Origin of the sequence: Geobacillus thermodenitrificans subsp. thermodenitrificans DSM 465 (assembly GCF_000496575.1) — a bacterium.
Lineage (GTDB): Bacteria > Bacillota > Bacilli > Bacillales > Anoxybacillaceae > Geobacillus > Geobacillus thermodenitrificans.
Map to the genome: position 1 here is coordinate 228130 of NZ_AYKT01000002.1, position 205470 is coordinate 433599.

Below are 205470 nucleotides of genomic sequence, written 5' to 3' on the forward strand. Positions count from 1 at the left end.
CGAAATCGATAAAATTGCCCGCAAGTCGGAAAACCCTTCCATTACCCGCGATGTTTCGGGTGAAGGGGTGCAGCAGGCCCTGTTGAAAATTTTGGAAGGCACGATCGCCAGCGTTCCGCCGCAGGGTGGCCGCAAACATCCGCATCAAGAGTTTATTCAAATTGATACGACGAACATTTTGTTTATTTGCGGCGGGGCGTTTGACGGAATTGAGCCGATCATCAAGCGCCGCCTCGGCAAAAAAGTGATCGGGTTTGGTGCTGAAATGAACCAAGCTGACGTTGATGAGAAAAACTTGCTGTCGAAAGTGTTGCCGGAAGACTTGCTCAAGTTTGGTCTCATTCCGGAGTTCATCGGCCGCCTGCCGGTCATTACTACGCTTGAACCGCTCGATGAACAAGCGTTGATTGATATTTTGACGAAGCCGAAAAACGCCATTGTGAAGCAATACAAAAAAATGCTCGAGCTTGACGGCGTTGAGCTTGAGTTTGAAGAAGCCGCACTCCGTGAAATCGCGAAAAAAGCAATTGAACGGAAAACGGGAGCGCGCGGTCTCCGTTCGATCATCGAAGGCATTATGCTCGATGTCATGTTTGAGCTTCCGTCGCGCGAAGATGTGCAAAAATGTATCATTACTGTCGATACCGTGTGCGGCAAAAAACCACCGAAACTCATTCGCCATGACGGCACGGTGGTCGAGCACGAACGGAAAACGTCCGCTTAATGAGGGAAACCGCCTTTTACGGCGGTTTCTTTTTTGTTGCATGCCCTAGGCGCCAGTCGGCGCTTTTTTTGTTTATTCCCGCCAATTCGCGGAGATACTATTATACTACATACTACTTGAAGGCAGGAGGATATCGGGGCATGAATTGGACGAATATCGTGCTTGTAATTCAGTTGTTTTTTGGGGTCGTCATCGGCCTTTATTTTTGGAATTTGTTAAAAGGACAGCGTGTGCAAAAAGTATCGATTGATAAAGAATCGCGCAAAGAGATGGAGCAGCTCCGCAAGCTGCGCTCTATTTCACTCACTGAGCCGCTTGCCGAAAAAGTACGCCCGAAAAGTTTTGACGATATCGTAGGTCAGGAAGACGGCATCAAGGCATTGAAAGCAGCACTGTGCGGGCCGAACCCGCAACATGTCATCATTTATGGACCACCTGGCGTCGGCAAAACAGCCGCAGCCCGGTTGGTACTTGAAGAAGCGAAGAAAAATCCGCTCTCCCCGTTTAAGAAAAATGCTGTATTTGTTGAGCTCGATGCGACGACGGCGCGCTTTGACGAGCGCGGCATCGCCGATCCGCTCATTGGCTCGGTGCATGACCCGATTTACCAAGGGGCCGGGGCGATGGGACAAGCCGGTATCCCCCAGCCGAAACAAGGGGCGGTGACGAACGCTCATGGCGGCGTTTTGTTTATTGATGAAATTGGCGAACTCCATCCCATCCAAATGAACAAGCTGCTCAAAGTGCTTGAGGATCGGAAAGTGTTTTTTGAAAGCGCCTATTACAGCAAAGAAAACCCACAAATTCCAAGCCATATCCATGACATTTTCCAAAACGGGCTGCCGGCCGATTTTCGCCTTGTCGGTGCAACAACACGAACGCCAAACGAGATTCCTCCGGCCATTCGTTCCCGTTGTTTAGAAGTGTTTTTCCGCGAATTGGATCAAGACGAAATCGCCTTGATCGCCAAAAAAGCAGCGGAAAAAATCCGCTTGAATGTTTCCGAAAGCGGCATTCGTCTCCTTGCCGCTTATGCGCGCAACGGTCGGGAAGCGGTGAACATGATGCAAATTGCGGCCGGGCTTGCCATTACGGAAAACCGGGAGAAAATTTTGGATAAAGATATTGAATGGGTCATTCACTCAAGCCAAATGGCTCCGCGCTATGAAAAGAAAATTGGATCCGCTCCGGCAGTCGGTGTTGTCAATGGGCTGGCGGTATACGGACCGAACACCGGCGCGCTTCTCGAAATTGAAGTGACTGCCTTGCCAGCGAAAGGAAAAGGATCAATCAATGTGACCGGCATTGTCGAGGAAGAAAGCATTGGTAGTCCGGAAAAATCGGTGCGCCGCAAAAGTATGGCGCGCGGCTCGGCGGAAAACGTGATTACCGTGCTTCGTGCGATGGGGGTACCGGCGGACCGTTACGATATTCACGTCAATTTTCCAGGCGGTGTGCCAGTCGACGGTCCTTCAGCCGGGGTGGCGATCGCGGTTGGGATTTATTCGGCCATTTATCAGCTGCCGGTCGATCATACCGTCGCAATGACTGGAGAAATTAGCATCCACGGCTACGTCAAACCGGTCGGTGGCGTGTTTGCTAAAATTAAAGCGGCCAAGCAAGCCGGAGCGAAAAAAGTCATTATTCCGATTGAAAACATGCAATCGCTGTTGCGGGAAGTGAGCGGTATTCAAATTATCGCTGTCCGCCGCCTTGAAGAAGCGCTCATCCACGTGTTCGGTGAAGAAACACTCCGTCGAGGCACTGCATTTTTGCCGGCTGCTGCCGCCGATCGTTCAGGGAAAAAGCTCGTGTAACAAAGGGGGAGCGATGGTAAAGAGGAGCGCAGCCGCCCGTTTTTGCCGCTGTGGAATATACCGTTTCGTGTACGGCTCGCTGCATTGTGCGGCCGACTATGAGACAGATCAACGGTTTTACCAGTTGTCAGTGTACGGCTTCGGCGCAAGCGGATGATCGCCGGAGTCGATTTTTCTTTGTCTGCAAATAAGATGCCGTTCTCTTTGGTATTCATCAAATTTTACAAATCTGGCTGTCGTACTATACAATAAACGAATAGAAGCGAGATATGGAGGTGTTCGGCGTGAACGGAAAGAAAAAGGAGACGATCGTTCCGCTTTTGCCGCTGCGGGGGTTGCTTGTGTTTCCGACGATGGTACTCCATTTGGACGTCGGGCGCGAGAAATCGGTGAAAGCACTCGAACAGGCGATGGTCGAGGACCATATCATTTTGCTGACATCGCAAAAAGATGTCGCCATCGACGAACCGGACATGGACGACTTATATAAAATGGGGACGATTGCGCGCGTTAAGCAGTTGTTAAAATTGCCGAACGGCACGTTCCGTGTGCTTGTCGAAGGCATTGCCCGGGCGCTCATCACCGAAGTCGTCAGCGAGGAGCCGTATTTTTCCGTCAAGGTGGAAAAATTCGCCGATCGGGCATCGAAAGACTTGGAAGATGAGGCGCTCAAGCGGACGATGCTCGAATATTTTGAGCAATACATAAATTTATCCAAGCGGCTGTCGGCGGACATTTATGCCTCGATTGTCGACATTGATGAGCCGGGGCGGATGGCCGATATTATCGCTTCGCATTTGCCGCTTAAGCTCGAAGAAAAACAGCGTATTTTAGAAACGATCGATGTGAAAGAACGGCTGAATAAAATTATTCAAATTTTGCACAACGAGAAAGAAGTGCTTCAGCTCGAGAAAAAAATTAGCGCTCGCGTCAAACAGTCAATGGAGCGGACGCAAAAAGAGTATTATTTGCGCGAGCAAATGAAAGCCATTCAAAAAGAGCTCGGTGAAAAGGAAGGAAAAACGGGTGAAGTCGAGGCGCTCAAAGAGAAAATCGAGGCAGCCGGCATGCCAGAACATGTGAAAGAGACGGCCCTCAAGGAGCTCGACCGCTATGAAAAAATTCCGGCAACATCAGCAGAAAGTGCGGTCATTCGCAACTACTTAGACTGGCTCATTGCTTTGCCATGGTCAAAAGAAACGAAAGACATCCACGATATTAAACGCGCGGAAACGATTTTAAACGAGGAGCATTACGGGCTTGATAAGGTGAAAGAGCGGGTGCTTGAATTTTTGTCCGTGCAGCAGTTGACCCAATCGTTAAAAGGACCGATTCTTTGCCTTGCCGGACCGCCGGGGGTCGGAAAAACATCGCTTGCCCGCTCGATTGCCAAAGCACTCGGCCGTCGTTTCGTTCGCATGTCGCTTGGCGGCGTGCGCGACGAATCGGAAATTCGCGGCCATCGTCGCACGTACGTTGGAGCGATGCCGGGTCGCATCATTCAAGGCATGAAAAAAGCAGGCACGATCAATCCGGTCTTTTTGCTTGATGAGATCGACAAAATGTCAAGCGATTTCCGTGGCGACCCATCCGCGGCTATGCTTGAGGTGCTCGATCCGGAACAAAACCATACGTTCAGCGATCATTATATCGAAGAGCCGTACGATTTATCGAAAGTAATGTTTATCGCTACCGCTAACAATTTGGCGACGATTCCGCAGCCGTTGTTGGACCGGATGGAAATCATTCACATTCCAGGCTATACAGAGGTCGAAAAGCTGCATATCGCCAAACGGCATTTGCTGCCGAAGCAGCTGGCGGAGCATGGACTGAAAAAGGCAGCGCTCCAGGTTCGGGATGATGCGATGTTGGATATCATCCGTCATTATACGCGCGAAGCCGGCGTTCGGGAGCTTGAACGGCAACTTGCCGCCATTTGCCGGAAAGCGGCTCGCCTCATCGTCTCTGGGGAGAAAAAGCGGGTTGTGGTTACACAAAATAATATCGAAGAATTTTTAGGGAAACGAAAATACCGCTATGGTCAGGCGGAGGCAGAAGATCAAATTGGGGTAGCCACCGGTCTTGCGTATACCGCGTTTGGCGGTGATACGCTCGCCATCGAAGTGTCGCTTGCGAAAGGCAACGGCAAACTTGTCTTGACCGGAAAACTCGGAGATGTAATGAAAGAGTCGGCACAAGCAGCGTTCAGCTATGTGCGTTCACGCGCCGAGGAGCTCGGCATTGACCCGAAATTTCATGAAACGTACGATATCCATATTCACGTTCCAGAAGGAGCGGTGCCAAAAGACGGACCGTCTGCTGGTATTACGATCGCGACTGCGCTCATTTCCGCTTTAACAGGTAAGCCGGTCAGCCGGTTTGTCGGTATGACCGGGGAAATTACGCTGCGTGGCCGTGTGCTCCCGATCGGCGGCTTAAAAGAGAAAACGCTAAGCGCCCACCGCGCCGGACTGAAAACGGTCATTTTACCGAAAGATAATGAAAAAGATTTGGCCGACATTCCGGATACAGTAAAGCGCGACTTGCGCTTTGTGCTCGTCTCCCATCTCGATGAGGTGCTGCCACATGCGTTGGTGGGGTGGGAACGATGAACATCACAAAAGCAGAGCTCGTCATCAGTGCTGTCAAACCCGAGCAATATCCGGATAGTGGGCGGCCGGAAGTGGCGCTTGCTGGTCGCTCAAACGTCGGCAAATCGTCATTTATCAACAAAATGATCAATCGGAAGAACTTGGCGCGCACCTCATCAAAGCCAGGGAAAACGCAGACGTTGAACTTTTATTTGATTAACGATTCGTTTTACTTTGTAGACGTGCCTGGCTATGGTTTTGCCCGCGTGTCGAAGCAGGAGCGGCAAAAATGGGGAAAAATGATGGAGACGTATTTCACGACGCGCGAGACGCTCAAAGCGGCGCTGTTGCTTGTCGATTTGCGCCACCCGCCAACCAAAGACGATGTCATGATGTATGAGTTTTTCAAACATTACGAGATTCCTGTGATCGTCATTGCGACGAAAGCGGATAAAGTCCCGCGTGGCAAGCAGCAAAAGCATGCGAAAATCGCACGCGAAACGTTGCGTCTGGCAGCCGGTGACTCCCTCATTTTGTTTTCCTCCGAGACCGGGCAAGGAAAAGAGGAAGCGTGGGCGGCGCTCTTGCCGTTTTTGACCGAGTGATAAAAAAGTGTTCTCATATTTGGTGATGAAAAAGGTGTCTCGATCCTTCGAGACACCTTTTGTTCACCTCCAACTACCTCCGTTTGGCCCATAATACGTAAATGCCGATGGCGATGAGTCCGAGCGGCCAAAACTTCCAGATGGAAGAAAGGCCGGTTTGGACGAGATGGAACAGCGGCTGGCCGCGGTCGGAAAACGACAGCACAATAGCAAGAAGCAAAAAAAATGCGCCGAAGCCGGCTCCGCTTTTTTGCTTGCGACTGCTGGCGAAAAAAGAGAGTGCAATGATGAAAAAAAAGATGTTTGTGCCATGGGGCCAAGACGGAAAGGCACTGGCAAGCAAAAGCTCAACACCGAAGCCGAGCAAAAGAAAGCCCGGGAAAACATAATGGTACTCGCGCGCCGAATACGCCTGCCCAAGCAAGGCGGCGCCGCAAATGGCGAGCAAAGCCGGCCATCCTTGAAGGAAGCGGAGCAATGGAATGGCTAACTGTCCGGCAAGAAAATATAATCCGAGGCCGATGAACAATATGCCGGAGAAAGCAGCTCTGTTTTTCACGATCGTGCCCCCCGTTTCCCATTTAGACATGTTTATGATAGAATGTTCACTGTATACAGTTTAACATAGCTCGTGAGGGATGTTCACAATTTTTTCAAATCGGAATGATAGACGTTTATGGTATAATAGTGGAAGGGATTGGGCTAAGAAGGGGGGATTGCACCGTGCAGATCATCGTAGTTGGCGTCAATTATAAAACTGCCCCTGTAGAAATTCGTGAAAAGTTGGCGTTTGGTGAGGCAGAGCTCGGCGAGGCGATGAAACAGCTCGCCAAGCAAAAAAGCATCCTCGAAAACGTCATCGTTTCCACATGCAATCGGACGGAAATTTACGCGGTCGTCGATCAACTGCATACCGGCCGTTACTATATAAAAGCATTTTTAGCCGAATGGTTTGACATCGAAGCGGAGGCGATCGCCCCGTATTTGCGCGTGCTCGAAGGGGAAGCGGCCGCGGGGCATTTGTTCCGCGTAGCAGCCGGCCTTGACTCCATGGTGCTTGGAGAAACGCAAATTTTAGGACAAGTGAAAGGGAGCTATTTGCTCGCTCAAGAGATTGGAACGAGCGGCACGATTTTGAACCACCTGTTTAAACAGGCAGTGACGTTTGCCAAACGCGCCCATTCGGAAACCGGGATCGGTGCGCATGCCGTGTCGGTCAGTTATGCAGCTGTCGAGTTGGCGAAGAAAATTTTCGGCCATCTCAACGGCAAGCATGTTTTGATTATCGGTGCCGGCAAAATGGGGACGTTGGCGGCGCAAAACTTGTACGGCAACGGTGTCGGTAAAGTGACCGTCGTCAACCGGACGCTTGAAAAAGCGAAGCAGCTCGCGGCGCAGTTTGACGGTGAGGCGAAGTCGCTTGGCGAATTGTCATGTGCGCTGCTTGAAGCGGATATCGTCATCAGCTCGACGGGAGCGAAAGGCTACATGTTAACGAAAGAGGAGATGGCTCCGCTTGAGAAAATGCGTAAAGGCCGCCCGTTGTTTATGGTCGATATTGCCGTGCCGCGCGATTTAGACCCGGCGCTCGCTGAACTAGAGACGGTCTTTTTGTACGACATTGATGACTTGCAAGACGTCGTCGCAGCGAATTTGGCGGAACGGCAAAAAGCTGCCGCCCTCATTGAGGAGATGATTGAAGGGGAGCTAGTGGCGTTTGGCCAATGGTTGCAGACGCTCGGCGTTGTGCCAGTCATCGCGGCGCTGCGGGAAAAAGCGCTCGCCATTCAGGCGGAAACGATGAAAAGCTTGGAGCGAAAGTTGCCGCATTTGTCGGAGCGCGATCGGAAAGTGTTGAACAAACATACGAAAAGCATTATTAACCAGCTGCTCCGCGACCCGATTTTGCAGGTGAAGGAACTTGCCGCTGGTCCGAACGCTGACGAAGCGCTTCAGCTGTTTATGAAAATTTTTAATATCGAAGATGCAGTCAAAGCAGAGCAACGGAGCGCGCAGCGAGCAGAAGTGCAGTTGAGGGATGAACAGCAAGCGGAAGCGGTTCGCGCCGCCCGCCCATCATGGCAGCTGTAAGGTGGGATAGATGGTGGCGTTGTATGAACTGTCTATTTTGCTCTACATTGCTTCGATTTTTTTCTATTTTATCGATTTTTTGCAGCAAAACCGGAAGGCGAATGAAACCGCCTTCTGGTTGCTTTCTGTCGTTTGGCTGTTGCAAACATTGACATTCGCCTTCCGCATCATGGAAACAAAGCGCTTTCCGATTTTAACGATGTCGGAAGGGCTTTATTTTTACGCCTGGCTGCTTATCACGCTGTCGCTTGTCATCAACCGGCTGTTGCGTGTTGATTTTATCGTCTTTTTTACGAACGTACTCGCTTTTTTTATTTTGGCCATTCATACGTTCGTGCCGTCCTCGCAATCGCCGGCTGTCGCCAAACGGCTTGTCTCCGAACTGCTGGTCATCCATATTACCCTTTCCTTCGGGGCATATGCAGCGTTTACACTGTCATTTCTTTTCTCGGTGCTTTACATGTTGCAATACAGTCTGTTGAAAAAGAAAAAGTGGAACGCTCGTCTTTGGCGGATGGCTGATTTGTCGAAGCTCGATTTTTCGTCGTATGTTTTAAATTTGCTCGGTTTGCCTATGTTGTTATTAGGGCTTATTCTCGGTATGATTTGGGCGTATATTCAAATCGATTATTTCCATTGGTATGACGCGAAAGTGCTTGGATCATTTGTCGTTCTTCTCGTTTATGGCGTCTATTTTTACAAACGGATCGTCCGACAGGTGCAAGGGAAGACGATCGCGCTATGGAATATCGGTTCATTTTTATTTTTGCTTATCAACTTTTTCTTGTTTGGCAGTTTGTCAGAATTCCATTTTTGGTATGCGTAATTGAGGAGGAGCGAAATGCGAAACATCGTCGTTGGCTCGCGGCGCAGCAAGCTTGCTTTGACTCAGACGAACTGGGTCATTAACGAATTGAAGCGGCTCGGGGCGCCGTTTACGTTTGAGGTAAAAGAAATCGTCACGAAAGGAGATCGCGTGCTCGATGTCACGCTCTCCAAAGTAGGAGGCAAAGGGCTGTTTGTGAAAGAAATTGAGCATGAAATGCTGACCGGCGGCATCGATATGGCCGTCCACAGTATGAAAGACATGCCGGCAGTACTGCCGAGCGGATTGGTGATCGGCTCGGTTCCGCGGCGTGAGGATGTGCGTGATGTGCTCGTCAGCAAGGGGAATCTGTCGCTTTCCGATTTGCCAAGCGGGGCGGTCATCGGTACGAGCAGTCTGCGCCGCTCGGCACAGTTGCTCGCCTATCGGCCGGATGTGACGATCAAATGGATCCGCGGCAACATTGACACAAGGCTGGCGAAGCTGAAAAACGAAGATTATGACGCCATCGTGCTGGCGGCTGCCGGCTTGGCGCGTATGGGCTGGAGCGATGACGTGATCAGCGAATATTTGTCGCCGGATGTGTGCGTCCCGGCGGTTGGCCAAGGAGCGCTTGCTGTCGAATGCCGTGAAGATGATGTGGAGTTGCGCGAGTGGCTGAGCCGTCTGAATGATGAACAGACGGAACGAGCAGTTCGGGCGGAGCGCGCCTTTTTGCAGCAGATGGAAGGTGGATGCCAAGTGCCGATTGCCGGCTATGCGGAAGTGAAGGAGGGAATGGTGCATCTTACTGCGCTTGTTGCCTCCCCAGACGGCAAAGAGAAATACAAAGAAATCGTCATTGGCGCTGATCCGGAAGAGGTCGGCCGACAGGCAGCTGCCCTCCTGAGTGAGCAAGGGGCCAAAGAGCTGATCGAGCGCGTAAAAAAGGAGCTGGGCAACTAATGACCAATCGTGCGCTGGCTGGCAAGACAGTGCTTGTAACCCGTGACAAGGAGCAGGCGGCATCGTTTTCCGCCAAGCTGCGCGACGCTGGTGCGGTGCCGATCGAAATCCCACTCATAGCTATCCGGCCAGCGGCGACACCGGAAGCGATTGCCGCGCTCGCCGAACGGCTTGAGGAATACCGATGGCTCGTCTTGACGAGCGCGAACGCCATTCGCTTCTTTTTTCCGCACGTTTCGTTGTCGCGGCCGTTGCCGAATATCGCTGTCGTCGGACGGAAGACGGCAGCTGCCCTCGCTGAGTACGGTGTTTCACCGGTGCTCGTGCCGGATGATTTCACCGCTGAACGGCTCGCTGCCATGCTTGCACCGCGCTTGAAACAGGGCGAACGGGTGCTGTTTGTCAAGGGGGACTTGGCGAGCCCGACGCTGCCTGAGGCGTTAAGAGAGGCTGGGGCAACAGTTGATGAGTTTATTGTGTATCGCACCATGCCGGATACGAGCGGAGAAGAGCAGTTGTTGACACTGCTGCGCGAACGGAAGTTGGATGTACTCACTTTGATGAGCCCATCAGCAGTCCGCAGCCTTGCCCGTCTTCTTGGCGGAGAAGCGAACGAGCTTCTCTCCGGAGTCACCGTCGCCTGCATCGGACCGGTGACAAAAAAGGCAGCCGAGCAGGAAGGCATAGCAGTACATATTTGTCCAGCTGATTACACGGCTGATGGTATAATGAAAGCGATGGAACAATATTTTTCCACGGAGGGACGATAAATGTCATTGTCATTTGACCGCCATCGTCGCCTGCGGCAAACAGCCGCCATTCGGGCGATGGTACGCGAGACGCATCTTCGCGTTGATGATCTTATTTATCCGCTGTTTGTCGTCGAAGGAAGCGGCATTCGCCGCGAAGTGCCATCGATGCCTGGGGTATACCATTTATCGCTTGATCGTCTAACGGAAGAAATCGATGAAATCGCGAAGCTTGGCATCCGGGCGGTCATGGTGTTTGGTGTGCCGGACGAAAAAGATGAAGTCGGTTCGCAGGCGTATTGCGAAACTGGGATCGTCCAGCGAGCAATCCGGCAAATCAAGGCTGAACGTTCGGAGATGGTCGTCATTGCCGATACATGTTTATGCGAATATACGAGCCACGGTCATTGCGGCGTCGTCGAAAATGAGCAAGTACTCAACGACCCGTCGCTCGAGTTGCTCGTCAAAACGGCAGTGAGCCAAGCGCAAGCTGGTGCCGACATCATCGCACCGTCGAACATGATGGACGGGTTTGTCGCCGCCATTCGCCATGGGCTTGATGAAGCGGGGTTTGAGAACGTGCCGATCATGTCCTATGCAATTAAGTACGCCTCGGCATTTTACGGCCCGTTCCGCGATGCAGCGGACAGCGCACCGCAATTTGGCGACCGGAAAACGTACCAAATGGATCCGGCCAATCGTCTTGAGGCGTTTCGCGAGGCAGAATCCGATATAAAAGAAGGCGCTGATTTCTTAATGGTCAAACCGGCGCTTGCCTATATGGACATTATTCGCGACATCAAAAACCGGTTTCCGCTTCCGCTTGTTGCCTATAACGTGAGCGGTGAGTATTCGATGGTGAAAGCGGCAGCGCAAAACGGTTGGATTGACGAAAAATCAGTTGTGATGGAAATGCTGACAGGAATGAAGCGAGCCGGCGCTGATTTAATCATCACATATTTTGCGAAAGATGTTGCTCGCTGGCTGGCTGAATAGAGAGGGGGCGGAATCGTGCGAAGTTATGAACGGTCGAAAGCGGCTTATGAAGAAGCAGTGACATTAATGCCAGGTGGGGTAAACAGCCCGGTTCGCGCCTTCAAATCGGTCGGGATGACGCCGATTTTTATGGCGCGCGGCCAAGGTGCGAAAATTTACGATATTGACGGCAACGAATATATCGATTATGTGTTGTCATGGGGACCGCTCATTTTAGGGCATGCCGATCCACAAGTTGTTGAAGCGTTAAAACGGGTAGCCGAACAAGGGACGAGCTTCGGCGCTCCGACGTTGCTTGAGAACGAGTTGGCCAAACTCGTGATCGAGCGGGTGCCTTCCGTCGAGATCGTACGAATGGTCAACTCCGGAACGGAAGCAACGATGAGCGCCCTCCGTTTGGCGCGTGGCTACACGAAGCGCAACAAAATCATCAAGTTTGAAGGCAGCTACCATGGTCATGGTGATTCGTTGCTTATTAAAGCTGGCTCCGGTGTGGCGACGCTCGGCTTACCGGATAGTCCAGGCGTACCGCAATCAGTCGCTCAGCATACCATCACCGTTCCGTACAATGATTTGGACAGCGTGCGCTATGCATTTGAGCGGTTTGGTGAAGACATTGCGGCGGTGATTGTCGAGCCGGTAGCCGGCAATATGGGCGTTGTTCCGCCAGTCCCTGGCTTTTTGGAAGGGCTGCGCGACGTGACAAAACAATACGGCGCTCTATTGATTTTTGACGAGGTGATGACCGGATTCCGTGTCGATTACCATTGTGCACAAGGGTATTACGGCGTTGAACCGGATTTGACGTGCCTCGGCAAAGTGATCGGCGGCGGCCTGCCGGTTGGAGCGTATGGCGGTAAAGCAGAAATTATGGAGCAAGTTGCACCGAGCGGGCCGGTGTATCAGGCCGGTACGTTGTCCGGCAACCCGCTTGCCATGACAGCCGGTTATGAAACGCTTCGCCAACTGACACCGGAAACGTATAAAGAGTTTCGTCGGAAGGCAGCGCGCCTTGAAGAAGGGCTGCATCAAGCTGCCGAAAAATATGAGATTCCGCATACCATCAACCGCGCTGGATCGATGATTGGCTTTTTCTTTACGAACGAGCCGGTCATCAATTACGAGACGGCAAAAACGTCGGATTTGGAACTGTTTGCCGCCTATTACCGGGAGATGGCGAACGAAGGCATTTTCTTGCCGCCGTCACAATTTGAAGGGCTGTTTTTGTCGACTGCTCATAGCGATGAAGACATTGAATATACGATCGCCGCTGCCGAGCGGGTATTTGCTCGTCTGCGCGGCTAAATCCATCGGGCTGCTGTATGGGCAGCCCGATTTTTTTATCATACCGCCTCTTTTCCGTTCATACAATGGATAATGTCATAGAAACTATTTGTCGAGGGGACGGAAGGAGGAAGCCCGGTTGGAGCAATCGTATTTGCGTTTTTCATTGGAAGAATCAGTCTGGTTTAAAAGCGGACAGGAAGTCGCCGAGTTTTTGTCCATCTCTCTTGATCCGGTCATTTCCGTCGACGAGTACGACCAATATATTACGATTCGCGGCGCGCTCGAGTTAAGCGGAGAATTCCGTCAAGCGGACGAATCGCCGCAGAGGGACGTGGATGATGATACGTTTGAATCGGCAAGCTATCGATTCATTCAACACATTTCGGTGCGTGAAGACGGCATTAGCGAACTGTTGCACCGTTTTCCAATTGATATTACGATTCCGAAAAACCGTATTCGCGAACTTGACGATGTATACGTGACAGTCGAATCATTCGACTATGATTTAGGTGACAACGGAAGGCTGCTTGTGACTGCAGACATTTCGATCAGCGGGATTAGTGAGGCGCCGCTCGTCGATGACTTACCGGATGATGACGAAGATGAGGAGCCGCTGTTTACCCCATTTGAGTCAATCGCCCGCAAAGAGGCAACCGACGATGAAGCATTCGCATCGGAAGATCGCCCCGCTAATGAGGTGAACGAACAGCCTATTGCTGCAGTCAGTGAAACGCCGTCTTCCGAGCTTGAACTGGCGGCTGTGCGCCATGAAGAAACGCCGTCTGATCAAAAAGAGGACGTAAAAGAGCCATTTTTGCCAATTGAGACGGAAACGAAAGCTGTCAGTGCGGAAGCAGAAGAGGAACTTGATAATCTGTCGCCGCCAACGGAGGCGAAAGTATCGATTGGCGCAGCCAAAAAAGCGATGGATGAAGAGGACGAGGAAGAACAACAAACGGAAGTGAAAAGTGAAAACGCCCTTTACTTAACGAAGCTGTTTGCCAAAAGTGGAGCGGAAGAGTTTACAACCGTCAAAATTTGCATCGTCCAACAAGGAGATTCGTTGGACAAGATTGCTGAACGGTATGATGTGACGATCTCCCAGCTTTTGCGCGCCAACGATTTGGAAAGCGCGGAGGACGTGCATGAAGGGCAGCTGTTATATATTCCGGCCTTGGCGGGAAGCCGTCCTTTCTCGTGAAAGGAACGCTTTCCGTTTCTTTTGCCGGTGAGGGGGCGTAACAATGGCCATATGGTCTGAAACGTACCGCGCCGTACTTCATCAGTATGGGCTTCAACCACAGCGCATCGAACAGCGGGGCAAAGCGGCGAAAGTGTACACTGATCGCGGTATTTTTGCCTTAAAAATGCTCGACGGCGAGCAGGAGGCGGCCGCCATTTGGCAGTCGCTTCACTATTATGGCCGCCATTGCCCTCCGGTTTATTGGACGAGGCATCGGTCGCTGTTTGCGGCGGAGGGGGGCCGCCTTTATTATTTACACGCATGGCAGGATGGAGAAGCGAGAGCAAGGGAGGAAACAGTGCGTGCCTTTTTTCACGGACTGTCTCGTCTCCATCGCGCTACCGTTCGCACCGTCGAAGTGAGCGAGGAAGAGGTCGCCGCTTATCGAAAACAAAAAAAAGAGGAATGGCAGCGGGAGCGGACGGTTTGGGAAGAGCGGATCGAGCAGTATGAAACTGCCTGGTACATGTCACCGTTTCAGCTGCAGTGCTGTACGTATTTTCATGAGGTGATGCGCGCTTATTTGTTTGCTGAGGACCAGCTGACCGCTTGGGAGGAGGCACTCCAAGAAACGAAACAATGGCGAGTTGCTTGGGTGCACGGAAAAGCGCGTCTTTCTCATTACGTAGCACCGTATTGGATCAGCTGGGAGCGAGCGCACTGGAATTCGCCAGTATATGATTTGATCGCTGCACTTCGCGTTCATGTCCAAACGCTTCCGCCGCTTGGACAGGAGTGGATGAGGGGGATGGATGAATACGAAAAGGAACTCCCATTATCCGCCGGGGAACGGGCATTTTTATACAGCCATTTAGCCGAACCGCGCGGGTTTGTCCGCTGCCTTGAACAATATGAAGCTGCGCCGAGAAAGGAACGGAACGAGCGGAAATATGTTGCCGCCTTGCAGCGCTGCTATTTTGCCTTCAAAAACATGGAAGCGATTGTGATGCATCTTGTCCAACGCGACGCTGCGCGGCAGCAAGAAGAGGCGATCAAGCATGAAGAGCCAGAACAAGGGGACGACAGCGGTTAAATCCATTCCAAATGGAGCGCCACAGCAATCAAAACAAAGATGGCTAATAAAATGACATCGAACGTCGTTGGCAAAAAAATGGTGCGAATGGCTTGAAAAATAGTGAGCGGAATGATCACTTGGGCGCAGACGGCGCGCACTTGCCTCAGCCACGGCGGCCATGAATATGGGTTAAATCGCCGCATCGGCACTTCCCTCCTTCTCCGGTTTACTATACAATATGAAAAGGTCCATTATTTGTCACCTAACTGGGGCAATTGGAATAAATAAATAAAAACTTGGCAAAGATGATGGACAATGGTAGTATAATAATCGAATAATGATGAAAAAAGCGAAGACGGGGAGGAGTACAACAGTTCGCTCCTGCAGAGAGGGAAATCATAAGCTGCGAGATTTCCTAGGATGTCGACTGTTGGAAGGTCGCCCTTGAGCTGCTTCGTTGAAAGGCGAAACCGCTGAGTAGGGGAAGCCGGCTTGATGCCGTTATGCTAATGAAGTGCTTAAGCCTCTAGGAGACGGGTGATTGAAAGGAGAATGTCGTTGAAAGACGCAAGTCGAGAAACCTTGCGGCCGCTCCTGATGGAATATTGCCCGATGCTCGGAAAATGGCACCTTTTCACCGTTCTTCTAGGCTTAAGAAAAAAGGTGGTACCGCGAAAGCAGCTCCTTTCGTCCTTTTTGGATGAAAGGGGCTTTTTTGCTTGCCTATCGGACGGTTGATCCTGTAGGCAACACAGCCATTGTTTATCACATGAAGGAGGGAATAAAAGTGGCACAGCATGAAGTGTCGATGCCGCCAAAATACGATCACCGCGCTGTTGAAGCGGGGCGCTATGACTGGTGGCTGAAAGGCAAGTTTTTTGAAACGACCGGCGATCCGGACAAACAACCGTTTACGATCGTTATCCCACCGCCGAACGTCACAGGCAAACTGCATTTGGGCCATGCGTGGGATACGACGCTGCAAGACATCATTACGCGCATGAAGCGGATGCAAGGGTATGATGTCCTATGGCTTCCGGGTATGGACCATGCCGGCATCGCCACCCAGGCGAAAGTGGAAGAAAAATTGCGCCAACAAGGACTGTCCCGCTACGATTTAGGACGGGAAAAATTTTTGGAAGAAACGTGGAAATGGAAAGAAGAATATGCCGGCCATATCCGCAGCCAATGGGCAAAATTAGGGCTCGGCCTCGATTACACGCGCGAGCGGTTTACGCTTGATGAAGGGCTGTCAAAAGCCGTACGCGAAGTGTTCGTCTCGCTTTACCGGAAAGGGCTCATTTACCGCGGTGAATACATTATCAACTGGGATCCGGCGACCAAAACCGCCTTGTCCGACATCGAGGTCATTTACAAGGAAGTGAAAGGTGCGCTTTATCATTTGCGCTATCCGCTCGCTGACGGCTCGGGCTACATTGAAGTAGCGACAACCCGTCCAGAAACGATGCTCGGTGACACGGCCGTCGCGGTTCATCCGGATGACGAGCGGTATAAACACTTGATCGGCAAGATGGTGAAATTGCCAATCGTTGGCCGGGAAATTCCGATCATCGCTGATGAGTATGTCGATATGGAATTCGGTTCCGGCGCGGTAAAAATTACACCGGCACACGATCCGAACGACTTTGAAGTTGGCAACCGCCACAACTTGCCGCGCATTCTCGTCATGAACGAAGACGGTACAATGAACGAAAACGCATTGCAATATCAAGGGCTTGACCGGTTTGAATGCCGGAAGCAAATCGTCCGTGATTTACAAGAGCAAGGCGTCCTCTTTAAAATTGAGGAACACGTCCACTCGGTCGGGCACAGTGAACGGAGCGGCGCCGTTGTTGAACCGTATTTGTCGACACAATGGTTCGTAAAAATGAAGCCGCTCGCGGAAGCTGCCATCAAGATGCAGCAAACAGAAGGAAAAGTGCAATTTGTGCCGGAGCGGTTTGAAAAAACGTACTTGCACTGGCTTGAGAACATTCGCGACTGGTGCATTTCGCGTCAGCTTTGGTGGGGGCACCGCATTCCGGCGTGGTACCATAAAGAAACGGGTGAAATTTACGTCGACCACGAGCCGCCGGCAGACATTGAAAATTGGGAGCAAGACCCGGATGTGCTTGATACATGGTTCAGCTCGGCACTCTGGCCGTTCTCCACAATGGGGTGGCCGGATACGGAAGCGCCGGACTACAAGCGCTATTACCCGACCGATGTGCTTGTCACCGGCTATGACATCATTTTCTTCTGGGTGTCGCGCATGATTTTCCAAGGGCTTGAGTTCACTGGGAAGAGACCGTTTAAAGATGTGTTGATCCACGGCCTCGTCCGCGACGCTCAAGGAAGAAAAATGAGCAAGTCGCTCGGCAACGGTGTCGACCCGATGGATGTCATTGACCAATACGGCGCCGATGCGCTCCGCTACTTCCTAGCGACCGGTAGCTCGCCAGGACAAGATTTGCGCTTTAGCACGGAAAAAGTTGAGGCGACGTGGAATTTTGCTAACAAAATTTGGAACGCTTCACGTTTCGCCTTAATGAACATGGGCGGCATGACATATGAGGAGCTCGATTTGAGCGGCGAAAAAACGGTCGCCGACCATTGGATTTTAACGCGCTTAAATGAAACGATCGACACGGTGACGAAGCTCGCCGACAAATACGAGTTTGGTGAAGTCGGTCGCACGTTGTACAACTTTATTTGGGACGATTTGTGCGACTGGTACATTGAAATGGCGAAGCTGCCGCTTTACGGCGATGATGAGACAGCGAAAAAGACGACGCGTTCAGTTTTAGCGTATGTGCTTGACAATACGATGCGCTTGTTGCATCCATTCATGCCGTTCATTACCGAGGAAATTTGGCAAAACTTGCCGCATGACGGCGAATCGATTACCGTTGCCTCGTGGCCGCAAGTGCGTCCGGAGCTGTCAAACGAAGAAGCGGCGGAAGAAATGCGGATGCTCGTTGACATTATCCGCGCGGTCCGAAACGTTCGTGCCGAAGTCAATACGCCGCCGAGCAAACCGATTGCGCTCTACATTAAGACAAAAGACGAACAAGTGCGCGCAGCGCTTATGAAAAACCGCGCTTATCTCGAACGGTTCTGCAATCCGAGCGAATTGATCATTGACACGGATGTTCCGGCGCCAGAAAAAGCGATGACTGCTGTCGTCACAGGGGCAGAGCTCATTTTGCCGCTTGAAGGACTCATCAATATCGAAGAAGAAATCAAGCGGCTTGAGAAAGAGCTCGACAAATGGAACAAAGAAGTCGAGCGTGTCGAAAAGAAACTGGCGAACGAAGGCTTTTTGGCAAAAGCGCCGGCTCATGTCGTCGAGGAAGAGCGGCGCAAGCGGCAAGATTACATCGAAAAACGCGAAGCAGTGAAAGCGCGTCTTGCCGAGTTGAAACGGTAGACAAACAATTCTTTTGTTGATTATGATGAAGACGAATCCGCTATCATGCGGGTTCGTCTTTTTCGCTAGCGAAACACCTAGTCAATCGCTAATTTCTTATATCCATCTTCTCGAGGGAGGAGTCATCAGCATGATCCGGACATATGAAGAAGCCGTCACTTGGATTCATGAGCGGCTACGTCTTGGCATGAAGCCGGGGTTGGCCCGGATGGAATGGATGATGGAAAAGCTCGGCCATCCGGAACGCCGCGTCCGTGCTGTCCATATCGGCGGAACGAACGGCAAAGGGTCGACAGTGGCGTATTTGCGTTCGATTTTGCAGGCGGCCGGTTATTCGGTCGGTACGTTCACCTCACCGTACGTTGAGCAATTTAACGAACGGATCAGCATCAACGGCGAACCGATTCGCGATGAAGAAATCGTTGAGCTTGTGCAAGTCATTCAACCGCTCTCGGACGAACTCGAACGAACAGAACTTGGTGGACCGACCGAATTTGAAGTGATCACCGCTATGATGCTCTATTACTTCGGCAAAAAACGGATTCAAGATATTGTACTTATTGAAGTCGGGCTTGGCGGACGATTGGACTCGACGAATGTGATTTATCCGCTCGTTTCCGTCATTACGAACGTCAGCTACGACCATATGAACATTTTAGGCGATACGCTCGCGCAAATTGCGGCCGAAAAAGCAGGAATCATCAAATCGGGGGTTCCGCTTGTGACAGCGGTGAATGAGCCGGAAGCACGGGAGGTCATCGCTAAGACGGCGGCGGAGCGGAAAGCGAAAACATACTGGCTTGGCGTTGATTTTTCCGTTTCCCACCAGCAAACGACCGCTGAAGGGGAGCAATTTTCCATCACAACGCCGTTTGCTGAGTATCGTGACTTACGCATTCACATGCCGGGAGCCCACCAAATTGAAAACGCGGCGACGGCCGTCATGGCGGCTGAATTGCTTCGGCTGAACTATTCGTTTTTGATTGAACCGGAGCACATTCACGACGGACTCGCTATGGCTGCTTGGCCGGGCCGGTTTGAGCGGGTGAGCGATGATCCGCTTGTCATTATCGACGGCGCCCATAACGAAGCCGGTATTCGCGCTCTTGTTGACACGGTGCGCACCCATTACTCGGACAAGCGGGTGCATGTGTTGTTTGCTGCGTTGGCCGACAAGCCGCTTGAACGAATGATCCGTCTGCTTGACGAGCTGGCTGAGACAATTACGTTTACGACGTTTGATTTTCCACGCGCCGCAGCGGCTGATGCACTTGCCGCCCTTTCTTCCCATCCAAAGAAAGCGGTCACGGACGATTGGACCGGCTGGATCCGTGAGAAGAAAAAACAAATAGGGGATGATGAGCTGCTGCTTGTCACCGGATCGCTTTATTTTCTATCGGAAGTGCGGAAACTTTTAAAAACCGATGCCAATTGATGAAAAGAATTGATATAATGAAAGAAAAATAGTTCTTTTGGCACGGGAGGGGAGGCGCGTGCGGCGACGAAGATGGCTGTTATGGGGGATGTTGTTCTGGCTGATGGCAAGTATATGGCCGAACACCGCAGATGTCGTTTATGCCGACCCAAAAAAGGGAGCGATCACTTCCGTTTCCGAGAAGAAAATTGAAGGATGGGCGACCGCTCCGGGAGAAGGTGATGGAAAAGGCAACAGCATTCGCTTTTTTGAGGTTCGCATTCAGCTGAAAGGACAAAACGGCACTGCTGTCAGCTACCGGACGGAAGCGGTGGAAGTAGAGCCGGATCGGAACGGCGAGAAAAAGTATACATTTTCGCTCGATATGCGCGGCAAATGGCCATCGGCTCCGGGAACAACGGCCACTTATGAAATCGTTGTCGATGCTTACCGGGTGTTAGGAAACGGACAAGAAGAGGTGTATTTTTCATTTCCGGAGCCGCCTTATGAATATACGAGGCAAACGGAGACGAGCACGGCGAAATTGGATTTTTCCCTCTCATTTTCACAGCCAGAATACGCCAAGCCGCCAGACGGCGATGCCCAAGGACGACTCGATGTGACGCTCATCCCGCAAGGTGGGGTTCCGGCGCCTGTTCGCCCGCCGATCGATGTCGTGTTTGTGATGGACGTGTCAGGCTCCATGACGACGATGAAGCTGCAAAGCGCCAAATCCGCTTTGCAGGCAGCGGTGAATTATTTCAAAACCAATTATCATCCAAATGATCGGTTTGCTCTGATTCCGTTTTCTGATGACGTGAAGGCAACAAGTGTTGTTCCGTTCGGATCGAAATCAAATGTTATCAGTCAATTAGACGCCATACTTGATGAAGGAAACCGTTTGACGGCCAACGGCGGGACGAACTACTCGGCTGCCTTGTCGTTGGCTCAGTCGTATTTTAACGATCCAGAGCGGAAAAAGTACATTATCTTTTTGACTGATGGAATGCCGACTGTGCTAAACACAACGAGTTCGATTACACATAAGGAAATTAAGAAAGGTTTTAAAGATGATGGTGAAAAAATCACCGCTTCCCTACCGCTCATATATGGATTGTACAGCGACGGAAAAATGACGAGCATCAGCTTTACCGATAAGGACGGTTATGACCGGCTATTTTACAACAATCATATCGATTATGTGAATGGGTGGCTGTTTTCCAACGATAACGGCTATTCGTTCACTTATGCCTGGGGTGAAGGGAAGGCTTACGGTGATGCCGTCAATGTGGCAAAAACGCTTGTCATGAACAACATCACGCTGTATTCGATCGGTTTTGGCAACAATCACGAGGTCGATATGGACTATTTGCGAGCACTGTCGACGACAGCAGGAGGGGAAGTGCGGCAAGGAACACCGCAAAACTTGACTGAGCTGTTTCAACGGTTTTCACAAATGCCCACCGATCCGACTTTAACGGGAACGGTTCGTATTCCGCTTGCTTCCTTTGGAGGCAATGTGACCATTACAGAAAACGGCCAAGTATGGCTAGATGAAGACAAACAAAACGCGTATATTTCGTTTTCGATTCCGTATGAAGTCGGGAAGCCAGCGCCGGCGCCGATTACGATTCCGGTTTCCGTCTCCTTTAAGCAAAAAGGGACATATACGTTTACGGCCGAACTAACGTACCGTGATGTATACGGGCAGTTGCAGCCGGCAGTGACCAAAACTGCGACGGTCATAGTGAAAGATGCATACGTGCCGCTCGAACGGATGGAGTTTCCCCGGGTGCTGTACATGGAAGTTGGCGAACGGCTTGAAGTAATGCCGCAGCTTCGCTTCATTCCAGACAATGCGACCGATCAAACGCTTCGCTCCGTTGAATCGTCCGCACCGGAGTATGTCGAGGTTGTCCGTGAAAACGGCGAGTGGGTTTTGGTTGCCAACGATGTCGGTTATGCGACGGTGACGGCGACTGCTAATGCGAAAACGAGCGATCATCAGCCGATTCGGGCGAGCGTGACGGTGATTGTTCGCGAACCGGAAGATCACGGTGATAACGACGGGCGAAACCGATGGTAATCGACATCAACACAACTAAGCTTGTTGACGAGATCAAATGATATCGACAAATTAGTGGAGGTTTTTCCGTAAAAAAGGGCGGCCAGATCGACCTAGCCGCCTTTTTCTTTATTCTACTTTCAACCGGTCTACAACGAGGGACAACCGTTTGACAAACGGAAGACCTTCCCCGCGGTCGATCAGCACTTGCGGGTCGTGACGGATGACGAGACGCGACTGGCCGATGTCGTCATCCGGAGCTGGAATGAACGACAATCCGTTTTCCGCCCGGCCGCGATAAGCGTTGACGACAAGGCCGGATATGTCAGCATCCGGTGCGTGTTTGGATGCATCGCCGCGTGCGAACAAGCCGCCTTGAATATGAATGTACGAGCCAACCGCATAGACTGTGGCATTGCTGCTCGTGTAAAAATAGCCTTTTAAGTTCGGCTGCCGCGGAAACGAATTATGAAACTCATTAATGCGCGCCAGCTCAAGCGGACCGTCGGATAACAGGACAAGCTCTTTTCCGTCCCAATCGCTAATGTCAGCGTCATAAATGAGCGTGCGCCCGGTGACATATACAGAGGCGTCAAACGCGACATTTCCTTGAATCGTTAAATCACCGAGCACGATCAAATTGCCGCGCACTTTTGTCGGCGTCTGTGCCGTATTGCCTAAAAACAAATCGCCGTTGACGATGAGCCAATGTTTCTTTAGGTCAATTTCCCCATGATCAACAAAAAACGAGGAAACTTCTGGATGATAAAGCAGGACAGACTGATGCCACGAACCGTCGAGCAGTGGCTCAATGTCATCCACCAACGTTAGGCGGTCTTCGAGCATCGAAAGCATGTCTGGAATGCCCTTATCAATCCATTGTTCGTATTCATCGCTAAACGTTTCGATACCTGCCGCATTAAGCAGCTTATCTTTCACCGTCCAGTTAAAATCAACGTCAATAAAATCGTCTGTTTCTTTTTGTACGGTCGCTCCCTCTAAACCAAAGGAAAAGTGAATTGACTGTCGAAGAAACGTTCCTGACGCCCTTTGATAGCAGTCAGCTCCGCTTTTGCAAGAGAACATCTCTCCTTGAACAAGCCAGGCATTGTCGGCCGAAAGGGAAGGAAAAGAAGTCGGTTCGGTCCGGCGTTGTGAATGGTCGATATAGTTGGCGGCGTTCGTGACATAGGCATCGTTGCCCGCATACACATGTCCGTCGATATATGCGCCGCCGTTGACAGCCAAGTCCTCCGCCGAGCCGAGGGCGTATTTTAAAAAACTTGGCGTGTTGGAGATAATGACGCGCCGCGTGACCGTTTTGCTCCCATGCGGCTTCGAAATATAGAAAACGCGGGTAAACAGCTTTTGCCGGTCGATCCCTTCTTCCTCAGTCGCATCGTGGATAGTGACTCCATATCGCTGTTCAAATGCGGACAGCCAACGGCTTAAATCATCGTCAAAGCGCACCGGCGTAGAAAGGACAAAATCCGGCTTGGCGATGGTCGCTTTTAAGGAGGCGACCGTTTCGTCGATGGCGTTGGCGGCTTCGTGAAACGATTCGATATCTTCGACGCGCACGTCAGTAAATCGCGCCTGTTGAGCGGCAACCGCTAAAATCGTTAAGCCGAGCAAAAAGAAGATGGTGATGACAAGCATCGTTGTCACTAAACTGTAGCCGGCCTCGTTTAGACGCAGGCGGTTCATCGAGCTTCCCCCCCCTTAAAAGCCGAACTCCGTTTTTAATGTAAACGGTTGTACATACAGCCAGCTATCCGGATCGGCGTGTTTGCGGTCTTGCACGGTGAGCTTCATCGTGACCACACCGCTGCGGCAAATATGCGCTTCCCCCTTTTTTTCTTCGCGCAGGCAACGGAGCGAAAGTGTGGAATCGGCGGCCAGCGACAGGCGTGATGAGGAAATGGCTTCCCCATTGATCGCAAGCGCCCCGTCTTCAATCGAAATCGTCAGTGCGGCACCGTCCTTTTTTTGTTCAGCAACAAATCCAGACAAGGTGTCAATCCATTGTTGTCGGTCCTCAATGAAGGTTAACGTCTGTTCATTGCTTACGCTTAGATCAACGCCATCGGGAGCGAGTTCGTACAGCTTGTTCATCATCATGGCGACGGCATAGTCCGCCTCACTGCGCAGTTCGTTCTCGATGCCGATCCGTTGATAGGCGCGAATGCCGGTCAGAAAGACGGTATAAATGGCGCCGATGATGAGCAGCGAAATGGAGACGGCAGCAAGCAGCTCAACAAGCGTCATCCCAGCTTGGGCTTTAGCGGATCGTCTCATCAGTGATTACTCCTTCCACCCACTCCGCCTCTTCGGACCGATCGCCCCAGCGGACGATCACATACATTTTCAACGCATACTGTTCCAAGCCAAGTTCAGACTGCCGCACTTTTTCCGCTTCTTCGCTGATCCGTTCGCGCAGTGAACGTGGGAACTCCTCAGGAGGGGATGAGGTGAGTTGTTCCCAGAGTGTTCGTTCATACGGAATGAGAAAAACAGCGACCCGCCCGTTATCGTAAATGACATTATTGATCATCGGGGAGAATTGGGCTCGGCATACGTCCGGCTCAGGGAAAATGGCCGCATGTTCACAATCGACCCCCGTCAGTTTTACAAATGGCGTTTGTTCGTTGGTCGATTGGCGGACATGTTGTTCGAGCGCAGAGAAGTTCAATTTTCCCATATATACAGCGACGCCGCGGGCGATATTGATCGCGACCGTGCGCCCTTGGTTGTAGGACGTATATGTCATCGCGTTCGTAAAAAAGTAGAACAAGCCGATCACCACGCCTGATAATAGGGTAATGGCGAGCAGTGTTTCGATGAGGGTGAATCCCTCTTTTTGATAAAATGTACGAAAATTGTACCAATACATTCGTCACAACCTTCTTTCAAAATATGTAATTTTATTATACAATAAGTTAAAATTACTATGTAGATTTTTAGGATAATAGGGTGATAAGTCATACATTTGTAATCGTTGCGCCGGGAAGGAACGGATGGGCATGTGGAAAGAGGCGGTTATTTATCTTGCGGCATTCATACTGGCTCTTTTGGCGATTTGGTTGTTGCCGCTTGGGTTCAGTCGAGCCGGGGGTGCAGTAGTTGTCGCAGTTGCGTTTCTCATCGCGGTATTAGCTCGACTGGCCGAATCGGTCGTGCCGCTTTGGCAAATCGTGCTGTTGCTCGGGCTCTTGCTGGCTGCGGTTTCGTATTTATTCGACCGCCGGTTTGGCACGGTCCTCTATCGGTCGGTAACGGAAAAGGAAGAAGATGACGAGACGAATGATGCTCGGATAGAAAAAACGGTGCGCTTGATGAAGCCGATAGACCATAACGACAAAGAAGCGGATCAGCGTGAGGCAAATGACTTGAACGACGGACGCCAGCAAACAGCGTTCAGGCAGGAACACGGACATGTCGCTCCTGAGGTTGCTTTGCCAAATGCAGCGGTGCGCCTTCATGACGGTTTGGAAGCGGACGAACCCGCTTCAGACGGGCTTGAACCAGCGCTGAAAGATTCGGCTTCAGCGTTGAACGAACCGACGACCGCTGTCGATGAGCCGAGGCTGTCTTCAGATGAATCGATGTTAAGGTTAGATGACCTAGGGACAGCTTTAGGTGAGCTAGGGGCAGCGGTCAAACATGCTGAGGACTTCGAACGGGAAAAAGAGCGTACGGAACGTTCTGCCGCGCTGCTGTCGGAATTGGCAAGCCATGCGGAACAACGTGTGCCTTTCTCTTTGGAGTCCATTGCCTTGGGGGAAGATCGCAGGGCGGTTGAGCGTGAAGAAGAGCGCTCCGCCTTTTCGCCTGCCTTGCTTCCGATGCAGGTGGACGATGAGGAGCAACCTTCCGATTCCGCTTTTGAGTCGGTCATTGCAGCTGATGAGCCGGCACGCCCCTCGCATGACTGGCTCGATGAGCTGCCGGTCGCTATGACGCCAGATATCGAAGCAGCGGCGTTGCAGGCGGAAGCAGCCGCTGGCTCCCTAGCGAATGATCACGATGACTGCGATTTGTTGCAGGCAATCGATCGGAGTGACGCCGCTTCCCTGTTGACTTTTTTTGAAGCAGATAACGACTATGGCGATGAAAGCGAGCTCATTTCCGAGCAGGAAGCGTTGCTTGAGTGGACGTCTGTGAAAGATGCGCCGCCGGACATAACACAAGTTTCGCTGTCGGAAGTGGGTAGCGTTACTGAGCAAATAGGGGAAACGGATGAGGAAAACGCACTGTTTGAGCAACAAGGAGAGCGACAAACAAAGCAGAACCGACAAGCTGGGGTCGGATACTGCGAGCTCGAGGAAGATAGGCGAACCGGCAGGAAGAGAGGGAGCGAATAACCTGAAGAGCAATAGGAAGAAGACAGACGGCTGAACCGGAAAACGGTGCGCACAGAAGGCGTGCCGCTGGGTATCTTGCAATGGTGTCTTAATTACCGCTGTTTTAATGCTGCCGTCTACGCTCGCTGCCTTTATCGACACTTGAGCGCGCTGCTTTCCGATTGCGATTATTACATATTGGCTCGTTTGTGAATGGAACATTATGTAATAGAACGACGGGTCGACAAGTTATGATGCAGATGCACGCCTATTATTCGTTGTCAGAACAACGCTTCACAAAGAGGGTGTGCACAAGTTGCAAGAAGCAGGTCCGGGTGTCATCGTCAATATCTCAATGAATATGGAAGCATAACAGGAGGAGGGTCGGCAGTGGAAAAAGCGACCCCGTGGAAATTGTTCGCTGTGATGGCCGTTTGTACGATCTATTTTATTACTTTTTCGCATTTCGGCACCTTTGCCTATAATGCGTTAATTCCGGATGACGGCCGCTTAAGTGCGGGAACGGCAGTCGGACCGGTTTCATTGGCGAATATGACAGTGCCCGAAGCCTATCAGGCAGTGGCTGAACGGGTAAACGAGTGGAAGGCGACCGCTTCCATTCCGTTGCGATATCAAGAAAAACAGATCGACCTGTCGGCGGATGTTTTTACGTTTCGTCTCGAAGAAAGTGTGAAGCGGCTCATTGATGGGAAGCACACCCCGCTTCTCGTTATCGTGGATTTGGAAAAGTGTTTCAAAGCAGTGGAAGCCGTCGTTCCGCCGGCAGCACTTGAGGTGTATGATGTCAAGCAGCTTGGAAAGGATTTAGAGAAGTGGGCGACTCGACTGCAGTCACCGTCTTCTCCCGTTGATTTAGCACGCTACATATCGTTTCCGGACGGGAACGAGCCGGTTGTCAGTGAAGCAGCTGTACCGTTGTCTGATGCGGCGGCTGCCCGCTGGCTGTCGACGGAGCGGCGTGCGACGATCAAAGCGGGGCAGCTGTTTTCGCTTGATGATTGGCTTAAAAAGGAAAAGGCGGATTTCAGTGATGGAGCGGCCGATTTGATCGCTTCGGCGGTTTATCAAGCGGTGCTAAAAACGAATTTTGCTATTGCCGAGCGCTACACGAGCCGCACGCTGCCCGACGGAGTAACGCCCGGTTTTGAAGCGGCCATCAGCAATGGCCGCGATTTGGAATGGCTCAATCCAAACACAACTGATTACACGCTTTGGCTTCGGTATGACGGGCAAAGCGTACACGCTGAGATCTCCGGCTTGCCATTTGTCTATCAATATATCATTCGCACCGGTGAAGCGGTGAACATCGAACCGCGCACAGTTGTTCAATATGATGCGCGCTTGGCGCCGGGGGATAAGCAAACGAAACAAATGGGCCGCTTGGGGCTGTTTGTCGAGGTGACGCGCGAGGTGCGCGACGGGCCGCGTCTCGTCCGCAAGGAAACGGTCAGTGAAGATTTTTATCCACCGACATACACGATTGAAGTGCGCGGTCTCGAGATCCCGAAAAGCAGCGTCGAGCCAAGCAGTGATGAGGAAGGCGAAAGCGGCGAATCAACGGAAAGCGAAAACGGTGAATCGATGGAATCACCGAACCCGACAGCAACAGAAAATAGCGAAGAGAATACAAAGGACAAACCGGTGCCAAAAGAAGGCGATGAAGCGGACAGCCGTGAAAATGCGCCTACTGCCAGCGGTAAAGGGGAGACGGAAGCGAGCGGAGGGGGAGAAAAATGAGCAAAAAGCAAGAACGGAAACGGCTTGGCGATTTGCTTGTCGAAGCGGGATTAATTACGAAAGAGCAGCTCGCCGAAGCGCTACGTGAGAGGGTGCCCGGACAAAAGCTTGGCGATGCCTTGTTGCAGCGCGGCTACATTACCGAGCAGCAGCTGATTGAAGTGCTTGAGTTCCAGCTTGGCATTCCCCATGTCAGCTTATACCGCTATCCGATCGATCCGAAAGCAACAAGCCTTGTGCCGAAAGAATTCGCCCGCCGCCATATGGTGATGCCGCTCAAAGTCGAAGGCGAGCGGCTGCTCGTCGCTATGGCTGATCCGATGGACTTTTTCGTCATTGACGATCTGCGTCTTTCAACCGGGTTTCAAATCGAGACGGCGATCGCCTCGAAAGACGATATTTTAAGAGCCATTAATAAATATTACGACATTGATGAGGTGTTTGCTGATTTTGTGCAGGCATCGCCGCTGGAGGTGCGCGAAGACGAACAGGCCGATGACGATGATTCCCCGATTGTTCGGTTGGTGAATCAAATTTTGCAGCTTGCCGTTGAGCAGCGGGCAAGCGATATTCATATCGATCCGCAGGAGACGAAAGTGCTCATTCGCTACCGGATCGATGGTCTCCTCCGCACCGAGCGGGCGTTGCCGAAACATATGCAAAGCATGTTAACAGCGAGGATTAAAATTTTAGCCAATATGGATATCACGGAACATCGCATTCCGCAAGACGGCCGGATGAAAATGGATATCGATTTCCACCCCGTCGATTTGCGTGTTTCCACACTGCCAACGGTGTACGGCGAGAAGATCGTTATGCGTGTCCTCGATCTAGGGGCAGCCTTGAATGACATTCATAAACTCGGCTTTAATTCGGTGAATTTGGAGCGTTTCATCCGCTTAATTGAACGGCCAAACGGCATCGTGCTGATCACTGGGCCGACCGGTTCAGGAAAATCGTCGACGTTATATGCCGCCTTAAACCATTTAAACCGAGAAGAAGTGAACATCATTACGATTGAGGATCCGGTCGAATACCAAATTGAAGGGGTTAACCAAATTCAAGTGAACCCGAACGTCGGCTTGACGTTCGCTCAAGGGCTTCGCTCGATTTTACGTCAAGACCCGAACATCATCATGGTCGGGGAAATTCGCGACCGCGAGACGGCCGAAGTGGCGATTCGCGCCTCGCTCACTGGGCATTTAGTGTTAAGTACGCTTCATACGAACGATGCGTTAAGCACGATCACCCGCTTGATCGACATGGGGATTGAACCGTTTTTAGTGGCGACATCACTCGTTGGTGTCGTGTCACAGCGGCTCGTGCGCCGCGTCTGTCGCGACTGTCAAGAAACGTATGAACCGACAAAGCGGGAGAAAGAAATTTTCGCCCGCCGTGGAATCGAGGTGCAAACACTCGCCCGCGGTCGCGGCTGTCCGATGTGCAATATGACTGGTTACCGCGGCCGGCTGGCGATTCATGAGCTGCTCGTCGTGACCGATGAGATGCGGCGCGTCATTTTAAATAATGAACCGTTTTCGAAATTGCGCGAGCTCGCTATTCAAAGCAAAATGATTTTTTTGCTTGATGACGGGCTATTGAAAGTGAAGCAAGGGATAACGACACTCGAAGAAGTGCTGAAAGTAGCCATTTTGCATTGATAGGTGAGATCCATGAAAGAAAAACTTGAGGCGTTATTACGTGCCGCCTTTGAATGCCGTGCGTCCGATGTGCATTTAACTGTCGGCGCACCGCCGATTTTTCGTGTAGACGGGGAACTGAAAGCATACGGCCATGAGCGGCTTCGTCCGGAAGAGACCGAACAAATGGCAAAAGCCATCATTCCACCGCCGCTTTGGCAGCAGTTTCAAGAAACAGGGGAGCTCGACTTTTCGTACGGCATAACCGGAGTTTCCCGCTTCCGTTTAAATGTGTTTAAACAGCGGTCGTGTGTTTCTTTAGCTGTGCGCCTCATTCCGATGCGCATCCCGACACTTGAGGAGCTTGGCATGCCGGCCGTCTTAAAACGCATCGCCGAAAGGCCGCATGGGCTCGTGCTTGTCACCGGGCCGACCGGCAGTGGTAAATCGACGACATTGGCAGCCATGATCGACTATATGAACAAAACGATGTCCAAACATATCATTACGCTCGAAGATCCGATCGAATATTTACATAAACATGGAAAATCGATCATCGACCAGCGTGAAATCGGGTTTGACACCGGCAGCTTTGCCGCTGGTTTGCGCGCTGCACTTCGCCAAGATCCGGATGTCATTTTAGTCGGGGAAATGCGCGATTTGGAGACGATTCAAACGGCGATCACCGCCGCGGAAACGGGGCATTTCGTATTAGGCACGCTGCATACGGCAAGCGCGCCGGCGGCGATCGAGCGGATGATTGACGTTTTTCCGTCGGCCCAGCAGACGCAAATTCGCTTGCAGCTCGCTTCCGTTCTTGTCGCAGTCATCGCCCAACGTCTGTTTCCGAATAGCCGGGGGAACGGACGAGTGGCAGCGTTCGAAATTTTAATCAATAATTCCGCGGTCGCCAACTTAATTCGTAATGAAAAAGAACATCAAATCGTTAACGTGATGCAAACAAGCAAAAACGTTGGCATGCAGACGATGGAAATGAGCATCAAAGAGCTTGTGGCCGACGGGCGCATCGATCCACGTGCAGCCGAGGCGTATTTGGTAGGGGAGCGTGGCGAACATGGCACAATTTAAGTACGAGGGGCGCGATCGGAGCGGGCGAAAAAAGGCGGGGATGATCACCGCCGTCTCGCGGCGCGAGGCAGCCATCAAACTGCGGGAAAAAGGGATTCGCCCGATGGTGCTTACTGAAGTGCCGCCATCGATATGGAACAAAGAAATTTCGTTCGGCCGCGCTGTGAAGCCGCAGCACTTTGTCATTTTTTTGCGCCAGTTTGCGACGCTCGTGCGCGCAGGGGTGACGATTGTTGACTCGGTTCATATTTTAGCCGAGCAGACCGAGAGCAAGTCGCTTGCTCGGGCGCTTTCGGACATCGAACAGTCATTGCGCGGCGGGAATCCGCTCTCGACGGCCGCGGCGCGCCATCCACGCCTGTTTCCGTCGCTGTTTGTCAACATGGTGCGCGCCGGAGAGGCGAGCGGAACGCTTGACGAGACGCTCGACCGTCTTGCTGATCATTTTGAAAAAATGCACCGGACGCGGCAAAAAATCGTCTCGGCGCTCGCTTATCCGATCGCTATTGCCATCATCGCCACGGCGGTCGTCATCTTTTTGCTTGTGGCTGTCGTGCCGGCGTTTGTGGAGATGTTTGCCGATTTTCACGCCGAGCTGCCGGCGATTACGAAGTTTGTGCTCAAAACAAGCGACGTGATGCAACATTACTGGTGGGCGATGGTGCTGCTGATCATGGGCGTATACGTATTGTTCATCGCTCTCCGGCAGCGAAAGGAGGTGAAGTATTATTTCGATTACGCAGCGATGCGGCTGCCGATTTTTGGCAAACTTGTGCAAAAGGCGGCGCTCGCCCGTATGACGCGAACGCTTAGCTCGCTCGTCTCGAGCTCGGTGCCGATTTTAGAGGCGCTGGCCATCGTCGGGCGCGTCGTTGAAAATGAAGTGATCGCTTCCGTCCTTGATGAAGCACGCACCGCCCTTGAGCGCGGCCAGTCGCTCGCCGAGCCACTCCGTCGCCATTGGGCGTTTCCGCCGCTTGTGGCGCAAATGATCGCCATCGGCGAACGGACGGGGGCACTTGACGCCATGCTCGGCAAAGTCGCCGACTTTTACGAAGCGGAAGTCGACGCCGGCACCGATCGCCTCAAATCGCTCATCGAACCGATCATGATCGTGCTGCTTGCCGGTGTTGTCGGGACTATCGTCACCTCTATCATCATACCGATGTATGATATTTTCGGTCGTGTCCAACAATAGTCAATAAGAATATATTCTTATTTTTATTTCCTCGTTATAGAATAGTAGGGGCAACATTCTAATTTAACAGAAAGGGAGAGGGAATGATGTTGAAGCGAATCATCAAAAACGAGCGTGGTTTGACACTCATCGAACTGCTCGCCGTCGTCGTCATTTTAGGGATTATCTCGGCGATTGCGGTTCCATCGATTGGGGGATTGATTGACAATTCGAAAAAGGATGCGCATGTCGCCAATGCGCAGCAAATGATCAATGCAGCGAAAATTGCAGTGACGGCGGATAAAAGTCTTATACCTGATGGCAGTAAGCCCGTAAAAATTGAACTGAAGAAACTAGAGAGCAATGGATATCTAGAAAAAGTAAAAGATCCAGATGGAGGAACTTATAATAAAACTGACTCGTATGTCATGATTAGCAATGATAATAATAAATTGTCTTACAGCGTTAAATTGATTAATGATAAACGGGGCGTTCAGAATGATAATGGAGAAGCTGTCAATGAAAATAAATTAGATCGTAAACAAGTTAGAAACAATTCATCTCAAAATCCTGAAAATAACTCCTAATGAGGACCATGGTCTTAAGCTATTTATTTATTATTTCCCTTCTCCTCGCCTCCTTTTTTAACGTCGTCGGGCTGCGGGTGCCGGTCGGGAAGTCGATCGTCCGGCCGCGGTCGCATTGTCCGGCGTGCGGGCGGACGTTGTCGGCGAGGGAGTTGGTTCCGGTTGTGTCGTATGTTGTGCAGCGCGGGCGGTGCAAAGGGTGCGGGGGGCGCATTTCCCCCCTTTACCCGGCGATGGAGCTCGCGACGGCTATCTTGTTTACCGCTGCACCAACGTGGGTCGGTTGGGGTGGACGGCTTATTATCGTTTGGACGTTGATTGCGCTTTTTGCCATTATCGTTGTTTCTGACCTTCGCTATATGCTCATCCCGGACCGGGTGCTTGTGGTATTTGCCGCCTTGTTTTTGATAGAACGGCTCTTCATTCCGTTTTTGCCGTGGATGGACATGCTCATTGGTGCGGCGGTGGGGTTTTTGTTGTTGCTGCTGATTGCCGTGCTATCAAAAGGCGGGATGGGCGGCGGCGATGTAAAACTGTTTGCCGTGCTTGGATTTGTGCTTGGCTGGAAAATGGTGTTGCTCGCGTTTTTCTTGGCGGCATTGTATGGTACAGTGATCGGGTTGGTCGGCATGGCGCTCGGCCATGTGCGACGCGGCGTGCCGATGCCGTTTGCGCCGGCCATTGCGCTCGGGACGCTGACAGCGTTTTTCTTTGGCGAGGCGATGGTGCGTGCGTATCTTTCGCTTATGATGTAGGACGGTAGAAAGGAAGCAGACAACCATGGCGTTATGGCGGCGAAAGGCAAAACAAGCGAATATTGTCATTAAAGACCATGTCGTCCGTTGTGTGGAAGCGAAGCCGGGGAATCCGCCGGAGGCGAAGCGGTGGGGTGAGCGCGAACTGCCGCCTGGCCTCATTCGCGACGGAAAAATCGTTGATGCGGAAACATTGGCGATGATTTTAGAGGAATGCGTCGACGAATGGAAGCTTGGCGGGCGGCGCGTCCGCTTTGTCGTCCCCGATCCGTTTGTCATGATCCGCACCGTGTCGCTTCCTCCTCATTTGCCGGACGATGACATTCGCGGATATTTGTTTATGGAACTTGGTGAATCGATCCCGCTTCCGTTTGCCGATCCGGTGTTCGACTACGCGGTGGTCGAACGGACGGAAGAGGCGCTAAACGTGCTATTGTTTGCTGCACCGGAGGAAGCAGTGGCGGAATATGCGGCGCTCCTTGAGGATGCTGATTTGCGGCCGGTGGCGGCCGACGTGTCGCCGCTTTGCGCTTACCGTCCGTTTTATGCCGCCGGACAAGCAGCGGCAGATGATCATATTTTGCTCGTGCAGCTTGATCGCTCGGCGGTGAATGTAAGTGCCTTTCACCGCCATTTGCCGCTGTTTATGCGCCATTTGCCGCTTGAGATGCTCGAGGAGCGAACCGTGCCGATCGTTGACCCGTTTGTGGATGTGTATAAGGAAATCGAGCGGATGATGAACTTTTATTCATTTTCTCTCCAACAAGGAAAACAGCAAATTACGCGCCTGTTCCTCACCGGTGATCACCCGCAGCTTGCCGATGCCTTCGCTGCCTTGTCGGAGCGGCTTGATGTACCGCCCGAGCGGCTTTCCTATTCACTCGATCCGCTGCCGGATCGGTATCATCTCGCCTGGGGGCTGGCGTTGAAAGAGGGAATGACTGACGATGATCGTTGACATCAACTTATTGCCGCGGAAAGAGCCGCGCCATACGTTCGGCGTCGTGTTGACGGTCTTGGTCGTCCTTCTTCTCCTCATCGGCGCCGCCGGGGGATACTGGCTGATGGAACGTGCCAACAGCCGTCAAGCGGCGCTTGAAGCGGAATTGAAGCAAGTGCGCGCCCTGCAGGCCGCGACGGCCGCCAAACAGAAGGATGCCGAGCAACAGCAAGGGAGGCAAGAGCTGTCCAAGGCGGTGGAGTGGGCGAACCGCTATCCGTTTAAAACAGTGCCACTGTTGCGCGCGTTGACAAAAGAGTTGCCTGAGCGCGGCTTTATCATGAAATTTTCCTATGCCGACCGGCAGACGGTGACGATGACGGTTCAGTTTGATACCGCCGAAGAAGCGGCCTATTATTTAGCCCGGTTAGAGGCGGTGGACATAGTCAAAGAGGTGAAGCTGACAGAGGTTTCTGCCAGCAGCCAAAGCGGTGAAGTTGAGACGGAAATGATCGTGCCGCGCTATATGGCGCAATATGAGCTAAAAATCGGCCAAGCCGAAAAAAAGGAGACATCGCCATGACCGGTCGCGTAAACAAATGGCTAGCAGTTTCCATTGTATTGCTGCTTGTTGCCGCTGTCGGCACCGCGTTTTATTTTCTCTTGTTAGCGCCGCGCTACCAGGAAATTGACCGGCTCGCCGCCATGGTGCAAAGCGAGAAAAAAGTGCTCGCTGCCATGGAGCAAAACGTTTCGCCAAAGGAAGGAGAGGCGTTGGAAAGCCTCGCCGCGCTGCAAAAAAAAGTGCCGACCCGCCCGCTCATCGACCAACTGTTGCTTGAGTTTCAAAAGGCGGAGTACGTCTCGGACAGCTTATTGGTAAATATTCGCTTTTCCGAAAAGGAGCAGGTAAGCAGAGATGAAACGGGTGCTCCACCAACTGGTATTGAGACGGTGAGTGCGCAGCTGACGGTTCAGTCGCCATCGTATTACCAGCTTGAACGATTTTTAGAAACGTTAGAGCGGGCTGAGCGCATTATGGCCATTGAGTCGCTCACGTTTACCGGGCCGCCAGAGTTGACCTCAACGTCAACGGATATCCATCCGTTGACGTATTCGCTAACAGTTCGCGCCTTTTATGCACCGAAGCTTGAAAAATGGAAACAGCTCCTGCCGGCACGGGATGTTCCGCCGCCAGGCGACAAGGATAACCCGCTGACAGAAATCGCGCCATCGGTGAGTCCGTAGCTAGTCGGAGGGGCGACCATATTGGGGCGGGTAAAGCGTGGAATGACGCTCATCGAGCTCCTTGTTGTGTTGGCGATTGTCGGTATTGTCGCTGTGATTGAAAAGGCGCGCGAGCGGGCGTTTGTTTCCGATGCGTATGGCTTGTATGAGGTGGCGCGGCTGTATGTCGGCGCAGAAAGCGTCGAGTTTTTGCCGGCTCGTTCATCGGCGGTATTGTCCTATAGTGAACTGGTGAAACACGGCTTGCTTCACCCGATCCAAGATCCGTTTACCGGGAACGTACTATCCATAGAGACGAATCCGTCGTACGTGCTCGTGACGAAACAGGAAGGCGACGGGATCGACTATGCCGTTTGTTTGAAAGAGGAGACGAAGCAGCTTTGCGATTACCGGGGACGCGAACAGCCGATTCCTGTCGAGGCGTTAACAAGCGAAGCGATTCGTGACCGGTAATGTCGGAAAATGAAGAAAAGAAGCGGGAACAAGACGACAAATGTCTTGTTCTTTTTTTTTTCATTTATGGTAAGATGGGCGAAAGAAATCGAAGCACGAAGAAGGGTGGTGACAAAATGGACAAGCAGCGCTCGGGCATTACGGTGAACATTAACGGACATCCGCAGCCGTTTACGATCAGGCGCCCATCGGAAGGGAATCAGCCGGACGAGCCTAGGGAGCACCGATCTGAAGAGCGCCCTTCTGCAACTCCCGCCAATGATGGAAAACCGGCCGATCGTCATCAAGCGTGTTCGTCTCAAGCGGACGGTCGACAAACGGATGAAAATCAAAGAAACGGTCGGCAAATCGGTGAACAAAAGGCGGAAAAGCAGGCGTTTGAAACGGTCAAAGAGGAAGAAGCGGCCGCCCTGGAAGAGGTGGACGAACAAACCATCTCGATTTCAGAAGCGATTCAAAAAAAGAAGAAAGCCGGCCAAAAGCGGTGGGCGTGGCGATTGCCTCCGCATGCCAAGTCACTGTTTCTAGCGGCGGCGATTGCCGCTTTCGTTGGCATGGCGTTTGGTATGACGATGCTTCGCCTGATTCCGAAGGAAAAAGCAGAGCCGTCGCCGGCAGCTGAAGCGATGACGGAACTCGCCGAAGCTGGAACAGCGACGGATGGAGAACGTGAGGAAAGTACGATACCTGCGCCATTTTCGATCGCAGTGATTCAAGCCGGGGTTTATTCCGACTCTAAGGCAGCCGCACGAGCAGCCAAATCGATTCAAGAAGCGGGCGTGCCGGTCGTCATTGCCGGCCAGAAGCCGGCGGCGCTCTATATTGCGGTCGGCACGGATAAGGAAGGGTTGCGGGCGGTCAACAACAAATATCGTGAGGCTGTGCCAAGCACGTACGTGAAGGAGCTGGCGTTTGCTGCCGAAACGAAGGCGCGGTCGGATATCGTACAAAAAGGAGAGAAATTGTACGGAAATATGGCAGCGCTCTCTGCCGCTTTGCTTGCCGGCAAGGATGCAAGCAAAGAGGAATGGCAAGCGTTGAGCAAGGCGTACGGTTCGTTGGAAAAAAGCAAAGTATCAAACGACAAAACGGTTCAAAACTATGTCGAAGCGCTAAAGCAGGCGTATTTGGCGCTTGCCGCCTACAAAGAAAATCAAGACGAAGCGCTGCTTAGCAAAGCCCAACAACAGCTGCTTGAGGCGCTAAGCACGTATATGGAACTCGTGCCGTTGCGGAGCTAAAAACAGGCTCCGTTTTTTCTTTTTTGCTTCTTGACTGTGGAAAATTGTCTTCCGGTGAAAAATTTGCTACGATACAAATGAATCTTCCGAACCGAAGCGAAGGAAAGGAGAATGGTTCATGCCCCCACGGTTAGTACTTGCTTCCCGCTCCCCGCGCCGCAAACAGCTCCTCGAGATGACCGGTTGGCCGTTCGATGTGCAAGAAAGCCAAGCCGATGAAACGATCGCTCCAGGAACACCTCCTGAAGAAGCTGTTCAAATGCTTGCCCGCCGGAAAGTCGAGGCGGTCATGCCGTCGATACCCGATGCTTACATTCTCGGGGCTGACACGATGGTTGTGTACGGTGATCGCTTTTTAGGGAAGCCGCATACCGCCGAAGAAGCATTTGATATATTGCGCCTTTTGTCTGGGCGGACGCATGATGTGTGGACTGGTGTCGCCATTGCAACGCCGAATGGAGAAGTGGTGTCGTTCGCTGAAAAAACGGCGGTGACGTTTTGGGAGTTAAGCGAAGAAGAGATCGCCGCCTACATTGCGACCGGGGAGCCGATGGACAAGGCAGGGGCGTACGGTATTCAAGGACAGGCCGCCCTGTTTGTCAAACGGATTGAAGGCGATTATTTCAATGTCGTTGGCCTGCCGCTGTCGCGGACGGTAAGAGAACTGCGCCGATTCGGGTGGCCGTCGTCGGGAGCGTAGGCGTGCAAAACGTGGGCGGCTGGCCGCTCTTTGGGCAGGCCCAAAAAGCGTCCCTAAGCGGTGTTTGCTCCTCAATTGAAGGGGAGACGATGATCACAAAAAAAGGGGAGATACGATGACGTGGATGATTCGTGACGTGCCGAAAGACAGCCGGCCGCGTGAACGGTTGCTGGCATCCGGGCCGGAAAGCTTATCCGATCATGAGTTATTGGCGATTTTGCTGCGCACCGGGACGAAAGACGAGTCAGTCGTGCAGCTCGCCCAGCGTGTTCTCCAGCATTTTGAAGGGCTGAGGCTGCTGAAAGACGCGACGGTTGAAGAAATGACCAGCATTAAAGGAATTGGCCCGACGAAAGCGGTGCAAATTTTAGCCGCGCTTGAGCTTGGCCGGCGCATTCACCAGTCCGGCTACAATGACCGCTATGTCATCCGTTGTCCGGAGGACGGAGCCAAATACGTGATGGAAGATATGCGCTTTTTATCGCAAGAACATTTTGTTGCCATTTATTTGAATACGAAAAACCAAGTCATCCACCGCAAAGCGGTATTCATCGGAAGTTTAAACGCCTCAATTGTCCATCCACGCGAAGTGTTTAAAGAGGCGATCAAACGATCCGCCGCCTCGGTCATTTGCGTGCATAATCACCCCTCTGGCGATCCGACCCCAAGCCGTGAAGACATCGATGTCACAAAACGGCTCGCTGAATGCGGACGCATTATCGGCATCGAACTCTTGGATCATCTCATTATCGGCGACCAAAAATTCATCAGTTTGAAAGAAAAAGGATACGTCTAACGGTTCTCATTTTTTGTCGAATCAGGTATAATATCAATTATGAGTTTTTCTGAATCTGCTTGGGCGGTGCTGTACAACTTATAAATGACTGACATCCGACCAATTTTGCCAATATAAAGATGATACGCATTTCGTTTCGGAAAGGAAGATCGACAATATGCTTGGGTTTGGAACAAAAGATCTTGGAATCGACTTAGGGACAGCGAATACACTTGTTTACGTAAAAGGAAAGGGCATCGTGCTCAGAGAGCCGTCAGTCGTTGCTATTCAGCGCGATACAAAGCAAATTGTCGCCGTTGGCAATGAAGCGAAAAACATGATCGGGCGCACGCCGGGCAACATTGTGGCGCTGCGGCCGATGAAGGACGGCGTCATCGCTGATTATGAGACGACAGCGACCATGATGAAGTACTACATCCGCAAGGCCATCAAAACGAAAGGGATATTTGCGAGCAAGCCGTATGTGATGGTATGTGTACCGTATGGCATCACAGCGGTCGAAGAGCGGGCGGTCGTTGATGCGACACGCCAGGCTGGAGCGCGCGATGCGTATACGATTGAAGAACCGTTTGCGGCGGCAATCGGTGCCAACTTGCCGGTATGGGAGCCGACCGGCAGCATGGTTGTTGATATTGGCGGCGGCACGACCGAAGTGGCGGTTATTTCGCTCGGCGGCATCGTGACAAGCCAGTCGATTCGCGTTGCCGGTGATGAAATGGATGAGGCGATCATCCAATATATCCGCAAAATGTACAATTTGATGATCGGCGAGCGGACGGCGGAAGCGATCAAAATGGAAATCGGTTCAGCTGGAGATGTAGAAGGAATCGGCAAAATGGAAATTCGCGGCCGCGACTTATTGACTGGGTTGCCGAAAACGATTGAAATTAGCGCGGAAGAAGTAGCAGAGGCGTTGCATGATACCGTTTATGCGATCGTCGATTCGGTGAAAAATACGCTTGAAAAAACGCCGCCGGAGCTGGCTGCCGACATTATGGATCGCGGCATTGTATTGACGGGCGGTGGGGCTTTGTTGCGCAATTTGGACAAGGTCATCAGCAAGGAAACGGACATGCCGGTCATCGTGGCTGAGAATCCATTGGATTGCGTGGCGATAGGCACCGGCAAAGCGCTTGACCATATTGACTTGTTCAAAAACAAGGCGAGAGACCATCGCTGACAGTAAGAAGGTGCTGACGCATGTCACAGTTTTTTGGAAATAAGCGCCTCATTTTTTTGCTTGTCAGCATTGTCATTCTTGTCATGTTGATCGGTTTTTCGTTGCGCAACCGTGAGGAACTGACATGGCCAGAGCAGTTTATTAAAGACACTGCTGGGGGTATTCAGCTTCTGTTTGAGAAGCCCGCACAGTTTGTCGCGGGCTTCTTTGAAAATGTGAACGACCTCCGCCATACATATGAGGAAAACGAGGTATTGAAAGCAAGACTTGAGGAATATACGGCACTGCAGACAGAGGTCGAGGCGCTGCGCCAGGAAAATGAGCGGCTGCGCGAGCTGCTTGATAAAAAGGAGAGCTTGCGCGACTTTATTCCGATTCAGGCAACAGTGATCGGGAGAAACCCGGAGCGTTGGCGGGAGACGATCATTGTCAACAAAGGAATTCAGCACGGGGTCAAAAAAGATATGGCGGTCATTACCCCGGCCGGGCTTGTCGGCAAGGTGCAGCACGCTTCCCAATTTACGTCCACGGTGCAACTGTTAAGCGCGCTTGATCAAAACAACCGCATTTCCGCCTACGTCCAAGGGAATGAAAATGTATTTGGGTTAATCGAAGGGTACGATGAAAAGCGGCGTGAACTAGTGCTCGGCGAAATTCCGATTGATGCCGAAGTGAAAAAAAAGCAAAAAGTGTTGACTTCCGGCCTCGGTGGTGTGTTTCCGAAAGGATTGCCGATCGGCGAAGTGACCGAGGTCAAACCAGATCAGTACGGACTGACGCAAATCGTCTATGTCAAACCGTTTGCCAACTTGTATGATATTGACGATGTAATGATTGTGAAACGAAAAATCGATAAGACACTGCAAGAAGAGGAGGAGGCAAAGTGAAAAAGTGGCAGCTCCCTTTCCTTGCGGTGTTATGTTTTGTCAGCGAAAGCATTTTTGTTGATGTATGGCCGAAGGGTGACTTATATATTCGCTATTTTTTTGTGCCCCGTTTTTTTCTCGTTTTTTTAGTGCTAATGGCTGTTTACCTTGGCGGGACGCGGGCGATGGGCTACGGCTTCATTTTCGGGTTCTTATATGATTGCATCTATACGGAACTGCTCGGTGTTAACGCCTTTGCCTATACGCTCATCGCCTATATAGCGGGCAAAGCAACAAAATGGTTTCACCAGAGCTGGGCGGTTGCGTTTTTGTTATCGGTGTTGGCTATTGCCCTGCTTGACAGTTATGTGTACGGCATTCAGCTGTTGATCGGGCGGACAGATTGGTCGTTTTCTGTTTTTTGGGATCGCCGGTTATGGCCGACGCTGCTGTTAAACATCGCATTTTTGCTCATCTTCTCGTACCCGCTCGGACGGTGGCTGACCAAAATTCGCCGATTGGAGCAGGAAGAATAAAAGAGGAAAAACGGCCCGTTCTGTAGAATTATTCGTTGGGGTGAACGTTGTGGCAAAACAAAAGCAGCAGTACGTGACGATTAAAGGGACGAAAGATGGGCTGACGCTGTATCTTGATGACCGCTGCTCGTACGATGATTTAATGAAAGAAATTGAGGAGCGTCTCGTCAAACGCTCCAGCGTCGCGGCCAACAGCCCGCTCGTCTCCGTTCATCTGAAAGTTGGAAATCGCTACTTAACGCCCGCCCAAGAGGAGGAGTTGCGAGCGCTCATCCGCCGTTCGAAAAACTTGGTCGTCGATTCGATCGAGAGCAATGTGATATCGAAAGCAGAAGCGATCGAATGGGTACAGAAAACGGAAATCGTCACTGTCTCGCGCATTGTTCGTTCCGGGCAAGTGCTTCACGTCGAGGGGGATTTGCTGCTGCTCGGTGATGTGAACCCCGGTGGAACGGTGATTGCCGGAGGCAACATTTTCATCCTCGGCGCCTTGCGCGGCATCGCCCATGCTGGATACGCTGGGAATAAAGAGGCGATCATTGCCGCGTCAGTGATGAAGCCGATGCAGCTGCGCATCGGCGATGTCATGAATCGTGCTCCCGATTACAAAACGGACGAAAGAAATGAAATGGAATGTGCTTATATTAATGAACATAATCAAATTGTTGTTGACCGCCTGCAGCTGCTCATGCATTTGCGGCCGAATTTGACGCGCTTAGAAAGGAGAATGTAACCGTGGGAGAAGCGATCGTCATTACTTCCGGGAAGGGCGGTGTCGGCAAAACGACGACGACCGCGAACCTTGGGACGGCCCTCGCCATTTTGGGGAAGCGGGTGTGCCTCGTCGATACGGACATCGGGCTGCGCAACCTTGATGTCGTGTTGGGGCTTGAAAACCGAATTATTTATGATTTAGTGGATGTCGTTGAAGGACGCTGTACGGTACAAAAAGCGCTTGTCAAAGATAAGCGGTTCGATAACCATTTGTATTTGCTGCCGGCGGCGCAAACGAGCGATAAGTCGGCGGTCAATCCGGAACAGATGAAAGAGATGATCGAGCAGCTGAAGCAAGAATACGATTATGTGCTCATCGACTGTCCAGCCGGCATTGAGCAAGGCTACCGCAATGCCGTCGCCGGTGCGGATGAGGCGATCGTCGTCACGACACCGGAAGTATCGGCCGTTCGCGATGCGGATCGCATCATCGGCCTGCTTGAAGCGGAAGAGCACGTCAAGCCGCCACGCCTCATCATCAATCGCATTCGCAGCAATATGGTGAAAAACGGAGATATGTTGGATGTTGATGAAATTGTCATGCACTTATCGATTGAGCTGCTCGGCATTATCGTCGACGATGAAAACGTGATCAAAGCGTCTAACCGCGGCGAGCCGATCGTCCTTGACCCGAACAGCAAAGCGTCAATCGCTTACCGCAACATCGCGCGCCGTATTCTTGGCGAGTCAGTGCCGTTGCCGCCGCTTGAGGAAGAAGAGAAAGGACTGTTCTCTAAGATTCGGAAAATCTTTAGTTTGAAATAGAGGAATGGGGCAATTCCGAGGGGAAATTGCCCTTTTTGTTTTGCTCATCGTTCGAGGAAGGCTCCGGCATACAGCGGCTCAGCATGAGAGAATATGGGGGTAAAAGGAAAACCCAAAAGGCCGTTTGCCCTCAACAAAACATCAGATATAGACTGACGGATTCGTTTGATATGTGTATACGGATTCGTTTGATATGTGTATATGGTGGTAGAAAGGGTGTCTCGTTGCTTTAGAGACGCCCTCTTTTTTATAATGCTGCAAGTATTTTAGTAAGGTGGATGGGGAACATGATGCAAACAAGGCTTCTTAGAAAATAGTTAGGATGTAAACACGTCCGTCTTTGGAAGCGAGGAGCCTTGGCCATAGAGATGGGCTCGGTGAAAAACGCTTGTTCATATTCAATGAGGTTGTCTCATAAATTAGTACAAACGTTGTTAGAAAGGTGGAGGGGGGACGTATGGACCGACGCATTCGAGAGATGAAAAAGCGAATTGAAAAGCGGCGAAAAGAGCGCCAATATCAATCAAAAAAGCGAAAGGAGCCGGTGTGGGGGATAGCGGACGAGGAACGGTACGGGCTGCCGGTCGTCACGTATGACCGCTATTCGTTTGAATCAGAGTCCCATCCGCTGTTCCGCAAAGAGTGGTTTCTTTTTAAAACGCTCATCGCCGCCTGTCTCGTGTTAGTGACCGCCATTTTGTTCAGGCATCCATCCGCTTCGCTTGAACCGGCACGGCAGTTTGTCGTGCGGACGATGGAAACAGAATTTCAGTTTGCGGCTGTTTCGGCTTGGTATGAAAACATGTTCGGCGAGCCGCTCGCCTTTTTTGCGCCAAAAAAAGGGACAAAAACGGAAATAGCGTCCTCATACGCGGTGCCAGTTTCCGGTCGAGTGCTTGAAAGCTTTGACGAAAATGGTCAAGGGGTGATGATCGAAACAGAGAGTGAGGCGAAAGTCGAAGCGATGAAAGAAGGGATCGTCACGTTTGCCGGCACGAAGGAGAAGCTCGGAAAAACGGTCATCATTCAGCATGCGGATGGCAGTGAGACGTGGTATGGCCATTTAGGCACCATTTCGGTGAAGCTGTACGATTTTATCGAGATGGGAAAAGAAGTCGGTACCGCCCAGGCGAGTGATAAAGAAAAACAGAAAGGGTTGTTTTATTTTGCCATTAAGCAAGGGGAGCAATTTATCGATCCGATCCAGGTGATCTCCTTTGAATAAGTATCTAGGGCTGCTTGGAAAGTTGCACGTTCATCCGTTATTATGGCTGATCGGCGGCATGGCGGTATTGACTGCCCATTTTAAGCAGCTTTGTTTGCTGTTTTTTATCGTTCTTGTCCATGAACTTGGCCATGCGGTGGCAGCGGCGTTTTTTTCTTGGCGGATAAAGAGGATTTTGTTGCTGCCGTTCGGCGGAGTGGCAGAAGTAGAAGAGCATGGAAACCGTCCATTCCGCGAAGAATGGATTGTCACGCTCGCCGGACCGGCACAGCATCTTTGGTTGACAACGGCTGCGTTTTTTTTGTGGAAGGCGGGCTGGATGGATGACGGGAGTTGGGAATTGTTTTTCCGTTATAACGTGGCTGTTTTTAGTTTAAATTTGCTGCCGATCTGGCCGCTTGACGGCGGTAAACTGCTGTTTTTGCTGTTGTCGTATCACCGTCCGTTCAGCGAGGCGCACCGGAAGATGGTTGCGATATCAGCGGCTGTGCTGGCGGCCAGTATCATCCTTTTGCTTGTATTCATGCCACGTCAGCTTGATTTATGGACGATTGCAGTCTTTTTGGCGTATGCGCTTTGGCAAGAGAAAAAACAACATCCATATATTGTTATGCGCTTTTTGCTTGAGCGGTATTACGGGAAAAAGGGGGATTACGCAAGGCTGCAGACGATCACCGCCCCAGCGGACGAGCGCATCTCTGCTGTGCTGCAACGCTTTTATCGCGGCCAAAAACATGCGATCGTCGTCGTCCGCAATGGACGCGAACGGACGGCGCTTGATGAAAACGAACTGTTGCACGCATTTTTTGCTGAAAAGCGGACTGATGCGCCGCTTGGCGCTCTCATTTATTGATGACGGCTGGCCGTTTGAACCGTTTCATTCCCCTCTGGGGAGAAGATTGCGGTTGACGGCCGGTCGTTTGTATGTTACTATAGTTAACGTTGTAGACTTTTTGTCCCTTAATAGCAGGGACAAAAGAGGGCGGCTGTCGCAAAAAGACGCACCCGTACTACAACCGCTCAGCGCGGGTTGTGAAGTGTTCCGGTTGGAACCGCCTTGACGCTGGCGAGTCTGAGTTCATAAAGGAGGTGCGAGGCATGTACGCAATTATCGAAACTGGCGGTAAACAATTGAAAGTACAAGAAGGCCAAGAAATTTACATTGAAAAATTGGATGCTAATGAAGGCGATACGGTGACGTTTGACAAAGTGCTGTTCGTCGGCGGGGAAACGGTGAAAATCGGAAACCCGACAGTCGAAGGTGCGACGGTTACGGCGAAAGTGCAAAAGCACGGCCGACAAAAGAAAATTATCGTCTTCAAATATAAAGCGAAAAAGAACTATCGCCGCAAACAAGGCCACCGTCAGCCATATACGAAAGTCGTCATCGAAAAAATCAACGCGTAAGCGATGATCCGCGTCACGATTGAACGGGAAGCGGACGGCCGCATTCGCGCGTTTACGATGGATGGGCACGCCGAGTTTGCCAAGCGCGGGCAAGATATCGTATGTGCCGGCGCTTCGGCCGTCTCGTTTGGCACCATCAATGCCATCGAGGCGCTCACCGGCGTTCGCCCGCACGTTTCGCTTGGCCAAGACGGAGGCTATCTTCGCTGTGAGCTTCCGAAGTTGGAAGAAGCAGCGACGGCAGAGAAAGTGCAATTATTGTTGGAAGCGATGGTCGTCTCGTTAAAGACGATCGAACGCGATTACGGGAAGTTTATCCGCGTGACATCTATCTAGCAGGAGGTGACTGCTATGCTGAGACTCGACTTGCAATTTTTTGCTTCGAAAAAAGGGGTCGGTTCGACAAAAAACGGCCGTGATTCGATCGCAAAACGTCTTGGTGCGAAACGCGCTGACGGTCAATTCGTCACTGGCGGCTCGATTTTGTACCGCCAACGCGGAACGAAAGTTCATCCGGGCTTGAACGTTGGCCGCGGCGGCGATGACACGCTGTACGCGAAAATCGACGGCATCGTTCGTTTCGAGCGGCTCGGCCGCGACCGGAAGCGTGTCAGCGTCTACCCGGTTAGCCAAGAAGCGTAATTTGTTTCGGAGAAAAACTCTAACCATTCCGGTTAGGGTTTTTCTTTTTGTCCTTGAAAAATCGTTCCCGTTTAATGTCAGAAAATGTTATAGTAAAAGTGAATGGCCTCTTGATGAAGAAGAGGCTGAAGAAAAGACGGTGTGGGAAACTGCGCCGCATGAATAGGGGAGCAGTGAATGGAAAAGCGATGGACGGTCGTTGAAGTGATGCGCCATGCCCGCCATGACTGGCTGAATAAAATTCAGCTCATTAAAGGTCATTTGGCGCTCAATAAAATCGAACGGGTGCAGGAAGTCATTAATGGCATTATCGGTGAGATGCAGCAGGAAACCCGGCTGACGAACTTGAAGGCCGAGCGATTCGCCGAACTTGTCATGACTTACAATTGGGAGCCGCGCCCGGTTAGTCTTGAGTATGAAATCACGGGCGGCGAAGCGGATTTGTCATTGTATGACAAACGGTTGACCGAATGGTGTCGCGAGTTTCTTCGCTTGCTTGAGATGCAGGCCGATAGACGGACGGAAAACCATGTGTGCTTGTCGATCGAGCTGTCTTACGGGCGGGCCTTGTTGTTTTTTGATTATCGTGGCGCATGGCAGGACGAGGAAGCGGTTCGTGCTTGGTTGGAACGATGCGAGCCGGCGCCGCCGCTTCGGCTTGTATCGTTTGCTGTCGGTGCGGAAGAGTTGACCGTGGAGCTTGAGCTGCTGATCCGCTCTGAAATGACTTATTCTTGAGCACATATTGACAGCATTGAATTGGCTCTGTATACAATAATAAGTATTAGTTACACTAATTTCGCCATGATGGAAGCGAATCGGAGGAACAGCTATGTTTGTCGATCAAGTGAAAATTTACGTCAAAGGTGGGGACGGCGGCAACGGTATGGTCGCGTTTCGCCGTGAAAAATATGTCCCAAAAGGCGGGCCGGCTGGCGGAGACGGCGGTAAAGGCGGCGACGTTGTGTTCGTCGTCGACGAAGGGCTGCGGACGTTAATGGATTTCCGCTACCAACGCCATTTTAAAGCGCCGCGCGGCGAAAACGGCATGTCGAAAAATCAGCACGGCAAAAATGCTGAAGACTTGCTTGTCAAAGTGCCGCCGGGGACGGTTGTCATCGATGCCGATACAAACGAAGTGCTCGCCGATTTGACCGAACAAGGACAGCGGTTTGTCGTCGCCAAAGGAGGGCGAGGCGGGCGAGGAAACACCCGGTTTGCGACCGCGGCTAATCCGGCGCCAGAGATCGCGGAAAACGGCGAGCCAGGCGAGGAGCGGAACGTCATTTTGGAATTAAAACTGCTCGCTGATGTTGGCCTTGTCGGGTTCCCAAGTGTCGGCAAATCGACGTTATTGTCCGTCGTTTCAGCAGCAAGACCGAAAATTGCTGAGTACCACTTTACGACACTCGTGCCGAATTTGGGCGTCGTCGGAACGGAAGACGGCCGCAGCTTTGTCATGGCTGACTTGCCGGGGCTCATCGAAGGCGCCCATGAGGGGGTCGGCTTAGGACATCAGTTTTTGCGGCATATTGAACGGACTCGCGTGATCGTCCATGTCATCGATATGGCCGCGGTGGAAGGGCGCGATCCGTATGACGACTATGTCGTCATCAACGAGGAGTTGAAGCAATACAATTTGCGCTTGACTGAACGGCCGCAAATTGTCGCAGCTAATAAAATGGACATGCCAAACGCCGAAGAAAATTTGCGCCGCTTTAAAGAGAAAGTCGGCGAGGCAGTGCCCGTCTTTCCGATTTCAGCAGCGACAAGGCAAGGGGTGCGCGAGTTGCTGTTTGCCATTGCTGATTTGCTCGAAACAACGCCGGAGTTTCCGCTCCATGAACTGGAAGAGCCGGCAGTGCAGCGCGTCGTGTACAAATACGAAAAAGAGGAGCTGCCGTTTACCATTACCCGCGGCAGCGATGGGGCGTTCATTTTGTCGGGTGAAAAAATTGAGAAACTGTTTAAAATGACCGACTTCTCGCGTGAAGAATCGGTGCGCCGCTTCGCCCGCCAACTGCGTGCCATGGGAGTCGACGACGCGTTGCGCGAGCGCGGAGCGAAAGACGGCGACACCGTCCGGCTGCTCGATTACGAATTTGAGTTTGTCGATGACTGGGATGAACGATAAAAGCGGAGGAAGGTGCGGTGGAGAAAAAATTTTATTTAGTGCGCGAAGACATCTTGCCGGAAGCGATGAAAAAAGTCGTGCTGGCGAAACAGCTGCTTGAGCGGAAAAAAGCCGCCTCGGTTGCCGAGGCGGCTCAGCTCGCCAACATTAGCCGCGGCGTCTTTTATAAATACCGCGATGCCATTTTTCCGTTTCAGGCGGTGACGAAAGAAAATATCGTCACGTTGTTTTTTCATTTGGAAGACCGCTCGGGCACGTTGTCACAGCTGCTTAGCGTCGTAGCAGCGGCAGGCTGCAATGTGCTGACGATCCACCAGACGATCCCACTGCAAGGACGGGCGAACGTGACGCTTTCCGTCAGCACAAACGATATGCATGAAGACATTGATGAACTGTTGGCAAAACTTAGGGGGCTTGAATTTGTCGAAAAAGTTGAAATTGTCGGCTCGGGAGTGTATTAAAGCAAGGGAGAGGCAAACGAGATGAGAATCGGCTATTTAGGACCGAAGGCGACGTTTACTGAAGCGGCCGTTGCGGCGCTGTTTCCATCAGAGCCGCGACAGCCGTACGCCACGATTCCCGACTGCATCGATGCCGTCGCCGCTGGGGAAATTGAGGCAGCGGTTGTGCCGCTTGAGAATGCGTTGGAAGGGTCGGTCAATTTAACGCTCGATTATTTAATCCATGAACAGCCGTTGCCGATCATCGGTGAAATCGTTGTTCCGATTGAGCAGCATTTCATGGTGCACCCGTACTATGCACCGCATTGGCGGGAGATTAAAGAAGTGTATTCACATTCGCATGCCATTGCTCAGTGCCGCAAATTTTTACATACGGTGCTCAAAGGCGCAAAGCAAGTGCCCACGACGTCAACGAGCGCCGCTGCCAAATTTGTCAGCGAACATCCGCACTTGCCAGTGGCGGCGATTGCCAATCGGCTCGCAGCGAGCGAATACGGCTTGACGATTGTGCAGGAAAATATTCATGATTATGATTACAACCATACGCGCTTTATCGTCGTCAGCCGAAGCAGGCAGCCGCTTTCGCCTGATTCGCCGCTTTATGCCGGCGACAAAACGACCATTGTTGTCATGTTGCCGCAAGATCAGCCTGGTGCGCTCCACCAAGTGCTGTCGGCGTTTGCTTGGCGGCGGCTGAACTTGACGAAAATCGAGTCGCGCCCAGCGAAAACAGGGCTTGGCAACTACTTTTTTATCATTGATATTGACGCACCGATGGATGATGTCCTCATCCCGGGAGCGATCGCCGAAATCGAAGCGCTCGGCTGTACGGTGCAACTGTTAGGCAGCTATCCATATTACTTTGTCTAAAACACCAGGGTGTCCCAAAACTAGGAGGACACCCTTTCCTATCATGGCATATGTGTACTAGGTCATTTTATGAGAGACGAGATGTTATCTCCCTCGTAAAGAACGATACCTTTTGAATCAGCCTCTTTTGCCTTCCACCGCTGCTACACTTCTTTTTTCCATCGCTCTCTTATCTCCTATTGCCCGCTTTGCTTAGGTGAAAAATGCTGCACGTTCTGTTTAGCTGCTGTGGAACGCCCGTTTTGGTGGCGGGACAGGAGCGTGCAAATGAAGAGGGGTTAGGCCTCGATTAAAAATCCCGCTTGTTTTAAGGCACGGCAGGCGGCGTCGAGCTTTTCTGGTGAGTCAGCTTCGAGCGTATGCAAATGCGTCCCATCGGTCAGCTGCAATAAATATGCTGATTTTGTCGCTTCAATTTTGGCGATAAACTGGTCGACTTCGAAGCGGTTGCTGACCATGACCGATGCAATTAAATCGCCATAGACCGGATGTTCAATTTTGACATCTTTTACCGTTACACCACAGTCGACAAGCAAATACAGTTCTTCTTTTGTCTGTTCCGGTGTATGGGAGCAGGCGATGGTTCGCGTATACGTTTGCGTCGGTTCGGCCGGCTTTAAATACAAATATCCTTGGCTTGTCGCGATAATAGGTTCGTTGCGTGCCTTTAACAGCGAAATATCTTGGACGATTACTTGGCGGCTGACGTTCGTTTTTGCTGCCAATTCTGCCCCGGTGAGCGGTGTCTCGCTTTCTTTCAGCCATTGCAAAATGAGCTGGCGCCGCGCTTCTCCTAAAATTTTCTTTTCTTCTTTCACCTTGTCCATACCTCCTTTCGCGTTCGGATAAACTGTTCTAATGTGGAGATCAATTGATCGATCTCTATTTCCCGCGTGGACGTACCAAGTGATACACGGACGAACTGCTTTGCCTCCTCTGGGGTTTTGCCGACGGCAAGCATGGTGCGCGACGGCGCCTGCAATCCGACTTGGCAGGCGCTGCCGGTTGAAATGGCAATACCGGCACGGTTGCATTCCAGCATGACGAGCTGCCCTTCAAAACCGGTAACAGACAACCCGACAATATGGGCAAGTCGACAGCTAGGATGGCCTTCAACGGCAATCGGCAGCTGTTTGGCTGCTATGGCGTCAAGCAGCCGGCGGCGCAGCTGTTCAAATCGTGTCTGTTCACCTTCCATCCGTTCGTAAAGCTGCTTAGCGGCAGTGAGGAAGGCAACGATCCCCGGCACATTGACTGTTCCGGGTCGGAAGCCGGATTCGTGTGTCGTCCCTGGAAAAACGGGTTTCCAATGAAGGTGCGGGTCGATGTAGACGGCTCCGACGCCTTTTGGACCGTACACTTTATGAGCGGAAATCGATACGCTGTCAATTGCCATCGCCTTAACGTCTAGCTGTATTTTAGCAAAAGTTTGCACGCAGTCGCTATGAAAAAGGATGCCGCGCGCTCGCAACAGGCGACCGATGTCAGCAAGCGGCTGGATGGTGCCGATTTCCGAGTTGGCATGCTGGATGGAAGCGAGGATCGTCTGCGGTGTGATGGCCCGTTCCAAATCAGCGAGACGGATGCGACCGAATCGATCGACGGGCAAATACGTCACCGCATATCCTTCCGTTTCAAGCTGTTGAAACAAATGATAAAGTGAGGCGTGTTCGACTTCGGTAGTGATTAAATGATTCCCTTTGTGGCGGTGGGCGGCAATGAGCGACCGAATGGCGAGCACATTTGCCTCCGTGCCGCCGCTTGTGAAATAAATCCCTTCTGCTTCCCCGTTGATCATAGCGGCAAGCTCACGCCGGCATAGCGTCAGCAATTGCTTCGCTTTCGTGCCGACGTCGTGCAGGCTACTTTCATTGCCAAAATAAACGGCCGCTGCCTCAGCATAAGCCTCGATGGCTTCTTTGCACATTGGTGTCGTCGCTGCGTAGTCCAAATAAATCATATTCTCCCGCCTTTTCTTTCACTTTTTTCAATCAACCTCTTGTCATTAGTTTAAATATGTGTAAATATAGATGTCAAGACAGGTGAAAAGAGAGGTGAGCGGTTGTGGGGGAAAACGGCATCATTATTGTTGGTAGCGGATTGGCCGCTTTAACAGTGGCTTATTATTTACAGGTGCAAGAAAATGTGATTGTTTTCACAAAAAAAGGGAAAACGGACTGCAACTCTTGGCGGGCGCAAGGTGGGGTGGCGGCAGCGTTAGCCCCCGACGATGATTGGCGCGTTCATTTCCACGACACGCTTACGGCCGGCTGCCATCATAACGATGTGCGAATGGTTGAGTTGCTCGTTCGTGAAGGGCCGAAGCGGCTGCAAGAATGGATGGACGCTGGGATGGCGTTCGATGCAGATGAACATGGACAGCTTTGCTTCGGCCTTGAAGGCGGGCATAGCCACCGCCGCATTTTACACGCTGGCGGCGACCAAACGGGCAAGGAGATCGTTACATTTTTGCTTCAGCAGGTGAAAGGGCGCGTATCAGTGGTGGAAGGTGAACAAGTCATCGAACTTTTGATGGAAGACGGCCGCTGTGTCGGGGTGAAAACGAAGCGAAAAGACGGTGCTGTCTCCGTTTGGCGGGCGGCGGCAGTCGTCCTAGCGACCGGCGGCTGCGCCGGGCTGTATACGTTCACTTCCAACGCGCCGACCGTGACTGGTGATGGCATTGCCATGGCGTATCGCGCCGGCGCGGCAGTCGCCGACATGGAATTTATCCAATTTCATCCGACGATGCTGGCTGTCGGAGGAAAAGCGGTCGGATTAGTATCGGAAGCGGTGCGCGGAGAAGGAGCGGTGCTTGAGACGGAAGACGGGCGGCGCTTAATGAATGGCGTTCACCCACTTCGTGATTTGGCACCGCGTGATGTTGTCGCCCGCGCGATCGCCGCGGAAACGGAGCGAGGCGGCCGCGTCTACTTAAATATTTCCGCCGTTCCTCATTTCCACCGCCGTTTTCCGACGATTGCGGCGTTATGCGAGGCGCATGGCGTTGATCTTGAGGCCGGCCGCCTCCCGGTTGTGCCAGGCGCCCACTTTTTAATGGGCGGCATTATGGTCAATGAATGGGGGCAGACGACCGTGCCGGGCTTGTATGCCGTTGGGGAAGTGGCGTGCACCGGTGTGCACGGTGCCAACCGGTTGGCAAGCAATTCGTTGCTTGAAGCGATCGTCTTTGGAGCCCGTGTGGCCCACTCTATCAATCGCCGGGAGGAGTGGCCGACGTCAGTATACCGCGCTGCCCGATCGTTTGGCCACTCGCGTCGTCTTTTGGTGCCTCCGCTTCCGGAACGGTCGTGCATCCGTGAGCGATTGTCCACATTTGTCGGTATCGTCCGTGAAAAAGGGCGGCTTTGTGAGGCGGTTCGCTGGTTCGAACAATTTTCCTTGCCAGATTGGTTGGATGGCGATCTTGAATGCTTGTCGGCAGAGGAGATTGAAACAGGGTATATGCTCCTTACCGGTTGGCTTGTCGCCTCGTCTGCGCTTCGCCGCACGGAAAGCCGTGGCGGCCACTACCGAAGTGATTTTCCGTATGATCATCCGGACTGGAAAGGCCGACGCCTCGTGCGGACGAAAGAAGAGTGGGAGCATGCACCAGTTGGACGGTAAAGCGGGAATAAGATCAAAAGGAGGATGAGGCGATGAATCGGTTAAAACTCGAACAGTTGTTGAGGCAGTTTTTTCTTGAAGATATCGGCGATGGGGATGTGACAAGCGACACGATTTTTCCGGCTAACGAACGTGCGACGGGGGTGTTTACGGCGAAAGAGGACGGGGTTGTGGCTGGCGTCGACCTTATTGCCACTGGCTATCAACTGCTTGATCCGCATATCGAGGTATCGATCATGAAACGGGACGGCGAACGGATTGCAGCTGGTGAAACGATCGCCGCCGTTTCTGGGCCTGTCCGTCCACTGTTGTCTGGTGAGCGCGTCATTTTGAATTTGCTTCAGCGTTTGAGCGGCATTGCGACTATGACGCGGCAGGCGGTTGACCTGCTTGGTGACAGCCATACTCGCCTTTGCGATACGCGAAAAACGACACCGGGTTTGCGCATGTTGGAAAAATATGCGGTTACTTGCGGTGGCGGCTACAATCACCGCTTTGGCTTGTACGATGGTGTGATGATTAAAGACAATCATATCGCCTTTTGTGGGTCGATTGCCGCCGCTGTCAAAGCGGTGAGAGAGCGGCTCGGCCATATGGTGAAAATCGAAGTCGAAACGGAAACGGAAGCTCAGGTGCTCGAGGCGGTCGAAGCCGGGGCTGACATTATTATGTTTGACAATCGGACGCCGGATGAAGTGCGGTCGTTCGTCCGGCTCGTGCCGAAACCGATCATCACGGAGGCGTCCGGCGGTATTACGCTCGCCAATGTAGCAGCATACGGTGCGACCGGAGTCGACTACATTTCACTTGGGTTTTTAACGCATTCAGCTGCAGCGTTGGACATTAGTTTTTATTTACAATGACGGAGGAGAGAATGATGAACGTACTCGAACAGTTCAAACAGCTCGATAATATGCCGGAACAGTATAAAACGATGGACAGAGATGAGCTCGAAGCGCGCGCCCGCGCGGTGAAGGAGCAGCTCGGGCGGCGTCTTTTTATCCCTGGACATCATTACCAAAAAGATGAGGTCATTCAGTTCGCTGATGCCACCGGCGACTCGCTTCAGCTTGCCCAACTGGCGGCGAAAAACAACGAAGCGGAATATATTGTGTTTTGCGGCGTCCATTTCATGGCGGAAACCGCGGACATTTTAACGAGTGAGGAGCAGGCAGTTATTTTGCCGGACTTGCGCGCTGGCTGTTCGATGGCCGATATGGCCGATATTTTTCAAGTTGAGCGGGCATGGGCGGCATTGACGGATCGATTTGGCGAGACGATTCTGCCGCTTGTATACGTCAATTCCACAGCGGCGATTAAAGCGTTTGTCGGCCGAAATGGAGGGGCGACGGTTACGTCGTCCAACGCGCAAAAGATGGTAGCGTGGGCGTTTTCACAAAAAGAACGGATCTTCTTTTTACCGGACCAGCATTTAGGCCGAAATACGGCCTATGCACTCGGCGTTGGCCTTGACGAGATGGCCGTCTGGGATCCATATGAGGAAACATTGCAAGGCAACGGTGACCTTGACAAGGTGAAAGTCATTCTTTGGAAGGGCCATTGCTCGGTGCATGAAAACTTCAATGTCCGGCAAATCGAGCATATTCGGCAGACGAAACCGGAAACAAAGGTAATCGTCCATCCGGAATGCAGCTGGGACGTCGTCCAGCAAGCCGATTACGCCGGTTCAACAAAATACATTATCGAAACGATTCGCAACGCCTCACCCGGTAGCCGATGGGCGATCGGAACAGAAATGAATTTGGTGAATCGCCTTATGCATGAGCATCCGGACAAAGAAATCATTTCTCTTAATCCGTATATGTGCCCGTGTTTGACGATGAACCGGATCGATTTGCCGCATTTCGTTTGGGCGTTGGAATCGCTCAGTGAAGGAACAGTCGTCAACCGCATTACCGTTCCAAGGGAAGTAGCGTTCGAAGCAAAGCTAGCACTCGAGCGCATGCTTGCCCTTGCCTAGTTCTCCTCCCTGGCGAAGACGGGATCGCTTCCGTCCGGCCAGGGATTTTTTTATCATAAATCAACAACCATCGTCATACATTGTGTTGAAAGATGATAACAAGAAACAAGCATCGGTTGGATAGAGCGCAAACAGTCTCGGTTTAGGAGGGGAACCGCGTGAAAATCCATATTGTTCAAAAGGGCGATACCCTTTGGAAAATTGCCCAAAAATATGGGGTTGATTTTGAACAATTGAAAAAGATAAATGGGCATTTGAGCGATCCGAATATGATTATGCCTGGCATGAAAATTAAAGTGCCGACAGCAGGAGTGCCAATAAAAAAAGAAACAAAAACGTATGCACCGTCAAAAAAGCCGAAAGTGGGAGAACATCCGTACGCGGAGACGAAACCGTTCGTTTCATTCAATATTGATGCGGAGATGGACACAGCTAGCGGCTCCGTCTCGGAAAATGAAATACCAGTGAACGAGGCGCCGAAAGCAGTGGAAAAAGAAAAACCGAAGGCGCCAGCGGCCAAAGCGCCGAAAGCGGAAGTGAAAGAAAAACCGAAAGCACCAGCGGTCGAAGCACCGAAAGCGGAGGCGAAAGAAAAACCGAAAGCGCCAGCGGTCGAAGCACCGAAAGCGGAGGTGAAAGAAAAACCGAAAGCGCCAGCGGTCGAAGCACCGAAAGCGGAGGCGAAAGAAAAACCGAAAGCACCAGCGGCCAAAGCGCCGAAAGCGGAAGTGAAAGAAAAACCGAAGGCGCCGGCGGTCGAAGCGCCAAAGGCAGAGGGGAAAGGAACAGCAAAGGCGCCGATAAGCGGGACATCGAAGGGAATGGAGAACAAGAAGGCGAATGTGTCAGTGAACGAAGCCCCGAATGTGCCGGTGAACGAGACACCGAACGTACCAGTGAACGAAGCGCCGAACGTGCCGGTGAATGAAACACCGAACGTACCGGCGAACGAGGCGCCGAAAGCACCGACAGCCTATACACCGCCGCTTACACATACGATTCCGCCGGTCGTTCCGACCCCTCACGTTTCGTTTGCCAAATCGTTGCCGAATCTGCCACCGATTCCACCGAAGCCGAGCAACATTTTGCCTGGCATGATGAAAGAGGAGATGGATGAAAGCCCAACTGAACTGAAAGGGGAACAAACAGAAATAGCAGACGAAAGCGAGGAAACCCCGCCACCGTTGCCGAACATTCCGCATGTTCCAATTGCACCGATGACGGCACCAGTTTTCGGTGTTGACCAAGGATGTGTGCCAGTGACGCCTATTTTGCCAGGAGCGGGGTTTTACATGTCTCCGCCGCCAGCCATGCCATCTTATTCTCCGCCGCCGGGTTCGTTAGGGGGCGGCCCGGAAAATAACCCGGCTCCATTTCCGGGCATTAGCGAAGGGAGCAATGATTCTTTAGAGTCTCCGCAGTTTTCTGAACCGGGGAAACACGGGGCTGCTGCTCCGCTTGCACCGCCAGCTGGTGCCGCTTTCGCTGCGTCCGGTCCTGCCGCACCGGGATATGCACCATCTGGAGTGTACGCGCCGCTAGCCGGATATCCGCCTTTTGGGTATGTGCCTGTGTATCCACCGACTCCGTACTACGGGGGATATGCCCCTCCGGGAGTGTACGCCCAGCCGGCTCCATACGGGTACGCGCCGCAACAAGCTGCGCAGGCGATCCCGTGGCCCGGTGCCGTTTACCCGGTAAGCCCACCCGCCGCCGGTTCGCGCCTGTTTGCCGGACCGCCGGATGAGGAGAGCGAGCATGGGGAAGAACAGTAACCTGACAGAAAGAGACGCCGTTGGCCGTCTCTTTTTTCTTCTTAGCCGCCAGTACCGGATTGTTATTCGGCAGGCTGTGGCGCTGAAACCAAATGTCATTGCCATCGCCACTTCGCACGGATCATTTGTCGCGAAAGCGTACCATTCGTTAGTGGCGGCTGAACGGCAAGCTTGGCTTCTTGCCGCTCTCCGCCGCTCCGGCTTTTTCGCCGCTCCAGCCGTTGTCCCGATCGGCCATGGAGGTGTCATCACTGCCGGAGGGCGACATTGGCTGCTGACAGAATATGTAGCTAGTGCGCGCCCATTTGTATTTGTCAACGAGTGCGACATCAAAGATGGGCTTCAAGCGTTACATAGCTACCATGTGGCAACGGCAAGGATCGTATGTGACAAACGGGCAGCCATGCGGCTGCCGTCTGTGCAGCTGTATGAAAAATGGCGGCGCTGTTACGATGAGTTTTGTCGACATTTGCCGTTCATTGAGACAGCGATGGAAAAAGAGGATATTTTATTTACGCTTCGCTGGGCGCATTACTGCTTGGCAACGTGCGGCGATTACGCCCAAGAGTTAGCGGCGGAGCCTGTCGTCATCATTCATGGGGATGTAGCGCCCCATAATTTTTTGCGCACTGCCGGTGGAGATGTATATATGATCGACTACGATGCGGCCGCCCTCGCCTCGCCCGGTCTTGATTATTGGCAATACGCAAACCGTATTTTGCCGCATATCGGCTGGTCGTATTCGGCGCTCGCCCGTTTTGTTCCGCTTGGTCGTTGGCTGGAAAAAAGTTGGTTTTTGCATGCGCTTTTGTTCCCTGCTGATGTATTTCGTGAGTGGCGACAGGCGGCCGCGCGACGCCGCCCGCTCGTATTGGATCGGAAGAAGCGGGAATGGTTTGTCCGTCGTCTTTTCGCTATGCTAAAATAAAGAGTAAAATCTTTGGAAAAAGGAGTCGAAGGCGGATGCAAGAAAAAATTGACAAGCTTGTCCAATGGCTGCGGGAACAAGTGGCGTCGGCTGGCTTAAACGGGGCAGTAGTCGGCATTAGCGGTGGCATCGACTCTGCCGTTGTCGCCCATTTGATCAAGCGGGCGTTTCCAGATAACTCGCTTGGCCTCATCATGCCGTGCAAAAGTCATGCAAAAGATATGGAAGATGCCCTCAAAGTGGTGGAAAGCTGCGGCATTCAATATCTTGTCATTGATTTGACCGAGGTGCATAAATCGTTGTTCGGCGCGGTGGAAGCCGAGTTGAAAGCCATCGGTGAGTGGAATGAAGAAAAGGCGCGGCTTGGCGATGCGAACACGAGGGCGCGTCTGCGCATGACGACGTTGTACGCTGTCGCCAACAACTATGGCTACCTCGTTGTCGGTACGGACAATGCGGCGGAGTGGCACACCGGCTACTTTACGAAATATGGCGATGGCGGGGTTGATTTAGTGCCGCTCATTCATTTCACAAAAGGCGAAGTGCGTGAAATGGCTCGTCTGCTTGGTGTTCCGGAAGAAATTATCACGAAAGCGCCGAGCGCCGGATTATGGGAAGGACAGACGGATGAAAGCGAAATGGGCACGACGTATGATATGATTGATAAATATTTAAAAGGTGAAGACATTCCAGAGCAAGACCGGAAAATTATTGAACGGCTGCATGAACGTTCGCACCATAAACGGCAGCTGGCCATTGCGCCACCAAAGTTTTAACCGTCGTCTTGTTGGTTTGAACTAACAGCGATAACCCCCCTGCTTTTTCCGCAAGCTAAATGTAAGGCTGGCTTTGCGCCAGCCTTGGGCGAAGGAAACCAAGGGGGGGTTTTCCATTGAGGTACGCGGTCAAATGGATCGGTGTATTGTCGGTAGCCGGCTTGCTCGCTTCATGCACCAATTATGGGACCAATGACGAAGGAGCCCAGCGCTATAACAATGCGGAGAGACCGATCGGCTATTACTCAACAGAACGGAACGATGATTTCCGCTACGGTCGTTACGGAACGAATGCGCTCAACTACGATAACAACTATATGTGGGCACGCCGCGGACCGGTGACTGACTTTTTGACGGACGGTGACCGCCTTGGTCGGTCGGCGGCGCCCCGGTTGGATGCGGACGTCCCAGCTCTTCCGCGCGGAGTCGATTTTGGCAACGGCGATTACAACTACCACGGGCATTTACATTCGCTGAATGTTGCTCCGCATCCATCGTACTACCGTAGCTATGACGGTGCTTTGGTTGAAGAGCTTTCCCGCCGCGCTGCAGCGGTAAGTGGAGTAGATGATGCTCGTACGGTCGTTTACGGCGATCAAGCGCTCATCGCCATTGCGACTGATACCCGCCATCCAGGTCGGCTGGAAGAGCGTGTTGCCAAAGCAGTGGCTCCGTACGCCAACGGCAAACGGGTACGTGTCACGTCCAATCCGAGCATGTACAACCGCATCCGCACGATTGACAACACAATTCGTCGCGGTGCGCCGATCAGCATGGAAGAAATTCGCCGCGATTTGCGTACTATTTTTATCGACGGTACGATTCAAGAACGGCCGGAAAACAATCGGTAGTTCGGCAAGGGGATGCCATCGGCATCCCCTTTACTCGTTTTCCGCTTTCAGCTAGGCGCAGCTGACATTTTCTGCGGTTTTTGCTATAGTAATATCGGAACATTCCGTTGTGATGAGAGGAGAAAGTTTGATGGCTGGACATTCGAAGTGGAAAAATATCCAACGGCGGAAAAATGCTCAAGATGCTAAGCGCGGCAAACTATTTATGAAACTGGCGAAAGAAATTTATGTTGCCGCAAAAACCGGCGGTGGTGACCCGGCGGCCAACCCGAGCCTGCGTCTTGTCATTGAGAAGGCAAAGGCGGCTAATATGCCGGGTGAAAACATTGAACGGGCGATTAAAAAGGCAACGGGGAACCAAGAACATACCAATTATGAGGAAATCCGTTATGAAGGATACGGACCGGGCGGCGTCGCTGTCATGGTTGTCTGCTTGACCGATAATAAAAACCGGACCGCTGCCAACGTGCGTTCAGCATTTTCGAAAAACGGCGGCAACTTGGGGGAAACAGGTTGCGTCTCTTACTTGTTTGAGCGCAAAGGATTGCTCGTCATCGATCGTGAGCAGCACAACATGGAGGAAGATGAGTTGCTGCTTTTGGCGATTGAGGCAGGGGCGGAGGAGATGGAAACGACGGACGAATCGTTCGAAATTTATACAACGCCCGAGTCGTTTGAGACGGTAAAAGAACAGCTTGAACAGCAAGGATTAACGTTTGCGAGCGCGGAAATTACGATGATTCCGCAAACATATACAACGTTATCAGGCGATGAATTGAAAAAGATGTTGAAGTTAATTGATACGCTTGAAGATGATGACGATGTGCAAGAAGTATACCATAACTTGGATGAATCAGTGATTGAGGAACAATAACAATCGTCGGCGGCACGCTGGCGATTTTTTTATAGACCGAGGTGGCGAAACATCATAACGGGGGAAACAACAGATAGAAATGTTGCTCCATCGAACAAACGTCAAAGTGTCAAATCGTTGGCGCGCATCTATCAATGACAGCATCGTCACCTGTTTGCTGACTTTGGCTCGGCAGCAGCTTGTTTTTACAAAAAAAGCTAACGAAACAGTAATAAAATGGCGACTGGCGGCGAAACTAATGATGTAAGAAAACTATCATTTTGGAAGAGAGGAACGGACAATGCGAATTCTTTCCATCATGTTGTTGGTTGCTGCAGTCGTGTTGCCGACTCATTCGGCGTTCGCCGCACCAACGCCGGTGAACATGACGATTGTATTGCAGCAGCAATACTTAGACGGAGAGATGAGCGAGGAGAAAAGAACGGAAACGGTTGTTTCGTTAACAGAAATATGGAAAAAGTACCGCGACTGGCAGCTGATTGATCTCGATGGACAGACGATCGTCTTTCGCAAAACGATTAACGACATTTCCCCGTTGTTAAAAACAAACGGCTATTTCGGGCTCACCGATGATGGTACATTATCTATTTTTAACGGTAAACCGAATCAGTCGGGGAAAATTATCCAGTCGTTTTTTCAAATCGATGTACAAAAACTAGAAAGCCGCCAGCAGGCGAAATTAAAACAAGGCATCCGCGTCCTCTCGAAAGAACAATATGAACAAGTGATCGAAATGTATCGCCATTTTGCGGTCGTGCATTAAAACGGAATCCCGTGGTGTGAAGCGCATCACGGGATTTGTTTTTTGCTATAATGAAATCGTATGATACAATGAAAGGACGAGAAAAGGAGAGGAGTATGCATTGATCGAGTTTATCCGCGGATATGTCGATTACATCTGTCCCGAATATATTGTGATCGACCATAACGGCATCGGCTACGAAATTTTTACTCCCAACCCGTTTGCCTTTGAGGAGAGTCGTGAGGCAGCGGTAACGGTATATACATACGAATACGTGCGTGAAGATGTGCACGCTTTATACGGATTTCTAACGCGTGAAGAGCGAAACTTGTTCGCCAAGCTGCTTCAAGTGTCCGGCATTGGACCAAAAGGGGGGCTCGCTATTTTGGCAGCGGGGCGTCCGGATGAGCTGGCACGGGCGATTGAGGAAGAAAATGAAGCATTTTTATGTAAGTTCCCGGGTGTTGGAAAAAAAACGGCGCGGCAAATGATTTTAGACTTAAAAGGAAAGCTTGCGATGTTTTCAATGCCAACGGCTCCACGACCGGCCGCTTCTCTGTCTGGGGAGCTTGCTGAGGCGATTGCTGCGCTCAAGGCGCTTGGCTATGCGGAACGAGAAATTGAAAAAATTATTCCGGCGCTCCGCGAAGAAACGATGTCGACGGAACAGTACGTGAAGCGGGCGTTGGCCATGTTACTGAAATAAATGGCTGTTGGCAACGAGCCAAAAGGGAGGGACGACGGTGGACGAACGGCTTGTATCTGGATCAGCTTTAGGCGGCGAGGCGGCGTTCGAACCAACCTTGCGCCCGCAATATTTGCATGAATATATCGGGCAAGATAAGGTAAAAGAAAACTTGCAAGTGTTTATTGAAGCGGCCAAGCTGCGTGAAGAAACACTTGACCACGTCTTGTTGTACGGCCCGCCGGGGCTCGGGAAAACGACGCTCGCCGCCATCATTGCGAACGAAATGGGCGTCAAGATGCGGGCGACATCCGGGCCCGCACTTGAGAGGCCCGGTGACTTAGCGGCGCTGTTGACATCGCTTGAGCCCGGGGATGTGTTGTTTATTGACGAAATTCATCGGTTGCCGCGGACGGTTGAGGAAGTTCTCTATCCCGCGATGGAAGATTACTGTTTGGACATTACGGTCGGCAAAGGGCCTGAAGCGCGCTCGCTTCGTCTAGATTTGCCGCCGTTTACGCTTGTTGGAGCGACAACAAGGGCCGGAGCGCTGTCCGCACCGCTGCGCGACCGATTTGGTGTCATCAGCCGGCTTGAATATTATCAAGTGGACCAACTAGCGCAAATTATTGAGCGGGCGGCTGCTATTTTGCATATTATCATCAACAATGAGGCGGCGCTTGAACTGGCACGCCGGGCGCGTGGCACGCCGCGTATTGCCAACCGTCTGCTCCGCCGTGTTCGCGACTTTGCTCAAGTGCGTGGGGACGGGGAAATTACGCTGCCGCTCGCCGTCGAGGCACTTGAGCGGCTGCAAGTCGATCGACTCGGGCTTGATCACATTGACCATAAGCTGCTTTTAGCGATCATTGAAAAGTTTGCCGGCGGTCCGGTTGGACTCGAAACGATGGCAGCCGTGATCGGAGAAGAAGCGCAAACGATCGAGGAAGTATATGAGCCGTATTTGCTGCAAATCGGCTTATTGCAGCGAACGCCGCGCGGGCGTGTCGCCACGCCGGCGGCGTATGCCCATTTAGGAATGGAGGTTCCGAAGCGGTGAACAGCTTGCCTAAGTTGATTATGATAATCGGCGTTGTGCTTATCATCGTTGGGTTTGTTATGCAGTTTGTCAAACTCGGCCGCTTGCCGGGGGATATCGTCATCCGCAAAGGAAACATGACCTTTTATTTTCCGATCGTCACATCGATATTGCTAAGCGTCGTATTATCATTGATTTTTTACGTGCTCGGGCGATTTCGCTAAAGAAAGGAGAACTTTATGAAAGTTGACTTGTTTGATTTCCATTTGCCTGAGGAACTCATTGCACAAACGCCGCTCCCGGATCGGGCGGCGTCGCGGCTGATGGTGCTCGATAAACAAACAGGGGCCATCCGCCATGAAACATTTCGCAACATTATTTCGTATTTACACCCTGGCGATTGTCTCGTCTTAAACGACACCCGTGTCATGCCAGCGCGCCTGTACGGGGAAAAAGCGGAAACGGGCGGGATGGTCGAGGTGCTCTTGTTAAAACAGTTAGACGGCGACCGTTGGGAGACGCTCGTCAAGCCAGGCAAACGGGTCAGGCCGGGAACGAAGCTCGTCTTTGGCGGCGGGAAACTTCAAGCTGTTTGTCTTGATACGCTTGAGCATGGCGGCCGGGTGCTTGAATTTTCGTACGAAGGGCTGTTTTATCAAGTATTGGCTGAACTTGGCGAAATGCCGCTCCCGCCGTATATTAAAGAAAAGCTCGATAATCCGGAGAGGTATCAGACGGTGTACGCTCGTGAAATCGGCTCAGCGGCAGCGCCAACAGCCGGCCTTCATTTCACTGAGGAGCTGCTTGACGCCATTCGGGAAAAAGGGATACATATCGCCTTTATTACGCTTCATGTTGGGCTCGGTACATTCCGGCCGGTGCAAGTGGATGACGTCGAAAAACACAATATGCACGCTGAGTTTTATCAAATGAGTGAGGAAACGGCGGCGATATTGAACCGCGTGCGTGCGAACGGCGGCCGCATTATCGCCGTCGGTACGACATCGACGAGGACACTTGAGACGATCGCCAATCGGCATGATGGCCGGTTTGCCGCTGAGAGCGGTTGGACGGACATTTTCATTTATCCAGGCTATGAGTTTAAAGCCATTGATGGGCTCGTGACGAACTTCCATTTGCCGAAATCGACACTCATTATGTTAGTGAGCGCATTCGCCGGACGCGAGCATATTTTGCACGCGTATGAAGTGGCGGTCAAAGAGCAGTACCGCTTTTTCAGCTTCGGCGATGCGATGCTCATCATTTAAGAAAGGAGAACAGCACGTTGACGACACCGATTCGCTTTGAACTGATCAAAACGTGTCGGCAGACAGGAGCGCGCCTTGGCATTCTCCACACGCCGCACGGCTCGTTTGAAACACCGATGTTTATGCCAGTCGGGACGCTTGCGACGGTCAAAACGCTATCGCCAGAAGAGTTGAAGGAAATGGGGGCAGGCGTCATTTTAAGCAATACGTACCATCTTTGGCTGCGCCCAGGCCATGACATTGTCGCTGAGGCGGGCGGCCTCCACGCTTTTATGAACTGGGATCGCGGCATTTTGACGGATTCCGGTGGATTCCAAGTGTTTAGCTTGAGCGAATTTCGCCGGATTGAGGAAGAAGGTGTCTATTTCCGCAACCATTTAAACGGCGACAAGCTGTTTTTATCGCCGGAAAAAGCGACTGAAATCCAAAATGCGCTCGGTGCTGACATCATCATGGCGTTTGACGAATGTCCGCCGTATCCGGCGACGTATGACTATATGAAACGGTCGGTCGAGCGGACGAGCCGCTGGGCGGAGCGCTGCCTGAAAGCTCATCGACGCTCGAATGAACAAGGGCTATTTGGCATCGTCCAAGGCGGTGAATATGAGGACTTACGCCGGCAAAGCGCGCGCGATTTAGTGTCGCTCGATTTTCCTGGCTATGCCGTCGGTGGGTTGTCGGTCGGCGAGCCGAAAGATGTGATGAATCGGGTGCTTGAGTTTACAACGCCACTTTTGCCGACGGACAAGCCCCGCTATTTAATGGGCGTCGGTTCACCCGATTCACTCATTGACGGTGCGATCCGCGGCATCGACATGTTTGACTGCGTCTTGCCGACGCGCATCGGCCGCAACGGAACGGTTATGACGAGTGAGGGGCGGGTTGTCATTAAAAACGCCCAGTACGCCCGTGACTTCACACCGCTTGATCCGAACTGCGATTGCTATACGTGTCGAAACTACACGCGCGCCTATATTCGCCATCTCATTAAATGTGATGAAACATTTGGTATCCGGCTCACGTCTTACCATAACGTCTATTTTTTGATAAAATTAATGGAGCAGGTGAGACAAGCGATTCGTGAAGATCGACTCGCCGATTTCCGTGAGGAATTTTTTGAGCGTTACGGCTTTAACAAGCCAAACGCGAAAAACTTTTAGTCATTAGAAAGGAGGGGGATTGAATGAACGCGACGATTGCGAATTTATTGCCGATCGTGCTGTTTTTCGTCATTTTCTACTTTTTGCTTATTCGCCCACAGCAAAAGCGGCAGCGCGCCGTCCAACAAATGCAGGCGAATTTGAAAAAAGGCGATAAAATCGTCACGATTGGCGGTTTGCATGGCATCATCGACTCGGTCGATGAAGATAAAATCATCATCCGCGCCGGTGACGGCACGCGGCTTACATACGACCGTTCTGCGGTGCGTGAAGTTGTCGGAAAGCAACGCATAACCTAAATGGAAAGCAACGGCTGACAGCGTTAGAAATGGAGCTGTCATCGAAAAGATGAATACTGACGACAAAAAAGCGGCTGTTTCGTTTGGAAACAGCCGCTTTCACATTGAGACACTCGCTTATGTCCGCTCGCGGCGAGCCGGTGACAGGTTGACACCGACGATGCCGCCAAGGGCAGCAGAGACAAAAAAGAGAAGATGATACAGCCATTGTTGGGCTGTAAATGGCTTTTCGATGCCAAGAAATTGAAACAAAAAGATGATCGCGGTAAATAAGAAGCCGGTCAGTCCGCCGGCAAGCCATCCCTTTTCTTGACTTTTTCCGCCAGCAACGATGCCGCCGATGAACATCGAAATGACCGAGACGGCAAAAATTATCCATGTAAGCGACGATTCCTGGATGTCCGTCCATTTAAGCAACAACGAAAAAATGAAGCTAACGAGCGCTGCCAAAACGAAAATGGTGGAGACCCCGTATACGAGTGCGCTGCCAAGTCGTGACACCGTGTTCCCTCCCTGATCACAACCGTTTTACCACCATATATATTCGTTGCCGGACATGTTTAGAAGTCTATTTTCGTCCGTTTTTCCCAGCTAGCCAATGAAGCCCCGGGAGATAGACGAGCTCTTCGCGCTTGATGAGCCGAAAGAACAGAAGGACAGTGATATATAAAACGATCGTCGCCACCATGGCGAACAGTGTCCATAATGACGAAGGTGTGGCTATAGGTGGATAGTGGAAAAGCACATAGCCGGCCACACCGGTGACAGTGATGGCAATCGTTGCTTTCGCATACTCGCGCGCATGGATCGAAAAGGAGACGGCTTTGACGACAGTGGCGAAATGGAGAAACGTCACAAGCACCGTGCCGATGGATGTTGCAAGCGCCGCCCCCATAATGCCTAAACTAGGACGTGAGGCGAGGGTGAAGATACAAGCGAGCTTGACGACTGCCCCGATCAAGCTGTTCGTCATGGCTGCGTTCGCCAAGTCGAGTCCTTGCAATACGGCTTGGAGCGGGCCTTGGAAATAATAAAATAAGAAGAACGGAGCCATCACTTGAATAAAGATGGCCGCTTCACTTGTGCCGTACATCCACCACATGAGCGGTTCGGCAAAAATGTATAGCACGACGGCGGAAAGACCGCCAGTGACAAGCGATAGGCGCATTGCCTGGGCGATCCGGTATTCAACTAAAACCAACTTGTTTTGCGCCATTGCCTCACTAATGGCCGGTACAAGCGCTGTCGAGAGCGCGTATGTAATGAATGACGGCAAGGTGAGCAACGGCAGCGCGTAACCGACGAGCTGGCCATACTGCTTCGTGGCGACGGAGGAGGCTACACCGGCAAGAGCTAAGCTGTTGGCGACGACGATCGGTTCGAAAAACCAAGAAAGTGAGCCGATCAAGCGGCCGCCGGTCGTTGGCAAGGCGATCCGCATGAGACGGATGAACGTCTCTTTACCGGCTTGCACGTAGCGAAAAAATTTCGCCCGCAGACGGATTGACTTTTTAAACTTAAATAAGAACAACAAATACAATAAGGCGGCTAGTTCACCAAGGACAGAAGATGCCATGGCGCCGGCGGCGGCGTACTCAACGCCATACGGCAAGAGCGGCCTTGTGCATAGAGCGATCAAGCTGATACGGACGATTTGTTCAATCAAAAGCGAGTAGGCGTGCGGCTTCATTTGTTGGCGCCCTTGAAAATAGCCGCGCAACACCGAGGAAATCGCCACGATCGGCACGACCGGGGCGATGGCCATTAGAGGGTAGTATGTGCGCGGGTCGGTGAACATCGTCTGTGAAAGCCATGGTGCAATAGCAATGAGCGTTGGCAAAAATACGGTGCTCAGCACTCCCGTCGTTGTAAGCGACACGACAAGAATTTTTTTCACCCGCTGCCGGTCGCCGGCCGCTTCCGCCTCAGCGACGAGTTTGGAAATGGCGACAGGAAGCCCGATTTGGGTCGCCGTAATGGCTAACGATAGCGTCGGTACGGCCATCATGTACAGCCCGACCCCTTCATCCCCGATCATCCGGGCGACGACGATACGGTTGATGAAACCGAGAATTTTCGTAATAAAACCGGCGGCGATTAAAATGATCGTCCCTTGCAAAAATTTAGACATCTTCTTTCCCTGCCTTCTCAAATGCCTTAATCTTTTATACAATATATGCTAGATACATGGCCAAGCATGACAAGGATCATAGCTGGCATGGCGCGGGAGGGTGAGAGATGGAAGGGGAAAAACGGCTGCGCGAACAGCTCATGCCGGCGCTCGAATGCAAATATGACGAGTTTCATTTGCTCGGTTACACACAAGTAACGATCGACGGGCTATGGGAATGTTTGTGTGCTCGAAAGTGGAAAAACGCGCTGGCGGAAAAAAAACTATATGAGCTTGTCAGCGACATTTTGTCGCTTTCGCCGGGGGAATACATGGCATTTTTGACGATGCGTTCGTATGAACAGCAGCGGGAAACTGGCGGTGATGATTTAGAAAACGTTCTCAAAGAGTTGTTATAGCGAAAAATTGACACCAATGGCCGACTGGCGCATAATGGAAGTCGAAGCCGATGTGTTCAACGATGGTGCTGTAGAAGCCGCCGGGCGTCAAGATGAATCGAAGGAGGATTTTACAACGAATGGTAAAACGAAGTCGCATCGTCACGTTTTTTTTGCTCGTGCTCCTATTGGCTGGAGTGATCGGACCGACGATTCAAGGAATTTTACATAATATCAAGCTCGGCCTTGATTTGCAAGGCGGCTTTGAAGTGTTGTATGAGGTGAAGCCGGCGAAAAAAGGCGATAAAATTGACCAGGAAACGCTCCAAAGCACGGTCAGCGCCTTAAACAAGCGGATTAACGTCCTCGGCGTCAGTGAGCCGCGCGTCGACATCGAAGGTGAAAACCGTATTCGCGTCCAACTCGCCGGGGTGAAAGATCAAAACGAGGCACGCGAAATTTTGGCCACCCAGGCAAAGTTGACGTTCCGTGACGTCAATGACAACGTGCTCATGGACGGGAGCGATCTTGTCCAAGGCGGAGCGAAGCTGTCGTTTGATGAGAACGGCCAGCCGAGTGTCGCTATTAAATTGAAAGATGCCGATAAGTTTCGCCAAGTGACGGAAAAAGTGTACAACATGGGGCCGCCGAACAATATTTTGGTCATTTGGCTTGATTTTGAAGAAGGGGTTGACTCGTACCAAAAAGAAGCGGGCAAAGTGGATCCGAAATTTATTTCCGCTGCTTCGGTCAACCAAGTTTTCAATCAGACAGACGTGTCGATTGTCGGCAACTTTACGGTGAAAGAAGCACAGCAGCTGGCTGATCTGTTAAACGCCGGCGCGCTTCCAGTCGAATTGCATGAAATTTACTCGACGTCTGTTGGCGCCCAATTCGGGAAAAACGCCCTGCAAACAACGATGTTGGCTGGCATCATCGGTGTTGCTGCCATCTTCTTGTTTATGATTTGGTTTTACCGATTGCCAGGCGTGATTGCCGTCATTACACTGTCGGTGTACATTTATTTGATTCTGTTATTGTTTGATTGGATGAACGGCGTCTTGACGTTGCCAGGCATTGCCGCCCTTATTTTAGGGGTCGGGATGGCGGTCGACGCCAACATTATTACGTATGAGCGAATCAAGGAAGAGCTAAAGCTTGGCAAATCGATGCTGTCGGCGTTTCGCGCCGGCAACCGAGGTTCGTTTGCAACGATTTTTGACGCCAACATTACGACGATCATCGCCGGCGTCGTCCTGTTCATTTACGGAACAAGCTCGGTCAAAGGGTTCGCGACGATGCTCATTATCAGCATTGTCGCCAGCTTTGTCACTGCTGTCTACGGCACGCGTCTTTTGCTCGGGCTGCTCGTCTCAAGCCGCTGGCTTGATAAGAAACCGGGTTATTTCGGCGTGAAAAAATCGGAAATCTTAAACATTGCCGAAACGACCGATGAGACAGAAGTGCCGACGAAGTTTGACCGTTGGGATTTTATCAAACATAGCAAAAAGTTTTTCCTGTTCTCCATCGCCTTGGCGATTGCCGGGGTCATTTCACTTTTTGCCATGGGGCTCAATCTCGGCATTGATTTCACGAGCGGGACGCGCATTGAGGTGACGAGCAGCCAACCGATCGACGCCAAGGAGCTAAGCGACTATTTTGAACAGCTTGGTCACAAGCCGGAGGATGTCGTTTTATCTGGCACGGACGGGAAAACAGGCGTCGTCCGCTTGATCGGAGTGCTTGACAAGCAGGAAATTGCGAAAATCAAAAGTGAGCTGAAAACGACGTACGGGCATGAACCCAACATCAGCACCGTGTCGCCCGTTGTCGGCAAGCAGTTAGCGCGAAACGCGCTCATTGCCGTGCTCATTTCGTCGATTGGGATCATTCTTTATGTGACGATCCGCTTTGAATGGCGGATGGCGTTAGCTGCTATCATCGCCTTATTGCACGATGCGTTTTTCATCATTACTGTGTTCAGCTTGACGCGGCTTGAGGTTGATTTGACGTTCATCGCCGCCGTGTTGACGATCATTGGTTACTCGATCAATGATACGATTGTCACGTTTGACCGCATTCGCGATCTCATGAAAAAACGGAAAGTGAAAACGGTCGACGATTTAAGGCACATCGTCAACCGAGCGTTGCAGCAAACGTTCACACGCTCAATCAACACCGTATTGACCGTTTTGTTTACGGTGATTGCCTTACTTCTGTTTGGCAGCGAGGCGATCCGCAACTTCAACCTTGCCTTGCTCGCCGGCCTGTTGTGCGGCGTCTATTCCTCGCTGTTTATCGCTGCACAGCTGTGGCTCGTTTGGAAAGGAAATGCGCTCAAAAAAGGCAAAGGGACGAAAAAAATCACGCCGGAAACCGAGCCGCACCTGTAATGTCCGCACCGGAAAAAGTGCTTGCGCTTTTTCCGGTGCTTTTTCTTTTGACGACGATGCTTGGAACGGAAAATGGATACACTAATGGCCAGATGAAACATAAACGGCTGGGATGCTGCTAGACGTGAAGTGGGGGAAGATGGCCATGGAAAACGAACAGCGATTCAGGCAGGCGAAAACAGCGGCGATCATTGGCATTGTCGGCAACATAGCGCTTGCCGCCATCAAGGCAATCGTTGGGGTGTGGAGCCAAAGTCAGGCACTGATCGCCGATGCCGCTCATTCGGCATCCGATGTTGCTGGATCGTTCGCCGTTTGGATCGGACTGCGAGCCGCGGCGCGCCCGCCGGATGAAGACCATCCGTACGGGCACGGAAAAGCGGAATCGATCGCTGCCATTATTGTGGCGGTCCTTTTGTTTCTTGTTGGGCTCGAGATCGGACGATCAGCGCTCATGTCGTTTTTCGCCCCACTGTCGCCACCGGGGATGGCGGCCATTTATGTTCTGTTGTTATCGATCGTTGTCAAAGAGGCGATGTTTCGCTATAAATACCGGCTAGGGAAACAGCTCAATAGCGATGCCTTAGTTGTCAACGCCTATGAACATCGCTCTGACGTCTTCTCTTCACTTGCTGCGCTCGTTGGTGTTGGTGCTGCCATTCTCGGCGGAAAGTGGGAAATCGGCTGGCTCGTGTATGCCGACCCGCTCGCTGGGCTATTCGTCGCCATTCTTGTTTTAAAAATGGCGTGGGAGCTTGGTCGGAAGTCGATCCATACGGCAATCGACCACGTGCTCCATGAGGAGGAAACGGGCTATTTGCGGGAGGCGGTGCTGTCGGTTCCTGACGTGCGGCAAATTAACGAGCTATATGCGCGCGAGCATGGTCATTACGTTATTGTCGATTTGAAGATCGCCGTTGATCCACGGCTGACAGTCGAAGAAGGACACCGGATTGGGAAAAAAGTAAAGGAAAAGTTGCTGACACTTCCGCGCGTCCGCAACGTGATGGTGCATATCAATCCGTATGATCCGCAAAAAAACACGTAATGTCGTTGCCTGCCCTTTTCTCCTTTTTGTATAATAAGGAGAGTTGAGGTGGGGGACATGTTAAAAGCGAAAACGCGTTGGGAAGTAGATTGCCCCGACGAACAGACGGTGAGGCGGCTGGCCGAGGAAGCCGACATCGCGCCGTTGTTAGCAAAGCTTCTTGTCCGCCGTGGCGTGCGGACGGCAGCGGAAGCGGCCGCGTTTCTTGATCCCCTTGGACAGCCGTTTCATGATCCGTTTCTACTTGATGGGATGGAACGGGCGGTTCGGCGCTTAGAGCGGGCGATCAACACCGGCGAACTTGTGCTTGTCTATGGCGACTATGATGCCGATGGCGTCTGCAGTACGTCGGTGATGGTGAGCGCCCTTAAAGAGGCGGGAGCGTCGGTCGAATTCTACATTCCCAATCGCTTTACGGAAGGATACGGTCCGAATCTGGCGGCATTTCGTGCCGCGAAAGAGCGGGGCGTGTCCGTTATTGTGACGGTCGACAATGGAATTGCAGCGGTCGATGAAATCGCTGCCGCTAATGAGTGGGGGCTTGATGTCATTGTGACCGACCACCATGAACCGGGTCCGGTGTTACCGGAGGCGTACGCGATCATTCATCCGAAAAAGCCGGGAAGTACATACCCGTTTCGCGATTTGGCCGGCGTCGGCGTCGCATTTAAAGTTGCTCATGCGTTGCTTGGACGGGTGCCGCGCCATTTGCTTGATTTGGTAGCGATCGGGACGATTGCCGACTTAGTGCCGCTCGTTGGGGAAAACCGTCTGCTCGCCGCACAAGGGCTCGAGGCGCTGCGCGAAACGAACCGCGTTGGGTTGCGCGCCCTTTGGCGGCAATGCCGTATTGATGCGATGACAGTAAATGAACAGACGGTCGGTTTTGCTATCGCGCCGCGGCTGAATGCGGCCGGCCGCCTCGGCGGCGCCGATCCGGCCGTGGCGCTGTTAATGACAGACGATGAGGGCGAAGCCGCACGGTTGGCCCAAGAAATGGATGAACTAAACCGTGAACGCCAGCAGCTTGTGGCGCAAATGGCTGAAGAAGCGGCAGAGATGGTACGGCGTCAGTTTCCGCCTGAAGAGCATCGCGTTCTTGTTGTCGCGGGTGAAGGATGGAATCCGGGGGTTGTTGGCATCGTTGCCTCGAAACTTGTTGAGCAGTTTTATCGTCCAGCGGTTGTGCTTTCGATGGATCGGGAAAAAGGAATCGCCAAAGGGTCGGCTCGCAGCATTCACGGCTTTGACCTCTTTGCAAGTTTATCGCAATGTCGTGACATTTTGCCTCATTTTGGTGGCCATCCGATGGCGGCGGGAATGACCTTAGCGCTTGATGATGTCGAAGAACTGCGGGAGCGGTTGAATGCCATCGCCGCTAGGACGTTGTCAGATGATGATTTTACACCGCCGACGTTTATTGATGCTGCCTGCTCTGTTGATGAGCTGACGTTGTCGGCCGCGCGCAGCTTTGAGCGGCTTGCCCCGTTTGGTGTCAGCAATCCGCGGCCGCTTCTTCTTATTGAAGAGGTGGCGGTTGAAACGATGCGCCGCGTCGGAGCGAACGGCGCCCATATGAAAGCGGTCTTTTCCCAAAATGGTGCAGCGATTGATGCCATTGGCTTCGGTCTCGGGCCGCTTTGCGAGGAGATCGCCCCTGGGGCGTGCGTCTCGGCCGTCGGAGAGCTTTCGGTAAATGAATGGAACGGGTTAGCGAAGCCGCAGTTGTCGTTATGTGATGTAGCGGTAAGCAGCTGCCAAGTGTTTGATGTCCGCGGCTGCCGCGATGTCCACCCGCTTATTGAGCGAATGCCGAAAGAGAAACGGCTGCTTGTCCTGTTTCGCCGCGAAACCGAAAATCAATTAGATTTGGCGGCGTTTCGCGACGAACTTCATTATGTAGCAAGTGATGAAGAGGCGGGCGCCTTGGCGATTGACGGCCGCTATGTCGTGCTGCTTGACTTGCCGCCAAAGCTCCGCCGACTCGCTGTCTTGCTTGGCAACGGGCAGCCGGAGCGCATTTACGCGGTGTTTGCGCAGCCGGAAGCGCAGTTTTTTCGCACGTTTCCGACGCGCGACCATTTTAAATGGTTTTATGCCTTTTTGCATAAATACCGTTCGTTTCCGCTCGCCGAGCGGGGCGGACAGCTGGCGCGCGCCCGTGGCTGGACGGAAGAGACGGTTCATTTTATGGCGAAAGTATTTTTAGAGCTTGAGTTTATTCGCGAACAAGACGGCGTCATCTCACTTGTCCATGCGCCAGAGAAGCGTGATTTGCATGAATCACCGACATATCGCCGCCGGCGGGACGAGCTTGAGGTGGAACAGCAGTTATTATATTCCACTTATGAGCAGTTGAAACGCTGTTTAGCAGAAATGACACGTTCGCAAACGTACGAGGAGGCAAACGTATAATGGATTTAAAACAGTATATTACAATCGTGCCTGATTTTCCGAAACCGGGAATTTTATTTAAAGACATTACGACGCTGATGGACAACGGGGAAGCGTACAAATACGCCACCGACCAAATTGTCGAATACGCACGCGAAAAGCAAATTGATATCGTTGTTGGTCCGGAGGCGCGCGGGTTTATCATCGGATGCCCGGTTGCCTATGCACTCGGTGTTGGTTTTGCACCGGTACGCAAAGAAGGAAAATTGCCGCGTGAAGTCGTTCGTGTTGAATACGGATTAGAGTATGGAACAGATGTGCTGACGATGCACAAAGACGCCATCAAGCCGGGGCAGCGCGTCTTGATTACCGACGATTTGTTAGCGACAGGCGGCACGATGCGGGCGACGATCGATTTAGTCGAACAATTAGGTGGAGTAGTGGCCGGTTTGGCATTTTTAATTGAGCTCACAGAGCTTGGTGGGCGCAAAAAATTGGAAGGATACGATATTTTAACGCTCATGCAGTTTTAAAATAGTCGACATTGTTCGCTTCTTCCGCTACAATAGAGAAAAAAGGGGCACTCGCACGAGTGCTCTTTCTTATTAACGTGATTGATGTTAACACCTTAGCGTGTGAATTTCATTTTATAAAATCAAAGGTGATCCAACCATATGGCCAATGAACAAGTGCTGACAGCGGAGCAAGTGTTTGAACAGGCGGGCTGTTATTTGTCGGAACAAGATGTCGCCTTTTTAAAAAAGGCGTATGAATTTGCGAAACACGCCCACCGCGATCAATTCCGGAAGTCGGGCGAACCATATATCATCCATCCCATTCAAGTTGCCGGTATTTTGGCTGACTTGAAAATGGATGCGACGACGATCGCTGCTGGGTTTTTGCATGATGTCGTGGAAGATACCGAGGCGACAAAAGAGGACCTCGAGCGTGAATTCGGTGCGGATGTGGCGATGCTCGTCGATGGCGTGACGAAGCTCGGCAAAATTAAATATAAATCACAAGAGGAACAGCAGGCGGAAAACCACCGAAAAATGTTTTTGGCCATGGCGCAAGATATTCGCGTCATTTTAATTAAACTGGCCGATCGTTTGCATAACATGCGGACGTTAAAACATTTGCCAGCGGAAAAGCAGCGGCGCATCGCTAACGAAACGCTCGAAATTTTCGCCCCGCTCGCCCACCGTCTTGGCATTTCGAAAATTAAATGGGAGCTTGAGGATACCGCACTTCGTTATTTAAATCCGCAACAATATTACCGCATCGTCAACTTAATGAAGAAGAAGCGGGCTGAACGCGAGCAATATTTGGAAGAAGTCATTCAGGAAGTGCGTGAACGGCTCAATGAAGTGCATATTCCGTGTGAAATTTCCGGGCGGCCGAAACATATTTACAGCATTTACCGAAAAATGGTTATGCAAAATAAACAGTTTAATGAAATTTATGATTTGCTTGCCGTCCGCATTATCGTCAACAGTATTAAAGACTGCTATGCCGTGCTCGGCATCATCCATACGTGCTGGAAGCCGATGCCGGGGCGGTTCAAAGACTATATCGCCATGCCGAAGCCAAACATGTATCAGTCGCTCCATACAACGGTCATCGGGCCAAAAGGTGAGCCGCTCGAGGTGCAAATCCGCACGTTCGAAATGCACCAAATCGCCGAGTTCGGGATCGCTGCCCATTGGGCGTACAAGGAAGGAAAAACGGTGAAGCCGAACTCGTTTGAAGAAAAGTTGTCTTGGTTCAGGGAAATTTTAGAGTGGCAAAACGACGCCAGCAATGCCGAAGAGTTTATGGAGTCGCTGAAGATGGATTTGTTTTCCGACATGGTGTTCGTCTTCACGCCAAAAGGTGATGTCATCGAGCTGCCGGCCGGTTCGGTGCCGATTGATTTCGCCTACCGCATCCATTCAGAAATCGGCAATAAAACGATCGGTGCGAAAGTCAACGGAAAAATGGTGCCGCTTGATTATAAGCTGCAAACGGGCGACATCGTCGAAATTTTAACGTCGAAGCATTCGTATGGACCGAGCCAAGATTGGCTGAAGCTCGCCAAAACATCGCAGGCGCGCAACAAAATTCGTCAGTTTTTCAAAAAACAGCGACGGGAAGAAAACATTGATAAAGGCAAAGAGATGGTTGAAAAAGAAGTGCGCGGCCTCGGTTTCGAGCCGAAAGAAGTGATGACGGCTGACAACATAAAGCGCGTCGCGGAGAAATTCAATTTTTCGAACGAAGACGATATGTACGCAGCGGTTGGCTACCATGGAATTACGGCGGCGCAAATCGCCCATCGGTTGACGGAAAAATGGCGAAAGCAGCGCGATCTTGAAGAACAGCAGCGCAAACTGGCTGAAGCGGTCTCGGAAGCGAAGCTGCCGGCTGGCAAAAAACGTGACTGTGGCATTCGTGTCCAAGGAATCGACAACTTGCTCATCCGCTTGTCGCGCTGCTGTAACCCGGTGCCGGGCGATGAAATTATCGGCTTTATCACCCGCGGCCGCGGCATTTCCGTTCACCGCGCCGACTGCCCGAACGTGCAGGTGGAAGAGGCGGCTGACCGGTTGATTCCTGTTGAATGGGAAAGCGGCACAAATGGTGAGCGTGAGTATAACGTCGACATCGAAATTATCGGCTTTGATCGCCGCGGCTTGCTGAATGAAGTGCTGCAGGCTGTAAACGAGACGCGCACCGACATTTCCGCCGTCTCCGGCCGCTCGGATCATCGGCATAAAATCGCGACGATTCATATGACCATCGCCATTCATAACATCAGCCATTTGCAAAAAGTAGTGGAACGAATTAAACAAATTCCTGACATTTATTCAGTTCAGCGTCTGATGAACAACTAGGGGTGTCGAAAGGAGGGACACAATGAAAGCGGTCATCCAGCGGGCGAAGCAGGCGAGCGTCACCGTCAACGGCGAGGTCGTTGGAGCGATCGATGCGGGGCTTGTCGTGCTTCTTGGCGTCACGCACGAGGATACGGAGGCCGACGCCGCCTATTTAGCGGAGAAAATTGCTCATTTGCGCATCTTTGAAGATGAAAATGGAAAAATGAACCGTTCGTTGCTTGAAGTCGGCGGGGCGGTGCTGTCGGTGTCGCAGTTTACCCTTTACGGCGACTGTCGGAAAGGACGGCGGCCGAACTTTATGGCAGCAGCGAAACCGGATCGCGCCTTGCCGCTTTATGAGGCATTCAACACCTTCTTGCGCGGAAAAGGCATCCATGTCGAAACAGGAGTGTTCGGCGCAATGATGGACGTTTCGCTCACAAACGATGGACCAGTCACCTTGATTATCGACAGCGGTGACAAACCGGGAAACGAATGATGTTTCCCGGTTTTTTTATTTTCAGCGAAAAATGGGAAAGATGAAAACGAACCGGCGGCATAGAAAGGAGGAAAGGCGATGCGGCAAACGGGCAGAAGCAAGCAGGCGCACCGATCGAACGATGTGCTTTCCGCCGATTTCCACGAATGGCTGCGGCTGAAAGCCGAATATAGTGCCTTTGAGCTGGCGTCTGAGTTCGGCGTAACACTAAAAGATGTGCAGACGATGAAAAAACAGTGGTTTCGCCCGTGAACATGGCCAGTGCTAACGCTTCGGGTGGAGGAACGGCGTCTCGCGTGCGAGTGTTTAGGCATAGGTTCTATGGTGTCAAATTGGCTCGTCAGATGGATCTGCTTGTGAGAAAAGGGTGGACATGCGAAAGCCAAAACCAGCTGACCCGTCTCCAGGATGGGATCTTCGATAAATAAAGAGAGCCCCACTCCATTGTGCATCACATGGACACACCGTGCTCCACCCGAAGCTGGTTAGGCGCCATGGAAAAATTTTAAGTTATATCTATTGACAAAATACACACTTCTATATGATAATAAATATCGTATTAAAATCATTTTAATTTAAAGACTAGCCATTGCAGGAGGTAGATGAAGAATGTCTCTCGTAGGGAAAAAAGTAGAACCTTTCAAAGCACAAGCGTATCATAATGGAGATTTCGTTGAAGTTACGGAACAAAACTTCCTCGGAAAATGGAGCATCGTTTGCTTCTATCCGGCTGACTTTACGTTCGTATGCCCGACGGAGCTCGAAGATTTGCAAGACCATTATGCTACGTTCAAAGAACTTGGTGTGGAAGTGTACTCGGTTTCGACCGATACGCACTTTACTCATAAAGCATGGCATGACACATCGCCGACGATCAGCAAAATTGAATATGTCATGATCGGCGATCCTTCGCACCAATTGTCGCGCATGTTTGATGTGCTTGACGAAGAACAAGGTTTGGCTCAACGCGGCACGTTCATTATCGATCCGGACGGCGTCATCCAAGCGGTGGAAATCAACGCTGACGGCATTGGCCGCAAAGCTAGCGCATTGATTGATAAAATCAAAGCTGCTCAATATGTGCGCAACCATCCAGGTGAAGTGTGCCCGGCGAAATGGCAAGAAGGTGCTGAAACGCTGAAACCGAGTCTTGACCTTGTTGGCAAAATTTAAGGAGGCATTTGACAATGCTTGATGCTGACATCAAGGCACAACTCGCCCAGTACTTGCAATTGCTTGAAAATGACATTGTCTTGACAGTAAGCGCGGGAGACGACAACGTTTCCCGCGATATGCTTGCTTTAATCGATGAATTAACGGCGATGTCGCCGAAAATCAAAGTGGAAAAAGCAACGCTTGAACGAACGCCAAGCTTCAGCGTCAGCCGGGTCGGCGAAAACACCGGCGTCACCTTTGCTGGCGTTCCGTTAGGCCATGAGTTTACGTCTTTGGTGCTTGCCCTGCTTCAAGTGAGCGGGCGGCCGCCAAAAGTCAGCGAGGATGTGGTGCGCCGCATTCAACAAATTCGGGGCAAACATCATTTTGAAACGTACGTGAGCTTAACGTGCCATAACTGCCCGGATGTCGTTCAAGCGCTCAACATCATGAGCGTGCTCAACCCTGACATTTCGCATACGATGATTGATGGTGCGGCGTTTAAGGAAGAAGTTGAACAAAAAGGCATTATGGCGGTGCCGACCGTCTTTTTAAACGGCGAGATGTTCGCTAGCGGCCGCATGTCGCTTGAAGACATTCTCGCAAAATTAGGAAGCGAGCCGGACGCTGCTTCATTTGCCGATAAAGACCCGTTTGATGTGCTTGTCATCGGCGGCGGACCAGCGGGTGCGACAGCTGCCATTTATGCGGCGCGCAAAGGCATCCGCACCGGTATTGTCGCTGAGCGCTTCGGCGGACAAATTTTAGATACGCTCGGTATTGAGAACTTCATCAGCGTCAAATATACCGAAGGGCCGAAGCTGGCAGCCAGCATTGAGGAGCATGTCAAACAGTATGATGTCGACATCATGATCCAGCGTGCCAAACGGCTCGAGAAGAAAGATCTTATTGAAGTCGAGCTGGAAAACGGTGCTGTCCTGAAAAGCAAAACGGTGGTTATTTCCACTGGCGCACGTTGGCGCAATCTCGGTGTGCCGGGTGAGGAAGAGTTCAAAAACAAAGGGGTTGCCTACTGCCCGCATTGCGACGGCCCGCTGTTTGAAGGCAAGCACGTGGCGGTCATTGGCGGCGGTAACTCCGGCGTAGAAGCGGCGATTGACCTCGCTGGCATCGCTAAACATGTGACTGTGCTCGAGTTCGCTCCTGAATTAAAAGCGGATGCTGTTTTGCAGGAGCGATTGTATAGCTTGCCGAACGTGACGGTCATTAAAAATGCGCAAACGAAAGAAATTACCGGTACAGACAAAGTGAATGGCCTTACGTATATCGATCGCGAAACAGGGGAAGAGCACCATATCGAGTTGCAAGGTGTATTCGTTCAAATCGGACTTGTGCCGAATACAGAGTGGCTGGAAGGAACGGTTGAACGGAATCGCATCGGCGAAATCATCGTCGATAAACGCGGCGCGACAAATGTTGAAGGCGTCTTTGCCGCGGGCGATTGCACGGACAGCGCTTATAAGCAAATCATTATTTCCATGGGTTCAGGCGCTACTGCCGCATTGAGTGCGTTTGATTACTTAATTCGCCACTAAAAAGAGAGCCGAAAACGGCTCTCTTTTTACAAATGCCCATTCATGCATGATATCAATCAGACGCAGGCAAAGAGCTGTTTCACAGCAAAGACAACTTGACAACGTTCGGCTTTCTCCGTAATATAAAATTACATTTTCTATACGTGATAACCGATGACGGAGAAAAGTAGTTAAGGCCCACATGGCCAGAGAGGAAACGCCTGAGGCTGCGAGCGTTTCTCCATGATGGCTTAACGAAAGACACTCCATAGGTTTCCCTTTGAACGCGCTTTGCGCCAGTAAGGGGGAACGCGCGCCACGCGTTAGCGGCGACAAGAGGAAGCTGTATGCTTCAATTAGGGTGGCACCGCGGGAATGACGCTCTCGTCCCTATCGATGATGGGGATAAGGGCGTTTTTATTTTGGGCAAAGGAGGAAGAGTATGGCTTTTCAAATTCCAAGAGGGACACAAGATTTATTACCGGGTGAAACGGAAAAATGGCAATATGTCGAACAAGTGGCCCGCGACCTGTGTAGACGGTACGGCTATGAAGAAATACGGACGCCGATTTTTGAACATACGGAGCTGTTTTTACGTGGCGTTGGTGATACGACCGATATCGTCCAAAAAGAGATGTACACGTTTGAAGACAAAGGGGGCCGTGCGTTGACGCTCCGTCCGGAAGGAACCGCACCGGTCGTGCGGGCGTTCGTCGAGCATAAGCTGTACGGCAGCCCGAATCAGCCGGTCAAGTTGTATTATGCGGGACCAATGTTCCGTTATGAGCGGCCGGAAGCCGGACGGTTCCGCCAATTCGTCCAGTTTGGTGTTGAGGCAATTGGCAGCAGTGATCCGGCGATTGACGCCGAGGTGATGGCGTTAGCGATGCATATTTATAAGGCGCTTGGTTTAAAACACATCCGGCTCGTAATCAACAGTTTAGGCGATGTAGACAGCCGCCGGGCGCATCGCGAAGCGCTTGTCCGCCATTTTTCTGACCGCATTCATGAACTGTGCCCGGACTGTCAGGCGCGGCTTGAGACGAATCCGCTCCGCATTCTCGATTGTAAAAAGGACCGCGATCATGAACTGATGGCGTCAGCACCGTCGATTTTAGACTATTTGAATGACGAATCGCGCGCGTATTTTGAGAAGGTGAAGCAATATTTAACGATGCTTGACATCCCGTTTGTCATTGACTCGCGGCTCGTGCGCGGCCTCGATTATTACAACCATACGACGTTTGAAATTATGAGCGAGGCTGAAGGATTCGGCGCAGCGGCGACTCTTTGCGGCGGCGGACGCTATAACGGGCTTGTGCAAGAAATTGGCGGCCCGGAAACGCCTGGCATCGGCTTTGCGTTAAGCATTGAACGGCTGCTGGCGGCGCTTGAAGCGGAAGGGATTGAACTGCCGATCCATCGAGGAATCGATTGCTATGTTGTCGCTGTCGGTGAGCGGGCAAAAGATGAAACTGTCCGCCTCGTTTACGAATTGCGCCGTGCCGGCCTGCGTGTGGAGCAAGACTATTTAGGTCGAAAAATGAAGGCACAGCTGAAGGCAGCTGACCGTCTTGGCGCATCATTCGTTGCCATCATCGGCGACGAGGAGCTGGAAAAACAGACAGCAGCTGTGAAACACATGGCGAGCGGCGAGCAAACTGATGTGCCGCTTGGAGAGTTGGCGTCCTTTTTAATAGAACGAACAAAACGGGAGGAGTAAAAAGTGGAACGAACGTATTATTGTGGTGAAGTGCCGGAAACGGCCGTCGGCGAGCGTGTTGTGCTCAAAGGCTGGGTGCAAAAGCGCCGTGACTTGGGTGGGTTGATTTTCATCGATTTACGTGACCGGACAGGCATTGTCCAAGTTGTCGCCAGCCCAGACGTCTCGGTCGAGGCGCTGGCGACAGCGGAGCGCGTACGGAGCGAATATGTGCTAAGTGTTGAAGGGACGGTCGTCGCCCGCACACCGGAGACGGTCAATCCGAACATTGCGACCGGCCGCATCGAAGTTCATGCGGAGCGCATCGACATTATCAATGAAGCGAAAACGCCGCCGTTTGCGATTGCTGATGACACAGATGCGGCGGAAGATGTGCGTTTGAAATACCGGTACTTGGATTTGCGCCGCCCGACCATGTTTCAAACACTTGAGCTTCGTCATAAAGTGGCGAAGGCGGTGCGCAACTTTTTAGACGGCGAACGCTTTTTAGAAGTGGAGACGCCAATGTTGACGAAAAGCACACCGGAAGGGGCGCGCGATTATTTAGTGCCAAGCCGCGTTCATCCGGGGGAATTTTACGCCTTGCCGCAGTCGCCGCAAATTTTTAAGCAGCTTTTGATGGTCGGCGGTTTTGAACGCTATTACCAAATCACTCGTTGCTTCCGCGATGAAGATTTGCGCGCTGACCGCCAGCCAGAGTTTACGCAAATTGACATTGAAATGTCGTTTGTCGACCAAGAAGACATCATCGATTTAACCGAACGGATGATGGCGGCGGTCGTCAAAGCAACTAAAGGGATTGACATTCCGCGCCCATTTCCACGCATCACGTATGACGAAGCGATGAGCCGTTACGGTTCCGATAAGCCGGACGTACGTTTTGGCCTTGAGCTTGTCGATGTGTCGGAAGCGGTCCGCGGCTCCGCGTTTCAAGTGTTCGCCCGCGCCGTTGAGCAAGGTGGTCAAGTGAAGGCAATCAACGTAAAAGGAGCGGCGAGCCGTTATTCGCGTAAAGACATTGACGCGTTAGCGGAGTTTGCCGGCCGCTACGGAGCGAAAGGGCTCGCTTGGTTAAAAGTTGAAGGCGGGGAGCTGAAAGGGCCGATCGCCAAGTTTTTCGTCGATGATGAGCAAACAGCGCTGCGCCAGCTGCTTGCTGCCGAAGATGGGGATTTGCTGTTGTTTGTTGCTGACGAGAAGGCGATTGTCGCGGCGGCTCTTGGTGCGTTGCGGTTAAAGCTCGGCAAAGAGCTTGGCTTGATCGATGAAACGAAGCTCGCTTTTTTATGGGTAACAGATTGGCCGCTTTTAGAGTACGACGAAGAAGAAGGCCGCTATTACGCCGCCCACCATCCGTTTACGATGCCGGTGCGTGACGATATCCCGCTGCTTGAGACAAACCCAGGCGCTGTTCGGGCGCAGGCGTATGATTTAGTGTTAAACGGCTATGAGCTTGGCGGCGGTTCGCTCCGTATTTTTGAGCGCGATGTACAAGAAAAAATGTTCCGCGCTCTAGGATTTGACCAGGAAGAGGCGCGCCGCCAGTTTGGCTTCCTGCTTGAGGCGTTTGAATATGGCACTCCGCCGCATGGCGGTATCGCCCTCGGCCTCGATCGACTTGTGATGCTCTTAGCTGGGCGCACAAACTTGCGCGATACGATCGCCTTCCCGAAAACTGCGAGCGCCAGCTGCCTGCTTACTGAAGCGCCGGGACCGGTCAGTGAAAAACAACTGAAAGAGTTGCATTTGGCTGTGGTGCTTCCCGACCAGCAATAACGGCGTCTGAAAGAGAAACATCAGCAGCAGATGGTTCACAAACGCTGAAAAATATGATAAAATGAGAACAACCAATCAACCGTCCTGATGTGTTCGTCGGGTCACCCATCGTTTTGACCGAACAGTCGATGATCCGGGAGCCCGGGGTTTCCAAGCGGCGTGCATGCCTCTTCGTTGCAGGGGGAAGCGCAAACCTTGGAACAGGGCACCCACCTATGTGGGAGCGGGTTCAAAACGAAGGCATCGACGGCACGATTGGGACTGGTATACATAGGAGAATGAAAGAACCATTCCCCCTATGCGAAGCGCATAGGGGATTTTGTTTTGGCAACAAAATGCCGTTGCCACATCGGCTGACTTCATGTAGGATAGAAAGCGGCATAACGATTAATTTCTGAATAAATGGAGAGGAGAACGATGCTGCATCAATTTTCTCGCAATGAACTGGCGATTGGTCCTGAAGGGCTTGAGAAATTAAAAAATGCCACCGTCGCTGTGCTTGGCGTCGGCGGCGTCGGGTCGTTCGCTGTCGAGGCGCTCGCCCGTTCCGGTGTTGGCCGGCTTGTACTTGTTGACCGAGACAACGTCGATATTACGAACATTAATCGGCAAATTCATGCTTTATTGTCGACCATCGGCCGTCCGAAAGTTGAATTGATGAAAGAGCGCATTGCTGACATTAACCCGGCGTGCGAAGTGATCGCTTTGCAAATGTTTTATACGGAAGAGACGTACGAGCAGTTTTTTGCTTATAACTTGGATTTTGTCATCGATGCGTCCGATACGATTATGTATAAAGTGCATTTAATGAAGCAATGCCTTGAGCGCGGCATCCCGATCATCTCAAGCATGGGAGCGGCGAACAAAATGGATCCGACGCGTTTTCGCATTGCTGATATTTCGAAAACGCACACCGATCCAATCGCCAAAGTGATTCGTGCGAAACTTCGTAAAGAAGGCATCCGCCGCGGCATTCCGGTCGTCTTTTCCGACGAGAAACCGGTGAAAATTCGCGAAGACGTCCGCCAAGTCGTCGGTAATAATGCCTCGCCGATTCGCAAAGCGAAAATGCCGCCATCATCGAACGCCTTCGTCCCGTCAGTTGCCGGGCTCATTATGGCGTCGTATGTAATTAACGAACTGTTGAAAGACATCCCGATTGCTCGTGTTGGCGAATGAAAACGTAATTGGTCATAAACAAGAGGTGATGAACTCCATCACCTCTTGTTTTATTATGAATGAGCCATTGGTTCGTTTTGTTCGCCCGTTTCCGCAAGAAGTAGATGTGCGAGAGAAAAGCGTTCACCTTCTTCAGAAGCAAGCTGGCGGGCGCGAGTCATAATTTTGATGAGCGCCTCGTAATCTTCTTGAACGGTCATCTGTCGTGCCTCGAGGCGCGATAGCTTTTGTGCCAGCTGCTCGTTGCGCGCTTGCCATTCGGCTCGTTCGCGTTTCAGCCGCTCATTTTCCTGGCGGACGGTCTCCAACTGTTCCGCATCGCGCCGTAACGTTTGCAAAAAGGAAATGCATTGGTCGAGCGTCAGCGGAGCAGCCGGGAGAAACGGGGATGACCCTTCGGCAGACGTGTTCTTATCGGGAACGCTCAATGTGATAGCGTTCGCTTCTTTTTGCCATTTTTTCACCATCTCTAACGCTCGTTTTCGCTCTTTTCGTTGCTTTTTTGCCTGTTCAATGGCGTCGAGATACCGTTTCCGCACTTCGGCGTTCCAGCGGAAGCCGCATGCTGCCGCTGTCCGGTGCAACTGTCTTCCGACCTCTTCAAAAGCGGCGAGTTGGGTCTTTCCTTCGCGTATGTATTGCAGTACCGTCTCAGCGAGCAGTACGTCTTCTTCGTGTGACCATGCATCTTGTCTTGTTTTCATGCTGTCCACCCCGCAAAGATAATGTTGATATGATAATAGTTTTTCCGTTGTTTTTCTAATTTAAACTTCGCTCCCTTCATTTTTGCCATTTTCCCTCCTGCTTATCCAGCGTTGCTCCAACGGTGCTTGAACAAAGATGTAAGGCGCGAGCTGCTTCAACATAACGAAGCTGCACAGTCTCAATCAACCAGTCTACTACATAACACCAAAAGGAGCGGGCGTTTTATGACATGGGCAGTAAGGTTGTATTTGACGAAGCGGCCGCTGTACAATGAAACGAAGGAGGGGTCAGCATGCGAAAAACGACGGAACCGTTGGCAGTACGGATGCGGCCGCGGACGATTGATGACATCGTTGGGCAGGAACATATCATCGGACCAGAGACGCCGCTTTATAAAATGATTAAGAAAGGGTATGTGCCCTCGCTATTGCTTTACGGGGAGCCGGGGACAGGGAAGACGTCGCTCGCTTACGCCATCGCCCGCACTGCCGAGCGGGAGCTGATCGCCATCAATGCGACGTCAGCCGGAAAGAAGGAGATCGAAGAGGCGGCCGAAGCGGCTCGTTGGTCAGGCAATGTCCTTTTGTTTATCGACGAGATTCACCGCTTGAATAAGGCGCAGCAAGATGTGCTGCTTCCACATCTTGAATCAGGGCTCGTGACGTTGATCGGGGCGACGACGGAAAATCCGTTTCATGAGGTCAATCCAGCGATCCGCAGCCGCTGTGGGCAAATTCAGCAATTAAAGCGGCTTAAGCCGGCTGATATACTCGTGATTTTGAAACGAGCGCTTGCTGACTCGGAACGCGGGGTCGGAGAGACGCCGGTGATCATCGCTGAGGAACTGTTATGGCGCATTGCCGAGGCGGCCGGCGGGGATGCACGCGCAGCACTCTCTCTTCTTGAGGCGGCGGTCGCCGCTGCTGATGAACGCGACGGGTGTTTGTATATTGATGAGAACATCATAGCGTCGTGTACCGCCAATCGAGGGTTTACTCATGACAAATACGGCGATACATACTATTCGCTGCTTTCCGCGTTTCAAAAAAGTGTGCGCGGCAGCGATGCCGATGCTGCGCTTCATTATTTGGCGCGCCTGCTTGAAGGAGGGGATTTGGCCGCCGTCTGCCGGCGGTTGCTCGTCATTGCCTACGAAGATATCGGGCTCGCCAACCCGATGATGGGGGTGAAAGTGCAGGCAGCCGTGGAGGCAGCGGAGCGGATCGGGCTGCCGGAGGCGCGCATTCCGCTCGCTGTTGTGACGATTGAACTTTGTTTGAGCCCGAAATCAAACAGCGCCTACAAGGCGCTTGATGCGGCATTGGCTGACGTGCGGGCCGGCAAGCTCGGCGAGATTCCAGATCATTTAAAAGATGCTCATTATAAAGGAGCGTCCATACTTGGGCATGGCCAAGGCTATTTATATCCGCACGATTATCCAAACGGCTGGGTAGCTCAAGCCTATTTACCCGTTTCTATTGAAGGAACTCGCTATTATGAACCGAAAGAGCATGGCGAGGAGAAATATTATGCCAAAGTGTACCGACGGCTTCAGCAGTTGAAACAAGAGGACAATGTTGAGCCGTGAATGGAAGAAGCATTTATGATATAATAACACAGGCGATTGGCTCAACAGAGGAGGCGCATCCATAATGGCTCATAACGATATCCCATGGCTGCGTTGGGACATTGCCTTTTTCGGTTTGCTCGCCATGTCATTTGGCATCGTGTTGACAATTACAGCCGATATCGGCTGCGTACCGTGGGATATGCTTCATATTGGGTGGCAACGACAATTTGGCTTGACGATCGGCGCGTGGTCGATCATTGTCGGGCTGATAGTGCTTGCGGCTTCCTCATTGCTCGTAAAGCGACCATCGCGTCTTGGCGCTTTTTTGAATATAGTGACGGTTGGAATTTTGATCGATGGATGGATGATAATTCCATATCTCAAAACACCTGAATGGCCGCTTGAGCAATATGCAATGGTAATGTCGGGCATCATAGTGATTAGCTATGGCATGAGGTTATATATTTCTGCTGGCGTTGGTGCTGATCCACGCGACAGTTCCATGCTCACTTGACCGTGCTGACTAGGTGGAAGGGAGCGTACATGGGAATGGAAGCGCTCGTATTGCTTATCGGTTGGCTGCTTGGTGGGCCGGTGTTGTTTGGCACGCTTCTTTTTTGCGTGATGATCGGCTTGAGTGCCGGCTTGGTGTTGCCGCAATACTGGAAAAATAACCAGCCGTCTGCTTGGAGTGACAAGCGCTCACGTGGAAGGGTTAAGTCGTTAGGGGGGATATGATGAAAATCTCGACGAAGGGCCGGTACGGGTTGACGATTATGATCGAATTAGCCAAAAAATATGGGGATCGTCCGATTTCGCTTCGTTCGATCGCCAGGGCGAACAATTTATCCGAACATTATTTGGAACAACTTGTCACGCCGCTGCGCAACGCTGGGCTCGTCAAAAGCATTCGTGGGGCGTATGGCGGTTACGTGCTTGCCGAGCATCCGGCCAAAATTACGGCCGGCGATATTCTTCGCGTGCTTGAAGGACCGATTACTCCGGTCGAGGAACTTGAAGAGGAGGAGCCGGCAAAGCGCGAGTTGTGGATCCGCATCCGTGATGCGGTCGAGGAAGTGCTTGATAGCACGACATTGGAAGATTTGGCGAAGTATAACGACGGAGATGAAGGAGCATATATGTTTTATATTTAAGCGATAGAAAGGAGAATGAGCGTTGGAACGGATTTATTTGGACCATGCCGCCACGGCTCCCGTGCATCCAGATGTGGCAGCCGGTATGGTCCATTGGATGACTGAACAGTTCGGCAACCCGTCAAGCATCCATTATTTTGGTCGACAAAGCCGCCGTGCGATTGACGAAGCAAGGGCAACCATCGCTCGCAGCCTCGGGGCGAAAGAGACAGAAATTGTGTTTACAAGTGGCGGTACGGAAGCGGATAACTTTGCGCTCATCGGGACGGCGATGGCCAACCGGGGGCGCGGCAATCATATTATTACGACTGCTATCGAGCATCACGCTGTGTTGCGTGCTTGTGAATATTTGGAAAAACAAGGGTTTGACGTGACGTATTTGCCGGTTGATGAACAAGGGCTTGTGTCGGTCGATGATGTAAAAGCTGCGCTGCGCGATGAGACGATTTTAGTGTCGGTCATGTTTGCCAACAATGAAGTTGGTACGATCCAGCCGATCCGTGAAATCGGCGCGTTGCTTCGTGATCACCCGGCCTATTTTCACACCGACGCCGTCCAAGCGTATGGGTTGCTCTCCATCGATGTGAATGAATATGGGGTCGATTTGTTGTCACTCTCAAGCCATAAAATTAATGGCCCGAAAGGAAGCGGGGCATTGTATGTTCGGGAGACGGTCCGCATTACTCCGCTGCTTTTTGGCGGTGAACAAGAGCGGAAACGGCGCGCTGGCACGGAAAACGTCCCCGGTATCATCGGTTTGGCGCGGGCAGCGGAAATCGCCGAGCGGACGAGGGAGGAAAAGCACAAACAATACACGGCTTGGCGCGAGGCAATGCTTGATATTTTTCGCTCATCGGGCATTGACTATGTAGTTAACGGCAGTCAAGACGGTCTGCCGCATATTTTAAACGTTGCTTTTCCGGGAACGAACGTTGAATCGCTGCTTGTGAATTTGGATTTAGCCGGCATCGCCGCTTCAAGTGGCTCGGCATGTACGGCCGGTTCGATCGACCCATCTCACGTGCTTGTTGCCATGTGCGGAAAACAGTCCGAGCGCATCCGCTCGTCCGTTCGTTTCAGCTTCGGACTGGGCAACACGAATGAGCAAATTGAACGAGCCGCGGAAGAAACGGTAAAGATCGTCAAACGGCTCACGAACCAGTGAGGGGTGAAGCAGCATGAACAAAGCACCGCATGAAACGCGCGTTGTTGTTGGCATGTCTGGCGGAGTTGACTCATCTGTCGCTGCGCTATTGTTAAAAGAGCAAGGATATGATGTGATCGGCATTTTTATGAAAAACTGGGATGACACCGACGAAAACGGCGTCTGCACAGCGACGGAAGACTACGAAGATGTCGTGCGCGTCTGCAACCAAATCGGCATCCCATACTATGCAGTCAACTTTGAAAAGCAATATTGGGACAAAGTGTTTACGTATTTTTTGAATGAATATAAAGCTGGACGGACGCCGAATCCGGACGTGATGTGCAATAAAGAAATTAAGTTCAAGGCGTTTTTGGAGCATGCTATGTCGATCGGCGCCGATTATGTCGCGACCGGCCACTATGCCCGCGTCGAGTTTCGCGACGGCGAATACAAAATGTTGCGCGGGGCCGATCCGAACAAAGACCAAACGTACTTTTTGAACCAACTTGGCCAAGCTCAGCTGTCGAAAGTGATGTTCCCGATCGGTCATTTGCAGAAAGCCGATGTCCGTCGGATCGCAAAAGAAGTGGGGCTTGCCACCGCCGGGAAAAAAGACAGCACCGGCATTTGCTTTATCGGTGAGCGCGATTTCAAAGAGTTTTTAAGCCACTACTTGCCGGCTCAGCCAGGGGTGATGAAAACACTCGATGGCGAGGTGAAAGGGCGGCATGATGGAGTGATGTATTACACGATCGGCCAGCGTCACGGACTTGGCATCGGCGGCAGCGGCGAACCGTGGTTTGTCGTTGGCAAAGATGTGCGCGAAAACGTGCTTTACGTCGCCCAAGGGTTTGAAAACGAATATTTGTATTCCACTTCGTTAAAAGCGGTGGACGTCAATTGGGTGTCCGATCGTAAACCGGAAGCACCGTTCCGCTGCACGGCGAAATTCCGCTACCGCCAGCCGGATATCGGTGTCATGGTTCATCCGCTTGCGGACGGCAAGGCGGAAGTCGTCTTTGATGCACCGGCGCGGGCGGTGACGCCGGGGCAGGCTGTTGTCTTTTACAACGGAGATGAATGTCTCGGTGGCGGCACGATTGACGAAGTGTTCCGCAACGGTGAAAAGCTTTGGTATGTTGGCTGATTGCACGAGCGGAAGAAAAACCTCAACCCGGAGTCGGGTTGAGGTGTTTTTTGCAATTGCTCGAAAAGAACGAACATATGTGCTAAACTAGAAGCAGGAGGGATGAGCGTGGCCAATCTCAATGAACAGGGGTTAGCGCATATGCGCGCAGGAGAGTACGAAGAAGCACTTCGCTGCTTTTCTGAAGCAGTGAATGAACATCCGGATGACCCGGCTGGTTATATTAACATCGGTACCGTTCTTGCCGCTGCCGGCGAGGAAGAGAAGGCGCTCGAATGCTTCCGACAGGCGCTTATGCTTGATGAGCGAGCAGCGGCAGCCTATTATGGCATCGGTACGGTCCACTACAGGCGCGAGCAGTTTGCTCAGGCGAAAGATATGTTTGAACGGGCGCTGGCGCTCGGGCTGAATGATGCGGATACGCATTTTATGCTTGGAATGTCATTATGTCGGCTTGAGATGCCGCGCTTGGCGCTGCCGTATTTGCAGCGGGCCGCTGAACTGAATGAAGAAGATGCCGAAGCGCTCTTTCAACTTGGTCTTTGTCTCGCTGCTCTCGATTATGTCGATGAGGCGAAACGGTATTTCGAAAAAACGTTGGAACGGAATCCGCGCCATGCGGATGCGTACTACAATTTAGGCGTCATTTATGCGTACAAAGATGATCTGGCCGCTGCCCGTGATTTATTTGCCGCCGCTTTAGATGCCAACCCGGATCACGTGCTCGCCGGGTACGGAAAGAAACTGATGGAAAAGCGGCTTGCGCCGTAAAAGGCAGGGGATGACTGTTGCAAGAGCAGCAATCGCTTGCGCTGGACGGCCGCACGTTTATTAAAGGGGTGTGTTTGGCCGTCATTTTTCATAACGAGGAGACGTTGTATACCGTTGTCCGTATCCGCGTCGAAGAAACGAATGAAGCGGCTGCGGAGGAAGAAGTGGTCGTCACCGGCTATTTTCCACGTTTAAATGAAGGGGACGTGTACATCTTTTACGGGCAATTCCGCCAACATCCGCGCTTTGGCCGCCAGTATGCGGCCGAGCAGTTCCGCAAACAGCTTCCGAACACGAAAGAAGGAGTCATCGATTATTTGTCGAGCGGCTTGTTTAAGGGGATCGGCAAAAAAACAGCGACAGCGATTGTCGATGCGCTTGGTGAAAACGCGATCGCCGCCATTTTGCGTGATCCAGGAGCGCTCGAACGCGTGCCCAAGCTGACGAAACAAAAAGCGAAGCAATTGTACGAAACGCTCTGCGCCCACGAAGGGCTCGAACAGACGATGATCGCCCTCGCTCAGCTCGGTTTTGGTCCACAGCTGGCAATGAAAATTTACCAAGTATACGGCGAAGAGACAATGGACATCATTCATGAAAACCCGTACAAGCTCGTCGAAGATATTGAAGGGATCGGTTTTGGTCGCGCCGATGAGCTCGGGCGGCAGCTCGGCATTTCCGGCAGTCATCCAGCCCGGCTGCGCGCCGCTTGTCTGTTTGTCCTTGAGCAGGCATGCTTGCAAGAAGGGCACGTCTACATGAAGAAAGAAGAGCTCGTCAGCCGCATTGGGGAGCTGCTTGGCGGAAGGTCGAACGGAGCGGTTGATGGACAAGCCATCGAACAGACGCTCCTTATGTTAAGCGAAGAAGGAAAGATGATCGCGGAACAAGGCCGCTATTATCTTCCTTCGCTTTACTTCGCCGAAAAAGGGATCGCTTCTAACATTCGGCGGTTGCTCGGGCAAACGCCACCATCGGCCTCATTTCCGGAGTCGGAGTTTTTGCTGGCGCTCGGGGCGCTTGAAGAACGACTCGGGATGCAATATGCTCCGCAGCAAAAAGAAGCGATTCAACGGGCGCTGTCTTCGCCGCTCTTTATTTTGACGGGAGGTCCAGGAACAGGAAAAACAACGGTCATTAAAGGAATTGTTGAGCTGTTTGCGGTTCTAAATGGCATATCACTTTCCCCCGACGATTACAAAAACGGTGAACCGTTTCCTGTGCTGCTCGCTGCTCCGACTGGACGGGCTGCAAAGCGGATGAGTGAGGCGACCGGGCTGCCGGCGGCGACGATTCACCGGCTGCTCGGCTGGAATGGAGCGGAAGGGTTCAGCCACGATGAACATGAGCCGATTGCCGGTAAGCTGCTTGTCGTCGATGAGGTGTCGATGGTCGATACGTGGTTGGCTAATCACCTGTTAAAAGCGGTGCCTAATGGGATGCAAGTCATCTTCGTTGGCGATGAAGACCAGCTTCCATCCGTCGGGCCAGGGCAAGTGTTGAAAGATTTGCTCGAGTCGGGTGTTATCCCGTCCGTGCGGCTGACCGAGGTGTACCGCCAGGCGGAAGGGTCATCGATTATCGAGCTCGCCCATGAGATGAAGCGTGGGAACGTGCCGGCCGACTTGACTGCCCCGAAGGCGGATCGTTCGTTCATCCGCTGCCGCGCCGGACAAGTGGCTAGTGTCGTGCGTCAAATCGCCGAAAATGCGCGTAACAAAGGGTTTTCCGTCAAAGACATTCAAGTGCTCGCTCCGATGTACCGCGGCCCAGCCGGTATCGATCAGCTAAACAAAGTGCTGCAGGAGCTGTTTAATCCACCAACGGATGGGAAGCGAGAACTTTCCGTTGGCGACGTAGTGTATCGCGTCGGCGATAAAGTGCTCCAGCTCGTCAATCAACCGGAAGACAACGTGTTTAACGGCGATATCGGTGAAGTCGTGGCCATTTTTTATGCCAAAGAAAATACAGAAAAGCAAGATTTGCTCGTCGTCTCATTTGACGGCATTGAAGTGACGTATACAAGGCAAGATTTAGCGCAAATTACCCATGCATATTGCTGCTCCGTCCATAAGGCGCAAGGGAGCGAGTTTCCGATTGTCATTTTGCCTGTTGTCAAAAGTTATTACCGGATGTTGAAGCGGAATTTGTTGTATACGGCGGTGACAAGAAGCAAACAATTTCTGATTTTATGCGGGGAGGAAGAAGCATTCCGGTTTGGTGTTGCCCAGAGGGGCGACGGAGCGCGCCAGACGGCGCTTGCAGAAAAGTTGGCGGCTTCGACTGCGCTGTTTGTCGAAGGGGAACTGCCGCTTGAGGATGCGAACATCGGGATGGAAAACGTTACGCCGTATGACTTTATGGACGATGGGTCAAGCTAAAAGTGGCTGGAAAGGTGGGAGAATGATGCGGACGTTTTCCGACGTCAAAGGGCTTCCCATTTATGAACAAACGACAGGGAAAGCGGTCGGGACGATCGCTGACATTTGGTTTACCAGCCACGGCACAGTCAAAGGGTTTATCGCGGAACGGAGCGGTCTATTTAACCGCCGCCGCTACTTGCCCCTTTCGGCTGTGCAGTCGTTTCAAAACGACCGGGTCATCATCCGTGATGCTGGCAGTTTCCAGCCGTTCCCCTCTCTTGACAGTGGCCACTCTCTTTACGGTGAACGCGGCATCGCCGGCAGCATGGTTGTCGCCGCAGACGGAACAACGATCGGCTTGCTGGATGATGTATATTTTGACGGGCAATTGGGCAAAATTGACGGATACGAGATTAGTGAGGGATTTTTTTCCGACTTGACCGAAGGAAAAAAACGAATGGAGGCAGCTCCGTTCACCGCCAAAGAAGGCGTCGTCACCGTCGAAACAATGAGGTAAGGAGAGTGGCTGTCGATGCTCATTTGCCCGAATTGCAAACGGAAAAATTTAGGGAAGATCGGCGTCAACCAATATTACTGCTGGGACTGTTTTATTGAGCTGTCCGTTTCTAAAGGAATGATTCACGCCCATCAAGTGGAAGAGGATGGAACGTTAAGCTCCCTCGATGATTTGTTTGACGACCATGAACGCACGATCCAATTTTAGGAGGGACGAGCATGAACCGGACGATGACTTCACTGTTGGCAATCGGGGTAGGAGTCGCTGCTTATCAGCTTGCCCAGCGCAACAATTTGATGAACGGCCGCACGATGCGGAAAATGCGTCGCCGCTTGATGCAGGCAATCCGCTGACGGCTCCGTCGTCTCCCGGTTGAAGGGGGACGGCGGCTTTTCTTGGTTGTTAAATAGTGGAAGGAACCGTGAAGGCATATTTCTCCCTCCATCTCCTACACTAAACGGTAGGAGGTGTGGCGATGGGGGAGCAACAATGGCTGTCATTCTTTCGCATCGGGAAATGGCTGCTCGTGACTGTGATCGTCTATTTAATCGTCCGGATGAAAGAGATTTGGTGGCCGGTCGTCGAATTTGTCACTACCGTACTGACGCCGTTTTTGTTGGCGGCGTTTATTACATATTTGTTGCACCCGCTTGTTGAGTATATCCACAGCAAGGGGGTGCCACGGGCGCTGGCCATTTTGCTCATTTATTTGTTGTTTTTCGGTTCGGTCGGCTACGGTCTTTACCGCGGCATACCGGTGCTGATCGCCCAGCTGCGTGAACTGGATGAACGGTTGCCATCATTGATGAATACATATCGGCAGTGGGCGCGCCACATCCACGATGAAACGTCAACGTGGCCGATGGAAGTGCATACGCGCATTGAAGCGATGTTTGTGCAGCTTGAGCAGGTAGTTGCCCGAGCAGTGACGATGGCGATTAATGCGGTCAAATCATTTATCGGTTCTGCGGCGATGTTTCTTCTTATCCCGTTTATCGTATTTTATATGCTAAAAGATATTGATGTGTTGAAAAAAGCGGTTTGGTATATGACCCCGAAGCGGTGGCGCGGACCGGGGATAGCGTTTTTAAAAGATGTTGATGAGTCGCTCGGCGGCTATATTCGCGGTCAGCTCTTCGTCTGTGCGGCCATCGGTTTGGCGGCATCGCTCGGCCTTTGGCTCGCCGGCATGGACTATCCTCTCTTGCTCGGGTTTGTGATTGGATTGACGAACATCATCCCGTATTTCGGCCCACTGATCGGCGCTATTCCGGCAGCGATTTTGGCGGCGACCATTTCGCTCAAAATGGTCATTATCGTGCTTGCCTTGATTTTTGCCTTGCAGTTTTTAGAAGGCAACGTCTTGTCGCCGCTGATCGTCGGCAAAAGCGTTCATATGCATCCGCTGGTCATTATGTTCGCGTTGTTTGCCGGTGGCGAACTTGCCGGTGTGCCTGGGCTCATTCTCGCCGTTCCGACTGCGGCGGTGCTGAAAGTAGCCCTCGTGCATTGGAAAGAGCATTATGCTCCGCATTGACAAATGGGCGCGGCTTGTCTATAATTTTTCAATGAAAAAAGCGAATACATAACGCGATGACGGATCGAGTATGTTGCAGTCCATCTTAACGCGCGTTGGCGCACAGAGAGGAATTTCCGTGGCTGAAAGAAATTCCAGATGAAGGGCAACAGAAGGCTAATCCGGAGCGCAGGCAAAACCTGACGCAAGGCTGCGTTACGGCCAAAGAGGTGATGGGCGCTTTTTGCCCATAAACAGGGTGGTACCGCGAGCACAACTCTCGTCCCTGAAGGGGATGAGAGTTTTTTTATATAAAAGACCAAAGGGGAGGATTGTTATGAAAAAGTTAACATCTGCCGAAGTGCGGCGTATGTTTTTGCAGTTTTTCCAAGAAAAAGGCCATGCGGTCGAGCCGAGCGCTTCGCTCATTCCTGTCGATGACCCGTCGTTATTATGGATCAACAGCGGTGTCGCGACGCTGAAAAAATATTTTGATGGCCGTATCATCCCGGACAACCCGCGCATTTGCAATGCGCAAAAATCGATCCGCACAAACGACATCGAAAATGTCGGGAAAACGGCTCGCCACCATACGTTTTTTGAAATGCTCGGCAACTTTTCGATCGGCGATTATTTCAAGCGTGAAGCGATTCATTGGGCATGGGAGTTTTTAACAAGTGAAAAGTGGATTGGTTTTGATCCAGAGCGGTTGTCAGTCACTGTTCATCCGGAAGACGAAGAGGCGTATAACATTTGGCGCAACGAGATCGGTCTTCCTGAAGAGCGGATTATTCGTTTAGAAGGAAACTTCTGGGATATCGGTGAAGGCCCGAGCGGTCCGAACACGGAAATTTTTTATGACCGCGGTGAAGCGTTCGGCAACGATCCAAACGATCCAGAACTGTATCCAGGCGGGGAAAATGACCGCTACTTAGAAGTATGGAATCTCGTCTTTTCACAGTTCAACCATAACCCGGACGGCACGTACACGCCGCTGCCGAAGAAAAACATCGATACCGGCATGGGCTTAGAGCGGATGTGCTCGATTTTGCAAGATGTACCGACGAACTTTGAAACTGATTTGTTCATGCCGATCATCCGCGCGACTGAGCAGATCGCGGGTGAGCAATACGGCAAAGATCCGAATAAAGACGTTGCTTTTAAGGTCATCGCTGACCATATTCGTGCCGTGACGTTTGCGGTCGGCGACGGGGCGCTGCCGTCGAACGAAGGACGAGGCTATGTATTGCGCCGCCTGCTTCGCCGCGCTGTGCGCTATGCGAAACAAATCGGCATTGACCGTCCATTTATGTATGAGCTTGTTCCGGTTGTCGGTGAAATTATGCAAGACTATTATCCGGAAGTGAAAGAAAAAGCCGATTTCATCGCCCGCGTCATTCGGACGGAAGAAGAGCGGTTCCACGAAACGCTTCATGAAGGGCTCGCCATTTTGGCAGAAGTGATGGAAAAGGCGAAAAAACAAGGAAGCACCGTCATTCCAGGAGAAGAGGCGTTCCGCTTGTACGATACGTACGGCTTCCCGCTCGAGCTGACGGAAGAATATGCTGCTGAAGCGGGCATGTCGGTCGATCACGCCGGTTTTGAGCGCGAGATGGAGCGCCAGCGCGAACGGGCCCGTGCCGCTCGCCAAGATGTCGATTCGATGCAAGTGCAAGGCGGGGTGCTCGGCGACATTAAAGACGAAAGCCGTTTTGTCGGCTACGATGAGCTCGTCGTTTCTTCGACGGTCATTGCCATCATTAAAGACGGACAGCTCGTGGAGGAAGTCGGGACTGGCGAGGAAGCACAAATCATCGTTGATGTGACGCCGTTTTACGCCGAAAGCGGCGGACAAATCGCTGACCAAGGTGTGTTTGAAGGCGAAACGGGAACAGCGGTCGTCAAAGATGTGCAAAAAGCACCGAACGGTCAGCACCTCCATTCGATTGTCGTCGAACGCGGTGCGGTGAAAAAAGGCGATCGCTATACGGCGCGCGTCGATGAAGTGAAGCGGTCGCAAATCGTGAAAAACCATACGGCGACCCACTTGCTTCATCAAGCGTTAAAAGACGTTCTTGGCCGCCATGTCAACCAGGCCGGATCACTCGTTGCCCCGGATCGGCTTCGCTTTGACTTTACTCATTTCGGGCAAGTGAAGCCTGATGAGCTCGAGCGCATTGAGGCGATCGTCAATGAACAAATTTGGAAGAGTATTCCGGTCGACATTTTTTACAAACCGCTCGAGGAAGCAAAAGCGATGGGGGCGATGGCGCTGTTTGGTGAAAAATACGGCGATATCGTCCGCGTTGTTAAAGTTGGCGACTACAGCTTAGAGTTGTGCGGCGGCTGCCATGTGCCGAATACAGCGGCCATTGGGTTGTTTAAAATCGTCTCCGAGTCCGGCATCGGTGCCGGCACGCGCCGGATTGAAGCGGTGACTGGGGAAGCGGCATACCGCTTTATGAGCGAACAGCTTGCTCTGTTGCAAGAAGCGGCGCAAAAGCTGAAAACGAGCCCGAGAGAGCTGAATGCCCGCCTTGATGGGCTGTTTGCCGAACTGCGCCAACTGCAGCGCGAAAATGAGTCGCTTGCTGCCCGTCTCGCCCATATGGAGGCGGAACACCTCACCCGTCAAGTGAAAGAGGTGGGCGGTGTGCCGGTATTAGCCGCAAAAGTGCAGGCGAACGACATGAACCAATTGCGGGCGATGGCTGATGACTTGAAGCAAAAACTAGGGACGGCGGTCATCGTGTTAGCGGCCGTGCAAGGTGGCAAAGTCCAATTGATTGCTGCGGTGACTGATGACTTAGTGAAAAAAGGATACCACGCCGGCAAACTCGTCAAAGAAGTGGCTTCACGTTGCGGCGGCGGAGGCGGCGGACGTCCTGATATGGCGCAGGCCGGTGGGAAGGACGCGAACAAAGTCGGCGAAGCGCTCGATTATGTCGAAACATGGGTCAAATCCATTTCCTAAATGGGCGCGAATCGTGTACAATGGATGTAAGATAACGGGATGGCCCAAATGAAGAGCGAGGTGGAAACGGTGAGCTCGTTTGACCAAACGATGCAGTTTCATTTCCCGGAGGAGCCGGCCGAAACGAACGTTCGTGAGGTGTTGCTGACGGTGTACGACGCCTTGCAAGAAAAAGGCTACAATCCGATCAACCAAATTGTCGGCTACTTGTTGTCCGGTGACCCGGCTTACATCCCGCGCCATAAAGATGCGCGCACGCTCATCCGCAAAATTGAGCGCGACGAATTAATCGAAGAATTGGTGAAATTCTATTTACAGGGACAACGAAAGGGTTAACCGATGCGAACGTTAGGACTAGATCTCGGAACGAAAACGCTCGGCGTCGCCGTCAGCGACGAATTCGGTTGGACGGCGCAAGGCTTGGAGACGATCGCCATCGATGAGGAGCGCGGCCACTATGGTTTCGAACGGCTGCGCGCCATCATCGACGAATATGGTGTCGATACGATCGTTGTCGGATGGCCGAAAAACATGAACGGCACGCTCGGGCCGCGCGCCGAGGCGAGCGAGCGGTTTGCTGCCAAGCTGCGTGAGGAGTTTTCTTTGCCGGTCGTGCTTTGGGATGAGCGGCTGTCGACGATGGCTGCCGAGCGCATGCTGATCGCTGCCGATGTGAGCCGGAAAAAGCGGCGGAAAGTGATCGACAAAATGGCAGCGGCCGTCATTTTGCAATCGTATTTGGACAGTAAACGGTGAGTAGGAGGAGAATATCAATGGAACATGGAGACCGTCATATTACCGTTGTCGATGAACAAGGCAACGAGCAGCTGTGCGAAATTTTGTTTACGTTTGAATCAGACGATTTCGGTAAATCGTACGTGTTTTACTATCCGGTCAGCGCCGAGGCTGAAGACGAAGACGGTGAGACGGAAGTGCACGTTTCAGCGTTTATCCCCGGCGACGAAAATGAGGAAGGCGAGCTGCTTCCGATTGAGACGGAAGAAGAATGGGATATGATCGAAGAAGTGTGGAATACATTTTGCGCTGAACAAGAAGAAGGTGAAGAGTGACGAACAAAGCGGTTGCCTAGGGGCGGCCGCTTTTTCTGTGAACATGCGCACATCTTGAGCGGACATTTTCATGCCTAGGGAGAGAGGAAACTTGGCTCATGGATCTTTCTGTGAAAATGAGTGTACCTCGGGTTACCATTTTCATACGTAGGTGGAGAGCAAACTTTGCTCACAGAGCATTTCTGTTCGATGAATTTTTTGAACGGTGAGCGATGAGTTTCAACGGTCGATGGGGATCAGAACTCATCCATGTCACGCTTTTTAATCGCTAAAACGCGAAAAATGGAGAATTTTGTAGTATAATATGACCGATGAAAGGAGGTTGAAGATGAAACAGGGCGATTTTCAGATGTCTAAGGCACGGCTGGTAAGGAAAATGGTTTTGATTGTTTGCGCCGCCCTGCTGGTCGCGCTTGTCATCGCTGGCACCAGCAGTTTTCTATATATCCGTTCAGCGTTCGAGCCAGTCGACCCAGATGACCGCACTCCGGTGCATGTCTCCATTCCAATCGGTTCATCGGTGGCGGATATTGCCGAACAACTTGAACAAAAGCGACTGATTAAAAGCGCGACGGTCTTCCGCTACTACGTTCGCTGGAAAAACGAGTCCGGCTTTCAAGCCGGTGAGTATGAGTTGACGCGGGCGCTGCCGATGACGCGCATCATTGAGCTGTTAAAAACCGGGAAGTCGTTGAAAATCGGATTGAAGTTGACGATCCCCGAAGGATCGCAGCTTGTGCAAATCGCCGATCTCATCGCCGCAAAAACAGGGTACAAGCAAGAAGAGATTATGAAGCAGATGAATGACCGTGCGTACATTGAACAGCTGATGAAGACATATCCTGATTTATTAACGAACGATATTTTTCATAAAAACATTCGCTATCCGCTTGAAGGTTACTTGTTCCCAGCCACTTATGTGTTTGCGGACAAAAAGCCGCCGCTTCCGGAAATCATTGAGGCAATGGTCGCCAAAACAGCGGTCGTGCTCGACACATACAAGGATGCGATGAAGGAAAGGCAGATGTCGCCGCATCAGCTGTTGACGATGGCGTCATTAATTGAAGAAGAGGCAACGGAAAAAGCCGACCGCGAGAAAATTGCTAGCGTATTTTACAACCGGCTGCGCATCGGCATGCCGCTGCAAACTGACCCCACTGTCTTATACGCGCTTGGCAAACATAAGGAGCGTGTCTTTTACAAAGACTTGAAAGTCGACTCACCGTACAATACGTACATTCATAAAGGGCTGACGCCAGGGCCGATTGCCAATGCTGGCACGATGTCGATCGAAGCGGCGCTCGAGCCGGCGACGACCGACTATTTATACTTTTTGGCGACACCAGCTGGAGACGTCATTTTCACCAAAACATTGGATGAGCATAACCGAGAAAAAGCGAAGCATATTGGGAAACAATAGAGTAAAACGGAAGTTGCTGGCCAATCGGGCTAAATGGCTTCGCTTTTTCGCTGTTTTGTGGTAGTATAGATAAAGTTGAACAGGCTAATGATAAGAGTCCGCTTGCGGCTCTTATTTTTCATGATGATGAAGCGCAAACCTTGGGGCTGTCGATCGGCTCTAGGCAGGCGCTTTTCACTTTGTTGATGCCGGGGAGGAATCGTCTTGCTCGCAAAAGACGTCGTTCACTATTTGCAGCAGCTGCGCCCGGCACCGGATCCGGATATCGCGGAAATGGAACAGTACGCGCATGAACACCGCGTGCCGATTATGGATCCGGTGAGCATGGAAGTGCTGCTGTTTGTGTTGAAAACCGTCAGACCACGCCGTATTTTGGAAATTGGCACAGCGATCGGCTATTCGGCGATCCGAATGGCGAAAGCGTTGCCGGAGGCGCACATTGTGACGATTGAAAAAGACCGGGAGCGATACGACCGCGCCCGTTTTTATATCGGGAAGACGAATACCGAACATCAAATCGAAGCCGTCTTTGGTGATGCGCTCGCGGTTGAGGCCGATGTGGCCGCTGCCGCCCCGTTTGATGCCATGTTTATTGACGCCGCCAAAGGGCAGTATGAACGCTTTTTTACGCTCTATGAGCCGCTTCTTGCTGAAGGCGGCCTCATCATCAGCGACAACGTGCTGTTTAAAGGGCTCGTCGCCGCCGAAACGCCCGCGGACAATAAGCGGCTTTGGAACATTGCGAAAAAAATCCGTCGCTACAACGAATGGCTGATGGCCCGGAGCGATTATGACACGATCATCATTCCGGTCGGGGACGGGCTCGCTATATCGAAAAAACGAGGTGAACGAGAATGAAAAAACCGGAATTGCTCGTCACACCGACGAGCGTTTCCCATATTGACGAACTCGCGAAAGCGGGAGCGGACGCTGTCATTGTCGGCGAACAGCGCTATGGCTTGCGGCTCGCCGGCGAGTTTTCCCGCACCGATGTCGCCGCGGCTGTTGAAGCGGCCCGCCGGCACGGCATGAATGTTTACGTGGCGATGAACGCCATTTTTCATAATGATAAAGTGGACGAACTCGCTGATTACGTCGCCTTTGTCGCCGACGTAGGCGCTGATGCCATCGTCTTCGGCGACCCAGCGGTTTTACTGACAGTACGAGAAACCGCCCCTCATATGAAGCTCCATTGGAGCACGGAAACGACAGCGACAAACTGGTATACGTGCAACTACTGGGGACGAAAAGGAGCGAAACGCGCCGTCTTGGCGCGCGAGCTGAACATGGACGCCATTTTAGAAATCAAGGCCCATGCCGAAGTGGAAATCGAAGTGCAAGTGCATGGCATGACGTGCATGTATCAGTCGAAGCGTTCACTGATCGGCAACTATTTTGAATATCAAGGAAAAGTGATGGAAATTGAACGGAAAAAGTATGAAAAAGGGATGTTCCTGTACGACAAAGAACGCGACCATAAATACCCGATTTTTGAAGACGAAAACGGCACACACATTATGAGCCCGAACGATCTTTGCATTATTGACGAACTGGGCGACATGGTGAATGCTGGCATTGACAGCTTTAAAATCGACGGTATTTTGCATGAACCGGGCTACATTACCGAAGTGACGAAGCTGTATCGCCATGCCATCGATTTATGCGCCGATGACCGTGAGCGCTACGAGAAGGAGAAAGACGATTTGCTCGCTGCCGTTGAAGCGCTCCAGCCGCCGCACCGCCGAATTGATACCGGATTTTTCTTCAAAGAAACGATTTATTGAAAAAGGAGGGAAACGACATGTTGCTGAAAAATGAACGCATTTCCGAGATCGTTGACGGCAAGCGCGTCATCGTAAAAAAGCCGGAGTTGCTCGCGCCGGCCGGCAACTTGGAAAAGCTGAAAATCGCCGTTCATTACGGTGCGGACGCCGTCTTTATCGGCGGTCAGGAATACAGTTTGCGGGCCAACGCTGACAACTTTACGATTGAGGAAATTCGCGAAGGAGTGGAATTTGCCAATCAGTACGGGGCAAAAGTGTACGTAACGGCCAACATTTACGCGCATAACGAAAACATTCCCGGCCTTGACGACTATTTGCGGGCACTAGAAGATGCTGGCGTTCACGGCATTATCGTCGCCGATCCACTCATCATCGAAACAGCGCGCCGAGTGGCGCCGAAGCTCGAAGTGCATTTGAGCACACAGCAGTCGCTTGCCAACTGGAAAGCGGTCCAATTTTGGAAAGAGGAAGGGCTCGAGCGAGTTGTGCTTGCCCGCGAAGTAAGTGCTGAAGAAATTCGGCAAATTAAGGAGAAAGTCGATATTGAAATCGAGGCATTCATCCATGGAGCGATGTGTTCCGCCTACTCGGGCCGTTGTGTATTGAGCAACCATATGACCGCTCGTGACTCGAACCGTGGCGGGTGCTGTCAGTCATGCCGCTGGGATTACGATTTGTACCAGCTGTCTGATGATGGCCGCGAAATCCCTCTGTTTTCTGAAAATGACGCGCCGTTTGCCATGAGCGCGAAAGATTTAAACTTGATCCGCGCCATTCCGGCGATGATTGAACTTGGCGTCGACAGCTTGAAAATTGAAGGACGGATGAAATCGATCCATTACGTGGCGACGGTCGTCAGCGTATATCGGAAAGTGATCGACGCTTACTGTGCTGACCCCGACCATTTCACGATTCGTGAAGAGTGGGTGCGTGAGCTCGACAAATGTGCCAACCGTGAAACGGCTTCTTCGTTTTTTGAAGGCTTTCCTGACTATACAAACCATATGTATGGCACGCACAGCCGAAAAACGACGCATGAGTTTGCCGGCTTGGTGCTTGATTACGACCGGGAGACGGGTATCGCCACCATCCAACAGCGCAACCATTTTAAACCGGGCGACGAAGTCGAATTTTTTGGTCCGGAAATTGAAAACTTTACCCAAGTCATTGAAAAAATTTGGGATGAAGACGGCAACGAGCTTGATGCAGCGCGCCATCCGCTGCAAATCGTCAAGGTTCCAGTCAAGCGCCCTCTCTTCCCATACAACATGATGAGAAAGGAGAATTAAGATGGCGAAGAAACCCGTTGTCATCGGCGTTGCCGGCGGCTCCGGTTCAGGGAAAACGAGCGTCGCCCGCGCGATTTACGACCATTTTGGCGACCGCTCGATTCTTGTCTTGGAGCAAGACTTTTATTATAAAGACCAAAGCCATCTTCCGTTTGAGGAGCGGCTGAAGACAAATTACGACCACCCGCTGGCGTTTGACAACGACTTATTGATCGAACACGTGCATAAACTGCTTCGCTATGAACCGATCGACAAGCCAGTGTATGACTATACGCTGCATACTCGTTCGAATCAAGTCATCCACGTTGAGCCGAGAGATGTCATTATTTTAGAAGGAATCCTTGTTTTAGAGGATGAGCGGCTTCGCAATTTGATGGACATCAAGGTGTATGTCGACACCGACCCGGACCTTCGCATCATCCGCCGCCTCATCCGTGACATTAAAGAGCGCGGCCGCACGTTTGACTCGGTCATTGACCAATATTTATCCGTTGTCCGGCCGATGCACAACCAGTTTGTCGAACCGACGAAGCGCTATGCGGACGTCATCATCCCGGAAGGCGGGCAAAACGTCGTCGCTATCGATTTAATGGTGGCAAAAATTCGCACAGTCCTTGAACAAAAATCGGTTTTATAATAACATAACAGAGACAAAACAATATATTATATAACAAGTAAGCGTACGAACAGTTGTTTTTCTGTTCGTACGTTTTACATAATGAAGAACATAGAGGAGTGAGATCAATGGCTAATGAGAAGCAGTATCCGATGACGAAAGAGGGAAAAGAGAAACTGGAGCAAGAACTTGAGTATTTAAAAACCGTGAAACGAAAAGAAGTTGTCGAACGCATTAAAATTGCACGGGGGTTTGGTGATTTATCGGAAAACTCGGAATACGATGCAGCAAAAGATGAGCAGGCGTTTGTCGAATCACGCATTCAAATGCTCGAAACGATGATTCGCAACGCGGTCATCATTGAAGAAGACAAAGAAAACCCAGACGTCGTCTCACTCGGCAAATCGGTGACGTTCATTGAGCTTCCGGACGGTGAGGAAGAGACGTATACAATTGTCGGTAGCGCCGAAGCCGATCCGTTTGAAGGGAAAATTTCCAACGACTCACCGATTGCCAAATCGCTGATCGGCCACCGCGTCGGCGACGAAGTGACTGTACAAACGCCAGGCGGGGAAATGCTCGTGAAAATTGTTGCAGTGAAATAAGCGCACCGTGCTGTCTTATGAAATGAGCGGCGGCTCAAGCCAAACGGACAGCGGTGTAAACAAAGCGGGAAAATCACTGCCTTTGGTACGTTTCAAACGAAAACACCTCGTCAAAACTGATGATGAGGTGTTTTCTTTATGTGGAAAAAACGGACGCTCGCCATGCTGGCGCTCATTCAATTCGGTTTGCTGCTGCTTATCGGGCGATTGGCCCAGCTTCAGCTCATTGACACGGAATCGTTTTCCAATCATAATTTAATTGCCGAGAGCGTTGCCCAGCGCACACAAGAATTGATGATCGATGATGGCCGTGGGTCGTTCGTCGATCGAAATGGAAAGCCGCTTACAAAACGGTACGTGCCATCGCTTGTGTTATTTCCGTTTTTAAACACGGTGACATGGCCAATTGAACAAGTTGCGCGCATCATAGATGTCCCTGAGGAAGAGATTCGCCGTCAGCTCGAGCGGGCAAACGGGCCGTTCGTCTTCGAGCAAGACGGTGAGCCACTCGCGTTAAGCGAAAGGCAGATGAAACAAATTAACGATTTGCGCATCCCAGGTGTCTTGGCCGTCAATAAACAATATGCACTCGAGACGGTGTACGCTCCGCATGTGCTTGGCTTCACTCGTCCGGATCGCGAGCTGTTGCGTCAACGGTATCCAAAACGACCGATCCCACCGCGGGCCGAGGCCGGTATTCAAGGGCTCGAGAAGGCGTTTGACGAATTTTTGCTCGCCGATGATGAGACGAAGCTGCTTTATCACGTCGATGCTGAAGGAAGGCCGCTGTTTGGGCTCGATGTGAAATATAGCGAACCAGGTAACCCGTTTTATCCGGTGACCGTCCAAACCACACTTGATCGTGATATACAGCAAGAGATGGAGCGGATCGTGGATCGATACGGACTGAAAAAAGGTGGTCTCGTCTTGCTAGATATCGATACAAACAGCGTGCTCGCTCTAGTCAGCCGCCCGAATATGGATCCGCGCGATCCGTACAAAAACCGCGGAGCGGAAAATCAAATGGTGCTGCCGCACATTCCCGGCTCCATCTTTAAGACAGTGATCGCCGCGGCGGCACTCGACGAAGGGCTTGCTTCGTTCAAGACGATGTTTGACTGCAGCAAAAAAATTGACGGCATAACCCGCGATAAGGAGCACGATTACGGCATGCTCGACTTGACTGACAGTTTTGCTGTCAGCTGCAATAACGCCTTCGCCACCCTCGGCAAAAAGTTAATTCAGCATGATTCAGACGCATTTGAGACGTATGCCGAAAAGCTTGGGCTGTATCCGATGGCTGGCTGGGAGGGGACGGTTTACCGTGAAGAGCAATTTCGCCAGTTCCCGGAAGAGCGGAAAGGAACGATCTGGCACGATCGGCATGACAAGCAGGTGCCGCTCGCTGTAGCGCAAACGGCGATCGGGCAAAAAGATGTACGCGTCTCGCCGCTTGGCGTTGCCAATATGATGGCGACGATCGCCCGCGGTGGTGAAGCGCTTAAAGTGCGAGCCGTCGATCAAGTACTCTATAAAAACGGTACAACGTTGTTTTCATTTTCACCCGAACCGGCGACAAATCAGGAGCCGCTCGCGCCAAAAACGGTACAACAGCTCCAGCAGCTGTTGCGCGGTGTCGTCACTAAGGAAGAAGGAACCGGGCGCCGCTTCCGCTCATTGCCGTATGCTGTCGCCGGCAAATCGGGAACGGCGGAGACAGGAAAAACGGATGACGAGGGTGAATTAATTAATAAATGGTTTGCCGGCTATTTCCCAGTTGATCGTCCGAAATATGCTCTTGTCGTCGTCGAGCTCGACCGCCCGAATGGGCGCACCGTGACGAACGACGTGTTTGCTGCTGCCGTCGAAACGCTTTACGCTTATGACAAAAACGAGCAGGGATAACGAACTCGTATAGAGAACCCGTTTTTCAGCAGGAAAACCGCATAAAAAAGGGGGAGGAGACTATGCCACAAACAGGGACGCGCTTTGCCGCCCGCGCTAAGCGGCGGAAAATCAACCGCTGGCTGAACGGGGCGATTGCCATTGTCGTGCTGCTCATTGTCGTTGTTGCTTGGAATTTGCTGTTTAGCAGCTCGCCAAGCCGTGAGGAGACTGAAGCTGGGGCAAAAACAGCTCAATCAGCAAACAACGCGAAACGAGTGGAAGTGGAAACAGCAGCGCCGACCGAAACGGAGGAACCTCAGCAAGAGGACGATGAGGCTTCCACCGAGGAGAAAGATCAAGATGAAGATGAAGCCGAAGTGACGGAAACACCGGGGCCGCCGGGGTCGAACATTGAAAAAGAAATTGTCAACCCGGCATGGCAACCAGTCGGTACGACACAATCAGAGCCGCACGAAACGGTGTTTAAGAAAGACTCAGTCGACTGGAAAGAAATGCTTGATGCAGTTAGTTATGCGACCGGCATTGCTCCCGAAGAGATGATTGTTTGGTTCATCGGCAACAACGGACCGAACAAAGCGGTCGCTACAATTTCCAAGAAGGATCAAACCGCTCATTACAAAGTGTATATTGAATGGGTGACGAATGAAGGCTGGAAGCCGACAAAAGTGCAAAAACTGAAGAAAAGGCCGTAACGTCTTTGGAAAGTATGGACCCGGCCAGTGTCGGAATGGAAACGTTAGAGGTGCATTTAGATGTGGTGTCAAGCAGGTGCCCGAAGCAGCATGGGCACCTGTTATTTTTTTGCTTTGAAGTGGACAACCGCACTGTAAAACCGTTTCCCGTTTTCCATGACATGCATTTGGTGCGATACATGGTGAACGGAAAGCAACAATGCTTTATTATGTTCGATTTGCTCGTTAATTTTTTTCTCAAGTGTCTGTAAATCATCCGCTTCAAAAAATTCCACTTTGTCTTCGATTAAATCAAGAGAAATGTTGAACATCGTTTTGCCTCCTTTCAAAGCCAGTGTAGCAAATTTTCCCGCCCTCATCCACCAGTTCATAAGGGGGAACAATACATGTAGTGGCAAACATGATCATTGAACAAAAGAAAAACATATGCTACATTGGGAACAGGTAATCACCAAAAACATACTATATTTATAGGAATTATAAACTTTACGAGGTGTGACTACATGGGTAGGGAATTTCTTGATTTGTTTGAGCAATGGGCAGAGTCGTATGACCAATCGGTCGAAGGCTATGATGAACAATACCGTGACGTGTTTGCCGGCTATGATCGCATTTTAAGCACGGTTGCTGATAAAGCGGGCCAAGTCGTGCTCGAATTTGGTATTGGCACCGGCAATTTGACGAAAAAGTTGCTCGAGCGCGGAAAAACGGTATATGGAATTGAGCCATCAGCGCCGATGCGGAAAAAGGCGGCGGAAAAGCTCGGAGAACGCGCAGTCATTATGGATGGCGACTTTTTGCAGTTTCCGCTGCCGCCAGAACCGATCGACACGATCGCCAGTACGTATGCGTTCCACCATTTGACCGATGCTGAAAAAGACGAGGCGATCGCCAAATATAGTCAACTGCTTCACTCCGGTGGTAAAATAGTGTTTGCCGATACGGCGTTTCGCGACAAAGAGGCGTTCCGCCAGACGGTGGAAGCCGCTCGGGCACGCGGCTTCCATGATTTAGCTGATGATTTGGAACGCGAATATTATACGACGCTTGATGTATTGGCTTCGCTATTTGCCAACCACGGCTTTTCCGTCTCCTTTGCACAGCAAAACGCGTTTGTCTGGGTGATGGAGGCGGTGAAACAAACGACATAGAAAGAGGGAGAACGATGAAAGCAGCTATTATTGGAGCAATGGAAGAAGAAGTAGCCATTTTGCGGTCGCGCATGGAAGAGCGCGAAGAGGTAGTGATCGCCGGATGCGAATTTTCCACTGGACGCCTTGACGGTGTCGAAGCGGTGTTGTTGAAGTCTGGCATCGGCAAGGTGAACGCTGCGATGGGAACGACACTTTTGCTTGACCGATTCCGTCCTGATTTTGTGATCAACACTGGCTCAGCCGGCGGTTTTTTGCCATCGCTGCGTGTTGGCGACCTTGTGATTTCTGATGAAGTCGTTCATCATGATGTTGATGTGACGGCGTTTGGCTATGCGTACGGGCAAGTGCCCGGCTTGCCGGCGCGTTATCGGGCCGATGAGGCGCTTGTCGAGGCAGCGAAGCAGGCCGCGGCGCAGCTTGATGGCCTCCAAGCGGCCATCGGTTTGATCGCAACCGGCGATTCATTTATGAACGACCCGAAACGTGTTGAATTTGTGCGTGGACAGTTTCCGGAGTTGTGCGCCGTCGAAATGGAAGCGGCGGCAATCGCCCAAGTGTGCGTGCAGTTCGGAACGCCGTTTGTCATCATCCGGGCGTTGTCTGATATTGCCGGTGAAGAGTCGAATGTGTCGTTTGAGCAGTTTTTGGAGACGGCGGCGAAACATTCGGCTGAGCTTGTGTTGTCGATGTTGACGGTGGTCCAAAGCAAGGCTAAACAGTGAAAAGCGTAAAGGCGCCGCTGTCTCGCTGCCAAATGGACGTGAAGAAACGGAGTGACTCATATGCAGGTAGCAAAAAGCATCCATGAGCTGATCGGTCATACACCAGTCATCGAAATTACGCGTTTTCCTTTGCCCGAAGGGGTTCGTCTATTTGCAAAACTCGAGTACTTTAATCCAGGAGGAAGCATTAAAGACCGGCTCGGACAGGAGTTTTTGCGTGAAGCGTTGGAATCGGGAAAGCTGAAAGAAGGCGGCACGATTATCGAACCGACCGCCGGCAATACTGGTATTGGTTTGGCGTTAGCGGCGATCGGCAAAAATGTGAATGTCATTTTTTGCGTGCCGGAAAAATTCAGCATCGAAAAGCAGCAACTGATGAAAGCGCTCGGAGCCCAAATCGTCCATACGCCGACTGAAGAGGGGATGGAAGGGGCGATCCGCAAAGCTGAAGAGCTTGCCCGCACGATCCCGGGAGCGTATTGCCCGCAGCAGTTTCAAAATCCGGCCAATCCCAACACGTATTACAAGACACTTGGACCGGAGTTGTGGGATGATCTGGACGGGCAAATCGATATTTTTGTCGCCGGAGCCGGTTCCGGCGGTACGTTTATGGGGACGGCGACGTTTTTAAAAGAAAAAAATCCGGCCATTAAAACGGTCATTGTCGAACCAGAAGGCTCGATTTTAGGCGGCGGTGAGCCCGGTCCACATCGGACGGAGGGAATTGGCATGGAGTTTTTGCCGCCGTTTATGGATCCGGATTATTTTGACGCCATCTATACGATTCGCGATGATGACGCATTCCGCCGCGTGAGCGAACTGGCGCGGCAAGAAGGGCTTTTGGTCGGCAGCTCATCTGGCGCCGCCTTTCATGCCGCCTTGCTTGAGGCTGAGAAGGCGAAGCCGGGGACAAACATCGTCGTCATTTTCCCTGACGGGAGCGAGCGGTATTTAAGCAAAAACATTTACGAAGGTGGAGGATCCTCATGAGACGAAAAACGTTGCTCATTCATGGCGGCATTCCGGGTGACCCGCATACAGGGGCGGTGTCGGTGCCGATTTATCAAGTGAGTACGTACAAGCAAGAAGAAGTTGGAAAGCATAAAGGATTTGAATACTCGCGTACCGGCAACCCGACGCGTGCAGCGCTCGAAAAACTGATTGCTGACCTCGAAGGCGGCGAGGCCGGGTTCGCGTTCGCTTCCGGAATGGCGGCGATTACGGCCGTCATGATGCTGTTTGACAGCGGGGATCATATTGTGCTCACCGATGACGTTTACGGCGGCACGTATCGAGTGATGGCGAACGTGTTAAACCGATTCGGATTGGAATCGACGTTCGTCGATACGAGCGACATCGCCAACATAGAGGCGCACATTCGTCCAAATACGAAAGCCATTTACATTGAGACACCGACGAATCCGTTGTTGAAAATCACGGATTTGAAGGCCGCCGCCGCCATTGCCCGTGCGCACGGGCTGCTATTGATCGTCGATAACACGTTTTCGACACCGTACTTTCAAACGCCGCTTGAGCTTGGCGCTGATATCGTCATCCATAGCGCGACGAAATATTTAGGCGGTCATAGTGACGTCGTCGCCGGACTGGCTGTTGTCCGCACCGCCGAGCTCGCCGAGCGGCTTCATTACGTGCAAAATTCGACGGGCGGCATCCTTGGACCGCAAGATTCGTGGCTGCTTATGCGCGGGATGAAAACGCTTGGCGTGCGGATGGAAGAGCATGAACAAAATGCGCGGGCAATTGCCGCCTTTTTGGCGGAGCATCAGGCGGTTACCCGCGTGTATTATCCTGGGCTTCCGGAGCATCCGAACCATGAGCTGGCGAAAGCACAAATGCGTGGGTTCGGCGGCATGATTTCGTTCGATGTCGGCAGCCTTGAGCGCGCTGAAACGGTGCTGTCGCGTGTCCGCTACTTTACGCTAGCTGAAAGTTTAGGGGCAGTCGAAAGCTTAATTTCATTGCCAGGGAAAATGACACATGCGTCGATCCCGAAAGAGCGGCGTGAACAGCTCGGCATTACTGATGGGCTCATCCGTCTATCGGTCGGCCTTGAAGACGTCAATGATTTGATTGACGATTTGGCGCAAGCGCTTGGTTGAAATTGCCGCTCCTCCTTTTTCGCCCTTTATGGTAAAGTGAGGGCGAGAGGAGGAATTGGCAGTGAATGAACAACAACGGAACGTGCTGCGCACGAAGGCGGGTGACTTCAGGACGTACAGCCTTGTTTTGTTCGCGCTCGGTGCGTTTTTCTATTTGGGCACGATCATCCCAGGAGCACTTGAGACAGCGAAAAAACCGTTTGCCTTGGTGGCCGTTGCCGGCTGCTTGGCCGCGGCATTATACTGCTCGCGCCGCGCTGCCCGTTATGTCTGTCAACTTGAAGAAGAGAACTCGTTCGAACCGTAAACCTGCCTTTTTTACTGAAAGGCAGGTTTTTTATTGAGAGATGACAGAGGGCTTTTTGCTTATTTTGTAAAAGAATTGTTTACAATAGAACGAATTTTGGGTATAATTACCTCTACCACGTTATTTCCGAAGGGAGGTCGAAGGCAATGACAATGATGATGATGATGATGGGGACAAAATCGATGTATTCTTTCAATCAAAAGGCTATTCGACCTTCCGCCGATCGGGAATGAACGTGCACCGTTAACAACAAACAGCAATCGGGCCGCAGAAGGGGAGTAGTCTCGTTTTCTGCGGCTTTTTGTATTCTTAGCCGCAGAAGCGTCTTCCTTCTGCGGTTTTTTGCATAGAAAGGAGGTGAGCGGACATGACGATTCATTTGTTTTTTATCACGATCACGATCGAGAGGAGAAAGCCGCGGAAGCGGAGCATTGAAGAGGAGCGGTTCGCGCGTGCGGCTGAGGAGGAATTGCTTGACCGTAAATGTTCTGTCCATCAACGGGTGTTTTAAAAAATGAGGATGAAAGGGGAGAAGATTCATGTTAATGGTACCGGCGTGGCTTATCATGTGGATGGAACAGAAGGGCAATTCGACTTGACTCACGCTGAAGGGGTGTAACCGGTGCTCCGCGTGTTGTTGCTGACGATAGAGTTTCACCAATTGTTCAAAATGTGGCGGAAGCGTTCCTCGTCTTCTTTGGTAAAATAAAAATAAAGTAGGAAGCCAAGGAGGGAACAGGGATGTTCGCCATCATCATGTCACTTGTCATTACAGCGTCCATTGCGTTTGTTGTCGCTGCTGAAGTAAGCGTTGAAGCAGAAGTGTAATGAGAGTGAGCTTCGTCTGTAATGGAGGGGAAACCAACAGAACGAGTTGCATTTTGTTCATTGACATAGGTGATACATTTGTTCACAGCCGGCTTCTTTCAGGGTCGGCTGAATTTTTTTGTCTAGACACGGACAACCGCACCTCTGCATATACATACGGTAGGGCGGTTTCCGCCGATGACAGCAGGCGGGGGTGAGAGCATGTCCGGCATTTTTTCGGCGTTTGCGTTTTTGTTGAAAGAGCTGACGTTTCTCGTCTCGTACATTAAAAACAATGCGTTTCCCCAGCCGTTAAGCCCCAAAGAAGAGGAAAAATATTTGGAGTTGATGGCAAAAGGTGATGAACAGGCTCGCAACCGGCTCATCGAACATAATTTACGCCTTGTCGCCCATATTGTCAAAAAGTTTGAAAATACTGGAGAGGAAGTAGAAGATTTAATTTCCATTGGCACGATCGGGCTGATCAAAGCGATTGAAAGCTATTCACCAAATAAAGGGACGAAACTGGCGACATATGCGGCCCGCTGTATTGAAAACGAGATACTTATGCACTTGCGTTCGTTGAAAAAAACGCGCAAAGACGTTTCCCTCCATGAACCGATCGGTCAAGACAAAGAAGGGAATGAAATTAGCCTGCTTGATATTTTAAAATCGGAAGGGCAAGACATCGTCGATGAAATCCAGCTGAACATGGAGCTTGAACAAGTAAAAAAATACATCAGTGTGCTTGACGAGCGGGAAAAAGAAGTGATCGTCAACCGGTTTGGCCTTGGCCGGCAACGTGAGAAAACACAGCGTGAAATCGCCAAAGAGCTCGGTATTTCAAGAAGTTATGTCTCGCGCATCGAAAAACGGGCATTAATGAAAATGTTTCACGAGTTTTACCGGCAAGAAAAAGAAAAACGGCGGCCATAAAGAAGGAGAGAGGGCCGTCCTAAAAGGTGCCTAGCTTTCATATTGATACCAGATATAGTCTTGCAGAAGTACTCGGTGTTCATATATTATATAATAGTGGTGAAAAAGGGTGTCTTACTCTCTTTTAAGACACCTTTTTTTGTTTGTTTTTAATAGAGAAATTAAAAAATTATTCTGAAAAAATAAAATCTATCTCTAATATTGCGTAGCAAAGCGGTTTCATCCAAAAACATTGACAAGTTTTGTTTTTAAAAGTAAAATAATTTTGTCTGTTTTTGTCTAATTTTGTCTAAAGGAGGCGAAAAACGTTGCGGAAAATCGGACTAGCTTGGCAAATTTTTATCGGCCTTATTCTCGGGATTGTCGTCGGAGCTATTTTTTACGGAAATCCTAAAGTAGCGACGTATTTGCAGCCGATCGGAGATATTTTTCTCCGTTTAATTAAGATGATCGTCATTCCGATTGTCGTCTCGAGTTTAATTGTAGGCGTCGCCAATGTCGGTGATGTGAAAAAGCTCGGGAAATTGGGCGGAAAAACGATTATTTATTTTGAGATCATCACGACGATTGCAATTGTCGTCGGCCTCTTGGCAGCGAATGTGTTCCAGCCAGGCGCTGGTGTCAATATGAAGTCGCTCGAGAAAACAGATATTCAATCATACATTGATACGGCAAACGAAGTGCAGCACCACTCGATGGTGGAAACGTTTGTTAACATTGTGCCGAAAAACTTGTTTGAGGAACTGTCGAACGGCAATATACTGCCGATCATTTTCTTCTCGGTCATGTTCGGGTTGGGCGTGGCAGCGATCGGCGAAAAAGGAAAGCCGGTGCTTCACTTTTTCCAGGGCACCGCGGAAGCGATGTTTTACGTGACAAACCAAGTGATGAAGTTCGCGCCGTTCGGTGTTTTTGCGCTCATCGGTGTGACGGTATCGAAGTTTGGGGTCGCTTCACTTCTTCCGCTCAGCAAACTCGTCGTGCTCGTTTATGGAGTTATGGCATTTTTTGTGCTTGTTGTGCTCGGTGGCGTGGCAAAATTGATGGGCATAAATATTTTTCATATTATTAAAATTTTGAAAAATGAACTCGTATTGGCGTATAGCACGTCGAGCTCCGAAACGGTGCTGCCAAAAATCATAGAAAAAATGGAGAGATTCGGATGCTCGAAAGCCATTACGTCATTTGTCGTGCCAACTGGTTATTCGTTTAATTTAGACGGCTCGACGCTGTACCAGGCGTTGGCAGCTGTTTTTATCGCCCAGTTGTATGGCATCGACATGCCGATTTCACAGCAAATTTCGCTCGTGCTTGTTTTGATGGTCACCTCAAAAGGCATTGCCGGCGTTCCGGGTGTTTCATTCGTCGTCTTGCTGGCGACGCTTGGCACGGTCGGCATTCCAGTTGAAGGGCTGGCGTTTATCGCTGGTATTGACCGCATTTTAGATATGGCGCGCACAGCTGTGAACGTTGTCGGCAACGCGCTAGCAGCTGTCATTATGTCGAAATGGGAAGGGCAATATGACGAAGAGCAAGGAAAACAATATTTGGAAGAGTTGCGGCAAAGCGCCTAACTGAAAAAGCGGCTGAATGGGGAGCCGCTTTTTTTGTTTCTTTTCAAAAAACGGTGATAAGGAAAAAATAGTTGCCGTCTTGAAGACTGTCCGCTATATTTATAATGAAATGGCATTTCACTAAATTTTTGATTAAATGAGGGACGAACGTGAGACGTTGGATCATCATCGTACTTTTGCTCGCTTTTGTATTATGGCTGTTGCCATATAGCGTACCGCTTCTATTGGCGCTTGCCACTGCCCTTCTGTTAGAGCCGTCCATTCGCCGCTTGCAAGAGAATTATCGGCTGAAACGCGTACATGCTGTGACGGCCATTTTTACGCTATTTTTAGTGATCGTCGGGTTTTCACTTTACTTTTTAATCGTCATTCTCGTTCAACAGGTGATGGCACTTTCGCAGAAGCTTCCTTACGTATTTAGCGAGGCGACGAAAGTGCTTGACGAACTCATCCAAACATGGCAGTCGTATTCGAGTTCGATTCCTCAAGAAATCATTGATTCGTTGGAGCGCAGCGTCAATACGGTGCAACAAATGCTGCTGTCGTTTGCGACGAATCTGACACAGTCGCTTGTTCATTATATTGCCGCCATTCCGGCATTTTTTATTCACTTTTTAGTCTATTTAGTCGCCCTTTTTCTTATTTGTCTCGATTTGCCACAGTTGAAACAAGGAATCAGACGTTATTTGTCAGAGCGTACTCATCAACGGCTTTCAATGGTCGTCAGTCAGTTGAGCAAGGCGGGAGTTGGCTTTATTAAAGCTCAGTTTTTATTCAGTTTAATTACGTTTTTCCTTGCGCTGGCCGGCCTGTTAATATTGGGCGTTGATTATGCTGCTTTAATGGCATTCATCATCGTCGTTGTCGATATTTTGCCGATTTTAGGAACTGGTTCGGTGCTCGTTCCATGGGGGATTATTAGCATCATCAACGGCAGCACTGGGCTCGGTATTGGACTGATTGTGCTGTTTGTCATCATTACCGTTGTGCGTCGGATCATCGAACCGAAAGTGTTTTCCACGAATTTGGGCATTTCACCACTGGCGGCGCTCGTCAGTGTCTACCTCGGCTTTCAGATACTTGGCTTGCTAGGGGCGTTTATTGGGCCAGTCATTGTGATTTTAGTGGAGACGCTCGTCAAAGCAGGAGTTATTAAATGGACGATTAAACTATAAACAAGCCGGTGAAAAACCGGCTTGTTCTATCAATGAGGAATGCAAAGGCAACCGTTTTTGGTTGCCGTCTTATACATTTTGGGAAAGGCGCATGGGAACCTGCGGCAGCGGATCAGCTACAGCTGATGGAAAGCGAAAAGACCGCCTTGATGGGTGGCGGTCTTTTACTCGGAAGGCATTTGTGAATGATTGAACTCAGTGCGCGGCAAAATCAAAATTTCCACGCGCCGGTTTTTCATCCGTCCGGCAGCTGTTTCATTTGAAGCGATCGGCTTGTATTCGCCGTACCCTTTCGCGCTGAAGTAGCGCGGATCAAGCTGTTTGTTTTCAAGCAGCACTTTCATAAAGTTGACGGCGCGCATGACGCTCAGTTCCCAGTTCGAAGCAAACTGGGCGTTATGGATCGGCACGTTGTCCGTATGGCCGCTGATGATCACGTTCCGCGGTGGGTTCATAACAAGCAAGGCGGCTACTTCCGATGCCAAGCGGCGGTCTTTCATACGCACTTCCGCACTGCCGGAGTCGAATAAAATATCGTCTAAAATCGTAATGGCGAGCCCTTCCTCAGTCAACGACGTTTGCAGTTTTCCACCGAGCTTGTTTTCTTGAATGTAGACGTCGATCTTTTCTTTCACCTGTGCCAGCCCTTCTTTTTCTTTCTGGCTCATAGCCGGAGAGGGCTGCTTTTCCCGTTCCTGCCCTTGCTCATCTTGGGCCGCCGGTGGAGTGATTGGTTCCACCGGGTTTGGAAAATCAAGGACGCCGTTTCCGCCGGTAAAGGCGCTGCTGAAGGAGCTCGCGATTTTTTGAAATTTTTTTTGGTCAATCTGGCTGCTCGAAAACAAGACGATGAACAAAGCAAGTAGCAGTGTCAGTAAATCCGCGTATGGAATCAGCCATGAGTCATTCATATGCTCGCTGCGCCTGTTTTTTTTCTTCTTACCCATTGACCGTTTCCCCTTGTGTTAGCACTTGACGCCGCTCGCTTTCCGACAAATACGAAGCGAGTTTTTGCTCGATCATGCGCGGAGCTTGTCCTTCCAAAATGGACAGCACTCCTTCGATCATGATGTAGCGCACTTTCGCTTCTTCTTTTGATTTCCGCCGCAATTTGTTGGCGAACGGATGCCAAAGCACGTAGCCGCTAAAAATCCCGAGCAGTGTCGCTACAAATGCCGCGCTGATTGCTTGTCCGAGCTCAGCAATATTTTCCATATTTCCAAGCGCAGCAATCAAGCCAATGACAGCACCAAGCACCCCGAGCGTCGGCGCATATGTGCCGGCGTGCGTAAAAATGGCGGCATTCGCTTCATGTCGCTCTTCCATAGCCGCAATTTCTTCCGTCATTACGTCGCGAATGAACTCTTGCGTCTGTCCGTCGATCGCCATGCTGAGCCCATTGCGTAAAAATGGGTCATCGATGTCGTCCAACTTCGCCTCAAGCGCCAGCAGTCCTTCGCGGCGGGCGATGTTCGCCCAGTCGACGAACATCGGAATGAGCTGTTCGACCGTTGGAATGGCCGGTTCGGTAAAAATGATTTTCAACAGCTTCGGCACTTTTTTAATTTCTCGTGTTGGAAAAGCGATCGTAACTGCAGCGACCGTCCCGACAAAAATAATTAAAAGGGCGGCCGGATTGATTAACACAGATAGCGCTACGCCTTTAAAGTACATCCCGAGTCCGACCGCGATCACGCCAAGGATGACACCGACGACTGATGTTTTATCCAAATTGATCCCCCCGCTCTTTCAGTACAAAAGATCTATGTTTCTTTTGTTTTATGAAGAAACCATATTTATCATATACTGAATAGAGAAGGTTGAAAAGGGAAAAAAGTGTGACTTTGGGCGTAAAAAAAGCCCAATCCATATGCCAATGGATTGGGCGGCTTCGGCGATGGTTACATTTTTTTTAGTTTAAATGTCCCGACCATTAAGAACGATAAGATTAGTGCTAGAAACATAAACGAATGCGGTGGAAAGTACGGAATGGCCAAATAGCCTAACGTCATCAGTACTCCGGCCGCTGTAATCGGAAGCCCGGCGAAATAGCCGTTGTTCTCTGTGATGTTAAAGCGGGCGAGGCGGAAAGCGCCGCAAGCGATGTACAAAATGGTGAACACCGCTCCCGGGGCACCGAATTCATAGAACAAGGCTTTGTACATTAGCAAGGCAGGAGCGACGCCAAAGGAAACAATGTCGCTCATCGAGTCGAGCTGTTTGCCGAGCTCAGATTCGATGTTCAGCTTGCGGGCGACAGCGCCGTCAAAGCGGTCGACAAATGCCGCTAAAAAAATGAGAAGCACGCTCATGTGAAGCTGCCCGTTTAGCGAAGTTAAGATAGAAAATCCACCAAGTGATAAGTTCGTCATCGTCAAAATATTAGCCATGTTTGCTTTTAACTTTTTTAACGTATAATCTAAATAATCCGATAAGAACAACTTTCCTCACTCCTTTGTCAACAGAAAACACAAAAAGAAAATTCTACTACCATTATACTCATTTTGACGGTAATATGAAAGGTAGTAACAACTAGAGATGCTGTATAACTGGAGGGGACATACTTGCGAAAATGGCTGTATCGTTTGTTTATTGAGCTCACTAATCACTCGCTTTCCTCGAAGCTGCTCGCTTCGTTTGCTCGATCGCGTCTCAGTGCACTGTTGATACCATCGTATGCGAAAATTTATCATATTAACCAAGAAGAAATGGAAAAAAGCTTAAAAAATTATAAAACATTGCAGCAACTGTTCGTCCGCCGACTCAAAGCCGGAACAAGACCGGTTGATGCTGATGAACATGCCATCGTCAGTCCGGTTGATGCGATCATTGAAGAAATGGGGACGATTCAAGAAAACAGCGAAATAATTGTCAAAGGGAAACCGTATTCGATTGCGGAGATGCTTGGCAGTGCCGAAGCTGCGCAACCGTATGTGAACGGGTTCTTTTTTATTCTGTATTTGAGCCCAAGCCATTATCATCGCATTCATAGCCCAATATCTGGCGTGATCGAAAAACAGTGGTCGCTCGGCCGCAAGTCATATCCGGTCAACCGTCTCGGCTTAAAATACGGGCGGCGGCCGCTCGAAAAAAATTATCGTCTCATCACAGAGGTCACGGCCGGCGGCAAGCGCATGGCAATTGTCAAAATCGGCGCCATGTTTGTTAACAGCATCGAGCTGACCCATAAGGAAGAACGGTTGGTGAAAGGGGAGGAAATGGCGTATTTTTCGTTCGGCTCGACAGTTGTGCTGTTGTTTGAACAAGGAAGTTTTGCGCCCGACCCGCGCATCCATCCGCCGATGCCGATTAAAGTCGGCGAGCGCCTTGGCTATTGGTGCTAGGCGCGGGCTGTTTGGACAAACAAAAAAAAGCCCAAGGGCCCTTCGTTTATGATGACAATTTAATTTTATGAGTCAATGACCGGCGCTGGATTTCCTTTTCGATTAGTTCGATGAATTCCGGACTTAAATTGAGTTCTTTCGCCTTGAAGTATGATTCGATCAACAGTTCATCGGACAAATGCTTCATCGGCGCTCTCCCTCCTTTTTGAAGGAATATGTTAGGCAGTCCATACATATAATGGTAGGTTACTTTCACTGTATCACGATTTACAAACGAGAACAACCGTTCTATTATCCACAGAAGGCAGTGGATAACATGTGGAAAAGATGTTTATAACGTGAGTAGGACCTTATCGCTATTGTGTGTATAATGTGGGCAACAGTTATCCACAATTCAGCAGGCGCAAAATTTGTCGAAAACTTTTTTGCCTTGCTAACTTCGCGGATGGTTGGCAAACTTTGTTTTGAAACGAGAGGGAAAATCCGCTATGATGGGAAAAGCAGAGCGAAAGGCAGGTGGACGATGTGCTTCATTACTTTTTGCCAAGCCAATTTGCCAAGCGGGTGATCGACATTACGCCAGACGAGCTGAAGAAAAAAGGGGTAAAAGGGATCATCACCGACTTGGATAATACGCTCGTCGAATGGGATCGACCAAGCGCGACTCCAGAACTAGCTGCTTGGTTTGAGACGATGAAGCGAGCGGGCATTAAGGTCGTCATCGTATCGAATAATAATAAACGACGCGTGCAGTCGTTTGCTGAACCGCTCGACATCCCGTTCATTTTCGAAGCGCGTAAACCGCTGACGCGCGCGTTTTTGCAGGCGTTGGAGATGATGGGGCTGAAAAAAGAGGAAGTCGTTGTCATCGGCGATCAGTTGTTGACCGATGTGCTCGGCGGCAACCGCCTTGGGTTAAATACGATTTTAGTGGTCCCGGTCGCACAGACGGACGGGATATGGACACGACTTAATCGGAAAATAGAGCGGAAAATTTTAAATGCTATGCGGAAAAAAGGGATGATTTACTGGGAGGAATGATTGTGGAGCCACAACTGCGTTGCATCGGCTGCGGGGCGGCCATCCAGTTTGAAGACCCAAAAAAGGCGGGGTATGCGCCGAAAAGCGTGCTTGAGAAAGAGACGGAAGAAATCATTTGCCAGCGTTGCTTTCGTTTGAAACACTACAACGAAGTCCAAGATGTGCCGCTTGATGATAACGATTTTTTGCATATGCTGCACCGCATTGGGGAATCCAAGGCGCTTGTCGTTTACATCGTCGATATTTTTGACTTCAACGGTAGCTGGATTCCTGGTTTGCCGCGGTTTGCGGTGAACAATCCGATTTTGCTTGTCGGCAATAAGGCCGATTTGTTGCCAAGGTCGGTGAAATATCCGAAGCTGTTGCAATGGATGCGCCGCATGGCTGAGGAGCTCGGGCTGCGCCCGATTGACGTTCGCCTTGTCAGTGCAGCGAAAGGGATAGGCATGACGGGTGTCATGGAGACGATCGATCGCTACCGCGAGGGCAGGGACGTCTATGTTGTCGGCTGCACTAACGTTGGCAAGTCGACGTTCATTAATCGAATCATTAAAGAGGCGACCGGCAAAGGGAACGTCATTACAACCTCGTATTTCCCGGGAACGACGCTTGATATGATCGAAATTCCACTTGAGGGTGGGGCATCGCTGTATGATACACCGGGCATTATCAACCATCACCAAATGGCGCATTTCGTTGATGCACGTGATTTGAAAATCATTACACCGAAGCGGGAAATCCATCCGCGCGTGTACCAGCTCAATGAAGGGCAAACGCTCTTTTTCGGCGGCTTGGCCCGCCTTGATTACGTCAAAGGTGGACGCCGCTCGTTCGTCTGTTACGTTGCCAACGACTTAACGATTCATCGGACAAAGCTTGAAAAAGCCGACTCGCTTTATGCCAACCAGCTTGGCAGCTTGCTCGCTCCGCCAAGCAAACGCTATGCGGATGAGTTTCCACCGCTTGTGTCGCGCCCGTTGTCGGTTAAGGAACGAAAAATGGATATTGTTTTTTCCGGGCTCGGCTGGGTGACGTGCAACGATCCGGGCGCCCAACTCGTCGTCCATGCTCCTAAAGGAGTCGATGTGTTTATTCGCCAGTCGTTGATTTAACGAGTACGGGAGGGGAGAAAAAATGGAAAACGTATACGGGCTGCTCGGTTTTCCGGTTGAGCACTCGCTGTCACCGCTCATGCATAATGACGCGTTTGCCTATTTCGGCATTTCGGCGCGCTATCACTTGTTTTCCGTCAAACCGGAGCAAGTCGGTGAAGCCATCGCCGGGGTGCGGGCGCTCGGTATCGCCGGGGTGAATGTGACAATTCCGCATAAAATGGCAGTCATTCCGTTTTTGGACGAAGTGGACGAGCATGCGCGCCGCATTGGGGCGGTCAACACGATTGTCAATGACAGCGGCCGGCTTATCGGCTATAATACGGACGGACCTGGATACGTTAAGGCGCTCGAAGAGGAAATGGATATCCATCTTGATGGCAAGCGGATTTTGCTCATCGGTGCCGGCGGAGGGGCGCGCGGTATTTATTTTTCGCTGCTGTCGACCGCAGCCGAGCGCATTGATATCGCTAACCGAACGGCGGAAAAAGCGGCGCGGCTTATCGGTGAAGGGGACGAGCGCCGCTCCACTTTTTTTCCGCTTGCTGAGGCCGAGAGACGGCTGGCTGAATATGATATTATTATCAATACGACTTCGGTCGGCATGCATCCGCATGTTGATGAACAACCGCTTTCCCTTCAACAGATGCGGCCGGGAACGGTTGTATCGGATATTATTTACAATCCATTGGAAACGAAATGGCTGAAGGAAGCGAAAGCGCGCGGCGCCCGCGTGCAAAACGGCGTCGGTATGCTCGTGTACCAAGGGGCGCTCGCTTTTGAAAAATGGACTGGCCAATGGCCGAATGTCAATCGGATGAAACAGCTTGTCATCAATCAGTTGAGGAGGTAACATATGTTAACGGGAAAACAAAAACGATTTTTACGGGCGCAAGCCCACCATTTAAAGCCGATTTTTCAAGTTGGCAAAGGTGGCGTGACGGAGGCGATGACTGAGCAAATCGCTGCGGCGCTTGAGGCACGCGAACTGCTGAAGGTGAGCGTCTTGCAAAACTGTGAAGAAGATCGCGATGTTGTCGCCGAACAGCTTGCTGAAGGAACAGGAGCGGAGCTCGTACAAGTGATCGGTAATACGATCGTCTTGTATAAAGAGTCGAAAGAACATAAACAAATCGTTCTGCCTGACTAAGAAACCGTGCGGCCAAGGCAGACGGCAGGGGGAAGGAAGATGGGAAAAATCGGGATTTTTGGCGGCACGTTTGATCCGCCGCATTACGGCCATTTAATTATGGCTAATGAAGTGCTTGATGCCCTTCAATTGTCACAAATTTGGTTTCTGCCAAACCGCATTCCTCCCCATAAGCAGAATGAGCAGGTGACAAGAAGCGAGGATCGGCTGCGCATGCTGGAGTTGGCGGTGGCCGGCCATCCACGTTTTCATATTGAGACGATCGAACTCGAACGGGAAGGGCCTTCATACACGTACGATACGATTCGACAGCTTACGGCGATGCATCCGGATGATGAATTTTACTTTATCATCGGTGCCGATATGGTCGAATATTTGCCAAACTGGCACCGCATCGATGAGCTCATCGAGCTTGTGACGTTTGTTGGCGTCAAACGCCCAGGCTTTTCGATGGAAACGCCATATCCGGTCATCGAGGTGGAAGTGCCGCAGTTTGCCATATCGTCATCGCTCATCCGCGAGCGGGTACAAAACGGGCAAACGATCCGCTATTTAGTGCCGGAAGGTGTCAGACTTTATATTGAGGAGAAGGGGTTATATGGAGCGAGAACAAGCGTTGCGGATTGTGAAAGAGCAGCTGACGGAACATCGCTACGAGCATACGCTTGGCGTTGTCGAGACGGCTGTTAAGCTCGCTGAACGGTATGGGGCTGACGTAAAAAAAGCAGAATTGGCGGCGATTTTTCATGACTATGCGAAATTTCGTCCAGTTGAAGAAATGAAACAACTCATTTTAGCGCAAAATATGCCCAACGATTTGCTCGTGTACAATAGCGAATTGTGGCATGCGCCCGTTGGCGCCTATCTCGTGCAAACGGAAGTCGGCCTTGACGACCCGGAAGTGCTCGATGCCATTCGTTATCATACGTCTGGCCGCGCTGGCATGACGCTGCTTGAGAAAATCATTTATTTGGCCGATTATATTGAGCCAGGGCGGCGGTTTCCCGGCGTTGATGACGTACGGCGCCTAGCGGAAGAAGATCTCAACCGGGCGCTGTTGCAGGCGGTGAAAAACACGATCGCCTTTTTGTTAGAGAAGGGGCAACTCATTTATCCGGATACGATTCATGCGTACAATTCACTCGTGCGCGAAGTGAAGGGGGAATGAAGTCGGTGACTGAACAAGAAGCATTACAGCTTGTCGTCCGCGCGGCGGATGATAAAAAAGCGGAAAATATCGTCGTCTTAAACATGAAAGGCATTTCACTTGTCGCCGATTATTTTGTCATTTGTCATGGCAACTCAGACAAACAAGTGCAGGCGATCGCCCGCGAAATCCAAGATCAAGCGGAAGAAAACGGCCTGACGGTCAAACGGATCGAAGGATTCCAAGAAGCGAAATGGGTGCTTGTCGATTTGGGCGACATCGTCGCTCACGTGTTTGCCAAAGACGAGCGCGAGTATTACAACCTCGAGCGGCTTTGGGGGGACGCCCCGACGGAAGACGTCGCGGCCGTGTTGCAGCCATGACATATACCCATTTTGCCGATTGGTATGACGCGCTTATGGCTGAGGCACCGTATGATCAGTGGCAGTCGTTTGTGGAACGAGCCTTTGACCGATATGCTCAACGGCCCGGTAGACAGGTGATCGACATCGGCTGCGGGACAGCAGAGCTTGCCATCCGCCTCGCGAAGGCCGGATGGCAAGTATCCGGCGTCGATGTGTCCGAGCATATGCTTGTCATCGCTCAAGAGAAAGCGGAGGCAGCTGGTATCCATGTGCCGTTTTTTGAACAAAACATGGCGGAACTCGACGGGTTTTCCGATCTTGACGGCGCCTTCATTTTTTGTGATGCTCTGAACTATTTGACAGACGAAGACGATGTGAAGCGGACGTTTTCCGCCGTTTACCGGGCGCTCGGTGCCGATGGGCTGCTTTTGTTTGATGTCCATTCCGTCTATAAAATGGACGTTTTGTTCCGTGACGCCGTGTTTGCGGATCACGGAGAGGACATCAGCTACATATGGACATGCCATCCACTCGAATGGCCGCATAGCGTCAGTCATGAACTGACGTTTTTTGTCCGTCGCGGCGATCTTTACGAGCGCTTCGACGAATGGCACGAACAGCGCACGTTCGAGCGCGCCGTCTATGAGCAATGGCTTGCTGCGGCCGGCTTTGAAGTGCTTGAGGTGACCGCCGATTTTACGGATGCGCCCCCGACCGAGACGGCGGAGCGGTTGTTTTTTGTGGCGCGGAAGCGATGAGAGTGAAGAGTGAAAAAGATCAAAGCAACGCAAAAACCCCAGCCGAACAAGCTGGGGTCTATTTTTGTCGAACGAAGCAGGATTTTTGTGGCTAGTTGGCGAATAATAAATTATAAAAACTGTTGCTTTATCTTCTCAACCTCTTCGTCAAACTTCTGATGTGTTTTTGTCAACAACTCTTCGAAAATTCCATCCATTTCCTGTTCAAGGACCGCAATGCCCTCACCGGTAATGCCACCTTTGACGCATACTTTTTCCTGCAGCGTTTGGAGTGTGTAGAAATCTTGTTTCAGCAATTCCCCGAGGCCGATGATCATATTGGTCGCTAACAACATCGCTTGTTCTTTCGTGATGGCTGTTTTCGCTGCCGCTGCATTGATGAAGCGTTGCAGCAAATAGCTGAAAAACGCTGGACCGCAGCTTGCGATGTCGGAAGCGACGCGGGTGATCGTATCGTCGATGTACACTGGCGTAGCGATGCGCCCAAGTAGATCATTGATCGTTTGCCGGCAAGTTGTTGAACATCGCGATCCAAAGGTAACGAGGATGCTGCCGGAAAGCGCTCGGTTCGTGATGCTCGGAATGGCGCGCACGACTTGACAAGGGACGGCCGCTTCAAGTTGCTTAACGTTAATCGGGCTTGTAATTGAGACGAGGCAATGCTCGTTTGTCCAATAGGGGGCCAGCTGCTGCAATAACGGATAGATGTCAAGCGGTTTGACGCATAAAAAGATGATGCCTGCCTGCTTGACCGTCTCAGACGGATCGGTGGCGACCGTAATGCCGGGATATGTTTTTTGTATATTGAACGCTTTTGCGAGCGTACGGTTTGTAATGATAAGCTGTTCAGCTTGGACAGCGCCGGAGTCTAAAAGCGCTTCGATTAAAATCGTTCCCATATTCCCCGTGCCGATAACGCCGATGTTCATATGCAGTCCCCTCCTCCCTCTTTTCGATATGTATGAATATCTTCTTCATTTTATGACTCCGTTTAGAAAGGACGAGTGCGATGTGGGAAGCAGTTAAGGCAAGATGGAAAACTGGATTGCTTGTGCTGTTTGTTGGAGTGGCAGGACTATGGGTGTTCAGCCGTCCGTCTGCCGAAGGGGAGTCCGTCGCCTTGCCGGCTGCAGTTGAAACGGACACCACCAGACCGGAGGAAGCAGGGATGGAGGCGCCGAAAATCGTTGTCATTGATGTCAAAGGAGCGGTCGTCAAACCAGGGGTGTACGAGATGCCGGCTGATGCCCGCGTCCGTGATGTGATCGCCAGAGCGGGCGGATTGACGGAAGAGGCGGACGCGGCAAGAGTCAACTTAGCGGCTAAAGTGCGCGATGAAATGATGATTTACGTGCCAGCGAAAGGTGAAGCGGCGCCAGCACCAGAAGCAGTCGAGGCAGCGCCGGAAGCCGGAACGGAGAGCGGTCTGCAAGTGGCGGTCAATACGGCGACAGCAGAGGAACTCATGCAAGTCCCCGGCATTGGGCCGGCGAAGGCAAAAGCAATCATCGCCTACCGTGAAGAGCATGGGCCGTTTCAACGAGTTGAAGACTTACTGCGGGTCAACGGCATCGGGGAAAAAACGCTGGAAAAATTAAAGCCGTATTTGCTTGTGCCGTAAAGTCAGAGGGAGGAACGATGATAACCAACTTTTTTCAGCATTGACGGCGCTTTAGGTGACCGATAGACTAAAATTATCGAGACAAGCGGAGGGACATGATATGGAACGAATGACATGGGACCAATATTTTATGGCGCAAAGCCATTTGTTGGCGCTGCGCAGCACGTGTACAAGGCTTGCGGTCGGGGCGACGATCGTGCGCGACAAACGCATTATCGCCGGTGGATATAACGGCTCGATCGCCGGTGGCGCCCATTGCATTGATGAAGGGTGCTACGTCATTGATGGCCATTGTGTGCGAACGATCCACGCGGAAATGAACGCGATTTTGCAATGCGCCAAGTTTGGCGTCCCGACGGAAGGCGCCGAGATGTATGTCACCCATTTTCCTTGCTTGCATTGCTGTAAGGCGATTATTCAAAGCGGCATTCGCGCTGTGTATTATGCGCAAGATTACAAAAACCATCCGTATGCCCTTGAACTGTTTGCCCAAGCCGGTGTCCGCCTCGTGCAAGTGCCGTTGAAGATGGATGTGTTTGCCCAACTTTCCGGCGGAGGGGAAACATGAAAGGGCAAGCCGTTTACATCGCCGTGGCGGCGCTCTTGGCCGCTGCGGCTGCCTCTTTGTCCAAACCCGCATTTTTCCTCCTTGTCGGCTATCTCCTTCTCCTTTTCTTCCGCCGGAAGCATCTATTGGTGCCGGCTTTAGCTGCAGCCACCTTCTTTTTCGCCTATGTTCTCATCGTTGACCACCATAACAAAACGACTCTTTCTGGCGGCCGCCACACGTTTTTCATTCGCTTTTCCGCTCAGCCAACGATTGATGGCGACCGGCTGCAGGCTCCAGTCAAAGTGGGACGGGAACGGGTGCAGCTTCGTTATATGATTCGGACGCCGGCGGAAAAAGAGGCGCTGCAAACGCACCTTGTGCCCGGAACCGTTTGCCGCGTTGCAGGGACGCTTGAGCGTCCGATGCCATCAAGCAATCCGTACGCGTTTGACTACCGCCGTTATTTACGTCTCCATCGCATCCACTGGCTGTTTTTCCCCGAGGAGATCGATCTTTCTGCCTGCGCACGCGACCGCCCGACCATGATCGAGCAGCTTGTTTCACTTCGCGAAGCGGGCGTTCGCCGCATAGAAGATCATCTTCCGCCGGAAGCAGCCGGCATTGCCGCTGCCCTGATTTATGGGGAACGCCGTCAGCTCGATGATTCGGTGCTTGATGGCTATCAACAGCTTGGGCTCATCCATCTGTTGGCGATTTCTGGCGGCCATGTCACCTTGCTTGTCAGCGCAGTATTTGCCATAGCCATCCGTTTGATGACGCGCGAGGCGGCTGTGCTAACTTTAATGGCCGCGCTGCCTGTTTACGCGGTGCTTGCGGGCGCCTCACCGCCGGTGTTGCGCGCTTGTATGACGGGAATGATTGTGCTTGCTGTCGGATGGAAAAAAGGGACGATCCATCCGCTTGACGCATTAAGTTGGACTGCGCTCGCGCTTTTCGCCTTTGATCCATACATGTTGTGGGATGTTGGCTTTCAGCTGTCGTTTGCGGTGACGTTTGTTCTCCTTGTTCATTTTCCGGCGCTCGCCGCCCGTTCGATGATCGGGCGGCTGTTCGAAACAGCGCTTGCCGCTCAGCTCGCCGCGTTGCCGATTTTGCTTTATCATTTTTATGAAATTTCCATTTGGAGTGTCGGGCTCAATGTCTTGTTTGTCCCTTTGTACTCATTTGTCATCTTGCCGTTGGCGTTTGTTGTTGCTGCCCTTCCTTTCCCTCCGCTCGTTTGGTTGTTTAGCTGCCTCATTGAACTCACAAACAACGTTGTCCGTTTTTTCTCCGTTGATCACCCATTGACGATTGTGCTCGGGCGTCCCGAGCCATGGTGCTTAGCTGTTTATGTCGCAGCGGTCGTCGTTGCGTTGTTGCTTTGGGAACGTGGACAGCTGTTTCGTGGGTTGGCGGCGGTGGCCATGGCGATGGTGCTTCAGCTTGTCAGTCCGTACGTTGATCCGAAAGGGGAGGTGACGGTGTTAGATGTGGGCCAAGGCGACTGCCTCTACATTGAGCTCCCTCACCGGAAAGCCATTTACCTTATCGACACCGGCGGAACGCCGAAAATAAAGGGAGAACGATGGCGCGAGCGAAAACGGCCGTTTTCGGTGGGCCGCGATGTCGTTGTCCCGTTTTTAAAAGCGCAAGGGGTAAGGACGATCGACAAGCTCATTCTCACGCATGATGACGCTGACCATATCGGGGCGGCTCCTGAGGTGCTAAAAGCGGTGCGCGTCAAAGAAATCATCACAAGCCCAAAAGCGTTGCCGGCCATTCAGGCGATGGCGCGCCCGTTTTCCGTACCGGTTGCCGCTGCGTCGCAAGGGAAACGGTGGGAGGAAGACGGCATGACATTTGCCGTGATTCACCCGGAAGTGGGCAATCAGGACGACAATAACGGCTCGCTCGTTTTGTTCACCCGTCTTGGCGGCTTGACGTGGCTGTTTGCCGGGGACATTGAGAAGGAAGCGGAACAGGCGCTCATTGGCATATATCCGCATTTGCGCGCCGATGTGCTAAAAGTTGCCCACCATGGCAGTAAAACATCGACAACAGAGATGTTTTTGCAGGCGGTGAAACCGCGGGTGGCCATTATTTCTGTCGGCCGCTCCAACCGTTACGGCCATCCGTCTCCGGATGTGCTGGCACGTCTGAAGCAACAGGGGGCGGTCATTTGGCGGACAGATGAAAATGGCGCCATTCGTTATCTTTACGATAGAACAAGCGGAACCTTTCAAGTGATGAAACCATAGTATATAGTGCGTAAAAAAAGTGGAACCTTTCGGTCGATCAAACCATAGCATATCATACAAAAAGAAAAAAGGATTGCTTATGTAAGCAATCCTTTACCGGCCGAAAAATTCGATCAGCGTCGCGATGATGAACATCGTCGCGAAAAAGCCGAACGATACGATAAAACCGACGGCGGAATCGACGGCGTCATTCCGTTTGCTTTGCACTTCCTTTTCAAATACGTTCATCGTTTTCCCCCTCCTCGTGCAATCATTTTTAGTATAGACGAAAACAATAAAAAAATCTACCGCCGCTTGTCCATTTTCCTTCCTTGACAACAGTTGACACAAATACTTTCAAACGGCCGGGAAAACATAAAAATAACCCGCTGGCCAGTAAGGTCCTAGGACTTATTGGTCGGCGTTTATATAAAGGGGAACCGGTTTTCTCGACAGCCGGTTCCCTTGTAAAATGGCGAAAAACGGTGTATCTTTCTAGCAGGGAATCTTGCTAGAGAATGGAGAAGGGAACATGCTAGAACGCGTATGGGGAAACATCGAAAAACAGCGGTTTTCTCCCCTTTATTTATTATATGGCAGCGAGTCATTTTTATTACAGGAAACGTACGAGCGATTAGTGAAGGCGGCGCTTGGGGAGGAAGAACACGAATGGAACTTAGCGGTGTACGACTGCGAGGAAACGCCGGTACAAGCGGCGCTTGAAGAGGCGGAAACGGTGCCGTTTTTCGGGGAACGGCGCGTCATTCTTATTAAACATCCGTATTTTTTTACAGCCGAAAAAGACAAGGAGATCGAGCACGATTTGGCGAAGCTTGAGGCGTACTTCAAAGCGCCGGCACCGTTTTCGATCGTCGTCTTTTTCGCACCGTATGACAAGCTCGATGAGCGAAAAAAAATCACAAAACTCGCCAAAGAACATAGCGAAGTCGTCGTCGCCGCCTCGCTCGCTGAAGGGGAGTTGCGCGCTTGGGTGCGGCGACGGATCGAGAGCCAAGGAGCGCAAATTAGCGACGAAGCGATTGATGCACTCTTGCGGCGAGCTGGAACGCAGCTGGCCGCATTGGCGAACGAAATCAATAAGCTAGCCTTGTTTGCCGGGCCGGGTGGAACGGTGGAGGCAGAGGCAGTCGAGCAGCTTGTCGCCCGCACACCGGAAGAAAATGTGTTCGCTCTTGTCGAGCAAGTAGCGAAGCGCAACATTCCCGCGGCGTTGCAGACATTTTATGATTTGCTGGAAAACAATGAAGAACCGATCAAAATTTTGGCGTTGCTCGCCGGCCATTTTCGTCTGTTGGCGCAAGTGAAGTGGCTCGCTCAAGCGGGCTATGGACAGACACAAATCGCCTCAGCGCTGAAAGTACACCCGTTTCGCGTCAAGCTCGCCCTTGGTCAAGCAGCTCGTTTTTCTGAGCAGGAGCTGGCCAAGGCGATTGACGAACTTGCCGCTGCGGATTACGAAGTGAAAAGCGGAGCGATGGATCGCCGTTTGGCGGTGGAGCTGTTGCTTATGCGGTGGGGCGGTCGGCAATAAAAAAAGCCAGCGCCCTTCACTGTGCGCTCAATAAGCAAAGCTTGTTTTCTCTTGGATGACATGGACTAACTAGCGAGGCTTCATTCATTTCATTAAGGAAGCAAAAAAACGACCTGGCGCCAGGTCGTTTTTCATTAGGAAGCTTGGATGCTGTTTAATTTTTTCGCTAAGCGCGATTTTTGCCGGCTAGCGGCATTTTTATGGATAAGGCCTTTGCTTGCGGCTTTGTCTAATTTTTTCGAAGCGATAATGAACGCTTCTTGCGCTTTTTCCACGTCTTTCAATTCAACGAGCGCTTCAAATTTTTTGATCGCCGTGCGCATAGCCGATTTCATCGAGGCGTTGTGAGCCCGACGTTTTTCGCTCGTTTTCGCGCGTTTGATCGCCGATTTAATGTTAGCCACGTCCGTTCACCTCCATTACCGTTCCTATTCTCGCTGTGAACAACAGGAAGAACAAATGTTATTCTATCAAACGTGTTTTGATTATGCAAGAGGATTCAAGCGAAAATCCTTTACGAAACATGAATGATCGAGTCCTATTGCGGCGACAATAAAAGAAAACGGCATGAACGAGGAGGAACGATATGGAACAGCCGCTCGATTTACGCATGTACTCGGTGCGCACCGACTTGGCGATCGAAGCTCATGAGATCGCGGTCGAGGAGCGCTTGCAGCAAAAAAGAGAAAGCGCGTCGCCGATTGAGGGAGTCATCATTCACGATCAAGAGATCGATGGCGTCAAGTTGTCGCATGTACACGTGACGGAGCAAGGATCGGCGTCAATTGGGAAAAAGCCAGGCCATTATTTGACGATCGAAGCGCAAGGCATCCGTGAACAAAACACAGAATTGCAACAAAAAGTGCAGCGCATTTTTTCCGAGCAACTGAGCGCTTTTTTCAAGCAGCTTCGCATTCCAGATGGAGCGAGCTGCCTTATCGTTGGGCTCGGCAACCAAAACGTCACCCCTGATGCGCTCGGGCCGTTGACAGTTGAAAACGTGCTCGTCACTCGCCATTTGTTTCAATTGCAGCCGGAAAGCGTTGAAGAAGGATTTCGACCGGTCAGCGCCATCGCGCCGGGAGTGATGGGGACAACCGGTATTGAAACGAGCGATATTATCCATGGCGTCGTTCAGAAAACGAAGCCGGACTTTGTCATTGTCATCGACGCGTTGGCGGCTCGCTCGATCGAACGTGTCAACGCGACGATTCAAATTTCTGACACCGGCATTCACCCTGGTTCCGGAGTCGGCAACAAGCGGAAAGAACTGAGCTATGAGACGCTTGGCATCCCGGTCATTTCGATCGGCGTTCCGACGGTTGTTGATGCCGTCTCGATTACAAGCGATACGATTGACTTCATTTTAAAACATTTCGGTCGTGAGATGCGCGAAGGTCAGCGGCCGTCAAGCGCTCTCGCTCCGGCCGGCTGGACGTTTGGACGCAAAAAGAAGTTGACGGAACAAGATATGCCGTCGCAGCAAGAGCGGTCGGCGTTTCTTGGCATGGTCGGCACGCTTGATGATGAAGAAAAGCGGCGTCTCATTTACGAAGTGCTCGCTCCGCTTGGTCATAACTTAATGGTGACGCCAAAGGAGGTCGATTCGTTCATCGGCGATATGGCGAATTTATTGGCCAGTGGCTTAAACGCGGCGCTGCACCGGCAAGTTGATCAAAGCAATACAGGCTCTTACACCCATTAGGCAAAAAACGGTTCTATCTTTTCCGGCTTGGCCATACGTTAAAGTGAGAGGACAAGCCGGGAAAGGGTGAGAATATGAAACGAAGGCGCTCCCCAAACGTCGTGATCACTGTTCCAGGAGCCAGTTTAAAAAAATTGTTTATGCTCGTCATACTTGGATGCATGATGATGTTTATGCTCGTCGGAGCGCTTACGTCGCTGCGTCCGGAATACCGCCCATCTTCATCATCGCTTAACGATATGGCGGCCCATTTTCCGGAAGAAACGTTCATTCGTTTGTTCGGGCTTGAAAACCGTTATTTTACTCAGCTGTTGCCGAAAGAGCGACAACAGACGAATTACTCGTCGCTATTGTTCCGCTTAGCGACAAGCATCAACCCCGATGATCCTCGCAGTCTGCTCGGTAGCGAGCTGCCGGGCTTTGCCTTGTATGACAGCAAAATTTTGATCGCCGGCGAAGGAACAGATTATACGAACATTCCATACGAATCGGCACCTCCGCTTGAGGTGATGCTCGCCGAGCGGCAAGCCTCGGTTGAGGAGCTGCAGCAAGCGGAGCAAAACCAAGATAAAAAGCCGCTTCCGCCGCCGGCGCAGACGACCGGAGGGAGAAAAGTCGTCTATATTTATCATACACATACGCGTGAGTCGTATTTGCCGGCCTTAAAAGGCGTGACCGATCCGGATTTAGCATTTCATCGCAACGTAAACGTTACAAAAGTCGGAGAAAAATTAATGGAAGAATTAGAGAAGCGGGGGATTGGCGCGCAAGTTAACAAAACCGATATTGAAGCGGAACTGTTGAAAAAAGGGATGAAATACGGCCAAGCGTACAATATGTCGCGGCAAACGGTCGTCGCGGCGATGAAGCAAAACCGTGATTTACAATATTTCATCGATATTCATCGCGATGCACACCGACGACAACATACAACGACGACGATCAATGGCGTTGATTATGCGCGTGTGGCGTTTATTGTTGGCGGTGAGAACGCGGAATATGAGAAAAACTTGCAGCTGGCGACAGAGCTTCACCATTTGCTGCAAAAAAAATATCCGGGATTAAGCCGTGGAGTCATTAAGAAGCAAGGGGCGGGAACGGACGGAAAGTTTAATCAAGATTTGTCCGAGAACGCGATTTTAGTTGAATTTGGCGGTGTCGACAATACGTTTGCTGAACTGTTCCGTTCGGCAGCTGCTTTTGCTGATGTGTTCAGCGAATATTATTGGCAGGCGGAAAAAGTCGAAGCACCGGTTCCGGCAGAGGAAAAGTAAAGGGGCGTCTTGTATGGTCAAATGGTTCATTCGGTTTAGCATAGCGCTGTTTCTTCTTTTTTTCGGTGTGCTGTTTGGCATGCAACAGGCGCATCACGGCATGGAACGGATGCGCGGCTATGCCGATCCGTCGTTTCCTTCCGTCATCCAGATCGAGAAAAACGGAAACGGAGAGCTTGAGGCGGCGGTGTTCGGGCAGACAGTGGCAGCGAGCGATTTGCAGGAAAAGAAGGAAACGATTCAGGAACTAAAAACGTTTAACCTCTTCTCTGAACTCGGCCGGCAGTTGGCTGATGCAGCCACAGCGTTCATGGAAACGTTGCTTTCGCTCATCGGCCGTGCGTTTGATTAGCCGGTTTCCCGGTTTCCAGACAGCTGAAAAAGATATCCGTCCCGCCAAGTCTGGCGGTTTTTTTGTTTTTGTCTTGGTCATTGAATCTTCTTCGCACTGTTGCTATAATCAAAGCTAGTGTAGTTTTGCGAAGAAGCAGGAGTGAGAGACAATGAACCGGGAAGAACGGTTGAAACGGCAGGAACGGATTCGCAACTTTTCGATTATCGCTCACATTGACCACGGAAAATCGACGCTTGCGGACCGCATTTTAGAAAAAACAGGTGCGCTGTCGGAGCGCGAGTTGCGCGAGCAGACGCTCGATATGATGGAGCTCGAGCGCGAGCGCGGCATCACGATCAAATTGAATGCGGTCCAGTTGACATATAAAGCGAAAAACGGGGAAGAGTATATTTTCCATTTGATCGATACGCCGGGCCACGTCGATTTTACGTATGAAGTGTCGCGCAGCTTGGCTGCTTGCGAAGGAGCGATCTTAGTCGTCGATGCGGCGCAAGGCATTGAAGCGCAGACGCTCGCAAACGTGTATTTGGCCATTGACAACAATTTAGAAATTTTACCAGTCATTAATAAAATCGATTTGCCAAGCGCCGAGCCGGAGCGTGTCCGCCAAGAAATCGAAGACGTCATTGGCCTCGATGCCTCTGAAGCGGTGCTCGCCTCCGCGAAAGTCGGCATCGGCGTCGAGGACATTTTAGAACAAATCGTGGAAAAAATTCCTGCTCCGTCAGGCGATCCGGACGCGCCGTTGAAGGCGCTCATTTTTGATTCACTTTATGACCCGTACCGCGGCGTTGTCGCCTACGTCCGTATCGTCGATGGAACGGTTAAGCCGGGCCAGCGCATTAAAATGATGTCGACCGGCAAAGAGTTTGAAGTGACCGAAGTCGGCGTGTTTACACCAAAACCAAAAGTTGTCGACGAACTGATGGTCGGTGATGTCGGCTATTTAACTGCGTCGATCAAAAACGTACAAGATACGCGCGTCGGCGATACGATTACCGATGCCGAACGGCCGGCTGCTGAGCCACTCCCTGGCTACCGGAAGCTCAATCCGATGGTGTTTTGCGGCATGTACCCGATCGACACGGCGCGCTACAACGACTTGCGCGAAGCGTTAGAAAAGCTGCAGCTCAACGATGCGGCGCTTCACTTTGAACCGGAAACGTCGCAGGCGCTCGGGTTTGGCTTTCGTTGCGGGTTTCTCGGCTTGCTTCATATGGAGATTATCCAAGAGCGGATTGAACGTGAATTTCATATCGATTTAATTACAACGGCGCCGAGCGTTGTCTACAAAGTATATTTAACGGACGGAACGGAAGTCGATGTCGACAACCCGACGAACATGCCGGATCCGCAAAAAATCGACCGCATCGAAGAGCCGTATGTAAAAGCGACGATTATGGTGCCGAACGACTACGTCGGACCGGTGATGGAGCTGTGCCAAGGAAAGCGTGGCACGTTCGTTGACATGCAATATTTAGATGAAAAGCGGGTCATGTTGATTTACGATATTCCGCTGTCGGAAATCGTGTATGACTTTTTCGATGCGTTAAAGTCGAACACGAAAGGGTATGCGTCGTTTGACTATGAATTGATCGGTTACCGGCCGTCCAATCTTGTCAAAATGGATATTTTGTTGAATGGCGAAAAAATTGACGCTTTATCGTTTATTGTTCACCGCGATTCGGCTTATGAGCGCGGCAAAGTGATCGTCGAGAAGCTGAAAGATTTAATTCCACGCCAACAGTTTGAAGTGCCTGTGCAGGCGGCGATCGGCAATAAGATCATCGCCCGTTCGACGATCAAGGCGCTGCGTAAAAACGTGCTCGCCAAATGTTACGGCGGCGACGTGTCGCGGAAACGGAAACTGCTTGAGAAACAAAAAGAAGGAAAGAAACGGATGAAACAAATCGGTTCGGTCGAAGTGCCGCAGGAAGCGTTTATGGCTGTCTTGAAAATCGACGACCAGAAAAAATAATGAGCAGGGCTGTCTCCTTCGGGGATGGCCTTGTTTCTTTCTTACGATGCGATGTCGGCAAAAAGATGAAGGTGCCATGCACCGTTGCGCCGGCAGCCGAAAGGAGGAGAGCCATGGCAACATCGGCATATTTTCACATCCCATTTTGCGCTCATATTTGTCACTATTGCGACTTTAACAAAGTGTTTGCGGCAGGCCAGCCGATTGACGACTACTTGCAGGCGATGGACAAGGAAATGGAATGGACAGCGGCCGAGTTCGGCAGTCATCTTAAGACGCTGTTTATCGGAGGAGGCACGCCGACGGTGCTGGAGCCGGTGCAGCTTGGCCGTCTGCTAGAGAGCATTCATAAACATTTTCAGTTTCACCCGCAAACGGCCGAATTTACGGTCGAGGCCAATCCGGATGGGCTGACGAAAGAAAAACTCGCCATTTTGCGCGATGCTGGAGTGAATCGATTGAGCATCGGAGTGCAGGCGTTTGATGATGAGCTCCTTCAAGCGATCGGCCGCACGCATCGGCGCGGTGATGCCGAGCGGGCGGTGGCGATGGCAAGGGAAGCCGGTTTTGAAAATATCAGTCTCGATCTTATGTATGGCTTGCCGGGACAGACACTCGAGCAGTTTCTCGCCGATTTGGAAACAGCGTTTTCGCTTCATGTACCACATCTTTCCGCCTACTCACTTATTATCGAGCCAAAGACGATTTTTTACAACGAATGGCGGAACGGTCGGCTTCGCCTTCCAGGCGAAGAAGCGGAAGCGGTGATGTATGAAGCGGCGATGGAACGAACCGTAGCTCACGGCTATCAGCAATATGAAATTAGCAACTACGCGTTCCCAGGGTTTGAAAGCCAGCATAATTTGGTCTACTGGAACAACGAAGAGTATTACGGCATCGGTGCCGGGGCGCACAGCTATATCGATGGAGTGCGGCGTGCCAATATCGGTCCGATCCGCCACTACATCGAGAAAGTGGAACGCGGCGAATGGCCGCATCGCGACGTGCACCGTCTGACCTTCCGTGAACAGATGGAGGAGGAGATGTTTTTAGGGTTGCGCAAGACAGAAGGCGTATCGAAAGAACGCTTTCGGCAAAAGTTTGGCCGTGAGATGAGCGACATGTTTGGCGAGGCAATCCGCCGTGAAATCGAAAACGGGCGCCTCGAGGAGACGGCGACTCATGTCCGCTTGACAAAACGCGGCAAGCTGCTTGGCAATGAAGTGTTTGCTGCCTTCCTCGGAGAAATGTAAAGATTGACATTTACCGGGCGATTTGCTACCCTAATAGTAGATTTAGCACTCGAATTGTTTGAGTGCTAACAGAGGTGAGAAACGTGTTAACGGACCGCCAACTGTTGATTTTGCAGGTGATTATCGACGACTTCATTCGTTCCGGGCAGCCTGTCGGTTCGCGGACGTTATCGAAAAAGCACCAAATCTCGTTCAGTTCAGCGACGATTCGCAACGAAATGGCGGATTTGGAAGAGCTGGGCTATATTGAAAAAACGCACATTTCCTCGGGCCGTGTGCCATCGGAAAAAGGGTACCGCTACTACGTTGACCACTTATTGCCGCCGCAGCGGTTGACGAGGACGGATATCCAAAAAATCCGCTCCGTGTTCGCTGAACGTATCTACGAGCTCGAGAAATTGGTGCAAAAGTCGGCGCAAATTTTATCCGATTTGACGAATTATACGTCGATTGCCCTCGGTCCGGCGTTTAAGGAAAGCAAGCTGAAACGGATGCAGATCATTCCGCTCACTGAACAGACGGCTGTTGCCATTGTGGTGACGGATACCGGTCACGTCGAAAACCGGGTCATCACAGTCCCGACAACCGTCAATGCCGGCGATCTCGAAAAGATGGTCAATATTTTAAACGAGCGTTTGAATGGCGTTCCGCTTATCGATTTAAAAGAAAAAATCGAGACGGAAGTAGCCGACGTGCTGCGCCGGCATATTCGCAACTACGACAGTATACTCAATACACTAATCGACACGCTCGATATTCCTGAAGAGGAAAAAATGTTTTTTGCTGGAAAAACGAATATGTTTAACCAGCCAGAGTTTAGCGACATCCAAAAGGTGCGCCCGCTTTTGAACATTATCGAGCAAGAAAAGGACATTTACCGTTTGCTCCGCAAGCAAAGTCAAAAAGGGGTGCGAGTGTCGATCGGGCGGGAAAACGAGCTGAGCGGTATGGAAAACTGCAGTTTGATTACGGCTACGTATTCGATTGGCGATGAACCGTTCGGGACGATCGCTATTCTCGGTCCGACGCGCATGGAATATTCACGCGTCATTACCGTGTTAAACCGCGTTGCTACCGATTTGTCGGCTGCATTGACGAAATGGTATCAAAATCAGTAAGGATGGCCATATTGGTTAACGGATGGATGCGCGTCCATCCTTTCCTTGTGGCCATTGATACATAAATCGCAAACCCTGATAGGGAGGTGAAGGCAATGGAACAAGGAGACAAACAAGCTACATACAATGAGCTGGAAACGGAACAGCCGGTTTCGAAAGAAGGGGCAGATTCGCAACCGGAAGACGAAGCGATTGGCGCCGCTTCGGAGCATGCAGATGCACAAGCCGGCGAGAATCCGGAGGCAGCTTCTACGACAGCTGATCCTGCCGAGCAAACGTCGGTTGAGGCGGAAGAACTGGCCAAAGCCAAGGCGCAAGTTGCTGAATTGGAAGAGAAGTTAGCTGAGATGGAAAAGCGCTATCTTCGCCTGTACGCTGATTTTGAAAACTTCCGCCGCCGGGCACGTCAAGAGATGGAAGCGGCTGAAAAATACCGCGCCCAAAGTTTGGCGAGCGATTTGCTTCCTGTGCTCGACAACTTTGAGCGTGCGTTGAAAATAGAGACGGAAAACGAACAAGCAAAATCGATTTTGCAAGGGGTAGAAATGGTGTACCGTTCGCTCCTTGACGCGTTAAGAAAAGAAGGTGTCGAGGTGATTGAAGCGGTTGGCAAACCGTTTGATCCCCATTTACACCAAGCAGTTATGCAGACGGATGAAGGCGGCTATGAGCCGAATACGGTCGTGGAGGAGCTGCAAAAAGGCTATAAGTTAAAAGACCGCATTCTCCGTCCCGCTATGGTAAAAGTGAGCCAATAATGGAAACGGAGGGCGATGAGCGATGAGCAAAATTATCGGCATTGACTTAGGAACGACAAACTCTTGCGTCGCTGTGTTGGAAGGCGGCGAAGCGAAAGTCATTCCAAACCCAGAAGGGAGCCGCACAACCCCGTCGGTTGTGGCGTTTAAAAACGGTGAACGTTTAGTCGGCGAGGTTGCCAAACGGCAAGCGATCACGAATCCGAATACGATCATCTCGATCAAACGCCACATGGGCACGGATTACAAAGTCGAGATTGAAGGAAAGCAATATACGCCGCAAGAAATTTCGGCGATCATTTTGCAATATTTAAAATCGTACGCTGAAGATTATTTGGGTGAGCCGGTGACGCGCGCTGTCATCACCGTGCCGGCGTATTTCAACGATGCGCAGCGCCAAGCGACGAAAGACGCTGGACGCATCGCCGGTTTGGAAGTTGAGCGCATCATTAACGAACCGACGGCTGCGGCGCTTGCTTACGGCCTCGACAAAGGCGAGGACCAAACGATTCTCGTCTATGACTTGGGGGGCGGAACGTTTGACGTCTCGATTTTGGAGCTTGGCGACGGTGTGTTTGAAGTAAAAGCGACTGCTGGGGACAACCATTTAGGTGGCGATGATTTTGACCAAGTCATTATCGACTATTTAGTCAGCCAGTTTAAGCAAGAGAACGGCATCGACTTGTCCAAAGACAAAATGGCGCTCCAACGCTTAAAAGATGCGGCCGAAAAAGCGAAAAAAGAACTGTCTGGTGTGACGCAGACGCAAATTTCGCTGCCGTTCATCAGCGCGAACGAAAACGGTCCGCTCCACCTTGAGACGACGCTCACTCGGGCAAAATTTGAAGAGCTGTCCGCGCACCTCGTTGAGCGCACGATGGGGCCAGTCCGTCAAGCGTTGCAAGATGCCGGTTTGACGTCTGCGGATATTGACAAGGTGATTTTAGTCGGTGGTTCGACTCGCATTCCGGCCGTGCAAGAAGCGATTAAGCGTGAGCTTGGCAAAGAGCCGCACAAAGGCGTTAACCCGGATGAAGTCGTGGCCATCGGAGCGGCGATCCAAGGCGGCGTCATCGCCGGTGAAGTGAAAGATATTGTCTTGCTTGACGTTACCCCGCTGTCGCTCGGTATTGAAACGATGGGCGGCGTGTTTACGAAATTGATCGAGCGGAATACGACGATTCCGACGAGCAAATCGCAAGTGTTCACAACGGCGGCCGACAATCAAACAACGGTCGACATCCACGTTTTGCAAGGGGAGCGTCCGATGGCGGCTGACAACAAAACGCTTGGCCGCTTCCAGTTAACTGACATCCCGCCGGCGCCGCGTGGTGTGCCGCAAATTGAAGTCACGTTCGATATTGACGCCAACGGTATCGTTCATGTGCGTGCGAAAGATTTAGGAACGAACAAAGAGCAATCCATTACGATCAAATCGTCATCCGGCCTGTCGGAAGAGGAAATTCAGCGCATGATCAAAGAGGCGGAAGAAAACGCCGAAGCCGACCGGAAGCGGAAAGAAGCGGCCGATTTGCGCAATGAAGCCGATCAGCTCATCTTTACAACGGAAAAAACGGTCAAAGAGCTCGAAGGAAAAGTGAGCGCTGATGAAATCAAAAAAGCGCAAGAAGCGAAAGATGCATTGAAAGCAGCGCTTGAGAAAAACGATCTTGATGACATCCGCAAGAAAAAAGATGCACTGCAAGAAGCGGTGCAGCAGCTATCGATCAAGCTGTATGAACAAGCGGCGCAACAAGCGCAACAGGCGCAATCCGGCGCGGCCGATAAGAAAGACAATGTGGTCGATGCGGAATTTGAAGAAGTCAATGACGACAAATAATGAAAAAAGTCAAAGTCAGGCCTGCCTTGGCTTTGACTTTTTTTCTAGCATTCACATATTGCCATAAAATAAAGGGAAATGATAAAATTATCTTTATGTGAGTGAATCGGGAGTGGATGACCAACGATGGCGAAGCGTGATTACTATGAAGTTCTTGGCGTCAGTAAAAACGCGACGAAAGACGAGATTAAAAAAGCGTATCGAAAGCTTTCGAAGCAGTATCATCCAGACATTAACAAAGCGCCGGACGCCGCAGAGAAGTTTAAGGAGATTAAAGAAGCGTATGAAGTATTAAGTGACGATGAAAAACGGGCTCGCTACGACCGGTTTGGCCACGCCGACCCGAACGAGGCGTTCGGCGGTGGATTCCAAGGTGGCGGGTTTGATTTTGGTGGATTCAGCGGTTTTGGCGGCTTTGAAGATATCTTTGAGACGTTTTTCGGCGGCGGTTCACGCCGGCGGGCAAGCGGGCCGCGAAAAGGAGCCGACTTGGAATATATGATGACGCTCACATTTGAGGAAGCAGCGTTTGGAAAAGAAACGGAAATTGAAGTTCCGCATGAAGAAACGTGCGATACGTGCCACGGCAGCGGAGCGAAGCCAGGTACAAGCCCGCAATCGTGCCCGCATTGCCATGGTAGCGGACAGGTGACAAGCGAACAGGCGACGCCGTTTGGCCGCATTGTCAACCGCCGGACATGTCCGGTTTGCGGCGGCACGGGCCGTCACATTCCGGAAAAATGTCCGACGTGCGGCGGCACCGGGCACGTCAAAAAGCGGAAAAAAATTCATGTCAAAATTCCGGCTGGTGTTGACGATGGCCAGCAGCTGCGTGTCGCCGGCAAAGGGGAACCGGGCGTCAACGGCGGGCCGCCAGGGGATTTGTACATCATTTTCCGCGTCCAACCGCATGAGTTTTTCAAACGCGACGGTGATGATATTTATTGTGAAGTGCCGCTTTCGTTCGCTCAGGCGGCGCTTGGTGATGAAATTGAAGTGCCGACGCTCCACGGTGATGTAAAGCTGAAAATTCCGGCTGGCACACAAACGGGCACGCGCTTCCGCTTAAAAGGAAAAGGAGTGCCGAACGTGCGCGGCTACGGCCAAGGCGACCAGCACGTCATCGTCCGCGTTGTGACGCCGACGAAGCTGACAGAAAAACAAAAACAGCTATTGCGCGAGTTCGACCGACTCGGTGGGGAAACGATGCACGACGGGTCGCACGGCCGTTTTTTTGAAAAAGTAAAAAAGGCATTTAAAGGAGAAACGTGAGCGCGATGAAATGGTCAGAAATCAGCATCCATACAACGCACGAGGCGGTCGAGGCGATTTCAAACATTTTGCATGAGGCAGGCGCCGGTGGTGTTGTTATCGAAGATCCGTACGATCTTGTCAAAGACCGCGACGACTGGTATGGCGAAATCGTCGAGCTCAATCCGGACGATTATCCGGAAGAAGGCGTCGTCATTAAGGCGTATTTGCCGGTCAATAGTTTTCTGGGTGAAACGGTAGAACAAATCAAGCAGGCAATTAACAATTTATGGCTATACGATATTGATCTTGGCAAAAATAAAATTACGTTGAGCGAAGTGAATGAGGAAGAATGGGCAACGGCGTGGAAAAAGCATTACCACCCGGTAAAAGTATCGGAAAAGTTTACAATCGTGCCGACATGGGAAACGTATGAGCCGGCTTCCAACGATGAGCTGATCATCGAAATGGATCCGGGTATGGCGTTTGGCACCGGCACCCACCCGACAACGGTCATGTGCCTGCAGGCGCTCGAAAAATATGTGCATCCTGGAGACAATGTCATTGATGTTGGCACCGGCTCCGGCATTTTAAGCATTGCTGCTGCCATGCTTGGCGCCCATTCGGTGCGGGCGCTCGACTTAGACCCAGTGGCAATCGACAGCGCGCGGCTGAACGTCAAGCTCAATAAAGTGCAACACGTTGTCACGGTCGCGCAAAACAATTTGCTTGACCATATCGATGAGCAAGCCGATGTGATCGTCGCCAATATTTTAGCTGAAATCATTTTGCGCTTTACGGCTGACGCCTACCGGCTATTGAAACCGGGCGGCCGCTTTATCACGTCTGGCATCATTCAGGCGAAGAAGCAAGATGTCAAGGACGGACTGCTTGCTGCTGGATTTTTCATTGAAGAAGTCAATGTGATGGAAGACTGGGTGGCGTTTGTCGCCATCAAACCGTAAGCAAAGAAGGGATGTTTGGTGCAGCGTTATTTCGTTTCCGACCGGGAGCGCCAAGGCGAAAACGTCGTTATCAGCGGCGATGACGCCCATCATATTGCCCGCGTTATGCGCATGAAGCCGGGAGACGCCATTGCCTGCGTATTTCCGGATGGACGCACGGCCGTGTGCCAAATTGAACAAATTGCCAATGAGCAAGTATGTGCCCGTATTGTACAATGGAAGGAAGAAGGGCGCGAATTGCCGGTGCGCATTTATATCGCCCAAGGGCTGCCAAAAGGAGAAAAATGGGAGCTCGTCATCCAAAAAGGAACGGAGCTCGGCGCTGCCGGCTTTCTTCCATTTGTGGCCGCTCGTTCGGTCGTTAAATGGGATGCCAAAAAAGCAGAGAAAAAAGTGGAGCGGTGGAAAAAAATTGCGAAAGAGGCGGCCGAGCAGGCCGAACGAACGTTGTTGCCCATCGTGCGGGCGCCGCTTTCGCTTAAGGAACTGATCGCTTTCGGGGAAACGGTTGATAGCCGGCTGTTTGCCTATGAAGAAGAAGCGCGCGGAGGGCGGCATGCCTCACTTCCGGCGCTCCTTGCCGACCTTCAGCCCGGCAGCTCGCTTTTAGCCGTCTTTGGGCCGGAAGGCGGGTTCAGCCGTGAGGAGGCGGAACAGCTCAAGCAAAGCGGCTTTTTGCCGTGCAGCCTCGGCCCGCGTATTTTGCGGACGGAAACGGCGCCGCTCTACTTGCTTGCCGCCGCTTCGTACGAATGGGAGCTTTGTGAATCAGGCTCTAAGAGAGAGCGAGAGTAACGTAGCCGATTTGGAGTTTATCATAAAACATGTAGCCCTCGCTGGCGATCAGCGGTGGTGCAGAGTGAGGTGAAGAATATGCCAACAGTGGCTTTCCATACATTGGGCTGCAAAGTCAATCATTATGAAACGGAAGCGATTTGGCAGCTGTTTAAAAAGGCCGGCTATGAACGGAAAGAGTTTGAAAGCCATGCTGATGTATATGTGATCAACACGTGTACGGTGACGAACACCGGCGATAAAAAAAGCCGCCAAGTTATCCGCCGTGCGGTGCGCCGCAATCCGGACGCTGTCGTCTGCGTGACCGGATGCTATGCGCAAACATCGCCAGCGGAAGTGATGGCGATTCCTGGTGTTGATATTGTCATCGGTACGCAAGACCGGCATAAAATTTTAGACTATGTCGAGCAGTTTCAGCGTGAACGGCAGCCGATCAACGCTGTCCATAACATTATGAAAACACGCGTGTTCGAAGAAATGGATGTGCCGGCATTTACTGACCGGACGCGGGCGTCGCTCAAAATCCAAGAAGGGTGCAACAACTTTTGCACGTTTTGCATCATTCCGTGGGCGCGCGGCTTGATGCGTTCGCGTGATCCGCAAGAAATTATCCGTCAAGCGCGTCAGCTCGTTGCCGCCGGCTATAAAGAAATCGTTTTGACCGGCATTCATACAGGTGGCTATGGCACTGATCTCAAAGACTACAATTTTGCTGCGCTTTTGCGTGATTTGGACGAGCAAGTGCCAGGGCTCAAACGGATCCGCATCTCATCGATCGAAGCAAGCCAGCTGACCGATGAGGTCATCGATGTCTTGCGACGGTCGGATAAAATCGTCCGCCATTTGCACATCCCGCTTCAATCGGGATCAAACACGGTGCTCAAGCGGATGCGCCGCAAATATACGGTCGAATTTTTTGCTGAGCGGCTCGCCCGATTGCGTGAAGTGTTTCCAGAACTCGCAGTGACGTCCGATGTCATCGTCGGCTTCCCAGGTGAAACGGAAGAAGAATTTATGGAGACGTACAACTTTATCCGCGAACAGCGGTTCTCTGAGCTGCACGTCTTTCCATATTCGAAACGAACCGGCACACCGGCAGCTCGCATGCCGGACCAAATCGATGAAGAGACGAAACATGACCGCGTCCGCCGCTTAATTGCCCTTTCCGACCAGCTGGCGAAAGAATACGCCTCCCGGTTCGAAGGGCAAGTGCTCGAGGTTATTCCGGAAGAGCACGATAAGGAAGAGCCGGGAATGTATATTGGTTATACCGATAACTATTTGAAAGTGCGCTTCCCGGCGACAGAAGAGATGGTCGGCGAACTTGTTAAAGTGAAAATTACGAAGGCCGGCTATCCGTATAACGAAGGCGAGTTTGTCCGCGTTGTGTCGGATGAGGCTGTCCGTTCGGTGAAATTAAGCTCATAAGCAAAATGATCGGTTCAGGAGAAGTGTGACCGACTCAAAAACCCAGCCTAAAGGCTGGGTTTTTCGTTTTCCGTCCATTTCATTTAATGGTATCGGGTTAAAAAGTTCGCTGAGAGCCGAAATAGGAGACAATATAGATGGTGGCTAGTTTTTGTTGCAAGGACATGGTATGATGGTAGACGTCAGACCTTTGTTTAATGAAAGAGCGGGAGAAAGGAGCGACTTTCCATGACGGTGAATATTGCTAAAATGATCGATCATACGTTGCTTAAGCCAGAAGCGACGGAAGAGCAAATCATTCAACTATGCGACGAAGCAAAGCAACACGGCTTCGCCTCGGTGTGCGTCAACCCAGCGTGGGTGAAAACAGCGGCACGCGAGCTTTCCGACACTGATGTCCGCGTCTGCACGGTCATCGGCTTTCCGCTTGGGGCGACGACGCCGGAAACAAAGGCGTTTGAAACGAACAACGCTATCGAAAACGGCGCCCGCGAAGTCGATATGGTAATCAACATCGGCGCGTTAAAAAGTGGTAACGATGAACTCGTTGAGCGCGACATTCGTGCGGTTGTTGAGGCGGCGTCCGGGAAAGCGCTTGTGAAAGTGATCATCGAAACGGCCTTGTTGACTGATGAGGAAAAAGTGCGCGCCTGCCAATTGGCGGTGAAAGCGGGCGCCGATTACGTAAAAACGTCGACCGGATTCTCAGGCGGCGGAGCGACGGTCGAAGACGTGGCGCTGATGCGCCGGACAGTTGGCGATAAAGCAGGTGTCAAAGCCTCAGGAGGCGTCCGCGACCGAAAAACAGCCGAAGCGATGATTGAAGCTGGGGCCACGCGCATTGGGACGAGCTCCGGGGTGGCGATCGTCAGCGGCCAAACCGGCGGCGCTAACTATTAAGTCCGCCTGCGGGCGTGCAAAAATAAAATAGCCGTCTCAATGGCGCCGACAAACGGCAAGGCGGCGACAGAACAAATGACGTTAAACAAGACGCTTACATGGGCGAGCTGCACGTCAGGCGCCGGACTGAGCATCACAGCGAGGCGGGCGAGCGCTTCGATCCAAAAAAGAAATGCGGCCACGCCGACGACGTTCAGCCATAAATGGGTGTAGGCGGTTAATTGCGCTTCCTTGCTTGAGCCGATAGACGCCAACAATCCGGTGATGCACGTGCCGATGTTGGCACCAAGCAAAATAGCGATGGCGGCTGGCAGTGTCAACAATTGCTCGTTTAAAAATCCCATAGCGATGCCGATCGTCGCCGCGCTTGAATGAACAAGAGCGGTCAGAATGATGCCAACGAGAAGGCCGATTGCCGTTGAACCGTTTGTCTGTTGCAGCCAAGCATCAACGAGCGGATAGGAAGCCAGCGGCTTAGCGAGGCTACTGAAGCCGTCCATGGCAAACAACAAAGCGGCGAGGCCGACAGCAATCATCCCAAGGCTGTAAACGAGGCGGTGGCGTCCGATAAAGACGAGCAGCGCGCCGCCAAGAAGGAACGGAATGGCGCCATCGCCGATATCGAGCGTTATTAGCTCAGTCGTGATTGTTGAGCCGATATTGCTGCCTAAAATGATACCGATCGATTGGCGGAATGATAAATAGCGAGTGGCAACGAGGCCGACAGTCATCACCATCACTGCCGAACTGCTTTGCACAAGCGCGGTCGTCGCCAAGCCGGTGAGAAACGCTTGCCACGGTGTGGCAGTAAACCGCATGAGCCATCGTTTCAACCGATGGCCGGATAAGGTGTAAAACCCAGCTTTCATCATGAACATGCCAATCAGGAAAACGGCAGTGTAAATGGCAAACAGCATCAAAAGCGGCCCCATGGACGTTCTCCCCTTTCATCCTAATATGTATGGGCCTTGTCCGGGGGGAATGACCGTTTTTTAGGGAAGTGGGACAGAACGGACTGAGCGCGGCCATGCTTTTTTTATTGACCTTTTCCGTCGGCATGTATTATAATTGACAAGTACAATATGCAATGGTTGTTGTTCGGAGGGAGGGAAGCAGGATGTCCAAAACGATCGTTCGCAAAAATGAGTCGATCGATGACGCTCTTCGTCGCTTTAAACGTGCCGTTTCGAAAACCGGTACTTTGCAAGAAGTGAGAAAGCGCGAATTTTATGAAAAGCCAAGCGTCAGACGGAAGAAAAAATCTGAAGCGGCTAGAAAGCGCAAGCACTAAGAGCATGCATTAAAGAGGGTGTATAATCGGTGAGTCTTCTCGATCGTTTGAATGACGATATGAAGCAAGCAATGAAAAACAAGGAGAAAGAAAAGCTGTCTGTTCTCCGCATGCTGAAGGCGGCGTTGCAAAATGAAGCGATCAAGCTCGGCAAAAGCTCGCTGTCAGAAGACGAAGAGCTGACGGTTCTTTCTCGCGAACTGAAGCAGCGTAAAGACTCCCTCCAAGAATTTGAAAACGCTGGCCGTTCAGATCTTGTCGAAAAAGCGAAAAACGAAATTGAAATCGTTCAGTTGTATATGCCAAAACCGCTGACGGAGGATGAGTTGCGCGAACTGATCGAGCAGACGATCAAGGAAGTCGGCGCTTCTTCGAAAGCGGATATGGGAAAAGTGATGGGTGCGATCATGCCGAAAGTGAAAGGAAAAGCGGATGGTTCGCTCGTCAATAAACTTGTCCAACAACAGCTTTCATAAAATGCAATGGGCCTTGCCGACAGGCGGGCCCGTTGTTTTTGAAAAGCGGTGCTAGAACCCCCTTTTGTCTCATACATATGAGATGAAAGGGGGTTCTTTTTAAATGATGAAAAAGTGGCGCCAGCAGATGAAGCGGTGGATGACGGAAAAACTTGAGCTTCCCGCCGACATCATGATGGACCTGCCCCGCATTACGATGGTTGGACAAATACATATTTACATCGAAAACCACCGTGGGCTGCTTGCGTTCAGCGATAAAGAGCTCCGCCTTTTGCTGCGGAACGGGCAGCTGCTTGTCCGCGGCGAACAATTTGTCATTAAAACGATTTTGCCGGAAGAAATTTTACTCGAAGGGAAAATTAGCCAAGTCGTTTATATAGAGGAGGAAAAACGATGAAAAACGAATGGGTTGACACGTTTACCGGCAGCGTGCGAGTCAAGGCGGAAGGAAAGGGGACGGAACGGCTGATCAACGCCTGTGTACGCAACGGCATCACCGTGTGGAACGTGAAAAAACATAGCCGGGATACCGCAACGTTTTTTATTAAGCTCAGCGATGTGAAACGGCTGCGCCATATCGCCCGGCAAAGCGAATGCAAGCTTTCGTTTGTCGGGAGAACCGGGCTGCCGTTTTTTTGGCGCCGCGCGTGGCGAAACAGCGGGTTTTGGCTCGGTCTGTTCGTTTTTATAGCCATTATGTTTTTGCTGTCCAACATCGTTTGGAACATTGACATCGAAGGCGCGGCCCCCGAGACAGAACATCAAATTGTACGCGAACTGAAACGAATGGGAGTCGAGCGCGGTGCGTTCCAGTTTCTGCTTGACGACCCGGAAACGCTGCAAAAAAAGTTGACCGAACGCATTCATGACATTACGTGGGTCGGTGTTCAATGGGAGGGAACATCGCTTCACTTCCGCGTTGTCGAAAAAGAGATTCCTAAGCCGAAACAGCCGGCTCCACCACGCCATTTAGTCGCCAAAAAAGAGGCGGTGGTAGCTGACTTATTTGTTGAAGAAGGACAACCGCTTGTGTCTGTTAACGATTATGTACAAAAGGGCCAACTGCTTGTTTCTGGCATTATCGGCGTCGAAGGGCGGACGAAATTTGTGCCGTCCACGGGGAAGGTGTTTGGCGAAACATGGTACAAGTCTACTGTTGTCCTGCCGCTCGAGACGACATTTCACGTGTTGACTGGAAAATCGATTGAGCGCCATTATATCGGAATCGGCCGCTTTTCCCTTCCGGTTTGGGGATGGAAGAAACCGACGTTTACTCATACTGTTATCGAGAGAGAAAAACGGCCGTTCCGTTTTTGGAAATGGGACTTGCCGTTTTATTATGAGCGCGTCATCGTTCGCGAGGCGGAAGCGGTGAAGCGAAGCTATACGTGGGAAGAAGCGTTCGCGGAAGCGAAAAAGATCGCCCGCCGTGAATTGCAGGCCAAGCTGCCGGAGGAGGCAACCATTCGTGGCGAAAAAGTTTTGCATCAGAGCAAAGAGAGTGGTAAAGTAAGGGTAGAATTGCATTACACAGTCATTGAAAATATTGCCGTACCACAACCAATCGTTCAAGGAGATTGAGAATGTCAGAGCAGTTTGTTACGATCAGCCAACACGTGCGCAATCAGCAGGAAGCATCGGCGCTCTTTGGCGTCCATGATGCCCATTTAAAGCGGATTGAAGAGGAGCTTGGCGTGTCGATTGTGACGCGCGGAGAAACGGTTAACGTCTCAGGTACGCCGCAGCAAGTCCAACTTGTGGATGAGCTGTTGCGCCATTTGTTGATCGTCATTCGCAAAGGGGTGGCGATCAGTGAGCGCGACATCATGTACGCCATTCAGATGGTAAAAAAAGGGGCGATTGATGGCCTCGTTCAGCTATATGACGAGGAGATCGCGAAAAATGCCAAAGGGAAGCCGATTCGTGTCAAAACATTAGGCCAGCGCTATTATGTTACGGCGATTGAACAGCACGATTTGACGTTCGGCATTGGGCCGGCTGGCACCGGGAAAACGTACTTGGCTGTTGTCATGGCGGTCAAAGCGCTGAAAAGCGGCAACGTCAAGCGCATTATCCTCACCCGTCCGGCCGTCGAAGCGGGGGAGAGCCTCGGCTTTTTGCCCGGCGACTTGAAAGAAAAGGTAGATCCGTATTTGCGTCCACTGTATGACGCTCTTGACGATGTATTAGGAGCGGAATATACACAGCGGTTGATCGAGCGCGGCACAATTGAAATTGCCCCGCTCGCTTACATGCGCGGCCGAACGCTGGAGGATGCGTTCGTCATTCTTGATGAAGCGCAAAATACAACACCGGCGCAAATGAAGATGTTTTTAACCCGACTCGGTTTTGGATCGAAAATGGTCATTACTGGCGACATTTCGCAAGTCGATTTGCCGAAAGGGGTTGAATCAGGACTTTCCGTTGCCAAGCGCATTTTGTCGCCTATTAGCGGCATCGCCTTTGTGTTTTTGGAGCAGTCCGATGTTGTTCGCCATCCGCTCGTTGCAAAAATTATTGATGCTTATGATGAGGCTGGTTTATAGAAAAAAGACTGAAAGCCATGGTCTTTTCTTGAAAAGCGAGGGGAAAACCGGTGGGAAGGCTTCGTTTTTTTCTTGAGCGGACAAAAGATGTCCGCTTCACCCGCTTTTGGCTGTTTTTGTTTTTGGCTGCGCTGTTGTTTACTGTCCTGTATTGGCAAGTGAAGCCGCGCCAATATGAGTTGCGCTTGTTTGACGTCGCGAAGGAAACGATCCGCTCCCCGGTGACGGTGGAGGATAAGGAAGCGACGGCGAGACTAAAAGAAGAAGCAGCTGCCAAAGTAGCGGACGTGTACACATTGAAAAAAGAATATGCCGAAAACCGAGTCGATCTTCTTTCCTCGCTGTTTGCTGCCATCGAGAGCGTACAGAATGAGGCGGATTCGGACAGCTCGCCTAGCGAACTGGCGGCTAAGCTTGAAGAACGGTTGCCGCCGGAGTGGCTCGCCTATTTGTCTGCCGACGAATGGCAACGGTTGCTAAGCGCTTCTCCCGATGAGCTCAAAACGGCGAAAGAAGCTGCGTTGACAGTCGTGCACGCGGCTATGAGAGAACGCATTTCCCAAGCGGATCTTGAACAGGCGCGTGCGAAAGCAGCGAAAGAGCTCGAATATGCCGCGCTGTCGCCCCCGCTTCGTGAAGCGGTTGCCAAGCTTTGCCGGCAGGCGGTCATTCCGAACGTCGTTTACGATCGAACGGCGACCGAGGAGAAACGACGCCAGGCGATGGACGAAGTGAAACCGGTGAAAATTTTGCAAGGACAAGTGATCGTGGAAGAGGGGCAGTTTATTACGAGCGATATTTATCATCAGCTTGAACTTGTCGGACTGCTCAACGGCGGTCGCACCCCTTGGCCGGCGGTCGGGCTGTTTTTGTTCGTGCTGCTTCTGCTCTCACCGCTCGTTTACTATTTCCGCGCCGAAACGACGAATGAAAAGCTGTCGCTTTATGCCGCGATTTTTACGTTTATGATGACGGTGATGGTGCTTATCCGTCTTCTATCGTCCGGCGGTGCCGTCTCAGTCGGTTACCTCGTTCCAGCAGCGCTCGGGCCGATGCTTGTCCGCGTGCTGCTCGGCGAGCGGCTCGCGATCATGACAGCGGTCATCGGAGCCATATGCAGCAGCCTGCTGTTCAATGAGGAAGTTGGAGCAGCCGGTGCGGTGTCTGTGTCCTTGGCTATCTATCTGCTCGCTGGAGGAATGGCTGGAACTTTTTTTCTATCTAAGGAGTTGGCGAAAGCAAAAATATGGCGGGCCGGCGTGCTCGTCGCTGCGGTCAATATTGTTTCGCTCCTTTCATTGTTGTTGTTAAAAAATGGACGTTATTCGTTGATGGAGATCAGCCTCTTTGTTGTGATGGCAGCTGCTTCAGGCATTGTTTCTGCCATTTTGACAATCGGACTGTTGCCGGTGTTTGAGGCGACGTTTGGCATTTTGTCGCCGCTCCGGCTCATAGAATTGTCCAACCCGAACCACCCGTTGCTGCGGAAGTTGCTGACCGAAGCGCCGGGAACGTACCATCATAGCGTCATGGTCGCCAATTTGGCCGAAGCAGCGTGCGAGGCGATCGGCGCTGACGGCTTGCTGGCGCGCGTTGCCTGTTATTATCATGACATCGGTAAGACGAAGCGGCCGCGCTATTTCATTGAAAACCAAATGGGTGGCAATCCGCATGACCATTTATCGCCGCAATTGAGCAAAAATATAATTATCGCCCATGTTGCTGATGGCGCCGCCTTGCTTCGCCAGCACCGGCTGCCGAAGGAGATTGTTGACATTGCCGAACAGCATCACGGCACAACGTTGCTCAAGTATTTTTATCATAAGGCGCGCGAGCAAACCGAATTTGTTTCTGAAGCGGAGTTTCGTTACCCTGGCCCGAAGCCGCAGACAAAAGAAGCGGCGGTCATCAATATTGCCGACAGCGTCGAGGCGGCCGTTCGCTCGTTATCCAATCCATCGCAAGAAAAAATTGAAAAGATCGTGCGGGCGATTATCGCTGACCGTCTGCAAGACAACCAACTGAACGAATGCGACATTACGTTGAAAGAGCTGGAAATCGTCGCTCGTTCGCTTTGTGAGACGTTAAACGGTGTCTTCCATTCGCGCATCGAATATCCGGAAGTACGAAAGGAAAAGGTGAAGCATGCATGACGATTCAAATCGATTTTATCGATGAGACGAACGAAGTGACGGCCGAGCAAATCGAGACGCTCGAGCAACTGATTCGCGAAGCGGCGGCCGTCGAGAACGTGCCGGAGGGGGCGGAAGTAAGCGTTTCGTTCGTGGATAACGAACGCATTCGTGTGATGAACCGCGATTACCGAGGCAAAGATGCTCCCACGGACGTGCTATCGTTTGCCCTTGAAGAGGAGGGGGAAGGAGAAATCGACATCATCGGTGCTGATGTGCCACCGGTGCTCGGCGATATTATCATCTCCATCCCGAAGGCGAAGGAGCAGGCCGCAGAATACGGGCACTCGTTCATGCGCGAGCTCGGATTTTTGGCCGTGCACGGCTTTTTGCACTTGCTTGGCTATGACCACGAGACGGAAGAGGAGGAGAGAGTCATGTTTGCCAAGCAAGAGGAAATCTTAACACGGTTCGGGTTGACGAGATAGCCATGCGAGACATACGGGAACGGGATCGTTTCGCTTGGGCTTGGGCAGGAATGAAGGCGGCGGTGAAGGAGGAGGCGCATTTGCGTTTCCACTTGGCGGCCGCCGTTGTTGCCTTTGCGGCCGCTGGTATCGTTGGACTGTCACGGTGGGAATGGATTGTGTTGGTGCTGACAGTTGGTGCGGTCATTACGCTGGAGCTTGTCAATACGGCCATTGAGCGTGCTGTTGACTTAGTGACGGGCGAGTTTCATCCGTTGGCGAAAGCGGCGAAAGATATCGCTGCGGCCGCTGTGCTTGTGGCCGCCGGGCTCGCTGTGATCATCGGAGTGTTGTTGTTTTGGCCGCATCTTCGCTAAGTGAACAAGAAAGAAAATTCTAATTTTTCTGTTACATTTTCGTTTCAGATGATGAAATTTACGCTGTTTTTTTGTAAAATAAAAGAAAGCAGTGGTTGCTTTCAGGAAGGGAAGAGTTATTGGTGAAAATCGAGCAGCTCATTGTCGAAGCGAAAAAAGCGCGCGAACTCGCCTACGTGCCGTACTCAAAGTTTAAAGTTGGCGCCGCTTTATTGACGAAAGGCGGCAGCGTATATCGTGGTTGCAACATTGAGAATGCTGCCTACAGCATGTGTAATTGTGCGGAACGAACCGCGCTGTTTAAGGCATATTCGGAAGGGGAGACGGAGTTTGCTGCGCTTGCGGTCATCGCTGACACCCCTCGTCCGGTGCCGCCGTGCGGCGCATGCCGCCAAGTGATCGCCGAACTTTGTCCCGGCGATATGAAGGTCATTTTGGCCAACTTAAGCGGAGATATCAAAATAGTCACTGTTAACGAATTACTGCCAGAAGCTTTTGCAGCGGAGGATATGCATGAATAAACAGGGATACAAATCAGGATTTGTTGCTATTATCGGAAGACCAAACGTAGGAAAATCAACGTTTTTAAACCGCGTCATTGGGCAAAAAATCGCCATTATGAGCGACAAGCCACAAACGACGCGTAATAAAATTCAAGGTGTTTATACGGACGATGAAGCCCAAATCATTTTCATCGACACCCCAGGGGTTCATAAACCGAAACACAAGCTCGGCGACTTTATGATGAAAGTGGCGCTCAATGCGCTTCGCGAAGTCGATTTGATTTTGTTTATGGTCAATGCGGAGGAAGGATTTGGGCGCGGCGAAGCGTTTATTATTGAGCGGTTGAACGAAGTCAATACTCCGGTGTTTTTAGTGATCAATAAAATCGACCGCGTCCATCCGGATGAACTGCTGCCGATCATTGACCGGTACAAGGATTTGTACCCTTTTGCCGAGATCGTGCCAATTTCGGCGCTTGAAGGGAACAATGTCGAGCGTCTGTTGGAGCAAATTAAACAACGATTGCCAGAAGGGCCGCAATATTACCCACCGGATCAGATTACCGACCATCCGGAACAGTTTATTATTGCCGAGCTCATTCGTGAGAAAGCGCTTCACTTAACGCGCGAGGAAGTTCCGCATTCGATCGCTGTCGTCGTGGAACGCATCGAGCGGCGCGAGGAGACGGGCACAGTATACGTCGGCGCTGTCATCGTTGTCGAGCGTGATTCACAAAAAGGGATCATCATCGGCAAACAAGGCCGAATGCTAAAGGAAATCGGGCAGCGGGCGCGCGCTGACATTGAGGCGCTGCTCGGGTCAAGAGTGTTTTTGGAGCTGTGGGTGAAGGTGCAAAAAGATTGGCGCAACCGTCTTGTGCAGCTGCGTGACTTCGGGTTTCGAGAAGACGAGTATTGAAGGCTAGAAAATTTTACGCGACATAAACCATTTTTGCCCGAGCCAACCTATAGGTAGACCACCAATACGCAATGCCTGCAGGCGGAAAGAGGTGTCATTCCATGCTTGAGTTTACGTGGAAGTTGTTTAGCCAAACAGGCAATATTGATACGTACCTTCTGTTTAAAGAGCTCGAACGTGAACAGCGGTTTAACGGCAAGGAGCAAAACGCCGAACAGGAAGAAATCGACCAACCGATCTCCTAGTATTGTTGTTGGCTAAAGCGGTGGTGATCGAATGTTTCAAAAGTGTGAAGCGATCGTCATACGGGCGATCGATTATGGCGAGACAAATAAAATTGTCACATTGTTTACACGAGAATGGGGAAAGGTGGCTGCGATGGCACGGGGAGCGAAAAAGCCAAGCAGCCGCCTTTCTGCTGTTACGCAGCCGCTCGCCTACGGCCATTACTTGATTCGCCGCAGCCGCGGCGTCGGCCTTCTTCATCAAGGGGAGCTTATTGACTCGATGCGAGTGCTGCGTGAAGATTTGTTTGCCGCCGCTTATGCGGCGTATATTGTTGAGCTCACTGATAAAAGCACGGAGGAGCAAAAACGTAATCCGTACTTGTTTGAGCTGCTGCTACAAACATTACAATATATGAGCGAAGGTCGCGATTTAGAGATTATGACCTTTATTTATGAAATGAAAATGCTTTCGGTGCTCGGCATCCCGCCTGTGCTCGACCGCTGCGCCCGCTGCGGGGCGACGGAAGGGCGCTTCTCGTTTTCGGTCAAGGAAGCAGGCTTCCTTTGCCATCGTTGCGAGTCGGCCGATCCGCACCGCTTTCCGCTTTCGCCGGCCTCAATTCGGCTGTTGCGCCTGTTTTACCATATTGACCTCACGCGCCTCGGAGCGATTTCGGTAAAAGAAGGCACCAAAGCAGAATTAAGGGCTGTATTGTCCAGTTACTATGATGAATATGCTGGCCTGTCGCTGAAGGCAAAGCGCTTTTTGCAGCAAATCGGCGAGCTGAAAGGCACGCTTGACCAAGGCGATGGACGCAACAACTAATTTTCCTTGTAAACGCGGTGTGTAGTATAATATGAACGAGAGTCATAGCGTATGGGACCTTTTTTGCAAGGTGGTGAGCGACGATCGAACTGAATAAACGCCAGGAGCAAATTTTGCAAATTGTAAAAGACTACGGGCCGATCACGGGGGAGAGCATCGCTGAAAAGCTGAACTTGACCCGGGCGACGCTTCGACCCGATCTAGCCATTTTGACGATGGCCGGCTATTTGGAAGCACGGCCGCGCGTCGGCTATTTTTATACTGGAAAGACAGGCACGCAACTGTTGGCTGATAAAATTAAAAAAATGAAAGTCGCAGATTATCAATCAATTCCGGTCGTCGTCAACGAAAACATGAGCGTCTATGATGCGATCGTTACGATGTTCCTGGAAGATGTGGGCACGCTGTTTGTCGTCGATGATGAGTCGCTGCTTGTCGGTGTTTTGTCGCGCAAAGATTTGTTGCGTGCGAGCATCGGCAAACAAGAGTTGACGGCGATTCCGGTCAATATTATCATGACTAGAATGCCGAACATCGCCGTTTGTTATAAAGATGATTCGCTCATTGACGTAGCCGAGCAGCTGATCGAAAAGCAAATTGATGCCATGCCGGTCGTGCGCAAAACGGAAAAAGGATATGAAGTGGTCGGTCGCATTACGAAAACGAATATGACGAAAGCATTTGTTTCATTAGCGAAAGATGATGTATGAGTCCAAAAGGAGGAGACACATGAATCAGCGCCTCGTTTACGTCGTATCTGATTCGGGTGGGGAAACGGCCGAGCTTGTCGTGAAAGCGGCGGCCAGCCAGTTTTACGCCTCGCCGGTTCAAGTAAAACGCGTCCCGTACGTAGAGGACAAAACAACATTAGCTGAAGTTGTCGCATTGGCGAAAATGAACCAAGCCATTATCGCCTTTACACTCGTTGTCCCGGAGATGAGGGAGTTTTTGCTCACTGAAGCGGCACGCGAAGGGGTTGTCGCTTACGATATCATCGGCCCGCTCATTGAAAAGATGAGCGACTTGTTCCAGCTGAAGCCAAGGTATGAGCCGGGTCAGGTGCGTGTGCTTGACGAAGATTATTTCAAAAAAATCGAAGCGATTGAATTTGCCGTAAAATACGATGATGGCCGCGATCCGCGAGGCATTTTGCGCGCCGACATTGTGTTGATCGGCGTATCGCGCACATCAAAAACGCCGCTGTCGCAATATTTAGCTCATAAGCGGCTGAAGGTGGCGAACGTACCGATCGTTCCGGAGGTCGAACCGCCCGAACAGCTATTCCAAGTCGGTCCAAGCAAATGCTTTGGCTTGAAAATCAGCCCGGACAAGTTGCTATCGATTCGCCGCGAGCGCTTGAAATCCCTAGGCTTGAACGATCAAGCCATCTATGCGAATATGGATCGCATTAAAGAGGAGCTGGCCTATTTTGACGGAGTGGTGAAAAAAATCGGTTGCGATGTCATTGACGTAACGAATAAAGCTGTTGAAGAAACAGCGAGCATTATTATGAAAAAGTTAAAACGTTAATACTACGTCATTGTTTCCGTTTTGTCCGCACGGTTTCCTGATCGGAATCGTGCGTTTTTCTATGGCATATTGCTGCAGCTTATATTATAATAAAAAATTGTGAGAAAAATGCCCCGTATAGGTTTAGAGCGGTCATGAGACGAGTAAACTATTTATAGCTGCTTGTCAAGTGCCGTGAAAAAAGTTTTTTCGACAAAAAATGTCGAACGCCCACAATATTAAAGAAGGATTTTTTAGAACGGTGTAGAATAATAGGGGGTGTAAAGACATCCCTTGCCGTAACAGCAGGTCAGTTCACTGCAACGACGTGCCAAGAAAAAAGTGAAATTTTCTTTCCGGTGCTGAAATATAATATACCGAGTGCGTTTTCGGATAGTGTTGCTGTCATTGATTTCTGCTGGGCTAGCAGGACGAAGGGGACAGCGGACAGCCCGGTTGCTTAGCCTTTGATTTTGAAGGCAAGGGGGAAGGCGAAACGGAGATATTGAAAAAATTTGTCGAAATCAAAAGGGAAATGGGCTTGCCGCCGAGAATAAATATGTGACGAGAACATTTATATGAGTCTGCGGCTTCAGTTGCTGGGATGAAAGTACTACGGGGGTTAAACAACCAAAAGCACTCTTGAACCGGGGAATAGGCCGTTAAGCATCGGGCAGGGATTTGCTTATGAAAGTCTTGTGGAATAAGAGTCGGTTACCCATGTGAAGCCATGGAAGAAGCTCTGTAGTACACAAGACCCCCATGGCTTTAGCCATCAAGGAGGTTCAGGGGGTTGTTCATATGGGATATCGTATTCCTGAAGAAACGATTGAAGCGATTCGCCGCAGCGTCGACATTGTTGACGTCATTAGCGAATATGTTCAACTGAAAAAACAAGGTCGCAACTATTTTGGTTTGTGCCCGTTTCACGGAGAAAAAACGCCATCGTTTTCCGTTTCCCCGGAGAAACAAATTTTCCACTGCTTCGGCTGTGGGGCGGGAGGGAATGCCTTTACGTTTTTAATGGATATAGAGGGCATTCCGTTTGTGGAAGCGGCGAAACGTCTTGCGGCTAAAGCAGGCATTGACTTGTCTGCCTATCAGCTGAATGTTCGCGGGCATGATGATGGCAAAGCCGGCGAGGCTAAGGTGATGATTGAAGCACACACCTTGCTGAAACGTTTTTACCACCATTTGCTTGTTTATACAAAAGAAGGACAAGCAGCGCTTGATTACTTGCAGGCGCGCGGATGGACAAAAGAAACAATCGACCGATTTGAAATCGGTTATGCGCCGGATGCGCCCGATGCGGCGGCCAAGTTGCTCGATAGCCATTCCTTTTCACTTCCGATGCTGGAAAAGGCGGGCTTGGTCACGAAAAAAGAAGACGGACGGTACGTCGACCGCTTCCGAAATCGGATTATGTTTCCGATCCTTGATCACCGCGGTGAGACGGTTGGGTTTTCCGGCCGTCTGCTCGGTGAGGGGCAGCCGAAATATGTTAACAGCCCGGAAACACCGATTTTCCGTAAAGGCATGCTTTTATATCACTTTCATGAGGCGCGGGTGCCGATACGCAAGCGGCAAGAGGCGTTGTTGTTTGAAGGGTTTGCGGATGTGATTTCCGCCGTGCAGGCTGGCATTGATTATGCGGTGGCAACGATGGGCACGTCGCTGACCGAGGAGCAGGCACGCATTTTGCGCCGCCATGCGGAAACGGTCACGATTTGCTACGATGGTGACAACGCCGGAATGGAAGCCGCTTGGCGCGCCGCAGAGCAACTGAGCGCGCTCGGATGCCGCGTCAAGGTGGCATCCATTCCGAACGGCCTTGATCCGGATGAATATATACGCGTTTACGGCAAGGACCGGTTTGTTGGCGAAATTGCTGCTGCTCAGCCGCTTATGGCGTTTAAAATGAACCATTTGCGACGGGGGAAAAATTTGCAGCACGAAGGCGACCGGCTTCGTTATATTGAGGAAGTGCTCCGCGAAATCGGCAAATTGCCGAGTCCTGTCGAAAAAGATTATTATGTACGTCAGCTCGCGGATGAGTTTTCTTTGTCGCTCTCCGCGCTCAATGAGCAGCTGTCCCGCTACAAGCAGGAAACGTCAAAGCCGCGGGAAACGTCAGCCAACGAAAAGACCTCACGGCCGACGTTAACAAAAAAGCTGCTACCGGCTTTCCACAATGCAGAGCGGCTGCTGCTTGCTCATATGATGCGAAGCCGCGATGTGGCATTGTTCGTTCAAGAGCGGGTCGGCGGACGTTTTAACATCGAGGAGCATCGGGCGTTAGCCGCTTATATTTATGCTTTTTATGAAGAAGGGCATGAAGCTGACGTCGGCGCGCTCATGATTCGGCTTCCTGATGAGTTGCAGTCGTTAGCGAGTGAGCTGTCGCTTCTGTTGGTGACGGATGACGTCTCCGAGCAAGAGCTCGCCGATTATATTAAACATGTGTTGAATCACCCGAAATGGTTAATGCTAAAGGAAAAAGAGCAAGAAAAAATTGAAGCGGAGCGAAGAAAAGACTTTTTGACGGCCGCCCGCATCGCCAAAGAAATGATTGAAATGAAAAAAATGTTATCTTCTTCATAACATGGTGGTATGAGTTTTTAAAGGAGGTAATGAAATGGCGGAAAAACCAGCCCAATCAAAGCAGGCGGAAGCTGCTGCCGACACGCTTGAGCAAGCGAAAGAGCAGCTCGCCGAGCTCGGCAAGAAACGCGGCATCCTCACGTACGAGGAAATCGCCGAGCGGCTCTCCGGCTTTGATTTGGACTCCGACCAGATGGATGAATATTACGAATACCTTGCTGATCAGGGCATTGAAGTGATCAGCGAATCTGACATTGAGACCGATCCGGATATTGATGAACTGGTGAAGGAGGAAGAGTTCGACTTAAACGACTTGTCCGTTCCTCCTGGTGTGAAAATCAATGATCCGGTGCGCATGTACTTAAAAGAAATCGGCCGTGTTCCGCTTTTGTCGGCGGAAGAAGAGATCGAGCTGGCCAAACGGATCGAGCAAGGCGACGAAGAAGCGAAACGCCGGCTGACAGAAGCGAACCTCCGTCTCGTCGTCAGCATTGCCAAACGGTATGTTGGCCGTGGTATGCTCTTTCTTGATTTGATCCAAGAAGGAAACATGGGATTGATCAAAGCGGTTGAAAAATTTGACTACCGCAAAGGCTATAAATTCAGCACGTATGCGACATGGTGGATTCGCCAAGCCATTACAAGAGCGATCGCTGATCAGGCGCGGACGATCCGCATCCCTGTTCATATGGTTGAGACGATCAATAAACTGATCCGTGTTCAACGGCAGTTGCTCCAAGACCTCGGGCGCGAACCAACGCCGGAAGAAATCGCCGAGGAAATGGACTTGACGCCGGAGAAAGTACGGGAAATTTTAAAAATCGCTCAAGAACCCGTGTCGCTCGAGACGCCGATCGGCGAGGAAGACGACTCGCACCTTGGTGATTTCATCGAAGACCAAGAAGCGACATCGCCGTCGGAACACGCTGCGTACGAGCTGTTGAAAGAGCAGCTTGAAGATGTCCTTGATACGCTGACAGACCGTGAAGAAAACGTGCTCCGCCTTCGCTTCGGGCTGGACGACGGTCGGACGCGGACGTTGGAAGAGGTCGGGAAAGTGTTTGGTGTGACACGTGAACGCATTCGCCAAATCGAGGCCAAGGCGTTACGCAAGCTCCGCCATCCAAGCCGCAGCAAACGGCTGAAAGACTTTTTAGAATGATCGCTTTTTTCGTAGTTTACTTCTTCGGAAGTAAACTATTTTCTTTACCTGATGAAAGGTGATTGACGAATGAATCGGCGACGACGGGAAACGATTATCCGAGAAATTGAATATTGGAAGCGTTCACGACTTCTTCCAGAACAATATTGCGACTATTTGCTTGCCCTCTATACGGAGGGCGATAGCCGCACGTGCGGCCGTCAGTGGACCGGTTCACTTGTCGCCGGTCTTTGTGTGTTGTTGGTAGCTGCTGCTCTTGCCATTTATTTTACTGAATTGTCATTCGTTTTGCAAACGCTCCTTGTATCACTTTTTTTGGTGGTTTGCTTGTTGCTTGTTTGGCGATGGAGGAAAGAGCGGCAGCTCCTTCATTTTCCGTTGATTGGCAGCGCCTGGCTGTTGCTTTTAGGGACTGTCGCTGGCAGCAGCCATTACTTTCCCGGCCAAAACGGCGTGCTCACGGCGACAGTGTTGGCTAATTGCAGTGTTTGGCTCGCCATTGGCCGCCTGTTTCGTCTCCATTATTTTTCTCTTGCTGCCGTTGTCGGGGGGATACTTATGGCGGTGATCGTTTGGTGGCGATGAAGCCGGTTGCTCCCGTTTTGGAAACTTAGGGCTTTTCCTTGTCCACTATTTACAGTACAATAAAATTGTTTGCATCGTTCTTCATCATACATAAGGGAGGTAAAAAAGATGAACCGCAATCCGCTCATCCCGTTTTTCATCATTATGGCATTCGGGATTGTGCTGACGTTCGTCTTGTCGTTTAAAGGGCTAGGCGATGCGAAAGAGATGGCCGAAGAGAAAAAAGGCGGCGAAAAAACAGAACAGACCGCCGAATTTAATCCGGAGGATTTTTACAAGCAAACATGCGCCAGCTGTCACGGACAAAATTATGAAGGCGGCATGGGTCCGGCATTAAAAGGAGTCGGCGAACGTCTGTCGGCGGACCAACTGAAAGACGTCCTTCAAAACGGGCGCGGTGGCATGCCGGGCGGGCTTGTGCCGGCTGACAACATCGATGCGATGACGAAATGGTTGGCCGACTTAAAATAATGATGATTGACGTCCCTTTGCCTTTGGCGAAGGGATGTTTTATCATCTCCAACTACAAAGCTCCCGCTTCACATCGTGAGTGTAGGTGGGAGTACAATAAAGGCAAGCAAATTTGAAAAAAGGAGGGAAATGCGGGCCGCCTTCGCACGGCAGCTGAGAGAAGGTTGGTCGCGCCCTTGGTGGATTATGAACGAATTTCACCTATCCAAACGGCTCGCAACGGTCGCTTCCTTTATCCCGAAAGGGGCAGTGCTCGCTGATATCGGTTCAGATCACGCCTATTTGCCTTGCTATGCCTGTTTGCACGGCTATGCGACCAAAGCTATCGCCGGCGAAGTGGCGGACGGGCCGCTCCGTTCAGCGCAGCAGCAAGTGGAAAAGTCCGGGCTTTCCCATCTCATTTCCGTGCGCAAAGGAGACGGGCTGGCTGTCATTGCTCCGGGGGAAGCTGATTGCATCACGATCGCTGGCATGGGCGGCGCCTTGATTACCCGGATTTTGGGGGATGGAGAAGAAAAGCTGGCCGGTGTCAAACGGCTCATTTTGCAGCCGAACATTGGCGCCGAGCTTGTCCGCCGCTGGCTTCTTGACCACGGATGGGAGCTGGTGGCCGAACGCATTTTGAAAGAAGATGGGCAAATTTATGAAGTGCTTGTTGCTGAGTGCGGTGACGCTCGGCGGCCGTATCGCAATTTGGAGGCGGAACTGATTTTAGGGCCGTTTTTGCTCCAAGAAAATAGCGAGGTATTCCGCGAAAAATGGCAGCGTGAACTCCAGCATTGGAAGCGGATTATTGCCGATTTAGCGGAGAAGGGAGAAAGTGAATCGGCTCGGGAGAAAAAGCGTGAACTGGAGAAAAAAGTCCAATTGGTAGAGGAGGCGTTGGCATGAGCCGCATTCCGTACGGCTACGAGGTCATTCAGCTTTTCGAGCAGCTCGCCCCGAAGTCATTAGCCATGGAGGGAGACCGGATCGGCCTGCAAATCGGAACGTTGAACAAGCCGGTCAAAAAAGTGATGGTTGCCCTTGATGTGCTCGAAGATGTTATCGCTGAAGCTGTTGATCAACAAGTCGATTTAATTATCGCTCACCATCCGCCGCTCTATCGACCACTGAAACAGCTGTTGACCGATGACGGACATGGTCGGATGATCGCGGCATGCGTCAAGCACGACATTGCCGTGTACGCTGCTCATACGAATTTAGATGTCGCCGCTGGCGGATTGAACGACTGGCTCGCTGAAGCGCTTGGTTTACATGAAACGACCGTGCTTGTGCCAACATACACGGAAGCGCTGAAAAAGCTTGTCGTCTATGTGCCGACGAGCCACGCTGAGGCGGTGCGGGCGGCCATAGGCGATGCCGGTGCCGGTCATATTGGCCGTTACAGTCATTGTACGTTCAACAGCCGCGGCATCGGAACGTTTTTGCCGGAAGAAGGGGCCCAGCCGTTTATCGGCGAGCAAGGGCGGCTTGAGGAAGTGGAGGAAGTTCGCATTGAAACGATCGTTCCGGCCTCGCTTGAGCGCCAAGTGATCGAGGCGATGCTCGCCGCCCATCCGTATGAAGAGGTGGCGTACGACATTTATCCGCTTGACAACGAAGGGCGTCGATTCGGACTCGGTCGCATTGGTCGGTTGCCGCAGCCGGTGACGTTACGCGCCTTTGCCGAACAAGTGAAAACAGCATTTTCCGTTCCGGCTGTGCGTGTTGTCGGCCGGCTTGATGACCTTGTGCAAACTGTTGCCGTGCTTGGCGGAGACGGAAATAAGTTTGTCGCTGCCGCCGCATCGGCTGGGGCTGATGTGTATGTAACCGGGGATGTGTATTATCATACCGCCCATGACGCCCAAGCGCTCGGTCTCCATCTTGTCGATCCCGGACATAACGTCGAAAAAGTAATGAAACAAGGCGTCGCCCGTTATTTAACCGCCGAACTCACGAAGCGGCAGTGGGAGGCGGAGGTCATCGTTTCAAACGTCCATACCGATCCGTTTCAGTTCGTGTGAGCGGAGATGAAAAAAGGCTGTCCTGCAAGCGGTTCAACCGCTTGTTCAGGATAGCCTTTGTTTATGGACGAACGGCTGTTATTCTTCTTTCTTTGTTTTTACCTTCGGCAAGATTTTTTGCAGCGGCACTTTCCGTTCCCGCTCCCATGTTGCCGGATCGTTCGGGTCGAATTGCTCTAAAAAGTCGATTACTTCTTTCGTAATCGGCGTCGGAGTGGAAGCGCCAGCTGTGACAGCCACCTTTTTCGCGTTTTTAATCCAGTTGATATCAATTTCCGTTACATCAGCGATACGGTATGCTTTCGTGCCGGCAATTTCTTCCGATACTTGAGCAAGGCGGTTTGAGTTGTTGCTGCGCGGATCGCCGACAACGATCGTCACATCCGCTTCCTTCGCTTGCTCGGCAACCGCTTCTTGACGAAGCTGGGTCGCGAGGCAAATTTCTTTATGCATTTCGACATGCGGGTATTTTTCTTTCACTTTCGCCATAATATCGGCTACATCCCATTGGCTCATCGTCGTTTGGTTTGTAACCATGAGACGTTCGTTTTTAAGAGAAAGCCGCTCAACATCGTCTGGCGTTTCGACGAGATGAATGCGCTCCGGATTGATGCCGACCGCTCCTTCCGGTTCCGGATGTCCTTTTTTGCCGATGTAGATAATATCGTAACCATCAGCGAGCTTTTGCTCGATGAGCCGATGCGTTTTCGTGACGTCCGGGCATGTTGCATCGATCGTCACTAGCCCTTTTTCGAGCGCGCGTTTTTTCACTTCTGGAGACACGCCGTGGGCGGTGAAAATCACTGTGCCTCGATCAATTTTTTCTAAAATTTCCAGCCGATTTTCTCCATCCAGCGTAATGATACCCTCTTCGGCAAACGCGTCCGTGACGTGTTTATTATGGACGATCATGCCGAGGATGTAAATCGGCCGCGGCAATGATGGGTCTAATGCCGCATTGCGGGCGATGACCATCGCATCGACAACTCCGTAGCAATACCCGCGAGGGGTAATTTTAATCACTTCCATTGTTTTCCCTCCCTGCCGCCGATCCGTGGCGGTTTTCCTTTTTCATTATATCTGAGAGAACAGGATAAGACAAAGAATAACCGCCCTAAGAGGGCGGGAGAGAGGTTTATATATACAGTTTTGGCGTTGATGGTCTCGGTGTGGTCGGTATTTGTTTTTCTTGTGAATCTTCATGATTGGCCTGCGGAACAGGGCGTTTTTTGGCCTCCCGCTCGGCCGGCTTTTGTTTTGTTTCTTTTGCCGGTGCGCTTTCTGTCGATTTCGTTTCTCCGTCTTCTTCATCGGCTGTCTTCAACTCACGGAAAATGCGAATCATGGCTGGAAGGTTGCGGATGAGCGGGCCATATTGTTGCACCATTGGCATGACGTTTTGCGCGACGCTGAGCATTTTTTGTACGTTATTTAACATGCCGATGAATCCACCGCTTGTGTTCGCTGCTGTAGCGGTATTGGCGGCGGTGTTTTGCAGCAACGGTAATCCCCACGGGGATGAAGCGGCGACCGGCGGCTGTCCGCGAGAAAATAGACGGGCCAGTAGACCACCGGCGCCGCCAGGGCGGGGAACGCCAGCCGGCATGTGGGGGAACGGGGCGGGCGGCATACCGACGAACCGGGAAGGGACCATCGGCGGCCGACTGTATCTCATGGCAGTTGCCTCCTTTCCATCGTACAGATGAACAATCGTCCTCCTTCATAAAATATGCGGGAAGAGTGGGAAAGGTTTTTCAGCTGCCATCGTCTTTAGTTGCGGTGGGCCGCAAATATTCGCTATAATGATGGAGCGTACAAAGGGCGTATATAGAAGGGAGTGGTACTTGATGGCAGAGACGCAATTTACCCGGTTTCCATTTCAGCCATTTGTGATCGAGGCGATTCAAGCGCTTCGTTTTTATAAGCCGACGGAAATTCAAGAGCGCATCATTCCGAGAGCATTGCGTGGGGAAAGCATGGTTGGCCAGTCGCAGACTGGGACGGGAAAAACACACGCCTATTTATTGCCGATCATCGAAAAGATCGACCCGGAGCGCGCTGAAGTGCAGGCAGTCATTACAGCGCCGACGCGCGAGTTGGCGACGCAAATTTACCATGAAACGTTAAAGATCACGAAATTTTGCCCGAAAGACCGGATGATTGTCGCTCGCTGTTTCATCGGTGGGACGGATAAGCAAAAGGCGCTTGAAAAGCTCCACGTGCAGCCGCATATTGTGATCGGTACGCCTGGGCGCATTAACGATTTTATCCGCGAGCAGGCGCTTGATGTACACACGGCGCGCACCCTCGTCGTCGATGAAGCCGATTTAATGCTCGATATGGGGTTTATCACCGATGTCGACCAAATCGCGGCCCGGATGCCGAAAGAGCTGCAAATGCTTGTCTTTTCGGCGACGATTCCGGAAAAGCTGAAGCCATTTTTGAAAAAATATATGGAAAATCCGACATTCATCCAGGTCGAGCCGAAACAGACAGCGAATAAAAACATTGAGCATGTGCTCATTCCACTACGCGGCCGTGAAAAGGTCAAGCTGCTTTATGATGTGCTTGTCAGCTACAATCCATATTTAGCCATTGTGTTCGTGAATACGAGAAAGAGGGCTGATGAAGTCGCCGATCAGCTTGCCGAACAAGGACTGAAAGTCGGTGTATTGCACGGTGATTTGACGCCGCGCGAGCGGAAAAAGATGATGAACCAAATTCGCGATTTGGAGTTTCAATACGTCGTTGCCACTGATTTGGCGGCGCGCGGCATTGATATCGAAGGCGTGAGCCATGTCATCAACTATGAGTTGCCCGATGATTTGCAGTTTTACATTCATCGAGCTGGGAGGACGGCACGCGCCGGTTATAGCGGCATTGCGGCGACCATTTACGAACCGACCGACCAAGATGCGATTGCTCGATTGGAAAAAATGGGGATTTCATTTGTTCATCGCGACCTCGTGCGTGGTGAATGGAAGGATCTTCCACCTTGGAATCGGCGGAGCAAGCGAGCTGGTGAGAAGGAAGATGACCTCGCGCTGCTTGTTGCGAAGCTGAAAAAAGCGAAACAAGTGAAACCGGGCTATAAGAAAAAGCTGCGCGCCGAGCTTGAGAAGAAGAAAAAGCGGCTGAGCCGCTTCAAAAAATCGTAGTCTTCGTTGTGTATGGAGATAAAAGGGAGAGAAGGACATGTTAAAAATCGGTTCACACGTTTCGATGAGCGGCAAAAAAATGCTGCTCGCCGCCAGTGAGGAGGCGGTATCGTACGGAGCGAACACGTTTATGATTTACACTGGAGCGCCGCAAAACACAAGGCGCAAAGCCATCGAAGAGCTGAATATTGAAGCCGGGCACGAGCATATGAAGGCGCACGGTATTGAGGACATTGTCGTCCACGCTCCGTATATTATCAATATCGGCAACACGAAAAATCCCGATACGTTTGCGCTTGGCGTTAATTTTTTGCGCGCTGAAATCGAACGAACGGAAGCGATCGGGGCGAAGCAACTTGTGTTGCACCCGGGCGCCCATGTCGGCGCTGGAGCGGAAGCCGGGCTCCGGCAGATCATCCGTGGACTGAATGAAGTGTTGACGCGCGAGCAGACAGTTGAAATCGCTCTTGAAACGATGGCCGGTAAAGGATCGGAATGCGGGCGCACGTTTGAAGAGCTGGCGTATATTATCGATGGCGTTGCCTATAACGACAAGCTGTCCGTCTGCTTTGACACATGTCATACGCATGATGCCGGCTATGACATTGTTAACGATTTTGACGGCGTTCTTTCCGAATTCGACCGGGTGATCGGTCTTGAACGTCTGAAAGTGCTGCATATTAATGACAGCAAAAACCCGCGCGGCAGCCGGAAAGACCGCCACGAAAACATCGGTTTCGGTCATATCGGATTTCGTGCACTGAATTACATCGTCCATCACCCGCAGCTTGCGGACATTCCGAAAATTTTAGAAACGCCGTATGTTGGAGAGGATAAAAACAATAAAAAACCGCCGTACAAACATGAAATCGCTATGCTGCGGGCACAGACATTTGATGATCAGTTGCTGGAAAAAATTGTTGCTGATACGCAATAAAAAGAGATTCCAGCCTTATTTCACTTTTTCTGTACAAATTTTAAAAACAGTTCGTTCGCTTTCTTGGCGATCTCCGGCGACGTGATTTTGGCTAGTTCGCGCACCCATTTTTTCCGCTCCTCGGGGTCGAAGACGTTAATGTCATTCGTTCGGGCAAGATGAAGAATTTTTTTCGCCTGATTGACCGTAATTGGCAAACCGTAATCTCGACTGTACGCAACGAGTTCTTCCGGAGTGATCGTTTTTAATTTTTGTTTCACGAGCTGTTGGTAAAAGTTCATGGCAGCTCCCTCCTTGTTTCTGTTCCATCATATGATGCGAACGGAAGAGAGGTGTATAGTATAATGAAAATGCAAAGTAAAAGAGAAGGGGTGGAAGTTTGGCGCCGAAACAACATAAAAAAGAACCATTGAAGCGTGTGTTGTATCGGGTATTAATGATCATCATTGGGGCCTGCTTGGCGGCGTTCGCTATCGAGCGGCTGCTTGTTCCAAATAAAATGATCGATGGCGGCATTATCGGTGTATCGCTTATTTTGGACTATTTAATTCCTGATGAATGGGGACTGTTGAATTTTGCCACGCTCGTCATTATTTTAAACGCACCATTTATGTATTTTGGCTATAAGCAAATTGGTAAAACGTTTATGTTATCAACGATTTTAGGGGTCGTTATTCTCGGGGGCGCTGAGCGATATTTTCATCATTTTGCCCCGCTGACGAATCAGCCGATTTTAGCAGCCGTCTTTGGCGGCTTGGCGCTCGGGCTTGGCGTCGGGCTTGTCATCCGCCATGGAGGATCGCTTGATGGGACAGAAATATTAGGCATTTTATTGACAAAGAAAATTCCATTTTCCGTCGGCGAGTTCGTCATGTTTGTCAACGTGTTTATTTTCGGTTGGGCAGCGTTTGTGCTCGGGCTCGAGCCAGCGATGTATTCGGTGATGACGTATTACATTGCTTCCAAAATGATTGATGCGGTGGTCGAAGGGCTTGATGAGACACGGGCGGCCTTTATTGTTACTGATCATTATGAAGAAATTTCGAGTGCTATTTTACACCGTCTCGGCCGTGGGACGACGAAGTTAATTGGCAAAGGCGGCTACACGGACGAACAAAAAGAAATCATTTATGCTGTCGTTACGCGTCTGGAAGTGACCAAGTTGAAATCGATCATTAATGAAATTGATCCGAATGCGTTTATTACGATTATGGCGACCCATGAAGTGCGCGGAGCCCGTTTTAAATCGGCAATTCACTAAGGTTTACAAAATGAGCGTGATCGGTTATACTTGCACACAGGCATAAATCGTAACGATTCTGAATTAGCAGGGGAGAACGGTCATGGAAAACAGGCTTGTCGTGCAAATCGAGGATGTGTCGTTTCGCTATGAAAAAGAGGAAGTGCTTGAACGCATCAATTTGGCGGTGCCAAAAGGAGCGTTTTTAGGGCTGGTCGGACCGAACGGCTCGGGGAAATCGACGCTCTTAAAATGCATGCTCGGCTTGTTAAAGCCGGATCGTGGCCGCATTTTCTTGTTCGGTGAGCCGATCGAGTCGTTTCGAGCATGGCATCGGATCGGATTTGTGTCGCAAAAAGCGAACAGCTTTAACCGTGGTTTTCCAGCGACCGTCGAGGAAGTAGTAGCGAGCGGATTGACGGCGAAACGCGGCTTGTTTCGCCGGTTGACGAAAGACGACCGCCGCACGGTCGAAGCGGCGTTGGAGGCGGTCGGTTTGCGTGGCTTGGCGAAGCGCAATATCGGGGAACTGTCCGGCGGCCAGCAGCAGCGGGGGTTTATCGCCCGCGCATTGGCGAGCAAGCCGGATTTGTTGATTTTAGACGAGCCGACCGTCGGTGTTGATGCTCGCCATGTGCATGAGTTTTATGAGCTGCTCGGCGATTTGAACCGCCGCGGTTTGACGCTTGTGCTTGTGACGCACGATATTGGGACGATCACGGATCGGGTAACCCATATCGCCTGCTTAAACAAGCGGCTTTATTTCCATGGAAACGCGGAAGAGTTCGAACGGCTTGGTGATGAGGCGATTTCACGGTTTTACGGCCATCCGCTTCACGTTCTCTCCCACGAGCATTAAGCGGGCGAAACAGAAACGGTTGATTGTGGAGGAATGACATGTGTGGGAAGCCATTTGGCAATATGAATTTTTACGCAATGCGTTTTTGGCCGGCATTTTGACCGGATTTGCCGCGCCGTTGCTCGGGGTGTTTATCGTTGTTCGGCGGTTGTCGCTCATCGCTGATGCGTTGAGCCATGTGGCGCTTGCCGGCATTGCCGCCGGACTGCTGATCGGAAAGTCAGTTTCAACTGCCGCCGGCTGGAATCCACTTTACATCGGAATGGGCTTTTCCGTTGCCGGTTCGCTGCTCATTGAGAAGTTGCGCGCTGTTTATCGCCATTATGAAGAACTTGCCATTCCAATTATTTTATCGGCAGGCATTGGTCTAAGTGTCATTTTGATTTCAATCGCTAACGGGTTTAACGCCGATTTGTTTTCCTATTTGTTTGGCAGCGTCAGCGCCGTGAGCAGCGATGATGTTTGGGCAGTGTTCGTGGTGGCTGTGATTGCCGCTGCCATTATTTTCGTGTTTTATAAGGAGCTATTTCTCCTTTCCTTTGATGAAGAATACGCCCGCGTCTCCGGCGTTCGCGCCAAGTTCATTCATTTTTTGTTTATTGTGCTTGTCGCCCTTGTCATCGCGTCATCAATGCGCATCGTCGGTGTGTTGCTCGTTTCTTCACTGATGACGCTGCCGGTGGCAGCGAGCATTCGCATCGCCAAAAGTTTTAAACAGGCGATCGTATTTTCCATTTTCTTCGGGGAGCTGTCGGTCATCATCGGGCTTTTGGCAGCGTATGAGCTCGATTGGGCACCGGGCGGGACGATCGTCATGCTGGCAGTCGCCATTTTGCTTCTCGTATTGGGATGGAAAAAATGGAAAAGGGGACGGTAGTGATGAAGATCGGCGAAGCGTTGCAGTTAATGAAAGAAAACGGATTTAAATATACTGAAAAACGAAAGCAAATGCTCGAGCTGTTTGCCGAGTGCGATAAATATTTGACAGCAAAAGAAGTGCTTGAAGCGCTTCGCCCGGCGTATCCAGGCTTAAGCTTTGACACGGTGTATCGCAATTTGTCACTCTTCGCTACGCTTGGCATTTTGGAAATGACTGAGCTGTCCGGAGAAAAGCATTTCCGCTTTGCCTGTGATGCCCGCCATCATCACCACCATTTTATTTGCATCCAGTGTGGAAAAACAAAGGAAATTGATGCGTGCCCGATGGACGGGATCGGCACAGAGCTCGATGGCTATGAGATTGCTGACCATAAATTTGAAATTTACGGCACGTGTCCGCAATGCCAAAAACCTCTCCCGATATAAGGCGGGAGAGGTTTTTTATGGCTGTAACCGCCGTTCTATTTCGCGCTTTGCTTCAAGCCAGTTTTTGACGCGGATAACGTTATCTGGAATCGGTCCTTGATTGTACGGGGTGTCGAACAAAATGACCGGGATGCCGCATTCTTCGCCAATGGCGCAGGCGTTGTCGTATTTGTCTTCAAAAAAAGCCGCGAGCTGATAGCGACGGACGGCGTCGATTTTATCATGTGATCCGATCAACTCAATATGATGGTAATGGACGCCATGCCGCTGAAACCAACGTTCAGTGAGCTCATACAAATGGCGGCCGCGAGCGCTAATGTAAAATAGCTCGTATTTGTCTTTCCAACTATCGATCACCTCAAGCGCATAACGGGCAAGCGGGGCGCGTTCATAAATCTCCGCTTCATTTTCCTCCATCCAGCGATCCATTTCCTCTTCCGTTACGTCGTACAGCGGTGCCAAATTGTACTGTGTAATGTCGCCTAATGTGAGCGGTTTGCCAAATGATTCGTTTAAGTATGGAATGAATGTGCTTGGACATGTTATGGTACCGTCAATGTCAATACCGAGGCGTTGTCGCTTCATCGCCTTATCCCCCTTTTAGAAAATATTCACACTGATAAAATGACGGCGGTTTCTCATACTAATAATGCTCCTTACTTTAGGAAAGCGAGGGAAGCATATGGCAGACAACCGCGAGCGCACGTATAATGAAAGTTACGTGCAATCGATCGGAAAAGAGGAACCAGAACGTCCTTTCATGGAAGAAACAGCGGCGGAGATCGCTGAGCCGATCCGTCGACGCGATGAGCGGAACGAAGAACGAGCAGGCGGCGCCGGGATTGGATGGACCGCTTTAGCGTTGTCCATTATCGCTTTGTTTATGTGGCCGATTTTGTTAGGAGCGGCCGGCATTATTGTCGGTTTTATCGCACGTCGGCGCGGCGCAGAGACGCTTGGAGCGTGGGCCATCGGGATCGGCGTTATCGCCATTCTCGTCCGCTTGTTCATTATGCCGTTTTATACGTAAAAAAAGCGAGGGTGTCCTCAAGCGAGGACGCCCTTTTTTGTTCTTTTGACCGTGTTTCGATTACTCCACGGCATTCCCTTTCAGAGCCGCTTCTTTTTCCTTTTGTTTCGCAAAATATTCCTCAGCCAGCTTGTCGATTTCTTTCTTCAATTCTTCGACCATCTGCTCTTCTGGCACTTTGCGGACAATTTTGCCGTGGCGGAACAACAGGCCTTCGCCACGGGCGCCGGCAATGCCGATATCGGCTTCGCGCGCTTCACCCGGTCCGTTGACGGCGCAACCAAGCACGGCAACTTTGATCGGTGCTTTAATTTTGGCGATATAGTCCTCGATTTCATTGGCGATGCTGATTAAATCGATCTCAATCCGTCCGCACGTCGGGCAGGAAATGAGCGTCGCCGCATTGGAGGCAAGCCCGAACGTTTTTAAAATTTCACGCGCTACTTTCACTTCTTCGACCGGATCGGCACTTAAGGAAATACGGATCGTATTGCCGATGCCTTTGCTTAAAATGGCACCGAGCCCGACCGCGCTTTTAATCGTACCGGAAAAGAGTGTTCCGGCCTCGGTAATGCCGACGTGAAGCGGATAGTCAAACGTGCGCGCCGCTTTTTCATATGCTTCAATGGCGAGACGCACATCGGACGCTTTTAACGAGACAATAATATCGTGAAAATCAAGCTCCTCTAAAATGCGGATATGGTATAAGGCGCTTTCCACCATGCCTTCGGCTGTAGGATATCCGTATTTTTCCAAAATGCGTTTCTCAAGCGACCCGGCGTTGACACCGATACGGATGGGCACGCCGCGTTCTTTTGCGGCTTTGACGACCGCCTCGACTTTCTCTCGGCGCCCAATATTGCCCGGGTTGATGCGAATTTTATCGACGCCGCCTTCGATCGCTTTTAACGCCAATTTATAGTCAAAGTGAATGTCGGCGACAAGCGGGATGTTAATTCGCTTTTTAATTTCTGGTATGGCATCAGCCGCCCGTTCGTCCGGACAGGCAACGCGGACGATTTGGCAGCCCGCTTCCTCAAGCCGGTGAATTTGGGCTACGGTCGCGTCGACATCGTGCGTTTTTGTCGTTGTCATGCTTTGGATAATGACTTCATTGTTGCCGCCGATCGTCAGCGACCCGACGCGGACTGGCCTTGTTTTTGAACGATGGATGATTTCACTCACGGAAATTCGCTCCTTTAAAAACGAGTGCTTTTCTGCACTAAGTTTATCAATAGTGATGGGCATTGACAAGAAATTCGCCACGTTTATTTTTCGTATATCGGAATTTTGTATGTTTTCCCGATTTGAAGAGCATTTGCTTTTGCTTCAGGATTTAGCCTTTCAAAGTCGCGAATCAATGTCTCAATGGAAACGGGGATCGGCCCTTGCTGTTCGCGTTCGGCAATCGATAAGAGCGTGTCGCCGGCTTTGATTTTGACCATCTTATAGGCGGGGATGCTTGTCCTCTCTTGAACAGCCAGAGGTTTCGATGACACTGGAAGTGTTCCGACCGTTAAATCTTTGTACGCAATATAGCCAACAAGGAAGACGATAAGCAACAGAAACCACTTTTTCATTGTATCCCCCAACGCTTTTTTTATGAAATGTATGCTTGTCCGTTCAAAATATGAGAGCTATTCCGTAAAACGTTACAAAATGTTCAGGCGGCGTTGAGATGGATTGACATAATGGAAGAGGAGACGAGGACAGTCATGAGGCAATCATTCGGAAAGATGAGCTAATGAGTTTATTTGTCAGTATTTGGCTCTCCTCAGTCGGGACGGTTAGCGCGATGTTGTATGTAAAAGCGAAACGTGAGACGATGCGTAGATCGGATTAAGATCGTTGGGCTCGGTCAAATGGTGGGGGGAAAGATATCGCACAGTTTGAAATGGACGGATAAAAAAAGCCGCCAAGGATAGGCTTGGCGGCTAACTGTTCGCCCGCGCGGCCGGCACTTCCTTAATGGCCAAAAAGAGGACAGCGAGCGAAACGAACCAATGAATAAATGTGCTGTAAGGCACGATCGTTTGAACAGTTTCCATCAAAGTAAAAAAGATGGTCGACAACGTAATGGCGTAAGCTGCCATGATCCATGTATGGCGGTAGCGAAGCTTTTTGTCTAACATGCCGGCAAAAAGGAGACCGAACAAGGCGAATACGCACACACCGATGAATTTCCCCAAACAGGCGAGCACGTATAAGACAAGACCGAAAAGTGGAATAAGCACGGGGAGAAGTGACTGCAAGCTGGTGATAAACGTATGCACATCTTCATCAGTGATGGTCACGTCGGGAAAAGTCGCATAGCTGTAATGCTGCGCTTGGTGGCTGGCGACGAGCACAGCTTCATGTTTCAACAAAGCGATGGCGTTTGGAAATCGCTCTACTTCCTCTCTCGTCACTTCACCCGTGCTGTCAAAAATGATTGTAAACCCGCCTTGGTCAATATGGATCGGTTCGGTTGCTGCTGACTGAAGCTCCCCGTTTTCAATCGAAAAGGGCGGGAGGTCGTTACGCAGCAAAGCGCTCGTTGTGCGAATGCTCTCGGCTAGTGACGTCGAAGCATAGTAAAAAGTCGGAAGAACGGATAAAAGCGTCAGTAAAAACAAATAGCCAATTGTTTTTCCAATCCCTTGAAATCGAAAACGAGCGATATCTTTTGGGGAATACAGACTTTTCCATAATTGGACAAATACGTTCATCATGGCCACACCTTTCCTTTTCTCCATTTTCCATTGTATATGTTGAGAAAAGGGAATTCAACTGTGAGTGCTTTCGGCCATCAGCAGACAAGCAAATTCATTGAAACATTGTGGTAATTTTGGTAAGCTAATTTTACATGGACGGCACTACGTCCGCATTACATAACAAAAGGAGGAGATTTGCATGCCATTTGAACTGCCGGCATTGCCGTATGCGTACGATGCGCTCGAGCCGCATATCGACAAAGAAACGATGACCATTCACCACACGAAGCATCATAACACGTACGTGACGAACTTAAATGCAGCGCTTGAAGGACACGCTGATTTGCAAAACAAATCGCTTGAAGAATTGCTCAGCAATTTGGAAGCCCTTCCTGAAAGCATTCGCACTGCAGTGCGCAACAACGGCGGCGGCCATGCGAACCATTCGCTGTTCTGGACGATTTTGTCTCCAAACGGCGGTGGTGAGCCGACAGGCGAACTGGCTGAAGCCATCAACAAAAAATTCGGCAGCTTTGCGGCGTTTAAAGACGAGTTTTCGAAAGCAGCTGCTGGCCGTTTTGGTTCCGGCTGGGCATGGCTTGTCGTCAACAACGGCGAGCTGGAAATTACGAGCACGCCGAACCAAGACTCGCCGATCATGGAAGGCAAAACGCCGATCCTCGGTTTGGACGTTTGGGAGCATGCTTACTACCTGAAATATCAAAACCGTCGTCCGGAATACATCGCGGCGTTCTGGAACGTCGTCAACTGGGACGAAGTAGCGAAACGATACAGCGAAGCGAAAGCAAAATAAGTAGATCCACGATGAAAAAAGCGGGGCGAATGAGTCGCCCCGTTTTTTTCATTAACTTAAAAGTGCATAGCAGCAGCGGAAATGGTCACACTACCGGATAGATGAAAAGGGGAGTTTGCGATGTCATTATTTGAAAAATTGACTGGCCAAGAACGGGTGGACCGTGATTTGCTGCTGCTTCTTTTTATCGGTGGGTTTTATTCGCTTGCTGTATCGCTGTCAAATACGTTTGTCAACATTTATTTATGGAAACAGACCGGTGATTTTCGAGACTTGGCGCTGTATAATTTGGCGGTCGTCATCATGCAGCCGCTGACGTTTATATTCGCCGGCCGGCTGGCGAAACAGATCGACCGCATTCTCATCCTACGGCTTGGGGTGTCGTGTTTAGCCGTTTTTTTTGTCACCGTTTTGCTTGTTGGTTCCCGCGCTCATCAATATTTGCTCTTTCTCGGCGCACTGTTGGGGATCGGCTATGGCTTTTATTGGCTGGCGTTTAACGTGTTGACATTTGAAATTACGGAACCGGAGACGCGCGACTTTTTTAACGGTTTCTTCGGAGTGCTGACATCATCAGCCGGCATGATCGGACCGATTGCCGCCGGTTATATGATCTCATCGCTCGCCGGTCTGAAAGGGTATACGCTCGTTTTCTCGCTGTCACTTGGCTTGTTTATTATCGCTGTACTGCTCAGCTTCTTTCTCAAACGTCGCACAGCGGCGGGAAAATATTTATTTGTTCGCATTTTAAAGGAACGCAATAAAAACCGGAACTGGCGGCTCATTACGAATGCGCACTTTTTTCAAGGATTGCGTGAAGGTTCGTTTGTGTTCGTCATTTCGGTGTTGGTGTATGTCACCTCGAACAGCGAATGGGCGCTTGGCAAGTATGGGCTCGTCAATTCATTTACATCGTTTGTCGCCTATTATGCGGTTTCCCGGCTGATGAAACGGGAATATCGGATGAAAGCCATTTTATTAGGTGGACTGTTGCTATATGCAGCCATTTTTCTTATTGTCTTTCAGCCGTCTTACCCCCGCTTGATTATTTATGCTGCCACGATCGCCATCGCTTACCCGCTTTTGCTCGTTCCGTATTCATCGTTAACGTTTGACGTGATAGGTAAAAGTTGGAAATCGGCAGAAGCGCGTGTTGAGTACATTGTCGTCCGCGAGCTGTTTTTGAACGTTGGGAGGGTGGCATCGATTTTAGCCTTTTTAGCGGCAATGGCACTCTTCGGGGAAAAGATCGGCATTCGCGTTCTCATGTTTGTGTGTGGGGCTGGACATTTGGTGATTTACTGGTTTGTCCGTCGCATTCGCTTCACGGATGGCCACCCGGAGCGGGATCGACAAGAGCCGCTTCTGCTTCGGACGAAACTGGCCGGCGAACGGGGCGGTCCGTCGGGGTAAAAGGGTTGCCCATGTTTTTCCCTAGCCATGCCTGCCTTTTTCTTTTACAATAGGGAGAGGGAAAGGAGGACCGGGGGATGAAACGGAAAAAGCGGGCGCAAGTACCGATTCGTTTAAACATTTTGTTTTTCTTTGTCTTTTTATTGTTTTCGGCGCTGATTTTACGCTTGGGCGTCGTGCAAATTGTGTATGGGGAGGATTACCGCCGCGAAGTGGAACGGACGCAGGATCAGATTGTCAGCACGCCGGTGCCACGCGGCAAAATTTACGATCGGTTCGGCCAGGTGATCGTCGATAATACGCCGCAAAAAGCGATTACGTACACGCGCTCAAAAACGACCCAACCGGAAGAAATATTGGAAGTGGCGAAAAAGCTCGCCCAATATATCGATATTCCAGATGCAGAAGAAAAAGTGACCGAGCGCGATATGAAAGACTATTGGATTTTGACTCACCCAGACGAGGCGAAAAAGAAAGTGAGCGAACGAGAACGAAAAGCGTTCGCTGATCAAGGGTTGACGCAAAAAGAGATTGACAAAAAAGTGTATGAGTGGACGCTCGATCGCATTACGAAGCAAGATCTAGAGCAAATTTCCAAAGCAGAACTTGAAGTGATCGCCATTAAGCATGAGATGGAAAGCGGTTATGCGCTGACGCCGCAAATAGTGAAAAGCAAAGGGGTGACTGACCGCGAATATGCGGTCGTCAGTGAGCATTTGAGCGAGCTGCCTGGTGTCAACACTACCGTTGACTGGGAGCGGAAGTACATCTATGACAACACGTTTCGCTCTGTGCTCGGAAGCGTGACAGAAGAAGATGAGGGCGTCCCGCGCGAGCGGCTCGACCACTTTTTAGCCCGCGATTACAGTCGCAACGACCGCGTCGGCAAAAGCTACTTGGAGATGCAGTATGAAGAAGTGCTGCACGGCAAAAAGGCGAAAGTAAAAAACATTGTTGACAAATCGGGCAACATCGTCTCGGTTGAGCAAGTGTCCCCAGGTGAGCGCGGCAAAGATCTCGTTTTGACGATCGATGCCGAGCTGCAGCAAAAAGTGGAACAAATTATCCAAGAAGAGATTTTGGCGACGAAGCGGAAAGGGCGTTCGCCACTGTTGGATCGGGCGTTCGTCGTCATGATGAATCCGAAAACAGGCGAAGTGCTGGCGATGGCCGGCAAACTGCTCCAAGACGGCAAGTTTGTTGACTTTGCCATCGGCAATATTACGTCAGCTTATGCGATGGGGTCGGCGGTGAAAGGGGCAACGGTGCTCACCGGCTTCCAAACGGGAGTGCTCCATCCGAATACGTATATTCGGGATGAGCCGCTGCATATTAAGGGAACTCCAGTTAAAAAATCTTGGAAAACGATGGGGACCATTAATGAGCTGACAGCTCTTAAGCAGTCATCGAACGTTTATATGTTTAAAACAGCGATCGCTATTGGCGGCGGTACATACCGTCCGAATCAATCGCTTAAGATCAATCCAGATGCATTTACGACGATTCGCCATTATTTCAGCCAATTCGGCTTGGGCGTGAAAACCGGCATCGATTTGCCGAACGAATTGGGCGGTTTCCAAGGCCAAAGTACGCGCGGCGGGTTTTTGCTTGACTTGTCGATCGGTCAGTATGACATGTATACGCCAATGCAGTTGGCACAATACGTCTCAACGATCGCCAACGGCGGCTACCGGATGAAGCCGCTCCTTGTCAAAGAAATCCGCGATCCGTCCATTGACGGAAAAACGCCTGGCCGGACTATTCAACAGTTTGAGCCGGTCGTCTTAAACCGCGTTGATATGAAGACTGAATACATTCAACGTGTGCAGGAAGGATTCCGCCGTGTCATGCAAGAGCCGGGCGGAACGGCGTATTCGTATTTCGCCAATGCTTCGTACAAGCCAGCCGGTAAAACAGGGACGGCCGAAGCGTTTTATGATGGGCCGATTAAAAGCCGACGCAATGATCCGACATACAATTTGACACTCGTCGGCTATGCACCGTATAACGACCCGCAAGTATCGTTCGCTATCGTTGTCCCATGGGCGACGCAGGGGGATAGCGATGGCATTAACAACCGGATCGGCCGTCGCATTTTAGATGCTTATTTTGACTTGAAGGCGAAACGAACGGCTGGGGAAACGACGGCTACTGATGCAGAGACAAACGAACAATGACCATTGAAGCTGATTCGATCAGGATATTTTCCGGTCGGATCGGCTTTTTTTTATTTTCTTGCTCGGCGAAAGAGCATTAGAACATGGGCGAATGGGGAGGTATTAAGGAGGGGGAACCGATCTGATGAAAACGATTGGAGTTTATATAATCTTAACATTCCGTTTAAACCTCGTTAATAGCCTTCACTTATGATAGGACATGTAAGAGAAAACGAATGGTGTAGGGGGAAAAACGATGAACAAATGGAAACGGCTCATGTTGTCCGGTGTGCTCAGCGGGATGATGGTGTTCGTTGCCGCCTGTGGCGGAGGGAACAAAGCAGGGGGAAATGATGCCGAAGGTGAGTCTGCATCGGAACTGTCAGGCGAAGTAATCATGGATGGCTCTTCGACTGTCTATCCGATTGCGGAGGCAGCCGCTGAAGAATATATGGCTGAACAGCCGAATGTGAAAGTGTCTGTCGGCATGTCGGGAACGGGCGGTGGATTTGAAAAATTCAGCAAAGGGGAAAGCGATTTTTCAAACGCTTCCCGTCCGATCAAAGAGGAAGAGAAACAAGCAGCCGCTGCCAACGACATCGAATTTCAAGAGTTTCAACTCGCTTATGATGGGCTTTCTGTCGTTGTCAATAAAGAAAACGACTGGGTTGACTACTTGACGGTAGATGAGCTGAAAAAAATGTGGACGGAAGACGGCAAGGAGAAAAAATGGTCGGATATCCGCTCGGGATGGCCGGATGAGGAAATTCAATTTTTCTCGCCTGGTCATGATTCCGGAACGTATGACTACTTTGATGAAGTGATTCTTGAAGGAAAAGAAATGGTCAAAACCGCTCAACTTTCTGAGGACGATAATATCCTCGTTCGTGGAGTCGAAGGGGATCGATACGCGATTGGTTACTTCGGCTATGCGTATTACTTGGAAAATAAAGATAAGCTGAAGATTGTGCCAATCGATGCCGGCAACGGTCCGATCGAGCCAACGAACGAGACGATTGAGACGGGAAAATATACTCCGCTTTCGCGTCCGCTATTTACGTATGTGAACGTCAAATCTTTGAAAGAAAAACCGCAAGTGTATGATTACATGGAGTTCTTGTTGGAAACAGCTGGGGATTTAGCCGAAGAAGTCGGTTATGTCCGCCTGCCGGAGGAAAAGTATAAGGAACAACTTGAAACGTTGCAAGGGTTGAAATAAGTTTCGTTAGGCCGGCGACAACGGATGTCTGTCGGCCTAGACTTGTGACTGCGGTTGGAATATGTCGGAAAGGAGTTTTCGATTTATGGGGATTCCAACGAATCAAGAACAGCCGTTCTCGGTGCGGGAGATGATTGTCGAAAATCAAAGGCGGCAACATTGGCCGAAAAGGATGGAAAAGATCGCGCCCAAGCTCCTTTTTACATTGGCGGCACTCTCCGTGCTCGTGACGCTTGGTATTTTGTTTACCCTTCTTTTTGAGACAATCGAATTTTTCCGCCGGGTATCGATCGTTGAGTTTGTCACGAGCAAAGAGTGGCTTCCGTGGAACGAGGAACACGGATCGTTCGGGGTGGCTCCGCTTGTGACCGGCACGTTGCTGACAACCGGTATCGCTATGCTTTTTGCTGTTCCGATTGGGCTCGCTTCGGCCATTTACTTGAGCGAGTACGCATCGGAGCGGACGCGGCGAATCATCAAACCGGCACTCGAAGTGCTTGCGGGCATTCCGACCATCGTTTACGGCTTTTTTGCCCTGACGATCGTAACGCCGTTATTGCAAAACGTCATTCCAGACCTAGAGATTTTTAATGCGCTCAGTCCGGGACTTGTGATGGGGATTATGATCATTCCGATGATTGCCTCGCTGTCGGAGGACGCGATGAGTGCCGTGCCGAATTCGATTCGCGAAGGCGCTCTTGCGCTTGGCGCGACAAAGCTCGAAGTGGCGCTTAAGGTCGTGCTTCCAGCCGCTGCTTCGGGAGTGATCGCTTCAGTGATTTTAGGCATTTCCCGGGCGGTTGGTGAAACGATGATCGTCGCGGTAGCCGGCGGATCGTCGCCGGAATTTACGTTTGATGTCACGAAGTCGATTCAAACATTGACGGCTTATATCGTCCAGGTGACAACGGGCGATGCCGGCTACGGGACAACGATTTATTACAGCATTTACGCGGTCGGGATGACACTCTTTCTTTTTACATTGGTGATGAATGTATTAGCGCAATACATTTCCCGTCGGTTTAGGGAGGAGTATTAAAAAATGGATAAACTGCTCGTTTCGAAGAGGATGAAAGGAAGGCTGGTGCAAAACGCCATCTTGCAAGCCATTTTCTTTTTCGCAACCGTTTTGGGGTTAATTGCTCTTATGTTGTTATTATCCCATGTCGTTATGCAGGCGATTGGCTGGCTGGATGGCGATTTTTTAAACAACTTTCCTTCACGTCGGCCGGAAGAGGCTGGGATGAAGTCCGGACTGATCGGCTCTCTTTGGCTGATGATGATCGTTGCACCGGTTTCGTTTATTTTAGGAGTCGGAACCGCCATTTACTTGGAAGAATACGCGCTCAAAAACCGATTTACCGCTTTTATTCAAACGAATATTTCCAATCTGACCGGTGTACCGTCGATTGTGTTTGGTTTGCTCGGATTGACGATTTTCGTCCGTGAGCTCGGGCTTGGGCGCAGTGTTCTCGCTGCCGGATTGACCATGAGTTTACTCGTTTTCCCAGTGATCGTCGTCGCTGCCCAAGAGGCGATCCGTGCGGTTCCTCAGCAGTTGCGGGAAGCTTCATATGCCATGGGAGCGACGAAATGGCAAACGATTTGCCGGGTTGTGCTGCCAGCGGCGCTGCCAGGGATGCTGACGGGGGCTATTTTGGCGCTTTCCCGTGCTGTCGGGGAAACCGCACCGCTTGTGGTGCTCGGAATTCCGACGTTTATCGCCTACCTGCCGAGCGGCGTGTTAGACACGTTTACCGTTATGCCGCTGCAAATTTATAACTGGACAGGGCGGCCGCAGGAAGAATTTCAACATGTGGCAGCCGCAGGAATTGTCGTCTTGCTCGGCTTTCTCATTATGATGAATTCGGTCGCAGTGTTGATTCGCAACAAATTTCAAAAGCGATTTTAATTTCATGAACGGGAAATGAGCGAAAGGAGACCGATAAGATGATGGCAACAAAAACAAAAGAAACAAAGGTTGCTCCCCTGACTGTCGGATCAACCGCGGCGATGCCGACGGCCGAGAGTGGCGAAGCGAAAGGAGTCGTGTACGAGACGAAAGATTTGAATTTATGGTATGGAGAGCACCATGCGCTAAAACATATTCATTTAACGATTTACGAAAATAAAGTGACAGCGATTATCGGGCCATCGGGATGCGGAAAATCGACCTATATTAAAACGTTGAACCGAATGGTTGAACTCGTGCCGAACGTCCGCATCGCCGGCCATCTTGCCTACCGCGGGCGCAATATTTTTGATCCGTCCTATCCAGTCGAACAGCTGCGGACACAAATCGGCATGGTGTTTCAAAAGCCAAACCCGTTTCCGAAATCGATTTACGACAATATTGCTTACGGTCCTCGTATTCACGGCATCCGCAATAAAAAAGTGCTCGATGAAATTGTCGAAAAAAGCTTGCGCGGGGCGGCGCTTTGGGATGAGGTAAAAGACCGGCTTCGCGATCATGCTTACGGTTTATCTGGAGGGCAGCAGCAACGCCTGTGCATCGCCCGCTGTTTGGCAATCGAACCGGACGTCATTTTAATGGATGAGCCGACTTCGGCGCTCGACCCGATTTCGACGCTAAAAATCGAAGAACTTATCCAAGAATTGAAAAAACAATACAGCATTATTATTGTGACCCATAACATGCAGCAGGCGGCGCGCATTTCAGACAAAACAGCATTTTTCTTGAACGGGGAAGTGATTGAGTACGCAGAGACGAGCAAGCTGTTTTCGAATCCTGCCGACCAGCGTACGGAAGATTACATTACCGGCCGTTTCGGGTAAAAACAAAGGAGGCAAGCAAAGAAATGCGTGAAACGTTTGCTGATGATTTACGGGCGTTGCATAACAAGTTGATCGAAATGGGACGGTTAACAGAAGTGGCATTGCAACAGGCGATTGAATCGTTTCAAACGCAAAACAAAAAGTTGGCGATGGCGGTCATTGACGGAGACGGTTCAATTGATAAGCTCGAGGAGGAAGTGAATGATTTCGCATTATGGCTCATTGCGAAACAGCAGCCGGTCGCGACTGATTTGCGCCGTATCGTCGCCGCAATCAAAATCGCGAGCGATATCGAACGAATCGCCGATTTTGCTGTGAATATCGCTAAGGCATGCATCCGCATCGGCGGCCAGCCGTTTGTGATTGATATTCGCCCGTTCGTGTTGATGCATCGCCTGGCCACAGACATGGTATCGACGGTGATTGCTGCGTACGATCAGGAAGATGTGTCGTTGGCTGCACAAATTGCCGATATGGACCATCAAGTCGATGAACAGTACGGAGAACTGATGAAGTCGTTGCTTGAGATGGAGAAAACGGACAAAGAGGCGCTGGCGCAAATGAACGTGCTTGCCCTCGTCGCTCGATATATGGAGCGGACGGCGGATCATGCGACCAATATTGCTGAACATCTCATTTACCTTGTCAAAGGGAAGCATTACGACTTGAATGACTGACAGTATAAATGTAAGGAGGCGTCCTGGTAGGCGCCTCCTTTTGGCTGAATTATGGGCTGGTAATGAGGCGGCTGATCGCCGCATAATCCATATCGCTGCGCACATTGTAGGCGCCGGGGCGGATCAAATGCGCCAGCCCACGCTTCTGCAAATAGTCATTGAACGAGCGAGCGCTGTCGATGATGTGGGCAGCCTCAAGCTCTTTGGCGAACGTTTCCGGCGTATCCCCTTTTTCAATCACAAGGCGGTACACATAAACGGTTTGCACCGATTGTTTCGGCGGCTGCTCGACCGACGCCTTCGATTGGGTGCTTAAGAGCTTGTCGTATTCGTCCTTCGTAACAGCGACGAGCTCATGTTGTTGAAGGTACGCCTTGACGTCCACATCGGTCGACTCAGGCGGAGGGGAAGTGTAATATGCGGCGCCGATAATCGACGTCGAAACAAGCAAGCCAAAGGCGAAAGAACGTATCGTCCGCTTTCTCATCGCTGCAATCTCCTTATCGTCCGCTCGACTTCAGGAACAGTCAAGCCGGTTTCTTGCGCGATCTCATCGAGAGGAAACCCTTGTTTATGTAAAAGCAAGACGCGTCGATCGGTCGCCGATAATGCTCCGCCACGGCGAGGTGAAGCTGAACGCCGGCGCTCGGGGATAAGCAGCTCTTCTTCAATGACTTGCAGTCGCTTTTTCATTTGGTACGTTTCTTGGGCGAGCGAAACGGTCAACTGCTCGATTTGTTCTTCGAGCGGTTTTAATTCGTCTTTGGCAAAAAACGAGATGATGAGCAAAAGAATCGATAAGACCGCTAAAGCGATGACTGCGTATTCTACCATTGTCCATCCCTCCTTTTTTCACTATATCATATCAATCTTTGTTTGTGGCCAGTCTTATTGAAAAAGATAAAATTTAGAGGTGGAAATCACCACAAAAAAATGCTATCATAGAAAGGTCTGATTATATAAAGCACGTTTGGAGGGAAAAAGATGCGCGTGAACATTACATTAGCATGCACAGAATGCGGCGAACGCAATTACATTTCGTCCAAAAATAAACGCAACAATCCAGAGCGTCTTGAGCTGAAAAAATATTGCCCGCGGGATCGCAAGGTCACGTTGCACCGTGAAACGAAGTAAGCAGTAGGAAGATCATTCCTGCTGCTTTTATCTTTATGCTGAAAAGGGGGAAGACGATGGATTGCAAACGGGAACTGCGCCGCCGGATGGTTGATCGCCTTCGGCAGCTTTCACCCGCCGAGAAACAGGCATATGATCGGCAAATTGCTGCTTATTTATACCGGTGGCGGCAATGGCAAGAGGCCAAAGTCGTTGCCATCACGATAGCAAAAGAGACGGAAGTGGACACTGTGCCGATCATCGAACGAGCTTGGCAAGAAGGAAAAACGGTCGGTGTGCCAAAATGCAATCCAATGACAAAAACGATGACGTTCCGGCAAATTGCATCGTTCGCCCAACTTGAGAAGGCGTATGCCGGACTGCTCGAGCCGATCGAAGAACAAACAACGGCGCTCGGCCACGATGAGTTTGATCTCATCATCGTTCCAGGCGTATGTTTCACGAAAACCGGCTACCGAATCGGCTATGGGGGCGGGTATTACGACCGGTATTTGCAGGGGATAACGGCGACGACCGCGGCGCTCGCCTATTCGTTTCAAGTGGTTGAAGACATTCCTGTCGAGGATCACGATGTGCCGGTCGAGTTTATGATTACTGATCAAGGGGTTATTCATTGTGGGCCATGAATGGTGGTATGCGGCTGCCTCTGTCATCGCAGCTGGTGGCGGATGGCTATTGCGGTCGCTGTCTGTCTCAGGGGCAGCGGCGACCGTTGTCGTCGGCACGCTGGTCGGATGCGGCTTTTCTTGGGGCGGATTATGGTTGTTAGGGCTCTTTTTTGCCAGCTCCAGCTTCTTTAGCAACGCCGGGAAGAGGAAAAAAGCAAAGATGGCTGGAAAATTGGCCAAAGGTGGGCGGCGTGATGCTGTCCAGGTGCTTGCCAACGGCGGAATGCCAGCTGTTTTGGCGCTGTTGGCGCTGTTACGTCCTGATCCGGTATGGAATGAGCTGTTCGTTGTTGCCGTCGCAGCAGCGAACGCTGACACGTGGGCATCGGAAATCGGCGCCTTGAGCAGACGGCCGCCGCGGGCATGGCCGAGCTTTCGGCCGGTGGAAGCTGGCACTTCGGGAGCGGTGACGCTCCTTGGCACGGTTGCTTCCCTCGCTGGGGCGCTGTTCATCGCTGCTGCCGGTGCACATTTCCTGCATACTACGCCATTTTTAACGATTGCGCTGTTCGGCTGGTTCGGCAGCTGGCTGGACACATGGCTTGGTGCCGCTTGGCAGTCCGCCTACCGCTGCCTAGTATGTGGGGCAGCCACAGAACGGAAATGGCATTGTGGGCAAAGGACGATCCATGTGAAAGGATGGCGTTGGCTTGACAACGATGCAGTCAACGCGTTGTCGATCATTGGCGCGGTGCTCGCCGCTGCGTTCGTGTTCGTGCGCTGATGAATGCGCTTCATAATTAAGGAGAAAAAGGGAAAAAGAATAACGAACGTATCATATGATGAAGGGGGAGCACCAATGAACAAATGGGCGTATTCACTATTGGTCGTTGCTGCCGGATGGCTTGCCTACCGTTACCGTTACCGGATGGCCGACTGGGCATTGCGCATTCCGTCGCTGCGAAAACAGCTCATCCGGTTTGCGCTCAACATTCCTGCGGTACGCGGTGTTCTTGTCTCGCAAATGTTGCGCCCGTGAGGCAGCGATGAAACGGTGGGAAGCCGTTTGGTTTGATGTGGATGAGACGCTCATTGACTATGAACAGACGTTTTGCGCCGCCATCCGCCATTGTTTTCATCGCTTTTTTCCGGCTGCTCCCGTTTCGTTTTCTGTTTGGTTTCCCATTTTCAAAGAGGCGTGCGACCGATATTGGGCCGACTACGAAGCCGGAGCGTTGACGCGTCGTGCTTACCGTCGGCTCCGCTTTCTCGATGCGGCGCGCACCTGCCAAATCGAAGCGGACGAGGAGATGGCCGACCGGTTTCACACGTATTTTGACGGGGTAGTCAGCCGGTTTGCTGTCGCCTTGCCGGGCATAACCGATTTGCTTTGCCAATTGCGCGCAGCCAACGTGCCGCTGGGGGTTATTACGAACGGCAGCGGTGCCATTCAGCGCGGGAAACTGGCCTCCTGCGGTCTTCATAACTTTTTCCGCGGCGATGCCGTGATTATTTCTGAAGAAGTTGGGTATAAAAAACCGGAGGCGGCGATTTTTCACTATGCTAGAAACAAGCAACCGTCCAAGCAGCCGGTATATGTCGGCGACTCGTGGAAATTGGATGTAGAGGGAGCGCTTGGCGCCGGTTGGGAGGCTGTGTATTTTCGACCGCGGCAACCGGCTCCCACCGGCTCGTCCGTCCCAGTGTGCCGGACGGTCGGCGAATTGACCGCCTTGCTGCTCAATGGGCTTGGCCTCGTCGGAGAAAGGGAGAGGAGAACGTGATCGGAACGATGGATGTATTGTTTTGGCAGCTTGTTCGTCTTTTAATCCATAGCGGCTACCGCATCGCACAGATGTCTGAGCGCGGCGATGAAATATGGCTTGAATCGGGCCACTGGCGGCGTCCGACGATTGTCCGTCTTGTGCGCGCCGATTTTGATTGGAGCCGGTCGCTGCGCCTCGATATCGAGTATACATGGCAATTTGTCCGGCAAATGAATGGACGAAAAATCGGCAAAGGAGGCCATGTCGTCAATGTATATGTGATGGCGTATCCGCCGGTCGACGATTGGGAATTTCTTGTAGATGAACCGCTTCCACTTTCCGAGCCAGCGGATGGCGCGTTTCATACGCTTCTCATTCATAGCAGCAACACAGCTGAGATGTTGCCGCGCCTTGCGGACATGACCGGCGCCACGATCCGACCGGAGCCGCTCACGGAGGGAGCCGACCCGTTTGCCACCGCCGAGCGTTTGAAATATGAAGTGCTAACGGAATGGCGCCGTGAGCAGGAAGAAGAACGCCGCATTTTTGAATACGGCAAGCCCTTGTTCACAAGGCTGTTGATCGTCGTGCAAGTGGTGATGTTTCTCATTCTCGAATGGAGCGGCGGCAGCACGGACCCGAGCGTCTTAATCCGTTATGGCGCTAAGTTTAACCCGCTCATTGAAATGGGGGAATGGTGGCGCTTTTTAACGCCGATGTTTTTACATATCGGGTTTTTGCATTTGCTGACCAACACGTTCGCTTTATATTATTTAGGAATAACGGTTGAACGGCTGTATGGTTCGCTTCGATTTTTGCTCATTTATACAACAGCCGGCTTTTTTGGGACGTTAGCGAGTTTTTTGTTTACCCCTTCTATCTCTGCCGGGGCGTCTGGCGCCATTTTTGGATTGTTTGGGGCGCTTCTTTATTTCGGTACGGTATATCGGCACTTGTTTTTTCGCACAATGGGGATGAACGTAATCAGCTTAATTGTTGTGAACTTACTGTTTGGTCTGCTTGTCCCTGGCATTGATAACGCCGGCCATATCGGCGGACTAGTCGGTGGCTTTTTGGCCGCGGGCGCTGTCCATTTACCGAAGCGTGCCGCTTGGGGAAGACAGATGAAGGCGTTGGTTGTTGCCGCGTTGTTGGCCGCCGCCGGTTTATGGCTTGGTTTTCGCTAAGGGACTTGGATAAGCATCACTTTTTCGCCGTTTTTCGCCTCTAGCAAGATGAGGATTCTACGATAATCTTTTTGAATCAAAATGAGCGGCATCGTGCTGCCGATTGGCGAGAGGATGGAACCATCCTCTTTTTTTATGCCTAGCACATACGACTTGTATAACCCTTCCCATAGACGGCCGATCATCGTTTGCGTTTTTGCTGTCGATAAGCCGGGCAGCGGCTGTTCCGTATAGGCAACCAACTCTGGCAAATAAAGAGCGTAATAGTCGTCTTTGGATAAGGAAAAATAATCTAGCAACTCGTCTGCTTTATGACGGAGAAACTCGTTGGCCGCTTTGTTTAAGACGCGCTGCCATTCGCGCTCGTCGTCTGTTTTCGGCCGCCGGAACGATGTGAGCGGATAGTACGGCGAGTCGATGACATATAAGTACGTACTTGACATCGTCTGGCTGCTCGTAATGACTTCCCCTTTATGCAGTTCGCCATGATGGAACGTAATCGCTTGGAAGAAACGGCTGTCATGCGTCATCACCGTCTTCTCCATCCGGATCGTATCCACATCCGTTTCCCATTTGGATAACACATCAATTAATCGGCCATCGGCAAACAGCAAGGAGATATCTTGTCGCAAATAAGCGCGGCGATTTAACGTCGAGGTGGTTGACCAGCGCAACGTATAGCGTTCGCGCTCTTTTTTGGCGCCGAGCACAAGCGTTGTTTTCGCTTCGGTGAATACCGCTTCACGGTCGAGCGGGAAAAATTTGATCGTTTCCACGATGCGATGGCGCTCCCACCACGAGAAGAGAGGAGCCGCGACGGCCATAATGACGACAAGCAGCGCGGCAACGATCACCCATCTTTTCATGACATCCTCCTGGATTGGACAAGGTTGTCACCAATATATGCATCGCAAGGAACATTTATGTATGAATTTCCTTTTCATTGTCTATGATGAGGAGTATATAGTGAACGAGCTGCAGGGGATGATGATGGAAAAACGAGTGCCAAAACAACCAGCCTCCCGCCGCCTTCATGACAATGCTGCTTACTTATCGGAGCGGCTTGGGGTCGACAAAAGTTTTGATGTCATTCGCCTTGACGTTGAGTATGGCGGCCGGGCCATGGCGTTGTTTATGATTGATGGATTTGTCAAAGATGATATGTTGCACTATTTAATGGAATATTTATCTGGTCTTGAAGAACATGAACTTAAAAACCATCCGCTCGAGAAGTTGTTAAAGACACATCTTCCTTACGTTGAAATCGGGCAAACAGACGATCTCGAAGAAGCAGCCGCCGCGGTGCTTGCAGGACCGACAGCACTCGTCGTTGATGGGGTTGAACATATCATTTTGATTGATGCCCGCACTTATCCGGTGCGCGGACCGGAAGAACCGGATACCGAGCGGGTGGTGCGCGGGGCGCGCGATGGCTTCGTGGAAACGATCGTCTTTAATACGGCCCTCATCCGCCGCCGCGTCCGCGACCCGTCGCTGCGCATGGAATATGTGCAGGTGGCGCGTCGTTCAAAAACCGATATTTGTATTTGCTACATCGAGGAAATTGCCGATCCGGAGCTGGTTCGCCGTGTTCGTGAATCGATCGCCGCCATTGACACGGACGGACTCGTAATGGCGGAAAAAACGGTCGAGGAGTTTGTTTCTGGGCGGCATTGGAATCCATATCCCGTTGTCCGCTATACGGAACGTCCCGATACGGCGGCCGCCCATTTGTATGAAGGGCATGTGCTTGTCATTGTTGACGGATCGCCAAGCGTCATGATTACTCCGGCGACGTTTTGGCATCATTTGCAGCATGCCGAAGAATATCGGAACAAGCCGATCGTCGGAGCGTATTTGCGGCTTGTCCGTTTTTTAGCTGTCTGGGCGTCGGTGTTTTTGTTGCCGCTTTGGTACTTGTTCATGACAGAGCCGGAGCTGTTGCCGGGGGCGTTGCAATTTTTAGGAAAGGCGAATTTAGGTGATATTCCACTTTTTGCCCAGCTTCTTATGATTGAAGTGGGGATGGATATGTTGCGGATGGCCGCCATTCATACACCGTCTTCGCTGGCCACTGCGCTTGGCCTTGTCGCCGCGCTCATGATCGGCGGCATTGCGGTAGAAGTTGGTCTCTTTTCCAATGAGGTCATTTTATATTTTTCGGTTGCTGCGATCGGCACATTTGCAACGCCGAGCTATGAAATGAGTTTGGCAAACCGGCTCGTCCGTATTGCTTTGCTCATTTTGTCGGGCTTGTTCGGCCTGTTTGGCTATGTGCTCGGCATTGCTGTTTGGATCATTGCATTGGCCAGAATGTCGTCATTTGGCATTCCATACTTATGGCCGTTTATCCCGTTTTCTTACCGGGGGATGCGTGATGTGCTCATCCGTTCGCCGATGCCGTTGAAAAACCGGCGGCCGGCTATTCTCCATCCGCGCGACCCCGATCGTTAACGCAGGCGCTGATAGAAGCAGCGCCTGCATTTTTTTGCCTTGACTGTCACGGTGGTTTGCCGCTACATTAAAAAGAGAGAAAAGGAGCTTAGAAGACGATGAAGACAGTATATGATGTGCAACAGTTACTTAAACAGTTTGGCACGATTATTTATGTCGGCGACCGGCTTGCCGATTTAGAGTTGATGGAAGAGGAAGTGAAAGAACTGTACGAGTCCCAGCTGATCGATGCCAAACAGTTGCAGGCCGCACTATTCATTTTGCGGCATGAAGCGCAAATCGAGCGAGAAAAACGAATGACAAAAGGATGAGGACGAAATGCAACAATGGTTGGTAGGTATTGATCTTGGCGGTACAACGATCAAAATGGCGTTTGTGACAACTAGCGGCGATATCGTGCATAAATGGGAGATCCCAACCAATATTTCGAATCGCGGGGAGCATATTGTCGCTGATATTGCCCGGTCGCTTGATGAGACGCTCGTCAAGCTTAATGCGACGAAAGAGCAATTGCTCGCAATCGGCATCGGCGCCCCGGGGCCGGTGCAAGAGGAAACGGGGACACTGTATGAGGCCATCAACTTAGGGTGGACGAATTATCCTTTGAAACAGCAATTGGAAGCGGCAACAATGTTGCCGGTGGCTGTGGATAACGACGCCAATATCGCTGCGCTCGGTGAAATGTGGAAAGGAGCTGGGGGCGGTGCACGCCATTTGCTGTTTGTCACGCTCGGCACCGGCGTGGGCGGCGGTGTGATCTCCAATGGCACCATCGTGCGCGGGACGAACGGTGCCGGTGGGGAGCTCGGCCATATGACGATGGTCGTCGATGGAGGCGCGCCATGTAATTGCGGAAAAACCGGTTGTCTTGAAACGATTGCGTCGGCGACCGGAATCGTGCGGATCACTAACGAAAAACTGGCCGCTGACGAGCAGCCAAGCGTGCTGCGCGGCGGAGAGGTCACCGCCAAAGCTGTGTTTGATGCCGCCAAAGCAGGTGATCCGCTCGCGCTACAAATCGTTGACGAAGTGACGCACTACCTCGGTTTGGCGTTGGCGAACGCCGCCAATGTAACCAATCCGGAGAAAATCGTCATCGGCGGCGGTGTCTCGAAAGCAGGCGATATACTCGTTGAGCATGTGACCACCCATTTCCGTCGTTTCGCTTTTCCACGCGTCGCTGCTGGAGCTGAGATCGCCTTGGCGACGCTCGGCAATGATGCGGGTGTCATCGGCGGCGCCTGGCTGGCCAAAGCGCTTGCCGGTGCCTAAAACAACAACGGCTGGCTGCCATATGGCGGCAAGCCGTTGTTTTCATTTTTTGGCGTCCATTGACATATGTTGGAGATAGAAGAATAGGAAGGAGAGACGGCGCATGCACATTCAAGCATGGCCAGGAGATACGTTTGAGAAGTATGGGCGATGGTTTGGTGTGCCGACCGAGTTAATCATGGACGCCAATTTGCACGTTGAAAAGGGAAGGCTATGCCCGGGACAGACGGTTGCTATTCCAGGATATGACATGATGGATACGTGGGAAGCGCTCGCTAGCTGCCTGTCGCTGCCGGTCGAGGCGCTGCAGCGGCTGCCGGGGGCGATGGCGGTCATCAACGGAACAGTACCGTTGCCGAAGCGGATCATTTCCCCTGTTGTCCGTCGCGCCCAGCCTTATGATTTTGCCGCTCTTGCCGAAGATATTGAAGCGATTATTCGCTGCTATCCATTTGTGCGCCGACGGACGATCGGTCATAGTGTGCTCGGCTTGCCGCTTGTCGAGCTGCAAATTGGCCGTGGGCCCGTGCGCATCCATATGAACGGATCATTCCATGCTAATGAGTGGATTACAACGGCGGTGTTAATGGCGCTCATTGATGATTATTTACGAGCGCTTGTCGATGATGCCGTGCTTGCTGGCCATCGGGTGCTTGAATATTACCATAAAGTTACCCTTTCGATCGTGCCGATGGTCAACCCGGATGGTGTCAACCTCGTGCTTAACGGCCCGCCCGAAGAGGAGACATACCGAAACGACGTCGTCCGCATCAACGGCGGTTCGCTCGATTTTTCACAATGGAAAGCGAATATTCGCGGCGTTGATTTAAACAATCAATTTCCGGCTCGCTGGGAAATTGAACAGGCTCGCAAACCGCCAAAAGCACCGGCACCGCGTGATTTTCCAGGCTTTGCCCCCCTCACTGAGCCGGAGGCGAAGGCGATGGCAGCGTTGGCGGAAACAAGCGATTTTGCCATGGTTGTCGCGTTTCATACACAAGGAAAAGAAATTTACTGGGGATATGAAGGATTGGAACCATTCGAAGCGGAAGCGACCGTCAAGGCGATGGCGGAAGCAAGCGGATACAAGGCTATCCGCTACATTGACAGCCATGCTGGCTATCGCGATTGGTTCATTCAGATGTGGAAGCGGCGTGGCTATACGGTCGAGCTCGGAGAGGGCGTCAATCCGCTGCCGCTCTCACAATTTGCGCAAATTTACCAAGAGGCCCTCGGCCTGTTCTTAGCAACGCTCAAAATGGCGTAAAAAAACGCAAGAGGCTCGATTTGCCTCTTGCCTTTTTAATGTGTGCCGGTCGGAATTCCGTTATGCAAAATTGTCATGATCGTAAACCAGCCGAATACAGCCGCCGTTCCAAGTCCGAACAAAAACCCGAGCACGTTTTTCTCGCGCAACGTCCGAAGCATTCCATAAAGGGCCAGCAACGAGATGAGCGCGAAAATAATCACTGTACCCATCGTTTTCCCTCCTCATGAAACAGTATGTACAAACGAGTCCATTCTTTTTCATTGTAATCTTTTTTCTTCCATTTGTCGAGGTCCATTCCCTTTTTATTTTTTCCTTTCATCGTGTGGGAAAAAACAGTAAAATAAAGCTAAACATGCATTGGCCATGCCAAATAAAGGAGGAAACGGTTATGGAATGGACGCGCATTCCTGTCGGCCCAATTCAGGCGAATGCTTACCTTTTGTCAGCCGAAGACGGCTCATGCGTCATCGTTGACCCCGGAGCGGAAGGAGCAGCGCTCGTTCGCCGAATGGAGGAAAAACAGCTGACGCCGTTGGCAATTTTATTGACGCACGCCCATTTTGACCATATCGGCGGCATTCCAGATGTGCTCGCCCGCTGGGATGTTCCAGTCTATTTGCATGAAAACGAAAAGCAGTGGCTACAAGATCCAGCGTTAAATAGCTCGCTTTATTTTGGGGCTCCGGTCGTTGTCCGCTGCGAACCGACATGCATCGCAGGGCGGACGACGCTGACGATTGGCCCGTTTGTGTTTGACGTCCGCGAAACGCCGGGCCACTCACCGGGCAGTGTCTCGTATTATTGCGAAGCAGCGCAAATTGTATTTTCCGGTGATGTGCTGTTTGCCGGCAGCATTGGGCGTACCGATTTGCCAGGCGGCAATCATCAACAGCTGCTAAACAGCATTCATGACGAGTTGCTCACGCTGCCTGAGGAGACGATTGTCCTCTCTGGCCATGGGCCGGAGACGACGATTGGCGCAGAAATGGACACAAATCCGTTTTTGCATGGGTTTTCATAAGAAAAGCAACGCATGGAGTTAAACGATGTTCGCATCATGAAAAACAGGCAGACGACCGTCTGCCTGTAAAAACAGAAAAAACCCTCCTTAGTCGTGCCAAGAAGGGTTTTCGGGGGATGTTCTATTCACCATCATGGGAGGGGATATAGTTGAGCTACTAATATAACGATATACGATTGTTTTTACTATGTCAATAGTAAAAAACAAGAAACCTTGAGGAAGGAATGAATGATGGAGCGACTGTACAAGGAAATTGCCGCAGCGCCGGACGGACGAGTGTCATATGCGGATTATATGCAAATGGCCCTTTATGATGAACGTTTCGGCTATTACACGCGTGAACGGGAGAAAATAGGAAAGGAAGGCGATTTTTTCACGAACAGCTCTTTGGCGCCGGCGTTTGGAAAAGCGCTTGCTTCGTTTTTGATCCGACTTGTAGAACAGGGAGGGCTGCCGCCGGCTGTTTGCGAATGGGGGGGCGGAGACGGGCGTCTAGCGCTGGCCGTATTGGAAGAATGGAAGAAAAAAAGCCCGCATACATATAAAAATTTGTCGTATACGATCATCGACCAAAGTCCGTTTCACCGCCGGCGCCAACAGGAAACGCTGCGTCCGGTTGCGGAACGAGTGAGACAATATGACACTATTTCTCGTTGGCTTGATGAGTGCGGGCCGTTTTCCGGCATTGTGTTTAGCAACGAATTTTTTGATGCATTTCCAGTCCATGTCATCACAAAGGAACAGGGTGTTTTGTACGAATGTTTTGTCGCCGCCCGCAACGGTCGGCTCGTTGAGGAAAAAGCACCGCTTCGAAATCCGGACATTATTCATTATTTGGATGAGCGCGGTTTGGCTCTCTCCGAAGGTCAGCGGTTGGAAGTGCCGTTGGCGATGAAACAGTTTTGGCTCGAAATCAGCCCGCTGTTCCGTCAAGCAGTGATGGTAACAATCGATTACGGTTACACGGATGAACAGCTGGGGGCACCAACGCGTCGGCACGGGAGTTTACGCGGCTATTTCCGCCATCAGCTCATTTCAGACCCGCTCTGTCATCCGGGAGAGATGGACTTGACGTCCCATGTGCAATGGGATGCACTTCGTTTATACGCCCGGCGGGCCGGGTGGGAGGAAGTGGCGTTCGTCCGCCAAGATCGGTTTTTGTTAGCGGCTGGTCTCTTAAACGAATGGGTCGTTTCCGAAAGCGCGGAGTTGTTTTCATCGGCGAGTCGACAAAACCGAATGATCCGCACGCTTATTACCGATGACGGCATCAGCCGCTTTTTTGATGTGCTCATTCATCAAAAAGGAGTAAGGCTTTCCGCCTTGGATATTTGGGCGGCGCCGGAGTTTTTGCCGTAAAGAAAAACAGGCAGAGGGATCTGCCTGTTTTTATTCGCCCATGCCGGGTACCATCATAAATGTTGTCCAATACGTGAACGCAGCAAAGAAAATCGTTAAATATGCCCCGAAAATATAAATGTACATTCTTTCGGTCAGCTTTAAAAAGCCAAGGAACAAGAAAAACACCGTTTGGCCAAAGAAGATGAGCGAGGTTGTATGCATATGGCCGAGGTAAAACATGACGGCGAAAATGCCAGTCCAAAAGGCAAGCACGCGGAACATGCGATCCATTATGTATCCCTCCTTTTATGCAATCCAGTTGTCCTTACTTATTATAATGTACAATAGTTGGGAATGTAAATAACGCTTTCGGACAGGCTGTAAGAAAAAGATTGGGCGCCTGCCGTCAAACAGCCACCCTCGTATGAAGAAAAAAGGGGAGAAGGACCGCTGCTACGGGCGGATGGCGATGCGGTAGGCGCAACGGCGGCTGCCGTTCATCATATTTTCTGTTTCATTCACTTTGGCATCGGCAAACAGCGCTTCCACCATTCCTTCTAAAAAAGCATGGTGCATTCCGCAAACGGTATCCGGTTGCTGTACGGCGATTTCTTTGAACGGACAGTTGAAAATGTCGAGGTAAAGCATTTGTTCGTCTTCTTCATATTGAATTTGCGGAAGAAATCCGGCCGCTTCAGCTGCTTCTTCCATGATGCGGATTTTTTCCTCCAAGGTAAGCGCACTTGTTGATCTGTTATGCGGCAGACGGTTGGCAACGAGTTCATAGCCAAATTGTTTTCCCGTTTCACGCAATGCTTCAAGCCCGACCGGACCAAGTTTGGCCATCGTTTGAATGGCGATGCGGGCCAAAAGCTTGTAATCACGGAACGGAAAGTACAGCCCGACTACTTCGTCCGACAATCGGTACAATCGACTCGGACGTCCGCCTTTTCCCGTTTTTTGCGTATCCGATACGACCATGCGAACATCTTCAAGTTTTGTTAAGTGAAGACGGGCAACGTTCGGATGGATGTGGAATTTTTCGGCGATCTCTTGAACCGAAACTTCGCGGTGTATTTTAGCCATGTATTCGTAAATATGAAACCTTGTTGGGTCAGATAGCACGTTTGTAATTTTTAACGTTTGTTCCATCGGGTTTCCCTCCTAAATAAATCATTGATACGGTTATTATAATGAAATGGGTCAAAGCAAGGAATGATTTTTGTCACTATTGGCGGCGAGTCGGACAAAATTCAAAAAATGTTCACGAAAAATTTTTTCGACAAGCAGCAGGAAAACGAGCAACATCTGTCGAAATACAAAGCAATCTGTCGAAAGGAGGGAATATGTTCTGGATGATATCGAACAAGTAGCGAACCGTCTCCTCGCCGAAGCGGTGCAACGCCGCGCCTCTGACCTTCATCTCGTCCCGCGCCGACATGATGCGATCATTCGCCTCCGCCTTGACGGCATGCTCATCGATGTTGGTACAATCTCGAAAGAAACCGCTGAACGCGTCATCGTCCATTTCAAATTTTTGGCTGGCATGGATATTGGCGAACGCCGTCGTCCGCAAAGCGGCGCGATGGAAGTGAATGAGTCCGGGGAAACGGTGTATTTGCGCTTATCTACGCTGCCGACGCTTTATGATGAAAGCCTCGTCATCCGCCTTCTACCGCAGCGCTTTTCGCTGCCGCTTCGTGAACTATCCTTATTTTCCCACTCCACCGCACGATTGTTTTCCTTTATGCAGCAGCCACAAGGACTCGTGTTGCTGACCGGCCCAACCGGGTCGGGAAAGACGACGACATTGTATACGCTTCTCGACGTTTGCCAAGCGGAAAGACAACGTAACATTATCACGTTGGAAGATCCGATTGAAAAACGGAATGATCGGTTTTTGCAAGTGCAGATCAATGAAAAAGCAGGTATCACGTATGCAGCCAGCTTGAAAGCCGCTTTGCGCCATGACCCGGATGTGTTAATGGTCGGCGAGATCCGCGACCATGATACGGCAGCGATCGCCGTACGATCAGCGTTGACAGGGCACTTGGTGGTATCGACCATGCATGCTGCTGATGCAGTCGGCGCAGTGTATCGGCTCCATGAGTTCGGGGTGTCTCCCGGCGACTTGGCTGAGACGTTGCTTGCTGTTTCGGCGCAGCGTCTTGTTGAGCTTCGCTGCCCGCTATGCGGTGACAATTGCCATCCGGCTTGTCGTCGGCTTCAACGAAGACGGCGTGCTGCCGTTCATGAGCTGCTTTACGGCTCAGCGCTCTTTGATGTCATCCGTTCGCTGTCGGGGGAAGGCGAGCAACGGCTCCGCCCACATCTGACATTAGCACGCCTCATCCGCAAAGGAATCGCACTCGGGTATTTGCCGACTCGCGCGCTTGAACTTGTCGGAGGGGGAGAACGATGAAGAAGAAAACGTGGCCGCTTGCTGAACAAGCATTGTTTTTTGCTCGACTTGGCCGGCTGCTTGAGCGCGGCTATCCGCTCGGACAAGCGCTCGAATTTTTAGCCATCCAAGCCCCAATGAAGCGCCGGTTGGAGCTTGAACGCTGCTTGCAGCAGCTGCGGGCCGGTTTGCCGTTGTTTGCCGCCATCGAGGAGCTGCCTGTCGACCGTCTTGCTGTCAGCCTGCTCTTTTTTGCCGAGAGGCATGGCGATTTGCCGCGCGGCATGGCGGAGGCGGGGGCGGCGCTCGCACAAAAAGCGCGTTTCGGTGAACAGCTGCGCCGCTTTGGACGCTACCCTCTTTTTCTTTTCGCTTTGCTCATCGTCATGCTACTATTGATGGAACGATGGCTGCTTCCGCAATTTGAGCGAACCGCCGCGGCGCTTTCACCTGAAAATGAACAAACTTCTCTACTTATTGCGCTCATCGCTCACGCTCCGATGGCGTTGGTCGTCATCGCTTCCTTCGCCATATTCTCCTGGCTGTTTTACGCTGTTTTCTTCCGCCGCTGGCCGATTGCCCGCCAGCTTCAGCTCTCCTTGTCCATTCCGTGGTGCGCTTCGGTTGTGAAACTGTTGGTTACGTATGTCATGGCCCGCCAGCTCGGCCGTCTTCTGCAAGCGGGGTTGTCTGTCTACGAAGCCCTCGGGGTTTTCAGTGAGCCTTTCTCTTGGCCGTTTCTACAAATGGAAGGTAAACGAATTCGTGATGGGTTGGTCAAAGGGATGACGCTTGATCATCTCGTCAGTGTTGTCCGCTATTATGAACCGGAGCTGGCGCTTGTCATCCGCCACGGCCAGTCGAACGGCGAACTTGGCAAAGAGCTCGAACATTACGGTGAGTTTTTGCTGCAAGTGATCGAAAAGAAGCTTGAAACAGCGTTGAAGCTTGTGCAGCCACTCTTGTTGTCAGCAGTCGGGGTGCTTGTCGTCGGCATGTATTTGGCTATTTTGCTGCCGATGTTTTCGATGTTGAACGGGCTGTAAAGTTGCATAGGAATATGCGGCGGCTAAAGATGAGAGGTGAGACTGACGATATGAAGGAGGAGTTGCCATGAACGAAAAAGGGTTTACACTTATTGAAATAAATATTAGGGAATACCCATATTATTTTGTATAGGTATTCCTTTTTTTCGGATGCCATGGGTATGGATCAGGATCAATAGGAATTTCAATATCAATTGGGATCCCTTTTACATCAGCTGTTAGTATCAATTTTTCCCTATATAATGTTGCATTGGGGAATATTTTACCAACAATCTGCACTCTTTCCATAGGCGTTAGTTCTTTTTCTAGATCTGTGATTACTTCTAGGTACTCGTACAAATATTCATAATTCCACATGCTACTCTCGACAGTCTTTAGTTTTAACTCGTTCTGATCAAGTTCTTTTTTATAAATTTCTATTTGTGACTCCAATTGCTTTTGTTTCTCTAAATATTTTTCTTTCTTCAAACCACCTGCTAAATACAAATCCAATAATCTATCCAGAGACTCTTGAAGCTGGGAAATCTTTTTATTTAGAGCTTTTATATTCTTTTTTAATGCATTGAGTTCATCTTGATCCATGTCCAAATTTATATATTTTTTTGCTTGTTCCTCACTCGAAAGGATCTCTTTTAGAGCAGTCATAATATTTTTATCAAAGCGAACAGTATTGATATTTATGTCACAAACAGAACCATCGAGTCTTTCCTTTCGGCCGTGTTTTGCATAGTAAATAGGCCTTTCTTTTGTTCCGTGTGTTGCTATTTGAATTTTTCTGCCGCATTCCCCACAAGTGATTTTTGTTCTCTTTAATATGTGCTTTTCGCTTGATTTTCTGCCAGAAACAGAGAATTGCGCACCTCGCTTTTCTCGTTCTTCTTGTATTTTTCTATACGTCTCTTCTGTTCTCAACGGTTCATATATACCTGGAATTGAAATCGTCTCGCCATTGGTAAATGTTTTTTCCATTACACCGTGAAAAGCCTTCGATACTAGCCTTGTGTGAACAAGATGTTCGTTCCAAGGTTTCCCGGTTGGTGTATTGGAAATCTCGTTTAATCTATCGCTTATGGCCTTCATTCCAAGTTGTTCATTTAGATATAAATTATCTATAAAAGGAATCACCCATTTCCATTCGGGTTTAGCCTTATATGTTCCTGTTTCGCGATCATAATAGTATTCGAAAGGAGGGGCTCCCCATCCTTTTCCTTCACGCATCCGTTGCCTTTTTCCACGCATCATCCGCCTTACGATAGCCCGTTTTTCTCGTTTTGCGATCAGGTTTTTTATATCAGAAATGAACTCATCGTCTTCATTATTCAGGTCTATGATATTTCCGGGTTCGGCAATTTTGACGTTATTATCTCGAAGCACGGATTTTAGATATTCCCATGCAACTGTATCTAAACGAGATAGCCTGTCCTGGTCAACGACCAGTACTACGTCAACGCCACCCTCATCTACAAGATCAAGAAGGGCGTTCAATCCTTTCTTTTCTAATTTTCCTCCACTTTCGACGTCTTTAAATTCACCAACAATATTCCAGTCTTGAGATTTTGCGTATTTGGCCAGCTCTTCTTTTTGAGCTGCCAAACTATATTTGTCTTCTTGTAATTTAGTTGAAACACGATAATATAGAGCAGCTCTCATATTGTTACCACCTCGTTTAAAAAAAGGAAGGTTGCAAACAGCTTTTCAAGTACACAAGTTGTCTCGGTACGCTATATATTTCTGCTATATCATAGATGGTTAGATCGGTGTTTTGATATTGAGTAATAATGTCATCTGAAAGTAATAATTCAACAGCAAATGTATTGGCCTCCACTTCTAATTTTTCAACAGAGAATAAAGTGTTAGCTCTTAGGAAAGGGGTGTTGGAATCGGGATGCAACACAGCATGTCCAAGTTCATGAGCACATACAAAACGTTGCATCATTTCATCCAATTGGCTATTAAGATGAATAAACTGAGTCCGTTTGTATGAGCTATAAAAACCGAGAGTATTTCCAAGTTCTGCGAATAAGATAATAATGTTTTTTTCTTTTGCTATTTGAAATGGATCGTTAGATTTATGTGTCTTTATAAGTTGCCTAACCACTTCTTTTATTGCTTTCATTCCCCTGACCCCCGAGTTTTATTTATTTTCTATATTTTTTAGGGGTGAATTTTTTCTTGGCAATTCGCTTAGCAAGCCTCATGGAGTTCTCCAAAGAAATGCGTATAAGTTCCCTTGTTTCCTCGTCCATCGGTTCACCGTCATACATTAGTCCTTCACGACTTTCTAAGCTGTCCATGATTCTTTGCAGGTCTTTCGCGATATCCCGTTCGTCTTTTTCGGTTAGTTCTGGTAATTGCGTATCACGATTTGAGTTTTTAGCGTCTTCTTCACCAATCAAGCTGCTTATAGGTACATTAAGTGCGGATGCTATTGCCTTTAGAGTATCAAAACTTGGATTGTATCTGTTACGTTCCACGTCTGCTAAATAAGACCTAGATATGTTTGCTTTTTCAGCTAATTCTACTTGGGTCATTTTTGCTTTCTTTCTAAAAAATTTAATGTTGTCTCCAATCATCTAAAACACCTCTTTTTATTGTCGGTATTGCCGACATTTACATTTTGATTATAGTATGAAAAAGTCGGATATACAATGCGAAAAATGACGGAAATACACGCATTTTTGAGCAAATAGACGGAAATACAAGTGAAATAACTGAATTTGCTTGAAAATGTTTCAATTTGGTCCAAAATGCGCTTTTACAAATTGACGGAAATACAATACATTATAACTAACAGGAGGTGACTAACGATGTTAAACCAAAAAACACTAGGAGCCATCATCAAACAAAAGCGCAAAGAAGCTGGAATGACACAAGACCAACTATCTACTGCCACTAATTTGTCTAGAAACTATATATCGGACATCGAGAATGGTCGATACACACCAAGTCTTAATGCTCTCTCTAAAATAGCTATTTGCCTGGACATTGACTTAAATGTATTAAAAATGACGGAAATACAAGACATAACCGTTAATAATGACCGTTCGAGCGCTTGATTCTAGATAATAGCAACGTTCATCACAACAAGGACACGGAAAAGGGAGAGGTAGAAAAATGACACTTCCGATCGATCTTGACTTGCTCCAAAAAAGAAAGGCAATCCCGGCTAAACTTGCCCAACTCTCTTATACAAATCCAGAAAAAGCAATCCAGCTTTTACGAAAGTGGGGTGAGAAACAAGTTCCTATTACTCCTCTGTATGAAGAGATTACGCAAGCGCTAAATTCTGATGCGCAAAAGGAAGCGATCTAAAGGAGGTGACCACTCGTTCAAATTTTTTTGCGGAGTAAATGGACAAGCAAGGAGGAGAGGCAAAGTGAACGATTTAGTTTTTATTCAAAACGATGAGGTTCTTACCGATAGCTTAACGATTGCAGAAGTGTTTGGCAAAGAACACAAAAATGTAAAACGGGATATTGAAAACACGATCAGCAATATCGATATTTTAAAAACATCAGAGGAAGCACGTGGATTAGGAATCGATTTTTCATCGCTCAAATTTGAGCGGTGCGAATACAAGGCGGCAAACGGTCAGATTTATACGAAGTTTCTTTTGAATTTCGATGCTTTCATGCTTGTGACCATGGGCTATACAACGCAACGGGCCATGCTGGTGAAGGTTCGATATATAAATGAATTCAACCGCATGAAAGAGGCATTACAAAAACAACAGCAGGTGTTACAACCAAAAACCCAGGCGGAAATGTTGCTCCTATATGCGCAGCAAATGGTTGAGCAGGAACGAAAAATCAAAGCTCTTGAAGAAGATAACGCTCGCCAAAATAGCCGGATTGAACAACTTGAAAACAAAATTGAAAAACGGATGACGGAAGAATTCGAAATGCAGCTGGTCACACCAACGCAGATCGGCAAGATGTTTGAACCGGCTATCTCCGGGAAAGAGGTCAACAAGCTGTTGCAACGGGCTGGTTTGCAGTGGAGAGTTGGCGGGGAATGGGTGCCAACAGCCGAAGGCAAAAAATACAGCAGCTCTGAGCCGATTCAGTTGGAAAGCGGGAAAATGGTGTATCAGTTGAAATGGCAACGCCGAGTCAAAGAGATCATTCAGGCAGAAATGGGGGGGATTGCAGGATGAGGCCATTAGGAATCGTACGCAAAATCGATCAGCTAGGGCGAATTGTCATTCCGATGGAAGTTCGCCGTGTTCATGGTTGGGAAACAGGAACGCCAATCGAAATGTTTGCCACTGAAAAAGGATTAGTTCTTCGTGAATATGGTGCAGAGCAGAAAAAGCACGCTGTGATCGAAGGATTGAAAGCTCTAGCTGATATGGTCGATGATGACACGGCTTTAGCGATCATTGGCGACATCATGGAATACGTGAAAGGAGAGACGAAATCATGAACTTTCTCCCAAGCGACATGGAACGCGGAGCCAGCTTGCTCGAGCACTGCAAATTCTACGTATCTCGTGCCTACCTAGAGCTTGAGCATGGAGATTTGCAGGCGGCTGATCGCTGGATTGAAGAGTATCGGCGATGCCGTCGTGAGTTG

At 51.0% G+C, this 205470-nt stretch carries 219 protein-coding genes, 1 other RNA gene and 4 other annotated features (1 of these 224 only partly in view); of the genes, 185 read left to right on the forward strand and 35 right to left on the reverse strand.

The features are described from left to right. The 5 genes from clpX to yihA all read left to right on the forward strand — a co-directional run. On the forward strand, positions 1-724 hold the 3' portion of the coding sequence (clpX, locus tag DSM465_RS0103535) for an ATP-dependent protease ATP-binding subunit ClpX (RefSeq protein WP_011887922.1). Its footprint begins 542 nt before the window's first position; the window shows 724 of its 1266 coding nt (coding positions 543-1266); its start codon lies beyond the left edge, outside the window; the stop codon is at positions 722-724. 140 nt (positions 725-864) lie between these two features. Beyond that, positions 865-2541 (forward strand): ATP-dependent protease LonB, encoded by a 1677-nt coding sequence (lonB, locus tag DSM465_RS0103540; RefSeq protein WP_008881109.1) that lies wholly within the window; start codon positions 865-867, stop codon positions 2539-2541. 13 nt (positions 2542-2554) lie between these two features. Next, positions 2555-2698: a hypothetical protein gene (locus DSM465_RS19395; RefSeq protein WP_155121012.1), complete on the forward strand. Its 144-nt coding sequence runs from the start codon at positions 2555-2557 to the stop codon at positions 2696-2698. Between the two features lie 112 nt (positions 2699-2810). After that, a complete protein-coding gene (gene lon / locus DSM465_RS0103545) occupies positions 2811-5153 on the forward strand; it encodes an endopeptidase La (protein WP_011887921.1) in 2343 nt (780 codons plus the stop codon). Then, the gene (gene yihA, locus DSM465_RS0103550; RefSeq protein ID WP_008881107.1) at positions 5150-5737 is read left to right on the forward strand and encodes a ribosome biogenesis GTP-binding protein YihA/YsxC; all 588 of its coding nucleotides are present in this window, start codon (positions 5150-5152) and stop codon (positions 5735-5737) included. The genes lon and yihA overlap by 4 nt, the downstream gene beginning before the upstream one ends. 73 nt (positions 5738-5810) lie before the next feature. Here yihA and DSM465_RS0103555 read toward each other — a convergent pair whose 3' ends face one another. After that, positions 5811-6296, reverse strand: coding sequence for a hypothetical protein (locus tag DSM465_RS0103555; RefSeq protein ID WP_008881106.1), 486 nt, complete (start codon positions 6294-6296; stop codon positions 5811-5813). A gap of 164 nt (positions 6297-6460) precedes the next feature. On the opposite strand from DSM465_RS0103555, the gene hemA reads away from it, so the two are divergent. The 8 genes from hemA to ysxE all read left to right on the forward strand — a co-directional run bounded on the left by hemA (position 6461) and on the right by ysxE (position 14907). Then, entirely contained in the window at positions 6461-7828 is a 1368-nt protein-coding gene (hemA, locus tag DSM465_RS0103560; protein ID WP_011887920.1) for a glutamyl-tRNA reductase, read from the forward strand. Positions 7829-7838: 10 nt separating this feature from the next. Continuing rightward, positions 7839-8654 carry a cytochrome c biogenesis protein gene (gene ccsA, locus DSM465_RS0103565; RefSeq protein WP_029760644.1) on the forward strand — a complete coding sequence of 272 codons (816 nt, stop codon included), beginning with the start codon at positions 7839-7841 and terminating at the stop codon, positions 8652-8654. Positions 8655-8669: 15 nt separating this feature from the next. After that, a complete protein-coding gene (gene hemC, locus DSM465_RS0103570; RefSeq protein ID WP_008881103.1) occupies positions 8670-9599 on the forward strand; it encodes a hydroxymethylbilane synthase in 930 nt (309 codons plus the stop codon). Then, positions 9599-10369 (forward strand): uroporphyrinogen-III synthase, encoded by a 771-nt coding sequence (locus DSM465_RS0103575; protein WP_008881102.1) that lies wholly within the window; start codon positions 9599-9601, stop codon positions 10367-10369. Before hemC ends, DSM465_RS0103575 begins: the two co-directional genes overlap by 1 nt. Further along, positions 10370-11344, forward strand: coding sequence for a porphobilinogen synthase (gene hemB, locus DSM465_RS0103580; protein ID WP_011887919.1), 975 nt, complete (start codon positions 10370-10372; stop codon positions 11342-11344). Positions 11345-11359: 15 nt separating this feature from the next. Beyond that, a complete protein-coding gene (gene hemL, locus DSM465_RS0103585) occupies positions 11360-12649 on the forward strand; it encodes a glutamate-1-semialdehyde 2,1-aminomutase (protein ID WP_008881100.1) in 1290 nt (429 codons plus the stop codon). A 118-nt stretch (positions 12650-12767) separates the two neighbouring features. Then, positions 12768-13832, forward strand: coding sequence for a stage VI sporulation protein D (gene spoVID, locus DSM465_RS0103590; protein WP_008881099.1), 1065 nt, complete (start codon positions 12768-12770; stop codon positions 13830-13832). Between the two features lie 43 nt (positions 13833-13875). Next, positions 13876-14907: a spore coat protein YsxE gene (gene ysxE, locus DSM465_RS0103595; protein WP_029760645.1), complete on the forward strand. Its 1032-nt coding sequence runs from the start codon at positions 13876-13878 to the stop codon at positions 14905-14907. On the opposite strand, the gene DSM465_RS0103600 is transcribed toward ysxE, so the two are convergent. Continuing rightward, positions 14904-15092: a hypothetical protein gene (locus DSM465_RS0103600; protein ID WP_008881097.1), complete on the reverse strand. Its 189-nt coding sequence runs from the start codon at positions 15090-15092 to the stop codon at positions 14904-14906. The two genes, ysxE and DSM465_RS0103600, sit on opposite strands and share 4 nt — an antisense overlap. Positions 15093-15232: 140 nt before the next feature. Beyond that, positions 15233-15587: a binding site (T-box leader), on the forward strand. A gap of 71 nt (positions 15588-15658) precedes the next feature. Between DSM465_RS0103600 and DSM465_RS0103605 the strand changes: the two genes are divergently transcribed. From DSM465_RS0103605 to DSM465_RS0103615, 3 genes are all read left to right on the forward strand, one after another. Next, entirely contained in the window at positions 15659-18319 is a 2661-nt protein-coding gene (locus DSM465_RS0103605) for a valine--tRNA ligase (protein ID WP_216367141.1), read from the forward strand. 130 nt (positions 18320-18449) lie between these two features. Further along, positions 18450-19754 (forward strand): bifunctional folylpolyglutamate synthase/dihydrofolate synthase, encoded by a 1305-nt coding sequence (locus DSM465_RS0103610; protein WP_029760646.1) that lies wholly within the window; start codon positions 18450-18452, stop codon positions 19752-19754. A gap of 88 nt (positions 19755-19842) precedes the next feature. Continuing rightward, positions 19843-21819, forward strand: a complete 1977-nt coding sequence (locus tag DSM465_RS0103615; protein ID WP_029760647.1) for a vWA domain-containing protein — start codon at positions 19843-19845, stop codon at positions 21817-21819. A 108-nt stretch (positions 21820-21927) separates the two neighbouring features. Here the strand turns inward: DSM465_RS0103615 and DSM465_RS0103620 are convergent, their stop codons facing one another. The 3 genes from DSM465_RS0103620 to DSM465_RS0103630 are packed head-to-tail and all read right to left on the reverse strand — an operon-like array spanning position 21928 to position 24691. Beyond that, positions 21928-23505 (reverse strand): hypothetical protein, encoded by a 1578-nt coding sequence (locus tag DSM465_RS0103620; protein ID WP_008881093.1) that lies wholly within the window; start codon positions 23503-23505, stop codon positions 21928-21930. A 15-nt stretch (positions 23506-23520) separates the two neighbouring features. Then, positions 23521-24096 (reverse strand): PilW family protein, encoded by a 576-nt coding sequence (locus tag DSM465_RS0103625; RefSeq protein WP_008881092.1) that lies wholly within the window; start codon positions 24094-24096, stop codon positions 23521-23523. Next, entirely contained in the window at positions 24080-24691 is a 612-nt protein-coding gene (locus DSM465_RS0103630; RefSeq protein ID WP_008881091.1) for a type IV pilus modification PilV family protein, read from the reverse strand. The genes DSM465_RS0103625 and DSM465_RS0103630 overlap by 17 nt, the downstream gene beginning before the upstream one ends. Positions 24692-24815: 124 nt before the next feature. Here DSM465_RS0103630 and DSM465_RS0103635 point away from each other — a divergent pair, with 124 nt between their 5' ends. The 28 genes from DSM465_RS0103635 to pheA all read left to right on the forward strand — a co-directional run bounded on the left by DSM465_RS0103635 (position 24816) and on the right by pheA (position 49385). Next, on the forward strand, positions 24816-26162 hold the full coding sequence (locus DSM465_RS0103635; protein WP_011887916.1) for a hypothetical protein: 1347 nt from the start codon (positions 24816-24818) through the stop codon (positions 26160-26162). 369 nt (positions 26163-26531) lie between these two features. Continuing rightward, entirely contained in the window at positions 26532-27899 is a 1368-nt protein-coding gene (locus DSM465_RS0103640) for a VanW family protein (RefSeq protein WP_029760648.1), read from the forward strand. Continuing rightward, positions 27896-29560, forward strand: a complete 1665-nt coding sequence (locus tag DSM465_RS0103645; protein ID WP_008881088.1) for a GspE/PulE family protein — start codon at positions 27896-27898, stop codon at positions 29558-29560. Before DSM465_RS0103640 ends, DSM465_RS0103645 begins: the two co-directional genes overlap by 4 nt. A 12-nt stretch (positions 29561-29572) precedes the next feature. After that, a complete protein-coding gene (locus DSM465_RS0103650) occupies positions 29573-30628 on the forward strand; it encodes a type IV pilus twitching motility protein PilT (protein WP_008881087.1) in 1056 nt (351 codons plus the stop codon). Next, entirely contained in the window at positions 30615-31826 is a 1212-nt protein-coding gene (locus DSM465_RS0103655; RefSeq protein ID WP_029760649.1) for a type II secretion system F family protein, read from the forward strand. The genes DSM465_RS0103650 and DSM465_RS0103655 overlap by 14 nt, the downstream gene beginning before the upstream one ends. Before the next feature lie 86 nt (positions 31827-31912). Continuing rightward, positions 31913-32392, forward strand: coding sequence for a type II secretion system protein (locus DSM465_RS0103660; protein WP_174375698.1), 480 nt, complete (start codon positions 31913-31915; stop codon positions 32390-32392). After that, positions 32392-33147: a prepilin peptidase gene (locus DSM465_RS0103665; protein ID WP_008881084.1), complete on the forward strand. Its 756-nt coding sequence runs from the start codon at positions 32392-32394 to the stop codon at positions 33145-33147. Before DSM465_RS0103660 ends, DSM465_RS0103665 begins: the two co-directional genes overlap by 1 nt. 25 nt (positions 33148-33172) lie before the next feature. Further along, positions 33173-34105 (forward strand): type IV pilus biogenesis protein PilM, encoded by a 933-nt coding sequence (gene pilM, locus DSM465_RS0103670; RefSeq protein ID WP_029760651.1) that lies wholly within the window; start codon positions 33173-33175, stop codon positions 34103-34105. After that, on the forward strand, positions 34095-34670 hold the full coding sequence (locus tag DSM465_RS0103675) for a PilN domain-containing protein (protein WP_029760652.1): 576 nt from the start codon (positions 34095-34097) through the stop codon (positions 34668-34670). The genes pilM and DSM465_RS0103675 overlap by 11 nt, the downstream gene beginning before the upstream one ends. After that, positions 34667-35335 (forward strand): pilus assembly protein PilO, encoded by a 669-nt coding sequence (locus DSM465_RS0103680; RefSeq protein WP_029760653.1) that lies wholly within the window; start codon positions 34667-34669, stop codon positions 35333-35335. Before DSM465_RS0103675 ends, DSM465_RS0103680 begins: the two co-directional genes overlap by 4 nt. A gap of 18 nt (positions 35336-35353) precedes the next feature. After that, positions 35354-35788, forward strand: coding sequence for a type II secretion system protein (locus tag DSM465_RS0103685; protein WP_029760654.1), 435 nt, complete (start codon positions 35354-35356; stop codon positions 35786-35788). A gap of 116 nt (positions 35789-35904) precedes the next feature. After that, positions 35905-37029: a hypothetical protein gene (locus DSM465_RS0103690; protein WP_008881079.1), complete on the forward strand. Its 1125-nt coding sequence runs from the start codon at positions 35905-35907 to the stop codon at positions 37027-37029. A 118-nt stretch (positions 37030-37147) separates the two neighbouring features. Further along, entirely contained in the window at positions 37148-37729 is a 582-nt protein-coding gene (locus DSM465_RS0103695; protein ID WP_008881078.1) for a Maf family protein, read from the forward strand. A 115-nt stretch (positions 37730-37844) separates the two neighbouring features. Continuing rightward, positions 37845-38525 carry a RadC family protein gene (gene radC, locus DSM465_RS0103700; RefSeq protein ID WP_029760655.1) on the forward strand — a complete coding sequence of 227 codons (681 nt, stop codon included), beginning with the start codon at positions 37845-37847 and terminating at the stop codon, positions 38523-38525. Between the two features lie 157 nt (positions 38526-38682). Next, on the forward strand, positions 38683-39705 hold the full coding sequence (locus tag DSM465_RS0103705) for a rod shape-determining protein (protein ID WP_008881075.1): 1023 nt from the start codon (positions 38683-38685) through the stop codon (positions 39703-39705). Between the two features lie 20 nt (positions 39706-39725). Beyond that, entirely contained in the window at positions 39726-40592 is an 867-nt protein-coding gene (gene mreC, locus DSM465_RS0103710) for a rod shape-determining protein MreC (protein ID WP_008881074.1), read from the forward strand. Beyond that, on the forward strand, positions 40589-41107 hold the full coding sequence (mreD, locus tag DSM465_RS0103715; protein ID WP_011887910.1) for a rod shape-determining protein MreD: 519 nt from the start codon (positions 40589-40591) through the stop codon (positions 41105-41107). Before mreC ends, mreD begins: the two co-directional genes overlap by 4 nt. Positions 41108-41147: 40 nt before the next feature. Continuing rightward, positions 41148-41840 (forward strand): septum site-determining protein MinC, encoded by a 693-nt coding sequence (gene minC / locus DSM465_RS0103720; protein ID WP_008881071.1) that lies wholly within the window; start codon positions 41148-41150, stop codon positions 41838-41840. 2 nt (positions 41841-41842) lie between these two features. Further along, entirely contained in the window at positions 41843-42646 is an 804-nt protein-coding gene (gene minD / locus DSM465_RS0103725) for a septum site-determining protein MinD (protein ID WP_008881070.1), read from the forward strand. Between the two features lie 457 nt (positions 42647-43103). Further along, positions 43104-43871 (forward strand): M23 family metallopeptidase, encoded by a 768-nt coding sequence (locus DSM465_RS0103730; protein WP_011887908.1) that lies wholly within the window; start codon positions 43104-43106, stop codon positions 43869-43871. After that, entirely contained in the window at positions 43864-44724 is an 861-nt protein-coding gene (locus tag DSM465_RS0103735; protein ID WP_029760656.1) for a M50 family metallopeptidase, read from the forward strand. The genes DSM465_RS0103730 and DSM465_RS0103735 overlap by 8 nt, the downstream gene beginning before the upstream one ends. 151 nt (positions 44725-44875) lie before the next feature. Continuing rightward, positions 44876-44955: a sequence feature (ribosomal protein L21 leader region), on the forward strand. Positions 44956-44969: 14 nt separating this feature from the next. Beyond that, positions 44970-45278 (forward strand): 50S ribosomal protein L21, encoded by a 309-nt coding sequence (gene rplU / locus DSM465_RS0103740; protein WP_008881067.1) that lies wholly within the window; start codon positions 44970-44972, stop codon positions 45276-45278. A gap of 3 nt (positions 45279-45281) precedes the next feature. Continuing rightward, entirely contained in the window at positions 45282-45614 is a 333-nt protein-coding gene (locus DSM465_RS0103745; RefSeq protein ID WP_011887906.1) for a ribosomal-processing cysteine protease Prp, read from the forward strand. 15 nt (positions 45615-45629) lie between these two features. Beyond that, complete coding sequence (gene rpmA / locus DSM465_RS0103750) at positions 45630-45920, forward strand: 50S ribosomal protein L27 (RefSeq protein WP_008881065.1); 291 nt, start codon at positions 45630-45632, stop codon at positions 45918-45920. 177 nt (positions 45921-46097) lie between these two features. Next, complete coding sequence (locus DSM465_RS0103755) at positions 46098-46658, forward strand: sporulation initiation phosphotransferase B (RefSeq protein ID WP_008881064.1); 561 nt, start codon at positions 46098-46100, stop codon at positions 46656-46658. 94 nt (positions 46659-46752) lie between these two features. Then, positions 46753-48054, forward strand: a complete 1302-nt coding sequence (gene obgE, locus DSM465_RS0103760; RefSeq protein ID WP_029760657.1) for a GTPase ObgE — start codon at positions 46753-46755, stop codon at positions 48052-48054. Positions 48055-48071: 17 nt separating this feature from the next. After that, positions 48072-48515 (forward strand): ACT domain-containing protein, encoded by a 444-nt coding sequence (locus DSM465_RS0103765; protein ID WP_008881062.1) that lies wholly within the window; start codon positions 48072-48074, stop codon positions 48513-48515. Between the two features lie 21 nt (positions 48516-48536). Then, a complete protein-coding gene (gene pheA / locus DSM465_RS0103770) occupies positions 48537-49385 on the forward strand; it encodes a prephenate dehydratase (RefSeq protein ID WP_011887902.1) in 849 nt (282 codons plus the stop codon). Between the two features lie 278 nt (positions 49386-49663). On the opposite strand, the gene DSM465_RS0103775 is transcribed toward pheA, so the two are convergent. Beyond that, positions 49664-50212, reverse strand: coding sequence for a transcription repressor NadR (locus DSM465_RS0103775; RefSeq protein ID WP_011887901.1), 549 nt, complete (start codon positions 50210-50212; stop codon positions 49664-49666). Then, positions 50200-51345, reverse strand: a complete 1146-nt coding sequence (locus DSM465_RS0103780; RefSeq protein ID WP_008881059.1) for an IscS subfamily cysteine desulfurase — start codon at positions 51343-51345, stop codon at positions 50200-50202. Before DSM465_RS0103780 ends, DSM465_RS0103775 begins: the two co-directional genes overlap by 13 nt. A 104-nt stretch (positions 51346-51449) precedes the next feature. Here DSM465_RS0103780 and nadB point away from each other — a divergent pair, with 104 nt between their 5' ends. The 15 genes from nadB (at position 51450) to yajC (ending at position 65390) form a co-directional block, all read left to right on the forward strand. Continuing rightward, the gene (gene nadB / locus DSM465_RS0103785) at positions 51450-53012 is read left to right on the forward strand and encodes an L-aspartate oxidase (protein ID WP_029760658.1); all 1563 of its coding nucleotides are present in this window, start codon (positions 51450-51452) and stop codon (positions 53010-53012) included. A 32-nt stretch (positions 53013-53044) separates the two neighbouring features. Beyond that, on the forward strand, positions 53045-53875 hold the full coding sequence (gene nadC / locus DSM465_RS0103790; protein ID WP_029760659.1) for a carboxylating nicotinate-nucleotide diphosphorylase: 831 nt from the start codon (positions 53045-53047) through the stop codon (positions 53873-53875). Between the two features lie 14 nt (positions 53876-53889). Beyond that, positions 53890-54993, forward strand: a complete 1104-nt coding sequence (gene nadA, locus DSM465_RS0103795) for a quinolinate synthase NadA (RefSeq protein ID WP_029760660.1) — start codon at positions 53890-53892, stop codon at positions 54991-54993. A gap of 158 nt (positions 54994-55151) precedes the next feature. Then, positions 55152-56768 (forward strand): SafA/ExsA family spore coat assembly protein, encoded by a 1617-nt coding sequence (gene safA, locus DSM465_RS0103800; RefSeq protein ID WP_029760662.1) that lies wholly within the window; start codon positions 55152-55154, stop codon positions 56766-56768. Beyond that, positions 56752-57696: a phosphotransferase gene (locus tag DSM465_RS0103805; protein WP_011887896.1), complete on the forward strand. Its 945-nt coding sequence runs from the start codon at positions 56752-56754 to the stop codon at positions 57694-57696. Before safA ends, DSM465_RS0103805 begins: the two co-directional genes overlap by 17 nt. A gap of 35 nt (positions 57697-57731) precedes the next feature. Beyond that, positions 57732-58472 carry an NAD(+) synthase gene (nadE, locus tag DSM465_RS0103810; RefSeq protein ID WP_029760663.1) on the forward strand — a complete coding sequence of 247 codons (741 nt, stop codon included), beginning with the start codon at positions 57732-57734 and terminating at the stop codon, positions 58470-58472. A gap of 116 nt (positions 58473-58588) precedes the next feature. Continuing rightward, positions 58589-59323, forward strand: a complete 735-nt coding sequence (locus DSM465_RS0103815) for a YhcN/YlaJ family sporulation lipoprotein (RefSeq protein WP_029760664.1) — start codon at positions 58589-58591, stop codon at positions 59321-59323. Between the two features lie 130 nt (positions 59324-59453). Next, on the forward strand, positions 59454-60197 hold the full coding sequence (locus tag DSM465_RS0103820; protein ID WP_029760665.1) for a YebC/PmpR family DNA-binding transcriptional regulator: 744 nt from the start codon (positions 59454-59456) through the stop codon (positions 60195-60197). A gap of 280 nt (positions 60198-60477) precedes the next feature. After that, positions 60478-60960: an intercompartmental signaling factor BofC gene (locus tag DSM465_RS0103830; protein ID WP_029760666.1), complete on the forward strand. Its 483-nt coding sequence runs from the start codon at positions 60478-60480 to the stop codon at positions 60958-60960. 100 nt (positions 60961-61060) lie between these two features. Beyond that, positions 61061-61645 carry a Holliday junction branch migration protein RuvA gene (gene ruvA / locus DSM465_RS0103835; RefSeq protein WP_029760667.1) on the forward strand — a complete coding sequence of 195 codons (585 nt, stop codon included), beginning with the start codon at positions 61061-61063 and terminating at the stop codon, positions 61643-61645. Between the two features lie 37 nt (positions 61646-61682). Further along, entirely contained in the window at positions 61683-62684 is a 1002-nt protein-coding gene (gene ruvB / locus DSM465_RS0103840; protein ID WP_011887894.1) for a Holliday junction branch migration DNA helicase RuvB, read from the forward strand. Beyond that, positions 62681-62887 carry a DUF2905 domain-containing protein gene (locus DSM465_RS0103845; protein ID WP_008881047.1) on the forward strand — a complete coding sequence of 69 codons (207 nt, stop codon included), beginning with the start codon at positions 62681-62683 and terminating at the stop codon, positions 62885-62887. The genes ruvB and DSM465_RS0103845 overlap by 4 nt, the downstream gene beginning before the upstream one ends. A gap of 15 nt (positions 62888-62902) precedes the next feature. Then, complete coding sequence (gene queA / locus DSM465_RS0103850; RefSeq protein WP_008881046.1) at positions 62903-63931, forward strand: tRNA preQ1(34) S-adenosylmethionine ribosyltransferase-isomerase QueA; 1029 nt, start codon at positions 62903-62905, stop codon at positions 63929-63931. Between the two features lie 17 nt (positions 63932-63948). Continuing rightward, positions 63949-65091, forward strand: a complete 1143-nt coding sequence (gene tgt, locus DSM465_RS0103855) for a tRNA guanosine(34) transglycosylase Tgt (RefSeq protein ID WP_008881045.1) — start codon at positions 63949-63951, stop codon at positions 65089-65091. A 23-nt stretch (positions 65092-65114) separates the two neighbouring features. After that, complete coding sequence (gene yajC / locus DSM465_RS0103860) at positions 65115-65390, forward strand: preprotein translocase subunit YajC (RefSeq protein WP_008881044.1); 276 nt, start codon at positions 65115-65117, stop codon at positions 65388-65390. A gap of 117 nt (positions 65391-65507) precedes the next feature. On the opposite strand, the gene DSM465_RS0103865 is transcribed toward yajC, so the two are convergent. Both DSM465_RS0103865 and spoVB read right to left on the reverse strand, forming a co-directional pair. After that, complete coding sequence (locus tag DSM465_RS0103865) at positions 65508-65891, reverse strand: TIGR04086 family membrane protein (protein WP_008881043.1); 384 nt, start codon at positions 65889-65891, stop codon at positions 65508-65510. A gap of 67 nt (positions 65892-65958) precedes the next feature. Continuing rightward, on the reverse strand, positions 65959-67521 hold the full coding sequence (gene spoVB, locus DSM465_RS0103870; protein ID WP_008881042.1) for a stage V sporulation protein B: 1563 nt from the start codon (positions 67519-67521) through the stop codon (positions 65959-65961). A gap of 107 nt (positions 67522-67628) precedes the next feature. On the opposite strand from spoVB, the gene DSM465_RS0103875 reads away from it, so the two are divergent. The 14 genes from DSM465_RS0103875 to DSM465_RS0103940 all read left to right on the forward strand — a co-directional run bounded on the left by DSM465_RS0103875 (position 67629) and on the right by DSM465_RS0103940 (position 84455). Beyond that, positions 67629-67919, forward strand: coding sequence for a post-transcriptional regulator (locus DSM465_RS0103875; RefSeq protein ID WP_008881041.1), 291 nt, complete (start codon positions 67629-67631; stop codon positions 67917-67919). A gap of 119 nt (positions 67920-68038) precedes the next feature. Further along, complete coding sequence (secDF, locus tag DSM465_RS0103880) at positions 68039-70291, forward strand: protein translocase subunit SecDF (RefSeq protein ID WP_029760668.1); 2253 nt, start codon at positions 68039-68041, stop codon at positions 70289-70291. A gap of 145 nt (positions 70292-70436) precedes the next feature. Beyond that, positions 70437-71339: a cation diffusion facilitator family transporter gene (locus tag DSM465_RS0103890; RefSeq protein WP_029760669.1), complete on the forward strand. Its 903-nt coding sequence runs from the start codon at positions 70437-70439 to the stop codon at positions 71337-71339. Between the two features lie 57 nt (positions 71340-71396). Next, entirely contained in the window at positions 71397-73754 is a 2358-nt protein-coding gene (gene recJ / locus DSM465_RS0103895) for a single-stranded-DNA-specific exonuclease RecJ (protein WP_029760671.1), read from the forward strand. Further along, complete coding sequence (locus DSM465_RS0103900) at positions 73754-74266, forward strand: adenine phosphoribosyltransferase (RefSeq protein WP_008881037.1); 513 nt, start codon at positions 73754-73756, stop codon at positions 74264-74266. The genes recJ and DSM465_RS0103900 overlap by 1 nt, the downstream gene beginning before the upstream one ends. 141 nt (positions 74267-74407) lie before the next feature. Then, positions 74408-76606, forward strand: coding sequence for a RelA/SpoT family protein (locus DSM465_RS0103905; protein WP_011887887.1), 2199 nt, complete (start codon positions 74408-74410; stop codon positions 76604-76606). A 22-nt stretch (positions 76607-76628) separates the two neighbouring features. Then, on the forward strand, positions 76629-77087 hold the full coding sequence (gene dtd, locus DSM465_RS0103910; protein WP_008881035.1) for a D-aminoacyl-tRNA deacylase: 459 nt from the start codon (positions 76629-76631) through the stop codon (positions 77085-77087). 78 nt (positions 77088-77165) lie between these two features. Further along, positions 77166-77339, forward strand: a complete 174-nt coding sequence (locus tag DSM465_RS19530; protein ID WP_008881034.1) for a hypothetical protein — start codon at positions 77166-77168, stop codon at positions 77337-77339. Between the two features lie 357 nt (positions 77340-77696). Beyond that, positions 77697-78260, forward strand: coding sequence for an alkyl hydroperoxide reductase subunit C (gene ahpC, locus DSM465_RS0103920; RefSeq protein WP_008881033.1), 564 nt, complete (start codon positions 77697-77699; stop codon positions 78258-78260). A 14-nt stretch (positions 78261-78274) separates the two neighbouring features. Then, on the forward strand, positions 78275-79798 hold the full coding sequence (gene ahpF, locus DSM465_RS0103925) for an alkyl hydroperoxide reductase subunit F (RefSeq protein ID WP_008881032.1): 1524 nt from the start codon (positions 78275-78277) through the stop codon (positions 79796-79798). A 144-nt stretch (positions 79799-79942) separates the two neighbouring features. Beyond that, positions 79943-80172: a binding site (T-box leader), on the forward strand. Between the two features lie 47 nt (positions 80173-80219). Continuing rightward, positions 80220-81500 carry a histidine--tRNA ligase gene (hisS, locus tag DSM465_RS0103930; RefSeq protein WP_029760672.1) on the forward strand — a complete coding sequence of 427 codons (1281 nt, stop codon included), beginning with the start codon at positions 80220-80222 and terminating at the stop codon, positions 81498-81500. 3 nt (positions 81501-81503) lie between these two features. Further along, positions 81504-83276, forward strand: coding sequence for an aspartate--tRNA ligase (gene aspS / locus DSM465_RS0103935; RefSeq protein WP_029760673.1), 1773 nt, complete (start codon positions 81504-81506; stop codon positions 83274-83276). Positions 83277-83354: 78 nt separating this feature from the next. Next, positions 83355-83542: non-coding RNA, 6S RNA (ssrS, locus tag DSM465_RS18750), on the forward strand. A gap of 151 nt (positions 83543-83693) precedes the next feature. Continuing rightward, positions 83694-84455, forward strand: coding sequence for a tRNA threonylcarbamoyladenosine dehydratase (locus DSM465_RS0103940; RefSeq protein ID WP_029760674.1), 762 nt, complete (start codon positions 83694-83696; stop codon positions 84453-84455). Between the two features lie 53 nt (positions 84456-84508). On the opposite strand, the gene DSM465_RS0103945 is transcribed toward DSM465_RS0103940, so the two are convergent. After that, positions 84509-85159: an RsfA family transcriptional regulator gene (locus DSM465_RS0103945; protein WP_008881028.1), complete on the reverse strand. Its 651-nt coding sequence runs from the start codon at positions 85157-85159 to the stop codon at positions 84509-84511. A 293-nt stretch (positions 85160-85452) separates the two neighbouring features. Between DSM465_RS0103945 and DSM465_RS0103955 the strand changes: the two genes are divergently transcribed. From DSM465_RS0103955 to DSM465_RS0104065, 24 genes are all read left to right on the forward strand, one after another. Beyond that, on the forward strand, positions 85453-86748 hold the full coding sequence (locus DSM465_RS0103955) for a replication-associated recombination protein A (RefSeq protein ID WP_008881026.1): 1296 nt from the start codon (positions 85453-85455) through the stop codon (positions 86746-86748). A 64-nt stretch (positions 86749-86812) separates the two neighbouring features. Further along, positions 86813-87244, forward strand: coding sequence for a YczE/YyaS/YitT family protein (locus DSM465_RS18140; RefSeq protein ID WP_230459201.1), 432 nt, complete (start codon positions 86813-86815; stop codon positions 87242-87244). A 29-nt stretch (positions 87245-87273) separates the two neighbouring features. Further along, on the forward strand, positions 87274-87468 hold the full coding sequence (locus tag DSM465_RS19780) for a hypothetical protein (protein ID WP_230459202.1): 195 nt from the start codon (positions 87274-87276) through the stop codon (positions 87466-87468). Further along, positions 87468-87884 carry a cysteine metabolism transcriptional regulator CymR gene (gene cymR / locus DSM465_RS0103965; protein WP_008881024.1) on the forward strand — a complete coding sequence of 139 codons (417 nt, stop codon included), beginning with the start codon at positions 87468-87470 and terminating at the stop codon, positions 87882-87884. Before DSM465_RS19780 ends, cymR begins: the two co-directional genes overlap by 1 nt. 22 nt (positions 87885-87906) lie before the next feature. After that, positions 87907-89049 carry a cysteine desulfurase family protein gene (locus DSM465_RS0103970; RefSeq protein WP_011887880.1) on the forward strand — a complete coding sequence of 381 codons (1143 nt, stop codon included), beginning with the start codon at positions 87907-87909 and terminating at the stop codon, positions 89047-89049. A gap of 13 nt (positions 89050-89062) precedes the next feature. Continuing rightward, positions 89063-90178: a tRNA 2-thiouridine(34) synthase MnmA gene (mnmA, locus tag DSM465_RS0103975; protein WP_029760676.1), complete on the forward strand. Its 1116-nt coding sequence runs from the start codon at positions 89063-89065 to the stop codon at positions 90176-90178. Positions 90179-90286: 108 nt separating this feature from the next. Continuing rightward, positions 90287-90949: a tetratricopeptide repeat protein gene (locus DSM465_RS0103980; protein WP_008881021.1), complete on the forward strand. Its 663-nt coding sequence runs from the start codon at positions 90287-90289 to the stop codon at positions 90947-90949. A 17-nt stretch (positions 90950-90966) separates the two neighbouring features. Continuing rightward, the gene (recD2, locus tag DSM465_RS0103985) at positions 90967-93330 is read left to right on the forward strand and encodes an SF1B family DNA helicase RecD2 (protein WP_029760677.1); all 2364 of its coding nucleotides are present in this window, start codon (positions 90967-90969) and stop codon (positions 93328-93330) included. Between the two features lie 25 nt (positions 93331-93355). Then, complete coding sequence (locus DSM465_RS0103990; RefSeq protein ID WP_008881019.1) at positions 93356-93829, forward strand: PRC-barrel domain-containing protein; 474 nt, start codon at positions 93356-93358, stop codon at positions 93827-93829. A gap of 15 nt (positions 93830-93844) precedes the next feature. Then, positions 93845-94036 carry a hypothetical protein gene (locus DSM465_RS0103995; protein WP_008881018.1) on the forward strand — a complete coding sequence of 64 codons (192 nt, stop codon included), beginning with the start codon at positions 93845-93847 and terminating at the stop codon, positions 94034-94036. A gap of 11 nt (positions 94037-94047) precedes the next feature. Further along, positions 94048-94182 carry a YrzQ family protein gene (locus DSM465_RS18755; RefSeq protein WP_008881017.1) on the forward strand — a complete coding sequence of 45 codons (135 nt, stop codon included), beginning with the start codon at positions 94048-94050 and terminating at the stop codon, positions 94180-94182. Between the two features lie 122 nt (positions 94183-94304). Next, positions 94305-95366 (forward strand): AI-2E family transporter, encoded by a 1062-nt coding sequence (locus tag DSM465_RS0104005; RefSeq protein ID WP_008881016.1) that lies wholly within the window; start codon positions 94305-94307, stop codon positions 95364-95366. Between the two features lie 47 nt (positions 95367-95413). Then, positions 95414-95636: a binding site (T-box leader), on the forward strand. Positions 95637-95682: 46 nt separating this feature from the next. Next, the gene (alaS, locus tag DSM465_RS0104010; RefSeq protein ID WP_029760678.1) at positions 95683-98319 is read left to right on the forward strand and encodes an alanine--tRNA ligase; all 2637 of its coding nucleotides are present in this window, start codon (positions 95683-95685) and stop codon (positions 98317-98319) included. Positions 98320-98388: 69 nt separating this feature from the next. Then, on the forward strand, positions 98389-98655 hold the full coding sequence (locus DSM465_RS0104015) for an IreB family regulatory phosphoprotein (RefSeq protein ID WP_008881014.1): 267 nt from the start codon (positions 98389-98391) through the stop codon (positions 98653-98655). 3 nt (positions 98656-98658) lie between these two features. Then, positions 98659-99075: a Holliday junction resolvase RuvX gene (gene ruvX / locus DSM465_RS0104020; RefSeq protein ID WP_008881013.1), complete on the forward strand. Its 417-nt coding sequence runs from the start codon at positions 98659-98661 to the stop codon at positions 99073-99075. A 17-nt stretch (positions 99076-99092) separates the two neighbouring features. Next, positions 99093-99389: a DUF1292 domain-containing protein gene (locus DSM465_RS0104025; protein WP_008881012.1), complete on the forward strand. Its 297-nt coding sequence runs from the start codon at positions 99093-99095 to the stop codon at positions 99387-99389. 328 nt (positions 99390-99717) lie between these two features. After that, complete coding sequence (mltG, locus tag DSM465_RS0104030) at positions 99718-100809, forward strand: endolytic transglycosylase MltG (protein ID WP_029760680.1); 1092 nt, start codon at positions 99718-99720, stop codon at positions 100807-100809. A gap of 204 nt (positions 100810-101013) precedes the next feature. Next, positions 101014-101667 carry an O-methyltransferase gene (locus DSM465_RS0104035; RefSeq protein ID WP_011887872.1) on the forward strand — a complete coding sequence of 218 codons (654 nt, stop codon included), beginning with the start codon at positions 101014-101016 and terminating at the stop codon, positions 101665-101667. Further along, positions 101664-102593 (forward strand): peptidase U32 family protein, encoded by a 930-nt coding sequence (locus DSM465_RS0104040; RefSeq protein ID WP_011887871.1) that lies wholly within the window; start codon positions 101664-101666, stop codon positions 102591-102593. The genes DSM465_RS0104035 and DSM465_RS0104040 overlap by 4 nt, the downstream gene beginning before the upstream one ends. Positions 102594-102610: 17 nt before the next feature. Next, positions 102611-103882, forward strand: coding sequence for a peptidase U32 family protein (locus tag DSM465_RS0104045; protein WP_011887870.1), 1272 nt, complete (start codon positions 102611-102613; stop codon positions 103880-103882). 1 nt (position 103883) lies between these two features. Further along, the gene (gene udk / locus DSM465_RS0104050) at positions 103884-104519 is read left to right on the forward strand and encodes a uridine kinase (protein WP_011887869.1); all 636 of its coding nucleotides are present in this window, start codon (positions 103884-103886) and stop codon (positions 104517-104519) included. A gap of 107 nt (positions 104520-104626) precedes the next feature. Continuing rightward, a complete protein-coding gene (greA, locus tag DSM465_RS0104055; protein ID WP_008879958.1) occupies positions 104627-105103 on the forward strand; it encodes a transcription elongation factor GreA in 477 nt (158 codons plus the stop codon). Positions 105104-105241: 138 nt separating this feature from the next. Then, entirely contained in the window at positions 105242-107008 is a 1767-nt protein-coding gene (locus tag DSM465_RS0104060) for a peptidoglycan D,D-transpeptidase FtsI family protein (RefSeq protein ID WP_011887868.1), read from the forward strand. 62 nt (positions 107009-107070) lie between these two features. After that, complete coding sequence (locus tag DSM465_RS0104065) at positions 107071-107703, forward strand: YrrS family protein (protein ID WP_011887867.1); 633 nt, start codon at positions 107071-107073, stop codon at positions 107701-107703. 101 nt (positions 107704-107804) lie between these two features. Here the strand turns inward: DSM465_RS0104065 and DSM465_RS0104070 are convergent, their stop codons facing one another. Further along, the gene (locus DSM465_RS0104070) at positions 107805-108014 is read right to left on the reverse strand and encodes a YrzA family protein (protein WP_008879955.1); all 210 of its coding nucleotides are present in this window, start codon (positions 108012-108014) and stop codon (positions 107805-107807) included. 192 nt (positions 108015-108206) lie between these two features. On the opposite strand from DSM465_RS0104070, the gene DSM465_RS0104075 reads away from it, so the two are divergent. From DSM465_RS0104075 to ytvI, 9 genes are all read left to right on the forward strand, one after another. Continuing rightward, complete coding sequence (locus tag DSM465_RS0104075) at positions 108207-108854, forward strand: class I SAM-dependent methyltransferase (RefSeq protein WP_011887865.1); 648 nt, start codon at positions 108207-108209, stop codon at positions 108852-108854. Positions 108855-108868: 14 nt separating this feature from the next. Further along, a complete protein-coding gene (gene mtnN / locus DSM465_RS0104080) occupies positions 108869-109579 on the forward strand; it encodes a 5'-methylthioadenosine/S-adenosylhomocysteine nucleosidase (protein ID WP_011887864.1) in 711 nt (236 codons plus the stop codon). A gap of 60 nt (positions 109580-109639) precedes the next feature. After that, complete coding sequence (locus tag DSM465_RS0104085) at positions 109640-110569, forward strand: PLP-dependent cysteine synthase family protein (protein WP_008879952.1); 930 nt, start codon at positions 109640-109642, stop codon at positions 110567-110569. Next, on the forward strand, positions 110566-111699 hold the full coding sequence (locus DSM465_RS0104090; protein ID WP_008879951.1) for a bifunctional cystathionine gamma-lyase/homocysteine desulfhydrase: 1134 nt from the start codon (positions 110566-110568) through the stop codon (positions 111697-111699). Before DSM465_RS0104085 ends, DSM465_RS0104090 begins: the two co-directional genes overlap by 4 nt. A gap of 61 nt (positions 111700-111760) precedes the next feature. Further along, on the forward strand, positions 111761-112006 hold the full coding sequence (locus DSM465_RS0104095) for a YrhC family protein (RefSeq protein ID WP_008879950.1): 246 nt from the start codon (positions 111761-111763) through the stop codon (positions 112004-112006). A gap of 367 nt (positions 112007-112373) precedes the next feature. After that, on the forward strand, positions 112374-112517 hold the full coding sequence (locus DSM465_RS18760; RefSeq protein WP_008879949.1) for a YrzI family small protein: 144 nt from the start codon (positions 112374-112376) through the stop codon (positions 112515-112517). 518 nt (positions 112518-113035) lie between these two features. After that, positions 113036-113749: an RNA polymerase sporulation sigma factor SigK gene (gene sigK / locus DSM465_RS0104115; protein ID WP_008879948.1), complete on the forward strand. Its 714-nt coding sequence runs from the start codon at positions 113036-113038 to the stop codon at positions 113747-113749. A gap of 308 nt (positions 113750-114057) precedes the next feature. Next, positions 114058-115323: a cation:dicarboxylate symporter family transporter gene (locus DSM465_RS0104120; RefSeq protein ID WP_029760682.1), complete on the forward strand. Its 1266-nt coding sequence runs from the start codon at positions 114058-114060 to the stop codon at positions 115321-115323. A 149-nt stretch (positions 115324-115472) separates the two neighbouring features. Then, complete coding sequence (gene ytvI / locus DSM465_RS0104125) at positions 115473-116498, forward strand: sporulation integral membrane protein YtvI (RefSeq protein WP_008879946.1); 1026 nt, start codon at positions 115473-115475, stop codon at positions 116496-116498. Between the two features lie 164 nt (positions 116499-116662). Here ytvI and motB read toward each other — a convergent pair whose 3' ends face one another. The 3 genes from motB to pssA all read right to left on the reverse strand — a co-directional run bounded on the left by motB (position 116663) and on the right by pssA (position 118939). Further along, positions 116663-117445 (reverse strand): flagellar motor protein MotB, encoded by a 783-nt coding sequence (motB, locus tag DSM465_RS0104130; RefSeq protein WP_011887858.1) that lies wholly within the window; start codon positions 117443-117445, stop codon positions 116663-116665. Further along, the gene (gene motA, locus DSM465_RS0104135) at positions 117438-118229 is read right to left on the reverse strand and encodes a flagellar motor stator protein MotA (protein ID WP_008879944.1); all 792 of its coding nucleotides are present in this window, start codon (positions 118227-118229) and stop codon (positions 117438-117440) included. The genes motB and motA overlap by 8 nt, the downstream gene beginning before the upstream one ends. A 170-nt stretch (positions 118230-118399) precedes the next feature. Then, positions 118400-118939 (reverse strand): CDP-diacylglycerol--serine O-phosphatidyltransferase, encoded by a 540-nt coding sequence (pssA, locus tag DSM465_RS0104140; protein WP_008879943.1) that lies wholly within the window; start codon positions 118937-118939, stop codon positions 118400-118402. Between the two features lie 123 nt (positions 118940-119062). Here pssA and DSM465_RS0104145 point away from each other — a divergent pair, with 123 nt between their 5' ends. Then, the gene (locus tag DSM465_RS0104145; protein WP_008879942.1) at positions 119063-119842 is read left to right on the forward strand and encodes a phosphatidylserine decarboxylase; all 780 of its coding nucleotides are present in this window, start codon (positions 119063-119065) and stop codon (positions 119840-119842) included. 46 nt (positions 119843-119888) lie between these two features. Here the strand turns inward: DSM465_RS0104145 and sda are convergent, their stop codons facing one another. Further along, entirely contained in the window at positions 119889-120029 is a 141-nt protein-coding gene (sda, locus tag DSM465_RS0104150) for a sporulation histidine kinase inhibitor Sda (protein WP_008879941.1), read from the reverse strand. Positions 120030-120367: 338 nt separating this feature from the next. Between sda and DSM465_RS0104155 the strand changes: the two genes are divergently transcribed. From DSM465_RS0104155 to DSM465_RS0104190, 8 genes are read left to right on the forward strand one after another with little or no spacing between them, the layout of a single operon-like run. Beyond that, on the forward strand, positions 120368-120883 hold the full coding sequence (locus tag DSM465_RS0104155) for a YqeG family HAD IIIA-type phosphatase (RefSeq protein WP_008879940.1): 516 nt from the start codon (positions 120368-120370) through the stop codon (positions 120881-120883). Beyond that, positions 120880-121995 carry a ribosome biogenesis GTPase YqeH gene (yqeH, locus tag DSM465_RS0104160; RefSeq protein ID WP_011887852.1) on the forward strand — a complete coding sequence of 372 codons (1116 nt, stop codon included), beginning with the start codon at positions 120880-120882 and terminating at the stop codon, positions 121993-121995. Before DSM465_RS0104155 ends, yqeH begins: the two co-directional genes overlap by 4 nt. Positions 121996-122017: 22 nt before the next feature. Continuing rightward, positions 122018-122848, forward strand: a complete 831-nt coding sequence (gene aroE / locus DSM465_RS0104165) for a shikimate dehydrogenase (RefSeq protein ID WP_029760685.1) — start codon at positions 122018-122020, stop codon at positions 122846-122848. 3 nt (positions 122849-122851) lie between these two features. Further along, the gene (gene yhbY / locus DSM465_RS0104170) at positions 122852-123145 is read left to right on the forward strand and encodes a ribosome assembly RNA-binding protein YhbY (protein ID WP_008879937.1); all 294 of its coding nucleotides are present in this window, start codon (positions 122852-122854) and stop codon (positions 123143-123145) included. Positions 123146-123184: 39 nt separating this feature from the next. After that, positions 123185-123835, forward strand: coding sequence for a nicotinate-nucleotide adenylyltransferase (locus DSM465_RS0104175; RefSeq protein WP_011887850.1), 651 nt, complete (start codon positions 123185-123187; stop codon positions 123833-123835). Next, positions 123744-124313, forward strand: a complete 570-nt coding sequence (gene yqeK / locus DSM465_RS0104180) for a bis(5'-nucleosyl)-tetraphosphatase (symmetrical) YqeK (protein ID WP_008879936.1) — start codon at positions 123744-123746, stop codon at positions 124311-124313. Before DSM465_RS0104175 ends, yqeK begins: the two co-directional genes overlap by 92 nt. Before the next feature lie 5 nt (positions 124314-124318). Continuing rightward, a complete protein-coding gene (rsfS, locus tag DSM465_RS0104185) occupies positions 124319-124675 on the forward strand; it encodes a ribosome silencing factor (protein WP_008879935.1) in 357 nt (118 codons plus the stop codon). Then, on the forward strand, positions 124672-125415 hold the full coding sequence (locus DSM465_RS0104190; RefSeq protein WP_029760686.1) for a class I SAM-dependent DNA methyltransferase: 744 nt from the start codon (positions 124672-124674) through the stop codon (positions 125413-125415). Before rsfS ends, DSM465_RS0104190 begins: the two co-directional genes overlap by 4 nt. Positions 125416-125525: 110 nt before the next feature. Here the strand turns inward: DSM465_RS0104190 and comER are convergent, their stop codons facing one another. Further along, the gene (comER, locus tag DSM465_RS0104195) at positions 125526-126344 is read right to left on the reverse strand and encodes a late competence protein ComER (RefSeq protein ID WP_029760687.1); all 819 of its coding nucleotides are present in this window, start codon (positions 126342-126344) and stop codon (positions 125526-125528) included. Positions 126345-126424: 80 nt separating this feature from the next. Between comER and DSM465_RS0104200 the strand changes: the two genes are divergently transcribed. From DSM465_RS0104200 to DSM465_RS0104210, 3 genes are all read left to right on the forward strand, one after another. Next, a complete protein-coding gene (locus DSM465_RS0104200; protein WP_029760688.1) occupies positions 126425-127036 on the forward strand; it encodes a helix-hairpin-helix domain-containing protein in 612 nt (203 codons plus the stop codon). A gap of 100 nt (positions 127037-127136) precedes the next feature. After that, entirely contained in the window at positions 127137-127604 is a 468-nt protein-coding gene (locus DSM465_RS0104205) for a ComE operon protein 2 (RefSeq protein WP_008879931.1), read from the forward strand. Beyond that, entirely contained in the window at positions 127601-129847 is a 2247-nt protein-coding gene (locus tag DSM465_RS0104210; RefSeq protein ID WP_029760689.1) for a DNA internalization-related competence protein ComEC/Rec2, read from the forward strand. The genes DSM465_RS0104205 and DSM465_RS0104210 overlap by 4 nt, the downstream gene beginning before the upstream one ends. Positions 129848-129940: 93 nt before the next feature. Here DSM465_RS0104210 and DSM465_RS18770 read toward each other — a convergent pair whose 3' ends face one another. Further along, a complete protein-coding gene (locus DSM465_RS18770; protein WP_008879929.1) occupies positions 129941-130075 on the reverse strand; it encodes a YqzM family protein in 135 nt (44 codons plus the stop codon). Between the two features lie 283 nt (positions 130076-130358). On the opposite strand from DSM465_RS18770, the gene holA reads away from it, so the two are divergent. Then, on the forward strand, positions 130359-131378 hold the full coding sequence (gene holA, locus DSM465_RS0104220; RefSeq protein ID WP_011887844.1) for a DNA polymerase III subunit delta: 1020 nt from the start codon (positions 130359-130361) through the stop codon (positions 131376-131378). 134 nt (positions 131379-131512) lie between these two features. On the opposite strand, the gene rpsT is transcribed toward holA, so the two are convergent. Beyond that, positions 131513-131782, reverse strand: a complete 270-nt coding sequence (gene rpsT, locus DSM465_RS0104225; RefSeq protein WP_008879927.1) for a 30S ribosomal protein S20 — start codon at positions 131780-131782, stop codon at positions 131513-131515. A 182-nt stretch (positions 131783-131964) separates the two neighbouring features. Here rpsT and gpr point away from each other — a divergent pair, with 182 nt between their 5' ends. The 13 genes from gpr (at position 131965) to deoC (ending at position 146998) form a co-directional block, all read left to right on the forward strand. After that, on the forward strand, positions 131965-133083 hold the full coding sequence (gene gpr, locus DSM465_RS0104230) for a GPR endopeptidase (RefSeq protein ID WP_008879926.1): 1119 nt from the start codon (positions 131965-131967) through the stop codon (positions 133081-133083). A 74-nt stretch (positions 133084-133157) separates the two neighbouring features. Continuing rightward, positions 133158-134357: a stage II sporulation protein P gene (gene spoIIP, locus DSM465_RS0104235; protein ID WP_008879925.1), complete on the forward strand. Its 1200-nt coding sequence runs from the start codon at positions 133158-133160 to the stop codon at positions 134355-134357. Between the two features lie 13 nt (positions 134358-134370). Next, complete coding sequence (locus DSM465_RS0104240; protein WP_008879924.1) at positions 134371-134709, forward strand: DUF3679 domain-containing protein; 339 nt, start codon at positions 134371-134373, stop codon at positions 134707-134709. 151 nt (positions 134710-134860) lie between these two features. Continuing rightward, positions 134861-136690, forward strand: a complete 1830-nt coding sequence (gene lepA / locus DSM465_RS0104245; RefSeq protein WP_008879923.1) for a translation elongation factor 4 — start codon at positions 134861-134863, stop codon at positions 136688-136690. A gap of 113 nt (positions 136691-136803) precedes the next feature. After that, on the forward strand, positions 136804-137943 hold the full coding sequence (gene hemW, locus DSM465_RS0104250) for a radical SAM family heme chaperone HemW (RefSeq protein ID WP_029760690.1): 1140 nt from the start codon (positions 136804-136806) through the stop codon (positions 137941-137943). 83 nt (positions 137944-138026) lie between these two features. Then, on the forward strand, positions 138027-139061 hold the full coding sequence (hrcA, locus tag DSM465_RS0104255) for a heat-inducible transcriptional repressor HrcA (protein ID WP_008879921.1): 1035 nt from the start codon (positions 138027-138029) through the stop codon (positions 139059-139061). Positions 139062-139156: 95 nt separating this feature from the next. Then, positions 139157-139819: a nucleotide exchange factor GrpE gene (gene grpE, locus DSM465_RS0104260; RefSeq protein WP_008879920.1), complete on the forward strand. Its 663-nt coding sequence runs from the start codon at positions 139157-139159 to the stop codon at positions 139817-139819. 22 nt (positions 139820-139841) lie between these two features. Further along, positions 139842-141659, forward strand: coding sequence for a molecular chaperone DnaK (gene dnaK, locus DSM465_RS0104265; protein ID WP_008879919.1), 1818 nt, complete (start codon positions 139842-139844; stop codon positions 141657-141659). A gap of 126 nt (positions 141660-141785) precedes the next feature. Beyond that, positions 141786-142931 carry a molecular chaperone DnaJ gene (gene dnaJ / locus DSM465_RS0104270; protein WP_008879918.1) on the forward strand — a complete coding sequence of 382 codons (1146 nt, stop codon included), beginning with the start codon at positions 141786-141788 and terminating at the stop codon, positions 142929-142931. 5 nt (positions 142932-142936) lie between these two features. Beyond that, a complete protein-coding gene (gene prmA, locus DSM465_RS0104275) occupies positions 142937-143875 on the forward strand; it encodes a 50S ribosomal protein L11 methyltransferase (RefSeq protein WP_011887841.1) in 939 nt (312 codons plus the stop codon). A gap of 18 nt (positions 143876-143893) precedes the next feature. Then, positions 143894-144670 carry a 16S rRNA (uracil(1498)-N(3))-methyltransferase gene (locus DSM465_RS0104280; protein WP_029760691.1) on the forward strand — a complete coding sequence of 259 codons (777 nt, stop codon included), beginning with the start codon at positions 143894-143896 and terminating at the stop codon, positions 144668-144670. Between the two features lie 78 nt (positions 144671-144748). Beyond that, positions 144749-146098, forward strand: a complete 1350-nt coding sequence (mtaB, locus tag DSM465_RS0104285) for a tRNA (N(6)-L-threonylcarbamoyladenosine(37)-C(2))-methylthiotransferase MtaB (protein ID WP_008879915.1) — start codon at positions 144749-144751, stop codon at positions 146096-146098. Between the two features lie 228 nt (positions 146099-146326). Then, on the forward strand, positions 146327-146998 hold the full coding sequence (deoC, locus tag DSM465_RS0104290; RefSeq protein ID WP_029760694.1) for a deoxyribose-phosphate aldolase: 672 nt from the start codon (positions 146327-146329) through the stop codon (positions 146996-146998). Here deoC and DSM465_RS0104295 read toward each other — a convergent pair. Further along, complete coding sequence (locus tag DSM465_RS0104295; RefSeq protein ID WP_029760695.1) at positions 146995-147930, reverse strand: Na/Pi symporter; 936 nt, start codon at positions 147928-147930, stop codon at positions 146995-146997. The two genes, deoC and DSM465_RS0104295, sit on opposite strands and share 4 nt — an antisense overlap. Before the next feature lie 185 nt (positions 147931-148115). Between DSM465_RS0104295 and rpsU the strand changes: the two genes are divergently transcribed. From rpsU to DSM465_RS0104395, 20 genes are all read left to right on the forward strand, one after another. Next, the gene (gene rpsU / locus DSM465_RS0104300; protein ID WP_008879912.1) at positions 148116-148289 is read left to right on the forward strand and encodes a 30S ribosomal protein S21; all 174 of its coding nucleotides are present in this window, start codon (positions 148116-148118) and stop codon (positions 148287-148289) included. 29 nt (positions 148290-148318) lie between these two features. After that, positions 148319-148765: a GatB/YqeY domain-containing protein gene (locus DSM465_RS0104305; RefSeq protein WP_008879911.1), complete on the forward strand. Its 447-nt coding sequence runs from the start codon at positions 148319-148321 to the stop codon at positions 148763-148765. A gap of 103 nt (positions 148766-148868) precedes the next feature. After that, the gene (gene yqfC, locus DSM465_RS0104310) at positions 148869-149162 is read left to right on the forward strand and encodes a sporulation protein YqfC (RefSeq protein WP_008879910.1); all 294 of its coding nucleotides are present in this window, start codon (positions 148869-148871) and stop codon (positions 149160-149162) included. Beyond that, positions 149159-150346, forward strand: coding sequence for a sporulation protein YqfD (gene yqfD / locus DSM465_RS0104315; protein WP_029760696.1), 1188 nt, complete (start codon positions 149159-149161; stop codon positions 150344-150346). Before yqfC ends, yqfD begins: the two co-directional genes overlap by 4 nt. A 2-nt stretch (positions 150347-150348) precedes the next feature. Beyond that, positions 150349-151311, forward strand: coding sequence for a PhoH family protein (locus tag DSM465_RS0104320; RefSeq protein ID WP_011887835.1), 963 nt, complete (start codon positions 150349-150351; stop codon positions 151309-151311). 50 nt (positions 151312-151361) lie between these two features. Then, positions 151362-153464, forward strand: a complete 2103-nt coding sequence (locus DSM465_RS0104325) for an HD family phosphohydrolase (protein WP_029760697.1) — start codon at positions 151362-151364, stop codon at positions 153462-153464. Then, positions 153461-153931, forward strand: a complete 471-nt coding sequence (gene ybeY / locus DSM465_RS0104330) for an rRNA maturation RNase YbeY (RefSeq protein WP_008879906.1) — start codon at positions 153461-153463, stop codon at positions 153929-153931. Before DSM465_RS0104325 ends, ybeY begins: the two co-directional genes overlap by 4 nt. Before the next feature lie 2 nt (positions 153932-153933). Then, positions 153934-154287, forward strand: coding sequence for a diacylglycerol kinase family protein (locus DSM465_RS0104335; protein ID WP_029760698.1), 354 nt, complete (start codon positions 153934-153936; stop codon positions 154285-154287). A gap of 122 nt (positions 154288-154409) precedes the next feature. Then, positions 154410-154808, forward strand: coding sequence for a cytidine deaminase (locus tag DSM465_RS0104340; RefSeq protein WP_008879904.1), 399 nt, complete (start codon positions 154410-154412; stop codon positions 154806-154808). Then, positions 154801-155709, forward strand: coding sequence for a GTPase Era (gene era, locus DSM465_RS0104345; RefSeq protein WP_008879903.1), 909 nt, complete (start codon positions 154801-154803; stop codon positions 155707-155709). The genes DSM465_RS0104340 and era overlap by 8 nt, the downstream gene beginning before the upstream one ends. Before the next feature lie 101 nt (positions 155710-155810). Further along, complete coding sequence (locus DSM465_RS18775) at positions 155811-155954, forward strand: YqzL family protein (protein ID WP_008879902.1); 144 nt, start codon at positions 155811-155813, stop codon at positions 155952-155954. 31 nt (positions 155955-155985) lie between these two features. After that, the gene (gene recO, locus DSM465_RS0104355) at positions 155986-156762 is read left to right on the forward strand and encodes a DNA repair protein RecO (RefSeq protein ID WP_029760700.1); all 777 of its coding nucleotides are present in this window, start codon (positions 155986-155988) and stop codon (positions 156760-156762) included. 83 nt (positions 156763-156845) lie between these two features. Continuing rightward, on the forward strand, positions 156846-157472 hold the full coding sequence (locus DSM465_RS0104360) for a helix-turn-helix transcriptional regulator (protein ID WP_255350177.1): 627 nt from the start codon (positions 156846-156848) through the stop codon (positions 157470-157472). Between the two features lie 19 nt (positions 157473-157491). After that, positions 157492-158292 (forward strand): pyruvate, water dikinase regulatory protein, encoded by an 801-nt coding sequence (locus DSM465_RS0104365; protein ID WP_008879899.1) that lies wholly within the window; start codon positions 157492-157494, stop codon positions 158290-158292. Between the two features lie 780 nt (positions 158293-159072). Next, positions 159073-160872, forward strand: coding sequence for a DNA primase (gene dnaG / locus DSM465_RS0104370; protein ID WP_011887829.1), 1800 nt, complete (start codon positions 159073-159075; stop codon positions 160870-160872). Between the two features lie 34 nt (positions 160873-160906). After that, entirely contained in the window at positions 160907-162034 is a 1128-nt protein-coding gene (rpoD, locus tag DSM465_RS0104375) for an RNA polymerase sigma factor RpoD (protein ID WP_008879897.1), read from the forward strand. 69 nt (positions 162035-162103) lie between these two features. After that, on the forward strand, positions 162104-162619 hold the full coding sequence (locus tag DSM465_RS0104380) for a hypothetical protein (RefSeq protein WP_029760701.1): 516 nt from the start codon (positions 162104-162106) through the stop codon (positions 162617-162619). A 108-nt stretch (positions 162620-162727) separates the two neighbouring features. After that, positions 162728-163090: a cytochrome c550 gene (gene cccA, locus DSM465_RS0104385; protein ID WP_008879895.1), complete on the forward strand. Its 363-nt coding sequence runs from the start codon at positions 162728-162730 to the stop codon at positions 163088-163090. Positions 163091-163276: 186 nt separating this feature from the next. Then, entirely contained in the window at positions 163277-163981 is a 705-nt protein-coding gene (locus DSM465_RS0104390) for a tRNA (adenine(22)-N(1))-methyltransferase (RefSeq protein WP_029760702.1), read from the forward strand. Continuing rightward, positions 163978-165099: a Nif3-like dinuclear metal center hexameric protein gene (locus tag DSM465_RS0104395; protein ID WP_011887826.1), complete on the forward strand. Its 1122-nt coding sequence runs from the start codon at positions 163978-163980 to the stop codon at positions 165097-165099. The genes DSM465_RS0104390 and DSM465_RS0104395 overlap by 4 nt, the downstream gene beginning before the upstream one ends. Positions 165100-165177: 78 nt before the next feature. Here the strand turns inward: DSM465_RS0104395 and DSM465_RS0104400 are convergent, their stop codons facing one another. Continuing rightward, the gene (locus DSM465_RS0104400) at positions 165178-166128 is read right to left on the reverse strand and encodes a 4-hydroxy-3-methylbut-2-enyl diphosphate reductase (protein WP_029760703.1); all 951 of its coding nucleotides are present in this window, start codon (positions 166126-166128) and stop codon (positions 165178-165180) included. 106 nt (positions 166129-166234) lie between these two features. After that, a complete protein-coding gene (gene vrrA / locus DSM465_RS0104405) occupies positions 166235-166774 on the reverse strand; it encodes a VrrA/YqfQ family protein (protein ID WP_011887825.1) in 540 nt (179 codons plus the stop codon). A 172-nt stretch (positions 166775-166946) separates the two neighbouring features. Between vrrA and DSM465_RS0104410 the strand changes: the two genes are divergently transcribed. Together DSM465_RS0104410 and DSM465_RS0104415 are read left to right on the forward strand one after the other, a co-directional pair. Further along, complete coding sequence (locus DSM465_RS0104410; RefSeq protein ID WP_011887824.1) at positions 166947-168257, forward strand: DEAD/DEAH box helicase; 1311 nt, start codon at positions 166947-166949, stop codon at positions 168255-168257. Positions 168258-168294: 37 nt separating this feature from the next. Next, positions 168295-169194 carry a deoxyribonuclease IV gene (locus tag DSM465_RS0104415; RefSeq protein ID WP_008879889.1) on the forward strand — a complete coding sequence of 300 codons (900 nt, stop codon included), beginning with the start codon at positions 168295-168297 and terminating at the stop codon, positions 169192-169194. Positions 169195-169214: 20 nt separating this feature from the next. Here the strand turns inward: DSM465_RS0104415 and DSM465_RS0104420 are convergent, their stop codons facing one another. Next, positions 169215-169475, reverse strand: a complete 261-nt coding sequence (locus DSM465_RS0104420; protein WP_008879888.1) for a DUF2624 domain-containing protein — start codon at positions 169473-169475, stop codon at positions 169215-169217. A gap of 98 nt (positions 169476-169573) precedes the next feature. Between DSM465_RS0104420 and DSM465_RS0104425 the strand changes: the two genes are divergently transcribed. The 4 genes from DSM465_RS0104425 (at position 169574) to DSM465_RS0104440 (ending at position 172598) form a co-directional block, all read left to right on the forward strand. Further along, entirely contained in the window at positions 169574-170455 is an 882-nt protein-coding gene (locus DSM465_RS0104425; protein ID WP_029760704.1) for a YitT family protein, read from the forward strand. Positions 170456-170537: 82 nt separating this feature from the next. After that, positions 170538-171293: a metal ABC transporter ATP-binding protein gene (locus tag DSM465_RS0104430; RefSeq protein ID WP_029760705.1), complete on the forward strand. Its 756-nt coding sequence runs from the start codon at positions 170538-170540 to the stop codon at positions 171291-171293. A gap of 40 nt (positions 171294-171333) precedes the next feature. Beyond that, entirely contained in the window at positions 171334-172170 is an 837-nt protein-coding gene (locus DSM465_RS0104435) for a metal ABC transporter permease (protein WP_029760707.1), read from the forward strand. A 2-nt stretch (positions 172171-172172) separates the two neighbouring features. Further along, the gene (locus DSM465_RS0104440; protein WP_029760708.1) at positions 172173-172598 is read left to right on the forward strand and encodes a Fur family transcriptional regulator; all 426 of its coding nucleotides are present in this window, start codon (positions 172173-172175) and stop codon (positions 172596-172598) included. A 15-nt stretch (positions 172599-172613) separates the two neighbouring features. Here the strand turns inward: DSM465_RS0104440 and DSM465_RS0104445 are convergent, their stop codons facing one another. Further along, entirely contained in the window at positions 172614-173183 is a 570-nt protein-coding gene (locus DSM465_RS0104445) for a nucleotidase (protein WP_029760709.1), read from the reverse strand. A 97-nt stretch (positions 173184-173280) separates the two neighbouring features. Here DSM465_RS0104445 and DSM465_RS0104450 point away from each other — a divergent pair, with 97 nt between their 5' ends. After that, a complete protein-coding gene (locus DSM465_RS0104450) occupies positions 173281-173628 on the forward strand; it encodes a hypothetical protein (RefSeq protein WP_008879882.1) in 348 nt (115 codons plus the stop codon). 60 nt (positions 173629-173688) lie between these two features. Here DSM465_RS0104450 and ispG read toward each other — a convergent pair whose 3' ends face one another. The 3 genes from ispG to DSM465_RS0104465 form a co-directional block, all read right to left on the reverse strand. Next, on the reverse strand, positions 173689-174813 hold the full coding sequence (gene ispG / locus DSM465_RS0104455; RefSeq protein ID WP_008879881.1) for a flavodoxin-dependent (E)-4-hydroxy-3-methylbut-2-enyl-diphosphate synthase: 1125 nt from the start codon (positions 174811-174813) through the stop codon (positions 173689-173691). Positions 174814-174896: 83 nt separating this feature from the next. Then, complete coding sequence (locus DSM465_RS0104460; protein ID WP_029760710.1) at positions 174897-175208, reverse strand: type IV pilus assembly protein FimV; 312 nt, start codon at positions 175206-175208, stop codon at positions 174897-174899. Between the two features lie 354 nt (positions 175209-175562). Continuing rightward, positions 175563-176336 (reverse strand): DUF1189 domain-containing protein, encoded by a 774-nt coding sequence (locus tag DSM465_RS0104465; RefSeq protein ID WP_011887820.1) that lies wholly within the window; start codon positions 176334-176336, stop codon positions 175563-175565. Between the two features lie 184 nt (positions 176337-176520). On the opposite strand from DSM465_RS0104465, the gene sodA reads away from it, so the two are divergent. The 8 genes from sodA to phoU all read left to right on the forward strand — a co-directional run bounded on the left by sodA (position 176521) and on the right by phoU (position 185396). Further along, the gene (gene sodA, locus DSM465_RS0104470; protein ID WP_008879878.1) at positions 176521-177135 is read left to right on the forward strand and encodes a superoxide dismutase SodA; all 615 of its coding nucleotides are present in this window, start codon (positions 176521-176523) and stop codon (positions 177133-177135) included. Positions 177136-177255: 120 nt separating this feature from the next. Beyond that, positions 177256-178548 (forward strand): MFS transporter, encoded by a 1293-nt coding sequence (locus DSM465_RS0104475; protein ID WP_029760712.1) that lies wholly within the window; start codon positions 177256-177258, stop codon positions 178546-178548. 77 nt (positions 178549-178625) lie between these two features. Then, positions 178626-180725, forward strand: coding sequence for a peptidoglycan D,D-transpeptidase FtsI family protein (locus tag DSM465_RS0104480; protein WP_029760713.1), 2100 nt, complete (start codon positions 178626-178628; stop codon positions 180723-180725). Between the two features lie 235 nt (positions 180726-180960). Further along, entirely contained in the window at positions 180961-181923 is a 963-nt protein-coding gene (locus tag DSM465_RS0104490; RefSeq protein ID WP_029760714.1) for a PstS family phosphate ABC transporter substrate-binding protein, read from the forward strand. An 85-nt stretch (positions 181924-182008) separates the two neighbouring features. Beyond that, complete coding sequence (gene pstC / locus DSM465_RS0104495; protein WP_011887818.1) at positions 182009-182962, forward strand: phosphate ABC transporter permease subunit PstC; 954 nt, start codon at positions 182009-182011, stop codon at positions 182960-182962. A gap of 3 nt (positions 182963-182965) precedes the next feature. Next, the gene (gene pstA / locus DSM465_RS0104500) at positions 182966-183835 is read left to right on the forward strand and encodes a phosphate ABC transporter permease PstA (RefSeq protein WP_008879873.1); all 870 of its coding nucleotides are present in this window, start codon (positions 182966-182968) and stop codon (positions 183833-183835) included. A 101-nt stretch (positions 183836-183936) separates the two neighbouring features. After that, complete coding sequence (pstB, locus tag DSM465_RS0104505) at positions 183937-184719, forward strand: phosphate ABC transporter ATP-binding protein PstB (RefSeq protein ID WP_029760715.1); 783 nt, start codon at positions 183937-183939, stop codon at positions 184717-184719. Between the two features lie 23 nt (positions 184720-184742). After that, on the forward strand, positions 184743-185396 hold the full coding sequence (gene phoU / locus DSM465_RS0104510; protein WP_011887817.1) for a phosphate signaling complex protein PhoU: 654 nt from the start codon (positions 184743-184745) through the stop codon (positions 185394-185396). Between the two features lie 49 nt (positions 185397-185445). Here the strand turns inward: phoU and DSM465_RS0104515 are convergent, their stop codons facing one another. After that, on the reverse strand, positions 185446-185883 hold the full coding sequence (locus DSM465_RS0104515) for an aminodeoxychorismate lyase (RefSeq protein ID WP_011887816.1): 438 nt from the start codon (positions 185881-185883) through the stop codon (positions 185446-185448). Further along, on the reverse strand, positions 185880-186230 hold the full coding sequence (locus tag DSM465_RS0104520) for a sigma factor-like helix-turn-helix DNA-binding protein (protein WP_011887815.1): 351 nt from the start codon (positions 186228-186230) through the stop codon (positions 185880-185882). Before DSM465_RS0104520 ends, DSM465_RS0104515 begins: the two co-directional genes overlap by 4 nt. Before the next feature lie 150 nt (positions 186231-186380). Here DSM465_RS0104520 and rpmG point away from each other — a divergent pair, with 150 nt between their 5' ends. The 6 genes from rpmG (at position 186381) to DSM465_RS0104550 (ending at position 190091) form a co-directional block, all read left to right on the forward strand. Further along, positions 186381-186530: a 50S ribosomal protein L33 gene (rpmG, locus tag DSM465_RS0104525; protein WP_008879868.1), complete on the forward strand. Its 150-nt coding sequence runs from the start codon at positions 186381-186383 to the stop codon at positions 186528-186530. A 56-nt stretch (positions 186531-186586) separates the two neighbouring features. Continuing rightward, on the forward strand, positions 186587-187156 hold the full coding sequence (locus tag DSM465_RS0104530; RefSeq protein WP_029760716.1) for a 5-formyltetrahydrofolate cyclo-ligase: 570 nt from the start codon (positions 186587-186589) through the stop codon (positions 187154-187156). Beyond that, on the forward strand, positions 187146-187922 hold the full coding sequence (locus tag DSM465_RS0104535; RefSeq protein WP_029760718.1) for a DUF92 domain-containing protein: 777 nt from the start codon (positions 187146-187148) through the stop codon (positions 187920-187922). The genes DSM465_RS0104530 and DSM465_RS0104535 overlap by 11 nt, the downstream gene beginning before the upstream one ends. A gap of 75 nt (positions 187923-187997) precedes the next feature. Beyond that, a complete protein-coding gene (locus tag DSM465_RS0104540) occupies positions 187998-188177 on the forward strand; it encodes a hypothetical protein (protein WP_029760719.1) in 180 nt (59 codons plus the stop codon). A 7-nt stretch (positions 188178-188184) separates the two neighbouring features. Then, on the forward strand, positions 188185-188922 hold the full coding sequence (locus DSM465_RS0104545) for an HAD family hydrolase (RefSeq protein WP_011887811.1): 738 nt from the start codon (positions 188185-188187) through the stop codon (positions 188920-188922). Between the two features lie 8 nt (positions 188923-188930). Further along, positions 188931-190091, forward strand: a complete 1161-nt coding sequence (locus tag DSM465_RS0104550) for a rhomboid family intramembrane serine protease (RefSeq protein ID WP_029760720.1) — start codon at positions 188931-188933, stop codon at positions 190089-190091. Here DSM465_RS0104550 and DSM465_RS0104555 read toward each other — a convergent pair. Further along, the gene (locus tag DSM465_RS0104555) at positions 190088-190957 is read right to left on the reverse strand and encodes a hypothetical protein (protein WP_029760721.1); all 870 of its coding nucleotides are present in this window, start codon (positions 190955-190957) and stop codon (positions 190088-190090) included. The two genes, DSM465_RS0104550 and DSM465_RS0104555, sit on opposite strands and share 4 nt — an antisense overlap. Positions 190958-191081: 124 nt before the next feature. Between DSM465_RS0104555 and DSM465_RS0104560 the strand changes: the two genes are divergently transcribed. The 4 genes from DSM465_RS0104560 (at position 191082) to DSM465_RS0104575 (ending at position 195084) form a co-directional block, all read left to right on the forward strand. Then, positions 191082-192545, forward strand: coding sequence for a spore germination protein (locus tag DSM465_RS0104560; protein WP_029760722.1), 1464 nt, complete (start codon positions 191082-191084; stop codon positions 192543-192545). Positions 192546-192643: 98 nt separating this feature from the next. Further along, the gene (locus tag DSM465_RS0104565) at positions 192644-192856 is read left to right on the forward strand and encodes a YqgQ family protein (RefSeq protein ID WP_008879860.1); all 213 of its coding nucleotides are present in this window, start codon (positions 192644-192646) and stop codon (positions 192854-192856) included. A 7-nt stretch (positions 192857-192863) separates the two neighbouring features. Continuing rightward, positions 192864-193817, forward strand: a complete 954-nt coding sequence (locus DSM465_RS0104570) for an ROK family glucokinase (protein WP_008879859.1) — start codon at positions 192864-192866, stop codon at positions 193815-193817. 103 nt (positions 193818-193920) lie between these two features. Beyond that, positions 193921-195084, forward strand: a complete 1164-nt coding sequence (locus DSM465_RS0104575) for a M14 family metallopeptidase (protein ID WP_011887806.1) — start codon at positions 193921-193923, stop codon at positions 195082-195084. A gap of 35 nt (positions 195085-195119) precedes the next feature. Here the strand turns inward: DSM465_RS0104575 and DSM465_RS18780 are convergent, their stop codons facing one another. Beyond that, the gene (locus tag DSM465_RS18780) at positions 195120-195296 is read right to left on the reverse strand and encodes a DUF2759 domain-containing protein (protein ID WP_008879857.1); all 177 of its coding nucleotides are present in this window, start codon (positions 195294-195296) and stop codon (positions 195120-195122) included. A 179-nt stretch (positions 195297-195475) separates the two neighbouring features. Here DSM465_RS18780 and DSM465_RS0104585 point away from each other — a divergent pair, with 179 nt between their 5' ends. Then, positions 195476-196108, forward strand: coding sequence for an MBL fold metallo-hydrolase (locus DSM465_RS0104585; protein ID WP_029760723.1), 633 nt, complete (start codon positions 195476-195478; stop codon positions 196106-196108). A 231-nt stretch (positions 196109-196339) separates the two neighbouring features. Further along, positions 196340-197467, forward strand: coding sequence for a class I SAM-dependent methyltransferase (locus tag DSM465_RS0104590; protein WP_029760724.1), 1128 nt, complete (start codon positions 196340-196342; stop codon positions 197465-197467). A gap of 30 nt (positions 197468-197497) precedes the next feature. On the opposite strand, the gene DSM465_RS0104595 is transcribed toward DSM465_RS0104590, so the two are convergent. Together DSM465_RS0104595 and DSM465_RS0104600 are read right to left on the reverse strand one after the other, a co-directional pair. Next, complete coding sequence (locus tag DSM465_RS0104595; protein ID WP_008879854.1) at positions 197498-197740, reverse strand: DUF2626 family protein; 243 nt, start codon at positions 197738-197740, stop codon at positions 197498-197500. Between the two features lie 162 nt (positions 197741-197902). Further along, positions 197903-198601: a helix-turn-helix transcriptional regulator gene (locus DSM465_RS0104600; protein WP_029760726.1), complete on the reverse strand. Its 699-nt coding sequence runs from the start codon at positions 198599-198601 to the stop codon at positions 197903-197905. Between the two features lie 199 nt (positions 198602-198800). Between DSM465_RS0104600 and comGA the strand changes: the two genes are divergently transcribed. Further along, on the forward strand, positions 198801-199871 hold the full coding sequence (gene comGA, locus DSM465_RS0104605; RefSeq protein ID WP_029760727.1) for a competence type IV pilus ATPase ComGA: 1071 nt from the start codon (positions 198801-198803) through the stop codon (positions 199869-199871). Then, the gene (gene comGB / locus DSM465_RS0104610) at positions 199868-200896 is read left to right on the forward strand and encodes a competence type IV pilus assembly protein ComGB (protein WP_011887801.1); all 1029 of its coding nucleotides are present in this window, start codon (positions 199868-199870) and stop codon (positions 200894-200896) included. Before comGA ends, comGB begins: the two co-directional genes overlap by 4 nt. Before the next feature lie 120 nt (positions 200897-201016). Here comGB and DSM465_RS0104615 read toward each other — a convergent pair whose 3' ends face one another. Genes DSM465_RS0104615 through DSM465_RS0104625 form a run of 3 tightly spaced genes read right to left on the reverse strand, consistent with a single transcriptional unit; the run spans position 201017 to position 203469 of the window. After that, a complete protein-coding gene (locus tag DSM465_RS0104615; protein ID WP_029760729.1) occupies positions 201017-202546 on the reverse strand; it encodes a recombinase family protein in 1530 nt (509 codons plus the stop codon). Between the two features lie 16 nt (positions 202547-202562). Next, entirely contained in the window at positions 202563-203012 is a 450-nt protein-coding gene (locus DSM465_RS0104620; protein ID WP_029760730.1) for an ImmA/IrrE family metallo-endopeptidase, read from the reverse strand. A 22-nt stretch (positions 203013-203034) separates the two neighbouring features. Then, positions 203035-203469 (reverse strand): helix-turn-helix domain-containing protein, encoded by a 435-nt coding sequence (locus DSM465_RS0104625; protein ID WP_029760731.1) that lies wholly within the window; start codon positions 203467-203469, stop codon positions 203035-203037. 234 nt (positions 203470-203703) lie between these two features. Here DSM465_RS0104625 and DSM465_RS0104630 point away from each other — a divergent pair, with 234 nt between their 5' ends. The 4 genes from DSM465_RS0104630 to DSM465_RS0104645 all read left to right on the forward strand — a co-directional run bounded on the left by DSM465_RS0104630 (position 203704) and on the right by DSM465_RS0104645 (position 205321). Beyond that, positions 203704-203952, forward strand: coding sequence for a helix-turn-helix domain-containing protein (locus tag DSM465_RS0104630; protein ID WP_029760732.1), 249 nt, complete (start codon positions 203704-203706; stop codon positions 203950-203952). Between the two features lie 58 nt (positions 203953-204010). Then, positions 204011-204208, forward strand: coding sequence for a hypothetical protein (locus tag DSM465_RS0104635; protein WP_029760733.1), 198 nt, complete (start codon positions 204011-204013; stop codon positions 204206-204208). Positions 204209-204272: 64 nt separating this feature from the next. Continuing rightward, on the forward strand, positions 204273-205052 hold the full coding sequence (locus DSM465_RS0104640) for a Rha family transcriptional regulator (protein ID WP_029760734.1): 780 nt from the start codon (positions 204273-204275) through the stop codon (positions 205050-205052). After that, positions 205049-205321: an AbrB/MazE/SpoVT family DNA-binding domain-containing protein gene (locus DSM465_RS0104645; protein WP_029760735.1), complete on the forward strand. Its 273-nt coding sequence runs from the start codon at positions 205049-205051 to the stop codon at positions 205319-205321. Before DSM465_RS0104640 ends, DSM465_RS0104645 begins: the two co-directional genes overlap by 4 nt. Positions 205322-205470: the final 149 nt, after the last annotated feature.

Coding starts and splice junctions, on each gene's coding strand:
- DSM465_RS0103620 (WP_008881093.1), bottom strand. CDS start 23,505: ATGAACCGCCTGCGTCTAAACGAGGCCGGCTACAGTTTAGTGACAACG.
- DSM465_RS0104240 (WP_008879924.1), top strand. CDS start 134,371: ATGGTCAAATGGTTCATTCGGTTTAGCATAGCGCTGTTTCTTCTTTTT.
- ahpC (WP_008881033.1), top strand. CDS start 77,697: ATGTCTCTCGTAGGGAAAAAAGTAGAACCTTTCAAAGCACAAGCGTAT.
- pstB (WP_029760715.1), top strand. CDS start 183,937: ATGCCGACGGCCGAGAGTGGCGAAGCGAAAGGAGTCGTGTACGAGACG.
- yihA (WP_008881107.1), top strand. CDS start 5,150: ATGAACATCACAAAAGCAGAGCTCGTCATCAGTGCTGTCAAACCCGAG.
- DSM465_RS0104005 (WP_008881016.1), top strand. CDS start 94,305: ATGGGGGAGCAACAATGGCTGTCATTCTTTCGCATCGGGAAATGGCTG.
- nadE (WP_029760663.1), top strand. CDS start 57,732: ATGCAAGAAAAAATTGACAAGCTTGTCCAATGGCTGCGGGAACAAGTG.
- mtaB (WP_008879915.1), top strand. CDS start 144,749: ATGCCAACAGTGGCTTTCCATACATTGGGCTGCAAAGTCAATCATTAT.
- DSM465_RS0103615 (WP_029760647.1), top strand. CDS start 19,843: ATGTTGTTCTGGCTGATGGCAAGTATATGGCCGAACACCGCAGATGTC.
- DSM465_RS0104070 (WP_008879955.1), bottom strand. CDS start 108,014: ATGTTCAACATTTCTCTTGATTTAATCGAAGACAAAGTGGAATTTTTT.
- DSM465_RS0104555 (WP_029760721.1), bottom strand. CDS start 190,957: ATGAAAAGATGGGTGATCGTTGCCGCGCTGCTTGTCGTCATTATGGCC.
- radC (WP_029760655.1), top strand. CDS start 37,845: ATGACGTGGATGATTCGTGACGTGCCGAAAGACAGCCGGCCGCGTGAA.
- DSM465_RS0103630 (WP_008881091.1), bottom strand. CDS start 24,691: ATGTATTGGTACAATTTTCGTACATTTTATCAAAAAGAGGGATTCACC.
- DSM465_RS0103990 (WP_008881019.1), top strand. CDS start 93,356: ATGCGGACGTTTTCCGACGTCAAAGGGCTTCCCATTTATGAACAAACG.
- DSM465_RS0103625 (WP_008881092.1), bottom strand. CDS start 24,096: ATGAGACGATCCGCTAAAGCCCAAGCTGGGATGACGCTTGTTGAGCTG.
- DSM465_RS0104645 (WP_029760735.1), top strand. CDS start 205,049: ATGAGGCCATTAGGAATCGTACGCAAAATCGATCAGCTAGGGCGAATT.
- mltG (WP_029760680.1), top strand. CDS start 99,718: ATGAAACAGGGCGATTTTCAGATGTCTAAGGCACGGCTGGTAAGGAAA.
- DSM465_RS0104025 (WP_008881012.1), top strand. CDS start 99,093: ATGGAACATGGAGACCGTCATATTACCGTTGTCGATGAACAAGGCAAC.
- DSM465_RS0103600 (WP_008881097.1), bottom strand. CDS start 15,092: ATGCGGCGATTTAACCCATATTCATGGCCGCCGTGGCTGAGGCAAGTG.
- DSM465_RS0104200 (WP_029760688.1), top strand. CDS start 126,425: ATGTGGGAAGCAGTTAAGGCAAGATGGAAAACTGGATTGCTTGTGCTG.
- yqfC (WP_008879910.1), top strand. CDS start 148,869: ATGATGAAAAAGTGGCGCCAGCAGATGAAGCGGTGGATGACGGAAAAA.
- DSM465_RS0104625 (WP_029760731.1), bottom strand. CDS start 203,469: ATGATTGGAGACAACATTAAATTTTTTAGAAAGAAAGCAAAAATGACC.
- recJ (WP_029760671.1), top strand. CDS start 71,397: ATGTTAAAAGCGAAAACGCGTTGGGAAGTAGATTGCCCCGACGAACAG.
- DSM465_RS0103665 (WP_008881084.1), top strand. CDS start 32,392: ATGAGGACCATGGTCTTAAGCTATTTATTTATTATTTCCCTTCTCCTC.
- DSM465_RS0103805 (WP_011887896.1), top strand. CDS start 56,752: ATGGGGAAGAACAGTAACCTGACAGAAAGAGACGCCGTTGGCCGTCTC.
- DSM465_RS0104490 (WP_029760714.1), top strand. CDS start 180,961: ATGAACAAATGGAAACGGCTCATGTTGTCCGGTGTGCTCAGCGGGATG.
- DSM465_RS0103820 (WP_029760665.1), top strand. CDS start 59,454: ATGGCTGGACATTCGAAGTGGAAAAATATCCAACGGCGGAAAAATGCT.
- DSM465_RS0103745 (WP_011887906.1), top strand. CDS start 45,282: ATGATCCGCGTCACGATTGAACGGGAAGCGGACGGCCGCATTCGCGCG.
- DSM465_RS0103830 (WP_029760666.1), top strand. CDS start 60,478: ATGCGAATTCTTTCCATCATGTTGTTGGTTGCTGCAGTCGTGTTGCCG.
- DSM465_RS0104415 (WP_008879889.1), top strand. CDS start 168,295: ATGTTAAAAATCGGTTCACACGTTTCGATGAGCGGCAAAAAAATGCTG.
- holA (WP_011887844.1), top strand. CDS start 130,359: ATGCTAGAACGCGTATGGGGAAACATCGAAAAACAGCGGTTTTCTCCC.
- DSM465_RS0104520 (WP_011887815.1), bottom strand. CDS start 186,230: ATGGTAGAATACGCAGTCATCGCTTTAGCGGTCTTATCGATTCTTTTG.
- DSM465_RS18140 (WP_230459201.1), top strand. CDS start 86,813: ATGGCTCATAACGATATCCCATGGCTGCGTTGGGACATTGCCTTTTTC.
- greA (WP_008879958.1), top strand. CDS start 104,627: ATGGCTAATGAGAAGCAGTATCCGATGACGAAAGAGGGAAAAGAGAAA.
- DSM465_RS0103940 (WP_029760674.1), top strand. CDS start 83,694: ATGCTGCATCAATTTTCTCGCAATGAACTGGCGATTGGTCCTGAAGGG.
- DSM465_RS0104045 (WP_011887870.1), top strand. CDS start 102,611: ATGTTGCTGAAAAATGAACGCATTTCCGAGATCGTTGACGGCAAGCGC.
- DSM465_RS0104600 (WP_029760726.1), bottom strand. CDS start 198,601: ATGGAACAAACGTTAAAAATTACAAACGTGCTATCTGACCCAACAAGG.
- DSM465_RS0103610 (WP_029760646.1), top strand. CDS start 18,450: ATGATCCGGACATATGAAGAAGCCGTCACTTGGATTCATGAGCGGCTA.
- lon (WP_011887921.1), top strand. CDS start 2,811: ATGGAGGTGTTCGGCGTGAACGGAAAGAAAAAGGAGACGATCGTTCCG.
- pilM (WP_029760651.1), top strand. CDS start 33,173: ATGGCGTTATGGCGGCGAAAGGCAAAACAAGCGAATATTGTCATTAAA.
- sda (WP_008879941.1), bottom strand. CDS start 120,029: ATGAAGCATTTGTCCGATGAACTGTTGATCGAATCATACTTCAAGGCG.
- lonB (WP_008881109.1), top strand. CDS start 865: ATGAATTGGACGAATATCGTGCTTGTAATTCAGTTGTTTTTTGGGGTC.
- DSM465_RS0104295 (WP_029760695.1), bottom strand. CDS start 147,930: ATGGGGCCGCTTTTGATGCTGTTTGCCATTTACACTGCCGTTTTCCTG.
- DSM465_RS0104205 (WP_008879931.1), top strand. CDS start 127,137: ATGGAACGAATGACATGGGACCAATATTTTATGGCGCAAAGCCATTTG.
- ruvX (WP_008881013.1), top strand. CDS start 98,659: ATGCGAACGTTAGGACTAGATCTCGGAACGAAAACGCTCGGCGTCGCC.
- DSM465_RS0103635 (WP_011887916.1), top strand. CDS start 24,816: ATGGGCATGTGGAAAGAGGCGGTTATTTATCTTGCGGCATTCATACTG.
- DSM465_RS0104445 (WP_029760709.1), bottom strand. CDS start 173,183: ATGAAGCGACAACGCCTCGGTATTGACATTGACGGTACCATAACATGT.
- DSM465_RS0103690 (WP_008881079.1), top strand. CDS start 35,905: ATGGACAAGCAGCGCTCGGGCATTACGGTGAACATTAACGGACATCCG.
- DSM465_RS0103900 (WP_008881037.1), top strand. CDS start 73,754: ATGGATTTAAAACAGTATATTACAATCGTGCCTGATTTTCCGAAACCG.
- dtd (WP_008881035.1), top strand. CDS start 76,629: ATGAAAGCGGTCATCCAGCGGGCGAAGCAGGCGAGCGTCACCGTCAAC.
- sodA (WP_008879878.1), top strand. CDS start 176,521: ATGCCATTTGAACTGCCGGCATTGCCGTATGCGTACGATGCGCTCGAG.
- dnaK (WP_008879919.1), top strand. CDS start 139,842: ATGAGCAAAATTATCGGCATTGACTTAGGAACGACAAACTCTTGCGTC.
- DSM465_RS0104560 (WP_029760722.1), top strand. CDS start 191,082: ATGGAAAAACGAGTGCCAAAACAACCAGCCTCCCGCCGCCTTCATGAC.
- DSM465_RS0104540 (WP_029760719.1), top strand. CDS start 187,998: ATGAACAAATGGGCGTATTCACTATTGGTCGTTGCTGCCGGATGGCTT.
- pstC (WP_011887818.1), top strand. CDS start 182,009: ATGGGGATTCCAACGAATCAAGAACAGCCGTTCTCGGTGCGGGAGATG.
- DSM465_RS0103890 (WP_029760669.1), top strand. CDS start 70,437: ATGGAAAACGAACAGCGATTCAGGCAGGCGAAAACAGCGGCGATCATT.
- sigK (WP_008879948.1), top strand. CDS start 113,036: ATGTCCGGCATTTTTTCGGCGTTTGCGTTTTTGTTGAAAGAGCTGACG.
- DSM465_RS0104620 (WP_029760730.1), bottom strand. CDS start 203,012: ATGAAAGCAATAAAAGAAGTGGTTAGGCAACTTATAAAGACACATAAA.
- DSM465_RS19530 (WP_008881034.1), top strand. CDS start 77,166: ATGCGGCAAACGGGCAGAAGCAAGCAGGCGCACCGATCGAACGATGTG.
- DSM465_RS18775 (WP_008879902.1), top strand. CDS start 155,811: ATGCTTGAGTTTACGTGGAAGTTGTTTAGCCAAACAGGCAATATTGAT.
- DSM465_RS0104430 (WP_029760705.1), top strand. CDS start 170,538: ATGGAAAACAGGCTTGTCGTGCAAATCGAGGATGTGTCGTTTCGCTAT.
- grpE (WP_008879920.1), top strand. CDS start 139,157: ATGGAACAAGGAGACAAACAAGCTACATACAATGAGCTGGAAACGGAA.
- DSM465_RS0104530 (WP_029760716.1), top strand. CDS start 186,587: ATGGATTGCAAACGGGAACTGCGCCGCCGGATGGTTGATCGCCTTCGG.
- yajC (WP_008881044.1), top strand. CDS start 65,115: ATGAACGCGACGATTGCGAATTTATTGCCGATCGTGCTGTTTTTCGTC.
- DSM465_RS0104065 (WP_011887867.1), top strand. CDS start 107,071: ATGCCACAAACAGGGACGCGCTTTGCCGCCCGCGCTAAGCGGCGGAAA.
- DSM465_RS0103945 (WP_008881028.1), bottom strand. CDS start 85,159: ATGAAAACAAGACAAGATGCATGGTCACACGAAGAAGACGTACTGCTC.
- mreC (WP_008881074.1), top strand. CDS start 39,726: ATGTCACAGTTTTTTGGAAATAAGCGCCTCATTTTTTTGCTTGTCAGC.
- DSM465_RS19395 (WP_155121012.1), top strand. CDS start 2,555: ATGGTAAAGAGGAGCGCAGCCGCCCGTTTTTGCCGCTGTGGAATATAC.
- DSM465_RS0104450 (WP_008879882.1), top strand. CDS start 173,281: ATGGCAGACAACCGCGAGCGCACGTATAATGAAAGTTACGTGCAATCG.
- DSM465_RS0103645 (WP_008881088.1), top strand. CDS start 27,896: ATGAGCAAAAAGCAAGAACGGAAACGGCTTGGCGATTTGCTTGTCGAA.
- hemW (WP_029760690.1), top strand. CDS start 136,804: ATGGCAACATCGGCATATTTTCACATCCCATTTTGCGCTCATATTTGT.
- DSM465_RS0103955 (WP_008881026.1), top strand. CDS start 85,453: ATGCGAAAAACGACGGAACCGTTGGCAGTACGGATGCGGCCGCGGACG.
- spoVB (WP_008881042.1), bottom strand. CDS start 67,521: ATGTCTAAATTTTTGCAAGGGACGATCATTTTAATCGCCGCCGGTTTT.
- prmA (WP_011887841.1), top strand. CDS start 142,937: ATGAAATGGTCAGAAATCAGCATCCATACAACGCACGAGGCGGTCGAG.
- era (WP_008879903.1), top strand. CDS start 154,801: ATGAATAAACAGGGATACAAATCAGGATTTGTTGCTATTATCGGAAGA.
- DSM465_RS0104480 (WP_029760713.1), top strand. CDS start 178,626: ATGAAACGGAAAAAGCGGGCGCAAGTACCGATTCGTTTAAACATTTTG.
- aroE (WP_029760685.1), top strand. CDS start 122,018: ATGGAAAACGTATACGGGCTGCTCGGTTTTCCGGTTGAGCACTCGCTG.
- yqfD (WP_029760696.1), top strand. CDS start 149,159: ATGAAAAACGAATGGGTTGACACGTTTACCGGCAGCGTGCGAGTCAAG.
- DSM465_RS0104210 (WP_029760689.1), top strand. CDS start 127,601: ATGAAAGGGCAAGCCGTTTACATCGCCGTGGCGGCGCTCTTGGCCGCT.
- DSM465_RS0103680 (WP_029760653.1), top strand. CDS start 34,667: ATGACCGGTCGCGTAAACAAATGGCTAGCAGTTTCCATTGTATTGCTG.
- pheA (WP_011887902.1), top strand. CDS start 48,537: ATGAGAATCGGCTATTTAGGACCGAAGGCGACGTTTACTGAAGCGGCC.
- DSM465_RS0104420 (WP_008879888.1), bottom strand. CDS start 169,475: ATGAACTTTTACCAACAGCTCGTGAAACAAAAATTAAAAACGATCACT.
- DSM465_RS0104575 (WP_011887806.1), top strand. CDS start 193,921: ATGCACATTCAAGCATGGCCAGGAGATACGTTTGAGAAGTATGGGCGA.
- DSM465_RS0104090 (WP_008879951.1), top strand. CDS start 110,566: ATGAGACGAAAAACGTTGCTCATTCATGGCGGCATTCCGGGTGACCCG.
- DSM465_RS0104590 (WP_029760724.1), top strand. CDS start 196,340: ATGGAGCGACTGTACAAGGAAATTGCCGCAGCGCCGGACGGACGAGTG.
- comGB (WP_011887801.1), top strand. CDS start 199,868: ATGAAGAAGAAAACGTGGCCGCTTGCTGAACAAGCATTGTTTTTTGCT.
- comER (WP_029760687.1), bottom strand. CDS start 126,344: ATGAACATCGGCGTTATCGGCACGGGGAATATGGGAACGATTTTAATC.
- DSM465_RS0104515 (WP_011887816.1), bottom strand. CDS start 185,883: ATGAGAAAGCGGACGATACGTTCTTTCGCCTTTGGCTTGCTTGTTTCG.
- DSM465_RS0104400 (WP_029760703.1), bottom strand. CDS start 166,128: ATGGAAGTGATTAAAATTACCCCTCGCGGGTATTGCTACGGAGTTGTC.
- hemB (WP_011887919.1), top strand. CDS start 10,370: ATGTCATTGTCATTTGACCGCCATCGTCGCCTGCGGCAAACAGCCGCC.
- DSM465_RS0104410 (WP_011887824.1), top strand. CDS start 166,947: ATGGCAGAGACGCAATTTACCCGGTTTCCATTTCAGCCATTTGTGATC.
- DSM465_RS0104635 (WP_029760733.1), top strand. CDS start 204,011: ATGACACTTCCGATCGATCTTGACTTGCTCCAAAAAAGAAAGGCAATC.
- DSM465_RS0104585 (WP_029760723.1), top strand. CDS start 195,476: ATGGAATGGACGCGCATTCCTGTCGGCCCAATTCAGGCGAATGCTTAC.
- DSM465_RS0104615 (WP_029760729.1), bottom strand. CDS start 202,546: ATGAGAGCTGCTCTATATTATCGTGTTTCAACTAAATTACAAGAAGAC.
- rpmA (WP_008881065.1), top strand. CDS start 45,630: ATGCTGAGACTCGACTTGCAATTTTTTGCTTCGAAAAAAGGGGTCGGT.
- phoU (WP_011887817.1), top strand. CDS start 184,743: ATGCGTGAAACGTTTGCTGATGATTTACGGGCGTTGCATAACAAGTTG.
- DSM465_RS0103755 (WP_008881064.1), top strand. CDS start 46,098: ATGGAAAAGCGATGGACGGTCGTTGAAGTGATGCGCCATGCCCGCCAT.
- DSM465_RS18755 (WP_008881017.1), top strand. CDS start 94,048: ATGAACCGGACGATGACTTCACTGTTGGCAATCGGGGTAGGAGTCGCT.
- DSM465_RS0104570 (WP_008879859.1), top strand. CDS start 192,864: ATGCAACAATGGTTGGTAGGTATTGATCTTGGCGGTACAACGATCAAA.
- ysxE (WP_029760645.1), top strand. CDS start 13,876: ATGGCCATATGGTCTGAAACGTACCGCGCCGTACTTCATCAGTATGGG.
- hisS (WP_029760672.1), top strand. CDS start 80,220: ATGGCTTTTCAAATTCCAAGAGGGACACAAGATTTATTACCGGGTGAA.
- rpoD (WP_008879897.1), top strand. CDS start 160,907: ATGGCGGAAAAACCAGCCCAATCAAAGCAGGCGGAAGCTGCTGCCGAC.
- rplU (WP_008881067.1), top strand. CDS start 44,970: ATGTACGCAATTATCGAAACTGGCGGTAAACAATTGAAAGTACAAGAA.
- DSM465_RS0104545 (WP_011887811.1), top strand. CDS start 188,185: ATGAAACGGTGGGAAGCCGTTTGGTTTGATGTGGATGAGACGCTCATT.
- hemC (WP_008881103.1), top strand. CDS start 8,670: ATGCGAAACATCGTCGTTGGCTCGCGGCGCAGCAAGCTTGCTTTGACT.
- dnaJ (WP_008879918.1), top strand. CDS start 141,786: ATGGCGAAGCGTGATTACTATGAAGTTCTTGGCGTCAGTAAAAACGCG.
- DSM465_RS0104630 (WP_029760732.1), top strand. CDS start 203,704: ATGTTAAACCAAAAAACACTAGGAGCCATCATCAAACAAAAGCGCAAA.
- DSM465_RS0103705 (WP_008881075.1), top strand. CDS start 38,683: ATGCTTGGGTTTGGAACAAAAGATCTTGGAATCGACTTAGGGACAGCG.
- DSM465_RS18780 (WP_008879857.1), bottom strand. CDS start 195,296: ATGGGTACAGTGATTATTTTCGCGCTCATCTCGTTGCTGGCCCTTTAT.
- DSM465_RS0104060 (WP_011887868.1), top strand. CDS start 105,242: ATGTGGAAAAAACGGACGCTCGCCATGCTGGCGCTCATTCAATTCGGT.
- DSM465_RS18760 (WP_008879949.1), top strand. CDS start 112,374: ATGACGATTCATTTGTTTTTTATCACGATCACGATCGAGAGGAGAAAG.
- deoC (WP_029760694.1), top strand. CDS start 146,327: ATGACGGTGAATATTGCTAAAATGATCGATCATACGTTGCTTAAGCCA.
- DSM465_RS0103650 (WP_008881087.1), top strand. CDS start 29,573: ATGAAAGAAAAACTTGAGGCGTTATTACGTGCCGCCTTTGAATGCCGT.
- DSM465_RS0103995 (WP_008881018.1), top strand. CDS start 93,845: ATGCTCATTTGCCCGAATTGCAAACGGAAAAATTTAGGGAAGATCGGC.
- vrrA (WP_011887825.1), bottom strand. CDS start 166,774: ATGAGATACAGTCGGCCGCCGATGGTCCCTTCCCGGTTCGTCGGTATG.
- motB (WP_011887858.1), bottom strand. CDS start 117,445: ATGGGTAAGAAGAAAAAAAACAGGCGCAGCGAGCATATGAATGACTCA.
- dnaG (WP_011887829.1), top strand. CDS start 159,073: ATGGGATATCGTATTCCTGAAGAAACGATTGAAGCGATTCGCCGCAGC.
- DSM465_RS0103780 (WP_008881059.1), bottom strand. CDS start 51,345: ATGATTTATTTGGACTACGCAGCGACGACACCAATGTGCAAAGAAGCC.
- nadC (WP_029760659.1), top strand. CDS start 53,045: ATGAATCGGTTAAAACTCGAACAGTTGTTGAGGCAGTTTTTTCTTGAA.
- yqeK (WP_008879936.1), top strand. CDS start 123,744: ATGGAGCGAGAACAAGCGTTGCGGATTGTGAAAGAGCAGCTGACGGAA.
- DSM465_RS0103605 (WP_216367141.1), top strand. CDS start 15,659: ATGAAGGAGGGAATAAAAGTGGCACAGCATGAAGTGTCGATGCCGCCA.
- DSM465_RS0104465 (WP_011887820.1), bottom strand. CDS start 176,336: ATGAACGTATTTGTCCAATTATGGAAAAGTCTGTATTCCCCAAAAGAT.
- ccsA (WP_029760644.1), top strand. CDS start 7,839: ATGGTGGCGTTGTATGAACTGTCTATTTTGCTCTACATTGCTTCGATT.
- DSM465_RS18770 (WP_008879929.1), bottom strand. CDS start 130,075: ATGAACGTATTTGAAAAGGAAGTGCAAAGCAAACGGAATGACGCCGTC.
- mnmA (WP_029760676.1), top strand. CDS start 89,063: ATGAACAAAGCACCGCATGAAACGCGCGTTGTTGTTGGCATGTCTGGC.
- DSM465_RS0103875 (WP_008881041.1), top strand. CDS start 67,629: ATGGAAGGGGAAAAACGGCTGCGCGAACAGCTCATGCCGGCGCTCGAA.
- secDF (WP_029760668.1), top strand. CDS start 68,039: ATGGTAAAACGAAGTCGCATCGTCACGTTTTTTTTGCTCGTGCTCCTA.
- DSM465_RS0103575 (WP_008881102.1), top strand. CDS start 9,599: ATGACCAATCGTGCGCTGGCTGGCAAGACAGTGCTTGTAACCCGTGAC.
- DSM465_RS0104595 (WP_008879854.1), bottom strand. CDS start 197,740: ATGGATCGCATGTTCCGCGTGCTTGCCTTTTGGACTGGCATTTTCGCC.
- yhbY (WP_008879937.1), top strand. CDS start 122,852: ATGTTAACGGGAAAACAAAAACGATTTTTACGGGCGCAAGCCCACCAT.
- cymR (WP_008881024.1), top strand. CDS start 87,468: ATGAAAATCTCGACGAAGGGCCGGTACGGGTTGACGATTATGATCGAA.
- DSM465_RS0104175 (WP_011887850.1), top strand. CDS start 123,185: ATGGGAAAAATCGGGATTTTTGGCGGCACGTTTGATCCGCCGCATTAC.
- DSM465_RS0104395 (WP_011887826.1), top strand. CDS start 163,978: ATGAGCCGCATTCCGTACGGCTACGAGGTCATTCAGCTTTTCGAGCAG.
- DSM465_RS0104075 (WP_011887865.1), top strand. CDS start 108,207: ATGGGTAGGGAATTTCTTGATTTGTTTGAGCAATGGGCAGAGTCGTAT.
- mtnN (WP_011887864.1), top strand. CDS start 108,869: ATGAAAGCAGCTATTATTGGAGCAATGGAAGAAGAAGTAGCCATTTTG.
- DSM465_RS0104565 (WP_008879860.1), top strand. CDS start 192,644: ATGAAGACAGTATATGATGTGCAACAGTTACTTAAACAGTTTGGCACG.
- ahpF (WP_008881032.1), top strand. CDS start 78,275: ATGCTTGATGCTGACATCAAGGCACAACTCGCCCAGTACTTGCAATTG.
- DSM465_RS0104320 (WP_011887835.1), top strand. CDS start 150,349: ATGTCAGAGCAGTTTGTTACGATCAGCCAACACGTGCGCAATCAGCAG.
- gpr (WP_008879926.1), top strand. CDS start 131,965: ATGGAACAGCCGCTCGATTTACGCATGTACTCGGTGCGCACCGACTTG.
- DSM465_RS0104475 (WP_029760712.1), top strand. CDS start 177,256: ATGTCATTATTTGAAAAATTGACTGGCCAAGAACGGGTGGACCGTGAT.
- udk (WP_011887869.1), top strand. CDS start 103,884: ATGGCGAAGAAACCCGTTGTCATCGGCGTTGCCGGCGGCTCCGGTTCA.
- ybeY (WP_008879906.1), top strand. CDS start 153,461: ATGACGATTCAAATCGATTTTATCGATGAGACGAACGAAGTGACGGCC.
- recO (WP_029760700.1), top strand. CDS start 155,986: ATGTTTCAAAAGTGTGAAGCGATCGTCATACGGGCGATCGATTATGGC.
- pstA (WP_008879873.1), top strand. CDS start 182,966: ATGGATAAACTGCTCGTTTCGAAGAGGATGAAAGGAAGGCTGGTGCAA.
- DSM465_RS0104380 (WP_029760701.1), top strand. CDS start 162,104: ATGAATCGGCGACGACGGGAAACGATTATCCGAGAAATTGAATATTGG.
- DSM465_RS0103775 (WP_011887901.1), bottom strand. CDS start 50,212: ATGGACAAGGTGAAAGAAGAAAAGAAAATTTTAGGAGAAGCGCGGCGC.
- rpmG (WP_008879868.1), top strand. CDS start 186,381: ATGCGCGTGAACATTACATTAGCATGCACAGAATGCGGCGAACGCAAT.
- alaS (WP_029760678.1), top strand. CDS start 95,683: ATGAAAAAGTTAACATCTGCCGAAGTGCGGCGTATGTTTTTGCAGTTT.
- lepA (WP_008879923.1), top strand. CDS start 134,861: ATGAACCGGGAAGAACGGTTGAAACGGCAGGAACGGATTCGCAACTTT.
- queA (WP_008881046.1), top strand. CDS start 62,903: ATGAAAGTTGACTTGTTTGATTTCCATTTGCCTGAGGAACTCATTGCA.
- DSM465_RS0104440 (WP_029760708.1), top strand. CDS start 172,173: ATGAAGATCGGCGAAGCGTTGCAGTTAATGAAAGAAAACGGATTTAAA.
- DSM465_RS0103655 (WP_029760649.1), top strand. CDS start 30,615: ATGGCACAATTTAAGTACGAGGGGCGCGATCGGAGCGGGCGAAAAAAG.
- DSM465_RS19780 (WP_230459202.1), top strand. CDS start 87,274: ATGGGAATGGAAGCGCTCGTATTGCTTATCGGTTGGCTGCTTGGTGGG.
- rpsU (WP_008879912.1), top strand. CDS start 148,116: ATGTCCAAAACGATCGTTCGCAAAAATGAGTCGATCGATGACGCTCTT.
- DSM465_RS0103660 (WP_174375698.1), top strand. CDS start 31,913: ATGTTGAAGCGAATCATCAAAAACGAGCGTGGTTTGACACTCATCGAA.
- obgE (WP_029760657.1), top strand. CDS start 46,753: ATGTTTGTCGATCAAGTGAAAATTTACGTCAAAGGTGGGGACGGCGGC.
- DSM465_RS0103905 (WP_011887887.1), top strand. CDS start 74,408: ATGGCCAATGAACAAGTGCTGACAGCGGAGCAAGTGTTTGAACAGGCG.
- DSM465_RS0103675 (WP_029760652.1), top strand. CDS start 34,095: ATGATCGTTGACATCAACTTATTGCCGCGGAAAGAGCCGCGCCATACG.
- DSM465_RS0103730 (WP_011887908.1), top strand. CDS start 43,104: ATGGACCGACGCATTCGAGAGATGAAAAAGCGAATTGAAAAGCGGCGA.
- DSM465_RS0104460 (WP_029760710.1), bottom strand. CDS start 175,208: ATGAAAAAGTGGTTTCTGTTGCTTATCGTCTTCCTTGTTGGCTATATT.
- nadA (WP_029760660.1), top strand. CDS start 53,890: ATGAACGTACTCGAACAGTTCAAACAGCTCGATAATATGCCGGAACAG.
- DSM465_RS0103695 (WP_008881078.1), top strand. CDS start 37,148: ATGCCCCCACGGTTAGTACTTGCTTCCCGCTCCCCGCGCCGCAAACAG.
- DSM465_RS0104390 (WP_029760702.1), top strand. CDS start 163,277: ATGAACGAATTTCACCTATCCAAACGGCTCGCAACGGTCGCTTCCTTT.
- spoIIP (WP_008879925.1), top strand. CDS start 133,158: ATGAAACGAAGGCGCTCCCCAAACGTCGTGATCACTGTTCCAGGAGCC.
- DSM465_RS0104085 (WP_008879952.1), top strand. CDS start 109,640: ATGCAGGTAGCAAAAAGCATCCATGAGCTGATCGGTCATACACCAGTC.
- cccA (WP_008879895.1), top strand. CDS start 162,728: ATGAACCGCAATCCGCTCATCCCGTTTTTCATCATTATGGCATTCGGG.
- DSM465_RS0104190 (WP_029760686.1), top strand. CDS start 124,672: ATGACATATACCCATTTTGCCGATTGGTATGACGCGCTTATGGCTGAG.
- DSM465_RS0104365 (WP_008879899.1), top strand. CDS start 157,492: ATGAATCAGCGCCTCGTTTACGTCGTATCTGATTCGGGTGGGGAAACG.
- yqeH (WP_011887852.1), top strand. CDS start 120,880: ATGATTGTGGAGCCACAACTGCGTTGCATCGGCTGCGGGGCGGCCATC.
- DSM465_RS0104335 (WP_029760698.1), top strand. CDS start 153,934: ATGCGAGACATACGGGAACGGGATCGTTTCGCTTGGGCTTGGGCAGGA.
- DSM465_RS0104550 (WP_029760720.1), top strand. CDS start 188,931: ATGGATGTATTGTTTTGGCAGCTTGTTCGTCTTTTAATCCATAGCGGC.
- DSM465_RS0104040 (WP_011887871.1), top strand. CDS start 101,664: ATGAAAAAACCGGAATTGCTCGTCACACCGACGAGCGTTTCCCATATT.